The following is a 230,686-nucleotide window of genomic DNA, read 5'->3' as shown; positions in this document are numbered from 1 at the left end:
CCGCCGACCGCCATGCCGTTGATGCGCGCGATGACGGGCTTGCCCGTGTTGACGATGCTTTCGATGTAGGCGCCAAAGAGGCGCATGTATTTCCAATAGTCGTGCGGCGAGCGCGTGTAGCGTTCCTGATATTCTTTCACATCGCCGCCCGTGCAGAAGGCTTTGTCGCCCATGCCCGTGTACACGATGACCGCCACTTCATCGTCGAACGCGGCTTGGCGGAACGCCTGCGCCAGTTCTTCGAGCGCGTTGGTGCTGTATGAGTTGTACACATGCGGACGGTTGATGGTGATGCGCGCCACCCAGTTCGCTTTTTCGTAGATAATTTCTTTGAAGTCGGTCTTTTTGTCTTTCAATACATCCATGCTGGTCTCCGTTTTGAAAAAAGATTCGTTCAAACCATTACCACAAAGGACACAAAGGTCACGAAGGAAAAACGTTGAAGAATAATTTCCTTTCCTTTGCGCGCTTTGTGTCGTTGTCGTGAAGCGCAAGATGAATCTTGCGTTACTTGTTATCGCGCGGGTTCGGCGGCGACGATTTCGTCCACGAACTGGTTGGCGGGTTTTTCCAACAAGCCGCGATAGTCTTCGAAGAACTTCCGCGCTTTGAAGCCGATCCAATCGGGCGGGAGCAGGGCGGCGGGCAGGTTGGGGTCTATGAGCGGGAAGCCCTGAAAATGATGCAACAGCCAGAAGCGGCTGACGAAGCTCTCGTCCATTTTTGGCGGGGTATGTCCATTGTTTTTGCGGGCGAGATATTCTTTTTCAAATTTGGCGATGAACTTTTTGTATTGAGCGGCAAGATGAGACAAGTTCCAACAGCGGCGGACGAGTTCCTGGTCTTCGGACGGTCCCATGTGGATGCCTGAAAATATCTCGATGTAGTCCTGTATCCCCAGTTCATTGCACAGCGCGAGGATGTCCGTTTGGCGGTTACGAGGCGAGATCCACATGTTCGGCGCGAGTTGACCGAACCCATACCAAGGGAGGCGCGTGCGAAAGGCATGACGCAGACTGCGCTTCTTTTCTGGCAGGGAGAAGACAATGATTTGCCACATCCCATCCCATTCTTTGACGGGACCTTCGTAGATGCGCTGTCCGCCCTGGACGAGGAGCGACCAGCCGCGCGGGGTCAGCGAGTATTGACTGCGCCGCCCGTCTTTGCGCGCCGAGAGCCAGCCTTTGCTCGTCATGCGCGAAAGCGTGAGACGCGCGGCTCGCTCTCCGACGCCGAGTTGGTCGAGCAGGCGAAGCAGGCTCGAGGTCCAGATGGAACCGCCGCGCGGGAGGATGAATTCGCCGAAGAGGGTGAATATCAAAAATTGAGTGCGGACAGATGGCGTTATCGGCGACATGACGGCGCGTCTCCTGAACTGAAAAATCGCAGGCTAAGCGCCTGCGATTGCGGGTTGTCCTTCGCTTTGAAGTTTTCCGAAGCGACGATAGCCGAGGATCGCCGCGCCGAGGGCGGAGACGTATTGCACGAGGTCGCCCTCCGCCACGTTGACTTCGGTCTTGATCTGTTCGCGCACGACATGGCTCATGGATTCGAAGCGCAGGATGCCGCCGATGAGCGTGAATTCGGGATTCATGCCGACGCGCTTGAGCAGTTGCACCGAACGCGCCACGAGCGAGACGATGGAGCCGTACATGATGTCGGACGGGGACATGCCCTGCGAGAGATGGTTGATGACTTCGGATTCGGCGAAGACCGCGCACACGCCCGAAATGGGAACCACCGTTTTGGAGACCGCCGCGAGCGTGCCGATCTCTTCGGTTTTGTAGCCCATGTAGCGGGCGGTCTTTTCGAGGAACGCGCCTGTGCCTGCCGCGCATTTGTCGTTAAGGCGGAAGGATTTGACCTTGCCGTCTTCGGTCAGTTGGATGGCTTTCATCGTCTGCCCGCCGACGTCGAGGATGGTGCGCGTTTTGGGGAAGAGGAATGCCGCTCCGCGCGCGCTGGCGTTGATGTCGGTCACGTTCACGTCGCGGAAGCCGACGAGATGGCGCCCGAAACCAGTAGTGACGAGATAGGACGAATCGGATTCGGTCAGTCCCGCCTGTTCGAGCGCGGCGTCGTAGGCTTTGCGCGCGGCTTCTTCAAGGCGGAAGCCCGTGTTGAGCATGGCGCGCGAAACGATCTCGTTGCCGTCTTTCACAATGACGGCTTTGGTGTAGGTGGAGCCAACGTCAATGCCAGTGGTGTAGGTGGTCATGCCGCCTCCTTCTCTTCGGTGGGGACGCGCCCCGCAAGGATGTGGTCGAGCGCGAAGAGCGCCGCGCCCAACGCGCCCATGTAATGCGAATCATCGCTGACGTTGAGTTTGGTCTTCAACGCCTGTTCGAGCGATTTGATCATGCCCGCGTTTTTCGTGACGCCGCCTGTGAAGGTGATCTCGTGTTCGATGCCGACGCGGCGCAGTAACGCGGTCGAGCGCGAGGCGATGGAGAGATGCACGCCCCATAAAATATCTTCGATCTTTTTGCCTTTGCCCAGCCACGAAAGGACTTCAGACTCGGCGAAGACGGTGCAGGTGGTGCTGATCTTGACGGGTCGTTCCGCTTTCATTGCCACGTTGCCCAGTTCGCCGAGCGGAATATCCAACGCCGCCGCCGCCGCGCCGAGGAAGCGCCCCGTGCCAGCCGCGCATTTGTCGTTCATGCAGAAGTCGAGCACTTCGCCCTTGGGGCTGACGCGGATGGCTTTGGTATCCTGCCCGCCCATGTCCAGCACGGTCTTTGTGCCAGGGAACATCTGCGCCGCGCCGCGCGCGTGACAGGAGATCTCCGTCACCTGCGTGTTGCCGAACGTGACGCGGTAACGCCCGTAGCCTGTGCCGATCACATATTCGACTTCCTCTTCGCGGATGCCGCTGGTCTTGAGCGCCTCGGCAAAGGCGTTCTCCGCCGCGATGACCACGTTCGCTCCTGTATCCGTCAGGCAACGACCGACGATCTCTCGGTCTTCGTTGATGATGATTGCTTTTGTTTGCGTCGAGCCTACGTCAACGCCTGCCGCGTATGCCATGAGACAGTACCTCCTAAAATCTTGAAATCGGGACGCAGATGAACGCTGAATACGCTGATTCTTTTCTTCCTTCAGAATCTACAAAAAATCTGCGTTCATCCGCGTTTATCTGCGTCCAAAAATAAGGCGTAAAGTAATCAAGACTGCGCCACTTTTGCCATCTCGCGCCGCGAGGCGAGACCTTCAAAGAAGGCGTCGGCGCGGTTCTTCATCTGCGCTTCAGAGACAACGCGCTTGTCCATCATGTCCGATTCGATGAACAGGCTGGGAACGTCCGTCGCCGCCATCATCGCCCGCCGCCCGTCGGCGAGGCCCGTCGAGACCGTGCGGCAGGATTTGATCGGGTGATAGACCACGCCGTCCAGGTCGTAATTTTTCACCCAGTCGATCACCACGCGATCTTGATGGAACATGTTATCCATCGCTTCGCGCACGCTGATCAAGAATCCCTCCGCGAGGCTTTCGATGGGACGGTTCACGTCGTATTGATAGCCGAGATTGCCGCCGCCCGAAGCAAAGTTCAAATAGGTGGAGTGGACGAAGTTGCCGCCCCATTCGGTGAACATTTCGCTGAAACGTCGGAAGATGGGATAACACGGCACGCCGACGAATCCGAGCCTGTATTTTTCGACGATCTGCGTGCCGATGCCGTGCGCGGCTTTGTATTCCATTTCTTCCACAAGGTTCTTGAAGAACTGACTGCCCTTCTTTGTTCCGCGCAGGTTATTTGAAACGCCCAGATAAACCGTGCCATCCGTCACCGCGTTGAAGAGCGACGGCTTGCTCTTGTTGAGTTCCAGCACGCGCCGCCAGCCTTCATTCATATCGTTGGCGTAACCGAGCGATTCGCGCAGGCGGTCAATGTCGAACTTTTTGCCTGAGACCTGCTCGCAGAGCGTGATCAACTCCCGAATCTGCGCTTCGACATATTTGCGGTCGCGCTCGAAATCGGAACTGCCAGGCTGGAACTGTCCGCCCGCCGCGCGCGTGGCTGGCACGTCAATGACGACGATCGGAATCTTGTAGATCCGCTCCCAGATCTCCGCCCACTTGATGTAGGTATTGCAGGCATTCGTCATCACGGCAATGGAGGGTTTGGGAATCTGCCCCATGGGATGTTGTCCACCGCGCAGTTGAACCGCAATGTCCGCTTTGACGTAGCCGCAGATATCGGGCGAGTAGCCGTAATCCTCCGCCTCCGCGAGATACGTATCCGCCACGCGCCGCACAGCGGTTTGAAGCGAAGTGATCTCAGGCAGCACCAGCGGAAAGTCGAACACGTGCAGTAATTCCGCCATACTGCCCATCACGAAGACATACGCCGCGCCCTCGCCTCGCTTTGCGTGGTCCGCCAGATCGTCAAACCACTCGCGGAACAGGTCTGCCCCTTCTTTGTTACCGCGTCCTACAAGTTCGTCTGTTTGTGTTTCGGTCATGGTTCACCTATCCTAAGACCTGACAGGTTTTAAAAACCTGTCAGGTCTCGGCTAACTAAATATCAAGTTCTCGGTAAACGTCTCCAGCTGGATTTCCATGCTGTCGAAGCTGGTCATGTTCTCTTCAAACTCGCCCACGAAATATGGGATGCCCTTTTCGTCGAGCGCCTTCGTGTACGTCACCTGATCTTCAAGCCCAGGCTCGCACATCTTCGCGGCGGTGATGATCGCCGCCTCCGCGCCCGAGTCCGCGATGCGTTGTAACAACATTTTTTCCTTCGGTTTGCGCGCGTCGTGTTGCACGGGGCTGTAACTGGATTTTTCAAGGTACGCGTCCGCCATGTTCATCAGCAGGTCGCCTTCGAGCGGAACGTCTTCGACAATCCATCTCAAGCCGATCATGAGATCGTCGTCCACGATGTAACAGGATTGCGAGATGGCGCGAATCAAATCGAGCGGAGGCTGTTCGCAGAAGCCGCCCTCGAAGACCACGCGAATCTTATCCTGACGTTTGGCGGGTCGCGCTTCGATCAACGGGATCGCCGCTTTGAGCATTTCGTTGTGTTCCTCGCGCAAAATCATCCCGCCGACGTTCATCAGCAGATACGCTTCAAACCCTGAAAGAAGCCAGGGTTGTTTACGTTTGATCTCGTAAATCTTTCGCAGGAGACTGCGATTCTCGTTATAGACCGCGATGGAATTTCTCAACGCTTCATCCGTAACCTTCGTCCCCGACAACGCTTCGATGTCGCTCTTCACCCGATCATATTCCCCCCGTAAATACTCCGCCGACGCTTTCGAGTTGGCATTCTGCGGCAGGTACAAGATCTGGCACGGATATGAATAGTTCCGCCCCCAGACCGCCGCCAAATTCCGCGCCGCGTCGCAGATGGGATGGGTGACGAACATGTCCAGTTCGACGCGGTTACTCAGGACGAGTTCAAGGTTTGTTTTGAGGATCGAGCAAAGATAGGAGCCGAAGCGCGAGTCGGAGTGAGTCGGCTCAACGGGCGCGCCGCGCATTTTGAGGGGCAGCATCCCCGCCGCGTGGGCGATCTCTTCGGGGAAGTACACTTGAAAATGCCCCAGGACTTTTCCGCCCTGTTCGCGCCAGCGTTTCACTGTGGGGAAGTCGGCGTCCTCCGACAGTTCGCGGCACTCCGCGAAGATGCCCTCCAGGGATTGGTTCTGCCATGTTTCAAACAGCCGCAGGGTCATGCAAAACCTCCAGTCTGTAAATATATCTCACTATTTTTACACATCGTAATTGAAGTGAGATATGTTTAGTATACCCCTCTTTTTGGAATTGTCAACACAACTGCCGAAATTTTAAGGAGCCAGGACGCAGGCTGTTGGTTCATTAACTGGCTCGGAGCGGCTCTCATTCAACGATTAGGCGGTTGACATTTAGCGCGTCGCGCTATAAAATGAAGACCATGATAAAAACCTTCAAGAGCGATGAAACACAGAATATCTATCAGCGTCAACGCTCCCGAAGGCTGCCCGCCGATATTCAACAAGTCGCTTTGCGTAAACTCCGCATGATAAACAACGCCGTTTCTATCAACGATTTGCGAGTTCCTCCAGCCAACCATCTCGAAAAACTGAGCGGAGATCGCGCGGGTCAGTGGAGCGTTCGGATCAACGACCAATGGCGTATCTGTTTTCGATGGGAAGACAACGATGCCTACGATGTTGAAATCGCGGATTATCACTAGATTGGCAGGTAGAAATGACCGATAAATTACATCCCGTTCACCCTGGCGAAGTTTTGCAGGACGAATTCTTGAAGCCGATGAATCTGAGCCAGAATCGCCTAGCGATTGAGATCGGCGTTGACGCGCGGCGCATCAATGAGATTGTATTGAGAACGCGCGGCGTCACGGCGGATACCGCATTGCGTTTGTCGCGCTACTTTGGCACGTCTCCGCAGTTCTGGCTTGGACTGCAGGCGGAATACGATTTAGATATCACCCTCGACGCTTTGGGCAATCGCTTGGAGCGGGAAGTGCGTCCGAGAGTTCCAGCGTAGTACTCTTGCAAACGCCGCCGAAGACGGCGGCTTGAGCGTTCGTTGGGGCTACTCAAACCCATACTCCGATTTCGCCTTTTCCTCAGACACCCGCCCTGCGCGGAGGTCTTCGGCAAGCGCGTCGCGGTCGCGTTCGGCGGGAGAGCCGTAGCCGCCACCGCCAGACGATTCCATGACGACCACATCGCCAGGGTTAAGTTTGGTCAGCCCGTAGGGATTCCCCTGCTCCCCGTTGACGAGAAATTTTGCGCGCGAGCCAGCCTGCCCGCCAGCCAATCCCTCTGGGGGTAGGCGAAAACGTCCAGATTGGATGCCCAGGCTGACGGGAGTCGGAGGCGCGTGTTCGTCGTCTGGGATGCGGAAGACGGTGCGCGTCCCCAGCCCGCCACGGAATCTTCCCGCCCCGCCCGAATCCATCAACAGTTCGCGGCGTTCGACGAGGAGGGGCGTGTCGCTTTCGAGGATTTCGATGGGCGTGTTCGCGCCGTTGGCTGGGAAGATGTAACTGTTCTCGCCGTCGCGGGCGCTGCTTGCGCCCATGCCCCCACCGCGGATGATGACCGAGTGCCAGGGTTTGCCGTTGTTGAACGTTCCGTAAAAGACGTTCATGGTGGCGGGCGTGCCGCCGCTGGAGGCGATGACGCGCTGTGGAAGCGCCTGCGCCAATGCGCGATAGATGATCTCCGCCATGAAGTGACCGATCTGCATCCGCGCGGCGACGGCGGCTGGGAAGCGGCAGTTGACCACACTGCCTTCGGGCGCGTCGAGTTTGATGACCGCGACACTGCCGTGATTGTTCGGAATGTCGGGGTCGAAGATGCTTTTGATCGCCATGTGGACGTAGGCGAAGGTGAAGTTGTATACGACGTTGCCGCCCCAACTGACCTGCGGCGAGGAACCCGCGAGGTCAACGGTGATGTCGCTGTCTTTGATTTCGACGGCGGCTTTGATGACGATATCCTTCTGCCCCTCCATCTGTTCGATGACGCCCTCGGCGCGATAGATTCCATCGGGGACTTGTTCGATCGCCGAGCGGACGCTCTTTTCACTGCGGGCGATGATCTCATCCGCAAGGTCGTCCAGCGAGTCGAGTTGATATTCTTCGAGCATCCGCTGAACCTGCGCGGCGCAGACGTGATTCGCCGCCGTCTGCGAGCGGATGTCGCCGATGACGTTTTCGGGCGTGCGGACGTTCCAGCGGATCATATCCAGCACGGCTTGATTCAATTCGCCGCGTTCGTAGAGTTTTACCAGCGGGATGAACAAGCCTTCTTCAAAGACATCGTGATTGTCAGACGCGACCCGCCCGCCGATATCCGAGTGATGCAGAACGCAAGCCGTGAAAGCGGCAAGGTTTCCTTTGTGGAAGATCGGGCTGAAGACGCAGATGTCGTTAAGATGCCCCGCCAGCGCCCAGGGGTCGTTGGTGATGAACACGTCGCCAGCCTGAAGGTCATCCGCTGAAAAGTGTTGAACCAGTTTGTGAATGCCCAGCGCCATCGCGCCCGATTGACCAGGCGTGGCGAGAGTCCCTTGCGCCAGTTCGCGCCCGTGACGGTCGGTGAACATGCAGGTGTAGTCGTGCGCGTCGCGCAGCAGGCTGGAGAACGCGGTGCGGGCGACGGTGGCGTCAGCTTCGTCCACAATGGAGATCAGCCGCCGCCAGAGGATTTCGAGGGTGATGGGGTCGAAGGTTTGGGTCATGGGTTGTTCCATTTACTGTTTCTTGATTCACTACAAAGGACACGAAGTACACGAAGTTGGGTTGAGTAATGTTTTGGCTCTTTGGTTTAGGCTCTCATGCGCGACGGTCTACAAGAAGGTGTCTAGTTGAGCAAGTCTTAACCCTTTGTGACCTTTGTGTACTTTGTGTTAGAAAATTTTGTATCACTCCCTCCGCATCTCCATCCACAAGAAGCCGAAGCCATCCACCGAAACGGTCGCGCTTTCGCCGACGATGATGGTGGATTCGCGTTCTTCGATGATGGCGGGTCCCGCGAAGGACACGCCAGGGAATAACTTGTAGCGGTCGTAGACTTTGAAGGGGATGAAGTCTTTTGCCTGACCAGAGAACGCCAGCCGTTCGCCCTTGATCGCGTTTTTCACATCGCCTTTTGTTTTGTCCAACTCTTGAAGTTTCAACGGCTGGACAGGCAAACTCGCCCGCGCGCGGAAGTTGACGAACTCGATGGGAATCTCTGGGTAGGTGCGTCCGTAAAGACGTTCGTAATTTTTATCGAAGAGACTCCGCAGTTCGTCTGGCTGAAGTTGCGTGAAAGGCTTGGGCGGCAGAAGCAGGTTCGTCTCCGAGCCTTGACCGATGAAGCGCGCGTCCACCGAGCGGGTGAAGGAAATTTCATCCGTCGCGCCCGCCGTGCGTAGGGCGCGTTCGCCTTCCGCTTCCATGGCGTGAAAAAGTTTTTCGATCTCTTCCACGTCAAGGCTTGCGAGCGGCGCTTTGTGACTGCGGACCAGATCGAAGGCGCGGGGAGCGGTGAAGAATCCCATGGCGGAGCCGACTCCCGCGTTGGGCGGGACGATCACGCGCGGCGCGCCGAGTTTGTATGCCAGCCCATAGGCATGGACGGGTCCCGCGCCGCCGAACGCCGCCAGCGTGACCACTTTGGGATTCCCGCCGCGTTCGGCGATATGTGTCTTCGCCGCCGCCGCCATCGTTTCGTTGATCAGGTCGTGAATGCCCCACACCGCTTGAATGTACGAAACGCCGAGCGGCTGGGCGATCTGTTCCTCCACGCCGCGCCGCGCCGCCTCCACATCCAGTTTCATTTCACCGCCGAGAAAATATTCCGCGTCGAGGTAGCCGAGCAGAAGGTCCACATCGGTGACGGTGGGACGTTTGCCCCCGCGCCCATAGCAGATGGGACCTGGTTCCGCGCCCGCGCTTTCAGGTCCGACTTGAAGCGTGCCGAGACGCGAGAGATGCGCGATGCTCCCGCCGCCCGCGCCGATTTCCATCAAATCCACCACTGGGACTTGAATCGTCAGCCCGCTTCCTTTCATGAACCGTTGGACTCTGCCCACCTCGAACGTTGGGACGACGCCCGCGACTCCGCCCTGGATGAGACACGACTTCGCGGTCGTGCCGCCCATGTCGAAGCAGAACATTTCGGGCAGGTTGAAGAGGCGGCTGAAATATTCGCCCGCGATCACCGCCGCCGTCGGTCCCGACTCGATGATGCGCACGGGAAACTCCGCCGCCGTTTCGACGGAGGTGATGCCGCCGCTGGAGAGCATGATGAACAATCGCCCGCTGAAGCCGAGCGAACTCAACCTCTTGGAAAGTTTTCGCAGGTAGGTTTCGGTCAGCGGTTTGACGTAGGCGTTGGCGACGGTGGTGCTGGCGCGCTCGTATTCGCGGATCTGCGGCAGGACTTCGTACGACGTGGAGATGGACACTTCTGGAAATTCTTTTGCGACGATTTCCTTGACCGCCAGTTCGTGCGCAGGGTTTTCGAACGAGTGCAGTAGACAGATGGCAATGGACTTGACGCCCTCATCCTTCAATGCGTGGACGACCTCCTCCGCCTGTTTTGTATCCAGCGCTTTCAACACGCTTCCATCGGCGCGTAATCGCTCGCGGACTTCCATCCGCAACGGGCGCGGCACAAGCGGCTTTGGAAATTCGGCGAAGACATCGTATGGCGCGTAACGGGTCTCGCGCCCAAGTTCCAGCACGTCGCGGAATCCTTCGGTGGTGATCAGCCCCGTGCGCGCGCCTTTGCGTTCGATGATGGCGTTGATGACCAGCGTGGTTCCGTGAATCACTTCCTTCATCTTTTGCGGAAGATTCGGAACGCGGCTCGTCAACGCCCGCACGCCCTCCTCCACCGCGTCAGACGGGTCGCCTGGGGTGGTGAGGCATTTATACACTTTGATCTCGCCCGTTTCATCGTCGAGCAGCACAAAGTCGGTGAACGTCCCGCCGATGTCGCAACCAAGCCGCATAGATTCTCCTAACTCAAAAAATTAAACACGAAGGACACAAAGGTCACGAAGGAAACCCTTTAAAACCTTTGTGTACTTCGTGTCCTTTGTGTTTGAATCTTTTTCCAATTACAACCGCACCTGTTCCGCATATTCGCCGAAGACTTCTTTCAGCGTCTTCGTGATCTCGCCAATGGTCGCGTATGCGCGCACGGCTTCGATCAACGCGGGCATGGTGTTCTGCCCGTCTCTCGCGGCGGCGCGGACTTTTTGAAGCGCCGAATCAACCGTCCCTGCGTCGCGAGCCGCGATCACTTCCGCTGTGCGGCGAATCGACTCCTCCGCCTGTTTCGAGTCATACGGATGCAGAGCCACGTCGCGCTTTTCCTCTTCCATGCGAAAGCGGTTCACTCCGACTTTTGGAATTGACCCATCCTGGACGCCTTTTTCAAACTGATAGGCTTGACGCGCCACCTCGCCCTGCAAGATGCCCGCGCTGACCGCCTCCACGATTCCGCCCCACTGTTCGTCCACACGCTTGATCTCGTCCGCCATGCGGCGCTCGAATTCGCTGGTCAAACTTTCGACGTAGTATGAACCGCCGAGCGGGTCCACGGTGTCGCCGATGCCCATCTCTTCGATCAGGATTTGCATGGTGCGAAGCGAGATCAACGCCGCCTTTTCGGTTGGGATGGTGTAGGCTTCGTCGTAACTGCACAGCGCCATGGTCTGCGTGCCAGAGAGGGCGGAGATGAGCGCGTAGTACGCGCCGCGCACGATGTTGTTCTCGGGTTGTTCGATGGTGAGACCGCCGCCCCCGCCGCCCGCGATCATCTTCATCATCATTGTGTTGGGATTTTTCGCGCCGAACTCGTCTTTGATGATGCGCGCCCATAACCGCCGCGCCGCGCGGAACTTTGAAATCTGCTCGAAGAAGTTGCCGTAGATATCGAAGTTGAACGAGATCTGCCCCGCGAAGTCGTCCACGCTCAAGCCGCGCCCCAGCCCGCGGCGGATATATTCGCGCGCGATGGAATAGGCATAGGCGATCTCCTGCATGGGGTTCGCGCCCGATTCGCGGATGTGGTATCCGCAGACCGAGACGGGATAATATTTCGGCGCGTTGCGCGCGCAAAATTCGATCGTGTCGCCGATCAAACGGACGGCTGGCTCGACGGGGAAGATCCACGCGCCGCGCCCGATGTATTCCTTGAGGATGTCGTTCTGCGCCGTGCCGCGCACTTGATTCAACGGCACGCCCTGCTTTTCGGCGGCGACAAAATACATCGCCATGATGGGAGCCGCCACCGCGTTGATGGTGAGCGAGACGCTGATCTGGTCAATGGGGATGCCCGCAAAAGCGACTTCCATGTCCGCGAGCGTATCCACCGCCATGCCCACGCGCCCCACTTCGCCATCCGCCAGCGGGTCGCTGGAATCGAGTCCCATTTGGGTGGGCAGGTCGAAGGCAACGTTGAGGGCGTTCTGTCCGTTTTCGATCAGGAACTTGAAGCGTTGGTTGGTCTCATGCGGCATTCCGAACCCCGCGTATTGACGCATGGTGAACGGTCGCTGGCGGTACATGAAGGGATGAATCCCGCGCGTGAACGGGAATTCGCCTGGCTTGCCGATGTCGCTCGCGGCGTCGATCTCTTTCAAGTCTTCGGGTCCGTACACGGGTTTGACGGGGATGCCCGATTCCAGAATCACATCTCGAATTTTGTCTGCCATTGGAACTCCTATGGGCAAAATTTTTTCAAACACAAAGGACACCAAGTACACAAAGGGTGGAAGACGTTTGGGTTTATTCCTTCGTGACCTTCGTGTACTTCGTGTTTAAGACACTTTATCCGCGATGCTGTTTCGTATGAACGCGGCGATCTCTTCGAAGGGACTGCCTGTGGGGAAGACGCCCGCCACGCCGAAGGAGGTCAGCGCGGGGATGTCCTGTTCGGGGATGTTGCCGCCGACGATGACGAGTTTGTCGTCCATGCCCGCTTTGCGGAGTTCGTTCATCAATTTTTCGGCGATGGGCAGATGCGCCCCAGAAAGAACGGAGAGACCGATCACGTCCACGTCCTCTTGCAACGCGCTTTCGACGATTTTGGGGACGGTCTGATGCAAGCCTGGGTAGATCACCTCAAAGCCCGCGTCGCGCAAGGCGAGTGTGACCAGTCTCGCGCCGCGGTCGTGACCGTCCAGCCCTGGTTTGGCGATCAACACTCGGATAGGTTTTTGTGTCATAAGTCAATTCCTTCTGTTTTCTTCATCCGCAGATTACGCTGATCTTCGCCGATTTTTCTTTTTTTGAATCTGCGCAATCTGTGTCATCTGCGGATAAATTATTTCCGCGACTCGGGCGCGCCCATGGCTTTGGAGATGACGTTCCTCAGCACTTCGGATGTGCCGCCGCCGTATAGTAAAAATCGCGCGTCGCGGTAATAGCGTTGCGCGTCGTATTCCATCGCGAAGCCGTAACTGCCGTAGATGCGCGTGCATTCGTCGGCGATGAAGTTGGCGGTTTCGGTGGCGAATAGTTTCGTCATCGAAGCGAGTTTGACGTCTTTATTGCCCGCGTCAATATCCTTCGCCGCCTGATAGACCAGCGCGCGCGCCGCTTCGAGACGAGTCCCCATCTCGGCGATCTTGTGCGAGACGGCTTGATAGTTTGCAATCGTCTGCCCCGACTGGACGCGCTCATTGGAATATGTGATGGACGATTTCAACGCCGCCTCGCCCAAACCGAGCGCCAACGCGCCCGTCATCACGCGGATCTGGCACAGGATGTCGCCGAGATTCTTGAACCCCGCGCCTTGTTTGCCGAGCATGTTCTCCGCAGGGACGTGGACATGCTCCAGAATCAACTCGGAGGTTTCCGAGGCGCGCACGCCCATCTTCTCGATCTTGCGCCCCACGCGCACTCCCGCGCGTTCCTTCTCGACGAGGAAAAAGTCAATGCCTTTGAAGCCAGCCTCGGGATCCGTTTTTGCGGCGACGGTGAAGAAGTCCGCCACCGTCGCGGAGGTGATCCACATCTTCCTGCCGTGAATCTCCCAGCCGCCCTCCTTTTGAATCGCGCGGGTGGTGATGCCGCCGAGGTCGGAGCCGAAGTCGGGTTCGGTCATCGCGATCGTGCCGATCTTTTCTCCGCGCAATGCGGGCATAAGCAGGCGTTGACGATGTTCGTCTGTGCCAAAGCGATGGACCAAGTCGGTGCCCATCAGCGTTTGCATGGCGACCGCCGCCCCCAGCGAGAGCGAGCCGCGCGCGATCTCTTCCATCATCAGGCAGTAGGTGAGGAAGTCCGCGCCCATGCCGCCGACGGATTCGGGATAGCGCAGGGCGAAGTAGCCGTTGGCGGCGCAGCGTTGAAACAGCGCGCGCGGAAATTCGCCCCGCTCGTCCATCTCTTGCGCGGAGGGAATCACTTCCTTATCCACAAAACTGCGGACGGAGGCGCGGAATTGTTTTTGTTCTTCGGTCAGCAATAGATCCATTGGTTAGCCTGTTGTACTTGCAGTGAAGAGCCGTCCACGAATTTTTTCACGAATACTCGAATGTGTTGCGCCAATTCGTTTATTCGTGGTTTTATTCGAGGATGGTTTTCTAGATTGTCACAACAAAATCAGGACGCTGACGCGAAGCGCGCAGAGAACGCAGATTTTCTTTTTTGAATCAGCGAAATCAGCGTTTTTCTGCGTCCCAATAAATTGCCATGCCATCAAACAACGCCTTTCTCCTTCAACTCATTCACGTCGCAACTCAACGCGCCGAATACGTTTTCATTATGCTCTCCCAAACGCGGAGGGAATCCTAGAGTCAAGCCGCGCGCGCGTAAGTGCGCGGAGATGACCGCTGGCGGCGAAATGGCGATCTCGATTCCCGAACGCGCATCGCGCGCCTTCACCAGTTGACTCGCGATCAACGGGTCGGCGCAGACTAGCGGGATGCTGTTCACACGCGAGACGGGCACGCCGATCTTGTTGCACATTTCGATGATCTCAGCCGTGGAATGCTTTTTGAAGATCGCGCTCAATTGCTCGTTGAGTTCATCCACCTCCGCGATGCGCCCCGCGTTGTGTTTGTATTTTTCATTCGCCAGCGATTCGAATCCCGCCTGCCCCGTCAACGCCTCCCATTGACGGTCGGTGCCGACGGCGAGATACACGAATCCGTCCGAGGTGGGGTAGACCGACACAGGCGCGAAGAATTGATGCGTGTTGCCGCGCCGCGCCGCCTTCACATCGAAACTATGCGAAAGCAGGACGGGCGAGACCATCCACGAAACGGCGGATTGAAACATGGAAATATCGAGCCGCGTCCCTTCACCCGTGACCGCCCGCCGATATAACGCCTTCATCACCGCGCCGTAGGCATGTTCGCCCGCGCCCAAATCCACCATCGGCAAGCCGAAGACCATCGGGTCGCCATGCGCGTCGCCCGTCAACTCCATGAAACCCGCGCGCGCCTGCAAGATGGGATCGTACGCCGCTTCGTTGCTCGTCGGTCCAAAACCCGTGATGCCCACCCAGATCAAATCGGGTTTGATCGCGCTCAGCGTTTCGTAATCAATGCCGAGCTTTTTATACGAATCGGGGCGTTGATTCGTGGCGAAGATGTCAATCGGCGTTTCGCGGATCAGGCGATGCAGGATGCGCCGCCCCGTTTCGTCGAGCAGGTTCAGGGTGATGGATTCCTTCCCTAAATTGTTCGGCAGGAAGTAGGCGTTCATCCCCGACTCGAAGCCTGTCTCGGCGTTCGAGTCGCTCAACACCTGCGGACCCACCCAACGGTTCGGGTCGCCGCGCGGAGGCGACTCAAGGCGGATGACCCGCATCCCATCCATGACCAGTTTCAAGGTCATATAAGGAAGCGTCGTCGCCTGTTCGAGAGAGAGGACAGTGAGAGAGTCGAGGGGATTCATATCATTGATTCTCCCTCACCCTAACCCTCTCCCGCAGGGAGAGGGGACTCCCTTCCCCCCGCGGGGGAAGGGCTGGGGATGAGGGCGCATTTCCTACGCCACAGCCTTCTTCTCCGCCAGATGGATCAACACGCCGAACGAATCTTTCGGATGCACGAACGCTTCGCGCCAGACCTTGCCTTCAAACGTCACGCCTTCGCCGTAGGTGTGACGATAGGCGATGCGCCCGCCGCGCCGTTCCAACTCGGCGATGGCTTCGTCGAGATCGTCCACCTCATACGTGATGTGATGCACGCCAGGTCCGCCGTTGTGTTTGAGGAACTTCGCCACAGGGCTGTCTTCGCGCGTCGGCTCGAGCAGTTCCATCAGGCTTTCGCCCACTTCAAACGGGCGATAGCGGATGCCCATGTCTGCGATGTTTTCCTCGTCGTGGAATTTTGCGTCGAACCATTGCTCGAAGAATTTCTTCGCCTCATCCAGATTTGGCACAGCCAATGCGACCCGTTCAATGCGTTTGATGTACGTCACGCGGCGACTCCTTCCGTTTCCAGCACGTGTTTGAGAGTTTTGATAAAGTCCGTATTTTCTTCCATCGTCCCCACGCTGACGCGGATGGCGTTCTTCATCCCGAACGTGGTCAACTCGCGGACGATGAATCCGCGTTGCAAAAGCAATTCCGTCAGGCGAGCCGCCCCCAGCGGCGGAGCGATGATCGCGACAAAGTTCGCCTGACTCGGAATGGCTTGCAAATCCAAATCGGCGAACGACGATTCAAAATAATCGCGCCCGTTCAAGACCGTCTTGCGCTGAAGTTCGTTGTACTCGTCGTCGTCCATGCTGGCGGCGGCGGCGCACAGGGCAATGTCGCTGGTGTTGAACGGCAGGAGCGCGTGGCGCGTGTACTCGGTCAACTCGGCGGAGGCGATCATATATCCCACCCGCAGATTCGCCAGCCCCGAAGACTTGGAAAAACTCCGCAGGACGATGACGTTGCGTCCCTGCTCGATGTACTCCAGGCTTTTCGCGTGCGCGGGATCGGTCATGTATTCGTGGTACGACTCGTCCATCACCACCACCACATGCTCGGGGACCTTGCTCATGAAACGCTCGAATTCCTTTTGCAGGATGATCATGCCCGTCGGGTTGTTCGGCGAGCAGAGAAAAACGATGCGCGTATCGTCGTCAATCGCGGCGAGGATCGCGTCGAGGTCGAAGCGGTGATGCGCGGTCAACGGGATGATGCGACACTCGCCGCCGAAGGTGGTGGTGAAGATGTGATACATCGGAAACGTCACGTCCGCCATGACGTTGTTGCCGCCGTCGAAAGTGAACGCCTGCGTGATCATTCGCAACAAATCCGTCGCGCCGTTGCCGATCAGAAAATTATCTTCGGTGAAACCGCGCCCGAACCGTTCCGCCAGTTTTCGGCGCAGGGTCACATCTCCCACGCCAGGGTAGCGATGCGCCTCCGCCATCATCTCCAGCGCGGCTTGAATCGCAAGCGGCGACGAACCCACTGGGCTTTCATTCGAAGCCAGTTTGACGATCTTCTCAAGCCCATACTTTTCGTGAATCTCTTGAATGCTCCTGCCCGCCACATACAGCGGGACAGTCAACAGGTCGGGGTTGAAGCGGGGTTTCGTCATTCTTTCTCCTTGGCTCTCGCGCGTTATACCTTCAAAATTGGACGCGGATAAACGCCAATGAACGCGGATTCAAAAAAGAAGAATCTGCGTTCTCTGCGTTTTTCTGCGTCCCCTAAAGAACCGCTCCCTTTTCTTTCACATCCAACGCCGCCAGCACGCGCTCGGGAGTCATCGGCAGTTGGATCATGCGCGCGCCCACCGCGTCGTAGATCGCGTTCGCAATCGCGGCGGCGGTCGGCGTGCCGCCCATCTCACCCACGCCCTTCGCGCCGAACGGGCCGCCAGGGTCGTCGGTCTCGATGATGTGCGTTTCGATGATCGGCATATCGGCGGAGGTGAACAGGCGGTAATCGAGCAGGTCGGGGTTCATCACTTTTCCATCTTTCACGATCAACTCCTCGGTCAACGCATAGCCCAACCCCATCTGCGCCCCGCCTTCGATCTGCCCCTCCACCGCCATCGGGTTGATCGCATGACCGACGTCGTTCGCGCACGCCAGCCGCAACACGCGCACCTTGCCCGTTTCGGTATCCACTTCCACTTCCGCCATTTGCGCGCCGAAGCCGTACGCCGCCGAAATATTTCCTTTATACGTATCCTTATCCACCAGTTGAGTCGGCGGGTCGTACCAGCCTTCGCCGAGGATAACCTTGCCGCCCTCCTTGAAATGACGACGACGGGCAACCTGTTCCAATGAGATGGACTTCCCCGCTTCATTCTTGACGGAGACCTGCCCCGCGCTCGCGGACAGTTGATCCACGCCGACGCCGAGCAATTGCGAAGCCGTCTCGAAGATTTGATTCCGCGCATCCACCGCGGCGAGGTACGCGGCATTGCCCGCGATGAACGTCGTCCTGCTGGCGTGGACTCCCACATCCCAGGGTTTGATGTCGGTATCGCTGTTCAACACCGTCACGTTTTCGATCTGCGCGCCCAGCGTCTGCGCCACGATCTGTGCCAGCACCGTCTCCGACCCCTGACCGATTTCCGTCGAGCCAGTCACCAGCGTGACGTGACCGAAGTCGTCCACTTTGACCGTCGCCCCACAGCCGTCACTGCGATAGATGCGCGCCCCGCCGCCGACGTTCAGCGTGGAGGCGAATCCGATTCCCCGTTTGATGTGCGGCGGCAGGTTTCCATTGTTGCCGAGTTCAAATGCCGAAGGTTGCTTCGCTGAAGTTGTCGGCGCTTTCTGCGCGACGCTTTGGTCCGCGCTCGCGGCGACCGCTTCGAGACATTCCTTCAACCCGCAGGAGGTGATCACCAATCCCTGCGGCGTGGTGGAGTTGGGCACGTTCGCGTTCAGGATACGGAAGTCCACAGGGTCCATGTTCAACGCTTCGGCGAGACGATCCATCAGCGTTTCGATGACGAACGTGGATTGCGGGTTGCCGTATCCGCGCATCGCGCCCGTGATGAGGTTGTTGGTGTACACGCAGTCCGCTGTGAAGCGCGCGTGAGGAACTTGATATAACGAAGCGGTGGTCTCCATCATCACCAGCGGCGTGACCGTTCCCCACGAGATGTACGCGCCCACATCCAACATACACGACACATCCCTGAAGGTGAGCGTCCCATCCGCTTTTGCGCCCGCCCGCGCGGTCACTTCCGCTGGCTGGCGGGCAGGACCCGCCAAAAATTCCTCCTCGCGCGAGAACGCCACGCGCACAGGCTGACCCGTCTTGCGCGACATCAACGCCGCGATGGGTTCGTAGGGATAGATGTCCAACCCGCGCCCGAACGCGCCGCCGACGGCGGTTTGAATGATGCGGACCGCGCTCCCAGGAATGTTCAACGCTTCGGATAGATCGCGCTGTAACAAAAACGGGATTTGCGTCGTGCTCCAAAGAGTCAAATGCTCCCGATGATCGAACTGCGCCACGACCACGCTGGTCTCCATGCACACATGCGAGACATACGGAAGCAAAAATTTCTCCTCCACCACAACCGCCGACTCGCTCTCGCCCCGCGCCAGATCGCCGTGCGAGTAGTTGTAGCGCTGGAACAAATTCGACTTGTGTTCGGGGTGAATCAACGGCGCGGATTCCATCAGCGCTTCGCGCGGCGAAAAGACATTCGGCAGAAGTTCGTAATCCACTTCGATGAGCGACAGCGCTTCTTCGGCGATGTCGGCGTCGGTTGCGACCACACCCGCGATCTCGTCGCGCAGACTTCGCGCAATATCCTTGAACGGCTTGTTATCCTTGCCGTAACCGAACAAATGCGGCGGATTATCTTTGAACGTCAACACGCATTTGACGCCGCGCAATTTCTCGGCGCGGGAGGTGTCCATGCGAACGATCTTGGCGTGCGGATACCGCGAATATAAAATGCGCCCATGCAACATGCCTGGCAGGCGCACATCGTGACCATAGGTGGTCTTGCCCGCCGCCTTGCTGGGCGCGTCCAGTTTGGGAATGCGTTGACCGATGAGCGGCGCGTCCGTCATGCTCTTCCCTCCGCAACGCTCATCACCGCTTCGATGATTTTCGCGTACCCCGTGCATCGGCAGAGATTGCCCGCCAGCCACGCCCGCGCTTCGGCTTCGGTTGGCTTGGGGTTTTCATCCAACAGCGCTTTGATGTTCATCACAAAACCTGGCGTGCAAAAGCCGCATTGAATGCCGCCCTTCTCGACCAGCGCGCGTTGAATGGGATGCAACTGCCCCTCTGTTGCGAGTCCCTCGACAGTGAGAATCTCCGCGCCGTTCCAATCTGCCGCCAGCATCATGCACGCAGTCGCAGGCGCGCCGTCTGCGATGACCGTGCACGCGCCGCAATCGCCCGAGTCGCATCCGCGGTGCGCGCCCATCAAGCCGAGTTCGTTCCGCAGAACGTCCAGTAAACTTCGGCGCGCGTCAACATACACTTCATGCGCGTCGCCATTCACCGTAAGTGTGATCAGCAATTTCATAACGTTGCCTCGATGCCTCTGCGGACCAAAACTTCCACCATGCGTTTGCGATACCACGCCGCGCTTCTCACGTCGCTGATGGGGGAACACGACTCGGCGGATATTGTCGCGGCTTGGCGGATGATCTCGCCTGTCAGCGTTTTTCCCTCCAGCGACTCTTCCCCGCTTCTCACCCGAAGTGGAGTTGGCGCGACCGCCCCCAACACGATCCGCGCCTGACGGCATTTGCCGCCCTGTTGTTGAATCCGCACAGCCGCGCCGACGATGGCAATGTCCATGAAGGCGCGCGGCGAATGTTTGAGATACGCCGTCTGCCCCTGCGGCGGCGGGACGATGATCTCTTTTAATAACTCGCCCTTTTGCAAAACGGACCTGCCAGGACCCGTAAAAAATTCGGCGAGCGGAATCTGTCGCTCGGAGGAAAGGCTGACGAGACAGGCAACCGCATCCAGCGCGATGAGAGGCGGGGCGAGGTCTGCGGATGGCGAGGCGTTGCACAAGTTGCCGCCCAGCGTCGCAAGACTGCGAATCTGCTCCGACGCCATGAGTCCCGCCGCGATGGCGAGAACAGGATAAAAGTCGCGGATGAGCGGCGAGCGGGTTAAATCCCTCAGCGTGGTGAGAGCGCCGAGGCGCAGTCCTTCATTGGAATCGAACGACAGCGCGCGCAGTTCGGGGATGCGCTTGACGTTGAGCACGGCGGCGGGCTTGAGGATATGATTTTTCATCCTGAGAAGCAGGTCGGTGCCGCCCGCGATAACGGCGGCGTTCCCATTGCGCTCGGACAGAATCGAAAGCGCTTCGGATAGTGTGGCGGGGGTGAAGTGGTCGAATGTGTTCATGATATGAGTGTGGTTCTGAAAACCTTTTAACCACGAAGGTCACAAAGGTCACGAAGGTTGTGAAGGGAAAACCCTCACAACTTGATTTTCTTCCTCCCCTTTGTGTACTTCGTGTCCTTTGTGTTTCATTTCTTCCTCGTTCATTTTCTTCCCCGCCTCGAAGCCCGCGTGGATCGCCCGCAAATTGTTCTCGCTTCCCTTTTTGGAAATTTGTTTGAGCGTTTGAATCATGTCTTCGTAGGGAAGACCCAAAACAGAAAACGCCGCGACGAACCCCGCCATCACGATATTTGCGGCGGCGGGCGAACCCAACTCGACGGCGACTGCGGTGGCGGGATAATTCAAAACGCGGATGTCCAACCGTTCGAGATGCGGCGCGAGACTCGCGTGCAACCCTTCGGCGCTGTTGACGAAGACCGCCCCGCCGCGGCGCATGAAGTCGAGGTTTTGCGTGGCTTCGCCCGCATCCAGGGCGATCATCACATCCGCCGAGCCGCGCTGGATGAGCGGCGCGTCGCTTCCGTTGATCTTGAGATGCGAGATGACCGAGCCGCCGCGTTGACTCATCCCATGCGTTTCAGAGACGACCACGCCCTGCCCAAGTTCGAGCGCGGTTTGCGAAAGCAGGCGCGTGAGAAAGACGATCCCCTGCCCGCCGATGCCCGTGATGATGACCTTGCGTTCGTTGGTTGAGTTCATGTTAATCAATGTTTCGGCGGGCTAACCCACAGGGGGCTTTGCACAGCTCTGCCTCTTTTATGAAAGAAAGTCGGATATTGTTTTCTTCTGAAAATCAAGCCATTAACCTTAACTGCACATACCAAACCACCGAGACACGGAGACACCGAGAAAAATTTATTAAAGACTCCGTGACTCAGCGTCTCCGTGGTCTATAGTGGAACGAAACACAACCCTTCATCATGATTGCAATTGGCTCTCTTTATGCTTCATACCGAACCCGCCATCTCGGCAATCTTCGGGACGATGAATCCCTTGTGGCAGGCGTCAATGCACTGACCGCAGTCCACGCAGATGGTGTAATCAATATCCACGCGGCTGCCGTCGGCGCGCAGAACCAGCGCGGGACATTCAAACGCCTCCGTGCAGAAGCGGCATCCGTCGCATTCTTCGGTGATGACGACGGGCAGCGGATTTTCCAGAATCGGCTCCTTGTCGTACAACACGCACGGGCGGTCCGCGATGACGACCGCCACGCCTCCATTCGGAGATTGCGCGTGCGCCTGCGCCTCTTTCAGGATTTCGGCGAAATCCTCCTGCTCGTACGGGTCGGTCACTTTGAGGTATTCGACCCCGCAGGCGCGAACCAGATCGGGGATGGAAACTTTGCGCGGCGCGTCGGAGCCGTCGGCGAGATAGTCGTTCGCGGCAGTCGGCTGAAAACCCGTCATTGCCGTGGTGTGGTTATCGAGGATCAACAACACAAACCGCGCCCCCGTGTGGACGGCGTTGATCAGCGGCGGGATGCCCGAATGTAAAAAGGTCGAGTCGCCGATGGTCGCCATGATGACGCGCTCGTCGTTGGCGAGTCGGTTGGCTTGGAAGAATCCGTTCGCCATCGTGATCGAAGCGCCCATATCCACAAAGGTATCCACCGCGCGGAGATTCGTCCCCAGCGTGTAACAGCCGATATCGCCAGGGTAAATGGCGCGCGGACCGAACGTCCGCTTCATGGCGTAAAAGGCGGAGCGATGCGAACAGCCCGGGCAGAGGCGCGGTCGCCTGACGGGCATGGGCAGGGTTTTGAGGAACGCGCTCAGTTCGCTGTCTGCGGGCGCGGCGTGGACTTGCATCCCCGCTTCGGTGAAGGCTTTGTGCAAAATCGCGAACATCACTTCGGGAGTCAACTCGCCCGCGTTGGGAACCGCGCCGTCGAGCCGTCCCTTCACGTTGCTGCGGTCCGCAATTTGCAGTTCGATACACGCGTCGGGTTCTTCCAGCACAATCACGGTTTTGACCGACGCGCAGAAATTTTCGATTAAAGATAATGGCAGTGGGAACGGCGTCCCGATCTTGAGCATGGGAACGCGGACGCCCAACTCGCTCAACGCCTGATGGGCGGTGTGATACGCGACGCCCGAGGCGATGATCCCGATCGCGCCGCCGTCGGCGTTGATCGTTTCGTTGTATGTGGATTTGGAAAACTCAGCGGCGATGTCGCTCAGTTTCTGGTTGAGTTCCGTATGAAGTTTGAAGCGCAGTTTGGGGGTGGCAGTCCAATGGACCGGGTCTTTCTGAAATTTGACGGAGGGGATTTTTTCATCGGGCGCGGATTCGTCCACGTCGTTCGGGCTGACGACGTGACACAAGCGCGTCGTCGGGCGCACGATGACGGGGATCTTGAAGCGCTCCGAAAGTTCGAACGCATCCTTGATCATCTCCCGCGCCTCGGCCGGCGTGGACGGGTCGAACACGGGGACTTTGGCGGTAAGCGCCAGCAATCTTGAATCTTGTTCGGTCTGGGAGGAATGCGGTCCAGGGTCGTCGGCGGGGATGATGACGAACCCGCCCTTCACGCCCGTGTATGCCGCGCTAAACAGCGGGTCCGATGCGACGTTCAATCCCACCTGTTTCATGGCGACGGCGGCGCGCAGTCCCGTCCAACTGGCGGCGAGCGCTACTTCAAACGCCACCTTCTCGTTGACCGACCACTCCGCGTACACGTCGCGGCGGAGGCGTTTTTTATATTTGATGACCCCCGCCAAAATTTCAGAACTTGGCGTGCCAGGGTAGGCGGTCACCACGCGGCACCCCTGTTCCACCATCCCCAAAGCGATCGCTTCGTTTCCAGTGATCAGTTGAGAGGTCATAATCCATTCACTCATCGAACACAAATACCGGTTCCTGATACAACCGGATCTTGTTCACCTTCAATCTCTGGCGGATGCTTTCATCCAGCCAGGCATTTTTTTCTTCAAGGGAGGTCGAATCGTCAAACTTCCCAATGGGGATATTCAACCCCAACGCTCGCCCCGGGATGAGATGCCGGGTCACCCCCATGGGAATTTTGCTCCCGTTGAGGGCGATCTCAACCACATCCGACGGCGCGTACGCGGGAAACGCAATGACCGCCGAAAGGTTGGGGTATTCCCCGATCAGGAGCGGCATGTTGATCGCCGCCGTGCGATGGACTTCCGCCTTCCCTCGATATACCGAGACCAACTGACAAAGCAGATCCGCCTTATCGCACACATCGCCCTCGCACAACACGGCGAATTGGGAACCGTTGCGCATGATGATGCAGGCTTCGATATCCCGCGCGTTCAATCGCTGAATGGCGGTCGCGTCCTCGATCGGTTCAATCGTAAACTCGTCGATATCGGCAAGGTCCGCAAGCAAATGCTCCGGAGACAAACCAACGATGATGTGGTTCCAAACGCTGAGGTCTACTGTTTCTTTGTCATACTCCACGATCTGGACCATGGCGTCGCGGAAGCCCATAGCCCTCAGCGCCGTCACGCGAGTCGCCCCGTCTAAAACAATATATTTCGATTGATATTCCGCCACAATGGGCGGATTACGCAGGAGCCCATCCCGCGTGATGGAATCAACGATCCGTTGCACGCGGTAGGGATCATCCTCTTCATGCAGTAATAATGTCTCGAGCGGCACAAACCGCAAACGGATTTCAGAAGGTTCAAGGGTACGCATAGCAAGCCAATCATCTACTGTCTGTGTTTCTGAAATATTCATTCCTCCAACTACGCAGTTGGAGGAATGAATAAGAGATTCCGCTCGTTAGAGCGCGACCTCCGGCAGTTCCTTCATGGAAGCCTCGATCTTTTCAGCGGGGTATTCAAAGCGTTGGAGGTTTCCTTTCATATATTCATCGTACGCCGCCAGGTCGAAGATACCGTGCCCGGAGAGGTTGAAGGCAATCACTTTCTTCTTGCCTTCTTCTTTGCACTTCAACGCCTCGTTGATCGCGGCGCGAATGGCATGAGACGATTCGGGCGCCGGGACGATGCCTTCCGCCTTGGAGAATATGGAGGCGCCTTCGAACGTATCTAACTGGTCGATGGCAATCGCATCAATGTGACCGCTGTCCACCAGCGCGGAGACGTGCGGCGCCATGCCGTGATAGCGCAATCCGCCGGCGTGGATGCCCTCCGGCACGAAGTTGTGCCCCAGCGTGTGCATTTTGACGATGGGCGCCATCTGCGCGGTATCGCCGTAATCGAAGGCGTATTTGCCTTTGGTGAGCGTCGGGCAGGCCGCAGGTTCGACAGCCACGACGCGCGTCTTTGCGCCTTCGGTCAGATTCTTGTGGATGAACGGGAAAGTGAACCCGGCGAAGTTGCTTCCGCCGCCGACGCAGGCAATGACCGTATCCGGGTATTCGCCAGCCATATCGAACTGCTTGATGGCTTCCAACCCAATGACGGTCTGGTGCATGAGCACGGGTCCAAGCACAGAACCGAGGGAGTATTTATACTTGCCACCGGAGGTCGCCGCCGCTTCCACCGCCTCCGAAATAGCAATGCCCAGCGAGCCGGGGCTGTTGGGATCCTCCGCCAGCACTTTTTGCCCGTATTGGGTTTTATTCGACGGGCTGGGAGTGACCGTCGCGCCGAAGTTCTCCATAATGATGCGGCGGTATGGCTTCTGGTTGTAGGAAACCTTCACCATGTAGACATGGCATTCCAGATCAAAGAAGTTGCACGCCATAGACATCGCCGAACCCCACTGCCCCGCGCCGGTCTCGGTCGTGAATCCCTTGACGCCTTCTTCTTTCGCGTAAAACGCCTGGGCAATGGCTGTGTTGGGTTTATGCGAACCGACGGGCGACACCCCTTCATATTTATAGTAAATATGGGCGGGCGTGTCGAGCGCCTTCTCGAGGCGGCGGGCGCGATACAGAGGCGACGGACGCCACAGTTTGTATATCTCGCGGACCGGTTCGGGGATATCGATCCAGCGGTCCATGCTGACCGCTTCCATGATGAATTTCATGGGGAATAAAACCGCCAGAAAGTCCGGCGTCACCGGCTCTTTGGTGCCGGGATGCAGTACCGCGTTCCAGGCGGTCTTGGCCGGGTCGACCGGCATATCCGGGTTGATGTTGTACCAAGCCTTGGGCATATCGGCTTCGGTGAGTACGTACTTATATTGGTCGCTCATGGTTACTCCTCGCTTTGTTTGATTGAATTGTTGGAAGAAGATTTCTGATTTATTGTTCATCCATAACGCTTCTCCTATTCATCTTCAATACGTCAATTGGCAGTCGCTATTGAACGTCTACTTGCGCATACCATGCGCGGGGCAACGCCCGTTTTGCAACGCGAAAAGAAAAACCCCTTGGCGGGGGATTAGGCAAAGCGATTGTGAAAACAAATTTTGGATAGACTTGCTGGAAATTAATACTCGGTCAAAAAAGATTCCCACTACTTCGAGCCAACATGATATTGTGGCGAGACCGGCGCCTTGCGCCATCTCCCAGCGTTTGGCAATTTCACCATTCAACATTCGATCCTGCCGCGCACAAAACAGACGAGCCTCCACGCAGAACCTCCAGAAGCGACCGGGTTTCATCGCTTCAAAACATATCTCACTTTTTCATCATGCCGTCAATAAAGTGATATATATTCAGTATAATGGATTATTGGGATTTGTCAACTTAAAACGACTTGGGGATGCGGCGTTCTCAAAACTGGCGCGTTGGAGTTCGCGTTGTGCCAGCAACAACCACCACGTATCGTCCGCGTCATTGCCGCGCAACCCGAAGTGATCCTGATGGACGAGTCCACATCCGCGCTCGACCCGATCGCCACCCTGCGCGTGGAGGAGTTGATCGCCGAACTCAAACAAGATTACACCATCGTCATCGTCACCCACAACATGCAACAAGCCGCGCGCGTGTCCGATTACACAGGTCTGTTCTGGCTGGGCGAGTTGGTCGAGTTTCCAGAGACCAATTCCATGTTCACGAAACCGAAGCAAGAATTGACGGAGGCGTACATTACGGGGAGGATGGGGTAGTTGCTTGCTTCAGCCGCTGTTCTCGGCGGCGTTTTGCGCGTTGTGTTAGCCCGCTTTCTTGAATAGCCATTGCGTAATCAGTAGCACGACCAAAAAGATCACCACAAGCAAAAACAAAACACCAAAAAGAAATAGCCAGATCCCACCATCGTTGAAAATGAGGTGATGGTATGGCCAGAAATATAGCATCAAGGCCCACAAGATGAAGGAAACAAACAAAGCGGGAATGATCGATTTTCGGAAAGTGGCTTCTTCTTGAACAAGTTTGTTTTCAATTTGACCCTTGTTGATCTTGCCTTGTTCAATGAGCTCGCGGAATTGTTCGATTAACTCGGGCGCGTTGCTCATCCCAGCAAGAATGACATCGCCGTTTCGAGTCTTAATACTGGTATATCCAAGATCAATGACGTCGCTATATTTTATTCTCTTTGATGGCCAAGTATATTTTTCTATATAGAAAGTAGACTGAGAAAAGACAATGCGTCGGATTAACAAATGTAGCACCCATACTACAAAAGGAACAAGCACTATTAAGCCAAATATAGTCATTGGGCTAAAACTAGTTTTTAGATAGTAGAACACGACCGTAGAGAACAAAAGAAGACCGAGCGTGATTACATCCCAGAAGTTTCTGAAAGAATACCTTGGTCTAAAAGTAGAGTTTTTCGTAATATGCGTTTTCGCCATAAGTGTGGGAGCAAGCGGGCTAACAAGTGATATCCGCGCTGTTCAATTACCAATTACCACTTACCGCCTCACGAATGCTGTCCCTTCCAAAACTCGTCATCCGTCGCTTTGATCTCTTTCATCTCACCCGTCACGATGAACACCGTCCGTTCGCAGATATTCGTCACGCGGTCGGCGACGCGCTCGAGGTTGTGCGCCACCCATAACAACCAGTTGGCGCGTTCGATGGTCTTCGGGTCCTGGATGATGAACATCATCAACTCGTGATAGACCTGATTGTAGAGCGCGTCCACTTCGTCGTCCTGGATCGGGATGGATTTTGCCGCTTCGACATCTTCATTCACAAAGGCGGTCAACGCGCGGCGGAGCATATCCGCGCCGATCTGCGCCATGCGCGGCACATCAATCAAGGGCTTGAGCAGGGGCGCATCTCCCATGCGGATGTTGATGTTGGCAATCCCTTTGGCATAATCACCCATGCGCTCCAACTCGGAGATGATCTCCATGGTGGATGCCAACAAGCGCAGGTCGCGCGCCATCGGTTGTTGCGTGGCGATGAGGACCATCAGTTTGTTTTCGATCTCAAAGCGCTTCTCGTTGATCCGCTGATCTTCCATAAAAACTTTTTCAGACGCCTTGACATCCCGCTTCTTCAGCGCCTCGACTGAATCAAGGATGGCTTGCTCCACCATCGAGCCGAGTTGAAGCACGTCGTCTTTGAGTTGTTGGATTTCATTCTCGAAGGTTTTTCGGAGCATACAGCCTCGTTTCGTTTGGCTATTATACTGCCAGATTTCCCGCCTTCCCATGAAACGGCACAAGAGCCGGGGAGGAGACCCGGCTCTTGCGCGCTGAGGAGAGAATGAAACTATTTCCTGATCGTCGGCCGCCGCTTTGCAACCTCAGCCTGCTGGCACAGGTGGGCGCTTCGCTTGCGTAAGGTATCTATGATAAAGACGATGATGAGCGTTGATGTTGCGGCGACCAGGAATATTTCCATGCGCACAGGATAGCACGGACTCCATGATTTGTGCTTTGCAGGAGGTTTGCGGACGCACAACAATTATGCAATTGGTAAAACGAACAGCGAACAGAATCGGATAGCAATACATGCCCGCCTTGGTTTCCCTATTTAGTTACGTGTTATATCGTTTCTGAACGGGTCTCGAAAGAAATCACTCTACAACCACCACTGTCCCACCGCTGGCGCAGGTGGGACTGTCGGCTCCGTGACAAACGTAGACACTGACGAAATAATTGCCGCGCTTCTCCAGTTTCAATTCAAGAGTTCCGTTTGTTTTCTGTGGATCAATAAATTGTTCCCCGTTGAAATAGACATACCAAATATAACTACAACCGCTTTTTCTGCATTCGAAGATAGCGCCATCAGGCGCGCGGACGAACGAGTCTTTGGCGCTGAGCGTAACATTGAGTGGAGCGCGTCCGCTGAATTGATTTGCCGTGATTTTGACTTGCATTCCAATTGACAATCCTGATGTTGGCGTCAATGTTGATGTGGGTGGGACAAACATGAATGTTGCAGTGGGCGTGAATGTTTCGGTAAGTGCAAATGTCGGCGTATACGTCTCAGTGAAAGTTAGGCCAGGCGCTGGTGTGTCTGGTTGGAGAGTGAATGTGTTCGTTGGCGCGGGAGAGTCAGTATGTACGGCGGTTGGCGATGGTTCTGGATCGAACATTCTTTGAAAAGGTGGAAACGCAAATAACACACCGATAATCGAAACAACTCCCGTAATTAGAGCGACCCAAATTGGTACACTCCATCCCTTATTTGTTTCGGTCTTCACATCAGTTTTCACTGGCGTCTTTTTCTTCTTGCTCATCGCTCCTCCCGATTTCGTATAAAACCAATCCGCTACTTTATGGCATTGTATTTTCATCGTCGCGCCCTGTCAAGCAATTTGACCAAGATTGAAATGAAACGCTTTCTTAACCCTCCCGCAATGATTCTTGGGTAAAATCATCCCACCTTTCCTTATCCAACACACATGGCAAAAGAATTCACTTTCACCTGGCAATGGGATATCCAGTCCTCCCCCGAGGCGATCTGGCAATATGCGGCGGATACGAACCGCTTCAACCGCGACACGGGTCAGCCGGAGGTGGAACTGCTGAGCAACGTCAAAGGGACGAAGCGGGCGCGGATGAAACTTCCCATCCTCCGCGTGGTGTGGGAGGAGGAGCCGTTCGAGTGGACGTACCCGTACTCGTTCGGCATCACGCGCCGCTACAGCAAAGGTCCGCTGGATGAGATGCGGACAAACGCCAACTTCACTCCATTGCCCGAAGGCGGGACACGCATCACTTATAGTTCCACATTCATCACCGGGAATATCCTTGCCCAACTTGGAATCCCGTTCGGGATCGGCGTCATTGCGAAGAATCGCTTCGAGCGCGCGTTCCGCAAATACGACGCGATCATCAGTCGCGGCGAATCGTTGACGGAGATGCCTCGTCAGCGCGCGTTAAGCTCGGGAGGGCGAAACAGGTTCAAGGTCCAGAGTGAAGCGGTGGTGAAGCAGGGCACGAATCCCGAATTGGTGAATCGTCTCGAAGAGTTTCTTGATCATGCCGACGAGTTGTCCATCCAACGCATACGCCCGTACTCGCTTGCCGACGCGTGGTCGCTTCGCGCGAATCGCCGCGCCGTGCTCGAAATGTTTTTACGCGCCACACGCGCGGGCATCGTGGATATGTCGTGGGATCTGTTGTGTCCATCGTGCCGCGGCATCACCGAGGGGCATAGCAACCTCGCCGACGTGCGGGGCGACTCGCATTGCAACACGTGCCAGATTGATTTCCGCGCGAACTTCGATCACAACATCGAAGTGGTCTTTCGCCCCAACGCATCGGTGCGCGCGATTGATTACGCCGCCGCGTTTTGCGTGGGAAGCCCGCAATTGCAACCGCATGTGGTGATGTCGCAAAGTTTGTCGCCGTTGCGTTCACTGCCTGTGGATGTGCATCTCGAACCGGGGCGTTACAACATGCGAGCATCAAACGCGAGCGGTTCTGTTTCCATCTTTGCGGATGCGGACGGGGCATCGAAAGCAGACTTGCGCGTGACTCAATTTGGATGGCCCCCCGAAGAACAACGCGTCTCGTTTCTTCCGACCCTCAACCTGATCAACGCCACCGATGCCGACTCTACCTTTCAGCTTGAGCGCGCGTCGTGGGGCGACCAAGCCGCCACCGCCGCCGACGTGACCGCGTTGCAAGTGTTCCGCGACCTGTTCGCCACCGAAGTGATTCGACCGGGCGAGGAAATTTCTGTCGGTTCGATCACGCTGATGTTCACCGACTTGCGCGAGTCGACTCGTCTGTATCGAAACATCGGCGACGCGCCGGCGTTCGGTCGCGTGCGCGAACATTTCCAATTGCTCGAGGATGAGATCGCCGCGGAGGGAGGCGCGATCGTCAAAACGATGGGCGATTCGGTGATGGCGGCGTTCCGTCATCCCATTGCCGCGTTGCGCGCGGTGTGGAAGGCGCAAGTGAAGATCATGGAACGCGGCGAGCCGATGCTTTGGCTGAAGGCGGGAATGCACAAGGGTCCGTGCATCGTTGTCAATTTGAATGACCGCTTGGATTATTTCGGTTCGACGGTCAACATCGCCGCGCGCCTGCCGGGCTTTTCTCAAGGCGGCGAATTGATCTTCACGGAGGAAATCTACAAAGACCCCGAAGTGCAGGAGTTCCTTTCGCAAAGCCTCAAGCCCGATGTGTTGAGTCGTTTTTCGAACAACGTGAAGGGATTCGACGATCCGTTTACGTTGTGGAAGTTGAGGGTTTAATAGTTTGGTAGTTGGATAGTTTGGTAGTGGGGTGGTTGAGCAGGAGTTAAGGATAACGAAAGAGGAAAGAAGAAAGACGCGTCGTCTCTTCTTTCCTCTTTCTTCTTTCATCGTTTTTGGGTTTGAAACATTTCTTGTTGATCCTACTCTGCGGGCCAAGGATTCATTCCTGCCTTGAGACAGGCTAGGCGAAGATCGCGGTCAAAAACGGCAAAAGCAACCGTCACGCCGAGCGTTTCCTGCCAAAGCGACGCGGCCGCAAGGTGAAGCGAGTCATATCCTCGTAATCCATGTTTCCATGCAATATCGCTTGCCCTTTCGATGATCCCCGCCGTAACGTGCAGGCGGGTAAATGTCTGCCAATGATTGAGAAAGTCATCCCAAATTTCCGTCGCCATCGCTGATGAAACAATGTCCATCCGAACTGCCTTCTGAAATGCGGCGGAAATTTCCACCTTTGTAATTACACTGCTGCCAAAAAAGTGGTCGGGTTCGTTCAATAAAGCGACGACCTTGTCCGAACCGGTTTCGCGCAAATATCTCTTTACCAGAGCGCTGGTATCGAAGTAGACGATCATCTCCGATCTTCCAGAATCATATCCGACACCAACGTACCGCTCCGATTAACGACTTTTGGCTGATATGGCGTCATTTTCTTCCCGTTCCAATCAGCCAGACCCGCATCCACCATTGCCCAGACGCGTTCTTCGATGGTTTGCTGGGGAGGGATTAGTTGGGCAACGACATTTCCGCGTTCGGTCACGATGACGGTCTGTCCCTTCTTGACGCGGCGGATATACTCGCTCAATTTGTTTTTTAATTCACGCGTACCAACTCTAACCTCGCTCATGGCAACTCCTTGATGTGGCTACATTATACACCAAGTAGCCGCATGAAGCTTTACACTGACCTATTATCTCAAATGACCAACTTCATTCATGCTTGATCACTCATCAAAACATTAACGCCTTTTGATTTGCAAGGCTTCATTGACTCCGTATATCGTGGTTGGGGTCGGCACCGTATCAACAAACACCTCGTATTGGCGGGCTGTGTCACACGCCCCCCCACGAGGTGACGGCGTTCCAGTCGAGCGTCACGCCCGTTCCGCCGATATTTGCCCCATCAAGAGGCGTGACGGCACTGGGGTTCTGTGCAACACAGCTTGGGATACACTCGTAAGTCGTGACCGTCTCCTTTTTGCACTACGTCTCTACAGGATCACAGACCTTGCAGATCTTGTTGGGGTTATTCTTGGTCGGGCACGGCTCCCACGAGCAGTTACCCCCACCAGTCTCTTCCCACTGGCAACACTCCGTATAACTCTGGGCGGTACCTGGACTCCCCCCCGTCCCCCAGGCATTGTCCCCACACAATGGCTGACATACCGCAGATTTGACCGTGGCGCTCTTGACTGTCCCTGATGGGCAGTCTTGCGGCGCAACACACGCTACAGATCCCCCGCCTCCTCCCCCACTCCCGCACGAGTTGGCAGCACAGCAGACTTGGTTGGTCTTGCACCCTCCTCCTGGCCCTTGCCCGCTACAGCCAGACGCTCCCGAGTATCCCACCCCGCAACTGAACCCCTGCCTGCACTCCCCTGGGCACGACGACCCACCGCCCCCGCCCCCAGTCCAGTTGCACGTCCCACTGCACCAGCACGAGCCAGGATCGCCATCGCAGTTATACTCCCCACAGGCTCCTGCGCTAGGCACACAGTCCATCCGTGTTAGCTTGGCATTGGCGCAGTCGCAAATTGTGTCTTTGTACTCACCACACCAAGTCGAGCCTGAGCAGCTCTGTGCACTCGCCCGCTCGCCCCTCGCAAGGAGGAGCGCTATAACAACCACTATCACAGAGAGTACTCGCCTCATCTTGCCTCCACTATCCACATCACAGGCTCAAGTCGGTTATAGAGGCTCCAGTACTTATCCTCCCCGCCCCCTATTGTGTTGTAGAGTATCTCTCCCATGAGCAGGTTGATGCCAAGCTGTGCCTTGTCCGCTCCGACCCGTCCCCACACCGCACTGTCCACATACACCGTGATCTCCCCTCCCTCATTCTTTACACAGTAAAGCGGGGGCAACCCACGCTCGACCCGTATGCACTTGTCCGTCGTCCCACTCCCCTCCTGTATGGTTACCCTCACCTCTCTCACACTCGGCACTCCTCCAGTCCAAGCCGCCACGAGCCCGCTCGCAAATACTAGTCTCCCCCATGAGAGGTGTAGGCTATAGCGCCCCGCCTGGGGAGCGACCGCAATCCACGTCCCCCGTAGTAGGGCATAGGCCACAAGCCCAGCCATAACTGCCGCAACCGCTAATAAGACTATTATCCCTCGCCTCACCTATCCCACTATATACATATTTTTACCCGCTTTCAAACCCCCGCTCGCTACCTATCCTCCGCAATCCCCCCGCCCCAGTACTTGTCCAAGTATGCCTGCAACGCCTCCGCTCCTCTAAATTTAAAGAGCTCAGGATCGCGATTGGCGCCCTGCTCGAGCAGCGAAACGTACCTGCTCGTGCGCTTGCCGCGTGGCGACTGGATCGAGAGCGTCCCGTGCACCGGGTCAAGCGCCGTGATAAACCGATAAAGCCCCAGGTTATCATACATCGTCTCCGCCGTCTCTCCTGGTTTGAGTCGATAAATACTCATAGCCTCCGTGCTATCTTCGAGTCTCCCCAGGCTCAAGACTATCCGTGAGCGGCCGCTCCCATCACTTAGTGGCACCGCCTCAAACCTTGCCCACCACATATCCCCAACTGTTGACCACCAGCCCTCAAGCATATCCTTGTCCCACATCGCCTCCATCTCCTCGTTGGTCACGAGCTTGAGGCCGATATTGCGGCAGTCTATCTTGGCATCAAACGGCACGGCATACACCATTGCGGGTAGTTGATTCGAATCATGTTCCTCGCTAAGCCGTAACTCCTCAGGCGTCATCTGTGGGAAATTATTGATATTGATTAGGTCGCCAAACGCCTGCCCTGCCATACACGCCCTGACAAACTCCTCCGCCCCCTCCGCCACCGCCTGCTTATCTTTAAAGTAATCGCCAGACTTATGATAAAACCCGCCAGGGTTCTGCCCAAAGCTCACCGCAATGTTGTAGATGACCTTGAGTAGTCCCTCGTACACTTGCGGCGATGCCTCCGCCCTTAGCACACAGGTATCCTCTCCCTCTACCTGCAGGCACCCCGCCGGGATCACCTCCCCAGGCTTCGTCGTGCCGTCCTCGTTGAGCCAGTACTCGACCTGGGTCTTTGCCTTGTTCCACCCATCTTGTCTCCACATCCACTTGCGGCCATCCGCTGTTGTTACTGTCTGCATATCGCCGCTGTTATCCACACTTGAGATCGCCAGCCACGCATCGCCAACAATGATTATTTGTTGTCCATCGCTGACGTTGTAGATGGGCAGAGCCGTGTCCGCGGCTGGCACAGCAGGCTTCCATCCGTTTGCGGCGGGATCAAAGATCAACAGTTCGTCGCCGTTTTGAATCCATAACGGCTCGGATGCGGTGGGAGGTCTCAGCGTGGGCGTGGCAGTGACAGTCGGCACAGACGTACGCGTCGAAGTGGGGACAGGCGTCAGCGTGGGCTGAGGCGTCGGCGCGGCGCAGGAAACCATCATGAACGTAGAAATAATAAGAACGGCAAACATCTTTTGCATATCTTCCTCGGTTATCTCTTCTTGATTTCAAAAGTTTCCGAACTATCAAATGGAATGCGCAGTTGTTCGCTTTCCAAACTCATCACCTTGCTATTAGCGAAGAAACCAAAATCAAAACTTGTCTCCTCCCCTGCCTTCTTCCCAGGGATGGGCATCAGCCGCGCGGTGAGGGGTTTGTCGAGTCGCAACGACAGCGCGGAAAGGTCGAGTAACAACGGCACAAGTTGTTCAGCCGTCGTATCTCCCGCGAGCGGAATCGTGTCCAGTCCCGTTCCGCACACAGCGGAGTAAAGCAACGCGTCTTTGATGGTGAGCGTCCCTTCTGCGGCGCGTTTCGCAAGGACGGAATCTTCCAGCACGGGTTGCATGAATCCGCTGAAGCCTGTGTGAGAGAAGTCTGCGCGGTCAATGGTTTCGGTGAGGATCGCCGCCGCGGCGAGCGAACCGTGCAATCCGATCTTTGGGATGCCCATTTTTTCGACCGCGTTTCCAAGCGAGTGTGCATCGTCGGGGAAGGGGGCGAGGGAAAAATCAATACCCAAAAACTTTCGAGAATTAGAGAGTAGAGAATTCGAGATCTTGGCGAGTTTCTTTCCGTGCTTTTCGATCTCGCTGGTTAAATTATTTCGTCCCTCTTCGATGGTCTTTGCATGTTCAAACGCTTGTACCGCCAAGTCTGCGGACTCGGTTGCGAGGGCGAAAGCAGGTTTATCTTTGTCGTGATACGCGGCGGGGAAGAACGGCGCGCCCGCAGGGACGTTTGCCAGCGCGGCGAATTGCAGGTTGGCGAATCCGTTCTGTTCGATCTGCGCGCATCTCACGATCACCTCCGCACACGCGCGGATCGCGGCGAGATTCAGTCCGCGCGTTTTATCCGCCATCACGCCGCCGAAGAAAACATTTTTCGAGACGAAGATCGCGTCGGGGATCACTTCAAAACTGCGCGGCGACTCGGGCAGGGCGGGTCCCAGCGAGACATAACTGACGCCATATTTCTCGACGGCTCCCGTGATTTGATTCGTCAACTCCATCAGTTTGCCAATATTCTCATCGCCCAACAACTTCGGGAAAGGAATCGTCGCCAGCCGCACGGTCTGCACTTCGTAGCCTGCCGCTTCGTACGCAGACTTCGCCTCCGCAAGAAACTTTCCCGCCTTTTGCAGGACTTTTTCTTCGAGTGGATACTTGGGATTGCAGAAATAAGTTACTGAACGGATTTTCATTTAGTTATCAACTTATCAATTTCAACAATTTTTTGATCAACGGAAGATTTGATTTCAATAATGATTTCCCCAAGTGATTTTTTGAATATTTTGCTATCCCCATGAAACTCATCGTGACTTGCTCCAATGAGTGAATTGAATAATCTAAGAGTGTTAGACATATCTTTGTCGTTTAGAAATAATGTCTCCCAATAATTGAATTTGTTCATTAATTCAAACATGTACTCATCAGGTGTTTGACCTTCTTTGGCTGGTCTCTCCCAATTAAAGGTAATATCTCTGCGAAGCCAGTGTAGAGTTGATCGTAAATCTCGCAACGCATCTAATCTCTTCAATTGAAATTCGCGCTGTGTTTCAATTCTCCTTTGGATTCCAAACAACCGAATACTCAGTAAATGTGCTGTAAATCCCCCAATTATTCCTGAAGCCAAGAGTTTCACAAATTCATTTTCAAATAGACTCAAAATATCTTGCCAAGTCATAGATTTACTCCTTGTTAAGAAAGTCTTTGCCTCACCACCTCAAACATCAACACCGACCCCGCCACCCCCGCATTCAGCGACTCGACATTCCCCGCCATCGGAATGCTGATTTGCTGATTTGCTATTTTGCGCGCCTGTTCACTCGCCCCCTCCGCTTCACCGCCGACGATCAACGCCAACGGATGACGAAGATCAGTCTCCCAGCAAGATTTTCCATTCATATCCGCCAACAAGATTTGCATATTCGCCGCTTTGCCCATTTGCTCATTTGCTCGATTTGCTCGATTTGCTGATTTGCTTCCTTGCTCATATGCCAATTTGCACACTTGCTCAATTTCCTCCCACCCCATCTCACGGATCGGCACACGGAAATGCGCGCCCATGCCAGCCCGCAACACCTTCGACGCAAAGGCATCTGTCGTTTCGGGCGGAATCAACACAGCCTGCACACCCGTCGCTGCGGCGGAGCGGAGCAGAGTGCCGAGATTTCCAGGGTCGCGGATTTGGTCGGGGATGAGGACAAAGTCAAGAGGAGTAGAGATTAGAGGATTAGAGAATTGGAGAATTGCGAGAATGCCTTGCGGGGTTTCGGTCTCACTGATGGATTTCATCAAGTCGGTGGAAATTTCCTCCACCTCAATTCCTTTTGACTTGAGACTTTCGACCTGCGACTTTCCTCTCTCGCTCAACGAGTCATCGTACAAAACAGTCTCCAGTCTCCAGTCTCCTTTAACTGCTTCTTCAATCAATCGCACACCCTCCACAACAAACATCCCCGCCTCGCGGCGTTCCTTTGCGCGTCCAAGCAATGCGCGGACAAGTTTTACTTTCGAGTTTTGATTTGAAGTGATCATTGTCCCCACTTGTCATTCCATGAGTTGATAAACACGTCCACACTCGATTGATCGAATAAAACAAGTTTCACGATTTTCAAATTTGATGTATTGCCCTCAAAATACTTTTCAATCGCCGAAAAAATGATCCCCGCCGCTCGGTCTTTTGGAAAGCCGAAGATGCCCGTTGAAATCGCGGGGAGGGCAATCGAAGAACACTTCAATTCATCCGCGACGCGCAGGGAACCTGTCACAGCATCGGATAATTTTCTATCTTCATCGCCATCGCCCCACACGGGACCCACAGCGTGGATGACGAATTTCGCAGGCAGAGTCCCGCCCGAGGTCCACGCAGGATGTGAGTGGGAGACGGGTCCGTGCTGGAGAACCCAGTCATCCGATTCGGATTGAATCGCCGCTCCACCCTTTTTCGAGATCGCCCACGCCACTCCGCCTCCGTGTTGCAGATTCTCATTCGCCGCGTTGACGATGGCATCCACATTTTCAATTGTGATGTCGCCTTGTGCGATCTGAATCATCTGACCTGTCGGCAAGACGCGTTCAACAATGACGGTATTCATGCCGCTATTCTACAACAAAACGTCCGACGAGATTTATCACCTCATCGGACGTTCTTGCCAATTTGCTCTCTTGCTAATTTGCTCTCTTGCTAATTTGCTAATTTGCTCTTTTGCTTAATTGCTTTATTTTGCCATCGCAACCACTGCGGCGAATGCCTGCGGGTCGCGGACTGCCATATCGGATAACATCTTGCGGTTGAGCTCGATGTTCGCCTTCTTCAACAGCGCCACCAACTTGCTATATGTGGTTCCGTTGAGGCGAGCCGCGGCGTTGATGCGGGCGATCCACAACTTGCGCAGGTCGCGCTTGCGCACGCGGCGATCACGGGTCGCGTACCACAGGCTTTTCAGCATTGCCTCGTTGGCTCGCTTGAACAGACGGTTCTTCGCGCCGCGCTGTCCCTTCGTGATCTTCAAAATCTTCTTATGACGTTTGTGCCCCTGAGGTCCACCTTTAACTCTCATGTTCTACTCTCCTGCAAACTCGCGGGCGTCGTCAAGCGATTAGCGTGACAGTTGTGTACACCCGAAAGCCGCAACTAAAAAATTTGGATACGACGTACGGCAAAATTAATTTTGCCCTACATATTCGGCGCAAGGCGCTTAATGCGCTTGATGATCTTGCGACCCTTCACATCGTGCATCTCAGACAACTGCGCCTTTGTGCGCTTCGACGTGTTTCGGCGCAAGTGGCTCTTGCCGCCTTTGGTGCGCATTAGTTTGCCCGAGCCCGTCAAACGAAAACGCTTCGACGTTGCCTTGTGGGTCTTGAGTTTCAACTTACCTTTAGCCTTTGCTTTGCGAGGCATTCGCTATATCTCCTTTCAAAAATTTGCAATAAAAACCGCGGGACTAAACTTTCTCGCCCGCGGACTTTCTCAATCTTTGGGACTTACTCGTAGCGCTTCGGATTGCGGACTTAAGTCCGCACACCTCACGACGCTTCTTTCTCAGGGACAGCTGGTTCGCCCTTCTCCTTCTTTTTCGCGCCGCCTTTGCTGGGAGCCAGCACCACGAGCATCGTTCGCCCTTCCATCTGAGGCGCCGCCTCCACCACGCTGACGTCCGCGAGAGCCGCGGCGATCTCTTTCAGGTCTTCCAGCGCGATCTCGGGGTAATCCATCTCGCGCCCACGGAACTTGATCGTCACCCGCACCTTGTTGCCGTGCAATAACCAGCGACGGGCATCGTCCACTTTGAAACCGCGGTGCGCTTCATTGGTCTTGGGGCGCAGGCGAATTTCTTTGACCTCGATCTTCGTTTGCGACTTCCTCGCTTCGCGTTCCTTCTTGGCGCGCTCATAAATGAACTTGCCAAAATCCATCACGCGGCAAACGGGGGGAGTGGCGTTGGGTGAGACTTCAACAACATCCAACTCGGCATCGCGGGCGATTTGAAGCGCCTGCTTCATCGAAACCACCCCAACGTTTTCACCGTTGGGACCGATCAAACGGACTTCGGGAACCCGAATACCTTCATTAACTCGAAATTCTGCGGCGCTGATATGCTTCTCCTATTACATGACAAATCCAGCCAACGGCTGGGTTAAAGTGGGCGAATGATACCATGCCCGTCGGGGAATCGTCAATAAAATGACGCTTGCGCCATTACGAATACTATGAGGAGGCTATCCGCGCGAGCGGAGCGAAGTCGAAGCGAAGACGGGTTGTCGCTTTTACAGTTCCTTCGCCCTCCGCGCAACCAACTTGCCCTCGAAAGGTTCATTGCGGGGCGAGTGATGTTTATTGCGCGGGTCTCAACGCGGGTTGAGGCTTATCGCGCGGGGCGAAAAATGCGTTGGGGAGTTCAATGGGCGCGAGCGGGTTGCCCGCTTGAATATCCTCCAGCGAGGCGTAATACATTCCCATATCGTTACTGTCGAAGCGCTGGAAGATGAACAAGATAAATTTCCCATCCGGGCTGAAACGGGCATCGCGATAACAGCAGTCGCCATCGATCGGGTTGATGATCGTCTCCTGGCGGGTCGCGCTATCGTACAGATACAGATCGCCAAAGCCGTCGTTGCGAACGGAATCATTCAACAGGAAGAGGGTATCGCCGTTCCAATCATAACTGGCGATGGTCTTCAGGCTTTCCTTGTGAGTGAAGGCAAAGTTCAAGCCTGGGAATTTGTCGATGCGGGTGAGACCGACATTGGCGCAATTGAGAACATCAGCGCTGAATAAAACGATCTGATCTGAATTGACCAGTTCCGTATCCACGATGCGGGCGGCGAGGCGCATCTCATCTTTCGACCAAAGAACATCGCGGAACGGGAATGCGGAAAAAAAACAATTGTCCCTGCGGGCGGTAAGGTTGAAGCGCGTGTCCATCTTTTTCAAGGCTTCGATATCAAAGGGCAGGATGTTCAAGGTGCGTTGGATGCTGATCGCCACATAATCGCCGCGCGGGGATACGCGAAATCCCTCGAGCGTTTCGTCGAGATTGAAACACGCCAGCTGTTCCACTTGTTTTGTCGCGCCATCCACCATGAAGGCGCAATTACGAGACAGATAGACGAGGCGGTTTCCGGTGATCCATTGCAGGTTCGATTTGGAGGAATTATCGGTGCGGATCTGGATCAGCCCGCCGCCGTTGAGGTTCATAAAGTACAACTCATTTCCGGAGAGGAAGGCGATCTGGTCTGCGTTGCCGGGCGGGGGTGGGACGGTTGGCGTGATCTGCGTTATGGCAGGCGTGAGGGTTGGCAAGGGAGCGGGCGTGTCGGTTGGGGCAATCGTGGCAGGGTTAGCGACCAGGCTTCCCGTCGGGGTGGAGGCGGGCGCCAGAAAGGGGATTTGTCCTCTAAAGGCGAAGATCCCTATGAGCGCGATCAATAAGGCGAGGGTGGCGCCGATCCAAAAATTTCTGCGGGGGGTGGCGCGCCGGTCGCTGAGTCCCACAATGGCTGGGATGGTGCGTTCATCGCCAAAGGCGGCATGGTTCAAGGCGCGGGCGAGGTCGAGGGCGGTGTTGTAGCGCTGGGTCTTGTCTTTTGCCAGGGCTTTTTTGATGATGGCGTCGACTTCGGGCGGCAGGTCGGGTCTTTCTTTTAAAATATTCGGAACAGGTTCGTTGACGTGCTGGAGGGCGATGCCGATGACGGTTTCTCCGCTAAAGGGGCGGTTGCCAGTCAGCATTTCGTAGAGGATGGCGCCAAGTCCGTAAATGTCGGCACGGTGGTCAACGGCTTCGCCGCGCGCCTGTTCGGGGCTGATGTAGGCTGGGGTGCCGATCACTTCCTCCCCGGTGGCAGAGATGGCTGATTCGGTTAACTTTGCCACGCCGAAATCGGAAAGGTATGGGTTGTGGCTTCCGTCGAAAAGCACGTTATCGGGTTTGATGTCGCGATGGATGATTTTTCTGGCGTGCGCGTGGTCGAGCGCGGCGGCGAGTCGTTCGATGATCAAGGCGGCGTCTTGTAGTGAAAACTTTTCCTTTTTGATCATCTCGGTCAGCGAGCCGCCGGACATGTAGCGCATGACGAAGTAGGGCTGGCTATCGTCGTCTCCCACATCGTAGACCGGCACAATGGCGGGGTGTTCCAGGGTGGCAATCAACTTAAGCTCACGCTTGAAGCGTGAGCGGGTGAGCAAGTTATGCATCATTTCGCGGGGCAATACTTTGATCGCCACTTCGCGGTTGGAACTGGGGTCGAGGGCGCGATACACGGTTGCCATGCCGCCGCGCCCCAGTTCCGACTTGATCTTGTATCTTCCTACCTTCTCCGGGGACATGGGTCAAGTATATCAAATACGCTGTTGTGATAAAAAGTGCAAAAGCCTGTTAAAAGCCGATTCGTTGGAGTTCACTGGGAAAGTCCTTTATGCGTGGGTTGGGCAGACAATGTGGAATTTTTTTGAGGAAATGGAGAAAGTTCAAGCGCACGTTACGGGTCCTGAATTTCAGCGGCTCGCAGGGTATTCCGCATGAGCATGGCGATCGTCATGGGTCCCACCCCACCGGGCACCGGCGTGATGAAACCCGCCGTTTCTTTCGCTTCGTCAAAATTGACATCACCCACGAGCCGGTAGCCGCTCTTCTTCGTCGCGTCGGGCTTGGTGTTGATGCCTACATCGATGACCGCCGCGCCGGGTTTGATCCAATCGCCGCGCACGAATTCGGCTTTGCCGATGGCAACGATGAGGATATCCGCCATGCGCGTTAGGGTGGGCAAATCTTTTGTGCGCGAGTGACAGACCGTCACTGTGGCATTCCGCGACATGAGCAACAACGCCGCCGGCATCCCAACGATGTTCGACCTGCCCAGCACAACCGCGTTTGCGCCTTCGATCTGCGCGCCGGCTTGATCGAGCAGATACAGACATCCGTATGGCGTGCAGGGAACGAATAACGGCTCGCGCCCTCGTTGCGCCAGCCGACCGATGTTGATCGGCGAGAATCCATCCACGTCTTTTTCGACGCTGATGAGTTGCAGAATGCGCTCTTCATTCAAATGCGATGGCAGGGGAAGTTGCACGAGAATCCCATGCACGGTTTTATCGTCGTTCAATGATCCGACGATTCGTTCCAATTCTTCCTGTGCTATATCGCCGGGCAAATTCTGGCTGACCGAACCCATGCCCAACTCGGCGCAGGCTTTTTGTTTGGAGGCAACATACGCGGCAGAGTCGGCGCGGTCGCCGACCAGCACGGTGGCAAGTGTGGGTTTGGATTTTCCTGCGGCGATCCGTTTTGCCACTTTCGCGGCGACCTCTTCGCGCACCTGTCCTGCGATCATTTTTCCGTCAATGAGTTGTGCGGTCATGGATCATTTCCTCGTTCAAAATTTCGCCTCGCACTTGATTCGATTCGCAATCGGTCAAAGCGACGCGGTCGATCTCGTTCCAGCGCGGCGATTCGGCGAACGCCTGCGCGCGCAGATAATTTTCGGTGAACCCTTCCATCAGCCAGCCGCGCTCGCCCATCTCGGATGTGGACTCCCACAGCACGAACATCGTCTGCCCGATGAATTTCTCGCGGTAGGATTTTGCGGATTCTTCCAGCGCATCGTGCAAGATATGATTCCGTTTCTTGCGGACTTCGGACTGGATCTGCCCTTTCATCTTCGCCGCCCCTGTGCCGGGACGAGGCGAGTACGTGAACACATGTCCACCGGCGAAGTTCATCTCGTTGACAAAATCAAGCGTGTGAGCGAACTCCTCGTCCGTTTCACCGGGGAAGCCAGCGATGATGTCTGTTGTGATAGCAACATCAGGAATCGTTTCGCGCGCAGATTGGATCAACTCGCGGAACGAATTCGTCGTGGTGTTGCGGCGCATCCGCTTGAGGGTCGAGTCGCTCCCCGCTTGGAGAGGCAGATGCAAGTGCGGCATGAGGCGAGAACTTGCTCTGAGCGAAGTCGAAGAGTCCCAGAGTGAAAAGAAGTCCGCGTTCAAATCCCAGGGTTCGAGCGAGGAGAGTCGCAAGCGCGGGACATCTGTGTGATGAAGAATCGCTTTGATGAGTTCAGCGAGATGCGACTCGAATTCATAACCCCACGAGCCGAGATGAACGCCGGTGAGAACGATTTCTTTTGCGCCACCATCGAGCGCGAATTGAATATCCTGGATCACGTCAGCGACGGTTCGGCTCCGCGCTTCGCCGCGCGCGACGGTGGTAATGCAAAACGTGCATTGATTGTTGCAACCGTCCTGCACTTTGATGAAGGCGCGCGTGCGGCGATGAAGACCGGGAAGCGGGATGCGAGTGAGAGGCTCAAGATCGAAGGCTTGTCCTGAGCTTGTCGAAGGATCAGGTCGGAGGTCAAAGGTTTCAGGTTGAAGGTCAAGAACATCAGCAACAAGGTGATCCTTGCGATCATTTGAAATGACACGTGTGACATTTGTCAGCTCAAGCGCGCGCTCGGGTTGGAGTGTCGTCCAACAACCTGTTGCCACGATGTCAGTCACGCCCGCGCGCGCGATCTGTCGAATCTTGCCGCGCGACACGGAGACGGCATCGTTCGTCACCGCGCAAGTGTTGACCACCGCCATCTCAGCCAGTTCGGCAGACGCGACGATCTCATGCCCCGCCGAGCGGAATCCATGCGCCATGTGTTCGATCTCCGCTTGGTTGAGTCTGCATCCGATGGTGTCGAGGTAGATTTTCATAAAAGGACAGGGGGGGGTAGATGATTAGAGATTGGATGATTAGAGATTAGATGATTAGATGATTAGATGTTGAATGTTTAGAAAGTGGAAAGTGGAAAACGGCAAAAGACTACTTTCTACTCTCTACTCTCTACTCTCTACTTTCTACTCTCTACTTTCTACCTACGGTTGCATCACCACAAAATTATCGAACAACACATCCACGCCGGGTTGGGTGAAGGAGCCAGCCAGCAGACCCACATCCCCGGTAGCCAGTTCGGCATCGCTTGCGCCGGCGGTCAATTGATAATTCACATAGAAGACAAGCGAGTCGCCAATACAGTCGGCGCGGAGGTGGTTGACGGAATCGGGCTGGATCATTTCGGAGGCTTGCATTTCACTTTGCCCAAGCAAAGTTACCTGCCCGCCGACAAACTTACCAATGGCGTAATAGCCGTCATTCGAGATGATGAAGAAATAATAATTGCCGTTTTGGTAGCGGCACATCACGCCGGCGCGATTTTCGGCTGGACCGCTGAGTTTGGTCACATCCGCCTCAATGCGGGCGTCGCGCAAATTCAACTCGGGGGTCGACCAGAAATTGAGTTGCGGCTGGCGGATCAACATGCGATAGCCGCCCTCATCGTAATCCATGATGCCGCCGTCGTTGGCAAGGCGATCCCATCCGCTGGCGTTTGATTCGAATTCATCCTGAAACAACACTGTTCCCGAAGGCTGGGGCGGCGCGGTGGCGGTCGGTGAGGAGGCGCACCCAGCCAGGAAAACAAGGAACGATACCAGAGGGACGAGTTTTTTCACGATTGGGATTGTATCATGGCGGCTATGGAAAAAATTGCTTCAAGTACGCATCTGCTTCGTCGTTCCCCAGATCGCGGGCAAGGGTAAATTCATCGAGGGCGCGAGCGCGGTCATTCGTCTGTAAATAGACCATGGCCAAATGCAAATGAGCCGACGCGTTTTGCGCGTCCAGTTCGAGGGCGGTGAGCAGGTGCCGTTCGGCGGTTTCAAAATCATCATTGAGGTACCACAGCCAGCCCAGCGTATCCTCCGATGCGGAGTTTTTCGGGTCGAGCGCCACAGCGCGTTGCGCGGCAGGGATGCCGATATCGTTCAAGTGAATACCGAGGCGGCCGCAAAACTCCGCGAGCGCGCGCCAGGCGTTGGCATCCTCAGGCGCGAGGCTGGCGGCATATTGATAGGCCTCCAACGCGCGGATCAAGTCGCCGTTGAGCGCGTACGCGTTGCCCAGCGCGAAATAGCGCTCGGGGGTGTCCGCATCCAGCGACGCGGCGGCTTGATGTTCGGTGAGCGCTTGCGAATAATTTCCGACGCGCTCGAAATACAACCCGCGCAACCCGCGGACAACCGCAGAGTTGGGATTCAACTGGAACGCGCGATCCAACGCCTCGCTTCCCTCCGACCCTGTGTGCTGGCTCGCCTCCCCCAACCATGCCCACGCCTCGGCGTTTGACTCATCCGCTTGCACAGCGGATTCGAATGCGGCGCGCGCCAACTGCCATTCATTCACCAACCCCAGCCCGGCGCCGAGGATGACAAATTGTTCGGAGGGCGCTTCGCTCAGCGACGCCAAACTCAAAGCGGAACGCAGAGTCTGCGCTGGCGGGTCAAATTGAGGGTCCAGTTGTGAAGCGGCGAGGAGTTCCGTCCACGCGGAGGGCGAGTCGGTCAACGTCAACAACAGCCCGAGGCGGTAATGCGCGGCGGCATCGTCGGGGTCGCGCTCAAGGTGGGCTTGAAAATAATCTGCCGCAAGAGAAAATTTTCCCTGCTCTTCCATTGCATACGCCAGCCGTTGATACAGCCCGGGTAAAAATTCAGTCTGCTCGAGTCCTTGTTTCCAGATTTCAATGGCGCGTTCCGTATTGTCGTTCAAGAAATTGGCATCGCCCCACGCCGCCCAGCCCGCCGGGGTGAGGGCGTTTTTTTCGCGGGCGGCGCGATACATGGCATCGGCGCGGGCAAAATCGCGGTCGTGAAAATAAGCATGCCCGGCGAGTTCATACAAATCGGTTCGCCAGGGTAACCGCTGAGCCGCGCGCACATAATGTTCCGCCATCTCGGGGTATGACTGCGCCTCAGCCGCTTTGCGAATCTCCGAGTTTCCGTCCACAAGGATTGGGATGGCAACCGCAAGAAGAATTAAGAGAAGAACGAGGGTGATACGCAGACCTGCCCGGGACATGTGTGGAATTATAGCCCGTGAATTTAAACGACGTTAACGTTCCTGTAACTCTGGCGGTTGCTCCGGAAACCGCCAACTGGAATATAATCGTCATTGTCATGTTCGATTTAATTGCCAACACATTCAATTTTTTCACCACACCCAGCGGGAGTTTGATCTATCATCTCGTGCTGTTGTTTTCGGTGATCTGGGCGTTGGCTTCCGCGTATTTGCTTTGGAAGTCGAGCGAATTCCCGCAGGCGCGGCGCACCATGTTTGGGCTTGCCCTGCTGTTCATCGCGCGCATCGCCCTCTTTGCGGTGACGTTGGCAGGCAACGGCGGATTGGTCAATTTTTCAGTTGTGCTTCCCCCATTGGATCGAGCCATCACGCTCTTTTCATTAGTATGGGTGATCTGGCTGTGGAATTTTCCCGAGCCAAGCCGCGCCGCCGACGCGATCACCGGGCTGGCAAGCGTTCTGCTGATCGCCGCGCTGGGGCTCAGCCTCGTGGCGTACGCGCAGGATTTCACCCGCCCCGACTATAACCGCACCACCAATGACGGCATCTGGCAGTTGGCAAGCATTGCCACCGCTTCATTCGGTTTATTGTTGTTAGCCATTCGCCGTCCGAACGGTGCGGTCTATGGGTTGGCATTCTTGATCCTTGCGATCGCTGGGCATGTGATTTATGTCGTTTTGGGGCGTTTCGATGGCAATTTTCCCGGCGCGGTTCGGCTGATGTATATTGCGGCGTTTCCATTATTGACCACCCTGCCCCAGAGGTTTCCCGCTCCCTCCAAGGGGCCGATCTCCGTCAAACTGCATGCGCCAGTGGACGAACGCCGCCGCTACAGCACCGACCCGAAAACTTTCCACGCCCTGCTTGCCCTGGCGGGTGAATCAAGCGTGGACCGGTTGAGCCAAGCCATCACCCGCGCCATCGCGCAGACGATGCTTGCCGACTTGTGTTTTTTGATCTACCTTACCGATAACAAGAATCAGATTCAGGTCGCCAGCGGGTACGACCTCATCCGCGAGGAAAATTTGGATGGTGGAAGCCTGAACAAAAGCATGATCCCCATGCTCACCAATGCCCTGCAACGCGGGCGTCCGTTGCGGTTGCCGTCATCCAGCACATCAGCCGATATCAAAGGGTTGAGCGACCTGCTCGGGCTGGCAAGCCCAGGTCACATTTTGAGCGTGCCCATCGTCACGCCGGAGAAAGATTCCCTCGGCGGCGTGCTGTTGCTCTCACCCTATTCCAACCGTCTGTGGAGCGCGGAAGACCAGGCGTTCCTTTCCAACATTGCGGTCGCGCTCGTTCCGATCATCCAGCGCGGAAACAAGATGACCTCGCTCGAACAAAAAGGCGAACAAACACGGCAGGCGCTCGATGTGGCGCAGGATCGCATTCTCGAACTCGAACGCCGCAATGAAGACCTGCTCAAACAAATGGAAGCAGTGCGCGCCGACGCCGCGCAGGGATTATCGCAAGCCGAAGACCTGGCGGCGCTCACCCGCATGCAGGAAGATTCGCAAAAAGCCATCGAGCGCCTCAAACAGGAAAATGAAACGTTGCGCTCCGGCAAGGGACATGTGGGCGCCTCGCAACAAGTGGAAGGCGAGTTGCGCCTGACGCTGGAAGAAATTGCCCGCCTGCAAAACCAACTGGCGGGGGCAAATATGCGCGTGGCAGAACTGGAAATGGGTTCAGCCACTATTGCGCGACCCAGCGAGCAAGCCGAAGTGGTCGCGTCCATCTCACAGGAACTGCGCCAGCCCATGTCCTCTATTGTGGGGTATACCGACTTGCTACTCGGCGAATCGGTCGGCATTCTCGGCGCGTTACAGCGAAAATTTGTCGAGCGTATCAAAGCCTCCACCGAGCGCATCGGCAACCTCGTAGACGACCTCATCCAGGTGACCACGCTCGAGACCGGGCTAAATGAACTCAAGCCCGAAGCCGTAGACTTAAACCTCATCATCGATAATGCCATGTCGTATACCAGCAGTCAGGTAAGGGAAAAAAATATTTCCCTGCATCTCGACCTGCCGAAAAACATGGCGCCCATCCATGCCGACCGCGAAGCCCTGCAACAGATTGTGATCCACCTCCTGCAAAATGCCGGCTCTGCCTCCCCGGTGGAAGGCTCCATCCACTTGCGCGTGCAGACGAAATCGGAAGGCGGAGACGAATACGTCCTGATCCAAGTCAAGGATTCCGGCGGAGGCATCCCCTCCGAGGATCTTTCGCGCGTGTTCACGCGTTTGTATCGCGCCGATAATGTCTTGATCCAGGGTGTCGGCGATACCGGCGTGGGGCTGTCGATCGCCAAGACCCTCACCGAAGCGCAACGCGGACGAATTTGGGTAGAGACCGACGCCGGCGTCGGCTCGACCTTCAGCGTGCTCCTGCCGATCGCCAAAAACATCCTCTCGCGTGTGCCGGAGATTTGATCCATGCAAGCCTTGCGCCAGTTGGGGGGAGGCGTCATCATCGCCATCGTTTCCATCGTTCTGGTTATCGGGGGAGTTTCGCTCGCCATCGCCGAATCCGCTTCGCCGCCCACGCAATCGATTCCCGTCTTTATTTCACCCACCGCGCCTGTGACCCTTTTCACCCCAACGTTGCTTCCGCTCCCCACCTCGTCTGAAACCTCGACCAGCGCGCCCGCATTGACAAACACGCCAGCGGCAACGTTTACGATCATTGCGCCTTCAGCCACCACCTGCCCGCCGCCCCCAAGCGGCTGGACTCCCATCGTTGTCTCTTTTGCCGATACCATTTATACCCTCGCGCAAAAATACGCCACCACCGAAGACGCTTTAAAGAACGCCAACTGCCTTGCCTCGGTGAACTTACAACTCGGCGCAACTCTCTATGTTCCGCCGGTGGCATCGACCGCCGTCGTTGTCACGTGCAGTCCGCCATTTAACTGGGTGAAGAGACACGTCGTGCAACCCGGCGAAAATTTATACCGCATCGCCCTCGCGTATGGGTTGACCTACCCGCAGTTACAACAAGGCAATTGCATGGGCGCTTCCATTACTATTTATGTTGGGCAGTTATTATGGGTTCCCAACATCCCCACACTCACCCCGCTCCCCGGCGCAACGGCGACCATTCGCCTCTCCACCTCTACCGCCTCGCCAACCCCGACCCAAACCTTCGTCTCCACTGCCACCCAAATGCCTACCCTCACCGCAACATTTATGCCAACGGCATCGTCTCAACCGACGATCACAAACACCGTTCCTCCCGCGCCCACAGTCACGCCATCTCTCACCCCATTCCCTTCGCCATCGCCCTCCCCATGAACTTCAGCCGACAGATCATACTCGCGACACTGTTGCTCGCCGGGTGTGGGACAACCGCATCGCCGTCGCCGACCCAACCTTCCTCGTTTTTCGATTTGGTGACGCCCGCGCCCAATCCATCCGCGACCCCGACTCCCTTCCAGCCGTTGCCGCTCGGCGCGACAAGTTTTTTCATTCCCGCGAACGACCCGCTTCTTCTCACCAGTGCGGCTGATTCAGCCCTTGCCACATCATCCCTGCCCCCGGAGACTCCCACCCTGCTCCCCACCATCGACGCAGTTGTGTTGAACAACACCATTGCGCCACAACCGACCTTCGATAGTCAGATCTTCAACAATGGGCAAAATACGATCAATTTTTTGCTGATCGGCTCCGATCGCCGTTCTCTTACCGGTTCGACGCGCACCGACACCATGGTCATTGCGATCCTGCACCCCACCGAGGGACAGGTCTCGCTTATTTCCATTCCGCGAGATCTGTGGGTTTCGATCCCGGGCTTTGAAAACAACCGCATCAACACGGCGTATCAGGTTGGGAAATCCACCGACTACCCCGGCGGCGGACCCGGCTTGCTCAAGGAAACCATTCAGTACAACCTCGGCATCCGCATCGATCACACTGCCCTCGTAGACTTCAACGGCTTTTCCGATATCGTCAACACCCTGGGCGGCGTGGATGTGCCCGTCTCATGCGCCTACACCGATTGGCGGCTGATCGACCCAAGTTACGACCCTGAAAATGAAAACAACTGGTACTTGCACACCGCCGAGCCCGGCGTCATTCACATGGATGGCGACCTTGCCCTGTGGTATGCCCGCTCGCGCCAAAAATCGAATGATTTCGACCGCGGGCGCAGGCAACAGGAAGTCCTGCGCGCGTTGTTCACCCAAGCCTTGCAAGCCGGAACGCTGACCCGCATCCCTGAACTGTACGAAAACCTGAAGGATTCGGTTGAGACCGATCTGGGCTTGGGAGATCTTCTACAACTCTCAGTCTACACTCCCAAGATGACGAATGCCGACATCCGCAGTTACTACATTCGCCCGCCTTACGTTAGCTCATGGATCACCGACGGAGGAGCGTACGTGTTGTTGCCAGACAAAGACCGGCTCTCGCAATTGATTACCGAAGCGCTCTCCCCTCCGGTGAAGGTCGCAGAGAGGCAGGCAGTCACAATCGAGGTGATGAACGGCACCTCCATCCCCGGTTATGAAACGCTCGCGGCGACGCGTCTCAATTACGCCGGCTACGAAACCCGCATCATCCCCTCCGACCGGCAGGACTATGGCTCGTCGGTCTTGATCGATAAGACCATTGTGCAGGATACCGCCTTTAGCGCCCCGATCCTCAGCGTGATGGGATTACCGCCAAACAGCCTGATCTCCGGCGCAGACCCAAACAGCGGCTCGAACTTCCTTTTGATTTTAGGGTACGATTACGAACCATGCTTCAAACCAGAGAGTTTGGGGCAATAAACGCTTTGATAGACGCTTCCCTATTTCCGAGACAATCCATTCCATAACCAGGAGACATTACCATGACCGATAAACAAGCCATACTACCGGAAGGCGCAAACCCCATGGGACCTTATTCGCCGGGCATCGTCAGCGGCGGATTTTTGTTCGTGGCCGGGCAGGTGGGGCGCGCACCCGATGGAACCATCGGCGCGACCATCGAAGAGCAAACCCGTTTCACGCTGGAAAATATGCGCGCTGTCTTGCATGCCGCAGGGTGTGACCTCAAGGATGTTGTGAAGGCGAACGTTTACATCACCAAGCCGGAGTACCTGCAAGCGTTCAACCCGATCTACATGGAATATTTCCCCGTGCCGCGTCCCGCGCGCGCCACCGTGGTCGCCGCCCTGGTGGATGAACAATTTCTGATCGAGATCGAAGCCATCGCAAAGTTGCCGTAAAGCGGCGCATCGAGAAGGCGGTTGCCCGAAGCGACCGCCTTCTTTTTTTCTCAGGATGATAAGATACCAAACATGGATGCAAATCGTTTTGCTACACACAGCCTCAACGACCCGCGCATCTTGCGAATCTTGTCTGCGGCGTTGAATGCGGTTGACCCATACATTGCGGTAAAAAGTCATTTGCCGAGTGTGGCGGGCGATGTGTACGGTCTCGCCGTTGGAAAAGCCGCCGTTCCGATGATGACCGCCCTAGCCGAATCGATTCCGCTTGCGGGCGCGCTCGCCATTAGCAAGCACGCTTCATCCGCTTCGACTTCGGTCTTCGTCTCCGCTGTCGCTCCGCTCAGACCTCCGCTCAGCGCGGAAATGAGCCAGTTTCCCCTCCTCCTCAGCGGACATCCCATCCCCGACGCGCGATCCGTCCACGCGGGCGAACGCGCGCTTGAGTTTGTTGCTTCTTTAAAAGAAGAAGACACACTCATCTGTTTGATCTCAGGCGGAGGCTCGGCGCTGATGACCGCGCCGGTGATTCCGCTGGAGGAGTTGCAAACGCTCACCGCTTTGTTATTAGCATCGGGCGCGACCATCAACGAGATCAACACCATCCGCCGCCACTTGGACCGAGTCAAAGGCGGAGGCTTGGCGCGCGCGACGAAAGCCAACATCATCAGCCTGATCCTCTCGGATGTGATCGGCAATCCGCTCGAGGCTATCGCCTCAGGTCCCACCGCCCCCGACCCAACCACACGCGAAGATGCTCGCGCAATTCTTGAAAGATACGCGCTTATCCAACCAACAATTCTCCAATTCTCTAATTCTCTTTTTGAAACTACTAAACCCAATCACCCAACATTCTCCCGCGTCCAAAACATCATCATCGGCGACAACAGACTCGCCGCGCAAGCCGCGCTCGAACAAGCGCAACGCGAAGGATTTGATTCGGAAATACTCACGAACGAATTGCAAGGCGAAGCGCGTGAAGTTGGCGTGATGCTGTCAACTAAACTGCGCGACGAAGCGACGAAACGCCCGCGTCCGTTTTGCTTGATCGCGGGCGGAGAAACAACTGTAACCATTCGCGGTAATGGCAAAGGCGGGCGGAATCAAGAACTGGCGTTAGCCGCTATCAATGAATTGCGCGATGTACCCAACGCGATGTTGATCGCATTAGCAACCGACGGCGAGGACGGTCCCACCGATGCGGCGGGCGCGGTTGCCACAGGCGAATCGGCTGAAAGGGCGATGAGGCTGGGGTTGAGCGAGGCAGACAGCCTGTCGAGAAATGACGCGTTTCCGTTCTTCGAGTCGCTTGGCGATTTAATCCGCACACATCCGACAGGCACAAACGTCAACGATTTAGTTTTCTTATTTTGGGCGGGTGGGTAAATCGGAAAATCTTCATTGACAGGGTTCTAAGGGTGGGCTATGATTAGTTTGTTGCCCCAACATACTAACAATGAAGAAAACAACTGATCAAGCCTTCTTTCGAGAGACGAATTTATCTCTGGTTCTGAGGAACATTCATAATGACGCGCCTCTTTCGCGCGCCAAGTTGGCAGTGATGACCGAGTTGAACAAGTCGACTGTTTCGAGTTTGGTCGAGGATTTACTTGCGCGCGGGTTGATCCATGAGATCGGAACGGGCACGATCGGCACCGGGCGCCCCGCCACCCTGCTGGAGATCAACCCCAAGGCTGGGGGAATTATCGGCGTGGAGTTGGGTGTTGATTTTGTGGCTGTGGCATTGATGGATTTTGTCGGCACAACGCTCTGGAGGCGCAAAGAAAAGGCGGACCCTTTCGAGGAGAAGACCAAAACCATCAAGCAAACGTTGGACCTGGTGGATGAGGCAATGACTCGTTGCCGCGCTTTAAACCTTCGTTTATTGGGCTTGGGGCTTGCCGCGCCGGGCACCGTGGACTTGAAGGAAGGGGTGATGGTTTTTTCGCCCAACTTGCGCTGGCATAATGTTCCATTGAGAAAAATTTTCTCCGAGCATACGGGGCTCAAGGCATATATTGAAAACGATGCGAATGCCGCTGGAGTAGCGGAGCATTTATTCGGCGTGATGAGGCAGACAAAAGATTTTCTTTTCATCTATGCCGGCGTTGGGGTGGGAGGCGGTCTCTTTTTGAACGGCAAGTTGTATCGCGGTCACAACGGGTATGCCGGTGAGATTGGTCACATCCCCACCCTGTCGGAGGGAACGGGTGAAGTGTGCCTGTGCGGCAACCCAAGTTGTTGGGAAACACGGGCGAACCAGCGCGCCCTGATTCGCCGCGTGGAGGCGGGTTTGAAGAATGGACGCTCCAGTCTTGCGCAAAACCTGATGTTGGAAAAAAACGAACCGGCGCTTTCTGTGGAACTCATCAAACAAGCCGCTGATGGCGGCGATGAGGTGGCGCGCGAATCGTTTGACGAGGTCGGCCGCGCGATGGGGCAGGGAATCGCCGGGCTGGTGAATATCTTCAACCCGGAGAAGGTGGTCATTGGCGGCACCTTGAGCGCGGCAAGCGGGCATTTGCTCCCCGCGCTGAAAGAAGCCATCTCGCAACGTGCTTTGAACGATGTGTTGAAGAAGACGGATGTGATCCCATCTGTGTTTGGAGACGATGCCAGTTTGTTTGGCGCGGTCGCGATTGTTGTGGAAGATATCATGTGGAATCCATCGAGTGTTGAAAGGAGGTGATGTTGAGGCGTGAGGAAGAACTTGAGCGTATCCGTGTCGATCAATCGTGTTTCCAATTTAGATTAGGAGAAGAAGTATGAATAAGAAACTGTTTTACCTATTGAGCGCGTTGATGATCGTTTCCATCGCGCTGTCATCCTGCGCGCCCGCGGCCACCGAGGCGCCCCCAGCCGCAACGGAGGCGCCCGCAACGGAAGCGCCTGCGACCGAAGCGCCCGCCACCGAAGCGCCCGCCGCGGCCGATGAAGTGGAAGTGTTCTCATGGTGGACCGGCGGCGGCGAAGCGGCTGGTCTCGAAGCCATGATCAAAGTGTTCAACGGCACAGACCCGAACATCGAATTTATCAATGCGGCTGTAGCCGGCGGCGCAGGCACGAACGCGCGCGCGGTCCTTGCGACCCGCTTGCAGGCTGGCGATCCGCCCGATTCGTGGCAGGGTCATGCGGGTCAGGAACTGATCGGCACTTATGTTGCCGCCGGTCAGATCGAACCGCTGAACGATCTGTATAAAGCCGAAGGCTGGCTCGATGTGATGCCCGAAACGTTGATCCCATTGATCTCGCAGGATGGCAATATCTATTCCGTGCCGGTCAACATTCACCGCGCGAATGTGCTGTGGTACAACCCGGGCTTGCTCGAAGCCAACGGCGTGGCAGTGCCGACCACCATGGATGAATGGTTCGCGGCTATGGATACCCTGCAAGCGGCAGGCGTTCAGCCTCTCGCGCTCGGCGAACAATGGACGAAGATGCACCTGTTCGAAACCGTCCTGCTCGGCACGCTTGGTCCCGATGCCTACAACGGTCTGTGGGATGGCTCCACCGATTGGGCCAGCCCAGAAGTAAAGACCGCTTTGGAGAATTACGCCAAAGTGTTGAGCTATGCCAATAGCGATTCCGCTTCGTTGACGTGGCAGGATGCCTCGCAACTTGTGGTGAACGGCGAAGCCGCGTTCAATGTGATGGGCGACTGGGCGGCTGGCTACTTCATTGAGTTGGGCAAGACCGCCAACACCGATTACGGTTGGGCGGCGACTCCGGGCGCGAACGGCGTCTTCCAGTTCCTCTCCGATTCCTTCGTCCTTGCGGTTGGCGCGCCTCATCACGATGCCGCGCTCGAATGGTTGAAGGTGGCAGGCTCAAAGGAAGGTCAGGAAGCGTTCAACCCGGTCAAGGGTTCCATCTGCGCCCGCACCGATTGCGATAAATCGCTGTTCGGCGAATATCTGCAATCTGCCATGGACGATTGGTCCTCCAACACCGTGGTCGGCTCGTTGACTCACGGCGTGGTTGCCAACGACTCGTGGAAGACCGAGATCGATACGGCGCTCGGGCTGTTCCTCGCCAGCGGCGATGTGGACGCGTTCCAGTCCGCGCTCGCTGCGGCTTGCGCCAGTTCTGGTCCCTGCAAGTAGGTCTAGTGTTAGAATTGCTGAGGCTCCACGCGGAGCCTCAGCAATTTTTTATCGCCACCAAGGAATGGATGCGCTATGACAAAAGACAAAGACCGCGTTCTGAACATCATCCTTGTTTCCCCGTCCATTTTGGCGGTATTGATCTTCGTCTATGGATTCATCGCCTGGTCGGTGCGGGTTTCGTTGAGTAAATGGAAAGGCTTGAACCCGGACTATACATGGAACAGCATCAACAATTATATTGAACTGTTCAAAGACCCGCGCTTTGCCGTGGATGTGAAGAACACATTGATCTTTACGGGGGTATTCGTGATCGGCAGTCTGACGCTTGGATTTTTACTTGCCGTCATGCTCGACCAGGGTTTGAGGGGCGAAGGGTTCTTCCGCAGTCTGTTCCTTTTTCCGATGGCAATTTCTTATATCGTGACCGGCGTCGTCTGGCGCTGGTTGATGAATCCCGCCATGGGTTCGCGCATGAGCGGGTTTAATTTGTTATTTACAAATCTCGGGTTGGATTCTCTGGTCAACGCGTGGCATACCACTCCGCAGTGGGGCATGGCGGCGATCGCGCTCGCGGCGATCTGGCAGATGTCTGGTTACACCATGGCGTTATACCTTGCCGGGTTGCGCGCCATCCCGCAGGAACTCAAAGAAGCCGCGCGCATCGATGGAGCCAGCGAAGCGCAGATCTATCGCCACATCATGATTCCCCTTCTCGCGCCCGTGACGCTTTCCGCCCTCATCATTCTGGGGCACATGTCGTTGAAAGTGTTCGACCTCATCGTGGCGATTGCCGGGAAACAACTCCAACTCGACGTTCCCGCCATTTATATGTGGCAGGCAACCTTCGACGGCCTCTTCTATGGGCGCGGCGCGGCGATCGGTATTATCCTGCTTCTCAGTGTGGCGATCCTCATCATTCCCTACATCCGATACACCCTCAAAACGGAGGCGCAATCATGAAATCTCTACGCCTTTCCAAGAACTGGTTGTACCTTCCGTTGATCGGCATGGCGATCTTTTACCTGATCCCCATGTATGTGATGATCATCACCGGCTTCAAGGCATTCGATGAAATTAGCCTGAAGACCATGTGGGACCTGCCGCGCGGCATCGCCTTCGATAACTATATTGAAGCGTTTGCAAAATTATCACCCTCGCTGTGGAACAGTTTTTTGATGGTGATCCCAGCCACTCTCATGTCGTCCGCGCTTGGGTCATTGAACGGGTTCGTCCTCGCCAAATGGAAATTTCGCGGCGCAGACGTGATCTTCCCGTTTATTTTGTTCGGCATGTTCATTCCGTATCAAAGCATTCTCATTCCACTTGTGCAGTTCATGAACGCGGCGGGCATCACCGGCTTGCCCGGGCTGGCAATGGCGCACATCATTTACGGCATTCCCATCACTACGCTTACATTCCGAAATTATTACGCCAGTCTGCCGCAAGAACTCCTCGAAGCCGCCAAAATAGACGGCGCGAGCATGTTGGGAATTTACCGATACATTCTCCTGCCGATCTCGCTCCCAAGTTTTGTGGTGGTGTTGATCTGGCAGTTCACCTCCGCGTGGAATGACTTCCTCTTCGCGGTGGTGCTGACCGGCAACACCGAATGGCCCATTACAGTCGCATTGAACAACATGGCAGGCAGTCAGATCATCGCGTGGAATGTGCAAATGGCAGGCTCGCTTCTCGCCGCGTTGCCGACGCTGTTGGTCTATATCTTCCTCGGCAGATATTTCCTGCGCGGCTTGCTGGCTGGATCGCTGAAAGGCTGAAACACGATCTCGAAAACAGAAGACCTCGCAAGGGGTCTTTTTGTTTGACATTTCATCCTGCCTCGTCTACACTTCCGCCATGCTTGCTCGCGTTTTCTCATGCGCCGTGATTGGGTTGGAAGGCGTCATCGTCGAAGTCGAAGTGGATTATTCGAACGGCTTGCCCGCCGTTATCATCGTCGGCTTGCCCGATGCCGCCGTGCAAGAGAGCCGCGAGCGCGTGCAGACCGCCGTCAAAAATGCGGGCTTGCATTTTCCCCGTCATCGCATCGTTGTCAATTTATCGCCCGCGTCGATCCGCAAAGAAGGACCCGCGTATGATTTGCCCATCGCGCTCGGCGTGATCATCCTTTCGGGTCATCTGCCGCACGACGTTGTTGAGAACACGCTCATCGTCGGCGAACTTTCGCTCGATGGAGTCGTGCGCCACACGCGAGGAATTCTCCCGATGGCGGCAACCGCGCGCGCTAATGGATACAAGCGGATGTTCGTGCCTGAGGCGGATGCGGGCGAAGCGGCTTTGATCCCCGATCTCGAAGTGTTCCCCGTGCGGACGCTTGCGGATCTTTACAACCATTTATCTGGTCGCAGTTTACTTCAGCCTTATCAACCCTCGAGCAGTGACGCGCTCGAGCCGTTGTACACGCCCACAGATTTTTCCGAGATCAAAGGACAAGACCACGTGAAGCGCGCGCTCGAAGTCGCCGCGGCTGGCGGACATAATGTGTTGATGGTTGGCTCGCCCGGCGCGGGAAAAACTTTATTGGCGCGCGCCATGCCCGGCATTCTGCCTGAAATGTCCATCGAAGAATCGTTGGATGTGACGCGCATCTATTCGGTCGCCGATCAACTCCCCGCAGGGACTCCGCTCATCAGACATCGTCCGTTCCGTTCGCCGCATCACACCATTTCACACGCGGGTCTGGTGGGCGGCGGGAACATCCCCAAGCCCGGAGAAATATCGCTCGCGCACAGGGGTGTTTTGTTTTTAGACGAGTTCCCCGAATTCGGAAGCCGCGTTCTCGAAGTGATGCGCCAACCCATGGAAGATAAAGTCGTCACCATCAGCCGCGCGAAAGGCTCACTCACTTTCTCCGCAAACTTTCAATTGATCGCGGCGATGAATCCATGCCCGTGCGGCTACTATGGCGATTCGCAAAAGCCCTGCACCTGCGCACAGGGCGTGGTGACCAAATATCAAAAACGCATTTCAGGTCCGATGCTCGACCGAATTGACATCCACATCGAAGTCCCGCGCGTGGATTATGAAAAGTTAAGCGGAGATCGTCTCGGCGAATCCAGCGAATCGATTCGCGCGCGAGTCCAAGCCGCGAGAGACATTCAACAAAAACGTTTTGCGAATAGCAAATCCGATATTATTTGCAACGCCGATATGCGCGTGGGCGAGATTCGTCAGTTTTGCAAGTTGCAGGATGAAGGTCAGAGTTTGATGCGAGCGGCGATGAGTCAAATGAATCTATCGGCGCGGGCGTATCATCGCATCCTCAAACTCGCCCGCACGATCGCGGACTTGGCGGGGAGCGAAGACATCCAATCCGTGCATTTGGCGGAGGCGTTGCAATACCGTCCGAAGTTGATGCAAGGCGTGGGGTGAGGGGATGAGTCACAAGGTCAACGATCTGTTGCCTATGAAGCAGGTATAATCTAATTCAATAACAGGAGATACTATGCTGACCAGCGTTCAAGGAGTGTATCGTAAGGGCAGGATTCAATTGACTCAAAAGCCGAAGAATATCAGCGATGAGACCGTTGTCATCGTGACGTTTCTCGATTCCAAGCCAATTGACTTGCGCAAGCGCGGCATCACCAAGGCAAAGGCGCGCAAGTTACGCGCGAAGTTGGCAACTTTTGCAGAAGATTGGGAAAGCCCTGAAATGAGCGCGTATGACAACTACCCCATTAAAGCCTGAACGATGAGAACGATCTACAAGGCATTGAAACACACGCTTGGTTTGTGAAGCGGTCATTCATACAAAACGGTCTCGCGGACGTTACGCCGGAGACCGTTTTCATTTCGACTCGTCCACTTCGACAGGCTCAGTGCGACGTCCACTCTCCACAAATCCGACAATTGCAAAGCTATATTCATTCTTCTTAACCATCGACATTTAACATACTTCTGAAACAAACTTACAATGATGGGGTAGGACTCTTCACAATGCTTACTTGTCAAAGACTTTAGCAAAGTACAAAATGCTGTAGATCAATCCGTTAAGCAAAGAAAACAAGTTCTCAGATGGCGCCAGGACTGATGTATATGTTTTCAAAGTTGCATAAGTTACTCCCCATAACAGGAAGAAAATGATAATAGCCTGCAGAACATTCACAAGTGTCACTTGTTGGTCTTCATAGAACGCTGGAAGTGGTTTCTTCAGAGGTTCCCTTTCGGCTTCAGTCATGGAATAACGTTTGTAAAGACCTCTATAGACCACTATGTAAAAAAACAACCATATCAATATTCTCATCAACACAGGCTCATTCGATGGCGCTAACAGTACCACACCAAACGCAATACTTACCAGGAATACATAGTAGCGAACTATGTTTCTTAATGCTTTTTCGAAAGTCATCAATTACCTGCCGCTTTATCTTATTTTGCTATCAAATATTTACCTGTCAAAAATAGTTATACTTTTACCAGCGCCTCCCCCCGCATAACAACAACCAGATCCACCTCCAATATATAAAGTCGTGGGGACCATCCCATAAGCTGGATCGACATGAAGCATAGTTCCATTATCATGCATTGGTGCCACAACAGATACTGACACTGCGGGACCAGCGGCAACCGTACCTCCAAAGACTTCAGCTTTTCCTGCTGTAACATCTTTGACATTAGACGAACCCCAACCGAACAAAACTCCACCCGAAAATGAAATCTCTCCACCAAACCCGCCGGAATACGGTTCCAATGTGAAATCTGCATTGCTGTCGTTCTCTCCAGATCGGAAATTGTGTATCCAGTTCACACCTAAGGCGCCTGAGGGACCCCAAGGTGTACCAGTAGGAATTGAGAATTCTCCTTGAAGCCGAAAACCAAAGTGGGTTGGAATAATCACATCAAGCATAGCTCTAATATCTCCATCAAAGGCTCTGTCCATGACAGTTGGGCTGGTAGTTGCACTTTGATCTTGTTGAAAAGTGGGAGGTGTAATTAGAAATAAATCCTCAACAACCTCTTCTCTTGCCTTTGGCTTGTAGCCGTCTTTTTGTAGCTGACAGGTTAATTCGCCAGGATAACAAGGGATACCCCCACCAGCCTCGTCATATTCTTTATGTCCCGTCGGGTCACTGAATCGAATCGGGTTATTCAGCACATACCCGAATCGGTTCATGCTTTGTGGATTCGCAGGATTCGGAATAATCGAATCCGGCTGCAAGAACCTCCCCAACCCAACCGAATAAAACCGCGCCTTGTAATCCATAATCCCGCCCATGCCGTCGTCCAATTTGCGTTGACCGGTGTAGGTAAAGTCCGTGCCAAGGATGGGAGAGTTGGGAATCGTCCGCGCCGCGCCGAAGGGGAGATACCTCTGTTGGGATGTTAACGTGCCAGATTGATTTGTGACTGCGACGGTTGAGCCGAGGTGGTCGGTGAGCAGGTATTGTAATCCCGTTCCATCGTGGACGGCAACCATCATCCCTGCGATGGAGTAGTATTTCTTGGTTGCGCCATCCTTTACTTCGAACTGTCCACCCATGAAATAGGAAGTGGTCGAGTCGGGCGTTCCACTCGTCCCTGTGAAGTGGGCCGTGCTGACGCGGACTCCATCCCCATCATAGGCAAACGACCACGATTCGACGATGGTTCCCGTGGCGCAGTCGCCGGTCCGCTTGGCGGATGTAGCAATTGCCTACCTCACGGTAATTGAAATCTTACATTAGTTGGCGCACAAGCAGTACCTTGACTGCGAAATGTTTCGTAGAATTGACTTATATCTGTATTCGTAAGTGTATCTAAAGGTTGGAATTCTATATGTGGACGAACAACGGAGAGAATCTCCATCATCTGATCCGGCGAATAAGTATCTGACTGGAACAAATACAGATCAGGCGATACATTTCTTGGGCAGATATGAATGATTGAATTGATAGGCGTCCCATTCGCGGAAAGAATTGCAAAGAAGCCTTGGCGTGGATATAAGAGAGCTAGATTAAACCATGTGGTGAGATCAGCAGTTAGGGGTATTATTTCGATCTGAATACCTTCTGGCATCCCGTATTCCGTAAATAGTTGATTAATCCGATAAGGTGTGGTGAGTCCGGGATCAAGATGGATGCTTTTTACCAAACCATGTTCTAACGAAAAGGAGATAGAAGCTGGCGATTTGTAATATTCAACAACTACGCCTCCTAATGATTCGCTTCCGTCATACCATTCCCCAAGAGGAGCCAAAAAACGTTTAGCCGCATACTGGCTTGTTTTTCCCGGAATAATGCTTCCCCAACAGGGCAACTTGCACCTCGCGTACAAGGAATCTATCATAGCGGTAATACTGTCAGACTCGATCGTTGGCAAGTCGGTTTGGACGGGCAGAGGTGTACGGGTAGAGGCAAAAGTTGCAGTTGGCTTTCTTGTGGGTGGCGCTGTGGCTGTACGAGCCAAAACTGGTGTTGAAGAGGCTTGTGGCGAAGAGGCAGTTCCTACTGGATTCGTATCTTCTGTGGGAGCGGAGAGGCATCCAAGTGGCGATGTCGCTGTTACGATCACCAAGATGACAATTATTATTCTATGGGCAGTTGGCTTGTTAATCATGGCAAATATCCAGGCATGTATTGATTTAGCCAATCAATGCGTGCGTTCGCAGCGGTCTGAGATGATATACTATCAGTTGCCCATCCGCCTTGGATCCAGTGAACAAACATGTCAGCAAATATTTCACTCTGTGAAATATCGTCACTATGCTGATAGACCCACTGTGTACCGAACCCGTCCCGATTGGCAGCCAAATCTGTTGTCAACGACCATGCGGGTCCATAAGCTCTTCCGCTTCGATCCGATACCCAGGTATTTAGGTTATTGAACATGTGCCCAAGCTCATGAATCACCAAGTTGGTATTTTTTAACTGAGTATCTCCGGTCTGATAAAAATCTCGGAACATAATTGTATGTTCTTTTTTCCCTGATGTTATGCCTAATCTCTCGCAGCCTGAACACCCCCAAACAAAATCTATTCCATAGTGATAGGATTCTTTGAATGCATCCGATGTGGAAATTGGCGCCGATTGTGAACATGTTGATGTAGGTCCGCTCATATTTTCCAGGCAAGATTGATAAGCGCTGTCTGCGGCTGAATTTCTTTCATTTTGTAGCTTCTTGGCAATATTGTAAACAGCCAGCATAGCTATAGCTCTATTTGTGACACTCCAACCCGGGTTGAAGCTAATGCCATAAAGTTCCGCCATATCATCAACAGTGTATTGCCTTCGCCCAAGGTTCTCTTCACAGCTCTCATCACACATATAGGTATGACCACTAGGATCTCTGTAGAAGATCGGCCGATTTAATACATATGAAAATCTATTGAAGCTTTGCGGGTTCACTGGGTCAGGGATTATGCTATCCGCCTGCAAGAACCTCCCCAACCCAACCGAATAAGACCGTGCCTTGTAATCCATGACCCCGCCCATGCCATCGTCCAGTTTGCGTTGACCGGTGTAGGTAAAGTCCGTGCCGAGGATGGGAGAGTTGGGAATCGTCCGCGCCGCGCCGAAGGGGAGATAGCGTTGTTGGGATGTTAATGTGCCAGATTGATTTGTGACTGCTACGGTTGAGCCGAGATGGTCAGTGAGCAGGTATTGTAATCCCGTTCCATCGTTGACGGCAACCATCATCCCTAGGGTAATCGCATTTGAAAATCTCGAGGCTCAAAACACGGTGTTTTGCCTTCGAAACCGCTAATCTTCGCCAGTCTGCGCGAATTTTTCCGAGATAGATTAGCGTGAATTCGTGAGGATTAGCGGACAAAAAATCCAAATGCGATTGCCCTACCATCATCCCTGCGATGGAGTAGTACTTCTTGGTTTTTCTCTACCGTACAAGAATGAGGGTTTCCAAAGGATGAAAACGGAAAAGTGGCTGAAAATCGAGGCGTTGTTCTAAAGCATAAAGGACATGGATACGTTGAAATTCCGCCCTGTCGGGTTTATGCCCGCCAGATAGAGAACAAAGGCTAAAAGAGCATGGACACCCCTTGTTAGGGGTGTTCTCGTTTAATACGTTCTCGCGCCAATCTATCTTCTTTTTGCTTCAGTTTGATATAAGTGAGGATGTGCCAGATGAATCTATCCGCGCGGGCGTATCATGGGACGGCTTTTCCCTCACAATCAGACATTCAACTCAATCCACCACGATCACTTCATACGCCGCCGCTGTGGATTCAAACGCCAACAGCGACTCGCGCTCGCCGCGAAGGGATTCGGATTTCAATTGCGGATCGGCGAAAGCGTCCAACGCATCGCGCGACTCCCAAAACGAGAGCAGGATGATGCTGGTAAATTCATCCTGCGGCTGCCGCAACACCCACACGTCACGGCAGCCGCTCGCGGCGCGATAGGCGGGGATCACCCGTTCACTCACATAGTGAAAATATTTTTCAATGACAGACGTGCGGGCGATCCCGCGCCAAATTCGCGCAAACATCGGTTGGACCTACAGATAACGCGCGACAGCCATTCCCAGCATGGCGACGATGAGCAGGACGAACTCGAACCGATACGCCTTCATCAACGACGACTGCAAGCGGTTCATCTCCTGGACTTGAGATTGATTCGGCGCGCTCTGCGCAGACTCGATCTCCGCCCCGAATTTTGCGATGCGTTCCTGCATCCTGCCGAAGACCGCCACTCCCAGCGCGTACGAGGCGAGCGCCGCCACTGCGCCGACGGTGAACGCGAAGCCTGCGCCCGTCGTCCAGATGAAACTGATCCCGCCCGCGAAGAAGCGCGCGTACAGCAACGCGCCCGAAAGCACGGTGACCGTGGTAACGAGTCCCATCATCGCGCCGAATTTCGGACCGAGCGTTTGCAGGAATTTCTGTCCCGCAGGATGAAGCGAACGCGCAACGGGGATGAGCAACAATAGGTAGAGCGTCGCGCTCCCCACCCACATGATTCCCCCGCCGATGTGTAACACGCGCAGGATGAGGATGACATAGAGGTTGGATAGGATAGCCATGAGTTTTCTCCTTTGGTAATTTTTTTCGATGCGCGCATTATGGCATTCCCGTTCAACCTTTTGGTCTGGATTATCCCCACAAAAAACCGTACAATTTTTGTGCCGCAAAGTTCACTTTGCGAGGTGTGCGAACTTTGCGATGTGCGCACAAGATGAATCTTGCGGTACTCACACCTCGCGCGTACGCCACCACTCGCGGAAGGTTTGACACAAACCATCGTCGTCAAACTCAACGATGAACACACAATCCAGCGCGAGGCGTTTGCCCGATTCGATGACCGTGAATTGCGATTGCCAGCGAGCCATACCCGAATGACCGTTCACGGAGAGAATCTCGAAGGTGGATTCTTTGTCCCTCAAATTTTGCGCGCCTTTATTCCAATAATCGAAGATGGCATCGCGCCCAATCATGGGTTCAGCGAAGGGTGTTTCGTAATACGCGGCATCCTTCGCAAAAAGATTAGCCGACGTAAACGGATCATCCTCCGCGCTGGCGCGGCCATACGTTTCCATCCATTGCTGAAAGTGAGCGTGAGTCAAAATGTTCATATGGTTACTCTTGATCACGCCAAGCCGAGGACGAGTCCCATCTACCCGCCTGCCAATCCGAGGATGACCAGCGGAACCATCACCAAACCTGGGAGTCCTTCCACGCCATGCACGATGACCGCCATCCAATTACTGCGAAAGCGTCGCGCGGGCCAACTGTATGCCATGTTCGTGAGGATGACGCTGGGGAGCGCCCAGGGTTTGTGCAGGTGATAAAAGCCGAAGAGAACGGCGTTTGCCGCCCAATCGTACTTCCCGAAGACTCCCTGCATTTTGGGCAACAGCACGCCGTGCCAGAGGAACGCCTCACCCAGAAAATAGTTGAAGAGATGACTGACGAGCAACACGCCAAACAGCCACCATTGACCATGAAATTCGGGCGTCGCCAGTTGACTCATTTCATAGGGAGGCTTGAGTGTTGGGAACAGCCAGCCCATGGGCGCGTCCACATACCCGATCAGCACAAAGCCAACCACGCCGTTGTAAATCAGGGCGGGAATCAACCACCAATACAATTTTGGATTCGGCTTGTCGGTCTTCGGGTCGCGCGGAGTTTGAAGCCATAACCGCTGGCGGATGGCGCTCCAGCGCAACGTGCCGAGTTCGCGATATGTGATCGCGAGCGCCACGACGAACTGCCACATCATGCCCACGATGATCAATAACCAATACGTGACGCCAGGATGCAACGGCACGCGAGGAATGACGATGGGAGAGACCACCCAAACCAACACTACCATTGGCAGAGTGACGAGCGCCCAGATTCCGAGGATCTGCCAGAGGGTGTATTGATCCGTCGTCGCAGTGGAAACTTCCTGTACTTTGTTTGTTGAAGCGAGTTCTTGCGTTGACATTTGATTCTCCTTTTTGTTTTACATTTTGTGTAGTTGGCGTTCTCTAACGCCAACAGGCGCGTAAGAGAACGCACGCAAAGTGAACTTTGCGGTACGCCTTAATATCTCCAGCCCAACAAATTCCATTGATTCAAAAACCAGACAAACGCAACGGCAGCGAGAGTTACTAGCGTGTAATAGATTCGGTAGGCGGAGCCCCAGTAGCGATCTTTCCAGGCAAGGATGCAATAGACTACTGCGGCGACGGTCAGCAGGGCGGAGAGGACGCCGAGTCCCAGCGTGAGTTTGTAGGCGAACGGGATTCCGAACACGATCTGCTCGCCCCACATCACGTTGCCGACGATGAACAGCAGGTTGAGGAGGCTGACGCCAACGATGAGTCGCGTGGCGACGCGGATGGAGGGAGAGAAAGGCTGAGGGTCAGCGACCAGCCGTCGGTCCCGAATGAAGCGGATCAACGTCACGATGAGCATGGAGAGGAACAACAGCAGGCTGATCATCAGCAAGGGCATGTTGAATCCGAGCGTCTCGTACCACGGAACTTTTTCGAACGACATCATCGGCGTGAGATCGGTGAAGAGGTAGACGATGCGCCCCTGCTCGTCTTCGCGAAACGCCACGTGATAGGCGCTGTCTACAAAACGGAAGTAAAGCGGCTCTTCCTCGACGATGCTCCAATTGCCGAACGGCGACTCGAGCAGTAACGTGCCGTCGCCAGGATTTTTGACGTTGATGGTCGGACCCATGAGGGCGAAATATTTTTCGAGCGTGGTGTATGAACTCATCGTCCATTTGTACGCGCCGACGAAGCGGTCAGCGCGTTCGTTGAAATCGGCTGGCGGTTGAATCGATTCGACGGCGGGCGCGGGATAGTAATGATCGAAGAACGCGCGTTGAAATCCGAAATGCTGTCGGTTGAGTTCGCCCGCGCCGAGACTGTTGTACGCGACAAACACGCCGAGGTTCTCGTCGGGCAAAAGCAGCAGCATGGATTCCATCGGCTCGCCGCTTCCGCTGTGACCGATCACGCGTTGACCGTTATCGTTGAATTCAAAAAATCCATAGGCGTTGCCCAGGATACGCGGGTCGGGAGCGAATAAAACGCTTTGCATTTGCCGCGCCGTTGATTCTTCCAAGATACGAATCTCGGTGGATGCGTCGCCGTAGAAGCCGCCCTGCAAGTGCATGATCATGAAGCGCGCCATGTCTGTTGCGGTGGAGCGCATGACGCCAGCGGGGAAGAGGTCTTCGGGAGATAACAATTGTGGAAATATTTGATACGCGTCCTCCTCGTACATGTATCCCAACGATTCACGCGCGAGCAATTCGGGCGGCGTGGGATATTGCGCGGTCGTGCCGTTCATGCCCAATGGGGCAATGATGTGTTCCTGCACATATTCGCCATACGATTGTCCCGACACGCGCGCCACAATGTATCCTGCCAGCGCGGCGTTGTAATTCGAATACGCCGCAACTTCACCAGGCGGACGAACCCGCGCAGGGATGTGCGACACCAGCCACTCGCGCGGCGACGCCAGATTTTCTTCATCCAACTTCACCAAATCCGCATGAATATCTTCAAAGCCCGATGTGTGAGTCATCAAATGGCTGAGCGTGATCGGTTGCGGATACGTGTCCGCGATGCGAAAGTCAAGATACGTGTTGATGTCCGCGTCCAGATCCAGTTTGCCCTGCTCCACGAGTTGCATCACCGCCGTCCACGTGAACAGTTTGGTGATCGAGCCAAGTTTGAACATCGTCTGTTCGGCGTCAACAGGGATTTGATTCTCAAGATCAGCGTAGCCATAGCCTTTGGCGAAGAACAACTGACCATCTTTGACGACTGCGACCGCCGCGCCTGCGATGTGATTCTCTTCCATGTGACGCGCGAACAGTTCGTCCATGAACGCTTCCATCTCCGCCGCGTCGCTCGGACCTTGAGCCTGATTCGGCGAAACGAACATTTTCTTGCCCTCAGCGACTCCGTCCGCCGCGACGGGCGCGGTCAGCGACATCAGCAACACAACTAAAAGCGTAAGAACATAAACCTTATGTAACACTGTGGATTGATTTTTGATTTTCATTTTCATATTCCTGCTTATGAGAGAACGCCAAACGCGGACAACGCGCCCAACAGCGACAACAGCACAATGACGGCAGTTACGATACCCAGCGACCAGTTGAGCCAGCGCTTCTCAGGATGGTTGACCCAATAATGAGTCGTGAAGGCGAGCAAACCCGATTGGATGAATATCTCAGGGAAGTTGACCACATGGAACCAGGAGGGCAGAACGGTGTAGATCATCCCTTCGATGGAACTCGGCGCGGCGCCAAAGGGCGAGAGAATGCCGACGACGGTCAGCGCCAGCCACAACGTCAGCCAGCCGCGCTTGTGCGGAAAGACGCTCTCACGCAGGGCGTAGAAAACAATCCCGAACAGAAGTCCGCGCAGGATTTGAAAGAACGGTCCCGCCATCACCAGCGGATGATCCGTCTGGCGTAAATAGCCCGCAACTGCGGGGTCGGCGTATTTTGCGGTGTAATCAAGAAGAAAGAACGACAATACGCCGACGATGAAATATGTGACCGTATGAACAGCGGCAGTTTTCAGCGTGATGGATGCGAATGATGGTTGTTTCATTGATTCTCCTTAGCAGTGAATGTGTAGTGGGCGTTCTCTAACGTCCGCCTATCTGGGTCGGCACGAACCACGCGCACAACGCGCCGAAGATTCCAGTGGAGATCGAAGTCTCCCAAAAGTGAGACAGGCTAATTTCCGCAGGCATGAGCGGATTGGCAAACGACAACTGCGCGGTGGGAAGCAATGCGAGCGCGAACGCGGAAAGCGCGACCAGTTCCACGCGTCCGCCAGAGAAACCTTTGAAGAGCGGAATCAGGCACAAAATCCAGACAAAGCCGCGGGCATATTGGAAGAAGGGCATCTCAGGCTTCGACATCAACGTAGTCAGAATCTGATTCGAAAAGGAATTCAACTCGGCGGGACCTCCGTAGAAGAGGCGCAGTTCCTGCGACTGCCATGCGACGTAATATCCGAACAGCAGGTAAATGATGAAGTAAATCCCTGCCAGCCACGCGCCTGCCTTGACTGTCTTATCCGCAACGACGGTGAAGTTTGTTGAAGCGCGTTCCTTGCGCGAGAATCCGCCCGTCATCCAAACGAGCAAAAGGACGAAGAGAGCGGACGAGATCGCGCCGCGCAGGATGATGTGATACAACTCAAAGTTGCCGTGCAAAAGCGGAAAGGCGGAGATGAAATAACCCGTCTCGATTTGCGTCTGGAAAGTTTGCGCGCCGAACAAGAGGACGAACAATTGACCGAAAAGCGCAAATCTCTTTAGGCTGGAACGCCGTGCCGCCCACAACAGGACAGCCGCGATGACAGCGCCAGTGAAGAGCATCGCCGCGCCCTGCGGCATGAATCCTGATTCGGGAATCTCCTGCATGATGAACGCGGGGAGCGGAGAAAGCATGTCCGCAATGATCATGCTGGCGATGAAGCCGACGGACGCGCCAAGCCATTGAAAGAACACAGCCAGCAACGATTTGAATGAAGATGTTTTTGCGACGGGCGTCGATTCGAGCGAGATGGTTTTCATGGGTACTCCTTTTGGTTCTGTAAAAATTCTCTTCAACCACGAAGGACACGAAGTACACAAAGGGATTGAATCTGTTTAGCTTTCGATAGGCTCAGGACAACCCTTCGTGACCCTTGGTGCCCTTTGTGTTTAAGTCAGTTGTCCTGCAAACTCACGAGCGCCAGCGCGGCGAGTCCCATGCCGAGCATGGACACGCTCGTGTTGACATCCAGCGTCTTGAGCGTGGACATTACAATGACGGCAACGCCCATCGCAAGCGCAACGCCTTTCAATGCGATCTTGGTGATATTTTTAGCCATGAGATTCTCCTTTGCCATACTCGCATTAAAGCATTCTCCCTATCTCGTTTGGTCAGAGTTGCCCGTACAAAAAGCCGTACAAAATCCCAAAATAAATTAAAATGCTCATATGAGCGAAGACCTGCCCTTCGGTCTCTGGCTAAAGAAACGCCGCAAAGCGCTCGACCTCACGCAGAGCGCCCTGGCAGACCGCGTCGGATGCTCGCTCGCCACCATCGAAAAAATCGAATCGGAAGAACGCCGCCCCTCGATGCAGATCGCGGAGTTGCTGGCAGACGCGCTGGAGATTCCGACGAACGAGCGCGAAACTTTTTTGCGGATCGCCCGCCGCCTCAAATCTGACGTTGGGCTGGCTTCTGTTTCCCCGATCCTTTCCCCGCCCCCAAAAACGAACGTCCCCATCCCGCCCACGCCGTTGATCGGACGCGAATCCGAACTCGACGGAATCCGTCACCTGCTGGCGAATCCCGAATGCCGCCTCGTCAGCCTCACTGGTCAAGGTGGAATCGGCAAGACGCGGCTTGGGATCGAGTTTGCGATCCGTCAGCGCGATTCATTCCCAGGCGGAGTCTATTACGTGGCGCTGGCTTCCATCAAAACCCCCGACCTGATCATCCCCGCGATTGCCGACGCGTTCTCCTTTTCATTTTCAGGACCGCTCGACACGAAGGAACAATTATTCAATCACCTCGCGCGGACGGCGAATCAACCAGCGTTGCTGGCGTTGGATAATCTCGAACACCTGCTGGGAGAGTCATCCGTTGCGACAGATTTAATCGCCGAGATTCTCCAGCGATTTGCAACGATCAAAATTCTTTGCACCTCGCGCGAACGGCTCAACCTGCAAGGCGAGTGGATGTTCGACCTGCGCGGCTTGCCCGTGCCGCCGCTGGAACACCTCGATCAAATGGAAGAGTACAGCGCGCCCGCGTTGTTCGTCAACTCGGCGCGGCGCATCAACCCCAAATTCCAATTGACCGACGCGGACAAGCCCGCGCTCTTCCGCATCTGCCAACTGCTGGAGGGGATTCCGCTCGCGCTCGAACTCGCCGCGGCATGGACGGGCATGCTCGCCTGCGCGGAGATCGCCCGCGAGATCGAATCGAACATGGATTTCCTCGCCACGTCCATGCGCAACATCCCCGAACGGCATCGCTCCTTACGAGCCTCCTTCGACCATTCATGGCGGCTCATCTCCGATGCGGAGCGCGACGCGCTCAGCCGACTCTCCATCTTTCACGGCGGCTTCGACCGAACTGCGGCGGAAAAAGTCGCGGGGGCGAATCTGCCTCAGTTGTCGTCGCTCGTCTCAAAGTCGCTGGTGATGCGGGATGAGTCGGGACGATACAGTCTGCACGAAGCGATTCGTCAATATGCCTATTCCCATCTCGAAGAAGCCGAGCCGTGTTGCTGCCAGACCTGCGATCGTCACAGCGACTTCTATTTAAATTTTGCCGCCGAATATGAATCGAAATTGAAAAGCGCGTTACAACAAATCTCCATGCGCGAAATGACCGCCGAGTTGGATAACCTGCGCGCCGCATGGGAGTGGGGCGTCAACAATAAAAAGTTTGAAACGCTTGGGAGATCCGTCCGCGCCTTTGGCTGGTATTACGAAGTCTCAGGCATGATCCGCGACGGCATCACGCAACTGGCGCTGCTCGCTAAGGCGCTGAACGAACAGGAACGCGGCGCGCAAGCCATCAGGACTCTCGGCGCGTGTTATGTGCAACAGGGCTTGCTGTATTTCCGCAGCGGGCAATTCGCGCAAGCGCAGGGACATTATGATCAGGGTATTGACCTTCTTCGTTCAGTGGACGCGCAATCCATCCTCGCCGACGCGCTCATTTTCAGCGGCGCGCTCAAACATCTCAACGGCGATTATCTCGAAGCCAAAGCGCAGATCGTCGAGGGACTGGCTTACGCCCGCGCGATAAAAGACGACTGGTTCACCGCCTATGGCATTTACAATCTCGGTCACGTGGACAGTTTGATGGGCGATTGTCAAAAGGGCTACGATCAAATGATCGAAGGTCTCGCGCTCTTCCGCAAAATCGGCGACCCACATTCCATTTCGCTCGGCTTGAACTTTCTTGTAGATACGCAGATCGCGCTCAAAAAATATGAAGAAGCGAAAGCATCCATGCGCGAGAGCATCGCCCTGTGCGAGCAGACGCAAAACCGCTGGGGCAAAGGCACGGCGCATCGTTATCTCGGCCTCGCCATGCTCGCCGACGGTCAATACGACGAAGCGCGCGATTGCTTCCAAAAGAGTCTCGAGGTCTTCGGCGAATACTTCGAAGGCTGGGACATTTCCATCACCCTCACCTATCTCGCCGATGCGACCCTGCTCTCAGGCGATGAAACCGAAGCGAAAACAATTTACCTGGACTCACTGCGACACGCGCGCCGAATCAACTCCGCCCCGCTGATGCTGCTGAACCTCGCGGGACTCGCCCAACTCGAATCCCGCCTCTCTCCCGATGTCTCGACGCGGCTCGACACAAGCGTTGCGGCTGGGTGGCTGACCCTCATCCTGAATCACCCCGCAGCGACTCAGGAAACCCGTCAACGCGCGCGGGAGCTGCGCGCGAAACAAAAACAGCGCGTCTCTGCGAACGCGCTGTCGTTGGATGATACGGTGAATGCGATCTTGAAGTGATTGCGCGAAAAAAATTCCTAAAGCGGCGATCCAGTCCGCGCATTTGGCGGAGGCGTTGCACGCTTCGTGTTCGTCCGAAGCGGGCAGCAGGGTAAGTATCTAGTATTACCCGTTCAACTTGATCAACTTCATTTTCATAGCGGAAAGTACCGCCTGGGTCCGGTTGGGCTGTTTCATCTTCTCGAGGATATTCTTGGCATGACTACGCACCGTTTCCTCGCTGACGCCCAATTGAACAGCGATTTGCTTATACGTGTTGGGGGTCGCCATCCAATCAAGGATTTCCATTTCGCGCGGTGTAAGCAAAAGAAACGGCGCGATCTGCGGTTGAATTTTCCCCAACACTTTTTTCATGACAGCAGGATGCAAGTATGCCTCTCCATTTACCACCGCATGGATGGCGCGCACCAGTTCGGCAGGTTCGATATTTTTGAACACGTAGCCTTCGATGCCAACAGAGAGGAGGTCGAACACGCGGTCATCCACTTCTGTACCGGTCAACATCATGATCTTTATTTGTGGATCCGATTTTCGCAACGCGAGCGCCATCGCCTGCCCATCCATTTCAGGCATGACCAGATCCACAAGAGCGATATCAGGATGGAGGCTTAGCGCGGTTTCCAAGCCGACTCGTCCGTTCTCCGCATCGCCCACCACATCCAGATCTGGTTCCAAACGAAGAACCATCGCCAACCCTTTGCGGACGACGGCGTGATCGTCCACAATGAGGATGCGGATCGAGTCAGGCATGCTGATCATCTCCGTTGATGGGCAGGTTGATCATGATGCGCGCGCCATTGTTTGTCTGGCTGGCGATCTCGCAGTCGCCGCCTAACGCGCGGGCTCGCTCTTGCATGCCTTGCAAGCCAAAATGTTCGCGGCTCTGACTGCGCGACAATGCTACGGTCGGGTCAAAGCCTTTGCCTTGATCAGAAATATCGAGGAACACTTCGCGGCCGGCAATGGTCAGGCATAGACGCGCCGAGTCTGCCCCTGAATACCGCGCAGAATTTGCCAAAGCCTCCTGCGCCATTCGATAGATCGCGCGGCGCAAGCCCGAGGGCAGGGAATTGAAATCGCCGTGATGGTTGAAGATGATGCTGAACGAACGCGGACGACAGCAACTGCTGATGTAGTTCGAAAGGTCAGCCATGAACAATTCAATGGTCAATGCAGAGGGCCACAAGTTAAAGATGGAACGACGCACTTCTTCATGCGCGCTGTTTGCCAGCGCGCGCAACTCGATTAGTTCCTTTTTTACATCGTCCGCTTTCTGCGGAAGCATGGTTACGCACGCGTCGAGCGAATAGATGATGCCGAAGAGCGATTGCGCGACCGTATCATGGATATCGCGCGCGATGCGGTTGCGTTCGGTCTCGACGGCGAGGCGCCGGGCGCGGTCGATGCACAAGATGGTAGTACCAAGCGCAAGAGCGGCCTGATTCGCAACCATGGTGATGGCCTCTTCGCGTTGGCGCGTCAATTCCGTCCCCTTTTCCAGTTCCACCAGTAAAATCCCAACCGCATGTTCGCGAAGTGAAAGAGGGTAAACGTACCATTGACAGGTTTTCAGCCAAGAATTCAGCGCAATTTGGTTGATGAGTATTTCGCCGCTTGTTCCCGTTGTAAACGATTTTCGATCCAACAACGCCTTGAAGATCTCGCCGTTTTCTGATTTGAGCGGGAGGGGCTCAATGGATGGAAAGGATGAATTAACGGGATATAGCATCCAGCCACCCATTTCTTCGCGAGCAGGGTCAACCACGCTAACAACCGCTCTACGGAAGCCTAATCCGGTTGTCACCGCGCCAAGCACTCGTTGCTGCACAGAGATCAAATCGGGCGCGGCTTGAAGCAGAACGGTCAGGTCGTGAATGACCTTTAATTGGCGGTGAGCAATGGCAAGGTTTTCATGCTTTTCCGCAAGTTCATCGCGCGCGGCGGATAGTTCGTCGCAGGCACGATCTACCTCGCTGAGTAAAACTGCTGGATAGGCAAACAAAGCCGGGATCAACCAGATGCCTGCCAGTTGCGTGATGAGCGTAACGCTTTCAGGAGGTCCCGAGTCGGTTAGGCGGCGTGTAATGGCATCGGCGGCAAAATAGAGAGGCGTAAAGGATGCCGCCGCTCCGAGCGCCCCGCGCACCTGAAAAAAGAATGCGCCTGCCAACAACGGGCTGAGTGTGTATAAATAATAGGGACTACGCGAGCCGCCGCTGATTGCCAGAACGAGAGCGCAGAAAATCAGATCAATGCCTATGACGAACGGTTGCTCTGTGACAAGCCTGTTTAGCGAACGATTAAAGAGGGTGATGATCAGATTGACAAGGACAACCAATAGAAAAGTCCATAGTGGTGAAAAGACGGAATGCGACTCGCTCCCTCTTCTTTGAATTAGGATCAGCAGCGCGGGGATGAGCGAAACCCAGCGAAAGAACACGAGGAACGGGAAGATGCGGTACGAGTGGAAGAGCATCTTAATCTTTGCCATGATATGGAGATTATATTCTCAATCCCCCGCGCGGGGGAGGCGTGGCTCACTCGTTAACGGGATGGCGCGAAGCCGCCGGCGAGGTTATCATCGTGGCAATCAAGGAGACTGCAATGGATGTGATTAAAGAAGATCAAGTTCTCGACTGTTCAGGGATGCTTTGCCCTATTCCTGTGGTGAAAACATCCAAGGCGATCAAGGCGATGGAGGTAGGACAGGTATTGAAGATGATCGCCACCGACCCGGGCGCGCCGCCCGATATGGAGGCATGGAGCCGTCAGACGGGGAATGAATTACTGCGCTCGATGCAAGAGGACGGCAAGTTTGTTTTCTACATCAAACGAATGAAATAACCTTGAGGCTTGCGCGGGCGTTCTCTCACGCCCGCTACACATTTTACCTAGATGAAAGCCAAAGGAGGCTGACATGTCGAAATCCGATCCGAACGCCCCGAAGCGACTCGCCCTCATCGCTTCAAAAGGGACCTTAGACTGGGCTTACCCCCCGTTCATTCTCGCAAGTGCGGCAGGCGCGATGGGTTGGGAGGTAGGTATCTTCTTCACCTTCTATGGGCTGACGCTTCTCAAGCCGGACCTCACGGCTGCCGTCTCGCCATTGGGCAACCCCGCCATGCCGATGAAGATGCCGTTTGGTCCCGAAGGTTTCCAAAATGTCGCCTGGCCCATGCCGAACATTCTGATGGCAAATGTGCCTGGCTTCGAAGCGCTGGCAACCACATTAATGAAGCAGACCTTCAAAAACAAGGGCGTCGCTTCCATTCCCGAACTGCGCGATATGTGCATTGATCTCGACGTGCGCATGATCGGCTGTCAGATGACGATGGACGTCTTTGGCTTCAAGCGCGAGGACTTCATCAAGGAGTGCGAGATCGGCGGCGCGGCAACCTTCCTTGAATACGCGGCGGACGCGGACGTGCAGTTGTTCATTTGATGCGCAACGGACGTTCTCTAACGTCCGTTCTCTGATGGATCGGGCGCGTACACCTGCCTTGGCGGGCGGCGCCAGAGAGAGAATGCGCCCTACGCTTGATATGTTTTGGAGAAATCTCAACCATGAGCGTCTGGAAGACGAACGACCCCGATGTGAAAAAGATCCTCTACGTTCAGACTCACGGGGAGGCTGATCCTGAACGGACGGCGACTCCCTTCTTTCTTGCCACGGCGGGCGCGGCGATGGACAATGAAGTGTGCATTTACTTCACCATGAACGGTCCGCAGTGCGTGGCGAAGGACAACGGCGACAAGATCATCATCCCGCGCAAGGGAGGCGGCGGCAAAGAGTTGAAATTCTTCATCGAACAGGCGGCGGAAATCGGCGTGCGTTTTCTCGTCTGCCAGCCTTCGCTTGACCTGCACGGCTACACCATGGACGATATGATCGAAGGCGTGGAGATGATCGGCGGCGCGGCGTTCAACGACATGGCGTGCGATGCGGATGCGGTGATCGGGTTTTAGGCGTAACGCAAGATTCATCTTGCGCGCCACGCAAAATAAATTTTGCGGTATAGATATGTCGAGTTTTGTGCTTGTCCGCAGTTGCGTTTTGCCGCAGGGACTGTATTACAAGATCGAGGAGCATCTCTGGCTGAGACCCGAAGCGGATGGGAGCGTGACGCTCGGTTTTACGGACGTGGCGCAGACCACCGCTGGCAGGATGCTCGTGGTGAGTTTTCGTCCGATTGGCGCGCGGTATAAACAGGGCAAAACAGTCGCCATTGTGGAAAGCGCCAAGTGGCTCGGTCCATTGCGGGCGCCGATGGAGGGGACGCTGATCGCGGGGAACGAATCCCTGCTGGAGGATGCAGGATTGGTCAACCGCAGTCCGTACAACAAGGGCTGGATTGTCCGCTTCCAGCCCGACGATTTGGCCTCTGGTTTGAAGCAGTTCGCGGCGGGGACGGACGCGGCGCAACTGTACGAAGATTATATGTCCCGCAGAGATTTGGATGATTGCATCCACTGCGAAGGGTACGAGTTTCCTGATGATTGAGATTCGCTTCGGTGGGATTCGGCGGGGGGATGAATCCCCCGCCTCAGTGCATGGAAGTCGGATAAATCCGACTCAGCGCGCAGGATTTCCACTGCGAAGCGCTCTGTGGCGGCCCCGACGACTTGCGTTGAGAAAGTAACATGATTGAGATTCGAGTATTCACTCACCCCACGTGCGCGACCTGCCCGAACGCCATCCAGATGGTTCAGCGATTGGCGGCAGAAGATTCGCAAGTGGAGATGAAGTTGGTCAGTCTGGCAACCGCGAACGGACGCGCGATCGCCAAGTCGTTGAATGTGATGTCGGTGCCGACGGTGTTTGTCAATGAGACGCGGTTTGTGGGCGTCCCGAAATGGGATGATCTGCTGGAAGCGGTGAAGCAGGAAAAATCTTAGCGGCGCTGCGCCGCAAGATTTGTCTTGCGCCTTCGCAACATGAATGTTGCGGTACTTCGTGGAGTTTCTATGCCAACCACTCTTGAAAATTGGAATCCAGGCAAGGCGGTAGACCGTCACCCCGAGGCGACGTATGCAGAGAAGGAGAAACTCTTTCTCGAAGTCAAAAATGACGTGCGCTACTCGGACTTTCTCTACGGCTGTTACGAGTGCGGCATTTGCGTTTCGACCTGCCCCTCGGCGCGGTTCTATGACTTTAGCCCGCGTGTGATCGCGCAGGCAATCGCGCGCGAAGATGTCGAACGCGTGTACGACATTCTCACCGAGGATATTTGGAACTGCGCGCAGTGTTTCTCGTGCGTGCGCTGTCCGCGGCAGAACAACCCTGGGGGATTGGTCACGATTTTGCGCGAAGTTTCTCTCAAAAATGGATTACAAGAATCAAAGGATGCCCTGCAAGGCTACAGCCGCGTCATTTACAAAGTCATGCTCAAAGGGAATCAAGTCTCGCCTGATATGCTCCAGCCCGATTTCTTTCCCGATTGGGGTCCGTGGGTAACAAATTTTTCCCAGAACATGCACGTCTGGCGCAAAGCCATTCCCATGGATTCGATCCGCGGTCTGACCGATGTCGCCTGGCGCACGGATCGAAAGACTCTGCTCGAGCTGTATACGATCTGGTTCGAGTCGGGCAACATGGACATCATCAAAGAGTTGGATGAAAGTTTGTATGATCTGTTGGTTGAAGTGATGCAGGAAGAATTGGAAGAAGGATAGTTCGGTGGTCGAGTAGACGGCGGAAATCGTTTCGTCTTTGCAAATCAACTTTCCTCCGCCGTCGTACCGAGACCACAAGTAAGCAAAGTATATTTGTTATTGGTTTATTTCTGGTAACTGGTGGTCTCGATACGCCCCTCAAAAAGCATTCGGGGCTACTCGACCACCGAGATGGAATGAAATTGGAGAATCATGATGACCGAACTAACCACCGTCGAACAGATCCTCGAACGAAAATCGCATCCTGTAATTCGCGACGCAACGGTCGCGCCGACCGACGATATGCACGACCGCCTGCTGGAACTCGAAGCGAAGGGCGAGATCGTCCTGCAAAGGATGAAAGGCGACTATATCGAGTTCCCCACAAAGTATGGACGGATGAAAAAGATTCCCATCGAGCATACCTGGCATCACAAATCCTGCGGTCACTGCGGACACATCCCAGGCTATGCTTCATCAATCCTGTGGCTTCATCGTCAGTTCAATCTGGATTATCACGATCCCACCGACCAGACCTCCTGCACGGGCTGGAACTATTACGCCTCCGCCGCCTCCAACGCGGTGGGACAAGCCGCGGTGATGAGCCGCAACTTCGCCGCCGCCTATGAGACGGGATACTTTCCGTTGATCCACTGCGGCACGTCGTTTGGACATTACAAGGAGATCCGCGAGCAACTCGTCCATCACAAAGAACTGCGCGATGAAGTCCGCCGCATCCTCGATAAGATGGGCAAACCGCTGGTCATCCCCGAAGAGATCGTCCATTACAGCGAGTGGGTCTATGCCATGCGCGACCGCTTCAAGGAACGCCAGCTCGTGGACATGAGTCCGATCACAGCAACGGTTCATCCTGCCTGTCACTACTACAAGATCGTAGCCGAAGATGCGATCTATGATCCAGAAATTTACGGCGGACAGCGCACTGCTGTTGTCACTGCCATGCTTGAGTCTCTCGGCATCCACGTCGCGGACTATTCGACGTGGTTCGATTGTTGCGGCTTTGGTTTTCGTCACGTTCTCGTTCAACGTGATTTCACGCGTTCCTTCGCTGTGCTTCGCAAGATCGAAACAATGAAGAATGAAGTCAACCCCGACCTGACCGTGACTCACGATACAGGTTGTGTGACCACGCTCGATAAGAGTCAATTCGCCGCGAAAGCGCATGACCGCAAAGTTGGCATCCCTGTGTTATCCGACGCGCAGGTTGCGGCGCTGGCGATGGGCGCGCATCCCTTCCGCGTGGTGCAGTTCCACTGGCACTCGACGGATTGGCGGCCGTTAATGGAGAAACTCGGAATCAACTGGCAGAAATATTGGGATGAATTTCAGGCTGACCTCGACGCGATCCGCGCGGGGACGAAATCTGGGATCACGTGGCAGGATGCGGATCAACCCATTCATTTGACGGCGTAACAATGATTTGGGTAGTGGATGCTCTCTAGCGTCCACGTTGGCGTAAGAGAACGCCAACTACGCAAGATAAATAGGAGGAACACACATGTCAAACAAAGTCTTGGTCATCGGCGGGGGACCAGCGGGACTGGAAGCGGCGCGGTCTGTGGCTGAACTCGGCGGGGAAGCGATACTCATCGAAAAGCGCGAACGTCTCGGCGGCACGCCCGACCGTGAGTCTTACGCCAAGTTGACTCATCATTGGCGCGACGCGTCGGAAGCGATGGCGGAACTTGCCGCGTCGGTCACGAGTCACGCCAATGTGCAGGTGAAGTATCAAGCCGAAGTGAAGGGAATGTCGGGGAGCGCTGGCAACTTCACCGTCGAGATCGAAGCGGGCGGGGTTGCCGAGTCGCTCAATGTTGGATCGGTCATCATCGCCACGGGCTTCCAGCATTTCGATCCAGGCCGCGCGACGCAATACTACAATTATTATTCGTTCCCCGATGTCATCACGCTGACCGATCTCGAAAAAATGTTGAAGGAACACAAGGTCGTGCGTCCGTCGAACGGCGAAGCGCCGAAGAAGATCGCGTTCATTCAATGCGTCGGTTCGCGCGACAGGCAAATTGGAAACGAATATTGTTCGAAAGTTTGCTGCGGCATTGCAAGCAAACAAGCCATCGAGTTGCGCGAGCAATTGCCCGACAGCAAAGTGATGATCTTTTACATTGACATGCGCATGTATGGGTATTGGGAAAATGAAATTTACTGGCCTGCGCAGGAAAAATATAAAGTCAATTATGTGAAGGGCGTCATCAGCGAAGTGTTGAAGAAGGGCGATCAACTTTTGATTCGCGGCGAAGACACAACGATGAGCCGCCCGATGGAAGTGACGATGGATATGGTCGTGTTGTCGGTCGGCATGGAGCCGAGCGCAGGCACGCGCGCCATTTCGCAGTTGATGGGTGTTCAGCAAAATAAATACGGCTTCATCGAAGCGGGCGGCGCGGGCGGACTCGATACGGTCGCCACATCCGTCCCTGGAATTTTTGTCGCGGGCGCGGCGGCGGGCCCCGCCGATCTGAACGACTCGATTTCATCCGCTGGTCTTGCGGCGGCGCGCGCGATGGCGTTGGTGAGGGCGTAGCGCAAAATTAATTTTGCGGTACTAAAATCATGCTCCCTCAACGACAGAGTCACATCATCAAGCAAAAGACGGGACCTGATGATCCCGAACTGCAAACAAATTTGCAGGATGCGCTCGCGCAAGTATCGCCTGAAGATGTGATCGCGATTGCGGATGAATTGGCGGAACGTCACGCCCGCCTCTTTTCCGACCTTCGGCTTGACTCTGCTTCGTTGACATCTTCCTTCGCTGACGTCGCTTCCGCTGTCGCGCACACAAAAGCGAACGCGCGAACAATTACTAATTACTTTATGCAAGGCGATTACTCGCTCGTCCAGCAATTACTAAACGGCGAATCGCCAACTCCCGTTCGAGTTGCATCCTTCGTTGAAAAGTTGAGCGCGCTCGATACTCGTCTCGCGCTCGAACTCGCTACTGGACTTTTACACAATACAAATCCAAATGAACACTGGCTGTGGACTCGCTGGCTGTGGGATCCGACCGTCGGCACAGGGATTCTGCCGCTGCTGGCGGGAAGCACGCACAACTTACTCGCGGAGAATCTCGCGGACGGCTACGCCCGTGTGGGAGCGGTCAGCGCGATGAGTATCAAATTCGGCGAAGGGACAGGCTTGTGGTCTGAAGAATTGACCAGCGATGAGAGATGCGCTCCCTTTGCGAACAGCGCTTTTCTGGCGTGTGCCTATGGCGTTTACATGTATGGCTCGACCAGTTGGCGTTTGAGCCGCGACTTCAACGGGCTGCTGCCGTCCCTGCCGAATATGGCGCGGAGGTTGTTGGGATTGAGGAAGGCAAGAGATTAGAGGATTAGAGAACTAGAGAACTAGAGAATTAGAGACTAGAGATTGGAGATTGGTGAGTCGCTGTGGAGATTGTGGTTGCGAATAACGTTGATTCGACGGGAAAATCCCTGCCTCGTCTCAAGCGGACGTTAAATATGTCTGAGTTGCACGGTAAATCACGGACACTGTGGCGCAAACAACTAATCTCCAGTCTCCAATCTCCAATTACCACGAACCAGGAGTCTTCATGGCACCTAAGTATGAAAAAGCAAAAGCGATAGAAAGAGAAAACGTCATCGTAGACGGTATTGACGTTTCGGGACATTGGAACCGCATGTTTGAACAGCGGGTCATCACCGAGTACACACCCGAGCTGATCGAGAAGATCGCGGACATCCCGAACGCGGAGTCGTTTGCGAATTGTTATCAATGCGCCAAGTGCGTTGCCGTCTGCCCTGTAGATGTGGTCGGGAATTACGGTCCGCGCAAGTTGTATCGCTACGCCCAAACAGGCATGGACTTGACCGAAGCGCCCGAACTCTGGCTTTGCACGACGTGCGCGAATTGTCTGCGCGTGTGTCCCAAAGAAGTGAACATGGTCAAGATCATGCCCGCCGCGCGCGAACAGGCGATCCTTGACGGAAAATTTGTCCCGCCCGAATTACAGCAGGCATTCGAGAACACCGCCAAGAGCGGCAATCCGCTTGGACAACCTCAACGCAAGCGCGATGCGTGGATTCAAAATGCGGGCGTGCCTGTGCCGATCATCAAAGATGCGGCGCGTCCTGTGGATGTGCTTTGGTATGTCGGCTCGTATCCTTCGTATCATCCGCGCGGCATTGACGCGGCATCGGCGGCAGCGAGAATCTTCAACGCGTTGGGAATTGATTTTGCAATTTTAGGCAAAGAAGAAAAAGACGACGCCGACTCCCAGCGTTTGGCTGGCGAGAAGGGTCTGTTCGAGATGATGACCGAGTACAACATCGAGACCTTCAATAAGTACGAGTGGAAGGAATTGGTCGTCACGGGACCTCACGAACTCAATGCGTTCAAGAACGTGTATCCGAAATATGGTTTCGAGCGCCCCGTGCTTCATTACACAACTTTCCTCGTTCGTTATCTCGATCAACTCAAGCCGATGTTGAAGCACCCCGTCAATAAGAAGATTACCTATCACGATCCCTGCTATCTCGGACGTCACAACGGCGAATACGAAGCGCCGCGTCAACTGCTGGAAGCCATCCCTGGCGTGGAACTGGTCGAGATGGGACGCAACCGCGAAAACGGTTACTGTTGCGGCGGGGGCGGCGGCGGCATGTGGATGGACTCGTTCACCGCCAAGCACACCACCATGCGTCTCTCGGAAAAACGCGCGATGGAAGCCGCGTCCACGGGCGCGAACGTGCTGGCAGTCGCTTGTCCCTTCGAAGTCTCGCGCTTCACGGATGCGGTCAAGTCCACGGGCAATGAGCATGTGGATGTGCTGGATATTTTGGAGTTGTTGGATAGGGCGATGAGGGGTGAGTGATCAATTCGTCGAAGGTCAAAAGTCGAAAGTCATTCGACCTTTGACCTTCGACTTTCGACGTGAATTTGTAACTCAATCATAGGAGAGTGATTTTCATGAACATAGTTGTAGCCATCAAACACATCCCCAGCATTGCCGATGACCTGCCCGTCAAAGGCAATAACGTGGATTTCGACTCGGTGGATTTTGTCCTCAATGAATGGGACGAACATTCCATCGAGCAGGCGGTGTTGATCAAGGAAGCCGTCGGCGGGACGGTGACCGTGATCGGCGTGGACTTGATCGGGGAGTTGGACAATGCGCTTCATCTCGCGCTGGCAAAGGGCGCCGATAAAGTGGCAAAGATCACCGCTGACGATCCCGCCGCAGATTCGCATACGCAAGCCAAATGGCTGGCGGAAGCGGTCAAAGGCATGGGCGCGGATATGGTCTTCGCGGGCGTGCAGGCGTCGAACGATATTGACGGGCAGATCGGCGCGATGATCGCGGCGTATCTCGACATGCCCTACATCGGCGGGACGAGCGCGATCGAAGTCTCTGGAAGCGCGGCGACGGTCTCGAAGGAATTCCCTGGCGGTGTGGGGATGAAGTACTCGATCACGCTTCCATTCGTGGCGGGGGTGCAGTCCGCGCCGAAGCCGCCGCGTTATGCGCCCGTGAGCAAGGTCCGCCAAATGGCGCAGACTGCCACGGTGGAGAAGATCGCGCCGACGGGTGAGGCTTCATCGGGACTCGCGTTTAAGAAGATGGCTCCGCCTGTGGCGACGGGTCATGCCGAGATGATCGAAGGTTCGTCGAAGGAAGTGGCGGCGAAGATCGTGGAGTTGTTGAAGAGTAAGGGATTGGCGTAGAAGAGCAGAGATTAGAGAGTAGAGAATAGTGAGTAGTGAAGACGACTAATCTCTAATTATCTAATTATCTATTCTCTCTCCGAAGGAGATAACATGAGCAATGACATTCTTGTAATCACCGAACATATGGACGGAAAATTTTCGGATGTGTCGTTTGAGTTGGTGGGAAAAGCCAAAGAGTTGGCGAAGGCTTGGGGCGGGCAGGCAGTTGCCGTCGTGGTGGGAAGCGGAATCGCATCCAACGTGTTCGCGTCCGATTCGACGATCCACATTGACGACGCGGCGTTGAGTCATTTCAATCCCGAAGCGTATGGGAAAGTTGTTGAAGCGCTGGTCAAAGAAAGATCGCCGAAGCTGGTGATGTTCGGCTGGACGGTGACGGGCATGGACATGGCGGCGTGGTTGTCGGCGCGGCTGGGTGTGGCGTGTGCGGCGTATGTCAAAAATATCGGCGCGGATCTGACGATGAGTTGCGCGGCGTACGGCGGAAAGTTGACGGCGGAGGTCGCGCCCGAAGGCGGCATGGCGATCGCGGCGTGCCTGGCGGGTTCGTTCCCTGTGGAAGCGGGGCAGGGTTCGACGGCGGCGTCGGCGATAGCTTCGCCCGTTGATCTGAGTTCGTTGAAAGTGAAATTTGTGGAGGCGACCAAACCCGCTGGCGGCGATGTGGACATTACGTCGCAAACGAAACTGGTTTCGATCGGGCGCGGCATCGGCGGAAAAGAAAATGTGGAGTTGGCAGAGGAACTCGCGCAGAAGTTAGGCGCGGCGGTGTCGGCTTCGCGTCCCGTTGTGGATGCGGGCTGGTTGCCGCGCACGCGGCAGGTCGGCAAATCGGGACTCAAGGTCAAGCCGAAGTTGTATCTCATGCTCGGTATCTCTGGCGCGCCTGAACATCTCGAAGGCATGCAGAGCGCGGAGTTGATCATCGCGGTCAACACCGATAAGAAGGCGCCGATCTTCAACGTGGCGCATTACGGCGCGACAGCGGATCTGTTTGAAGTGGCTGAGGCGATGGTGGAACTACTTTAGATGAGTAGAGAATAGAGATTAGAGAGTAGTTGAGTTTCACTACTTATCTAATCTCTAATCATCTAATCTCTTTTCTGGGAGGGTACGTTGCTGACACTGATTGAAAAAATCATCTTCATTGCGCTGGCGTTGATTTCGGCAGGGTTTACGTTTCATGGATTCAAAGTCATCATCGACTCGATCCGCAAGGGACGCCCCGCGCCTGAGTTGAAGAATGTTCCGCTGAGCCTGGTCAAAGCGGCGATTACCGTTTTGTTCCAGCGCACGATCTTCAAGGCGCGCAAAGGTCTCAGCGCGATCCACATGGGATTGTTCTTCGGTCTCATCACGTATGCGTTCGTGAATCTGTTCGACGCGCTCGAAGGACTCGTCCCTGGCTTCGATCTGGTCTACGGCGGCAAACACATCCCCAACGCGCCAACTGGACTCGTCAACGCGTTCAATCTCATCGCCGACGTGATGAGCGTGTTCCTGCTTATCGCCATCACCGTATTTTTCGCGCGCCGCTTCATCGTCAAAGACAAGGCGCTTAACTATCGCGAAAATGTTTTGTTGAATCCGAAAGTCAAAGCGGGCGGGCAGGCGCGTGATTCTCTCATCGTGGATGTGTTCGTCGTCATGCACGTCATCGCGCACGTGTTGAGTCAAGCCTATCGCCTCACCGACGGCGCCGATCCGTTCATGCCGTTCGCAAGTTTTCTCAATTCCATTTTCGGCGCGTCCGAAACAGGCGTTCACGTCGCGTGGTGGGTCAGCATTGGCTGGGTGATGTTCATCATCCCGTATCTTTCGCGCAGTAAGCACACGCATTTTTTCATGTCGCCCATCAATCTCGGACTCGCAAAACAAAATCCGCGCGGTCAACTCGACCCTGCGATTCCGCTCACGATGATCGAAGGACAAAAGTTCGATCCTGGCGCGAAACACATTCACGATCTTTCGTGGAAGCGCGTTTTGGATTCGTATGCCTGCGTGCAATGCAATCGTTGTCAGGATGTCTGCCCTGCGAATTTTTACGGGAGACCGCTTTCGCCTTCGGCATTGGAGGTGAACAAGCGTTATCTTCTCAAGGAGGCGACCTTCGGTTCACATCCCGACCGACTCCTGCTTCCGCTTACGGAAAGTGTTATCTCCCCTGAGGCTGTTTGGTCTTGCACAACCTGTTACGCCTGCGTCCGCGTGTGTCCCGTCGGCAATGAGCCGATGGCAGACATTGTGGACATCCGCCGCCGCATGTTGATTGACGGTTATGAAATTGACAGCGGCGTGCAGAACGCGCTTCAATCTCTCGCGACGAACGGCAACTGGATGAGCAAAGGCAAACGTCTGCGCGGACGCTGGGCGAAGGAGATGCAGTTCCCCGTCAAGAACGCGACCGAGGAACCCGTTGAGCATTTGTGGTTTGTCGGCGATACGGCTTCGTTCGATGAGCGCGTCATCCCGAACACAAAACTGGTGGCACAACTCTTCCATCAAGGCGGCTTGGACTTCGGCATTCTCTATCAAAGCGAATCCAACGCGGGCAACGATGTCCGCCGCGTGGGGGAGGAAGGTTTGTTCGAGCAGTTGGTCGAGCAGAACATGGAAGCGTTCGGCAAAGCGCAGTTCAAACAGATCGTGACGACCGATCCGCATTCGTTCAACACGCTCAAGAACGAGTATCCGCAATTCGGCGGGACGTTTGAAGTGAAGCATTACACTGTGACCCTGCTCAAGTTAATTGAAGAGGGCAAACTCACGGTCAAGAATAAGTTGGCGAACTACAAAGTCACCTTCCATGACCCGTGCTATCTCGGACGCTACAACGGCGGATTCACCGCTCCGCGCAAACTGCTCGAACTTCTCGGCGTGGAATTCGTCGAAATGCCGCGCAACTGCGAGAACTCGTTCTGTTGCGGCGCAGGCGGCGGTCAGATATGGATGGGCAAGGTCGCGCCTGGCGAACGTCCCGCAGAGAATCGAATCAAGGAGGCGTTGTCCACGTTTGGCGAAGGCGCAGGCGACAAAACTCAACTCTTCATCGTCACCTGTCCGAAGGACATGATCATGTACTCCGACGCGGTCAAGACTACAGGCAACGAAGGCAGGATCGAAGTCCGCGATATTATCCAGCTGGTGGCGGAAGGCGTCGGCGTGGAAGAGGCTGTGGCGGCTGAATCCATTTCGGTTTAAGAGAGAAGAGTGGTCTCGATACGCCGCAAAAATCAAGAGCGCGGCTACTCGACCACCGATAAGATCAAAATGTTCAAGTGTCCCTATTGCGAGTTTAGCGGTAAGCGTTCCGAAGTCCATAATCACCTTGCGGAGACTCACGGCGATACGCTGGGTGTGCGCGTGGACGAATTCACGGGTCATACGTTTTATGTGATCACTTGTCCCGTGTGCGGCGCGAGTTATGAACAGGTCACGAAGAAAGCGCGCCGCGATCCAAATTTTGTGTCAGAATATGAGCATGAGATTCGGATGGTCGTTTTTGATCTGCTTTTGTATCATTTGCAAGGTGAGCATCAAATTGATGCGTAAGCGGCGCTCTCTTGCGCCGCCGCCGACGTTAGAGAACGTCGGCTACGCAATAACATCGGAGGCACAACATGGCAACTGTTCGTGGATGTAACATCCCTGAAGACCGCTTCTATTGGGTGGAGAAACATTGTTGGGCAATGCTCGAAGCGGACGGCACGGTGAGGATCGGCATCACCGACGTGGCGCAGAATCTGGCGAAGGGAATCGTCAACGTCACGCCGAAAGAGACGGGGCGCACCGTGCAGAAAGGCAAAAGCGCGGGGACTTTGGAAAGCGGCAAATGGGTGGGTCCTGTCACGTCGCCTGTGACGGGCGAGATCGTCGAGGTGAACGAAGCGGTCAAGGCGAAGCCGTCGCTGATCAACTCCGACCCGTACGGCGAAGGCTGGTTCGTCAAACTCAAGCCGACGGATTGGGCGGGCGAATCAGGCTCACTTGTCACGGGCGAGGCGGCGGCGGAAGCGTATCGGAAATTTATGGAAGAGCAGAATTTGAATTTCGAGTAAATGAGTTGGAAGGTTGAAGGTTGCAAGTTGAATGTTTGACCTGCAACCTTCAACCTTTGACCTTCAACCTCATGATCTTCTACGCCTGCGACATTCCCGAAGACCTGACCTACGACATCGAACGCGATGTGTGGATTCGATTCGATGGCGACTTTGCGACTCTCGGCATGACCGACGTGGCGCAGACGCGTTGCGGAAAATTTGCGGCAGTTAGTTTTCGGAGCGTCGGAAAAAAGGTGGAGCAGGGCAAGGCATTGGCGACAATTGAATCCGCCAAGTGGGTGGGACCGTTCCCCGCGCCGTTCTCGTGTGAGATCATCGAGACGAACGAAAGCGGTTTTGCGAGAGATATTTTGTTAGCCAACAAAGAGCCGTACACAACGGGCTGGCTCGTCAAGGTGAGACCAATGAATCTCGAAGCGGAATCCAGCCATCTCGTCACGGGTGAAGCGGCGGCAGAGAAATATAAAGAGAGAATCAAGGAATTGAAAGTCAACTGCCTCAGGTGCATTGATTGAACTGTGTACGTGTGTACTTGTTTACCTGTGTACCTTTTACCAACCCTGCCATCAAAAGGAGAATCCCAATGTCCAAGAAAATCCGTTTGCTCTACATGGAAGGCGTATCCCCACTGCGTTCGCAGACCGTTTATCACGCGGTCGGATATGCGATGAAAGAAGACACGCCGAACACCATCATCATGGTCTCGCCGAACGGACCGTATGTCTCGATTGGCTATCATCAGGATATACAAAAAGAAGTTGATCTCGATTACTGCGAAAAACACAACCTGCCCGTTTATCGTCGTGAAGTGGGCGGCGGCGCGGTGTTTTTGGATAACGGTCAACTCTTTACGCAATGGATCTTCCACAAGGAAGACCTGCCCGCCACGCTCGAAGAACGCTTCAAACTTTACATTGACCCGCTCGTGCAAACCTATCAGGCGCTGGGCGTCAATGCGAATCATCGCCCGATCAACGATGTGCATGTCAACGGCAAGAAGATCGGCGGCACGGGCGCGGCGCAGATGGGCATTGCGGAAGTTCTTGTCGGCAGTTTGATGTACACCTTCGACAAGAAGACCATGTCGCAGGTGTTGAAAGTCCCGTCCGAGAAAATGCGCGACAAGATTTTTGAATCGCTCGAAGCCTACATGACCACCATGACCGAACAACTCGGCTCGACTCCCGACCGTGCTATGGTCAAGGATTTGTATATGAAGAAAGTCTCCGAAGCGCTGGGCATGGAAGTGTACGAAGGCGAATGGACGGAGGAGGAGGAAGCGATGGCAAAAGAGATCGACGCGCGCTTCGTCTCCGATGAATGGCTGTATCAAAAAGGTCAACTCAAACAGCAGGGCGTGAAGATCCATCAGGATGTGCACATCGTCGAAGCGGCGTTCAAGTCGCAGGGCGGTCTGATCCGCATCATCGCCCGCCTGCGCGAGGGACGCATTGACGACGTCGCCATCTCTGGCGATTTCACGCTGCTGCCCGTCTTCGCATTGGGCGCGCTCGAACAATCGTTGCGCGGTGTCGCCGCCACGCCAGAGAATCTCAAATCCAAGATCGAAGAAGCGTATTACCGCCTCAACATCCAATCCCCTGGCGTCACGCCGACAGATTTCACAACGGCGATCATGAATGCGGTCACACCTCCGCAAGCCACTTAAAAAATTAACCGCGAAGAGCGCTAAGAACGCGAAGATATAAAAATTTTTTCTTAGCGACCTTTGCGTGCTTCGCGGTTCAAAGGTTTTCATGACTCAAAACTACGGCTTCCTCATCGACCAAAGCAAGTGCATCGGCTGTCATGCGTGTTCCACCGCGTGCAAGTCCGAGAATCAAGTTCCACTCGGCGTGAATCGCACGTGGGTCAAGTATGTGGAGACAGGCGCGTACCCTGACGTGCGCCGCCGCTTTCAGGTGACGCGTTGTAATCATTGCGCCAACCCGCCGTGCGTGCGCATCTGTCCAGTCACGGCGATGTATCAACGCGATGACGGCATCGTCGAATTCGATCCGAGCATTTGCATTGGATGTAAATCCTGTATGCAAGCCTGCCCGTATGATTCGATCTATCTCGATCCCGAAACGAACACTGCCGCGAAATGTCATTTCTGCGCGCATCGTTTGGATGTGGGACTCGAACCCGCCTGCGTCGTCGTCTGCCCCGAACACGCCATCCTCGCTGGAGATTTGAACGACCCCGCTTCAGAAATAAGCCGACGCCTGTCCACTGCGCAAGCGACCGTTCGCAAGCCCGAGCAGGGAACCGCGCCGAAATTGTTTTACATCAACGGCAACGATTGGTCGCTGCATCCCTCCGCCGCGCAAACGCACAATTCATTCATGTGGGCGGATAAGGTCACGGAGCAAAATGTTTCCGCGTTCGCGTTGCCCGTATTACAGCCATCGTCATCGTCATCGTCAGCGTTAGAGAACGCTGACTACGCGGGTGGTGGGCGTAAGCGACGTTCTCTAACGTCGCATTCAGGCACACCCATCCGCACGCCGCAGCCACAGGGACAACCGCTCAACGGTCCGATCCAGATCGGCGGACGCGTCGCGGAGCACATGGTACAAACCGCGTACAACGCACAGCATAAAATCCAATGGCATTGGGAACTGCCCGCGTATCTCGTCACAAAAAACATCGCGGGCGGATTGTTCATGTTGTTGAGTCTTGGCGCGATGTTGAATCTCTTCCGCTTCGACTCAGCAACCTTCCTTGCCGCAGGATTTACCGCGATGCTCTTCATGTTCATCACTGTGATTTTGCTGATCAAAGATTTGTCACAACCCAAACGTTTCTTGAATATCTTGTTGCGCCCGCAATGGAAGTCGTGGGTAGCGAGAGGCGCGTTCATTTTGGTCGGCTTCACCGCCATTGGGGGGCTGTGGTGGCTGATCGAAGGTGCGGCATCCATGAATTGGATTTCAAAAGATTTGGTCTTTGCACTTCGTCCCGTCGCCGCGTGGATAACGCTTCCGCTGGCATTGTTTTCTGTAATTTACACCGCCTTCCTGCTCGGTCAAGCCGAGGGACGCGACATATGGCAGAACAACCTATTGCCGTTTCAACTTTTCTCCCAATCCATGATGACCGCAAGCGGAGTATTCCTTGCGCTGAATCTCTTCGTCAACTTCCCCGCTGATCTAACTGCTTTGCTGACCGTTCTCTTCCCAATAAGCATCGCCATCAATCTCCTCTTGACCTTCGCTGGCAAACTCAATTCCTTTCCGACCGATACCGCCATGCTCGCCTCGCGCGAAATGACGCACGGAAAATTCCGCAATCATTACTGGTGGGGCGGGATCGCGCTGGGACATGTCATGCCGCTTGTGCTGATGATCTTCTTCGCATCCGCGTTGCCTGTTGCCGTTCTCGCCGCGCTGATCGGCTTGTTCTTCTACGAATACGCCTTCGTGATGGCGCCGCAGTATATTCCGAATTCGTAGGTTAATAGTCGTGATCACTCTTACTTTTGCTGGAGACGAAGCAGGCGACGTAAGTCTGAGTTTCAATAAAGGCGCATCGCGGTATTTCGTGCCTGCTTTTATCTCCACCCAATTCCCCGACGATTTAAGGCAAACTTTGTCTAACCTGCGCCAAACGCTGGATTTACGTGAAACACACGAATTCAAATTTCATAAAATGGCATCGGCTGAAGTCCGCAATCAGGTGTTTTCAGCGCTTGCACACGCCAAGTTTGACGCATGGGCTTTGATCGTGGATAAGACTCGCCTGCCGAAAATTTTCGAGACGACGGAAAGCATTGAAATTTATACACATTTCATCACGGAATTGCTTGACATCATCCCTGCCGAATTGCAAAAGGGCGCCACCCTAATTCTCGATGAGTTCGGCTCGACCCCCGACCTGCGCACCGAGTTGCGCCGCGCCATGCTCAAACGTCACATGCCGCGACTCTTCAAACGGGTAATTGTCCGCAGTTCGCATCGCGAATCTCTGATTCAAGTCGCTGACCTTGTGGCAGGCGCGGTCATGCGCAGGGATTCGCAAAACGACTCGGAGGCATTTGACATGATTTCAAGGAAGATCAAACGACTGGAGTTATACCGCCCTTATTAAAATAACCCGCCTCGCTAGCCCGTATCCTTCAACAGAAGGGGGCAGGCAGCCACATGGCTGCTTTTCGCGAGACAGGATGAGCGATCAAAACGCTTTTGACCGTTGGACTTCGTCCGCTGGCAAATTCATTATATACCCGTATGACTGCTGTTTGCAAGATGGAAATTGCCCTAAAAACCAAATTTGAAATTACATAACTTGTATCTCGTAACCTGGACTTACCCATGACCCTCACCCCTCCTCAAACCTCCGCAGGCACCGCCCTCCCTCACTTCGCGGACTCTGACCGCAAGCCCGTCAAACTGACCGAGGTCGTCCACCCCGATGGGCGCATCAGCCAGTATCCGCCTCCCGAAGTATGGGATGATTGGACAGAGTGGGATGGAAAAGAGTGGCCCAAGCGCGTAGCGAGAAATTACACTCTCGTGCCCACCGTCTGCTTCAACTGTGAATCCGCCTGTGGACTTCTCGCTTACGTGGACAAGGACACCTACGAGATTCGCAAGTTCGAAGGCAACCCCGTCCATCCTGGCTCGCGCGGACGTAACTGCGCCAAGGGACCCGCCACCCACAATCAAGTCTATGACCCCGAACGGATTTTGTATCCGCTGAAACGAGTCGGCAAGCGCGGCGAAGGGAAATGGGAACGCATCAGTTGGGAACAGGCTCTCACAGAGATCGCGGAGAAAATGCGCGAGAGCAAACTCCGCCGCCCGAATGGAATTGTCTATCACGTCGGTCGTCCAGGTGAAGACGGATACACCAACCGCGTCGTGCAGACCTGGGGCATGGATGGTCACAACAGTCACACCAACATCTGCTCGTCGTCGTCACGCGCGGGCTACAACTTTTGGATCGGACAGGACAGACCGAGTCCCGACTTTGCAAATGCCAGAGTCATTCTGCTCATTTCGAGTCATCTCGAAACGGGACATTACTTCAACCCGCACGCGCAGCGCATCATCGAAGCGAAAACCGACGGCGCGAAACTCATCACCTTCGATCCGCGTCTCTCGAACACCGCTTCCATGAGCGATGTCTGGCTCCCGACATATCCTGGCAGTGAAAATACAATTCTCCTCGCCATTGCGAATCACTTAATCCAAAATGATCTCTACAACAAAGACTTCATGCGGAAATGGGTTAACTGGAAGGAAACACTGAAAGCAGTCGCCGAGGGAAAGTTGTCAGTAAACAGCGACCAGCTATCGGCGGAGATTCGAAGCGCACTCGCTTCCACCGACCTGACACCTGAAACCTGGAACCTGAAACTTTTCCCGCTCTTCGACCGCCTCCTTAAATCCCTCTACTCCGAATACACCTTCGAACGCGCCGCGCAAGAATCCGAAGTCCCCATCGAACGCATTCAGGAGACCGCGCGACTCGTCGCCAACTGCGAAGGGAAACTTGCCACGCACGTTTGGCGTTCCGCCAGCGTTGGCAATCTCGGCGGATGGCAGGTTGCGCGTTGTCTCTTTTTCCTCAATGTCTTAACTGGAAGCGTTGGCAACAAGGGCGGCACATCCATGACCAACTGGAATAAATTTGTGCCGAAGCCGTTCAAGGGCGCGCCCGCTCCTGAAACGTGGAACGAACTGCATTATCCAATCGAATATCCGCTCGCGCATTACGAGATGTCCATTCTTTTGCCGCACATGCTCGAAGAAGGTCGCGGCGACATTGACGTGTATTTCACGCGCGTCTACAACCCGCTGTGGGTCAACCCCGACGGCTTCATGTGGCTCAAGGCGCTCAAGCGCGAAGACTCAAAAATAAAATGTTATGTCGCGCTCACGCCCACGTGGAATGAAACCGCATGGTTTGCGGATTATGTTTTGCCCACAGGTCACGGACCCGAACGCCACGACCTGATGAGTCAGGAAACACACAACAGTCAATGGATCGCATTCCGCCAGCCTGTGCGGCGCGTGGCGATGGAACGCGCGAGCATCAACGTTGATTTCACCTATCAAGCCAACCCTGGTGAAGTGTGGGAAGAGAACGAGTGGTGGATTCAACTTTCCGCGCGCATGGACCCCGACGGGTCGCTCGGCATTCGTCAGTGGTTCGAGTCGCCGTATCGCAAGGGCGAGATCATCACTGTGGACGAATACTATCAATGGATATTTGAAAACTCCGTGCCTGGACTCCCCGAAGCCGCCGCGCGCGAGGGCTTGACTCCGCTCGCGTATATGCGGAAGTATGGAGTCTTTGAAGTGAAGAAAGAGAATTATTCTCCCTTCGACAAAACGCTTCAGACTCAGCCTCAGGCTGGATTCGCCTCCGATGAGCATGATCGCGCCTTAGACTCTTCTGGCGCAATCGTCGGCGTGATGGTGGACGGACAACCGAAGGCTGGCTTCGACACTCCATCGAAAAAACTCGAATTCTTCAGCGACACGCTCGCCAATTGGGGCTGGAGCGAAAAAGAAAACGTGATTCCCTGGGCAGTGAAGAGTCATGTTCATCCCGATACCATTGACCGCGAAAAAGGCGAGATGATCCTTCTGCCCAACTTCCGTTTGCCGACACTGATCCACACGCGCAGCGCAAACGCGAAGTGGCTGTATGAAATCTCGCACAAGAATCCCATCTGGATGAATCCCGAAGACGCGCGCCGCCTCGGGCTTGAAACAGGCGACCTCGCCAAAGTGGAGACGGAGATCGGTCACTTCGTGGATTCTGTTTGGGTCACCGAAGGAATCAAGCCTGGCATCATTGCCATTAGTCACCACTTGGGACGCTGGCGTTTGAACGAAGACTCAGGCGTGAACAAAGGCTCATCGAATCTCGTTGAACTGCACGACGATGGCAAAGGCGGATTCCTCATGCGCGTCATCCACGGCGCAACGGCGTGGACTTCGTCCGACCCCGACACGAGTCGCATCTGGTGGAGCAACGTCGGCGTGAATCAGAACCTCGCTCACGCCGTTCACCCTGACCCAATCAGCGGAGTCCATTGCTGGCTGCAAAAAGTATTCAACGTCCGCAAAGCCGAAGCGGGTGAAAAAGCGGGCGATCTCTTCGTGGACACGAATAAGTCCATGGAAAAATATCGCGAATGGCTGGCAATGACCCGCCCCGCGAATCAAGTCAGCCCCGATGGAAATCGCAGACCGTATTGGTTAACGCGTCCGCTCAAACCGACGAAAGAGGCGTATAAGTTGAAGAAGTAACGCGAAATTTATTTCGCAAGTCTGTTGCTGTGGCTTGCGCGAGATTTTGCCATAGAGCCAATCCCGAGGGGATGATCGGACTCTAGAATCATGGCGTGCCATTCCGAATCCCAAAGGGATGACATGATTCACGCGAATGTAAGGTTCGCTCTGGCGAAACAGAATCAACTCAAGGTGAGTCTGAAGCCTCATCCAGAAAGAATATCCTATGCCAATCAAATCTACGAAAGCAAAAAAGAATCCAAAAGTGGAAGGGTCCGAAGAGCCCGTCTGGACGTATCGCGGCTATCAACTCAAATCCAGCGAATTTGTGACGGCGATGGTGCATTTCTTTCGCGCCGAAATTCAACGCGCCAATGTCTGGCGTCAACGGCTGGATACGACCACAAACTGGGCGGTGGTTGCCACAGGCGCCACGTTGTCCATCGCGTTCAGCCAGGCATCCGTGCATCACGCCATCATCCTCCTGAACACATTGTTGGTGTTGTGGTTCCTGTTCATCGAGGCGCGGCGCTATCGTTATTATGAACTATGGAGTTACCGCGTGCGCTTGATGGAAACGGATTTTTACGCGGCGATGCTCGTGCCGCCGTTCCATCCCTCCCCCGAATGGGCAGAGAGCCTGGCGGAGAATCTGCTTTCTCCCAAGTTCCCCATTTCGATCTGGGAGGCGTTTGGCCGCCGTCTGCGTCGGAATTATTTTTGGATCTTGCTCATCCTGTACGCGTCATGGGCGGCGAAGATCTGGTTGTTTCCAGAGCCTGCGAATTCGTTCGCCGAATTCGTCAATCGCAGCGCCATCGGACCTGTGCCGGGACAGATCATGATCTTGTTTGGCGTTGTTTTTTATTTAACGCTCACGGTCATTGCCCTGGCAACCATCACAATGACGCGCGCCACAGGCGAGATCCTCCCGCGTTTTGGGGATGATGCTACAGTCCATGGCTTATCTGCCGCCGAGGAAAAGCCCAAGGGTCTACGCGCGTTTCTCGCGCCGCGTAACCGCCGCAGGCAATTGCTCGCGCTCGTGATCACCAGCCAGGCAGAGGCTGTTTCGAAACGCATCCTCGCCGATCTGAGGCGCGGCGTGACCGCGATGCAAGGCAAGGGTATGTATACGGGAAGCGAGCGTTCGATCCTCGTGTGCGCGCTCACGGTCACCGAAGTCCATAACTTGAAAGCGGCTGTCGCCAAAGAAGACCCGCGCGCATTCGTCATCGTTTCTCCCGCGCAGGAAATTTTGGGGCGCGGCTTCAATCCGTTGGAGGAGAAATAAAATAGGTTCTTGACGCAGTTGCCCGGCGTCAAGGTAGGCGGCGCGATTTGCCAAACCAATCGAACTGTCGCCTAGCCTTCGTGAAGCGCTGTCAACAAAAACATGTTGCTCCCTAACAACTGGGGAGCAACATGTTTAGTTTCGGAAAGAATCAGTTTTACCCTCACCCCTCCACCAACATCCACGCTGGATCCTCGAGCAACTCTTTCACCTGCACCAAAAACTGCACGGCTTCGCGTCCATCCACGATGCGGTGATCGTAACTGAGCGCCACGTACATCATCGGGCGGATCACGACCTGTCCATTTTCGGCGATGGGGCGTTCCTCGATCTTGTGCAAGCCCAGGATTCCAACTTGCGGCAGATTCAAGATCGGCGTGCTGAGCATCGAACCGAACACGCCGCCGTTCGTGATCGTGAACGTCCCGCCGCGCAAATCTTCAACCGACAGCGAGCCGTCGTTCGCCTTCCCCGAAAAAACTTTCACCTGTTTTTCGATCTCGGCAAACGTGAGACGGTCCGCGTCGCGCAACACTGGCACGACCAAACCTTCCTCCGCGCCGACCGCGATGCCGATGTCGTAATAATTTTTCAGCACGATCTCGTCGCCCTGAATTTCCGCGTTCAAGCGCGGGAACGATTTCAACGCGCTGATGCTCGCCTTCGTGAAGAACGATGTGAATCCCAATTTGATTCCATGCCGCGCCTGAAACGCCTCGTTGCGTCGGCGGCGCAAGTCCATCACCGCGCTCATGTTGATCTCGTTGAACGTCGTCAGCATGGCAGTGGATTGACTCGCTTCAAGCAGACGCTGCGCGATCGTGCGCCGTCTGCGGGACATGCGCTCACGCTCTTCCCGCCGTTCAGCGGATTCGACGCCCGCGGCTTGACTCGGCTTGGACAGCTGTTTCGCCGCCTCGCTCCCCGCCGACGATTGCTTCTGCGCATATTGTTGAACATCCGATTTTGTGACGCGCCCATCGGGACCCGTGCCGCGCACTTTCGATACATCCACGTTTTGTTCGCGCGCAACTCTTGATGCGACAGGAGTCACCTGCGGCTGGACGGTTTGCGGTTTTTCTTGAGGCGTGGGTAAAGGCTCAGGTTTTGGCGAGGCGGGCTGAGGGTCGGGTTTTGAAGCGGGTTGTTTTGCATCCGCATTGATCGAGCCAAGCACGTCGCCCACTTTCACATCCTGCCCTTCAGCAACTTGAATCTTCGCCAACACGCCCGAGGCTTTCGCGCCGACTTCGAGATTGACCTTGTCCGTTTCCAACTCGACGAGCGCTTCGCCCGCTTCGACAAAGTCGCCCTCTTTTTTCAGCCACGCGCGGACGGTGGCTTCGATGACCGATTCTCCCATTTCGGGGACGATGATTTCGATGGACATGTTAACCTCTCTCGATGCTCACGCTTTGCACATGCGCCTGCTCTTCAAATTTGAGCGCGCGTTGCACCAAAGCCTTTTGATTGATTCGATACAGCGTGGACGAACCCTCGGCAGGACTCGAACTTTCGGGTCTGCCGACATAATACAACGGAATTTTTCCGAGCAGTTGTTTCAAACGCGGGCGGAGGAAATCCCACGCGCCCATGTTCATCGGCTCTTCCTGAACCCAGATCACTTTTTCAAGCGACGAATATCCATTCAATAATTCTTCGATGGCTTGCAAAGGAAGCGGATAGAGTTGTTCCATTTTAACGATGGCGGTGTTCTTGCTGTTCTGCCGTTCTTCATCGCTGACGAGATCGAAGTACACGCGACCACTGCATAGAATTAAATTCTTGATGGCTTTATTGTTTCGTTTGGTCGTCGGTTCTTCGAGCAATGCCTGCCAACTTCCATTGACAAGTTGATTCGGAGTCGAAGCCGCAAGCGAATGCCGCAAGAATCCCTTCGGCGTGAAGATCGTCAACGGCAATGGATCGGTCTTCAACAGTAATGCTTGTCGTCGCAACAAATGGAAATATTGCGCCGCAGTCGTTGGGATGGCGACGCGCATGTTTCCCGCCGCGGCAAGATTCAAAATGCGTTCGATGCGCGCGGATGAATGATCGGGTCCCATGCCTTCGTTGCCATGCGGCAGCAGCAAAACGAGCGAGGGAGTCAGCCCCCATTTTGCGCGCCCTGAAAATAGGAACTCATCCACCACCGTTTGAATGTTGTTGGCGAAGTCGCCGTATTGCGCTTCCCACAACACCAACCGCTCGGGAGCCTGAAGGTTGTAGCCGATCTCAAAACCAACGGGACCCGCCTCGCTGACGGGTGTGTTGTAAATTTCAAAGGAGGCTTTCGCCTGTGGGATGGATTGCAATGGCGTGTAACTTTGATTCGTTTCCGCATCGTAAAACGCGGCGTGACGCTGGCTGAATGTGCCGCGCACCGAATCCTGTCCCGTCATGCGGATCGGGATGCCGTCCTCTAAAATGGAGGCGAAGGCTAACTCTTCGGCGGTCGCCCAATCCACGCTGGAGGCGTCGGCGTCGTCCAACACGTGGCGGCGTTTCTCGGTAGCGCGAAGCAATTTGGGATTCGGGTGGAAGTCTGCGGGGAATTGCAACAGCGACTCGTTCAGGCTTCGCAGACGTTCGAGCGGGACCGACGTGTGCGCCTTTTGCGCCGCTTTCGGCGGGGGCATCGTCGGGACGGGTTCTTGCAGGGCGCGTTCCGCGTCCAGTTTTTGGTTGACTTCTTGCAGTTCGTTCAAATATTTTTGCAGGAGCTGTTCCGCCTCGGCGGCTTGGATGCTTCCTTCTTTTTCCAACTTCTCCGCCCATAATTTCCGAACAGGAGGATGCGACTCGATCTTGGCGTACATCGTCGGCTGGGTGAAGCGCGGCTCGTCGCCTTCGTTGTGTCCGTGGCGGCGATAGCCGATCAGGTCAATCACAAAATCTTTGTGGAATTTCTGGCGATAGGCGATGGCTGTGTATGCCGCTTCAAAGCACGCCTCGGGTTCATCGGCGTTGACGTGGATGACGGGAATCTCGAATCCTTTTGCGAGGTCGCTGGCGTGCAGACCACTGCGCGATTCATGTTCCGTGGCGGTGAACCCGATCTGATTGTTGGCGATGATGTGCAAACATCCGCCTGTGGTATACGCCGACAATTGGGATAAGTTCAACGATTCGGCGACGATTCCCTGTCCGATGAACGACGCGTCGCCGTGGATGAGGATCGGCAGGGACTCGTTCGGCATCATTTGCGGCGCGCCGCGGGAATCCATTTTGCTGTTCGCGGCGCGCGACATGCCTTGAATGACGGGGTCAACCAATTCGAGATGACTCGGGTTGGCGAGCATACTCACGACCAAGCCGACATGGTCCGCGCCTTCGATGGCTTTGGATGCGCCCGCGTGATATTTCACATCGCCCGTCCAGCCCATTTCGTCCCATGTGCGCGAGCGGTCTTTCGGGTCTTTGAACTCCGCCAGAATTTGCTCGTACGGTTTTTGGAGGATATGCGCCAGCACGTTCAAACGTCCGCGATGCGCCATGCCGATCATCACCGCGCGGATGTCTTCACGGTCCGCTTCACGGATGACCTCGTCCAGCATCGGGACGAGCATGTCGAGTCCTTCGATGGAGAAGCGCGTCTTGGCGGGATAGATGCGGTTGAGGAACACCTCGAAGGCTTCCACCTGGCTGAGGCGGTCGAGGAGGCGGGTCGCATCCAGCGTCTGTTTTTGCGGATGGAAACGCCGCGTCTCGGCAACTTGTTGAAGCCAGTTGCGTTCCTCAGGGTTGCGGATGTGACCGTACTCATACCCGATCGCGCCGCAATAGATCGAGCGCAATTTTTCGATGGCTTGCGAAGCGTTCTCTGCCTGATGATCGCCGCGCAGTTTCACCACGTCTGCTGGGAGTTGGGAGAGATCGCCCTGATTGAGGTCGTGGAAATCCAACGTCAGAGTCGGATACGTCGCTGGGGATGCGCTTAAAGGATCAAGTTTGGCGACCAGATAGCCCTGCGAACGAATCGCGTGGGCTAGGTTCACCGCGCCGATGAGTTGGCGCAGGTCAATCCCGGATTCAATCGCGGGTTGCTGGACGGCGGGAGGAGTCCATTGGCTGAATAAGCGGCGGGTGGATTCGTCTACCGAATCGGGATCCCTTTGATAGCGGTCGTACAGTTCGAGGATGTACCCATAGTTGGGACCGAAAAATTCGTGTTCGAGATTCATATGTATGTTGCACCTGCCGAATATTTTACCCCACGATAAAACAAAACCAGCCGATTATTTCTGCGCGAGCGGCGCGCCGTGCAAAATACCGAGAAAGACCAATTCATCCAGCGCGCGGATGGAGTGGTTTTCGCCCGCGTCGAATACCAGGAGCGTGTTCGGTCCGCAGGTGCGCTCGACGCCGTCGCCGCCGGTGAAGATGCCTTGTCCTTGGAGCGTGACCACGAAGAACGGCGAACTCGGCGCGTTATGTTCGCGGATGAATTGACCCGCTTTGAGCGTAAAAAGGATCGCGCGTCCTTCACGGTCAACATGCAGAGGCTCGGCGCGAGGGTCTTTCTCGTTGAACTGGACTTCTTCGAATATGTTTGCAATTTTCATGTTCATTCCTTTCTTGTGCTGTCTGATTGAGAACCCGAATCGTTGACCAAACATCCTGAAGGTTGTCCAAACCGTAAGCGGTGTGGATTAAAACCTTCAGGATGTTTTTTTGTTGGCTTCGATGAGAGTCTTCCGCTTCGGTCTTTCCGCTATTCAGGCGGAGGCGGCGACGCGGCTGATCTTCACGCGCCAGACTTCGGGACCTTCTTCAAGGTATTCCCAGCCGAACAATCCGCCGCGCTCGTGCGAGAATTGATAGAAGAGCGGCTTCGGGTCGTGGTCGTTGACCAGCGTGAAGAACTCGCCTTCTTTCAGCGCGTCGAAGGTTTGGAAGATCTTCGGGTGACGCTCGCGCGGGGGAATTTCGCGGACGTCTAACGTGGTTGTGCTTTCGGACATGGTGTATGTCTCCTTTTGGGTTGTGTTTTTAAAATCGGCGTTTCGCTTGGCGAAGCCGTTTTTAACCAGTAGTGTGCGGCAAGGTTCACGTTGCCATTTTACGCAAAGTAAACTTTGCGGTACGACAAGGTTCACGTTGTCATTTGTCTCGTCGCAAAATGAATTTTGCGGTACGGTCTCGCGTGCGGCAAGGTTCACTTTGCCATGTAACGCAAAATGAATTTTGCGTTACTTCAAGCGCCTTTCCAAAAACGCTTTAAGCGCGAGAGCGTTGTTGTGTTCCGTATCGTGCGCGCTATACAATAAAGTCACATCGCCTTTTTTGGCGGCATCTACAATTGGCTGCCACTCGGCGGAGTTGGCTTTCAGTTCGGCTTGATAGCGCTTCTGAAACTCCGCCCATTTGAGCGGATCGTGCGCGAACCAGTTCCGCAAGTCGGCGCTGGGCGCGACGTTCTTCAGCCAGGCTTTCATTTTCAGCGTTTCTTTTTTCATGCCGCGGGGCCACAACCGCTCGACGAGAAAACGAGTCCCGTCGCTTTTTGCGGCGGCTTCATATACGCGTTTTATCTTCAACATGATCACTCCTTATTGATAAAACCTACATACCGGATTGCGGACTTCCAGTCCGCCTAAAGAGCGGACTCAAGTCCGCTCTCCGGGGTTTTTCAAATCGACACCAAACCTTTCTCTGCCAGACTTTTTAACAGCAGATGGAAATAGATCAGCCCGCCGAATCCGTCCCAACGCATCAACGCTTCGCGTGTGTTGGCATAGGTCATCTTGCCAGGCAGTCCCAGCCACTTTTGCAGGTTGTTGCGCGCGCCCACATCGTCGGCGGGGAAGATGTGCGTGCGACCCAGCCCGCGCAGTAAAACGTATTCCGCTGTCCAGCGTCCCACGCCTTTCAATTCGCACAGACGCGCAACCGCTTCTTCATCGTTTAATTGAGCGAGCGCATCCAAGTCAAGTTCGCCATCCATAATGAGGCGCGAGATATTCGTAATGTAGCGGGCTTTCTGATAACTGAAACTCATCTCGCGTAAATCTTCCAAATCGGCAGTGACTAAATCCTGCGGGCGCGGAAAAGCGTGGACGATTCCATTTTCCGTTTTGAGCGCCATGCCATATGCTTCGGTGAGGCGGTTGAGCAGGCGAATGCCCATCGTGAGCGTCAACTGCTGACAGGCGACGGCGTTGATCAGCGCTTCAAACGGACTCAACAAACGCGGCGGCTTCATGCCTTGAAATTGACTCGCAAGCGGCTTGAGCCAGTGATCTGTTTTGCTCAGGCGATAAAACTTTTGCAAATCAACGTTGAGTCCGAGCAAACGCTCCAGCGCGGCGGTGACAGTTGTCTTGACCGAAGAAGTTAATCTCGTTCCATTTATTTCAACACGCAAGTTTTTTGATTCCGCGTATTGAGTCACTGCGATTTCAAACGGCTTATCATCTGCAATCAACACGCGCCGATACGTTGTGCCGTTCCAGCGGTCGAAGAGATTGTCGGGGCGGCGGCGCAGAGTCCAAACGGCGAGATCGAGTCGAAACGGCGAAACAGGCTGAAGGTCGAATGAAGCGTTCTGGTCAAGCAAGTCAAGCCTCTCAAAATATCGTCCCGAAGGTTTCCTTGAAAACACATCGTTGAATCCAGTCAACCTTCGGGACGTTTTCTCTAGCCCTTCTTCACGGCTGGATGATCGGGCTGATACGATCCCGCCAGCGAGCGGAAACTGACCGCCAGTCGATTCCATGAATTGATAGCGATGATGCCGAGAGTCAAATCCACAAGTTCTTTTTCGCTGAAATGTTTGCGCGCTTCGGCATAGATTTCATCTGGCACATGGTCTTGGCTGACGAGCGTGACGGCTTCGGTCCAGGCGAGGGCGGCGCGTTCGCGGTCGGTGTAAAACGGCGCTTCGTGCCACGCGCTGACTCCGTACAAACGCTGTTCGCTTTCGCCGTTGGTGCGCGCATCTTTGGTGTGCATGTCAATGCAATAGGCGCAACCGTTGAGTTGTGAGGCGCGCAGTTTGACCAGTTCGAGCAGACTGTGTTCCAAGCCCGATTTGCGGACGTAGCCTTCGAGTTTGCTCAGCCCTTCCACACCTTCAGGCGAGACTTTTGAATAATTGAGACGCGGTTCCATTTTGTTTCATCCTTTGAGTTTTGATTTTTTTCTTAACCACGAAGTGTCACGAAGGACACAAGGTTTTTTTTGTAACTACTTCGCCATGTCGTTGCGAGGCGGGCATTTGCTCTTTCCGCCGAAGCAATCCCATATCATTAGGAGCCTGCTTCGGCAAAGAACAAGAGCGCCTTATAGAGACCTAATGGAAGGTGTGGCTGGCGGCTGAGCAGTCAGATCTTTTTATTTATTTTACTTCCTGCGCGAGCGCTCTTTCAAACATTTGGCGCGTGGCTTGATAACAGCCTTCGCCGCAACACGGCAATTTTCCAATCGAAACAATTTTATAATTTTGGATCTTTGGGTACGACATCTTATGGACGAGTTTCGTCCCGTCGTTCAACATGACGGTGGGTGTGCCGCGCACGCCAAATTTTTCTTTGCCGAGTTTGCCTTCTGCAAGCACGGCGGCGCGCGGTTCAGCGCTGTTGAAGAGACGAGTGAAATGATCCATGTCTAAATTCGCTTCGCGGGCGAGGTCGAGCATCACTTCGGGCTTGCCGATGTTGCGCCCTTCGGCAAAAAACGCGCGGCGGATTCGCAAGTCAAAATCGCGTCCGACGGATTCGCCTTGTTGAAACGCGCACCAAGCCGCGTCGAAAGCGGGAAGCGTGGTCGTGGGGAAATCATCGCTGAACGGTTTGAACGTCGCCGCTGGTTCTTGTAATGCCGCAAGCCAGATTTCCAATTCGAGTTCTTTGCGGTCGGGCGGGCCGCCGCCGTACACTTCCAATGGAAAAGCCCGCTCCACCAAACGGACGCGCCGTTCATATTCAGGCGCAATTTTTTGCAGGCGCACGGCCGCAACATAACACCACGGTCAATAATATTCAGCCCACTCCAAAATTTCGGGTATTTCACCTTGTCGCATTGTCATCTCTCATTCCTTTGTAAACCGCATGCGGTAAAAAATTCCGAGCGAAGCGCCGCGTCTTCCGCGAAATGTCCGCGCCAGACCGTGGTGCGTGTGATCGGCGAGACCTCGCGCACGCCGCGCATTTCCATGCACAGGTGATGCGCTTCGAGATAGACTGCCACTCCATGCGGATGGAGCATCGTCTCGAGCGTGTCGGCGATTTGCTGACCGATCCGTTCCTGCACGGAGAAGCGTTTGGCAAAGAGGCGCACGAGGCGCGTCAATTTGGAAATACCGACGATGTTCTCATGCGCGATGTATCCGACATACGCCATCCCATAAAACGGAAGCGCGTGATGTTCGCACAACGCAAAGAATGGGATCGGGCCCTCGATCACTTGACTCAAGCGGCAATCGGGTTCGCCGCGGCATTCGGTATCGAAAACGCGCAATAATTTCGGGTCGCCGTCATACCCCTCTGTAGAGTCGAACAGCGCTTTGATAAAGCGGCGCGGCGTATCTTTCGTGGCGGGCGTGTTCAAGTCCAGCCCAAAGGCGGTAAATATTTCCGCGGCATAGCCTTCGAACTTGTGAAACTGTTCGTCCGATATCTGGCGCGACTGAAGTTTCATGGCGGTTTGGTATTCGAGATCTTCAGGGTCGTCGTGGATGTTCATTGATAAATCCTTTCCTGTTTATTTGTTGAAATAACGATTCACCTCAACGTAGGTCGGGATGTCGCGCGCGAAACTGTACGTGCCGTGTTGTTTCAACTCGTCCGCGATTTTTCCCACCAACGACATCGTCGCCCGCATCGGAATGGACCCGAAACTGACTCGCGCCACGCCAAGTTCTTTCAACTCTGCGATGGTCGGGCTTCCGTGCCTAGCCAGAACGTTGATCGGCGCGTTGATCTCGCGGACAAGTTCGGCGATGGTCTGCTTGTCGTCCACGCTGATCACGAAGACGCAGTCCGCGCCTGCCTCGCGATACGCATTGCCGCGCTGGATGGCTTGCGCCAATGCGGCCTTGTCGCGCTTATCGGATTTTTCGTATACGTCCGTGCGCGCGTTGATGACCAACGGGACTCCGAACGTCCGCGCGGCTTCGCGCATGGCTATTATTTTTTCCGCTTGAAGCGCGATGTCTTCCAATGGATAAGGTTTGTTGATCGTCCCATCTTCCAGATTCAACCCAACGGCGCCCGCTTCAAGCGTGAGACGCGCGGTCTCGGCGACTTCGGCGGGCGTCTCGCCGAACCCCGCTTCCATATCCGCTGTAACAGGCAGTTCAACCGACTTTGCGATTCGCTGAACCACTTCCAGCATTTCAGCGCGGCTCATCATCTCGCCATCAGGATAACCATAAGAAGAAGCGATTCCCGCGCTGGTAGTGGCGATCGAGTCAAAGCCCGCCCGCTCAAACATCTTGGCAGAGGCGGCGTCCCAGGCGTTGGGCAAAATCAGGATCGAACCGTGATGAAGGTTGCGAAAATCTTCCGCCTTCTTGATTTGTTCCTCTTTGCTGACAGTGTGTTTCGCGTTCATGAATCGGTACCTCCGCTTTGATTTCAAAGCCAATCATACCACAATATTTATGATATTTAATATAAAAATATGACTTATTTGTCGTATTTTCAAGATTTCGCATTAGCGTGCTTTGCGGTAAATATTTTTCACGCATGGTAAAGAATTTACGGCTCTCCCCTTTCTGAGGGGATTACGACTCGCAGGAAGATTCTTTGCCACGAATTTACACGGATGTTCACGAATTTTTTAAACAATCCGTGTGAATTTGTGAAATCCGTGGCTAAGGTTTTTGGGCTTTCCCGTTAATAACGGTTGAGCCGAATTTACTTTCTCGATTAGACACTCCCCGTCAAGACTTCGTTTCACTTGCGTGATTTATCTAGTACAATAACGCTCATCAATCAATTGGAGAGAATCAAATGGTTACTGTTCGTTCGGATGTGTTCAAGATCGGCGAAAATTTCGCCACGTTGTTGGGCGATGAGGTCAAAGTGGGCGATACGGCTCCCGCCTTCACGTCAGTTGTACCGGGGTGGGGACGCGTGAATCCGCTGGAGGAGTCGAAGGGGAAGGTGATTATCCTCTCGGCAGTCCCTTCGCTCGATACCGACGTCTGCGACCGCGAGACGCGCCGATTCAATGAAGAAGCCGCGAAACTCAGCGAGGAGATTATCATCTACACCATCAGCACCGATTTCCCGATGGCTCAAAAACGCTGGTGCGGCGCGGCGGGCGTGGAGAAAGTGAAAGTCGTTTCGGATGTGGTGGATGCGGAGTTCGGAGTCAAATACGGCGTATTGATCAAAGAGCGGCGTTATCTACGCCGTTCGGTGTTCATCGTCGGGCGCGATGGAAAACTCACCTACGTGAACTATCTGCCCACTCTGGGAGAAGAACCGAATTACGACGAAGTGATTCAAGCCGCGAAGCAGGCGTTAGGATAATCTATTCAGCCCTCGCTTATGCGGGGGCTTTTTTCAAACGGAGTCACAACATGAATCTCAATGAACAGTTCGAGCATTTCCGCCAATCACCCACAGTGGCGATGGGCGACCGCATCTCCGCGCTCAAAGCCAGCGGAAAAAAAATCATCGGTTTGCAACAAGGCGACCCCGATTTTTCGACATCGCAAGCGGTGATCGACGTGGCGTGCAAAGCCCTGCAAGAGGGACTGACACACTACGGACCCTCGCGCGGCAGACCGGAGCTCCTCTCTGCCATCGCCAGCAAGTTGATGCGCGACGAAGGCGTTTCGTACGACCCCGCCTCCGAGATCATCGTCACGCACGGCGGCATCCACGCGTATTTTTCGGCGATGCAATCCATTTTGAATCCCGGCGACGAGGTCTTGATCCCCGACCCCACATGGGCGACTCACGTCAATTTAGCGATGATGCTGAGAGCGGAAGTGACCCGCGTCCCTGCCCCCGTGGAGGCTGGATTCATCCCTTCGTTCGACTCGTGGGCGCGGGCTGTTTCGCCAAAGACCCGCGCCATCGTCGTCAACTATCCCTCCAACCCGACGGGCATCGTCCCTTCGCGCGAGTATCTGCAAAAATTGCAGGACTTTGCGAAAGCGCGCGACCTGTGGGTCATTACAGATGAAGTCTATGACAGTTTATATTTTGAAGAAAAGCCGACCTCGCTTGCCTCCTTTGAAGGCGCGAAAGAACGGACATTGATTATTCAAAGCCTCTCGAAAACCTACGCGATGACCGGCTGGCGCGTGGGTTTTCTCGCCGCGCCCAAGCGCGTGATTTCGAACGCGGTGAAGGCGGGACAGAACAGCATCACATGCGTTGCGCCGTTCATCCAAAAAGCTTCCGCGTTCGCGTTGACGGATCCCGGCGTGCAACAAGAAACGGCGAAGATGCGCGAGGCATACACGCGGAGGCGCGCGTTGGTGATGAAATTATCCGCTGAGCTGGAAAGCGACAAAGTCCGCGTGACGCCGCCGCAGGGCGCGTTCTACTGCTTCCTCGATCTGCGCGCGTTGAAGATGAACGACGTGGAAATGTGCGAACGGATTCTCGAAGAGAAAAGCGTGGGGCTTGTCCCCGGCTCCGCGTTCGGCGAACTGGGCGAGGGATTCATCCGCATGTCCATCGCCGCGTCGGATGAGGAAGTGGAGACGGGGTTCAGGAGGATCGTGGAGTGGGCGGAAGAACAATAGTTTCAAGTTCAAGGTTTCAGGTTTCGCAACTTTCGACATTCAACCTTTGACCTGAGACTGGAGGTTTTATGAAGATTGCATTTCAAGGCGAGCATGGCGCGTATAGCGAGCAGGCGGTGTTCGATTATTTCGGGGAGGTCAAGTCGCTCCCCTGCGAGTCGTTCGACGCGGTGTTCGAGGCAGTCAACAGCGGGCGGAGCGACGCGGCATTGATCCCCATCGAAAATTCGCTGGCGGGGAGCATCCATCAGAATTACGACCTGTTGTTGCGAAACGACCTGCGCATCGTAGGCGAGTATCCATTGCGCGTGCGGCATTGTTTGATCGCGTTGCCTAACGTGAAGATGGATGAAATCAAAAAAGCCATCAGCCATCCGCAGGCGCTGGGGCAGTGCGCCGAGTATTTGCGAAAGCGCGGCATCCAAGCGGAGCCTGTGTACGACACCGCGGGGAGCGTGAAGATGCTGAAAGAGTCGGGCGCGCGCGACACGGCGGCGGTCGCTTCGCGCCGCGCGGCAGAAATTTACGGCATGCAGATTCTGGAAGAGGGAATTGAAGATAACGCGGAGAACTACACGAGGTTCCTCGCCATCCAAAAAGAAGCAGTTGTCCCGGCGGGCGAAGCGAAGACGTCCATCGTGTTTACGTTGAAGAACCAGCCCGGCTCGCTGTTCAAGGCGATGTCGGTGTTTGCCTTGCGCGACATTGACCTGACCAAGATCGAGTCGCGCCCGTTGCAGGGCAAGCCGTGGGAATATCTGTTTTATATTGATTTCATCGGTTCGGCGAACGAGGAAGCCTCGAACCGCGCGCTCGACCACCTGAACGAATACGCGCTGACACTGCGCGTGCTGGGGTCGTATGCGAGGTTTAGGGGGTGATGAAAATTGCCCTGAAAGGTTAGTAGTCCCCTTGCAGAAGTAAGTTTTACTTCGCAAAAGGTCTATTATCCATAGATCACGAAAATAGTTCTTGACGCAGCGCAACTGACGCCTGAACTTTCGTGAAGCGCCGACTATTGTTTCAATGAATAGCGCCCACTTTCAATCCGCTCAGCAAATCTGACGCCTGCTCATCGTTGATCGAAGTTCGAATTTCTTTCACGGTATTGTTCTGCAAGTAAATTTGGGTTTTCCCAAGATGTTCTTCTCCAAACGCCGCGCGGTAAAGCAGTTTGGCTCCGTGCTGAGGATGTTTGTAAAATAATGTCACAAGAGGTTTCATCCAAATCGGCATTCCTTTGCCCATGGACATCTTTGTTTTGTTTCCGCTGGGTGAAACGTTTATCACTCTGATTCCATCCCTGCGGAATTTTTCCGAATTGCGCTTCATTAACAGCGCGAGAGCAAGCTTCGAGTACAGGTACATGCCCATTGGGGGTTGGTTGTCTTTGGGGTGGAGGAGTTCGCCGACTTTGATCTTTGGGATCTGATGTAACCCATCCGTTGCGGTATTCACCACGAGCGGATCGGCGGATTGGGTCAGGGCTGGTTTCAAACTCTGAGTTAATAGATATGGGGAAAGCGTGTTCACCTCAAAGTGCATTTCGTTGCCCTGTTTCGACTTGACGATTTTTTCCAGCAACACTCCCGCGTTATTGAACAGAATATCCACCTTGCCAAGTTTTTCCCGAATCATCGTGGCAACATTGACGACCTCCGATTGGACGCTGAGATCGGCGATAAAAATCTCCAGGTTGGTTGAATGAAAATTATTTTGAAGTTCATCTGATTGCTCTTGGTTTCTCACAACAACAGCAACCCGATGTTCTTTTTCCAACAGAATCTTCAGCAATTCCAATCCAATCCCAGACGACCCGCCAGTCAAAACAATTTGCTTTGTCACTTTGCGCTCCTCATTGATCGAATACGAACCAACAGATCTCATTTCGCAACTTCTGGTCGTCAAGCACAAGAGCGCGGATGTCATTTGGAAGTTGCGCGCGCTGCCACTCGCATTCGAGACGCCCCGCTTCTTTTTCCTGACCCTCAACTGCCGCCGCCATCGCGGCTTTGATCGCATATGCCGCCGCGCCAAGTTCGTGTGCCGCGACGTGCGCCGTCACTGCCGCCTGCCCCGCAGAAAATGCGGCGAAACGCGCGGCTCCACGCAAATCCCTCCCTGCACCCATTGCATGACCGCCCAGTGCGCGTGTTTCCATCATTTTGAATTCCCCGCGCGCCCACGCGCGAGTCGCTTCGATGGCGCGGCGCGGACGATCATCATTGGGTTGAATCTCCTCGAACAGATGCAATACATGCCCTGCGCAATCCGCCGCCCAAACCGCAAGCAGGTGATGATCCGAGTCTGTGAGCGTCCCGCCGCGACGGGTGGTGATGAATCGAGGGTCTCGTTTTTTGGGTAAGATCATTTGTTAGTTCGTAAGCGATTCTTCTGCCTAACGCTTTCTTAGGCAGTCTAATTAAAGTAGAATCCTCATCGTCCACTGCGCGTTTGTTTTACTGCGTCTTCATGAAAAAATGTTTCCAAATTTTGCTTGCATTCACTCGCAGGGTCAAACAAGCTCATTTCTTCTTCCGTTGGAACCTGAATCATCTCTGCCCACCGCAAAACATCTTCACGTTTTATTGGTGGATTCTCCATGTTTCGGCGCTGAATGCGCTCGAAAAGAATTTCAGGAGGCGCATACAGGTAGTGCAGTTCGACAGCAGCGCCAAGATTACGAGCGCCTTCACGCAATGCATCACGCTCAGATTTTCCCCATGTTCCCCATTCAATAATGACCACAAGACCAAGTTCAAGCAGTCGTTGACCTAACTTCCATTGGAGCGATTCAATCCTTGCTCGAGTTTCTTCGTCATAAAGATCAATGGAGAGCGCATCCATCCACTCGTCTGGCGATAGGCGAACAGCGTGCAGGTCATCCTCAAGGCACTTTGCCAAAGTTGTCTTTCCTGAGCCAGGCAGACCACAAACGATAATTAATCTGGCAGAACTGTTTGACTTTTTCATTGTGTTGATAAGACCCAACTCATATGGGCGACGAAGCCCAACTACCTTTGTACAAATTATACGCTCAATTCAAACCGAGAAACCAAAAACTCCCGCCGACGATTCGCCAGCGGGAGTCTCAATCTCCAGTCTCCAATTCTCTAATCCTCTAATCCTCTAATTCTCCACTCTCTCCCCATACAACTTCCGATGCACCACACTCAACGCCCTCACCTGCTCCGCCGCGTGATACGACGACCTCACCAGCGGATTCGACTCGACCCATTTGAAACCGATCTCTTTGCCGTAGTCGCGCAGTTCGGCGAACTCTTCCATGGTGTAATATCTCGAAATGGGCATGTGCTTCTTGCTCGGTTGCAGGTATTGACCGATGGTCAAAATGTCCACGCCCCATGAGCGTTGATCGCGCATCACGGCTTTGATCTCGTCCATTTCTTCACCGAGACCGACCATGATTCCAGACTTGGTCAACACATCGGGGTCGAGTTTCTTTGCGTTCGAGAGAGTCGCCGCCGCCCAATCGTAGTTATCCTGCGGTTGGACTTGCTTGAACAAGCGCGGCACGGTCTCCACGTTGTGATTCAAAATTTCAGGTCGCGCGTCCATCACAATTTTCAACGCCTCAATCGAACCTTTGAAATCGGGGATCAACACTTCGATGGAACAGCCTGGCAGAACTTCTCGAATGCGGCGAATCACCATAGCAAAAATCGGAGAGCCGCCATCCCGCCTCTCATCACGATTCACCGATGTGATGACCGCGTGTTTCAACTCCATGGATTTGACGGCTTGCGCCACGCGTTCGGCTTCGCCCCAATCCATCATCGTCGGCTTGCCGTGTTTGATGTCGCAGAATCCGCACGTGCGCGTGCACACGTCGCCGAGCATCAAAAACGTGGCGGTGCCGCTCCCCCAACATTCGCCGAGGTTCGGGCACATCGCTTCTTCGCACACGGTATGCAACGATTTCGAGCGCATCAACGTTTGAATGCGTTCGTAATTTTCACCCGCGGGCGCGCGCACCTTGATCCATTCGGGGCGGCGCAGAGGGCGCACGTCGCTGGGGGGGATGATTCGGTCTCGAGTTGGTGTAACAGACATAATGGGGGTTGAAGCGTGGAGCGGGATGGTATCCCGCTTTACTTCTTTCTCACTTTCAATCGGATTCCGCTGACTTCGACGACTTCCACTTTATCTCCCTTACTGATTTTTTCAGATTCGTTCACTGATGACGCGCTCCACAACTCGGACTCTAACTGGACTTGCCCGCCCGCTTCATCCCAACTTCGAACTGTTCCTATTTTTCCCGCGAGCGACTCGACCCCCACGCTGACCGGCACGCGCAACGCGCGTAACGCGTACACGAGGATGCCGAAGAAAAACAGACCCAGCAAAATACCGGTGGCGATCACCAACGGGACAGACACGCGTTGGAATTGCGGCGTGCCCGGCGAATTGAACAGCACCAACGCGCCGACGATGAACGACGCGACTCCTGCCGCGGTTAACGCGCCGTGAGTCGGCGCCTTGATATCGAGGATGAATAGGACGAACGCGGTTGCCATGAAAATAAATCCGAACCAATTGACGGGCAACACGCCCACGCCGTACGTCGCCAGCGTGAGGCAGACGACGCCGATGAATCCCGCGACCCATCCGCCCGGGCTGGAGATTTCGATGAGCACGGCTTGCACGCCGATGGCAATTAAGAGGAACGCAATGTTCGGGTCAATCAGCAGGAGGATGAAGCGCTCGATGAAACTCATGTCCAGCGGCTGGACATCCGCGTTTTCTGTGTTCAACACGCGCGGCCCATCGCTCATTTGCACGGTGAAACCGTTGAGCGATTCGAGCAGGTCGTCAATGTCGTCCACAACAAAGTCTATGAACCCGGCTTCGAGCGCCTCCTGGTTAGTGACGGCTTTGGCTTCCACGATCATTGCCTCGGCAAGCTTAACGGCTTCAGCGCCGCGTCGTTCGGTCAGAGTACGCGCAAGAGATGTAAGCGCCTCCATCTCTTTTGCCTTCATCGTTTCGCCAAGATCCTCTCCCGAGCCGCCCACGGGGCTGGCAAAACCGATGACGGTTTCAGGAGCCATTGCCGAAGCATGACCCGACATAGTTACGAGCGCGCCGGCGCTCCCTGCCCATGCGCCGCGCGGCGAAACGTACACGATTACAGGCACATCGCTGGCGCGTATGATCGCAACGATAGATTTCATTGTGCTAATGAGCCCGCCCGGCGTGTTGAGTTGAATAATGAGGACTTCGGCGTTCCTTCGTTCTGCCGTTTCAACCCCGCGTTTGATGTACTCGTACATCGGCGGCATGATGGGCCCGTCGGCGGTCATCACCAGCGCGAGCGGCTCGTCGCTTTGCGCGCGCGCAGGCTGGAAGACGCTCATCACCGCACCAAGAAAAATTAGAAGTAAGCCGATCCGTTTCATGGCGTGGATTATAACCCCCAAACCTTAACCCCAATTATGACTATGCCGTTTTTAATGGGAGAACCTTTTTAAACACAAAGTACACAAAGGTCACGAAGGGGCAAACCTATAAACCAAGCTCTTTTCCCCCTTTGTGTTCTTTGTGCCCTTCGTGGTTAGATGTTTTTTTACTCTTCTGCCACCACATTCAACTCTCTCGAATACCGATCCAGCCAGCGGTTCGACCAGCCCCAGAGCGTGGCGTCACGCACGATGCGTTTCACTTCCTCGCGCGACATTTTTGCCTCCGAGTTGAACACGTCCGTGTTGCGGCGGCTGATGGCGAGCGTGCGGATGGCGAACATGAGTGGGAAGATGCACGCGAGACGGATGCGGTGCTGCCAGCGTGGAAGAGTTTTTACGCAAGTGAGTGCCGCGTGTAAGTGACGCTCCGCCTTGTCGGCAAGCATGTCCAACACTTTGATCGCCTCGGCGCGGTTCTCTGGCAGGAATAATTCATGCGCCGATAAATTCACCGCTTCCAAAAACTTTTTCGGGATGTACACCCAGCCGCGCTCGTAGTCTTTCCTCAAGCCGCGAATCACGTTGACGGTTTGCAGAGCCAGCCCGAATTCGCGCGCGAGCGGGAGCAACTCCTTGATGCGGAAACGGATGAACAACGAATACCACGCGAACAGATGCGTGAGCAAATAGCCCACGCGCCCCGCCACCTCGAACATGTAATCGTCCATGTCGGCTTCGTCGTTCACTTGCGGTCCGCGCGCCACCCAACGCGCCATGCCCTGCGTGCTGTGAATCACATGCGGCGTGATGATCTCGCGCACCTCTTTTGGGAGTAGCGCCAGCCGCGCCAGAATATCCTCCGCATGCTGTGCCACCACCGCGTCTGGGTTCGATGTGTCGGCGTCTTGAATCCGACTCGTGAGATCGCTCACGTTTGCCGAGCCGTTCAGCACATCCGCCCACAGATTCAACAGTTCGATCTTTTTCTCCGCTGGCATCTCCTCGTTGTCCTCCAAATAATCGGACACGCGCAAGAGCAGGTATGCCACCGTTCCCGCGTCGCATAACACGGCGGGCAATTGTTCAATGCCGATGGCGAACGTGCGGCTCGCCATCCTCAACAGGTCTTTCAATGGGATCATGATCGCCTCAAATAAACCGAAAAATAAAACCCTGTCATTTTACACCGGATGCGAACGTAGGACTTACGATGGAGAGTCATCTCCCTGTTTGGGATGCAGTTGTACTGCATCCCGCTCGCAGTGCAACTGCGAGCGAACAAACATATAGAAATTATTAATTTACCGACCCTTGCGATGGAGAGTCCTCCGCGAGTGCAACGACTTCCGCGTCTTTCAACGCGCGACGAAGATCCTCGCTCTTCATGATGATCGCCGTATTGCGGACTCCCGACCCGATAGAGACTTCATCCTCTTTCAACACGCTCGCGTCAATCATGACCTCGAACTGACTCGCCACCCCAAACGGACTCACCGTCCCGACTCGGTAACCCGTCACTTCCAACACTTCCTCCTCGGTTGCCATGCGGATGCGCGAACGTTTGACGAGGTCGCGCAGTTTTTTCCAATTCACCTGCACGGGTCCTGCGATTAGCACCATCACAAATTCGCCTGCTCGTATCTGAAACAAAATACTGCGGACAACTTGCTCAGGTCGCTGGTTTCGGGCGGACGCGGCTTCCTCGAAGGATGAAACAGCCGTCCCGTGGACAAAGAGGCGGTGTTCGATGCCCAGAGAATCCAATGCGAGGCTGGCGGGCGGTTTCACGCTGAGCGGAGACGAAGCATCCATCGTGTAAAATCATACCATGCCCCAAAGCCATTACATCGTCAATAAGGAAAAATCTTTGTGAGTTACTTCAAACTCGTCACGTTCACGCTCATCCGCGTGATCCTCAACACGCCGTATCGGATGATCTATCCGTTCATCACGGTCTTTGCAAGCAGGCTTGGCGTGGATCCCCACGCCATCTCGGAGTTGATCGCGCGGCGCGCCATGGTTGGCGCATTCGCCGCGTTTGTCATCCCGCTCATCGAAGCGCGCGGACGTAAATTCGGTATGTTGTTGGGTCTGGGTTTGTTCGTGAGCGGCGCGGCAGTGGTGGCGATATCGCCCACCCTAACAACGCTCGGCATTGCGCTTGTTTTCGGTCTGTTGGCTAAAGCATTCTTCGATCCGTCGTTGTCCTCGTACATTGCCGACCATGTGGCGTATGAAAAACGCGGCACGGCGCTTGCGGTGACTGAGTTCGCGTGGTCGCTGGCGTTTGTGCTTGGAGCGCCGTTGGTGGGATGGACCCTTTCCCGTTATACATGGTCGACGCCCTATTTGATCTTCGGTTTGTTGGGCTTGCTCGCTTTCTTATATATCGCATTCACGCTGACCGATTCAACAAAGCCCGTTCATCACGAAGACGGGTTGTTTGGCAACTTGAAGCAAATTCTCAAATCGCCTGTGGTGTTGATCGCGTTTATGATCGGTTTATCCATCACGGCTGGGAATGAAGTGATCAACGTCACCTTTGCCTTGTGGTTGGAGGATTCATTCAAACTGCAGATCGCCGCGCTGGCGGGCGCGTCGGTATTCATCGGCTTGTCGGAATTGGGCGGGGAGGGATTCGTCGCGTTGTTTGCCGACCGCGTGGGCAAAGTGCGCGCGGCGGGGATCGGCATCCTTGCGAACTGCGCGGCGGCGATCCTCCTGCCGTTGATCGGTCGCACGCAACTCGGAGCGTTGACGGGGTTATTCCTGTTCTATATCACATTTGAATTTACAATTGTCAGCATCATTCCCCTGATGTCGGAAGTGATGCCTTCGGCTCGCGCGACAACCTTGTCGCTGGCAGGCGCGGCTCATTCGGTTGGGCGTGTGCTCGGGGCATTGCTTGGACCCGCGTTATATGCTGTCGGTTTTTCGTTGGTGACCAGCGTAGCGATACTATTCAATGTACTCGGGCTGGCGGCTGTGTGGTATGTTTCGCGCCATCATGATTGATCGCGCTTTTCCATATAATCGGGCAATACACCTAACCACTCCCGAAAAAGCATCGGGACGGGCGAGGCACAGAGACGCTGAGAACTTGTATTGAGCCTGCCGAAATAAACCAATTTAAAAAGCCCGTGACTCAGCGACTCCGTATTTCAAAACAGAGCGCAAGGATTGCTCGGTTAAATTCTTAATCTAGGACTTACGCAGTTGAACCTGTTGCGCCGTAGTTGCACTGCGGCGGCGGCAGTCCAACTGCCCGCCAACTGCGTAAGTCCTGTAATCTACAAAAGCGGACTCAACTACCATGATCATCCTAATCCTCTACGGCTTCTTCCTCTTTCTCTTCCTCCTCGGCTTGCTATGGGTCTTCATCCCCGCATTGTATGGATTGCCCTCGCGTCCCACGCATCCAGACCGAATCCGCAAGGCGTTGAAGTCCGCGAACCTTCAGCCGAATGAAACTCTCTACGATCTCGGCGCGGGCGATGGTCGCGTGTTGTTGATCGCCGCGCAAGAATTTGGCGCAAAGTCTGTTGGCATCGAAGTGGGACCTGTCCAATGCGCGTTGATCTGGTTGCGGATTGTCGCAAGCGGGCTTGGGAATAAAATTCAACTCAAATGGGGAAATTATCTCAAAACGGATTTGAGCGAGGCGGATGTTATTTTCATCTACGCCACATCGAGGGAAGTTACGCGGCTCGCTCCGTATTTGGAGAAACAGATGAAGCGCGGATCAAGGCTGGTTTCGATCTCGGCAGATTTCCCTGAGTGGGAACCGTCCCTGTTCGACGAGCCTGACCTGTTCTTCATCTATACCATGCCGCCGCAACATGGAAGTTTGACAACGTATCTGTTGAAACATACCCCTCTCCCTGATGATTGATGGTGGGTAAGCTTCAATATTTACCGCTAAGAGCGCGAAGAACGCAAAGAAGGAATTAAAATTTGGCGCCCTTAGCGTGTGTCGCATGGCGCCATGGAGTCACTTCGCGGTTCAAGAGATCAAATTGAGTATCGATCCTGAACTTCTTGAAGGCAAGTTACTCCAATTTCAAAACGAACTCATCCACCAACACACCTGCTGGATTAGTGTACGAATCCTCCCCAATGACCTTGAATCCATTCTTCTCCAGCACGCGTTTCGACCCAACATTGTGCTTCGCCACATGCGCGGATAATGGACGTATCTTTTCAACCTCCAAATATTGCGTCAATGCCTGCGTCGCGATTCCCTTCCCCCAAAATTCCCTTCCGATCCAATACCCGACTTCGCGGTGACTTTCCATTTCCCAACTGCCGATGCTTCCCGCCACTTGCTCATCGTGGACAATGATTCTGAAGATCACCGACTCGTCCGCCATGATCTTTTTTGTATGAGCGTAAAACGCCTCTTCATCCCGTGCTGGGAACGCCGCCATCGTCGTCGCTTCGGGGTCGAGTTGTTGCTTGTAGAGGATGGGTAGGTCAGAGTCGGTGGCGGGGCGGAGGAGGATGGGCATGACGGGAGTATACCCGTTGTTCACGTGCTATAATGCGCTTGTTGTTCGATCTCATATTTTTCAAGGAGACAAATCATGTCCTACACAATCGAAGGTCTAATTGCAATGGCTCCAAAGAGTTTTCAGGTCGACCAGGCAAAAGGGGTGAACGCTTCCGTTCAATTAAATGTGACTGGTTCCCAGGCGGGTCAATGGAACGCTGAAATCAAAGACGGCAAGGTTACGATCAACAAGGGCGTTCATGCCTCCCCTGATTTCAAAGTCACCGCCGATACGGACGATATTCTGGCTGTGGCGGAAGGAAAACTCGACCCTGCCAAGGCATTCATGATGGGCAAAGCCAAGGTGGAGGGCGATATGACTGAAATCATGAAGTTGTTGCCGTTGTTCAAGCGCTGATCGACTTCGTTTCACTGAGCAAGAGGATGCCGAACGCATGGCATCCTCTTTTTGTTTGGATGCCCAATGTTTTGGAACATGAATCCCCTCGGCTATAATTGCCGACAGATCATTATTAACAAGGAGACGCGTCATGTCTGCACCTCGAACTATCCGCGCGCCGCGCGGCGCTCAACTCACCTGCAAAGACTGGCTCAGCGAAGCGGCGTATCGCATGATCCAAAACAACCTCGACCCCGAGGTGGCGGAAAAGCCCGACGATCTCGTCGTCTACGGCGGACGCGGAAAAGCCGCGCGCGATTGGGAGTCGTTCGACGCGATCCTCGAGTCGTTGAAAAATCTTGAAGCGGACGAAACGCTCCTTGTGCAATCGGGGAAGCCTGTCGTTGTTTTCAAGAGTCACAAAGACGCGCCCAAAGTGTTGATCGCCAATTCGAACATTGTGCCGCACTGGGCAACGTGGGAATACTTCGATGAGTTAGCCAAAAAGGGACTCATCATGTACGGGCAGATGACCGCTGGCTCGTGGATCTACATCGGCACGCAGGGAATTTTGCAAGGCACTTACGAAACGTTCGGCGCGTTGGCAAAGCTCAAAGGCTGGGGATCGCTGAAAGGCAAATTTGTTCTCACGGCCGGTCTCGGCGGTATGGGCGGCGCGCAACCGCTGTCCATTACCATGAATGAAGGCGTGGGGCTGATCGTTGAAGTGGACCCCGAACGCGCCGAACGCCGCCGCGCCATCGGCTACGTGGATATGGTCGTGGATAATCTTGAGGAAGCGATGACCCTTGTTGAAGAGTTCAAGGAGAAGCAAATCCCAAAATCCATTGGGTTGATCGGCAACGCGGCGGATGTGTACGACGAACTCTCGAAGCGTGGAGTCGTCCCCGATGTGGTGACAGACCAAACGTCGGCGCATGAGGCGCTGTTCTATGTCCCGACGGGTGTATCGATCGCCGCGGCAGACGAGTTGCGGAAGTCGAATCCAGAAAAATATAAAAAGATGGCGATGGATTCGATGTCGAAACATGTGCAAGCCATGCTGGCATTTCAACGCGCGGGCGCGGAAGTGTTCGACTATGGAAATAACTTGCGGCAACAAGCGTTCAATAACGGCGTAAACGACGCGTTTGAGTTTCCTGGATTCGTTCCCGCATATATTCGCCCATTGTTTTGCGAGGGCAAGGGTCCTTTTCGCTGGGTGGCGTTATCAGGCGACACGGAAGATATTTACACGACCGATCAAGCGATCATGGAGTTGTTCCCCGAGGATGAGCATTTGCATCGCTGGTTGAAGATGGCGCGCGAGAAAGTTCCGTTTCAGGGATTGCCCGCGCGGATTTGCTGGCTGGGTTACGGCGAGCGAGTCAAAGCCGGGTTGAAGTTCAATGAACTGGTTGCGAGCGGCAAAGTACAAGCGCCGATCGTGATCGGACGCGACCATTTGGATTCGGGCTCGGTCGCTTCTCCGAACAGGGAAACCGAATCGATGAAAGACGGTTCAGACGCCATTTCAGATTGGGCGATCCTCAACGCGCTGATCAACGCCGTGGGCGGGGCAACCTGGGTATCGTTCCATCATGGCGGCGGCGTGGGCATGGGGTATTCGCAACATGCGGGCCAGGTGATCGTGGCAGACGGGACGCCGGAAGCGGCTCGCAGGTTGGAGCGCGTGCTGACGACTGACCCGGGCATGGGGGTTGTCCGTCATGCCGACGCCGGGTATGAGATTGCCCTCGAGGCGGCGAAACGTCACGGCATTAAAATGCCGATGTTGAAGTAAGCGAAACAACCAAGCCATCAAAAACATGAACTCACCCCCAAATGCATCTTTCGCGGGTGAGTTCATGTTTGCGCGCAACTGAAAATCATATCTGTTTGCGCCCAGTGTTACTCGTACTTAAATCTCCAAACTCCCACGCTCAAGAAGATCGCCGCGAAGACCAGCAAGACTCCCGCTTCGGGAAGAATATCAACCAAGCCTCCGCCGCGCGCAACGAGATCGAGCATGCCCTGCATTGCCCATGTGGTTGGCAACACTTTCACCGCGCTTTGAATCGCCGTCGGGAATAGTTCCAGCGGATACCAGCATCCGCCCATGAGCGCCATGACCATGCCGAACATGATGCTCACCCCACTGGCTTGCGCTTCGGTCTTGATGAACGTTCCCAGCGTGGCGCCGAACGCCGCCGCCGCAAGCGCCGAGGCAAGCAGGATGACGAACAACGCGAGCGGATCGCGTCCCCAGTTCAATTTCATCGCCAGAATCGCAAAGCCGACCAGCAGGAACATTTGAATCAATGCCATCGCCACCTGCCCCGAGATCGTGCCGAGCAGAAATGTCGCTTTCGTGGTTGGCGTGGTGAGCAGGCGGCGCAGCGTTCCCCCTTGTCGTTCGCTTGCAAACAGGGCTGAAATCCCAAAGAGCGGAATGAACACCCACGTGATCAATTGTCCCGCCGAAGAGTTGGCGCGCGGGTCATAATTCACCCGGTCGGGCGTCGTCCCTTCGATGACGGTCACTCGTTCGGGCGCGTCGGCTTGAATGTCCTGCGCCAGCGTGAGCGAACTTTCGAAATAGGCTTGTTTCTCCGCGTCGGAGGCAAAGGCTTGTTTCGCTTCGCGTTGCCTCACCGCATTCTGGGCGGCGGAGACCGAACTGCTCACGCGGCGGATGGCGGTGAGGATGGCGCGTTGCGCGATGCCCGCGTTGAGGTTGCTGGGTTGTTGGAGCATCTCCACTTGGGCGGAACCGTTTTGCAGCGCCTCGATGTCAACACCCGCGGGGATGATGAACACCGCGTCGGCGCGACGGTCGTCGAATTGACTCTGCGCCTCGGCGCGCGTCACCACCTCGGGACGAACCGCCGTCGAATTCTCCAATTCGTCAATGATCTGTTGCGAAACGGCTGTCTGCGATTCATCCACGACCGGTACACGGATGCGGTTGTCGTCGTCGTTCGAAGGCGTCCCACCGGCGAGCAGGAAGGTGAACACGATCGGGAGGATGATGAAGAACAACAACTCCGATGGGCTGGCAAAGCGGACGATGGCGTCTTTCCATGCGATGGCGAAAATTTTCTTCATGGTTGTTTTTGACCTTCTTGCCACAGAGACACCGAGACTCGGAGATTCTTTTTTTTCTCCGCGTCTCTGAGAGTGTTTCTTAAGTCAGAACTTCCGCAGTTGGCGGGCAGTTGTACTGCCGCCGCCGCAGTGCAACTACGGCGCAACAGGTTCAACTGCGTAAGTCCTATAAGTCTTTTTTTTGGACACGGATAGCACGGAGTTCACGGAGAAAACCATTTAAAAATCCGCGTTTGATCGTGTAACCCGTCAAATCCGTGTACTTAAGAAACAGTGTCTGAGACTCTGCGTCAGATTTACTGTTGCGCGATCCCATTCCGATTGAACAACACGACCGAGGCGGCGAACAACAACGCGCCCATGATGAGCAATGCGGTGACGGGTTCGGTTAGATTCTTCAACGTGCCGCCGAGGGCGAGGGTGACGAAACCGTCCATGCCCCAGGCGTTGGGCGTGATCTTGCTGAGGGTCTGCATGAACGGCGGGAAGTTTTCAAGGCTCATGAAACTTCCGCCGAGGATGCCGAAGATGAGCATGACCGCCGCGCCTGTGCTTCCCACTTGCGCGGGCGTGCGGGCAAAGGCGGTGATCAACATGCCCCAGCCCGTGGCGCCGAAGACTGCGGCGAGGATCAAAACCAAAACGCCAAGCGGGTCGCCCCATTGCACCTGAAAGAAGATCGAAGAGGCGAGGATCAAAACGCCGACCTGCGCGACGCCCATCAAGAAGATTCCCAACACCTTGCCGCCCAACACCTGCGCGTTGGAGGTGGGCGAGATCAACATGCGCGGAAGAGTGCCTTGCGAGCGTTCGGCAAGGATGGAGCGTCCGCCGTACGAGACGGTGTACATGAGGAACATCAACGCCATGCCCGGCGCGAAGTAGGCAAGCAGGTCGAACTCAACGGCTTCCGCGCCTTGGGTGTCGGTCTTGAGCGTGATGGCGGTGGATTCGGATTCGTCCACGTTTGCGAATAACTCTTGCGCTTCGCTCGCCACGTCCTGCGGATTCAACAGTCCGCTTTGCATCAAGCCGACGAGGGAGGTCGTGCCGCTCACGCGCCCTTCTTCGACGCGCGAGAGGAATTCGTCTACGATGGCTTTGATGATGCCCGCGCCTGTCGGACGCGATGGGTTGGCGTACACTTCGATTTGAACGGGAGCAGGCTGAACGGCGGTTGAGTCGAACGTTGTCCCCTCGGCAGGGATGACGCTGTCGGTGAATCCTTGTGGGATGACGATGGCGGCTGAGGCTTGGTCGCTGTCGATTAATCGGCGAGCCGCCTCGGGGTCGGATGAAGTGGTCGGTTCCACCAGGTCTGCCAGATCGGCGGAGTTGAATAATTCTTCGAGCGCGTTGCCCAACTCCTTTTGATCCAAATTGACGATGACGACGGGAATGTCTGAAAGCCCGGTCGAGCCGCCGCTGAAGCGACCCGTCACAAATCCCAGTCCGATGGTGAGCAGGAACGGCGCGAGGAGCATGAAGATGAGCGCGGCGCGGTCGCGGAACATGAGTTTGAGGTCTTTGATGCCGATGAGGAGGAGTTTGAGCATGAGGGGGATCCGGTTGTTAGGAGTTCGGAGATAGGAGATAGGAGATAGGAGTTACGAGTTACATAGTGTGTTGAGGGTTTCAGGTTTCAGGTTACGTGCCTACGTGTTTACGTGTGGAATGTGTGAGGGCTGGAAAGTGGACAGTAGGCAGTGGAAGGTGGAGAGCGGGTCAATCTCTACTTTCCACTCTCTAATCTCTCAGCGCTCTCCCTGTTAAGTGAAGAAAAACCGCTTCAAGATTCGGCTCGCGGATGTCAATCGAGCGGATCTTGATGCCGCGCTCGTTGGCTTTGCCAACCACCGCCGCGAGAATGTCTTTCGCATCGGATGTGATGACGCTGACCTCGTGATCGGTCACATCCGCTTTTTGCACGCCTTCGACTCCGCTCAATGCTTTGGCGAGCGCGTCGGGGTCTTCGTTTTCGCCGATATGCAAAATAAGTGTTTCAGTTTCGCCGACTTGTTTGGTGAGTTCGTCCTGCGTGCCGAGCGCGATGAGTTCGCCATGATCTATGATGCCGACGCGGCTCGAGAGTTCGGCGGCTTCTTCCATGTAGTGCGTGGTGTAGAGAACGGTCATGCCATGTTTGTTGAGGTCTTTGACCGTATCGAGAATCGCCCGCCGCGATTGCGGATCAATGCCGACGGTGGGTTCGTCCATGAACAGCAGGCGCGGCTTGTGAAGCAGACCCACGCCGATGTTGACGCGGCGCTTCATCCCGCCCGAATAGGTTTTGACTCGGTTCTTGGCTTTATCGGTCAAACCGATCTGCTCCAACACTTCATCCACGCGGCTGTTGAGGGACTTGCCACCGAGTCCATACATCTGCCCCCAGAAGACGAGATTCTCTTTTGCGGTGAGGTCTTCGTACAGAGCCAAATCCTGCGGCACGACTCCGATCACGCGCTTGACCGCCATCGGGTCTTTCGTCACGGAATGTCCGCCGATGGTTGCATCGCCAGACGTGGGCGCGTATAACGTGGACAGCATCGAGATGGTCGTCGTCTTCCCCGCGCCATTGGGACCGAGCAGGCTGAAGATCTCTCCCTCTTTGATGTCGAAGGTGATTCCTTTGACGGCGGTGAAGTCTCCGTATTTTTTGACGAGATTTTGGGATTCAAGGATGTTGGGCATGAGAACTCCATGGAATGAACACTACAAACACATACGGAGGGTGGGACAATAGGTTTCAGAAAGAGACAAGGAATCTTCCTCTTGCACGTTTATTCGCCGATGATTGATCTTCAAGTTAGAATCCCCTTCGACTTATTATTCAGTTCGTAAACTGCTTGACGAAATTGCTTCACATAAGGTGATGCCAGATCATTGCTCTCTTAATTTCTTTAATTCATCTTCAGCATGTTTTCTCAACTCTATATCGTTGGAAATTTCCAAAATACGCTCAAAATCTTTGATGGCATCTTCTGTGCGCCCTAACTTCGCGTAGACTGAAGCGCGACTATCGAGAATGTAGTCTGTATCTGGTGCGATGGCTACTGCTTTTTCGCAATCGGGTAATGCGTTGTTGTAATCGCCCAAAGTATAATACTCCCAGCAACGACCATTGTAAGCATCAGGATTATCTGGATTAAGTTTTATTGCATTTGAGTAATCAGCAATAGATTGGTTATGGTCACCCATGTAAGAATAAGCCAGCCCGCGGTTCATGTAGGCGTTGGCAGAATTTGGATTTAGTTCAATTGCTTTGTCGTAGTCTACAATTGCTCGATTATATTCGCCTTGTCTGGCATAAGCAGTCCCGCGGTTAAGGTAAGTTGTAGCAAAATTTGGATTTAATTCAATCGCCATACTGTAATCAGCAATAGCTTGGTCAAGGTCGCCCTTGCGAGAATAAAGCAGCCCGCGATTGTTATAGGCTTCAACAAAATTTGGATCTAATTCAATTGCCTTATTGTAGTCGGCGATAGCTTGGTCGTAACTCCCTTTGACCAAATAGACGTTCCCGCGATTGTAATAAAACTCTGCAGAATTTGGATTTAACTCAATCGCTCTGTTATGGTCAGCAATGGCGCGATCATAATCACCTTTGGCTAAATAGGCATTCCCGCGGTTTGAGTAAGTTTTTGCTGAATTCGGATTTAGTTCAATTGCCTTGTCGTAATCAGCAATAGCCTGGTCATGGTCATTTTTGTAAGAATAAACCAGCCCGCGATTATTGTAAGCTATGTAATAATTTGGGTTTAATTCGATTGCTTTATTCTGATCCGAAAACGCCTTCTTATATTCGCCTTTGTAAACATAAGCCATTCCGCGATTAGTGTATGCTTCAGCATAATTTGGATCTAATTCAATTGCATTATTACTGTCTGTAATAGCGCGGTCAAAGATTCCTTTATTAAAATATGCAATCGCGCGGTTGTTATAGGCTGGCGCATAATCTGGATTTAATTCGATTGTCTTATTGTAATCGGCAATAGCGTTGTCATCTTCTGCCGTGTGAAGAAAGGCGTTTCCGCGAATAAAATAAGCCTCTTCAGTGCCGATTGCCTGTTCGCCGCTTTTGTCAGCAAATTCAATTGAGTTGTTCATGTAAATTATTGCGTCATCAAATTGTTCGTTGAAATATTTATCTGCTCCAAGCGTGAACATGGCTAAATACCCAGCTTGAGCGGGCAATTCCGCAGTGAATATCTTGCCAAAAGTCACGTTATCAGGTTCGGTAAGGCTTAATTGCGCACCTTCCCGATTGGAAATATCGCCTTTTAATATTTTTATGCGTTCAATACGTGGCGTTATAGTTAATGAATCGTACCATCCCCAAACCATCAGTGTAGCGTTATATGCTTCTCCAACAGGTTTTACTGTATTGTCGTTAACCACCTCTTGCAGGCGTTCAACTCTTATGTCTAATTTATCTTTTTCCGCTTGTACCCTCAATTGTTCGTAAATGTATTGTGCTGGGTCAATTCCCTCATATTTTCCATCACTACGATTATCAAAATCTGCTATGATAATAAGCGATTGGTCAGTAGACGCAGTCGCAAATGGAGGTTCTGTGGGAATAAATGTTTGCAATGTTGGTATATTGAACATTGCAGCAAAAGTACATAAGCCAATCGAAATAACAATTGCTCCAATTACCCACGCCCATGACGGTAAATGAATGACCGCTTGAATCACATTCTTGACGACACCATGCTCCACCTTGATTTCCTGTTTTGTATGATCATCATTTTGTGAATCCATCATTACCTCCTTTATCACTACTAAAGAATCTACTTTTTAATTTGTTTGACGCCTTGAATTCGACTGTTATTATCTGCTTTAATAGTTTGCTCGCCGCTTCCGTTTATTTTTTGTGTCACATCTTTGACCCAGCTTTTGCGATTAGCTAAAACTCTTTGCACAGCACTTTGTCCCCCCAATAGATCAAATAACTCTTGTGCCAATTTTGGATTCTCTTTCAACTTTTCTGTAAGTGCAACCGCCAATAAAGTTTGTCGGGATTCGTCTTTTGGTTTTGCAGAAACCATAAGAGCTGCACCTTTTATGTCTGCATCATTTTCAAAATAGATTTTTATCTTGTTCCATAACTCTTGCGCCAGATTCCAGGCTTCTTCCCCGCTTTTTTCGCTTACAACGTCTACTATTTTCTTGCTTGTTGTCGCTCCAATTTCAATCAGAAACGGCATAAAAGGCGCCAACGCGGTTGTAATCGCTGCTGCAATTAATTCAATGTTCATAACATAATCTCCTCTTTCATTAGGTGAGACATCTTCAAGATTGATTAGTGTGTACTAACAACTCAAATTAAGTATGGTTTTTTGCGACACAATGTGTTTCTAATCAAGCCAAAGTACATTGGATTTTGTAAGGTAAATGCCTGATAATCCCTCGATAAATCTTTATGTACACACCTACATATTATATACCCGTGGAAAGTATACGACAATTGAATACTATCGAAAACTCCGCCGATTATTTACTTAACCTATTGTACCTCCTCAACACCTCCCTCGCCTCCTCATGCGGCAGAGCCTTCACCGTGAAACCGTTATGCCCCGTCATATCCTCCGCCGCGACCATTGAATTGATGATCGCCTCCTCTGTCGCAAAGACCGACGCGGCGAACAGCGGATTGAGATGCTCGTTATCGAGCGCGCGCAGATCGGCGAGTCCGTTTTCTTTGCCGAGCGCGATGTTCGGGTTGGCGGTCGAGAACGCGAAAAAAATATCGCCCGAACCGTTGCCGCCCAGCGAGCCCGTGCGCGCCATGCCGAGCGTTGCGCGTTTTGCGATCCGCTTGAGTTGATGCGGCAACAGCGGCGCGTCCGTCGCCAGCACGACGATCAGCGAGCCGTCATCGTGATACGGGTTTTCGCCGCCCGACCACACCGCGCCCTCTTTCAAATGATTCCCAACGGGCGCTCCCGCCACCGTGAATTGAAACCTCGACCCAAAATTGGATTGCGCGAACGCGCCGACAGTCCACCCGCCGAATTTTTCAGGAAGTTTTCGGGATGACGTCCCGCTCCCGCCTTTGAACTCGTAACAGATCATCCCCGTCCCGCCACCGACGCTTCCTTCCGCGATTGAGCCTTCATCTCCCTGCTATAATCCCGCCCATGTCCACGCTTCGCAACACGCTTCGCAACTTCTGGACGCGCGACTCGTCCATACTCCTCGGCGGGTTCATCCTCACGGTCTTCCTGATCGTTTACATCTGGTGGCCCCTTGCGGAAGAATACCTCAAGTACGTGGATTGGAACGGCGCATGGTGGCGAACCATGGACTGGCTCTTGCTAGGCATCTTTGGGTTCATGTCGGTGACGATCATCGCGCGGGCAAACCTCAAAACCGACCTGCTCATTATCTTCGTTGGCATCTGCGGCGGGCTGGCAATCGAATCGTGGGGCACACAAACGAATCTCTGGCATTACTACACCGCCGAACGTCCGCCGTTGTGGATCATCCCCGCCTGGCCCATCGCATCACTCTCGATAGACCGCATCACACGCGCAATTCTTTTTCTTACCACAAAGGACACAAAGGTCACGAGGGATTTAAAAAAGAATTCCTTTGTGTACTTCGTGTCCTTTGTGTTAAATTTTAAAACACTGTACTGGATCGTTTTCGCCTCCTTCCTGACCTTGATGCTGGTCTTCGTTGCCCCAACATTCGACAAGTCTTTCACCTGGCTCGCGCTACTTCTCTCCATTCTCCTCATTCTCACACCAACCGATCACCGCTATGCCATCCTCACCTTCATCGCTGGCTCAGGGCTGGGATATTATCTCGAACTGTGGGGAACCACGCGCGAGTGCTGGACGTATTACACGTTTCAAACTCCGCCGCTGTTTGCGGTCCTCGCGCATGGGATGGCGGCGGTTGCGTTTTGGCGGGCGGGGTTAACGGTGAAAACGGCGTGGGGAAATTTGCGCAAAAAATTCTCCCTGGGCGGCGCATAGCGAGAGAGCTATCAGGCGTGAGACGATGGGCGGAAAACGAGCGCGGTCTGCCGTCTGTGGGCGGAGGCGAGGCAATAAATCCGCGGGCGGACCAGGGGTCAATCGGAAAAGACGCGGGAACGTATCCCCTTGACACACACACGAATCGTCGTAGAATGTGACCATCAAGTCACATGACCACGAGGTCATATCCGCGATGCCCAAGCAGACCTTCCACAACCTCCCCAACGAAAAGCGCGAGAAGATCGTCAACGCCGCCATCGAAGAATTCGCCGAGTACGGTCTGGAGAACGCCTCCACGAACCGCATTGTGGCGAATAGCGGAATCGCCAAGGGAAGTTTTTATCAATACTTTGCGGACAAACTGGACGTTTTCAATTATTTGATGGATGTGGTGGCGCGTGAAAAAACGGAATTTTTCAAAGACAAGCGCCCGCCCGGCAGGAACCTGGACACCTTCGAATATTTCCGCTGGATGATCAAGGCCGCCATGGAATTCAATTCCGCTTACCCTCGCATGGCGCAAGCCGCCAGCCGCGTGTTATTCGTCGAAGGCTTGTATTACGGGGCAAAATTTGCCGAATACCACGAGCAAGCGAAAGAGGCGCTGACGGCGATGATCAAGCAAGCCATGAAGAACGGCGAAGTGGACCCGAGTGTGGATGTGGAATTGGCGGTGATGATCATGGAAACATGGAGCAACGCCATCACGACGTATATCATCAGCGAAGGCATGAAACAAAAAGATATTATCAAATGGGTGCGTTCGGCGAAGACACGGGAAAAGATCGATAAGATGCTGTATGTGATGGAATACGGTTTACGCAAAACCGAATCGGAATTCAAAAAGAGTTTTTAGCAAAAGGAAACACATCATGACTCTTTATCTCCGCCTCGCCTGGCGCAACATTTGGCGACACCGCCGCCGCACGGTCATCATTGTTTTGGCAATGGGGCTGTCGCTCGCGTTGATGATGTTCTACGATGGTTTGCTGGACGGCTTCAACAAAGCCATTGCCGGCAACGCGGTGCGCGTGCTGGGCGGCAATGTGCAAGTCCATGCGCAAGGCTATCGTGAAAAGGTGGATAGCAACCCGCTTCTTCCATTGAAGGATGATTCATCTGTCGTGGAAGCCGCGCTAGCACAGCCGGATGTAACCGCCGCCTCGCGTCGCATTCAGACGGGCGGGCTGGTCAGCAACCCTGAGGGCGCGTTCCCCCTCAACGTGATCGGCATCGAGGCGAGCGCGGAGGCGCCGGTCAGCTTGATCGCCGAACACATCGACGAGGGTCGCTGGCTCGCAGACGATGACCGAGATTCGGTCTTGATCGGGCGCGGGCTGGCGGAGGCGCTATCCATCATGCTCGGCGACCGTATCACCGTGGTGGGGAGCGACATCCACAAACAGAACCGACAGCGCACGATGACCGTGATCGGGATTTACGATATCGGCTTGCCGTCGTTCGAAAAAGGCGCGGTGTATATTTCGCTCGCCGAGGCGCAAAGCCTGTTCAACTTACGCGGACAATCCACCGAGGTGCAGGTCACGCTCGACCAGGTCGGCTCAGAATCACAGGTGGTCGCCGCGCTTTCTTCATTCCTCTCGGGGTATGAAGTGGAATCGTGGGAACAAAATTATCCCGAACTGGGGAATGCCATCGGGCAGAAAACCGCCGTGATGGATATTTTCAGCGTGGTGATCGTGATGATCGCCGGCATCGGCATTTTGAATCTCCTGCTTATGGCGGTCTACGAGCGGACGCGCGAGATCGGTCTGCTGGGCGCGATGGGATTCAAGCCCCGCCAGATCGCTGCCACCTTCATTATGGAAGGCGCGCTGATCGGCATAGTCGGCGCGATGGCTGGCATCGTCCTGGGGCTTTTGATCAACGGGAGCATGGCGCAGGTTGGCATGGATTACAGCCAATTTGCCGGCATGACCGAATATATGGCGCTCATCAGCGGCAAGGTTTACCCCACCCTCGGGGTGGACAACATCGGCAACCGCGCGATGGTCGTTGTTGTCATCGCTATTGTTGCGGCGTTGATTCCGGCTGTCATCGCCTCGCGGCGCGAGCCTTCCGAGGCGTTACACCACGTGTAAGGATTTGCTTCTTCCTTCTTTCGCGCAATCGATCACCGAGGGCGCGCGCTGTTCCGAAGGGTTGGGCATAAGCCCAACCTGATTCACGAGAACCTTCGGGACGTTCCGCACAAGGCGAGTCAACGAAAGAAGAAAGAGGAAAGATACCAAAGCAAAGAGATTCTTATGATCCAACTATTCAAACTAGCCTATCGCAACATCGGGCGCAATAAGACCCGCTCCCTGCTTTCCTCGCTTGCCGTCGCCGGTGGGATGGCGTTACTGCTCCTCATGGTCTCGGTTCTCGAAGGCGAAATGCGCGGCGCGCTGGATAACACCATCCGCTTGCAGAGCGGGCATTTGCAGATTCGACCCGCATCCTACGAAGAGGGAAAGATCAGCCTGAAATGGGATGACCTGATCGCCGACCCGGAGGCTGTGGCGCAAACGATCAAAACGCTTCCCGAGGTGATCACCGCCACGCCGCGCCTGATCGCCAGCGGGATTCTCTCTCTCAGCGATGAATCGAAAGGCGTGCAAATCATCGGTATCGACCCGACTTCGGATGCAAACCTGCCATTCCGCGAGGGCTTGCTCGACGGTGAATTTATCCATCCTGACGACCGCGAGGGCATCATGATCGGCAACACCCTCGCCGAAAAATTGAAACTCGTCGTCGGCGACGCGGTCAACCTGCTGGTCAACACCTCCAACGGCGATATAGACGAGCAATTGTTCACCGTGCGCGGCATCTTCACCACGCGCACGCCCGGTTTCGACGAACTCAATGTGCTGATGCCGATCTCGAAGGCGCAGGCATTCACTGTGACAGAAAATCATGCCAGCACAATTTTTGTCCTGTTACAGAAGAACGAACAAGCGGAACCGGTGGCGCAGGCGCTACAATCGTCGCTCTACAAGGCGCTCACCTGGCAGGACCAGAATGAATTCATCACTCAATTCGAGGATTATGCCGGCGCATTTATGATCGTGTTGTACCTGATCGTGCTGGGCATCACTGCCACCGTCGTCACCAACACCCTCGTCATGGCGGTGTTCGAGCGCGAGCGCGAGATCGGCATCCTCGCCGCCATCGGCATGAAGGGGCGCGGCATTATGGCGCAGTTCCTCGCTGAAGCCGCCCTGCTCGCCACCGGCGGCGTGATCGGCGGACTCCTCATCGGCGGCGCAATGGTCGCATATTTCACAGTCAATGGAGTTTATATCGGCGACTACGGAATCACCGGCGTGCTCTTTGAAGATCGCATCTATGCCCACCTGACGCTCGAAAACACAATTGTGCTGGGCATTGTCACATACCTCATTACGCTTGCCGCTTCGTTATATCCTGCCATGCTCGCCGCGCGTATGGAACCTGTCGAAGCGTTACATGGAATGGGAGGCTGAAATGGAAGTCACAAAAGTAATCGACGCGACGCGCGTCTACAAAATTGGCGAAGTGGAAACGCGCGCCCTGCGCGGCGTCAACCTCTCCATCACAAGCGGAGAGTTCTCTGCCCTCGTCGGTCCATCGGGCTCGGGCAAAACCACCCTGCTTCAACTCATCGGCTTGCTCGACCAGCCCACCAGCGGACAAGTCTTCGTCAACGGGCAGGACGCCACGCACTTGAATCGCAACCAACGCGCCGACCTGCGAAAACATTCCATCGGGTTTGTCTTTCAATTTTTCGCGCTCATCCCAACGCTCACCGCTTACGAAAACGTGGAGATGCCATTGTTATTGAACGGCGCCAAAGGCGGAGACCGCAAGCGGCGCGTCAACGAAATGCTGGAGGCGGTTGGACTCTCTGACCGCGCCCATCACCGCCCCGATCAACTTTCAGGCGGACAACAACAACGCGTCGCCGTCGCCCGCGCGCTTGCCACTCGCCCCACGCTGATCCTCGCCGACGAGCCAACAGCAAACCTCGATACCGAGAACGGCAAACAAGTGATGGATATCATGCAACGCTTGAATCAAGAGACCGGCGTCACGTTCGTGTTTGCCACGCACGACCCGCGCGTGATCGGTTACGCCAACCGGGTGATCACGCTGGAAGACGGTCTCATCGTGAAAGACGCCGGGATCACAACATGAAAACATCAACTCGACGCGCAGAGCGGCGGAACAGCGCCCCTCTTTCATGCACTCGAAACGCGCTCATTGTGATCGTCATTCTCCTTGGGTGGGTTCTTTCAGCCTGCGGTTCGGCATCTACACCCGCGCCCATTCCCACCATCGCGCTTGATGGCGGCAACACGCCGCCGGATCAACAAACGGAAAGCGGAAATGCGATCGACGCGTCGGGAATCATCGTCCCTGTTCGTCAGGCGCGGCTGTCGTTTCCATCTGTCGGCAAAGTGGCGGAGGTGAAGGTCAAGGTTGGCGACGAGGTCAAAGCGGGCGATGCGCTGGTCGCGCTCGACGCATCGCTGTTGCGAGCAAAGGTCAAAGAGGCGGAAGCGAATCTGGAGGCGGCGCAGGCTCACGTCCGATTTTTGACGCGGAATAAAACGGATCAAGTCCATCTCGATCAAGCCCATGCCGAAGTCGAACGGATGCAAGCGTTGCTCGATTCAGCCAACGCGACACTCAACGCGCAATCCACGCTCCTCGCGCCGTTCGATGGCGTGATCGTGGATGTGGATATTGCCGTTGCAGAGATCGTCACGCCGGGGCAGATCGTGATCGTGCTGGGCGATCTCTCGGGTTTTCACATCGAAACAACCGACCTGAGCGAACGCGACGTGACGAGGATACAGCCCGGCGATTCAGCCTCTATTTTTATCGAGGCGCTGAACGAAGAATTCGCCGGCGCAGTGATCGGCATGGACCGCATCGGCTCGACGCTCGGCGGCGACGTGGTTTTCACGGTGACGATCGACTTCAACGACCAGCCGCAAGGCTTGCTCTGGGGCATGAGCGCGGATGTGGAAATTCAGGCGAGCGAGCAAGAATGAAGCAAACTCGTTTGGTTATTCGTTTTGTTTTGATCGTTGCCTTGGCAATGGGTATGCTCCCAATGCGCGGCGTTTTCGCCTTGCCGTTGGCGCAAGGATCGATCGTTGCCTCGGCTGTGTTCGTCCCCGCGCAAGTTTCAAAATTGGGATTCGTTGCATCGGGCTTGGTCAAAGAAGTTTTGATAAAAAAAGGCGATTCGGTGAAGGCGGGTGATGTGTTGATCACGCTCGACGCGCCAGAATTGCAATTCACCGTCACCGCCGCCGAAGCCGCGCTCCGCTCCGCGCAGATCAACGCTGAACTTCAACGGTATGGCCGCATCAAAGAACAGCGCAACGGAAAAATTTTTTGGACGCAACTGCCCAAGGAATACATCGAGATCGCGGATATTCAAGTAAAGCAAGCTCAAGCCGCGCTGGAAATTGCGCAAGCCGCTTTGGCGCAAACCAGCCTCGCCGCGCCGTTCGAAGGAGTTGTCGCTTCAGTGGATATTGCCCAAGGTGAATTCATTGAACAGGGGCGAGTCGCCGTCACACTTGCCGCGTTGAACGACCTGCGCGTCGAAACCACAGATTTGAGTGAACGCGACATAGCGAAAGTGAACGTCGGCGATTCGGCAACAGTATTTGTGGAATCGTTGAATCAAACGGTTAACGGAACGGTGATCGCCATCTCGCCTGTCGCAAACACAGTCGGCGGCGATGTGGTTTTCAAGGTCGCGATTGAATTGGACGAACAGGTTCAAGGCTTGTTGTGGGGCATGACCGCGGAAGTAACGATCGGTGAACAAGTAGCCCGCGAGCAGTGATCGTCAACCAGATATACCGCGCACGGTCACAAATTGCGGTCTTGTAAAACGGAAAATTGAACCGCGAAGCGCGCCAAGATAAAGGCATTTACTTTGCGTTCTTTGCGGTCTTTGCGGTAAGAACAAAGCGCAGAAAGCGACCGTGGTTCAGTATAGCAGTGGCGCGGCTGATTTATAATCAGCGCGTCTCTTTTTGTTCTCTCTCTTGCGAAAGTCTCTTTGTCACAGTAAAAAAAGAGATTTTCTCAATGGACTTTGCGACGAAATAAAACTGATGTATACAAGAGATCTATTCTGAAACTTGAAATTGGAGCACACATGACCCTCCCCACCAAGATCACCGTCATCGGCGCAGGCTCGGCATCGTTCGGCGAGAACACGCTCTCCGCCATCATGCGCTCGCAAAAACTCAAAGGCTCCACGCTCGCGCTCGTGGATCGCAACGCGGACACTCTCGACATCGTCCAGCGGCTCGCGGAACGCCTCAACCGCGAATGGGATTCGCAGTTCACGATCACCGCGCACACGAATCATTTGGACGCATTGAGCGATTCAAATTTTGTCGTCAATGCCATCGAAGTGGGCGCGCGCGAAAATTTATGGCAACGCGATTTTGAGATCCCAATTCAATATGGCGTGCGTCAGCCCTACGCTGAAAACGGCGGACCAGGCGGCTTCGCGCACGCCGCGCGCAACATCGGTCCCATCATGCAGATCGCGCGCGATATGGAACAGGCTTGCCCCGACGCGTGGTTCGTCAACTTCACCAATCCGATGATCCGCATTTGCGACGCGGTCAATCGTCACAGCAAAATAAAAAGCGTCGGCTTGTGTCATCAAATTTATGCGGGCTATGTGATGGTCGGCGTTGCGTTGGCGAAAGACCTCGGCATCGAAATCCCCGAAGGGCTCACGGGCGTCCATGCGGCGGTGGATCAACATCCGCTGCAACAACGCGTGCGCGAGCAGATCGTTCCCCTCATTGACATCCGCGCGGCGGGATTGAATCACTTCACATGGATTCTCTCCATGCACGACAAACGCACGGGCGAGGATTTATATCCGCTCTTCAAACAACGCTTCTTTCAACTCGACGGGCAGTTTGAGCCGCTGACCCGCGACATTTTCTCAGCCTTCGGCTTGTTCCCCGTCCCCGGCGATACTCACCTCTGCGAATACCTCCCCTGGATGAGCGACTCGCAAACCAAACCCTGGGAACATTACAACATCCGCCTCTACGATTGGGAGTTGTTCGAATCGGTCCGCGGCTTTCAACTACATCGCCTCGATGAAATGGCGAAAGGCGACGCGACCATCGAAGGCTTGCTAAATACCGACAGTGAAGGCGCGTTGGAAATGATCGAGAACATCGCTGGCGCGGGAAGTCATTATCACCTCGCCGCGAATCTTCCTAACGTTGGGCAAATTGCCAATTTGCCGTTGGGCGCATCCGTTGAAACGCCCGTGCAAGTCAACGGCGCGGGGATTCATCCCGTCCACGTCGGCGCATTACCCGAACCCATCGCAGAATTATGTCGCCGCGAAATCACTGTCGCGCAATTGTGTGTTGATTCGGTTGTGGAAGGAAATCGAGAGAAAGCATTGCAATGTCTTCTGCTCGACCCCGTCATTACAGACATTGATACGGCAAGAAAAATACTTGACGATTATCTAACGAGTTACAAAGAATATCTTCCACAGTTTTGGAAGTAGGCCGTATGTCGTGCTGAGCGTAGCGAAGCATCTCTGCTGATAACGCCAGAGACTCTTCGCTGGCGCTCAGAGTGACATGCCATCAAATATGAACATCATTACCCCACAATCCACCGACAGGAAATTTATTCAACAAGCTGCCCAACTCCTTGTAGATGCTTTCCGCGAACATTGGCCCGACGCCTGGCCCACGATGGAAGATGGGTTGGAAGAAGCAAACGAGTTGTTTGAAGAAGGAAATATCTGCCGCGCGGCGGTGGGTAATGATGGAAACCTGCTCGGCTTCATCGGCGGCATCCCGCAATACGACGGTCATGTGTGGGAACTGCATCCGCTGGCGGTTCAGCCATCGGAACAAGGTAAAGGCATAGGCAGGGCTTTGGTGAAAGACTTCGAGTCGCGGGTCCGCGAGAGAGGCGGGTTGACGATCACGCTTGGGTCGGACGATGAAAATAATATGACTTCGTTATCCAATGTTGATCTCTATGAAAATCTTTGGGATCAAGTCAAGAACATCAGGAACATCAAAGGTCATCCGTTCGAGTTCTATCAAAAGATGGGATTCGTGATCACCGGCGTGATGCCCGATGCGAACGGAAGAGGCAAACCCGATATCTTGATGTCAAAAAGAGTCGAACGATAGGCGATGAACAATTGACTTGGTTGATTGTTGACACGGCAAAGAATATCTTCGTCGGTTTCGAAACGATCAAACTATTCATTTGCAAAAATGACCGCCGCGCAAATTGCGCGGCGGTTTTTATTTCGACATTATGTTGAACACAGCGGAATCGAATCATATACCATTTCTTTTTATTGATCAATGCGCTTACACATGACAACATCACAAAAGACTTACAATATTTTAAACAATTTCATGCTCGATAACCCTTTACATAAAACGAATAATAGATATACAATCTATATTGTTATGGTTCATCATCATACGATTCAATGAAGTTAACTTTGAATCAATATCGATCAACAAAGATAACAATGATGAATCAAACAACGCGATCAAGAAAACGCCAGCAACAGACACGAACAACTTGATCGATCGCAAAAGAAAAGGACTCGACATGTATCTCTGTGTGTTATCAAGCCTGCCGGATGATCCGAACGACAAGCCCTACGATCCATCCCCTCACATGAATGGATTCAAATGGAAACATCATCCGATGCGCCCGAAAGGCGTGGAAAAACAGATCCGCGAATTGATGGACGAAGGCGTGGATGTGTTTGTGAATCTCGTAGACGGCACGCCCGACGACCCGCTCTCGGGAATCGGTCTTGTCACGCTGATGGAAAAACTCGGCGTGGCATTCACCGGCGCCGATTCGAAATTCTTCGATCCCTCGCGGCAGGAGATGAAAGCCTATGCCAAGAAATCGAACGTCCCCGCGCCGAATTGGGTGATGGTGGACCGAGTCGAAGATGTGGAACGCGTCGCCAAGCGTTTGCGCTTCCCGGTGCTGGTCAAGCCGCCTCACGGGTATGCGAGCGTCGGTATCACGCGCGAGTCACGCTGTGAGGATGTGGACCAGCTCAAAGTCCAAGTAGGACGCGAGATCGAGGTGTTCGGTCGCGCGCTGTTGGAAGAGTTCATCGAAGGACGCGAGTTCACGTGTCTCGTTGCGGAAAATCCCGACGATGCGAACAACCCGATCACCTTCAAACCTGTGGAATTTATTTTCCCCGACGGCGAGTCATTCAAGCATTACGACATGAAATGGGTGGATTACGAGAAGATGTCGGTGGCGGCGGTGACCGATAGGCGCATCGAAAAAACGTTGCGTGAACAAACCGCGCGCTTGTTCAAAGCGATGAACGGAAACGGATATGCGCGTTGCGACTATCGCATGGCGGCAGACGGCACGCTGTACATGTTGGAGATCAACCCAAACTGCGGAATCTTCTATTCGCCCGAGGAACCCGGCTCGGCCGATTTCTCATTGATGAACGATAAATCGTACAACCATCACAAGTTCATGAAGTTGATCATCCGCTCCGCGCAGAACCGACGCGACAACATGATCGCCGCGAAGTTGCTGAAGAAGATGAAGAAGCAACGGGCGCCGGAGATGGCGTACTCGTAACAGCGAGAAAGTAATCAGTGATCAGTCATCAGAGTGAGCGGACAAATCGTCCGCTCATTTTGTTATCTCTTATGGTAGTTTGCATGCTCAAAAAGAAAATCGTGTTCATTAGCTCTGACACGATACAGAAGCCATTGACCACACTGATAACCTACCGTAGAATAGGCGGATAGATTATATATAATTCCGCAAAGGTTCACATGGCTAAATATCGCATCATGTACTGGAAGCACATCCCCCAATCCATCACCGTCGAGGGCGATGGGCGCACGATCAAGAAACAACTTTCAGACAAGATCCAAAACAAAATCGACGCGTACGCGATGGCGGAGGGACTCACCTCCACATCGGATTACGCGAGTCAATACAAACGCGGGGATTGGATTCAACGCGACGGCGCGCCCGAAGAGGTGGCAGATGCGCTTCTTTTGGACCTTGAGGCTGAGTTCGCCAAAATAGAGATTCCGCGTCGGGAAGCGAAAACCGTTTAACCACAAAGGCACGAAGGGACACAAAGGTTTTAAAAAATCCGTGTTGTCCGTGAAATCCGTGTACAAAAATCAATGAGCCAAAAGCACACCATCATCCTCCAACCTTCTGGCAGACGCGGACAAGTGGACGAAGGCACGTCCGTACGCACTGCCGCACGTGAGTTGGGCGTGGAGATCGAATCCATTTGCGCGGAGAATGCCACGTGCGGCAAGTGCTTGGTGCTGATCGAGGAAGGTCGCTTCGAGAAGTACAACATCGACTCGCAACAAGCCAACCTCTCCCCTGTTGGCGTGGAAGAACGCGCCTATCTCGAACGCAGACCGAAGTTGTTGAAAGACAAAGGCTGGAAAATCGGACAAGTCCGTTTATCGTGCCAGTCGAAGATTCTCGGCGATGTGTTGATCAACGTCCCCGAAGAGAGTCGCGGCAACAAGCAGATCGTCCGCAAGAGTGCGAGCAACCGCCCGATTGAGATCAAGCCAGCGATCCGAAAATATCTGGTGACGATGACTCCGCCCAATCTCGAACGCCCCATCGCGGACTGGGAACGTCTCGCCAAGGGACTCGAAACGTCCATGCAATTGGTTCGCGGCGTGGACGCGAAGGTCCCGCGTTGGTTTGACATGAACATAGATTATCAGTGTTTGCGAACGCTATCGAAAACTCTGCGCGACGCGAAGTGGAGCGTCACAGTCACGGTATGGAATGACAAAGAAGTGATCGCCGTTCAGGGAGGCTACCATGAGGAAAGTTATGGCGCGGCAGTGGACATCGGCTCGACGACGGTCGCGTTGTATCTTTGCAATTTACGAACAGGAGAGTTGCTCGCGGCTGAATCCGAGATGAATCCACAGATCGTGTACGGCGAAGACGTGATGTCGCGGATTCAATACGCGATCGAGCATCCCGACGGCTTGGACAAATTGCACAAAGCGATCATCTCCACGTTGAATAAGTTGTTGAGTAAAGCCGCACATGAAGCCAAGATCAAGTTGACCGAAATCCTTGAGATGGTGTTGGTCGGAAATTCAACGATGCACCACGTTTTGTTGAACCTGCATCCGAAAGATTTAGGGCTGGCGCCGTTTGTGCCCACCATACACAAATCGGTGGACATCAAAGCGCGCGAGTTGGGATTGCATATCAACCCATCGGGGAATATTCATGTTCTGCCGACCATCGCATCCTTTGTCGGCGCGGACACGAGCGCGATGATCCTTGCGGAGGAACCGCACAAACAGGATGAAAACTGGTTATTGATTGACGTTGGCACGAACGCGGAACTCGTGCTTGGGAATCGCAAGCGGCTCGTCTGCACATCCACGCCGACGGGTCCCGCCCTCGAAGGCGCGCATGTTGAATATGGAATGCGAGCCGCGCCTGGCGCAATGGAACGTATCGTCATTGACGAGACTACGCTTGAACCGAAGTACAGAGTCATCGGCGTCGAAGGTTGGAACACGGATCACGCCGAGTTCAAAGGTCAAGTCAAAGGGATATGCGGATCCGCCATCATTGATGGAGTGGCAGAATTATTTCGGGCAGGGATCGTCGATTCGAGGGGCAAGTTCAAGAAGAACTTAGAGTCGAAGCGTGTTCGACAGGGCGAGTCAGGCTGGGAGTATGTGATCGCTTGGACGGAGGAGACCTCCATCGGACGCGACATCCCAATTACACAACAGGATGTGCGGCAGATCCAATTGGCGAAAGCCGCGTTGTTCACCGCCGCGCGCACGTTGTTGAAACGGTTTGGTTTGCAAGACCCCGATAAAGTTATTTTGGCGGGCGGGTTCGGAAGTTTTATTGATAAAGAGAAGGCAATGCTCATCGGGCTGATCCCCGATTGCGACTTGGAAAATGTGTACGCGGTCGGCAATGCGGCGGGCGATGGCGCGCGCATCGCGTTGTTGAACATCGAGAAGCGGAATGAAATCGATTCGGTCACGCGCAACGTCGAGCGATTCGAATTGCCCACCGACCCCGATTTTCAAAATCAGTTCATGCTCGCCACGAGTTTCCCGCACATGAGCGAGCCATTTCCGCATATCGCGCATTTGATTCCCAATCGCGTGGTTGACCCGATGGCGAAGAATTTTATGAAGTGAAAAAATTCGGTGGTCGAGTAGTCCCGCGTGCAGTTCACGGGACGTATCGAGACCACCACGCCGTAAAGCAGTTCTTGTTACAAAAATTTTTCTGGTTATTGGTGGTCTCGATACGACACTCGCTATCGCTCGTGTCTACTCGACCACCGAGGTAACAAAAAAGGAAATTCTATGAACAAATTTCTTGAACGACTCAACTCAGGCGAAATTCTCGTTGCCGATGGCGCGACGGGATCGAACTTGCAAAAGATGGGACTCAAGCCTGGCAAGCCGCCCGAGGACTTGATCATTGACGATCCCGACACCCTCCTAAAACTCGCATCATCCTTCGCCGAGGCTGGTTCAGATATCATCCTCACCTGCACCTTCGGCGGGACGCGGATGCGGATGAAGGATTCAAAATATCAAGATCGCACGCCCGAAGTGAACATCCGCGCGGCGGAGATCGCCCGCAAAGCCGCCTCGCTCAACAGCGGACTGGTGGCTGGCTCGATGGGACCCGTCGGCGCGTTGATCAAGCCGTATGGTCCGCTGGAGTTTGATGAAGTGAAAGCCACATTCGCCGAACAGGCCAAAGCATTAGCCGATGGCGGCGTGGACTTGTTGCTCATCGAAACGATGTTCAGCATCGAAGAAACAACTGCGGCATTCGAAGGCGCGAAGTCTACAACTGATTTGCCAATCGTTGTTTCATTTAGTTACGACCGCGGCACGCGCTCGATGATGGGCGTCAAACCAAAGGATGTGATCAAGAAATATTCCGAGATGGGCGCGACGCTCGTCGGCGCGAACTGCGGGACAACGCTTGACAACATGGAAGCAGTGGTCAAAGAATATTCGACGACCCTGCCGAACTTCCCATTGTGGGTGAAGCCGAACGCAGGCGTTCCGCACATGGACATCGAGACCGAGCAGGGAGTCTACGACATGGGTCCCGAAGATATGGCAAAGTTTTCAAAGAAATATGTTGAGTTGGGCGCCAAAGTTGTTGGTGGCTGTTGCGGGAACACCCCCGAACACATCGCCGCGATCGTGAAGGCGGTGAAGAAGACAGAACAGGCTGGAGCGTGATGCTCCAGCCTGCTTTTTTCATTAATCCTATTCAATAGCACAGGATGTATTTATTACGCAAACTGTGATTTGCCCTTCCCCCACCCCATATAATGCTCTTTCGTCTTCTTATCCATCTTCTCCAGCTATTCAGCGAAAGAACCGGAGATCTTTTCGGATGTCTTTGAGAAATCTACAATATTATGGAGCGATGAACGCGGGAAATTAAAAAGATAATCGCTCAGATTTGATACAATCCTCGCGCAAAATAAGCGACTCGATCGGAAATGGCTTTGAGGCGTAGAAAAATCTGCGTTGTCCGCGTCAATCGGCATCCAATATATTTTTTATCAAATACACACATGGAGAAATCTGACGATGAAAAACAAGAATCATTGGGTTGTTCTATTAATATTGGCTCTTCTGTTGACCGCTTGCGCCAGCCCGAGCAACCCGACCAACGCTCCCACGTTGGAAGCGCCAACCCTCACTGCGACTCAACCCGCCCCGACTCAAACCCCGACCAGCGAACCAATGCCGCCGACGATCGCCGCGAAAAGTTGCTCGCGCGACGATGTTCAAGAAGCGCTGACCAACTCTCCCGACGGAGGAATCGTCATCATCCCCGCAGGCGAATGCGATTGGGGCGACGCGCCCGCCGTGACGCGGCAGGCAGGCGTCTGGCTCAAAGGCGCGGGCAAAGATCAAACGATCATCAAACGAAGCGCGCCTGTTTTCCCCTTGCCATATGACGGCGTGGAATGTGTCCCCGAATTGTATTATGACGAAAACGGCAACGTTCAGCGCGTTCCCTGTGATGGCAACCCGCCGCCGCAACAATATCTGATCGAGTTTGACTGCGCCAACGGCAAGCCCGTGGAAGTTTCAGATTTGACGCTGATCGGCAACGACGACGATCAAAGCGAACTCGAACGCATCTTCGATGGGGACAACGGGCTGGGACTGCTTCATGGCTGTATGGATTTCAAAATCCATGACGCGGCGTTCAACAAATTTTCAAATGCGGGGATATCGGTTCGAGATGGCGGGCGGGGCGTGATCTATCAGAATGAATTTTTCTCCAACTTCAAATGCCAGGATGAAAATACGCTCGTTCCGCGCGAGGATGGCACAAATTGGAAGTTCACAGAACCAATTGCCTGTTTAGGCTACGGCGTAGCAGTGTATGGCGACGATACTTGGTCCGCGACGATTCAACTCGGCACGCCGAACGCGGTCTTCATTGAAGATAACGTATTTTCCGATAACCGCCATGCGATTGCTTCCAACTATGGCTCGAACTATGTTGTGCGTTATAACGAAATCGCCCACACCGAACGCGCGCGTAATTTCGGCATCGTGGACGCGCACGGATCCAGCGAGTATGGTCACGGTTCGCGCTCGTGGGAGGTCTATCACAACACGCTGATCGATAACACCACAACACAATGGAACACCACTGGCATTCTCATGCGCGGCGGCGACGGCGTGGTTTTTGACAATATCGTTCCTTCAACGTTTGGGTGGGGTATCGGGCTGACCACCGAAGACGATTGCGATACCGCGGTAGATTATCCGCAGGAAGATCAAACCCGTTCGGCATACATCTGGGGCAACCACGCGCCCGATTCGGATATGCTGGAATTACCGACAATTCCATTTGAAAGTTACGCTCCCGCCTGTTTGCAAGAAGGACGCGACTTCTTCATGTTTGAAATGCCGAATTATGTTCCTTATCTTTACCCGCACCCGTTGCGAGACCAACCGCTATTTTGACAAGACGAAGATACAAGACAAACAGCCGCCTCTTTCTTACGGGACGGCTGTTTCTATTTCATCGGCATTTTCTTTGTCTGACGGTTTCGTAGTCACATTCGTAGGTCACGCTTGTAGCGTGACAACTACATTAATGAAATTTGTCAGGCTAAAAGCCTGACCTACAATGTTACAGGGTGGTTGATTCAGTCTCATCGGCATTTTCCTCCTCTGGTAGGTCACGTTCGTAGTCACGCTTGTAGCGTGACAATCTCGTTAATGAAAAATGTCAGGCTGAAAGCCTGACCTACAAGCCTGACCTACGATGCTATAATCCCCTCATGAACTTTCGTCGTTACTACATCCCAGGTTCAGCCGTCTTTCTGACGCAAGTTGTAGAAAACCGCGAGCCTGTCTTCAAAGACGAAAACATACTTGAATTACTGCTTGCAGTCTTACGAAAAGTAAAAGAACTCCATCCATTCACCATGCTGGGATATGTCTTTCTATTTGACCATTTTCATTTGCTCATTCAATTAACTTCGGGGGACAATTTCAGCCAGATCATGCACTCCCTCAAACCAAATTTCACCAAAGAATACAAAAAAAGACTCGGGCTTTCCGCCTCCGACTCAATGAAGTTCTGGCAAAAGCGATTTTATGACCATGTCATTCGAGACAACCGCGACTTTGAAAACCATTTGCATTACATTCACTTTAACCCCGTAAAACATGGCTATGTTACCGACCCGCGCGCATGGAAATATAGCAGTTACATCGAATGGGAAAAGCGCGGCTTATACCCGCCAGCCTTTGATTGGAACGAACCCAACGATATTGATTTTGGCGAATAGACTACCTGTAGTGTCACGCTGAAAGCGTGACACAGCAAATTAATAACACTCGTCACGCTACAAGCGTGACCTACAAATCTGACCTGTGGTTTGCTTTGTCAGGTGAATCAAAGGCTAAATGGATAAGCGAATCAGCCGTCCCCTTGGAGCGCGATGCGTTGAGTTTGTCGAAACGAAGCGTTTGTAATTTGTCAATAAATTGTTTGGCAGTCATCGCTATCCATCTTCCATCAACGCCAGCAGTTTCGTCGTCGTGTTCCAATTGCGGATGGTCATGTATTGATACATCGGTGTTGAAATAATTTTTGTCAAGTGACTTGAGGAGGCTCTGGCGGTGAGACGTGAAAAATACAACACGTCTTTTCCAGCGGATCCGCTATCCACGCCTTCTTTCATGCTGACGTTTTTCATCGCTTCTTTCGCGGTGAGCGGCTCTTTGAGGAAGATCACATCGCATTTGAATTTATCGGGCTGTTTGCCAAACCCGTGCGGGGACTCGTCCACGGCTTGTTTGAGTTGCTTGTGAGAAATCACAACCAGCCGCGCCTCATAATTGAAGCGTTCAGAAAGCCCGACTTCAATCTTCTTCGTCAGTTTGGCTTTATCTTTCTCCGTAGATTTGAAGATCACATTCCCGCTTTGAATGTAGGTGACCACGTCGGTCATGCCCATGCTTTCAAAGCACGCTTTCAAATCCGCCATTTTGATGATGTTGTTGCCGCCGACGTTGATGCCGCGTAGCAATGCGAGGTATTGAGTCTGTGCCATAGTTTTACCTTATTCACTCACGTTACTCAGAACGTCCCGCAGGCTTGGATGAGTGAGTTGTGTTTTGCGCGAAAACCTGCGGGACGGTACGTACAAACAAAAGGCGACCCTTTCAATGTTGATCGAAATACATCGGGTCGCCTTACCTATTTACGTGTCTACTTGTTTACCTATCTATCCCCCATTATACGCCTTCTGCAAATCTGCCACGATCATCTTGTTCATCTTCAACATGGCATCCACCACGCGCTTGGCTTTGACCTGGTCGGGGTCGCCCATCAACTCGCCGAGTTGTTTCGGCACAACCTGCCACGACAAACCGAACTTGTCCTTGCACCAGCCGCATCTGCCTTCTTCGCCGCCGTCGGCGATGAGTTTGTTCCAGTAGTAATCCACTTCCTTCTGGTCTTCGCAGTGGATGTAGAACGAAACCGCTTCATTGAACTTGAATTCGGGTCCTGCGTTCAAGCCCATGAATTCCTGTCCGTCCAACTCAAACTGCACGGAATAAGGCGAGGAACTGATCACCTTCGAGTTCTTGAAGATGGAGACGTAGTAGTTCATCGCCTCTTCAGCCTGCGACTCGAACCATAAAAACGGGGTAACTCTTTTCATTGTATTTTCTCCTTGTTACTTTCTAAAGTATTGTTGTATCAACACCCACATAATAATTCAACGCAGGAGCGGCGTCTTGTACAAAACGGCAAGCCTACTTAAGGCTGACTCGCCTGGGCAATTTGAGCGGGCGTGTACCCAATGAATTGTTTCAGCGAACGGGTGAGATGCGACTGGTCGAAGTAGCCCGTCTCATAGACCGTATCAAGGATCGAAACGCCCTGTTGTAACAATGATTTCGCCTGTTGGGCTTGTTTCATTTGGAAGATACGGCTTCGGGTCAGACCTGTGGCGCGGAGGAAATGATGCCGCATCGTGCGGGACGAGATGTCTGGCAGCTGATCCTTCAGCACGGCGTCCACGACAGGGTCGAGCGTCAAAATTTCATTACGCACAAGTTTATCCACGAACGTATCAATGTTTTCAAAATTCGGTAATTCCCAGGCGGCGCTCTTCAGCCAAAAAGATTTGCTCGAGGCCTCTTGCAGGGGTCTTTCCGAATCCAAAAAATCCTGCACGGGCACATGAGGCATGAACACGCCGAGTTTGAACTTGACCCACAGAATTTCAGCGCCCGCGCCCCACTCTGCCTTGCCCGCAGTCGGGAGCGGACCCACAACCAGTGAATGTGTACGTCCCTGCGCCTTCACAAACACCATGTGCCAATTCGATTCGGCGGGACGAATGGACGAGCCTTCGCTCAGAGTCCAGCCGTGAGTGACCGTTTCCACATACGGCGAGTCGGATAATCGTTGTTCGTGGGAGATGCTCATCGTCTGCTCGTGTTATGACCATGGACGATAGACCATTGACCACTTTTCATGGTCTATCGTCCATGGTCTATCGTCTATTACTTCTTCTTCGCAACCGCTTTCTTCTGTTTCGCCTTGCCTTCCAAATTCAACGTGCCTGAAGCATCACGATGAACGCCTGTCGTGTGCTTCAACCCAAATTCTGCGCCATTACGAATCACATAGGCAATCGCGCGGGCATGGCCTGTTCCCAAATCGTAATCACGCTTCAGCCAGGCAATGATGTCTTTGAATTCAGTGATCTTCAATTTCTTGGCTTCGGCAATGAATTGCTTGGGCGTCTTGCCAGTTTTCTCTTCTATGTTATCGAGATAGGCTTGGAATGACATTTTATTTTCTCCTTTTAGGGACGATAGACCGCCGACGATTTTATGGTCTATCGTCTATCGTCAATGGTCAAGTTATTTTTGATTCTTCAATTGATCCGCCACGCGATATTTCACCACCTGACGAATTAATTTCAACGGAAGCGGCTGATCGAGCGGGAATTGGATCGTCCCTTTGCCAGCGGTATATTTCGAGACGGCTTTGTTGAACGCTTCACTCCCCGCTGGAATTGGGTACATCGAAACATGCTTTTTCCACGCCGAATAATGGACGAGATTCTTTCCGTTCAACTCGAAGCACGCGATCTGATAACTGATCTTCTCTTTGGCAGTCGGCACAACTTCTTTGATCGTTGTCCGCATTTCTTTCAACACCTTTTGCACATCAGGCGGAAACGAGCCGATGTATTCAGCCACCGAAGCAAAACCTTTTTTCGTCGCCATGAGAATCTCCTTTCATCAAAGGACCGTCCCGCAGGTTTTCTTGAAGACAACACAACCTGCGAGTCCAACCTGCGGGACGGTTGACATTACTTCATCCCCGCCAACAGATCATCCAATCGTTCATAGCCATCGCGCACGCCGCCTTCCATTCCAGAGGCGACCATGCCGTCGCGGTCGGCAACAGATTGAAAGACGGAATGAATCGTGATCTTTGTCCGATCGTTGGGCAGTTGCTCGAGTCGCATCGTGTCGAGAGTCACATGCCCAGGTTCGGGCAGTCCCTCGAACTCGAAAGTTTGGATCATCAACTCTTCGCTCATGGTGTGGAACGTGCCGTGAAAGGCATACGCATTGCCTTCTTTGTCCTTGTGGATATAACGATACTTGCCGCCGCTCACAGGCTCGAACGTTTCGAGAACGACCTCGTAGCCATGCGGACCCAGCCACTGCGCGTACAGATTCGCGTCGGTGTGCGCCTTGTACACCAACTCGCGCGGCGCATCGAATTCGCGCGTGACGAACAACTCCTGCTTGCCTGGTTCTGCGGTAACAACGGTTTTATTTTGTGACATGTCATTGCTCCTTTTTCATTTTTTCCAATACGACATCCAACCGATCAAATCGCTCACTCCAAATTTTCTCGAACGGCGCGACCCACTCAAAGATCGGCTTGAGACGTTCGGCATTCACCCGATACATTCTCTGACGACCGACACGCCTCTCTTTCACCAACCCAACCTGCTTCAACACCCCCAAGTGTTTACTCACCGACGGCTGGTTCCAGCCAAGCAGTTCGACCAACTCATTGACCGAATATTCCTGCTCGCCCATCGCCTGAATAAGTTGACGTCGCCTGGGCTCGGCTACTGCGTTGAATGGATCATGAGTCGTCGGTGTTCGCGCCATACCAAGTATTATATTCCTATATAGGAATATGTCAAGAGAGAAATTCGGAGATTAGAGACTGGAGATTTGTTACTTGTTCCTTAACTTTGTCGCCAACAGGCTATCGTTTCGAGAAATCCTGCCAGCGCGTCTGACCCCGATGTTTCGCCGACGGAAAGTATTTTGCTCATCGGTAAATAGATGTTTTTATCTTCGATCAACGCATCGAAAAATTCATGCCACAACTCCCCCGCCTCGCCCTTCGCCGCCGACCTCAACCACGCCCCCGAAAGCGAGGTGGTTAGCGGCACAGCAATATCAGCAATTTCTTCTGTAATGTTCTTCGCCAACTCTTGCGGATGAATCATCCAAGCCGCATACATGGCGCCCATGAGGAAGTCATCGCCCGCGGGCGTGAGTCCGATTCCCAAGCCAGCGAGTTTGGATGAAATAGTTTTTGTTGTTGGAAAATCCGCTTTGATGATTGCGGTTGTTAGAGAATTAGACGCTTCGACAAGCTCAGCGCGGCGGAATTGGAGAATTGATTCGTTTTCGTTGTCAATTTGCAATAGGGCTAAACGATTTGTGATTTCATCTTTATTTGTTCGTAGGTTGTCCCATTTCGGCGCGGGGTTCCATGTCTGCGCGTTTGCAAACGAGATGGTGATGTCTCCAAGCGATAACTGTTCATCATGAATAGACACTTTCGATTCGACGGCGAGATGCCTGGCGAATATAACGGGTTCATCCACAACGAGATTAAAGGGACCGTTTCCAATCTCCGCATGAACAATTGAGAGAATTTCTCTTCTTTCGTTGATCAAGTTACACACCTCATCGAATACATGCAAAACTACAGGCTGGTTGGAAAGCGCCAGCCAACCGGCTAAAGACGGGGACTGAGACAGCGCGCGAATATCATACATACGTGTAGTTTACTTCAATACTTCTTCCCTTGCCTGCGATGCGTGTAGCGTGAGGTTCATAAAGGAGATGGATTTTCCTCCGCTGTTTTATGGAAAAGTCTCTTGTGTCCGCGCGATCCGTCTCTAAAGAGGCGGCTTTATAAGAAGACCCTGAATCCTCGCGAATAAGGCATTGTCATTTCTTGAGCCTCTCGTTATAATGTCAGTCTTTCGGGCGGGTAGCTCAGTTGGTTAGAGCACTGCTTTGACATAGCAGAGGTCGTAGGTTCGAGCCCTATCTCGCCCACTGGGTTCGTAGACAAGTAAACAGGTATCCATACACCAAAACGCATTGACCGAGACGAGTATGTGGTCACATCCCTGACAGGGAGAAGAGAACGAAGATTGAGAGTCTCTTCAAGGGAAGTCCACAGAAAACCACTCGCGAGCGTTGAGTTGAAAAGTGATCAGTGAGAAGTGATCAGTGAGTAGATGATACGGGTTGCTCCGTTAGAGGCTGAAGAGATGTGCGACAAAATTAATTTTGTCGTACAAATCGGGTGGAACCGCGTGAAGAAAATTCTCGCCCCGTGTGTGGGCGAGTTTTGTTTTAACTCCCTCCGTCCTTCGGACACCTCCCCCAAAATCCGACGAACCCCAGTCGGATTTTGGGGGAGGTAGGTGGGGCGAAAGGAGATCGCGATGACTGAAGACAGCGCCAACACTCATCAGCGGCTCGGAGGATTTGCTATTGCTTCCCTCTGAGGCGCGAGGATGTCCACGAAGCAGTAGCAGGTAAAAGCTTGTACTGAGCGAAGTCGAAGTATCAAGAAAGGAAGCGAAAATGTCGCAACAAGTTCAGGAAAAGTACGAAGAGTCAAATCTGTACAAGATCCGTCATTCGGCGGCGCATGTGATGGCGCAGGCGGTGATGGAGATGTTCCCCGATGGGAAGATCACGATCGGTCCGCCTGTGGAGAACGGGTTCTATTACGATTTCGACCTGCCGCGCAACCTCACGCCCGAAGATTTGGAGCAAATCGAAAAGCGGATGAGACAGATCGTGCAGGGCAAACACGAGTTCAAGAAGACGGTCATCTCAGCGGAGGAGGCGAAGAAAATTTTTGCGAACCAGCCGTACAAGTTGGAGTTGATCGAGGGACTCGAAAAAGGCGGACTCGATGAGTACGGAAATCCGCTCAAAGAAAAGCCCGAGATCTCGATCTATCAGCAAGACACGTTCGTGGATTTGTGCCGCGGTCCGCATGTGCAAAGCACGAAAGAGATCAAACAGGATGCGTTCAAGTTGATGTCTATTGCGGGCGCGTATTGGCGCGGCGACGAGAAGAACAAACAGTTACAGCGCGTCTACGGCACGGCGTGGGAGAGCAAGAAACAGCTCGAAGAATATCTGCACCAGCTCGAAGAGGCGAAGAAGCGGGACCATCGCAAACTCGGCAAAGAGCTGGAAATCTTCACGTTCGACGACGAGATCGGTCCTGGCTTGCCGTTGTTCCTGCCGAACGGCGGAGTGATGATCGAAGAGTTGGAGAAACTCGCCAAAGAGATGGAAGAGAAGGCAGGCTATGTGCGCGTCCGCACGCCGAACCTGACGAAAGAAGATTTGTTCATTCGTTCAGGTCATCTCCCCTATTACGCGGAGAGCATGTACCCGCCGATGGAACTCGAAGGCGTGAAGTATTACGTCAAGCCGATGAACTGCCCGATGCACCACAAAATTTTCGGGTCGAAGCCGCGCTCGTATCGTGACCTGCCGATTCGTCTCGCGGAATATGGAACGGTCTATCGCTACGAAAAATCAGGCGAGTTGTTTGGTCTGATGCGCGTGCGGTCTTTGCAGATGAACGACGCGCACATGTACGTGACGGAAGATCAATTTGAGCAGGAGTTCCTCGGCGTCGTTGACCTGTATCTCAAATACTTCGAGTTGTTCGGCATCGAGAAATATGTGATGCGACTGTCCCTGCATAGCAAAGCAGGGCTCGGCAAAAAGTATGTGGACAACGAACGCCTGTGGCTCAAAACGGAAGACATGGTGCGCCGCGCAATGGACAATGGCGGAGTGCCATATGTGGAAGCCGAGGATGAAGCCGCATTTTACGGTCCCAAAATTGACGTGCAGATCTGGTCGGTGATCGGCAAGGAGTTTTCGCTCGCCACGAATCAAGTGGACTTCGCCCAGCCCGAACGCTTCGACTTGAAGTACATCAACAAGGATGGGCAGGAAGAAGTGCCGCTGTGCATCCACCGCGCGCCGCTCTCCACGCACGAACGCTTGATTGGGTTCCTGCTGGAGCATTACGGAGGCAACTTCCCCGTGTGGCTTTCGCCTGAGCAGGTGCGCGTCATCTCGATCACGGACAATCAAAACGAGTATGCGGAGAATATCGCAAAGCAACTGCGTGAGAATGGCGTGCGCGCTCATGCGGATCTGTCGTCGCAACGCATGAATGCCAAAATCCGCTCGGCGCAGTTGATGAAAGTGCCGTATATGCTGGTGGTCGGCAAGAACGAGATGGAAGCGGAGCAGGTGTCTCTGCGCGTGAGGGATGGAAGCCAGCAGAACGGCATCGCCTTAAGCGAATTTATTGCGCGTGCGAAGGACCGTATCGAAAAACGAGCAGGTGAGTTATAAACCTGACGGCGGACGATACAATACAGGCGGAGGATTTTCCTCCGCCTGTATTATTTCACCAGCGCGTTGTTGAGTTGCGGGATGCGCGCGATCTCTTTGATTTCGAATCATGCGCTTCCTTCAATACAATAACGAGGCGCCTTCCAGCGGGAGGGTATCGAATATTCGAGGAACGGCAATCAGTAGATCACGAAAAAAGGCAAGCCACTCAGAAGGCGTGGATTTTGGGTTGACGATATTCAGCCATGAATAATCGTCAGGGTTAGGGACATCGTAGCCCTTACTTCGTCCAGCCTGCAACTCGCTTCTGACCGCTTCGGGTATCCAAACCTCATCGAATAATTTAGGAAGCCAGTCAATACCGCCAATGCGATAAAGATAAAGAAGCGGCGACGTATTGCTGACGGCTTTAGGCATGAGCGTTTTCTAAATCTTCAAGTTCGGCGGCAAAAGGGAAAACCTTGTAGCGATTCAAACTGAGCAGAAATTCCACTCTGGACATTCCTGCCAGTTCAGACGCTCGCCCCGAAGAAAGCCTGCCCATTTCATATAACTTAACCGCCGCCAGCATGCGGATTTCACGCCCAAAAGACTCAGCATCGGTCTTTTCGGCAAGAAGCACCTTGTCTGGAATTTCGATCGTAACTTGTTGGAGTGTCATTTTTGCTCCTTTGTTCCACCGCTAATTTTACTTCGCTTCGACTGATTTTTTCATACGGATTTTGTTTCGCATGGGTCATGCCAACGGCTGGCGAGAACAGCGAAGCCACCCGTTCGCAACAACCGCACTCGAACACAAACCCGAGCGCGGCTCTAGAAGATTGACTGTAGGTTGAATTCCTGCTTCAAAACCGCCCTGAAAAAGAAAAAGCCCAACGTCTTTTGTTAGACACGAGGCTTTTTAGATCGAGTTTTCCTCAACCCTTGACACTGCTGTTCATCGGTAGCCCGTTTTTATTTTTGACTCATTATCTTTTCGATCAACTCGCCCAATGCTTCTTCAAATTTCTGCTCTGTAATATCTCCTGAGTCAAGTGCCTTTTTCAACTCATCAACAGATTTTTCAAGGGCTTCAAGTCTTTTGGGATATTCCTTTGAAAGCATTTCCTCTAATTTTGACATAGTTTCTTTGTCAAAAGAAGTATCCATCATTCTAGCAATAAGGTTTCCCGGCTTTAAGTTGGTTAGTAACTCCTGATACTTTTTATAGCGACTAATGACTTCTTCAGGATTTTCGACACCCTTAAGAATTTCTGTTCTGACCTGATTGCTTTGTTGTTGAGTAGCCTGTTTTTCAAGTTCCAACAATTTTTGATTGAACTGAATTTCAAGCAAACTTTTTTCTTGCTCAAATCTTTCTTGAAGTTTTTCTTTTTCTCTTTGCCAAGCAAGATTTTCACGCTTTATCTGGAGACGATGAGTGTACCAAGCGCCAATACTTCCGAAGATTAAACCAATCAATCCAGATATTATCCAGTTAAATAATGCGGTTGTATCTAACGTTGGCATAAAGACCTTTTTGCAGTGCGAATGATGATTAACTCAAAATATATCGCTGTGTCAAAGCGATGGGCTAACCACATCTTAATCCTACTTTCCGCCGCATAAAACGCCGCAAGGGATAGTTATATGGCGGATTCTTTAAAACCACTTATCTCCTCGCCATTGTACACCCAAAGACTGCCCTCCACGCCTCACAACAAATTCTCGTTCACCAGCAACTCCGCATTATAGATCGAGCCGCCTGCCGCGCCGCGGATGGTGTTGTGCGAGAGGACAACGAACTTCAAATCCAAGATCGGATCGCGCCTGACTCTGCCGACGACGGTTGTCATCCCTTTGCCTGCCAGGCGGTCGAGGCGCGGTTGTGGACGGTCGGTTTCCTCGCGGACTTGAATCACAGGTCGCGGACTCGACGGCAACTCGCGCGCGTTCGATGAATTGAGTCAATACACGTCCGCGTTGCGCGTGCTTGGGTCGTATGCGAGGTTTAGGGGATAGCGAAAACTGTTCTAAAAAGAAAAAGCCCCGACGACTCGGGGCTTTCTTCATTTATTTTTTATCTCCACCTTTGACGCGCTCGTTGTATATCGGTGACGCGCCTTTCTCTTGGTAAGAAATGCTGAAAGTTCATCAACACTCTTGATTTGCAGTTTGTAATCTGATGCAAAATTTTCATTTGTCGATTTCCGAAATGAGTTTCGAGTAAAACCATCATAACCAATTTCGATTTGCATTTTTTTCGCTACTTCAAAGCACCACCTTTGAATTTTCTCTATTTCATTGCAAAGTTGGCGTGCAGTTAAACTATGTCCTGTTGGTTGCCCATGAAATATCTTGTTACGAAAGCTATTTATGCCGTCAAGGTCTGCTTTTAACAAATCATAGGATGATCCAATTATGTCTTTGTAAGTTTTTGGATACAAACGATTAAATTTGTCTATAAAATCGTTGAAGTATAGATTATTATTTGAAGCAATGGTTTGAATGATAGATGGCACATCTTTTTTCTCAAATATGGGATATTGATAAATCAGGTATGAGAAAATCCGCCTAACTTGTCGCTCACTCTTTACCCAAGCAATTACAAAGGCATCAGTTCGCCCTGTCGTGTAGGGTGAATTCACCAATATTTCGACAGTTCTAAATTCATTGTAGATGCTGTTAGGAAATTGCTTATTGTGAGACATGAAAACACAGCCTTATTTAAGCTTAGTATTGATGGTCGTTTGACCTTGTTCAAAATATTGGCCGGCTGTGCTCATTAATACTCCAATCCATTCGTCAACCCATTTAACCTTTGCAAGTTCAGGATTAGAGTTGGTGTAATCGGTACATTCTTTTAGCAAGGTGCTATTTTCTGGCAGAAATATGAACGGATATGCGCTGTCGGCTAAACCATAATCCCATACTTCAAGCGTTAATTCCCAACCTTTGATCGCTTCGTCAAACATGTTTTTTTCTGTGTTCAATGATGATGGCCACGAGCCATTCAAGAGAGAGTAGGCACTTTTCACTTCTGCGAGTTGATTTCTGTAATCGTCATTGGATACGCCCTGTTCTGTCATAACGTTTAGTTTTTCTGCTTCTATTAAAAAGTTGTTGAGATTTGATCTGAACTCTGCTGAAATTCCGCTACCACGAAGAAGGAGGAAGCCAATTACACAAATAACGGCAAGAAGCAACGCGCCACCTATACCCGCAAAGGCAAAAATAACTTTCTTATCAATTGTGAAAGCGTTTTGTTGTTTGTTAACGGGGGATTGCGCTTGAGGCGAGTTGATAAACTCAGGCCTGTATTGTGATTGGGGTCGTTCAACTTGAGACGATATAATTTTCTTGCTTGTTTCAGCAAAAAATCCTCTGGCGCTGTATTCTGGATGACTTGTGATTTTCCAAAAAACGAAATCAATGGGCCAGAATTCAAAACCTTTGATGGCGATGAACCGTTCTGAACCTCTTAATACCCAAGAACCGCCAAATTCATGACGCATTATTTCTCCTAGATAAGTCCCCCAAATATTGGCTGTTCTGGAAATAGCAAGATTTGTTTTTTCGTCTTTCATTCGACTAGATAGGTTTTGATAAGCCTGAGACAATAGGTCATCCAATTTACCTATGCTTCGCTCTGATATGTCTAAATCCTGCCCAAACTTTTCTTTGGCTAATTTAATCGCATAATCGGTGGTTGCTTTCATTTCATCTTTGACATTAGTCATGATGTCTCCATGTGACATTAATTTATACCGTAAGAAGATGGCTAATTAGGAACAGACAGTGGCGTCTCCGTATACCATCCTAACTTATTTGGGATGGTATACCGCCAAAGTCGGAAACTTTATAACCTCTTACTCTTTTCCATTGTACTCCCGAAAACTCCTATCCAACTTCCTCACGGTATGTTTTTGTCATCTTGTTAAGTTCAGGAGTTCCGATTTTTTACTCATACCTCACAACAATCCCTCGCTCACCAGCAACTCCGCATTATAGATCGAGCCGCCTGCCGCGCCGCGGATGGTGTTGTGTGATAGGACGACAAACTTCAGATCCAAGATCGGATCGCGCCTGACCCTGCCGACGACGGTCGTCATCCCTTTGCCTGCCAGGCGGTCGAGGCGCGGTTGTGGACGATCCGCTTCTTCGCGGACTTGAATCACGGGTCGCGGACTCGACGGCAACTCGCGCGCGGCTGAGGCGGCGGAGAAATCTCGCAGGATCGCCTCCGCAGTTTGAGGGTCGGTGGGACGCGTCAACTCCACGCTGGCGCAGACGAGGTGACCATCCGTCACTGCTACGCGGGTGGTATGCGCGCTGAATCGGATATCCGCCAGATCAATTTTGTCTTTGTTGAATTTGCCAAGCATCTTGCGCGGCTCCCATTCCACTTTTTCCTCTTCGCCTTTGATGTTGGGAATCACATTGTCCGCGATGTCGAGCGAGGCGACGCCAGGATAGCCCGCGCCCGAAAGCGCCTGCAACGAGACCGCGAAAACTTTTTTCACGCCGAACGCATCGTCGAGGGCTTTGAGCGCGATGGTTAACCCCGTGCTCGTGCAATTCGGATTCGTGATGATGCAACCGCTATAGTTTTTGTTCTTGCGTTGTTGTGTGACGAGATGGATGTGATCCGCGTTGATCTCGGGGAGGAGCAGTGGCACATCGTCGTCACGGCGATAGGACGATGCGTTGGAACACACCGCCATGCCCGCGCGCGCGAACTGCGGTTCGAGGTCTTTGGCGATCTCGTTGTGCAACGCGGAGAAAACAATTTTTGCCTGCGCCGATTCGACTGTGGCTGGCACGACGATCATGTCTTTGGCATAGTCGGGCATCGGTTCGTTCAAGATCCAGCGCGTGGCTTGCGAATATTTTTGCCCGACCGATTTATCGGACGCGGCAAGCGCGACGACTTTGAACCAGGGGTGATTGTCTAATAACGAAATAAATCTTTGACCAACTGAACCTGTTGCGCCGAGGACGGCTACGGGGATGGGGGAGGGCATGGGAGGGAGTCCTTTTGAGGTGTGAGATAGAGATATGGGATACGGGATATGAGATATGAGATATGAGATATGGGATACGGGTTACTTACTTCGTACTTCATATTGCCTATTTGCCTATTTGCTCATTTGCCTTCTTGTCGACTTGTTAACGATCAACCCATGCAACGCTTTCACCGCATGTTCCGTATCGCGCGCGTCAACGACGAGACTGATCGAAACTTCCGACGAGCCTTGCGCGATGGCGAGCACGTTGACGTCCTCCTCGCCGAGTCGGCTGAACACCTGTCCCGCCACGCCGGGCGTATGGAGCATTCCCGCGCCGACGACGGTGATGATGGAAACCTCATCGGTAGACCAGACACGGTCAATGTCATTGTCTTCGATCTCGCGCGCAAACGTCCCTTCGAGCGCCGAGACAACCGACGACGCGGCTTCGGCAGGCAAAGCAAAACAAATGGATTGCTCCGACGAGGCTTGCGTGATCAACGGCACACTCGTGCCAGTGGACGCCACCGCGCCGAACGCGCGCGCCGCCACGCCAGGCACGCCCAACATACCGCGCCCTTCGATGGTCACCAATCGTTGTTTGCGGATCGCGGTCACCGCTTTGATGACGCGCCCATTCTTTTTTCCATTCGACGTTAATCGCGTGCCCGCATGAGTCGGGTTGAACGTGTTGCAAATCCGCAGTCCAATGCCCGCCTCCACCACAGGTCGAATCGTTTTCGGGTGCAACACTTTCGCGCCGTAATACGCGAGTTCCGCAATTTCGCCATAACTAATTTCAGCCAACGTCTGCGCCTCTTTCACAATACGCGGGTCGGTCGTCATCACGCCGTCCACGTCGGTCCAGATCCACACCTCATCGGCGGGCAAGGCTTTGCCGATGATCGCGGCGGAATAATCGCTCCCTCCGCGCCCCAACGTGGTGACGATTCCATCGGGTGTCGCGCCGATGAACCCCGTTGTGATCGGCACAATGCCCGCATCGAGGATTGGATTCAACGCCGCGCGCGTCTTCTCTGTCGTGACTTTGAAATCGGGATTCGCGTTCTGGAAGTGAGCGTTCGTGACGACAAATTCGGCTGATTCAATCCATTCGGCTTTTATCCCCGCCTCGTTCGCCACCGCCGCCAGCAAGCGGACGCTCATCCGCTCGCCCAGCGACGCCACCGCATCCAACGCGCGCGGGCTGGCTTCGCCGATCACGGCGATCGCGTTGCATAAATCGATAAGCGCGAGAATCAGAGAGTTGATTTCGATTTTTGTTTGCTCGCGGAGTGTTTCATCCTTGACGAGCGAATCAAGCGCGGAGAAGTGTTTTTGCCGAAGCGTGGATTCGGCCTCCGCAAGCGAATCAAGCTTCCCCTGCGCGGCGAGCGAAGCCGATTGGAGCAGAAGGTCGGTCACGCCGGACATCGCCGAGGTCACGACCACGACGCGCGCCCAATCCTTCTTCGCATTGCAAATGATCTGCGCCGCGCTGACGAGCGCATCCGCAGAACCGACGGACGTCCCGCCGAATTTCATCACGAGTGTTTTGCTTGACATACTCTTCTCCTTGAACTTAAGACCTGACAGGTCTTCTAAGCGTATTGGTCTATCCTGAGGCTTGCGCGGACAAAGATCACTGACGAGCGAACTTTTGCGGAGACCTGTCAGGTCTATGTTTCGAGATAAAAAAACGCCCCACGTTTCCGTGAGGCGTTGCGCATTTCGAGATAACTTTTGTGCGAGTTACTTCATCCATCCAAGCGCAAATTCCTCACGGAGAGTTCCTGAGGTAGTAGTAGTCATGGTGGTGAAGCAAGCGTGTTGCATGTTGGGCGGTATTCTATGCGAGGCATGAGATTGAGTCAAGTGACGAATTTCGAATTCGCCATCTACTTGAGCGCCTGGTCAATGTCCCAAAGAATATCTTCGATATCTTCGAGACCGATCGACAGGCGGATAAAATCGGGGCTAACGCCGGCGGCGAGCTGTTCTTCTGCCGAAAGTTGCGAGTGGGTGGTGCTGGCGGGATGGATCGCCATGGATTTCGCGTCTCCCAAATTGGCGACGTGGCTGAGCAGTTGCAACTTGTCGATGAAACGCGCGCCCGCTTCTTTGCCGCCGTGAATGCCGAAGCCGAGCATGGCGCCCGAGCCTATGGGGAGATATTTTTTTGCCTTTTGATGATCGGGATGCTTTGGTAAACCTGAATAGGTGACCCACTTAACTTTTGGATGATCCTCTAAAAATTCCGCTACGCGTTGCGCGTTTTTACAGTGTTGTTCCAAGCGCAGGGAGAGGGTCTCCAATCCTTGCAGGAACCACCAGGAAGCGATGGGCTGTTGACACGCGCCGAAATCGCGCAGGATGCCCGCGCGGGCTTTGGAGATGAAGGCGGCGGGACCGAAGTCGTCGGCGTAGACTACATGATGATAGGAAGGATCGGGTTCGGTAAAGTTTTTGAAGCGCCCGCTTTTTTTCCAATCGAAATTTCCCTTGTCCACGATCGCGCCGCCGATGGCTGTGCCATGCCCGCCGATGAATTTGGTGGTGGAGTGGGTGACGATGTCTGCGCCCCATTCGAACGGGCGGCATAAATACGGCGTGGCAAAGGTGTTGTCGATCATCAAGGGAATGGCAAACTCGCGCGCGATGGCGGCGGCTTCTTCAAACGGAAAGATATTGACGAGCGGGTTGGAAATGGTCTCGCCGTAAATAATTTTGGTGTTGGGTTGAATGGCGCGCCGAAAATTTTCGGGGTCGCTGGGGTCAACCAACGTGACCTGGATGCCCAATTTGGGAAATGTATATTTGAACTGTGTGACCGTCCCGCCGTATAAAGTGGACGGCGCGACGATATGGTCGCCCGCTTCGCAAATGGTCAAAATGGCGGTGGCTTGCGCGGCATGGCCCGAACTGGTCTCCACGGCGCCGATGCCGCCCTCTAAACTGGCAATCCGTTCTTCAAACACGCTCGTGGTCGGGTTGGAGATGCGCGTGTAAATGTGACCCGCTTCTTGCAAGGCGAACAACCGCGCGGCGCGTTCCGTGCTTTGCAGATCGTACGCGGCGGTCTGATAGATCGGAACGGCGCGGCTGCCGGTCGCCGGGTCGGCTTCGTAGCCCGCGTGTAACTGCCGTGTGGAAAAACCGAATGTGCGAATATTCTTCATTGCGTTATGTTCCGTACTATCGCTCCACGTCAAACGCCGTGTTTTGATAGACGTAATAGTTCAGCCAGTTTGAATACAACAAATTGGCATGACCGCGCCAGCGCACGTTTGGAACTTGAGACGGGTCGTCATTGGGGTAATAATTTTTAGGGACGTGGATCGGCAAACCCTTGTTCACATCGCGGTCATACTCGCCTTTCAATGTGAGCGGATCGTATTCCGAGTGACCTGTTACGAAGATGTGCTTTCCATCCTTCGAGCCGACGATGTACACCCCCGCCTCCTCCGACTGCGCCAAAATTTGGATCTCGCTCACTTGGGCAATATCTTCGCTGCGGATTTCCGTGTGGCGCGAATGCGGCGCGAGGAAAAGATCGTCGAATCCGCGCAATAAACTTTCATTGGGCGCCAAGACGCGATGCTCGAACACGCCGAACATTTTGCGCGGCAAATCATATTTCGGAATCCCATAGCGGTGATAGAGCGCGGCTTGCGCTCCCCAGCAGATGTAAAAGTTGGATTCGACGTTTGTCTCCGCCCAATCTAAAATTTGGGTGAGTTCATCCCAATAATCCACATCTTCAAACGGCATTTGTTCGATCGGCGCGCCGGTGATGATCAACCCGTCAAACTCTTCGTTTTTTATTTCCTCAAACGTTACGTAGTGATTAAGCAGATGCTCGGCGTCCGTGTTTTTCGACTCATGCGTGGCGGTGTGCAGTAAAGTGATCTCCACTTGCAACGCGGAGTTGGACAACAGCCGCAGTAACTGAGTTTCCGTCGCGATCTTGGTCGGCATCAGGTTCAGGATCGCCACGCGCAAGGCGCGGATATCCTGGCGGAGCGCGCGGTCCTCGTCCATGATGAACACGTTTTCATGTTCCAGCGTGGCGCGGGCGGGAAGGGTGGCGGGAATTTTTACAGGCATGGGAAAAGAAAGGATGAATTCAGAAGGATGAAGGATGAAAATTCATCCTTCCTATTTCATCCTTCATCCTTTCTTAGTTGAGCGCTTGCTCCAAATCCCACAAGATATCGTCAATATCTTCGAGACCTACACTCAAGCGCACGAAGTCGGGTTTCACGCCCGCGCCGAGTTGTTGTTCCTCATTCAGTTGGCTGTGGGTGGTCGAGGCGGGGTGGATGGCGAGACTGCGCGCATCGCCCACATTGGCAAGATGGCTGAACAATTGCAGGCTGTCAATGAACTTTCTGCCCGCTTCCAAACCGCCCTGGATGCCGAAGCCCAAAATCGCGCCGGCGCCCTTCGGTAAATATTTTTTCGCGCGCGCATAATCGGGATGGCTCTTGAGTCCGGGGTAGGTGACCCACGAGACCTTGGGATGCTTCTCCAAATATTCGGCAACGGCTTGCGCGTTCTGCACGTGACGCTCCATGCGCAAACTGAGCGTTTCGAGTCCTTGAATGGTCTGCCATGCATTGAACGGAGCCTGGCACGCGCCAATGTCGCGCAGCACATGCACCCGCGCTTTGATGGCGAACGGAGGCAAGCCCGCGCCCGTTAAACTGGAATACACCAAGCCGTGATAGGAAGGATCGGGCGTGTTGAAGTTTTCAAACTTGCCGTTGCTCCAGTCATAGTTGCCGCCGTCCACGATGACGCCGCCGATGGTGGTCCCGTTGCCAGTGATGAACTTGGTGGTGGAGTGGGTAACGATGTGCGCGCCCCACTCAAACGGACGGAAGAGATACGGTGTGGCAAAGGTGTTGTCGATCAGCAGTACGAGGTGATGTTTTTTGGCAATTTCAGCAACTTCTTCAAACGGGAAGACGGCAATATCGGGATTCCCCAACGTTTCGCCGTAGATCACTTTGGTGTTCGGCTTGATCGCCGCCTCGAAATTCTTCGGGTCGGTTGGGTCCACGAACGTGACTTCGATTCCCAGCTTCGGCAGGGTATACGCAAACTGGTTGTATGTGCCGCCATACAAGTGCGATGAAGAAACGATATGGTCGCCAGCGCTCAGCAAAGTGAAAATAGCTTGCGCTTGCGCCGCATGACCCGAACTTGCGGCAAGAGCCGCCACGCCGCCTTCGAGCGAAGCGATACGCTGTTCCAGCACGTCGGTGGTTGGGTTCATCAAGCGGGTGTAGATGTTCCCCAACTCCTTGAGCGCGAACAGATTCGCGGCGTGTTCGGTGTTCTTGAACTGATAGCTTGTTGTCTGGTACAACGGCACGGCGCGGCTCCCGGTGGTTGGGTCGGGCGAATACCCGGCGTGCAACTGACGCGTGCTAAAACCATATTGACGTTCGACGACTGTGGACATGAAACTCTCCTTGAGTATGATTTATCCGCCCATCAGGAGAAGTTTAAAAAATTTACCTCTCCTGAAAGCACAAGAAGAGGCATCATTGACGATTCCGTCCTCTCATCTTCCAGATGTGAATGGCCGTTGCCATTCATATTTGCCGAATTTGGCACCATAACTTTTGGTTTGGTTGCCGAAGCATCAAAGGGTCGGTCCCTCCGCTTCTCTGGATAAGAGCGAATATTTAATTGCGCGTGTTATATCACGGTGAATCGAAATGTGTCAAGAGTTAAATGTGTTTTAGTCATGGGTTTCCCAGGAAAGCGCGCGACGTGTTCCAACGAATGACACGGATCGTGGCTTTGCAATAGACATAAAAGAGAACGTTTACACACTGGTTCGCCATATCCGAGCGTTCCGTCCTTGAAAACGCCATAGTTGAGTGCGGTATAATCCCAACCGCAATGGCTCGAAGAAAATCCCCCGAAGATTTATCTGTTGAAGAATTACGCCGTTTGTTGATCGAGAAACGGCGCGGCGCGCGGCGTGAACGGCTGGAGCATTTTAAAAGAACAGGCAGGGTCGTTGCGGTGGAACCGGACGCGCTCGAGTCGTCTGCTCCGGTGGTGGAGACGCTTGAGGAAACCGGCGACCAGCCTCAAGTTCCGGAGTCGAAGCGGCGGCGTGCCATGGACCGAGTCCTGTTGGCGGTGGAAGTCCTCGCGGTGGTGGGACTCGTCGGAGTCCTCATCAGCGGGTTCGGGGTCTTGCGCGATCTCAATGAAGAAGTCGCATCGGCGTTCGTGCAGGTGGAGTTGACGCCGACGCCGTTGGTGATGGCGGTGGTGCTTCCGTCGGGACATGTGCCGCCCGACGCGCAGGGAAACACGCGCCCGAACGTGGAGGAGATCCCCGAACATCTGCGACCGATGGTGCAGTCGCTGGAAAATTTGCCGATCCCCACATCCGCGCCTGATCAGGCGATCCGTTTGCAGATCCCCGCGTTGAGCGTGGACGCGCCGATCGTGCAGGGCGATGGTTGGGAGCAACTCAAAAAAGGAGTTGGGCAAAATCTCGCATCGGCGAACCCGGGCGATAATGGGAATGTGATCCTTTCGGCGCACAACGATGTGTACGGCGAGTTGTTCCGCTATCTGGATAAACTTGTGCCCGGCGATCAGATCATCATTTATACTCAACAGCGGCAGTATGTGTATGTGGTGGACCGCACGGCGGTCGTGGAGCCGACGGCGGTGGAAGTGATGGCAAGCACAGGAAGCCCAACCGTGACGTTGATCTCGTGTTATCCGTATTTGGTTAATGATGAGCGGATTGTTGTGTTTGGAAGGTTACAGAATTAATTGTTGATGTGCTGGTCGAGTAGCCCCGTGTAAGTCGGGGCGTATCGAGACCAGATTGTCAGTAAGCAAAACAATTTTCAAAACAAGAATTTGTGGTCTCGGTACGCCCTTCGCAACTAACGCTCAGGGCTACTCGACCACCGTATGAAATAAAAAGGAGTACATCAAATGGCAAAAAATAAAAGACCGATCGTAAACATGGCATCTTCGCAAAAGACCGTCGAGTTTAACCCCGACTACACTCACGTCAAAAAAGATCTGGCGCGTATCGGAACCCTCGCGGGGTTTTTCGTCGTCGTGTTGATCGTGTTGTCGTTCTTTCTCAAATAAATTTTTGCCACTGATTTCACGGATTTTTACAGAAATTTAAAATCCGTGTGAATTCGTGAAATCCGTGACTAAAGAGGTTTTATGTCGCGCATGTTTGTCCCCGGTCCCGTTGACGTTGCCGATGAAGTTTTGCAAGCGCAAGCCGCGCCGATGCTTCCACACCGAAGCAAAGAGTTCGAAGCCATCTTTCGCCGCGCTTCGGAAAAATCGCAAGGACTTTTTTATACCAAGTATCGCGTCTTCCTCAGCGCCTCGTCTGGGACGGGTTTGCAGGAAGCTGCGATTCGCAACTTTGTAAACAAGCGCGTCCTTTCCATCGTCAACGGCGCGTTTGCCGATCGTTGGTACGAAGTCGCCGTGTCAAACGGAAAGGATGTCGAGAAACTTTCTTTCGACTGGGACAAACCCGCTTCGCCCGACCTTGTGGCTGATTCAGTCAAACGCGGCGGATTCGAAGCCCTGACCGTCGTCCACAACGAGACGTCTACCGGGTTGCAGAATCCCGTGAAAGAGATTGCGGAGGCTGTCCGCGCGGTTTCGCCAGAGACGTTGATCCTCGTGGACGCGGTTTCATCCCTCGGCGGCGCAAAGATCGAAATGGATGCGTGGGGACTCGACATGGTTCTCACCTCGTCGCAAAAATGCCTCGCGCTTCCACCGGGACTCGCGCTTGGAGCCGTCTCAGACCGCGCCATGGAAAAAGCCAAGTCGGTCGAGAATCGCGGCTGGTACTTTGACCTCGTCCGCATGGAGAAGCATCGCGTGAAAGATTCCTCTCCCGCCACCCCGGCGATGTCGCTCATCTTCGCGCTCGATTTCCAACTGGATCGAATCTTCGCCGAAGGACTTGATAATCGCTTCGCGCGTCACTCCGCCATGGCAAAACGAGTCCAAGATTGGGCGGACGCGCACGACCTCTCGATGTACGCGCCCGAAGGCTATCGCTCGCAAACGGTGACGACGATCAAGAACGAGCGCGGCATCAACGTCTCTGAATTGAACGCCTTCCTCAAACAGCGCGAGATGCGCATCGCGGGCGGATACGGTCCGATCAAGGAATCCACCTTCCGCATCGCGCACATGGGCGAGATCCAAATGGAAGACATCGAGAAACTGCTTGTGGCGATGGAAGAGTACTTGAAGAAAAGTTGAAAGTTGCAGGTTGGAAAGTTGAAAGTTGAGAGTCTGGCAGATTTTGATTTCTTGCCCAGACTCTTTTTTATTTATAATCAGGCAACATGGATTCGAAACCTGTGACCTTTGACCTGCAACTTGAAACAATGATCTATGGCGGCGACGCGATGGGACGCCTGCCCGACGGTCGCGCGGTCTTTGTCCCGTTTGGGTTGGCGGGAGAAAAAGTCCGCGCGAGGTTGACGGAGGAGAAGAAAAATTTTGCGCGCGGGCAAATTCTCCAAATTCTCGAACCCTCAAAAGATAGAATTCAGCCCAGATGCAAACATTTCTTTTCTCCTCTCGCGCTGAGCGGAGCGCTAGCGGAGACGAAGCGGGGAGAGGGGACAGGGGTGAGGGCTTGCGGAGGATGCCATTACCAGCACCTTCCCTACGAAAAACAACTTGAGATAAAAAACGAAATTCTGATTGACCAACTCAAGCGCATCGGCAAGATCGAAAACCCGCCCGTTCAGCCGATGATTGCGTGTCCCACTCCATGGAATTATCGCAATCACATGCAGTTCTCGCTGGATGAACACGGCAAACTTGGTTTTCAAGCGCCCAACTCAAACAAGATAATTCCTATCGCTGAATGTCACCTTCCCGAACCAAGCATCAACGATTTCTGGCATCAACTTGAATTCGAGCCTGAAACAGACATCGAGCGAGTCTCTCTTCGCGCGGGAAACGATGATGACTTGATGCTCGTCCTCGAATCGGATTCTCCTGAGCCGCCTGAACTCGAGATCGAAGCGGGGATTTCCATCGCGCACGTGTACGAAGAAAACTCCGTTGTCATCGCGGGGAATGACCACATCCTCATCCGCGTGCTTGACCGCGATTTCAAAGTCTCCGCCGCGTCGTTCTTTCAAGTGAACACGGTCATGGCAGGGAAGATGGTCGAACACTTAATTACCCAATTACCAATTACGAATTCATCTACTTTACTCGACCTCTACTGCGGCGTCGGTCTCTTCAGCGCATTCTTCGCTCCCAAATGCGGACGCGTGATCGGCGTGGAAGCCTCCTCATCTGCTTGCGAAGACTTCACGGTGAATCTCGACGAGTTCGATAACGTGGAGTTGTACGAAGGCGCTGCGGAGGAAATTTTACCGAGCCTCGTGGGGCGGATTGGTAATCCGCCCGATTACGTGATTGTTGATCCTCCCCGCGCGGGCATCGAACGTCACGCGCTGGACGCCATCGTCCAATTGAAGCCGCAGAAAATTGCGTATGTTTCCTGCGACCCGTCCACGCTGGCGCGGGATGCGGCGAGGTTGATCCAGGGCGGATATACGTTGAAAGAGGTGACTCCCTTCGACCTGTTCCCGCAGACGTATCACATCGAATCCATTTCGTTGTTTGACCTCTTGCATATGTGACTCTTGCTCTGCCACAGAGTCCACAGAGACTTTTGAGAAAGGCTTTTTTTCTCTGTGTTCTCCCCTGGCGCCGCCCGCCAGGGCAGGTGTGTGGCGAAAAGGACTTTCGCAAGAGGTCTATTTGAAAAAAGAAGAGCGACCCGATTGGGTCGCTCTTGTGATTTACGCCTTCTTATCTTGATCCGTCTTGTTCGTCATACTCTTGCGGATATCAGAACGGAGTTGCTCCGCTTCCTCCGAGCGTTTGCCTTGCGCTTCATTCGAGAGCGCGCCGAAGCGGTCCGAGAGGAGCATGGCGAGCAGGGCTTCCATGATATTGCCCGAGCCGCTCTCTTTATCCGCGCCGACAACCACGCGTGGGACCACATCCACTTTGGATTGTTGGATGGCTTCGGCAAAACGATTCAGCACAGTTTGCGTCACCTGGAACTGCGGCCCGCCATACGCGCGGACTTGTTCCTCGGTGGCTAACGCCTGCGCGATACCGATACGCGCTACCTTCTCGGCTTCCGCTTCTGCCAGCGCGCGGATTTGCGACGCCTGCTGGATCGAGCGTTGATATTCGGCTTTACCCTGATTCGACTGGATCTCGATGTTGAGTTCAGCCTGCGTCATGTTCGTTTGCATCTCGGCGCGGGCTTCGGCTTCGCGGAGTTCGCGTTCTTTCACCGCGGCTTTTTCCTGTCGGTCATACGTTTCAATTTGTTCCGCCGCGATCTGCCGCGAGCGCAACTGCGTGAGGATCGTTTCGATCTGCGTGTCGTTCTCAGGTGACGACGGCGTGCCGATCAACACTTCTTCCAACTCAAGATTGTAGTGCCTGAACTTTTCTTTCATCTCTTCGCTGGCAATGCGTTGAATGTCACTGCGTTCTTGCAGTAGCTGAATCAATGTGCGCGTCTGACCGATGTTCTTGAAATATGCCGCCACCATGGGGTCGAGCGTCTGCTCGACGAGACGTTTGATATCGCCGAAGCGTTGCACGACCAGCGGGGCTTTCTGATAGTCAATGTGTACGACTACCGACAAAGGTAGCGACGGCTCGAACGCGTCCTTTGTGATGAGCGAAACTTCGCTGAGGTTCTCATCGAACTTGTGCGCGCCTGTCTGGTTGCGGATCCATTTGAGAATGAAGTTGGTGGTCGGCACGGGAACCACGTTGCCCGCGTAGGTGTTGAACGCATACTTGCCGGGGAGCAGCGCTTCCTCCCACACGCCGCGTTGACCTCGCGCCACCAACTCGCCGTGACGATATTCCTTGCCCGAAAGGTCTTCGCCTGTCGCGCCTGTATACGAAACGACCACGCCGACACTGCCCACATCAATGATCGTCTTTTTGATCATTTCCACAGTGGCAAACAAGCGGTTGACGTAATAGGTGCCTTCCACCAACACTTGCAGTTGACGCCCGCGGAAGCCGCCCGCTTTCAAAAACTTATCGGGGTCTTGAAATTTATTGTGATACGTCGCGTCATTTTTCGGGTCGTCGCCGACCACGGGAGCGATGATCTCGCCCTGCGCCAGCGACGGTCCATCGTGGACGGTGGCAATGCCGATCTTGTCATCGGTGTCTTTGATAATGACCGGCACAAACCCGCCGCGTTCGGCGATCACTTGCGCCATGCCTTGAATCACTCCCATTTCTTCACGCGATAACGGCATCGAGTACACGCGCTCATCCGTCAGCACGATGAACTGCACGAGATTGATGGCAAACGTCCCTTCGCGTAAGACGCGGCGTTGCGGTCCGCGTTGACCGCCGTTCTTGAAAAAAGATTCCACGTCTTGAAAATCGAAAGCGGTCTCATTGGTCGCGAGCGCCTGCGTTGGTTCGAGCAGTTTGCCGTCGCGCGCAAAGATATAGCCCATCTTTCCCTGCGGAATGGTCACCAATGGAACCAGCCTCACCACATATTGGATCGGCATCAGGTAATGCAGACCGCCGCGCAAGACCTTCGGTTGAAAGCCTGCTTCGCCGTTGAGCGCGATGAACCCGCTTTTCACCGAGCCTTTGAAACCGAATCGCTTTTCTACGATACCGATGCGCGTGTTGGGGATGAATCGGATTCCCAAAAGCAGGAAGAGAACTACGAAGCCCATCAATCCCGCGCCTACTAAAAGCAAACCTGTCATTTTGACCTCCTTTGGTCACAACTGTATCTACGCAATCACCGCCCCGCAGGTTTCGTTTAGAACCTTGCCGAAAAACATGCGAGGCGTTAGTTCATCCAGCAGTTCAACTGCCGGATGAACTTTGGGTATTTTCGCTAATCTTCCGCGATCACGATCACTTTATCCTCGGATGAAAAGACAACCGCTTCAGACTTCTTTGGGTTTGTGTGCACGCCGTACGCCTTACCCGCCATTTTGGCTTCGCCGACAAGCCGGTAGCCGAGCGCAGTTTCCCCGCGCCTTCGCGCCGCCTCGACCACCGTATAAAAGTTGACCGCTTCGCCGAGAGTCACATAATCGCTGATGGGTTTGAGATAGATCTCCGCGCCTTCGGGGTCGAAGATGTCGGTGAACACATGGAACAGTTCGCCGTTCTCTGAAAGTTGCGACATCATCAAACTGACAAGATGTTCACTGACGATGAAATCGTCCACTTGTGTGGCTTCGGCGAGTTCGCGGTTGCGCAGGTCGAGCATCTCGCTGACGATGGAGAACGGCGTTTCGTCTTTCTCAGCCATGTCGCGCAGATGCAGTAATGTGACGAGCGTCTTCGCGTCCGCTTCTTGCGGCTCCATGGTGCTGTACGCCAGAACAATGACGTGATCGTATTCTTCCACGCCGAGTTTGTTGAGCAGATCGCGGTCGGTGGTTTCACCTTCCATCACCACGAGTTTTTGATTCTTCAACTTGCCGCCTTGCGCGCGGATTTGTTTTTCGATGTTGTAAATATCCGCCACGACGGTCACCTGCGAACCTTTCGGCACATAGTGATCGAGTTCATGCACGATGGTCGTGCCGCTTCGGTTCCAGCCAAGGATAAGACATTTTTCAGGCTTGGGTTTTAGCGGTTGTCGGCTCGAGTGGATGAGCGCGTTGTTGATCTGAGCCAAGCCTGATGTGGGAGAGACGCGGATCGTGTCGTCATCTGCCGAGAGGGCGAAGATCTGATCATCTTTTTCGATTCGCGAATCCATAGGCGGGCTGAGAAGGATCGTTCCATTCGTTTTACGCAAACCCATCACACATGAATCTTCAAAGGCGAGCAACGCCTCGCCAAAGGTTTTCCCCGTCAGCGCGGGTTCATTTCTAAAATAAATTTCATCGCCGCCGAAGTTCATCAGTTCGGTGTACACCATCGAAAGCCCCGATTGGCGCGAGGTTTGCGCCACGACTCGCGCAATGAGATCGCCGGTGAGGATGGCTTGCACTTTGTCTTTTTCGCCGACGAGTTTCAACACTGCCATGTTCTTCGCATGGCGGATCTGCGTGATGATGTGATACGGCGCGGCGCGGCGAGCGGGATTGTTGGTGATCGCCAGCGCGGTTTTGATCACGTCGGTATCGGGGTCTTCATTTTCGGGCGGCAGGATGATGATGGCTTTCGCATCATGCGGGCTTGTGATCTCAAGATCGTTCGGGTCTATCGGGCTACCGTTGCGGCAGATGATGCGCGTCTTCCCTTTGACTTCAACACGCTCGCGGATCTCATCTTCCATTTCCACTTTGTCTTTATCTGCCATGACCACGATGCGCGCGTTCGGTTGATTTTCATTTGCCGCCATCAACTCGTTCAACACCGTAAAGACCTGCGCCGACCAACCCAGCACGAGGGTGTGATTCGATTCTAAAACTTGCGACCGTCCCTTTCGCAGGCGTTCCATTTGCCCCTCGATGGCGTTGTTCAACACGCCGATCAACGCGCTGACGATGAAGATGCCGCCCAGCGTGACGAGCAACATGACAAGGCGATAGCCTGTGCCTGTGTCGCCGCCCATCGTGCCCGAATCCAGCGTGCGCATTAAACTTTCCCATGCCGCTTCTATAAATGGGATGCGTTCAGTCTGCCCTTCCTGCACGAACCCCGCGATCGAAATGATCGCGCCAGCCACCAGCACCACCGCCAGCGACAACACGAACAACATGCCGATCATGGCGGGCGTGCCGCGCGACATCTGGTTATCGAACCAATATTTGAACTTTTGACGGAACGTGGGTTTCATGAATCCTCCGCAATGAAATGATGGGGGCGATTATAAAACCAATTTGCAATTGCATCTCCCCCTGATGGCGGATTTACTTTATTATCCCGTTGCCTGAGAACACTTCTGAGAGGCTCGGGCCCTTTTGTTGTCGAATCACGGCATCATTGCTTTTAGGATGGGGTCTAGGTTCTGTCGGGAGATTCTCTTTTTGAATGGATTTTCCTAATGTATTTATGATTTTCAGAATTCTCTTGGCAGTTTATCAGCTACTTATAATCGTCTTTTGAAGATTCTTTTGTTCAACATTCCGAACAGAGTACCTTTTCCTGAAACTATGTTCCGACAAGTTTTTTCAATGGTTTGCATGATTGCTTCAAGCCTAAGATTTATTGGATCTTCGGTCTCTATACCTTCCCAAAAGATTGCCTCATATTTTTCAACTTGAGCTAAATGCTTTTCATATTGTTCATCTGTTCTGAAATGATTCCTAGGCCAAAGTTGAGCGAGCCTGCGGGCGGCAATAAATATTTCATGCACTAATTTTTGTAAATCATCGAAAGGCTCCGCTTCTTTTACGCCTATTTGAGCCATAAATCGGTAACGTATGGAGTATAGCCTGTTAAAAACCTCCTGATGCTCAGCATATCTCTTGTACACGATACTTGCATTTTTTCTAGAATCAAACTGTGCATCTGTTTCGTTAGAATCGCGCTCAATATCTGCAGTTTCACTGTTAAAGCTGAATATGCTTCGCATATGAATAATTGCATCTCTCGCCTCATAGAACAAAGCTAGTGTCTCTTCTGCTAATTCTATTTCCCGCCTTCCCTTTAGTTCGCGTCGCCAAGAATCGATGCCGTATATTGCTAACCATACTCCCAGTAGAATTGAAAGATTTTTTATGGTTTCGAATAAATTGTCAAACATTTCTCCTCCGTATCCTAATCATCCTTGCATCCTCTCCCATTCACCTAGTTTGGCATCCATTTCCCTCTGCACGCGCTCGTACTCTGTTCCCAGCGTGGCGGCTTCGGCGGGTTTCACGAAGGGACTCTCCAACTGCGCGCCAAGATTCGCCAGCGTCGCTTCTAGTTCGGCGATGGCGTTTTCCAATTCTTGCAACTGCGCTATCTTTCGTCTTTCCTCTTTCGTTTCTTTATTCTTTGCATTCTTCACATTTCGAGAATTTGAGAATTGGAGATTGGAGACTGGAGATTGGAAACTGGTTAGCCGCGCCGCTTGTTTCTCGCGTTCTTCTTTCATTTGCGAATACGTGCCGTTGAACACGCGCAAGACCTCCGAGGTCTGAGAGACCTCGGAGGTCTCCCCGCCGATCTCCCAGATTTGGGTGGCGAGCGCGTCCACGAGATAGCGGTCGTGAGAGACGAGCAGGATCGTGCCTTTGTACGAATCCAACACAGATTGCAAAATTTCCTGTGAGGGAATATCAAGATGATTTGTTGGCTCATCGAGCAATAACAAGTTTGTGTCTTGCAAGGCGAGTTTGGCTAGGGCTAATCGTCCGCGTTCGCCGCCTGAGAGCATGGACACAAGTTTGAACGCGTCGTCGCCAGAGAAAAGATATTTGCCGAGATAGTCGCGCGCTTGATACGGCAACATCCCTGATGCGGCGGTGATCTCATCCAACACAGTTTTCTCGGGGTCGAGTCCCTCGTGCGCCTGCGCGAAATAGCCGACGTGTAGACTCGCTCCCAGGATCGCCTCACCAGCCAGAGGGGCAAGGGAACCGAGTATCGTCTTGAGGAATGTTGATTTGCCCGCGCCGTTCGGTCCGATCAATGCGGCGCAGTCGAGTCGTCTCAATTCGATGTCGGGCGCGGCGAATAAAAATTTTTCGGGCGTTCCGTTTTCGGCGGCGTATCCCACCTTCAAATTTTTTGTGCGGATGACGAGATCGCCCGAACGATTCGTCGAACGCAGATGCAAATGCAGATCGGGCGTAACGCGCTGAGGAGGTCTCAGCGCGCGGACGCGGCGCTCGGCCTCCTCGACGCCGAACGGCGATTGCGTGGTTTCCACATCGAGTTGCGACCAATTCATGTTGACCGCTTCGATGCCTGCCTGTTCGATGGCTTGCACAACGCGCGTGAGCCGTTTGAGTTTACCTTTTGCCTGCAACGTGTTTTGCCCCGCAATATTTTTCTTGATGTATTCCATGTCTTTGAGCAGTTTTTCTTTTTCGCTTTCGAAAATTTCAAAGCGATGATTCCAGCGGATCTCGCGCTCGTTCAAATACGTTGTGTAATTGCCGCGATAATATTCCGATCCGCTGACCGCCATTTCAAGCAGAGCGTTGCAGGCGTGATCTAAAAAATAACGATCATGCGAAACGATGATCGCCGCGCCGTCCCATTGCGTGAGATAACTTTCAAGCCACTCAACAGCTTTGATGTCGAGATGGTTCGTCGGCTCATCGAGCAACAATAGATCGGGGTTCGACAACAACAATCGTGCCAGATGCGCGCGCGTGCGTTGTCCGCCTGAGAGATGATCGAGTGACATGTGAAAATCGGGTTCGTCGAATCCCAAACCAGTGAGCACTTGCTTGATGCGGATGGGATACATGTATCCGCCGCGCTCTTCGAACGTGTGTTGCACGCTTCCATATCGGACCAAAGCCTGATCGCGCGTCGTTGGGTCGGACATCTCATCTTCAAGTCTTTTCAGTTCGCCTTCCATGCGAATCAACTCGGCGAACGGCTCGAGGCACACATCCCATAACGCGCCCTGCAATTCAAAGTCCGCTTCTTGCGAGAGGTAGCCGATGCGGAGATTCTTGGCGCGCGTGATCGTCCCGTCTGAAGGTTCTTCCTGCCCGACGAGGATGCGCAACAGAGTCGTCTTGCCGATTCCGTTCGGTCCCACAATGGCAAGCCGCGCGCCTTTGGCAACCGAAAAGGTGACGCCAGAAAATAGATCTTCCGCGCCGAAGGATTTGGAGAGGGAACTTACAGTAATCAGTGACATAGTGAGCAGTGATCAGTATTGCGTATTGCGTACTTCGTAATTGTCCCCGAATTATAAAACAAGCGAGCGGACGTAGAGTCCGCTCGTGAGGATTTTTATTCTAGAACCTGTTATACCGCAACCAAGGCTTTTTCCACTTCCGCTGGGAGGTGGATAAAAACGAAGTGGCCGGTGTAATACAGGTAATCTTCCCCGCTTTCATCAATCACGCGAATCAGATCATCCTTTTCCGCTTGTTCGTCAGGGATGACTTCGTAGACTTTCCTCGTGATCAAAGACGCTTCGTAGTCTGTATTGTCAATGCAAAGGACAAATTGCTTTTTATTGTTCATAGGTCAATCCAAATATCGTTTGATCTTGATGTCTTTTCGACCGATCCCATGCGCTTCATACCAGTGAAGTTCAACATGGCGTATGTTGCCGTTTGGCAATTTGATACGGGCAAAGCCCTTGAGTTTCCTCCAACGTCCGCGCCCATGCATTTTTTGTAAATATGCAAGGTCACGAATTTTGGATCCGACAGCGATGGTTTCAATTCCCTCGATTTCGTCAACGATCTCAAATTTCACACTTGGAGTCTAGCACTTATCAGGTGACGACGCAAGTCGGATTCCGATGAGAGAGCGAGCAGCCGCCCCCCATCCAGCCTCCTCCCAATCCGACGATGAAAATTTTGTATGTGGATTCAATGTATGAATTGTCGGATTTGGAGAGGGAAGGGACGGTGATGAGGGGTGGCGATCAGTATTGTGTATTTCGCAATTGTCCCCGAATTATAAAACAAGCGAGCGAATTACAGGCTTGACACTCCTAGAGTTGGATGTATGATGAGAATACTTGGAAGGAGTAAGAATGTTAGACTCCAAAATTGAGCATGCCGCAACTGCATGGACGACAGTATCCGAAATCCTGTACTTTCCTCATACAGAAAAGGAATATCAGGAAGCTGTTCGCTTGCTTGATAACTTGATTGACGCAGTTGGGGAAAATGAAGAGCATCCGCTTGCTTCTCTGATGGAGGTTTTAGGAATTCTGATCGAGAAGTATGAAGATGAACATGTGCCAGAAATAACCGAACTTTAAAAGTTAAAGTCCCCGATCAATCATCAGGGATTTTTTGTTTCACACTCACGCATCCAGCGAAGCCATATACCTGTGATACGCCTCCGCCAAATTGCGTTCGATGTCGGCGTGGAGCGGCGTCTCCTTGAACGGATTCTTCGCCGACTCTTTGAAGATGTAATTGGCGCAGGTGTTACAGAGAAAATACCCGATCAACACCCCGCGCGGACGGTACATGAAGCCATTGATGGATAGCGCATCCTTGCCCTTGTATTTCATTGGGTCAATGGGGCGCGCCATGCAACCCGGGCAAAGGTCGTCGGTGTAGAGCCAGAACGACTTCATCGCATTGCCGAATTGAGCCTTTCCTTGAAGGTACATCATTTCGAGGATCTTTTCCGCCTCCGATTTTGAATCGTTCGCGTTGGGTCTCATGGACGTATCTCCTTTGGTGGATGTGACAGTCAATTTTAAATTGACGGTCACCTTGCGCATGATCAATACTTCTCGAAAGCTCAAGCGACAGTTCGATTTGTTTGGCAAATCGTGTCGCCTGCCGTGACTCAGACACTGTTTCTTAAGTACACGGATTTGACGGAGTACACGGTCAAACACGGATATTGAAATGGTTTTCTCCGTGACATCCGTGTTACCCGTGTCCAAAAAGACTTAAGAAACAGTCTCTCAGCGCAACTGCGTCAAGAGTCTAGTTGACCGTCACTTTGCTCATTATAAACAAAACGAGCGGACGGTTTGTCCACTCGTCAAAATACAACAAGCCACAATATAACGCCCGCGCGTTATCTCATCTTTTTCCATGACCTCTTCACAGCGAACCCACCAGCTCATCATACTTCCTGCGCGCTTCCTTGATATCCTCCCACATCAGCGCTTTGGGCGAGCCCGGTTCACGCGATTGATTTCTCAACAAATAGGAAGGGTGAAAGATCGGCATCAGCCAACGACCCTCCAAGCGAATCCATTGTCCGCGCATGGAGGTGATACCGGTCTTTCTCAAGACCGATTGACACGCCACATTCCCGGTCAACAAAATCACCAGCGGATCGATCAACCGAATGATCTCAAACACAAACGGACGGTAATACTCAACTTCCGCGTCCGTTGGCTTGCGGAAGGACTTGCCATCCGTCCCCGGCGGCAAGCGGAAGACCGAGTTGGTGATGTACACATCCCGCTCCGGGTCGAAGTTCCCGCCCTGCAGGATCTTATCGAGCAGTTGCCCTGCCGGTCCCACGAACGGCTTACCCTTGATATTCTCCTGCGGACCCGGCGCCTCGCCGATCAACAACAACTTCGCATTCGGGTTGCCGCGGCTAATGACCACATTCGTCCCCGCATTGGCAAGCGGATCGTCCTTCATACCGCGTATGGCGGATAGCGCTTCATCCAGAGAACGAAAAGAATTGGAAGAATCGAGCACAGTGGATTGCGTCATGCGCCATTTATATCATCAACTCACATTAAGCAGAACGTCCCGAGGGTTCTCGTGAACCAGGTTTGGTTTTTATCCAAACCTTCGGGACGGCGCGCAAGATCAGCCATTCACTCATCGCGCCCGAACTGCAAGGTTCACCTTGTCATACAAAACGCCGCGCAACATACCGCGCGCTCGGTACTATAATCGAACCATACCTGTCAAACAAACGCACCAAGGAGATTGCCATGCTCGTCATCATCAGCGACTTGCATTTAGGGGATGGAACCACCGGCTCATCTATTCCAACCAGCGCATTCCAACTATTCGCCAAACGCCTCCGCCTCGACGCGCATTTTGCTTCGGCACAGGGCGAACGATACCGCCCCATCGAAGACCTGGATGTCATCCTGCTTGGCGACATTCTTGAAACGCTTCACTCTAATCGTTGGCTGTACGCGGTTGGGGATGAAACTCGCGCCCGCATGACGCGCCCCGGCGAAGCGGACTATATCCGCCCGTGGAGCGACCCGAGCGACCCAAAATACGCGGCAAAATTACTTGAGGTGACGCGCGCCATCCTCGAAGCGAACAAAGATTCCTTCGAGATCATGCGCAAATTGGCGGGCGGCGAAGCGATCGAATTCGATGCCCCTGATGAACACGGCAACCGTGACCGCAACAGCGATCAAAAAATTCCGCTCAAGGTCCGCTTTCACTACATGGTGGGCAACCACGACTGGCACTACTATCTCAAGGGCGAGTCGTTTGATGCCATCCGCCGCGAGATCATACAAACCATGGCATTGAGCAACTCGCCGGAGCCGTTCCCCTTCGACCTGCGAAAAACGGACAAGAACCTCCCCTGGCAGGAGGATAACGCGCCCGCTATTCGCAAACTGTTCGAGGAATACAGGGTCTTCGCCCGTCACGGCGACCTGCACGACAAATTCAACTTCAACCGCGAACGAGGGCGCGGCCACCCCACACTTGGCGATGCGCTTGGAGTTGAGGTGATCAACAAATATCCTGAAGTATTGAAAGCCATGCCCGGGATCGATCCGCTTTTTGTGCAAAACCTGAGCGAGATCGCCAATGTGCGGCCCGGCTTTGCCACGCCGCTCTGGGTAAACGCCCAACTTCGCTCGCTTGCCGAACAGAACCTCGTGGATGCGATCACAGAGAATGAACTTAAAAATGTATGGGATAAACTCGCTTCCGAATTTCTCGAACTCGATTTTGTGCGACAAGCCAACAAAAAGTTCAGGTTAGATATAGTAGACGCGTTGCAGGCGGGTATCAAACTATCGAGCCTCGTTTCATTCGAGACCATCGACAAACTCACCCTCAAACTTCAGGGCGGCAAAAAGCGCGGCGACATCTCCTTCGCCAAACATGCCCTGCTCGAGCCATCCTTCCTCGATGGCTCGGCGCGCTACATCGTATACGGACACACGCATTCTCCCGAAACCGTCGCGCTCGAAAATAGCACAACACGCGGCGACCAAATCTACTTCAACTCCGGCACATGGCACACCTATTTCGACCTCGCGCGCAAAAACCCCAGCGAGAAAAAATTCGTGCCTTACAAAGGGATGACCTATCTCACCTTTTATAAAGACGGCGAACGCAAAGACCGCCGCTTCGAAACGTGGAGCGGTATGTACGCGTAAAGTTTTAGGCTCTACCGTTTTTAACGGGAAACCATTTTTCAAACACAAAGGACACGACGGTCACAAAGGAAAAACACAAGGAATCTAGGCTCTTTTCCCCCCTTTGTGTCGCTTCGACGAACTCAACGCAAGACTTTGTATCCTTCGTGGTGAGGCTCTTTCCCGTTGATTACGGGACACCCAAGTTTTAAAACAGGCTATGCTTTAATTTTTTTCAAAAACCCCGGTGTATTCAATTCGCGTTCTAGCAGATAGGTGAAATATGCCTGCATGATGGATTCGGTTTCGCGCTGCACATCGTCATCGGGACGGGCGCGCGAGGCTTCGGCATAACTGCTCCGTTGAAAGTGGCGGAGGTACTTCAACGCTTCCACTGAAATCGAATGCAGGTGTTTCAATCCCTGCCCACAGCGCAGACAAATGACTCCGCCCGCGCTGAACGAGAAGAATTGGTCTTCGGGTTGAATCGCGCGCCCGCAGTTGACACACTCGAAGAGTTGGGGACGAAAGCCGAGTTGGTCGAGGAGGCGCATCTCGTAGAAGCGGAGGACCAGCCACACGTCCGCGTTGGAGGCGAGGCGGGAGAGGGTCTCCGTCAGCAAACGGAAGATCGTCGCGTTTTCGGTTTCATCCTCATAGGTAAAACGGTCCAGCAATTCCAACACATACGCGGCGTGGCTGGTGAGAATCAGATCGTCGCGCAGAGGCAGGTAGGCGTCTATCGTGTCGGCTTGGGTGAGGATGAACATCTCGCGCGCGGCGGCGAGTTGCAGTTTGACGTGCGTGAACGGTTCGATGTGACCCGCCTTGCGCGAGGCGATCTTGCGCGCGCCTTTGGCGATGACGCGCATCTTGCCGCGCTGGCGCGTGTACAGCGTGAGCAGTCGGTCGGCTTCGCCGTAATCGCTGTGACGAAGCACCACCGCATCCACGCGCAGGGAACGGAATTTTGGTTGGGGCATGGGGATGTGTAGGAGCGGGATTTTCCCGCCCATGCGCAGCGAGATAAATCTCGCCTTACGTTTTCAATTTCTCCGGCGTAAACGCTTCGGGCAAAAGTTCATTCACGGTTGTTTCTTTCACAAGATTTCCATTTTTATCCGCCAAGAGAACAATCGTGTCGAGTCCAAACTCTGCCATTACCTGACGACATCCGCCGCAGGGAGAACCGCCGTTGTCTGTCACCACAGAAATAACTTCAAACTCTTTCTCGCCCTCTGAAACCGCTTTGAAGATGGCGACACGTTCCGCGCACATGGTCTGCGGATATGCCGCGTTCTCGATATTTACGCCGGTGTATGTTTTGCCGGTCTTCGTCCGCAGCGCCGCGCCGACAGGGTAATGAGAATACGGCACATAAGCCTGCTTCCGCGCTTCGTTGGCAAGATCAATGAGAGATTGTTTGTCGTGTTGAGTGATTGTCATAACGTTGTCCTTACGCAATACGAAGTACGAAGTATCGCGTACTGCGTACTGCGTGATTACTTGCCCTTCTTTTTCTTTCTCTCCACTTTCTTGATGGGACGCGCGGGCATGCCGACGACGAGCGTGTCTTCGGCTACATTCTTGGTGACGATCGCGCCTGCTCCCGTGCGCGCGCCATCGCCGAGTTTCAGCGGCGCGACCAGCATCGTGTCCACGCCGATGAAGACATCCTCGCCGATCTCGGTGGGAAGTTTATTCTCGCCGTCGTAATTCGCGGTGACGGTTCCCGCGCCAATGTTCGTGTTCGCGCCGATCTTCGCGTTGCCGATATACGAGAAGTGTCCCATCTTCACACCTTCTTCGAGCGTGGAATCTTTCACCTCGCCGAAGTTGCCCATGTGGACGTGACTCTTCAAATGCGCGCCCTTCCTCAACCGCGCGAACGGACCCATATCCACGTCGTCTTCAAGTATTGCGCCTTCCAGCACGGATGCGAGGACTTTACAGTGATTCCCAATCTTCGTATCGCGGATGATCGTGTTGGGTCCGATCACGTTCCCTTCGCCGATCTCCGTCGCGCCGTGAATGTGCGTGTTCGGCATGATGGTCGTATCCTTGCCGATCTTCACGCCCGCGTCAATGTACGTGGAAGAAGGGTCGGTCATGCTCACGCCGTTCAACATGTGTTCGCGGTTGATCCGCATCCGCATGGCTGATTCAGCCTCCGCAAGATGAACGCGCGTGTTGATTCCAATCGTCTCGCTAAAATCATCGTGGACAACAGCCTGCACGGGCAGGTTATCTTTCACCGCGAGTTCGACTACATCGGTCAAGTAGTATTCGCCTTTCTTCTCGTTCTTCGGGATGCGATGCAGGGCGTCCCACAGCCAATCCGCGTTGAAGCAGTACGCGCCGACGTTCAACTCTTTGATTTTTTGCTGTTCCGGCGTGGCGACATATTCTTCGACGATGGCTTGCACTGTCCCATCGGCGTTTCGCAGGATGCGCCCGAAGCCGTGAGGATCGTCGGCGAAAACGGTGATCAGGCTGAACGGTCCGGGGTTGAGGCGTTGAGTCTCCACGAGGCGCGCAAATGTTTCGCCGCGCAAGAGAGGCATGTCGGCATAGGTGACGATGACCAAGTCCGTTTTGTTTTTGAGCAGAGATTCGGCTTGCAGCGCCGCGTGACCCGTGCCGAGTTGCGGTTCCTGCAACACGCAATCCGCTGAATCCCCCAAATATTTTTTCACCTCATCCGCGCCGTGACCGATCACCACAACCGGCGTTTCGGTCGCGGCTTGCTTCAACGCCTCAAGCGCGTGCCACACCAGCGGCTTGCCGCAAAATGGATGCAACACCTTCGGCAGGGAAGACTTCATGCGAGTCCCCTGCCCCGCCGCAAGCAATACAGCAGTAACTTTCATTACAACTCCTACTCCCCTCTCCTTGAGGAGAGGGGTTGGGGGTGAGGTCAAATAAAAACAGGCTCACCGCAATGTGCGAAGCCTGTTTAGAAAAGAAGCCCCGCGCTCGCGGGAATTGGCAGGGGCGCCTGGACTCGAACCAAGATCCACAGCTCCAAAGGCTGGTGTGCTGCCGTTGCACCACGCCCCTGTAAGGCGCACATTGTATCATAGCGAAATTCGCGGGGCAACACCTGCGCGCAGGCGCAATGTCTCACTTCTTTTTTGCCGCGCTCATCTTCAGCGTGCCGGTCACCGGGCGGGGGATCGTCGCGCCCGCTTTGCCGGGCGTCAGTCCCAGCTTATCGGCTTCTTCAAACGTGATCACATCCGGATTGAGCGGAATGTTGCCCGCCTTTTCCACCGCGTCATCCCAAAACGCGTCCACATCTTTAACTTTGGATTTCTTCTCGGCGGAGGCGAACAACGCGTCCACATCCACTTCCGGCTCCGGTTCGGATTCTTCCTCGATAATAAACGGAGGGACATACCCACCCGCCTCCTCCGCAGGGACAGCTGGTTCAGTGATCGCGACAGCCGGCGCCACCCCCAGCGACTGCAAGATATTCTCCACATCGCCGCGCACAAACAGCATCCCCTCCACAGTATTCATAATTCGATCTCTGTCCGCGAGTTCCTTGCCAGCCAACAGCAACGCATGAGACGTATTCACCGGGATGAGGATCAAATCATGGTCGCCGCCGCGAAAGACGTGATAATTTTCAAGATGCTCCTGCCGGATGAAGCGCGAGACCTTCAACCCCGCGCTGTAAATTCCCATCAAGGCGGAAAGCAAAGACACTTCCATACTGCTATCGTACAGATCGCCGGCGCGGGCAAGCACGCGCCCACGATCGTTGATGAGGAACACCGCGTCGGCTTTCACTTTTTGACGGAACCCGGTCAGCAACTCGGAAAGGGTCTGGCGATGCTCCTCGATCTCTTTTGCGGCTTCCGGAGGAAAGATGGTGCGCACCAGCCCCAAACCGCGTTCGACCGCGTCCAAAAAATCTGCCAGCGGGATGGGCTTGTTGAAGATCGCCATCGCCCCAGCCGAGAGCATTTCATCGCGGGCTTTGCGTTCGCTCATGCCGGAGATGAAGATCACTTTCAACTCGGGGTTGCGCGCCTTCACCTTGCGCATCAATTCCACCCCGGAAATGCCCGGCAAGAGATAGTCCGACACGAGCAAATCCACGTTGCGGCGGGAGGCTTCGAGCAGCGCTTCCTCCCCGGAGGGCGCGTCGACAATATCCAGCGTGTGCCCCAGCGTTTGCAGGGTGGAATGCAACAGCCGGACTATGTCTTTCTGATCGTCAACAAGTAAAACGCAGGGGTGTGCCATAATCAATGACGGTTATTTCAAATTCTGTTCGGCGACCCAGCACGCCACCCAATGATCGGGTCGGAGTTCCTTGAACTGCGGCTCATCTTGCGAACAGCGTTCGATCGCCACCGGGCAACGCGGGTGGAAGCGGCATCCCCTCGGCGGGTTGAGTGGACTGGGCACATCGCCCTTGAGGATGGTGCGCTCGCGTTTCAAACGCGGGTTCGGCACCGGGATGGCAGACATTAACGCCTTGGTGTACGGATGCAGGGCTTCGCGGAACAAGTCGTCGCGCGTTGCCAGTTCCACCATTTTGCCGAGGTACATCACCGCCACACGGTCCGACACATGCTCGACCACCGAAAGGTTGTGCGCAATGAACAGGTAGGTGAGACCAAATTCCTTTTGCAGGTCCTTCAAAATATTCAACACCTGCGATTGGATCGACACATCCAGCGCGGAGACCGGCTCGTCGCAGATGATGAACTGCGGGCGCAACGCCAGCGCGCGCGCTATGCCGATGCGTTGGCGCTGACCGCCGGAAAATTCGTGTGGGTACCGGCGGGCGTGATAATCCTCCAGCCCCACTTTCTTGAGGGTTTCGAGCATGATGCCCACGCGCTCTTTGGGCGTGCCGATGCGATGGATATGCAATCCCTCCATCACCGATTCGCCGATGGGCACACGCGGGTCGAGCGAGGCGTACGGGTCCTGAAAGATGATCTGCATGTTGCGGCGGACCGGCTTCAACTCATTTTGTTTGAGCGCGAACACATCCTTGCCGCCGAACTTCACCGACCCCGAGGTTGGTTCGACCAACCGCAGCATCGTTCTGCCGACAGTGGTTTTACCGCAACCGGATTCGCCCACCATGCCAAGCGTCTCGCCTTTGCGCACAAAGAAACTGACATCGTCCACGGCTTTCACATGGTTGACTACGCGCTGGAGCAAACCAGCCCGCACCGGAAAATATTTTACGAGATTGTTTACCTCAACGAGGGTTTCCCCTTTTTGGCTGGCGTTGTTTGACATGAAATTTTCTCCAAGAAGGGGTTACTTCAACGGCGCGGAATGCCCCGCCCCATTTTGATACAACCAACAGCGCGTCATATGCCCGGGTCTCACATCTTCAAGCTCGGGTTTGGTTTCAGTGCAGATGGTCAGCGAATATTTGAGGCGCGCCTGACAGCGCGGCGCAAAACGGCACCCGGGCGGCAGGTTGACGAGGTTGGGAACGGAACCGGGAATCACATCCAATTTTTCTTTAATCTCGCCCAGGATTGGAATCGAACCGATCAAGCCTTGTGTGTACGGATGCAACGGTTCATCGAACAGCGAATTGACGTCGGTCTGTTCCACAATTTCGCCGGCGTACATCACTGCCACGCGGTCTGCCATTTCAGCCACCACACCGAGATCGTGCGTGATGAGGATGACCGCCGTGCCCATTTCGCGGCGCAGGTCGCGCATCAAGTCCAGGATCTGCGCTTGAATGGTTACGTCCAGCGCGGTGGTGGGTTCGTCTGCAATGAGGAGTTCGGGCACGCACGCCAACGCCATGGCGATCATCACGCGCTGCGCCATACCGCCGGAAAGTTCATGCGGGTACGCGTGCGCGCGTCGTTCGGGATCAGGCACGCCAACCATTTTCAACAATGCGACGGCGCGGTTCCAGCCGGCTTCTTTGCCCATATCCTGGTGCACATTCAGCACTTCGGAGAGTTGGTCGCCAACTTTGAATACGGGGTTTAACGCCGATTGAGGCTGTTGGAAGATCATCGACACGCGGTTGCCGCGTATCTTGACCATTTCATCTTCGGGAAGTTTGAGCAGGTTATTTCCATCGAGCAGTATCTCGCCCCCATCCACCCTGCCAGGCTTGGAGACCAACCCCATAATGGATAATGAGGTGACGCTCTTGCCGCATCCTGATTCTCCCACCAGCCCAAGCACTTCGCCGGGAAACACTTCAAAATTCACGCCATCTACCGCGCGGACTACGCCGTCTTCGGTATAAAAATATGTCTTGAGGTCTTTCACGGCAAGCAGAGGCTGGCTACTGGGCATGAGGAGCAACTCCAACGAGCAGGGATGGGCGCATTATAGCAAATTACTGCGCGAGAGAAAACACTTTACAGGGTTGGAATCAGACGCACTGGCGGAATGAAGCGGGTTCATCCGCTAGGGTGTACAACCGGCCCCATCATCGAAGAGTTCGATTTCGGCGAGCGGGAAGTTGGAAGAGGGGTCGAGGTGAAAGCCGCATAACTCCGCGCGAGCGGCGGCAACTCGAAGCCGCAGGTACAGCGGAATGGACGGGAGTTCGGAGGCGAAGATCGCCTGCGCTTGTTGGTGTGAAGCGTATTCCGGTTCGCCGGGCAACGATCGCAAGGCTTGCGCGCACGCCTTGTCGAACTCCGGGTTTTTATAGCCGCTGATGTTCGTGCCCAGCCAGTGGTTTTTTTCGGTGGGAATTTGCGCCGAGGTGAACCAACCGCATTGCGGTTCGAGGCTGTTGACGCCGATGGCGTATTCGGCAAGTTGGAACTGCCGGCTGAACAAAGGTCCGATCGGTCCTTGCGCGTAAAAATTCGGCGCGTCGTAGAACACGGTGTTTAACCCAATGCCGCATTCGGCAAGCGATTGCGCGAAGATCTCGGTTACCTGGTGGCGCTGGGTGGCGGTGGTGGTGTAGTACTCGAGAACCAGCGGTGTTCTAGCGGGCACGCTCGTTACTCCAAACGCCAGCCGCGGCGTGGTTGGGTCGTTGTCTGAATCCAACCAGCCGGCGGCATCGAGCAAGTCTTTCCCGGCTTGGGGGTTGAAGGTGTACGTTTGGAGGTTGCCATTGTGAAGCGGGTGATCGGATGGCAGGTAACTATCGGGCGCTTGTGAAAGCCCGAATAATACCGTATCCACCACTTTCTGGCGGTCGAGGCAGTATGCCAGCGCCTGCCTCATACGCGCATCGCCGAAAAGATCGGGGCGATCGGTTTGCGATTTCACGCCGTCGTCATAGGCAGACGGCGACACGCCGATGCCAAGCCATTCCATCGTCATTGTTTGGGCGGTGATGAGTTTTGCCTGCCCTTGCGATTCCAATTGCTGAAGCAAACCCACCTGTCCATCGAGGTGAACGGTTGGGTCGAGAACGTCGCACTTGCCCTCCAACAGGGCGCTGAGGGCGGCGTTTGAATCGAGCATGATGATAAAGTTCAATTCGTCGAAGTGGGGCAGGCCGCTCGAGGCGCGGAAGTAATTCAGGTTTTTCGTAAGCAGGATATTTTCGCCGGCGTTCCATTCCTTCACAATATAGGGACCCCAACCCAGCGGGAAGCGCGCCGAAAGGTCAAGCCGCGCCAACTCGGCGGGAGATTGCTCTCCCCATAGATGCTGAGGCAAGGGCATGAAGAAGTTGGTGTAATAATCGGGATCGATAAAGCCGGGCATTCCCCACCATTGAATGGTCACGCCATCGGAGGCGGCTTCGTACGCTTGCGTGCGGTCGATCAGAAATTTGGAGCCTGGGGTGGCGTCGTTGGCGGCAATCTCGAATGAGAAGACCGAATCACTCGCGGTGAGCGGCGCGCCGTCGGACCATTGCAAGCCTGCGAGCATGGTGAAGGTGACGACCATTTGGTCCATGATGATGTTACTGACGCCGTCGTAGGTCACCTTGCAGTCATCGTTTCGGCATCCGCTCGGGTAGAGTTGTGTGCCTTTGATCAGCCCGACCACGTTACCGCTTGCGTCCACGATCTGGTCGCCAGGTTGCGCGGTCACGGTTTCGATCTGGGCGTCGCCGTCTTCAAGGTTTGGAATCTTTTCGAGGATGACCGGTTCGTATCCATATTCGACCACATCCATGGGTCCGTCGTAAATGGCGGAAAGCACGCTGCGCGCGGCGGCGTTCAAACTGCCGTAGGGGTAGAGGCTGGTTGGCTCTTCCCCGAGGCAAATGTTGAGGGCGCGCGTGGCAGGCGTGGCGGTGGGAAGAGGCGCGGGTGTTTCAGTCGGCGCGTCGGGCAGGGTGGGGATTTCCGTCTCTTGTTGCGGGGCGCACGAAGCGAGGATGAGCAGAATCATAAAACTTGAAATGAGTTTTTTCATGGGCAATTCCATTCGGTGTATTCCTCCCATTATAACGAAACCCGCGGCGTTGTTGCGTCGCGGGTTTTATTCGCTTATCCGTTTTGTTCCGCGACCCAGCAGGCGACGAAATGCCCCGGCGCGAGTTCCTTGAACTCAGGCTCCTGTTGCGAACAGAGATCGATCGCCACCGGGCAACGCGGATGGAAGCGGCATCCCTTCGGCGGGTTCAACGGGCTGGGCACATCGCCTTTAAGGATGATGCGCTCGCGCTTCACGGTCGGATCGGGGATCGGGATCGCCGACATGAGGGCTTTGGTGTACGGGTGAAGCGGGTTGCGGAAGAGTTCTTCGCGTTCGGCAAGTTCCACCATTTTGCCGAGGTACATCACCGCCACGCGGTCTGAGATGTGTTCGACCACGCTCATGTTGTGGGCGATAAATAAATAGGTAAGCCCGAACTCTGCCTGCAAATCTTTGAGGATGTTCAGCACTTGCGATTGGATGGACACATCTAACGCGGAGACCGGTTCGTCGCAGACGATGAATTTGGGTTGCAGGGCAAGCGCGCGCGCAATGCCGATGCGTTGGCGCTGACCGCCGGAGAATTCGTGCGGGTAGCGGCGGGCGTGATAATCCTCGAGCCCCACTTTCTTCAACATGTTGATGGCAATATCCCAGCGTTCTTTGGGGTGACCAATGCCGTGTATGTGCAAGCCTTCCATGACCGATTCGCCGATGGGCAGGCGCGGGTTGAGCGAGGCATATGGGTCTTGGAAGATCATTTGCATGTTGCGGCGGGCTTGTTTGAGCGACCGCGAGCGCATTTGCACGATATCCTCGCCGTTGATGAAAACCGACCCGGAGGTTGGCTCGATCAAGCGCAGGATGGCGCGCCCGACGGTGGTCTTTCCGCAACCGGATTCGCCTACCATGCCCAGCGTTTCGCCTTCCTTCACCGAGAAGCTGATCTTGTCCACTGCTTGCACGTGCGCTTTTACGCGTTGAAGCACGCCGGCGCGTATGGGAAAATATTTCACCAGGTCTTTGACGACAACGAGGTCGTATTTTTCATTGGGTGGATTCATCGGCATATTGTCACTCTACTTGGATGGATTTTTTGAGGGGCGCGGTGTGTTGGCTGGAATCCTGATACAGCCAACAGCGAATGATGTGACCCTCATCGTATTGAATCAGGTCGGGGTCCTGCTCGGTGCAGATGGCAAGGTTGTGTTGAATGCGCGCGGCGCAACGCGGCGCAAAACGGCATCCCTTTGGCAGGTTAACCAGGTTGGGAACCGCGCCGGGGATCACGTCCAATTTTTCGCGCACCCGCCCCAGCACGGGCGTGGAGCCGATCAACCCCTTTGTGTAGGGATGCAAAGGTTCCTTGAACAGGCTGAGCACGCTCGTCTGTTCGACGATCTCACCGGCATACATCACCGCGACGCGATCTGCCATTTCGGCGATAACACCGAGGTCGTGCGTGATGAGGATGACCGCCGACCCGAATTGTTCGCGCATGTTTCGCATCAGGTCCAAAATTTGGGCTTGAATCGTCACGTCGAGCGCGGTCGTCGGTTCATCGGCAATCAACAAATCGGGGAGACAGGCAAGCGCCATGGCGATCATCACGCGCTGAGCCATGCCGCCCGAGAGTTCATGTGGGAAGGCTTCAGCGCGGCGTTCGGCATCGGGGATGCCGACTAGCTTGAGCAATTCGACGGTGCGTTTTTGGGCGGCTTCCTTGCCGAAATCCTGGTGAACATTCAGCACTTCGCCGATCTGCTCGCCCACGCGGAAGACCGGGTTAAGCGAGGTTTGGGGCTGTTGGAAGATCATCGAAATCCGGTTGCCTCGCACCGCCATCATTTCGGCTTCCGGGAGTTTCAACAAATCCTTGCCGTCGAACAAGATCTCGCCGCCCACCACTTTTCCGGGCTGGCTGATCAAGCGCATAATGGAAAGCGATGTAACGCTCTTGCCGCATCCCGATTCGCCCACGATGCCCAGCACTTCACCAGGGTACACCGTAATGTCGACTCCGTCCACCGCTCTCACCACCCCGTCTTCGGTGAAGAAATGGGTCTGAAGATTTCGGATCTCGAGCAGGGGTTTTTGTGCTTCGTTTGTGTCAGTCACGGAAGTCTCCGAAGGAAGAAATTACAGCTTGAGGCGCGGGTCGAGCGCGTCGCGCAAACCGTCGCCGATATAGTTGAAGGCGAGGGAGCAGATGAAGATGGGGAGCCCCGGCACGAGCGGCAACCACGGGCGATCCAGCATAAATTGTTGTGAAGCGGCAAGCATATTCCCCCACGTAGGAACTGGATCGGCAATCCCGAAACCTAAAAAGGCGAGCGCGGCTTCGCCCACAATGTAGCCCGCCAAGCCGAGGGAGGCATCCACGATGATGGGCGCCATGGCGTTGGGGATCATATCGCGCATGATGATGCGGAAGTTCGAGGCGCCCAGCGATCGCGAGGCTTCGACGAAAGTTTGTTCGCGCAGGGAGAGCACGGTGCCGCGCATGAGTTGCGCCGCGCTGAGCCAGCCGAAGCCCGCCAGCACCATCACGATCAGCACGGCATTGCGCGAATCGCGGGGGCTAAGCAGGAGGATATCGCCCATGAACTTCAAGACCGGGTCCGGGATGGCGATCAGTTCTTCGTTTCGCAAGAGCATGGAGGAGATGATCAGTAGTAATGGTAGTTGAGGGATCGTCAGCATGAATTCGACGAAGCGCATGAGGATGGTGTCGGTCCATCCGCCGAAGAAGCCGGAGATCGCTCCGATAACGATGCCGATCGTTTCGGAGATGAGAACCGAAAGGATGGCAACCGTCAGCGATATGCGCCCGGCGTAGATCAGGCGGGAGAAGTAATCGCGCCCGATGTTATCTGTGCCCATGTGGTGCACGCGGCCCGTTTCCGCGTCCACGGTTCCCCAGGGGACAAAATATTTATTGACCGAGAGTTCTTGAATTTTAAAAGGAGCGATATACGGCGCGAGGATGGTAATCGTGAACATCGCCAGCATGATGATAAGCGAAATCATCGCCAGGCGGTGACGCTGGAAGCGGCGCATGACGATTTGGAACGGCGAACGCTCTTCGATGGTAACGGCTTCAGGGGAAAGGGATGCGACCTGTGCGGCAGACATGGGCTAAGACCTCGTTACGACAATCGGATTCTTGGATCGACAAGCGTATACAGCACATCCCTGAGCAGGGTCGCGATCACGGTCAGCACGGCAAGGATGAAGAAGATGGACATGGCCACCGGGTAATCAAAGTCTCCCAGGGCTTTGATGTATAGCAACCCCATCCCGGGCCAGGCGAAGATGCTTTCCGTTATGATGGCGCCGCCGAACAGACCGGGCAGGGTGAAGACTACAATGGTGATGAAGGGGATGAGCGCGTTGCGAAACGCGTGGCGCATGATGACCACACGCTCAGACAATCCTTTGGCGCGCGCGGTGCGAACGTAATCCTGACGCATCACCTCGAGCATGCTGGCGCGGACGAAGCGGCTCCAGCCGGCGATGCTCACCATGGTCAACACGGTGAGCGGGAGGATCAAGTGCAGGAAGCGGTCTTTGAGCGACCCCGCCTCCACTGCCCCGATGATGGGGATGGAATAATCGCGGATGGATTCGGATAGCCCAGCCGGCAGGTACGCCCACCCGGCGTCTTTCGGGATGATGGAAAACGCGAGAATCAACAGAATGCCAAAGAAGAAGGTGGGCATGGCAGAGCCCATGAACGCGAGCGATGTGAAGATGTAATCAAAGCGGGAATATTGGCGTATGGCGGAATAGACCCCAAGCGGGATGCCGATGAGGATCGAAAGAAGGGATTGCAAGCCGATCAGTTGGATCGTCTTTGGAATGCGGCTCGCTAAAAGTTCTGTTACCGGGCGATCGCGGAGCACCTTCCATGATAACCCAAAGTCGCCGAGCAGAACCCCTCGACTGGTGCGGCGCCCCACCAGGTCTTTCATCAATACGTCTTCTTTACAGCCGGTAATGATCGATTCGTATTCTCCGGTATCTTCGTTCAATTTTTCCGATTCGATCGGCTTCCGGCAGCCCACCTTCAGGTCGGCGAAATATTCCTGTCCGCCGATCACGAGGGGTCCGCGCGGCTCGCCGATCAACCAACGGGTAAAACGATACGGTAAAAATAAATCCAATTCGAAATAGGCGCGGATGCGCGCAATATCATCTTCGGTGATCTGAAACCGCCCGCCTTGTTGAATCTGACGCAAGCCCTGGAGAGGTCCGCCGGGAGCAAGGTTCAACAAGGCATACGAAGCAATCGCTGAAATCAATACCACTAAGATCATTTGTAAAATACGCCGAATGAAATAGGCTGTCATAGTGAAACCTCTTGGTATTAGACTTTAAAGGCTTTTTCACGCGGGTTAAAGGACACATACCAACTTTCGGAACGTTTTTCCTTAGCGCCGATAAAGTCTATTATAGGAAGGTGTGCCTCTTGCGAGGCACACCTTCTTTCTAACACGCGCAATTGCTCAACTTAGCGGACAAACAGGGAGATGTCGATGTGCTCCCAGGTCGCGCTCGGTTCCACAATCGTTTTGATCTTGCCTTCGCCTTCAGCGGCGACAAGCGTTTCGGTCAGACCGACGAGCGAGGTTGAATCGAGGATGTCGATCTCACCGCCGAGCAGGAGGGTTTCCTGCGATTCGGGCGTGATGATCTGGATCACGATGTTCGGGGTGGTCACGCCGCCGGGCCAGAACTCGTTGGCGGTGAATTCCATCTTGACGCCTTTTTCCCAGCTGACGATCTTATAGGGACCGTAGGAAAGCGGGGTTTCAGCCACGAGGGGGTTGGTCGTCCATTCTTTGGCGGGAACATCGCCCAACTGATGAGCAGGGTAGATGGGCCACACAGGGAGGAAGTATAGCGGGTCTTGAACGCCGGGGATCCAGGTCTGGGTGTATCCAACGCCATCGAAGGTGGCGCTGGCGGTCTTGTCGCAGACGATGAAGGAGGTTGCGCCGGATTCAGGATCGCAGGCGATCTTCTTGCCCAATTCGAGGTCGGCGGCAGAAACGGGCGTGCCGTCTTCCCAGGTGAGTCCGTCGATGATATCGAAGCGGGAAACCAATTGCTTCATCATCACGGTGCCGCCGGTGAATTCAACTTCTTCGCCAGCCGCATTCTTGACTTTGACGCCAGCCGCGAGGTCGACCACATCGCCATTGACATCCACAACTTTATCGCCTTCTTTTACTTCCACATCGTTGTTGGTCGTGCCGCCATTTTCGATGGTGGGCAGTTGTTTCACCAACTGAGCCTGGAAGTCATAGTTCAAACCAGTGGATTGGTTCGGGCGGATGAGGGTATAGGCAAGTTGGGCGACAAACGCGTCTTCCACGAGCGTGAAGAGCGAGGCAGGTTCCTGCGTGAAGCCCATGATGATGGTGTCGCTACCGTCTAGCGCCCAATCGGAAACGTTGTAGGTGTAATACGGTTCGCCCGGTTTCGGTTCGATGCCGGTCAACTTTGCGTTGTATGCATAGGTGTCGGTGCGGTTGAAAAGCGGAATGCTCGGAACATCCTTGGTGAATTCTTGTTGGACAATCGTGTACGCGGCAATGCGTTCGTCTTTCACAAGGGTATTGTTCGCCAATTTGATGTTCGTGCTGGCGGCTTCATTACACCAACCCATGGCGTTCTGGCCTTCCCAGCCGTTGTTCGGGGTGGGAATCTGATCGCAAGCATACAGGGTTTGGCCACCGGGGTCAGCTTGACCAACCCAGGCGAACGCGCCGAGTTCGTAATCGCGGCGGGCAATACCTGTGGTATCGCCGAACCACCACGAGGCAGGGGCATGCAGACGAACGATGCGAACACCGCAGTCAGCCATCTGCTGTTCCCAGATCGCGGCCCAGGTCTGGCGGAAGGCGGCGCTGGTGGTGGTGAATTGCAAAGCCAGTTCGTCGCCATCGGCATTGGTGCGGAAAGACGCGCCTTCGGCGAGGGTCCAGCCGGCTTCATCGAGCAATGCGCGGCCCTGATCGGGATCGTAGGGATAGATGGTGATGTTGTCATCGCCGGCATACGCCCAGTGATCGCGCGGGATGAAGGTGTGCATGACCAAGTTGGCGCGGGTCTCTTCGCTGGTGAGCGGGTAGACCGAGGCAAGCAGGTCAGACTTGTTGGTGCAGTATGAAAGCGCCTGGCGGACCTTGAGGTCGCCGAGGATCGGGTGCGGCGTGGTGAACGCTTCGCGCTCAACTTCCACAACCTCGGTCACGACGACTTCCTGAGTCACCACAACGGGTTCAGCGGGCTCGGCGGGAGCGGGCGTGCCGCAAGCCGAAAGAACCATGCTTGCGACCACGAGCAACCCGAGAACGATCATAGTTCGATTCTTGGACATTGGATTTCTCTCCTACAAATTTTGATTTATTTTTTGATGTGAACGCTCGAATGAGATGGGCAGTTGGTTCCCCGCAACACTCCTTTCTGAATCAGTGGATTCATCATCGGACAGCGCCAGATATTGGACTAGACACTGTGTCCGGCTCATAGGTAGCGGAATTATATCCAATTCTATTCGAGCGTCAACGGTAATACCAGAGAATTGAGAGAAAACGACATATATTTAAGGAAACGGAACTTTGGTATTGTCGAAAAACAGTCCTCTAGAGGGGTTTACTTTTTAGGCTCTCCTGTTTCTGACGGGATTACGACTCGCAGGAAGATTCTTTGCCACGAATTTACACGGATGTTCACGAATGTTTTGAACAATCCGTGTGAATTTATGAAATCCGTGGCTAAGGTTTTTGGGCTTTCCCGTTAATAACGGTAGAGCCACTTTTTATAAAAATACCCCAACACATATGCGCCGGGGTATCCGATAAACCCAATCGATGTATCTATTGCGTGCCGCGCATACGCGGATCGAGCGCGTCGCGCAAGCCATCGCCGAGAAAGGTGAAGGCAAGGACGACCAGGGCAACACAAGCGGCGGGGGCAAGCAATAGATATGGTTGTGAGTTGATCGCAGACTGCCCATCCAGCATGAGCGCGCCCCAACTGGTGATGAAGAAACTGGCGCTATCAGTGGCGGGTCTTAAACCGACGCCCAAATAACCCAGAATGGCTTCTGTGATGATCAAACCCGGGATGAGAAACGCCGCGCTCACGATCAACGGGCTGAGGCAGTTGGGAAGAATATGGCGGAACATAATGCGCTGATCTTTGGCGCCAATACAACGCGCCGCCTCGACAAATTCCTTTTGTTTGATAGATAAGACCTGCCCGCGCACGAGGCGCGCCACGCCCACCCAATTGACAATGGCAAGCGCGGCGAACAACAAAACCAAACCGTTCATAAACTGCCCGATAAACGTATCGCGCAGGGCAACCATGATGATGATGAAGAACAACAGGTCTGGGAATGCGTAGATCACATCGGTCAGGCGCATGAGGAAGTTGTCGGTGCGGCCGCCAATATATCCTGCCAACATACCGACCGTGGTTCCCAGCAAGAGGATGATGATCGTGGGAAGAAAACCGACCACCATGGAAACGCGCGCGCCATAGATGGTGCGGCTAAGGGTATCGCGCCCCAGCGAATCGGTGCCCAGCAGGAATTCGGGCTCGGCTTTGATATTTGTCGCGCCGGGGTCAAACGGCGGAGGCAGGAATCGTTTTCCGCCATGCAATTCAAGCGGGTTCATGGGGGAAATGACAGACGCAAACGCAGCCAGAAAGATGAAGAAGACGATGACGACCAAACCGAACATGGATGCCTTGTTACGAATCAGCCTCGACCAGGCTTCCTGCCCCAGGCTTTTGCTTGGGCGAAAAACATCGTTGAATTCGGCGATCTTACCGGACGCTGTAGTTTGAGCAGTCATATCAAGTCCTCTTATTCTTCCAGGCGGATGCGCGGATCGATAAATACATAAACAATATCCACGCTCAAGTTAGCGACCGCGACCAGCAAGGCATAGATGAGGGTGGTTCCCATGATCATGGAGTAATCGCGCTGTCCGATCGCCTGCACATAGGCGCGCCCCATGCCCGGGAAACTGAACATGGTTTCGATGATGAACGAACCAGTCACCAACCCTGCCAGCGCGGGACCGAGGATGGTGATCACAGGGATGAGCGCGTTCTTGAGCATATGAATGAAGATCACGATCCGTTCGGCAAGCCCTTTGGCGCGCGCGGTGCGAACGTAATCCTGCCGCATAACTTCCAACATCGAAGAACGCGTCAGGCGGGCAGTGTATGCCAGGGTTCCGAAACCCAATACTGCCATAGGCATGAGCCAGTATTTGATCTGTGTCCAATCGTCCACAACGATATCGATCCAATGCAGGCGCGAAGCAAAAATAATGATCAGAAAAATTGCGAGCACAAAACTGGGCACCGATATGCCGCTTGTCGCGATGAACAAGGCGGTGTAATCGACAATCGTGTTTTGTTTCAACGCGGCAATGATGCCCAATGGAATGCCGACAAAAATCGCCATGGATAACGCCAAAACCCCGAGGCGAACCGAATACCCAAAACGGCTTTGCCAGAAAGACTTTCCTTCGGGAGGCGAAAAGAGAATGTTTTGCACGGTGCGTCCGCGCTGGCGGTAAGACGGACCCAGGTTGCCGCAGATCACGCCACAGACCCATTCTTTCGTCTGACTATTCGTATCGCCAATCACGTAAGCATAAAACTGCCGCCACATGGGCTTATCCAACCCATAATAAGCCGCCAACGATTTAGCTGTGGCGGCATCCACCTGACGACGTTCCGCGTCTGTATCCCAGGGACCGCCCGGGGCGCTGCGCATGACAACGAACGTCACCGCGGAAACGGTGAGCAGAACGGGGATTAACCAGAGTAATCTTCGGATGATATAGGTGGTCATGGCAACTCGCTTGTGCGTGGAATTTGAGTAACCGCGCGGCAGAATTCAAAGGGAATAATTTACAAAGCAATGGTTGGGCTGGGGAACCGTGTGGCTCCCCAGCCCAAGGTTAGTTCAGATCAATGAAGCGCCGAACTTACGGGATCATTGAGGTGTCGATGGTGATCGTCCACGGGGTGATATCACCAGGGAACATGTGATCCTGCGGGGTGCTTAGGAAGCCCTTAACCCACGGCTTCACCAAATAGTGATTGAGTGAGTTGTAACCGAAAGCGGCAGGGATATCGTTGAGCAGGATTTGTTGCGCCTGAGCGTACAATTCAGCGCGTTTGGCAGTATCGATCGTGGTATCGGCTTCATCCACCAACGCATCGAACTCGGGGTTGGAATAACCCCAGCGGGTGGAGAAGGTGCCGGTGCGCCAGTAGACGCTCAGCCAGTTCTGTTGATCCGCATAGTCCGCGCACCAGCCGCCGCGGGAGAGAAGCGGGTAGGTATCCGGGTCTTTCTGGATGGCGGTGTAGGTGGTGGGCTCAACCGGGTCGAGCGCCAGATCCACACCCAGAATTTCCTTGTATTGGGCGGCGATCCATTCATGGCGCTGGCGGTTGCGGGCTGAATCGGCGAATGCCATCTTGAGGCCCATCGCGTTTAACTTTTCAGCAGAGTTGAAGGGTTCAGAGGCGGCGGCAAGAGCGGCTTTGGCGGCTTCCGGATCGAAGTGCAACGGGGTGTTGGCGTCGTATCCAGGATAGCCGGGAGGAATCCATGTCCAGGTGGGCAGGGAGAGGGAGCCATCCACATCACGCGCCCAAGATTCGGCGTCGAACGCCAACGCGAAGGCTTCGCGGACTTTCTTGTCGGTGAAGGGGTTCGGCTGGCCGTTCCAGGTGGGGTGCAGGCTGTATTGAATCTTGATGGTGCAGGAACCGGCATACTTGACGTGCTGGGCGGTCAGATCCGCATCGGCATCGATCACAGGGAGGTCTTCCGCCGCGGAGCCAACGATGTCGAATTCATTGTTGAGGTAGGCTTCGAAGGCAACAGCGGAATCTGTGATGTAGCTATATTCCATCGAGTAGGTTGGGACAGCGCCACCCACGAAGTTGGGGTTCGGGACAAAGACGGACTTGACGAACGGATCCACGCTCTTCCAGATGAAGGGTCCGTTACCAATTTGGTACTTGGAGCTGGTCCACCAGATGTCTCCGCCTTCAGCAATGTTCTCTTCCTTGGCAGGATAACCAACCCAGATACCCGCGATGGTCGCGAAGTAAGGGGCGGGCTTCGAGAAGTTCAAGGTGAGGGTATCGCAGGCGGCGTCTTCGTAGTCAGCGCAAGCAGAGCCATCGGCATGCGAGGCTTTGACGCCCAACGCGGCTTTGAAGGTTTCGGGATCATATCCTTCAGCGGCGGTATCGGCGGCGCGCCATTCAGGAGCGCCAACGATCTCGTCGGTGATGGAGGCGTATTCGCCGGCGGTGGCAGGGTCGATATTGCGTTGGAAGGCATACTCGAAGCGCTTGGCGTTGAGCACGGAACCATCGCTGTAGAGCAGGCCGGGCTTCAAGGTGAAGACCAACTGGGTGGCGTCATCGTTGAACGTCCACGAGTCGGCAGCGCCGGGGACGGTTTCGAGTTTTTCGTTCAATGTGGTCAAGCCCATGTAGATCTTGTCGAGGTGACCAATTTCATTGACGAAGGAGGATTTCTGCGGGTCGATCACATCGGGATAGGTACCGGTGTTGATCCGCAAGACAGCCTCTTTGGCTTCGGTCGGGGCTTCCGTTGCTTCGGGTTGAGCCGGAGCATCGGTCGCCGCGGGTTGCTCGGGTTGAGCGGGAGCATCAGTGGCCGCCGGTGTGGGACCACACGCTGAAAGGATCATGCTGGCGAGCACAAAGATGCTCAGTAAGGTAAACAGTTTACGCATTTTTCTTTTCCTCACAAAATTAAAATTTGGATACGACGTTTGGTAAATGAGCAGGGGTATCGGGGGGTAGCAACCACCTCCTTTCAAGATTTGTCTTACAAATATCGATCGGCAAAGAAACAGGCGACAAAGTGGCCTGGCTTTATTTCACGGAAGTCCGGTCGAGATTCCGCGCATTTTGCTTCAGCGATCGGGCAACGGGTGCGGAAGCGACAACCGGAGGGCGGGTTGGCTGGCGAAGGAACATCGCCGGTCAGGATGATTCGTTGACGCGCGGTTTCAGCCACCGGGTCGGGGATTGGCACGGCCGATAAAAGGGCTTGCGAGTAGGGATGGAGGGGATGGCTGTAAAGCTCGTCTCGCGTGGTCAGTTCTACAATAACGCCCAGATACATCACCGCCACGCGGTCGCTGATATGGCGCACCATCGAAAGATCGTGGGCAATGAACAGGTAGGTGAGGTTAAATTCTTTCTGGAGTTCCTCGAGCAGGTTCACCACCTGCGCCTGGATCGAAACATCCAGAGCCGAGATGGGTTCATCGCACACGATGAATGAGGGCTGTAACGCCAGCGCGCGGGCGATGCCGATACGTTGGCGTTGTCCGCCGGAGAATTCATGCGGATAGCGCGTGGAGAAGGATGGGTTCAGTTTTACAAGCTCGAGCAGTTGCTTGACGCGTTCGTTGGCTTCGGATTCGGTCGCCACATTGTGGACGATCAGCGGTTCGCGGACGATCTCTCCCACGGTCATGCGCGGGTTCAGGCTGGCGTATGGATCCTGAAAGATCATTTGCATCTTGCGGCGCATGGCGCGCAGTTCCTCACCCTTGATCTTCGTTAGGTCGGTCCCGTCGAAGTGGACATTGCCAGAGGTGGGGCGATACAACTGTAATACGGCGCGACCGGTGGTCGATTTCCCACAGCCGGATTCGCCCACGAGTCCCAGCGTTTCGCCGCGTTTTACTTCAAAGGAAAGGCCATCTACCGCGCGCACCGCGCCGACTTGCTTCTGAAACAAGCCGCGCATGATCGGGAAATGCTTTACAAGATTATCTACGCGTACCAACACATTATTATCAGCCATATCAACGCGCTCTCCCTGTTTTCACATCAACCCAGCATGCCACGCGATGATCCGGCGCAATTGTCTCAAGGGTCGGGTTTTCCTTCCAGCATCGTTCCATTGCCCATTTGCATCGCGGCGCAAAGGGACAGCGAGTGGGCTTTTCATATAAGAGCGGAGGCGAGCCTTCGATCGAAGTAAGGGTTTCATGCCCGCTGGCATCGACGCGCGGAAGACTGCCAAGCAAGCCTATGGTATAGGGGTGCGTGGGGTTGACGTACAAATCATTGACCGTTGATTCTTCGATGATGAAGCCGCCGTACATGACGATGACGCGCTGCGCCAGGCCGGCAACCACGCCCAGGTCGTGAGTGATCCAAACGATCGCCATGCCCAATTCACTGCGCAGTCGTTTTACGAGGTCGGTGATCTGCGCCTGAATGGTCACATCCAACGCGGTGGTGGGTTCGTCGGCAATGAGCACTTGGGGTGAGCAGGCCAGCGCCATGGCGATCATGACGCGTTGGCGCATCCCGCCGGAAAATTGATGAGGGTAGTCGGATAAGCGATCTTTAGCGTTTGGAATTCCCACCATGGCGAGCAGTTCCGCCGCGCGGATGGCGGCTTGCGCGCGAGTCATGCCGAGATGCACAACCAGCGGTTCCTCCAGTTGCCGCCCGATCGTCAAGACCGGGTTCAGGGAGGTCATGGGGTCTTGAAAGACCATGCCGATCTGCGCGCCGCGGATCTGACGAATTTCGGAGGCGCTCATTTTGAGGAGGTCGCGGCCGAAAAAGTGAGCCGTGCCTGATTTGATTTTTCCCGGAGGGGATGGGATCAAACCTAGTACCGAGAGCATGGTAACGCTTTTACCACACCCACTCTCCCCCACAACGCCTAGGGTTTCCCCTTCTTTAAGACCAAACGAAACGCCATTAACCGCATGGACAATCCCATCTGGAGTTTTGAATGTCGTTTCCAGCCCTTTCACATCCAGTAAAAGTTCAGGCATTTCGATGTTTTCCTTTTGAGCCTGGGAATCTTGTTGCCAAACACGCGCAGATTATACTCCATTCTAAAAGTCCGTCAATCACGATACGGCAAAATCAAAAACACCGTCTTGGATTCGGCAAGAATCAGTTCTCTAGAACTATATGCAACGCTTCCAGAGGAGTATTGACGTTCCACCGGTGGCTTTGTTGACACCGCCTCCCCGCAACGGTACAATTCGCATCATCATTAATATTCCCTGAGGAGATATTCCATGTTGAAAGAATTTAAAGACTTTGTGATACGCGGTAATGTGATCGACCTTGCCATTGCCGTGATCATCGGCGGCGCATTCGGCAAAATCGTCGCTTCGCTTGTGGGCGACGTTTTAATGCCGGTGATTGGGCTGTTACTCGGAGGCGTCAATTTCAGCGAATTGGCTCTCACTGTTGGTGACGCAGTCGTCAAGTATGGAGCGTTCATCCAATCCATCATTGATTTTCTTGTCATTGCCTTCGTCATTTTCCTTTTCATACGGACAATGAACCGAATAAAAAAGCCCGCCCCAACCGCGGAAGCTACCACCAAAGAATGCCCTTACTGTATCACCACGATTTCGATCAAAGCAAAGCGCTGTCCGAACTGTACGTCTCAATTGTAAATACGAAAACAACTACACACGTAGACAGGTAAACACGGAAACACGTCCCGCAGTTTTGAGACACAACACTGCGGGACGTTATCTTTCCTCTTTCTACTTTCTATTTTTCACCATCGATCACTGCTCACTGATAACTGCTTATCCACCTTCATCTTTCCCATGTCCTTCCTCGATACACTCAACCCTCAACAACGCGCCGCCGTCACAGCCGGGAACGGACCCGTTTTGGTCGTGGCAGGTCCGGGGTCCGGGAAGACGCGGGTGTTGACTCAACGCATCGCGTACCTCATCGCGGAGGAGGGCGTCCGCCCGTGGCAGATTCTCGCGGTCACATTCACCAACAAAGCCGCGAAGGAGATGCAGGAGCGCGTCAAGAAATTATTGCCCGACCAAGCCACCGAGGGAATCATGCTCGGCACGTTCCACTCGATCTGCGCGCGGATTCTGCGACGCGAGGCGGAACACCTCCCCATCGAATCGAACTTCGTGATCTTTGATGCGGACGATCAGGAACGCATCGTCAAGAATGTGATTCGTGAATTGAAGATCAATGAAAAAGTTTATCGCCCCGCAAGCGTGCATGCCTCGATCTCGCGCGCCAAGAACGAACTCATCGGCGCGGACGATTACCCCACGCTGACGTATCGCGACGAAGTGGTGAAGCGCGTGTACGCCGAATATCAAAAGCGACTCATCGCCAGCAACGCCGTGGATTTCGACGATATTTTGGTGTACACCGCGCGCTTACTTGCAGACAACCCGTCTGTGCGAGATAAATATGCCCAGCGGTTTCGCCACGTGCTGGTGGATGAATTTCAGGACACGAACCTTGCTCAATACGCCCTAATAAAAGAACTCGCTTCTTTTAATAGGAATGTGTTTTGCGTCGGGGACCAGGACCAGAGCGTGTATTCTTGGCGCGGGGCTGACTGGCGCAATATCGAACGCTTTAATCAGGATTTCCCTGATTCGCAGACCATCTTGCTTGAACAAAATTATCGTTCCAAGCAAAACATACTCGATGTGGCAATGGGTGTTATTGACCGCGCTCGCAACCGCCGCAAGAAAAAATTATTTAGCGATCGCGGCGAAGGCGAGAAAATATTTTTCTACGAAGCGCCCGACGATTACGCCGAAGCCTCGTTCGTTGTGGACAGCATCGCGCAACTCGTCGCCTCGCGGCAATTCGAGCCAGGCGACTGCGCGGTGATGTATCGCACCAACGCCATGTCGCGTTTAATTGAAGAAGCGTTTTTGCAAGCGCGGCTCCCCTATCGCCTCGTCGGCGCGCAGAGATTTTATGGACGGCGCGAAGTCAAAGACATCATCGCATTCCTGCGCCTCATCCACAACCCCGCCGACGAAGCCAGCCTCGACCGCATCATCAACGTCCCGCCGCGCGGCATCGGCGAGAAGACTCTCACTACGTTGCACATGGTCGCGCGGCAAAATGAAATGCAACCTGGCAACGTCCTCATTGACCTCGCGCGCGGCGATCAATCCGCGCATTGGAAATCGTTCACAGGTCGCGCCGCGCTTCCGCTTGCAGATTTCGGCGGAATGCTCGCCACGTGGCGCATCGCCGCGCAAACGCTCAACGTGCCAGAACTTTTTGACCGCGTCGTGAAAGACCTCAACTTCAAAGACTACATTGACGATCAATCGGAAGAGGGCGAAGACCGTTGGGAAAATGTCGTCGAACTCAAACGCCTCGCCGATGAATATTCCACGCGCACGCTCGACGAGTTCCTCGAAAACATCGCGCTCATCTCCGATCAAGACACCATCGCCGACGGCAACGTCCCCACGCTCCTCACCCTCCACGCCGCGAAAGGTCTCGAGTTCGGCGCGGTCTTCATCGTCGGTCTCGACGACGGCATCCTCCCGCACAGCCGTTCGTTCGACGATCCCGAATCAATGGAGGAAGAGCGCCGCCTCTTTTACGTCGGCATCACGCGCGCCAAAGATAAACTATATTTGATTCGATCCATTCAACGCGGCGGACGCGGCTTGCATGAGGAAACTTTCCCCTCGCGTTACCTGGATGATGTGCCTGCGGATTTACTCGTCGGCAAAACGCGCACGGGACGTTCCATCCGCGGACAAGTCCCCGAAACAAAATGGCAAACGCATCAGACGCAGGGGAGGCCTGCTTCAGTCACCCCAGCCAAATACCGCGCTGGGACGCGCATCAAACATCCCTCGTGGGGCGAAGGCATCGTGTTAGACAGCAAACTCCAAGACGACGACGAAATCGTGGATGTCGTGTTTGAGTCTGTTGGAATAAAAAGATTGTCGGCGAGTCTGGCGAATCTCAAGATCATTTGACGATAGACCATGGACCAATGACGATGGTCTATCGTCCATGGTCCATGGTCAAAAGGAGACCCATGCACTACAACAACCTCGGCAAGACTGGAATGAAAGTTTCGCGCTTGTGCCTCGGCATGATGAGTTACGGCTCAAACCAATGGCGCGATTGGGTGCTCGATGAGGAGCAAGCCAAACCCTTCATCAAACGCGCGCTCGATGCGGGCATCAACTTCTTCGATACCGCGGATGTGTATTCGCTCGGCGAAAGCGAACGGGTGACTGGCAACCTGCTCAAGCATTTTGGCGTGAAGCGAGAGCATGTGATCGTGGCGACAAAAGTCAATAACCAGATGAGCAAGGAAGTGAACGACAGAGGACTCTCGCGCAAGCACATCATGGACTCGATTGACAAATCGCTTCAACGATTGCAAATGGATTACGTTGACTTGTACCAGATCCACCGCTGGGATGATGAGACTCCCATCGAAGAGACGATGGAAGCGTTGAACGATGTCGTCCGCGCGGGCAAGGCGCGATACATCGGCGCGTCTTCGATGTACGCGTGGCAATTTGCAAAGGCACAGCACACAGCCGAACGTCGCGGCTGGAGTCGTTTCATCTCGATGCAGAATCACTACAACCTTGTCTATCGCGAAGAGGAACGCGAGATGATTCCTCAATGCGTGGATCAGGGCGTGGGACTCATCCCGTGGAGTCCGCTGGCAAGAGGGTTTCTCGCGGGCAACCGCCGCAAAGAAGATTGGGGCGACACGATGCGCTCAAAGAGCGATACGTTCGGGCATTCCATGTACTTCCGCGAGGAAGATTTCGCCATCGTTGAACGGGCGGGCGAGGTAGCAAAAGAACGCGGCGTGACCGTGCCGCAGATCGCGCTCGCGTGGCTGATGAACAAACCGCATATCTCCGCTCCCATCATCGGCGCGACGAAGATGGATCACCTCGAGCAAGCCATCACCGCAGTTGACATCCAACTCACAGAGGATGAAGTGAAACGACTCGAAGAGCCGTACAAGCCGCATCCTGTGTTGGGGCATTCCTGACGTTGGACGATAGACGATAGACGATGGTCAATTGTCCAACGTCTATCGTCAACCATACACGCGAGGTACAATTAACCCATGACCGAATCATTGAAAATCTTCATTCCTATGGCAGGCTGGGGAACGCGGATGCGTCCGCACACGTGGAGCAAGCCGAAACCGCTCGTGAGCGTGGCAGGCAAAACCACGCTTGAACATCTCATGGATATGTTCAAGACATTGCCCGACCCCAACAATGTGGAATACATCTTCATTGTTGGTCCGTATCTCGGCGAGTTGCAGATCCCCGCGTTCGTCAAAGAGAATTATCCCGACATCAAGGCGCATTACATTGTGCAGAGTGAAATGAAGGGACAATCGCACGCGCTCTGGCTGGGACGCGAGTTCATGCGCGGACCGATGATGGTGGTGTTCTCCGATTCGATCATCGAAACAGATTTCGCTTTTCTCAACGAGGAAAAATCGGACGGTGTGGCATGGGTACTGCCCTTCCCCGACCCGCGTCGCTTCGGTGTGGCGGAGGTGGGCGCGGATGGTTGGGTGAAGCGGTTTATTGAAAAACCATCCACGTTTGATAATAATCTCGTCGTGATCGGATGCTACTGGTTCAAAAGCGCGGAGGCGTTACTTGCCGCGATCGAAGAACAAATGGAACGGAACATCACCTTGAAGGGCGAGTTCTTTTTGACCGATACCATTTCTGTGATGATCGAAAAAGGCGCCAAAGTCCGCGCGCACAACGGACTCAGTTGGCTAGACGCGGGAACGATAGAAGCGACGCTGGATACGAATAAAATTTTGCTGGACAAGATGGGGAAACAAGTAAACACATACACAGGGAAACAGGTAAAGATCATCGAGCCTTGCGCGATTGATCCCTCGGCGGAGATTTCAAATTCCACGATTGGACCTCATGCTTCGATTGGCGCGAACTGCAAGATCGAGAACAGCACGATCGCTGAGAGCATCGTCGAGGCGGGATGCGAGATCAAAGACGCGGCGTTGAGTCGCTCGATGGTGGGCAGACAGGCTCAAGTCCGCGGAAGAGGCGATGGGCAAGTCGTCCAATTGAATGTCGGCGATAATAGTTACGTCGTTCTGTCGTAAAATATGAACATGGTCGAATGTCGGTCTGATTCGGAATATGCGGAGCGTCCGCTGTCTCTCACGTGGGAGGGATACAAGTATGAGATCGCGGAAATTGTCGCGCGTTGGCGCGGACCGAGCGAAAAAGGTTTCCGCGTGAAGACCGCCGATGGGCAGGCGTTCGATCTGACGTATCGGGAAATTCCCGATGAGTGGTTAGTGCAGCCAATTTAATATGTCATTGCGAGCGAAGCGAAGCAACCCCCAATACGTTGAGGAGATTGCTTCGTCGGGCTGAAGCCCTCCTCGCAACGACATAAAAAACTAATGGAGGTTCCATGCAGGAAGTAACGAATGTTCAACGTCTGTCGAAACGGGTGGCGGGACTGAAGCCTTCGGGCATTCGCAAATTTTTCGACATCGCCGCGACGATGAAAGATGTGATCTCGCTCGGCATCGGCGAACCCGACTTCACCACACCCAAACCGATCCTCGACGCGGGCATTCACTCCCTGCAAAGCGGCGAGACGCATTACACCTCGAACTGGGGCAAGATGGAATTGCGCCAGGCGATCTCCGATAATCTTAAACGTTTGTACAATATTAAATACGATCCGACGAACGAGATCATCGCGACGGTCGGCGGCTCGGAGGCGTTGTACCTCACGTTCACCGCGATCCTCAATTCTGGCGATGAGGTGATCATCCCCACGCCGTGTTTCGTTTCGTATCAAGCCGAAGTGATCATGGCGGGCGGCGTGGCTGTGGAAGTGCCTGCGCGCGAAGCGAATAATTTCTGCATTGACCCCGACGATATTCGCAAAGCGATCACGCCGCGCACAAAAGCGATCTTCATCGGTTATCCATCGAATCCCACAGGCGCGGTTGCTACACGCGAAGTGATGCTCGAGATCGCAAAGATGGCGGAAGAGTTTGATTTACTGGTCGTCACCGACGAACTCTATGACCGCCTCGTCTACGATTTTCAACACGTCTGCTTTCCCGCGCTGGATGAAAGCCTCAAGAATCGCACGATCCTCATCAACGGTTTTTCAAAAGCCTACGCGATGACGGGCTGGCGCATCGGCTATGCTTGCGGACCCGCGGACTTGATACAGGGTCTCGTGCGGATTCACCAGTACAGCATCATGTCTGCGCCGACGACCGCGCAAGACGCCGCGCTCGCCGCCCTTCAAATTGGCGACCCGCACGTGGAGGAGATGCGCCTCGAATATGACCGCCGCCGCAGACTCCTCGTGGCGGGACTCAACCGCCTCGGTCTCTCGACCTTCGAGCCGCGCGGCGCTTTCTACGCCTTTCCCAACATCCAAGCCTCTGGTATGGACGATGAAACGTTTGCCGAAAAATTATTGCGCGAAGAGTCAGTTGCAGTTGTGCCGGGCAATGCGTTCGGTCCGGGCGGCGAGGGGTATGCGCGCATGTGCTACGCCACCGAATACAGCAAGATCGAAGAGGCGCTGCATCGGATGGAAAAGTTTATGAATAGGTATGGGTAAACAAAAGAGAATTAGAGATTAGAGAATTGTAGGGGCAGACCAGTGTCTGCCCCTTTTGATTCTTGTGAAGGAGTAGGATCAAAGCAGTATGTCAACACTTATTTGGCACGACCCCGAATGGCAACAACAGGCACACGCTTGGATTCGATCGGAAGCCGCGCGCAATCAACTTCAACTCGTCGGCGAGATCGAACAACCTCATGCAGTGCACTGGTCAACGGTGATGCGTGTTCCAACAAATAGAGGCATGATCTTCTTTAAAGCAACCGCCTCTGAGACGGTCTATGAAATCGCGTTGACTCAATTGCTGGCGAGCCTTCAACCCAATGTCGTGCCTAAACTGATCGCAGTGGATACGACGCGCGGCTGGATGTTAATGCGCGATGGCGGCGAGCAATTGCGCGCATCCACTCGACCCACACAGGATGTGAAAGCGTGGGAGCCAGTCATCATCGAATATGCCAAATTGCAAATGGGGCTTGCTGAACATGCGGATGCAATTCTCGCGTTGGGAGTTCCCGATCATCGTCTCGCCGCGTTGCCCGCGTTATATTCGCAATTACTCGCGGATACTCCCAGTCTGATGATCGATCAGGAAAAGGGTCTCACCTCCGCTGAGTTCGAACAACTTCAAAACCTGAAACCGCGCTTCGAACAGATTTGTGCCGACCTCGCCGCGTATGGGATTCCAGAATCGATCAATCACGGCGACTTCCACGATGGCAACATCCTACTCAAGAACGGATGCATCACTTTCTTCGATTGGGGCGACGCCGACGTGACGCATCCTTTCGTCTCCCTCCGTACTTGGTTTGTCAGCATGGAGATCGCGCTCAACCTGGACGATTGGGCGCCGCCTACGGCGGAGATGTCGAGGCTGTTGGAAAAGTATCTCGAAGCGTGGCAGGCGTACGGGGAGAAAGAGGCGTTGGCATCCGCTTATCGGCTTTCACGCCCAGTCGCGTCCATCGTCAAGACTCTGGCATGGCATCAAGGCATCTCACGCATGGACGACTCCCTGCGCGGCGAATACGCATGGATCGTGCCGAATTTGTTGCAGGAGTTCATGGTGTATGAGAAGATGTTGGACTAACGATTGAAAGTGCGGGTGATATACTTTCCCCATGGAAGTTGACTACAAAAAATTAGTCCGCGAACGCATCCTCGCCAGGGATGGATTGATCCGCGCCACTTTCAGCGGGGGGCAAAAGGGATCATCGCTCGCATGGAATAAAGTGATCGTGCGACCTGTGGAGATCAAGGGCGAAATTCATTTGCAATTCTCCTATTTCGACGACAAAAAGGACATCACGAAAAATCATCTCGCCGACGCCGCATCCAAAGTGGATGAGTTGCTCGCTCTCCCCTTCCGAAATATTTTTGTCGAAAGCGCGGATGGCAATGTGCAGGTCAACATCTCGAAGAGGGGAAAAGCGGTGGTGAGCGAACCCAAGTCATCAAAGACGCATGTTGAAACAAATCTCGCGCACGACCGCCAGAAAAGCAGACTCCTATCCGCTGACAATGCCGAACCATTTCTCAAAGCGGTTGGCATAATGACAAGTGACGGCAGAATCAGGGCGGATATGCAGCGCAAGTTCAAACAGATCAATGAATTTTTGCGCCTTGTGGATGAAACCGATTCGTTTCGACCAGGCTCAACGCAAGCCTTCCAGACTTTGAGCAGTGAGCCGATCCATGTTGTGGATTTTGGCTGTGGCAATGCCTATCTCACTTTTGCGATCTACTATTATTTAAATGAGATTCTCAAATTCGACGCGCGCGTCACGGGCGTGGATGTGAAAGCCGACTTGATCGCGAGTCACCAGCAGAAGGCGGAATCGCTTGGGTGGAGCCGAATCAACTTCCACGTCGGAGAGATCGAGGGCTACATCCCCGAACATAAGCCGAATGTTGTCCTCGCCCTCCACGCCTGCGACACCGCCACCGACGACGCGCTCGCGCAGGGAATCCGCTGGGGGAGCAAGTTGATCGTCTGCGCGCCGTGTTGCCAGCATGAATTACAGGCGCAAATGTCGCGCGTCGCTATGCCCGAGCAATTATTGCCCATCTTCAAAGATGGAATATTCTTCGAGCGTATGGGAGACATCCTCACCGACACCTTCCGCGCGGCGATCCTGCGTATCATGGGCTATCGCACCGACGTGACTCAATTCGTCCCCATCGAACACACCGCCAAGAATCTCATGATCCGCTCGGTGAAAACATCACCCGCAGGAAATGCGCATTGGATTGAAGAGTATCGGAATTTAAAATCGTTCTGGCAGGTCACGCCGTATCTTGAAAAACTGCTTGGGGATGAGTACAAACAATTCCTTTAAAGCAAAAACTTCACCATGGAGAATACTCAATGAAATTATCCGTTACCAATCTCGGTAAACAATATCGCCGCGACTTTTGGGGACTCAAAGACTTTTCCCTTGAGATCAAACCCGGGATTCTAGGCTTGCTCGGACCGAACGGCGCGGGCAAGTCCACGTTTATGCGCATGCTGGCGACCATTACAAAACCCACGGATGGGAAAATTTTGTGGAACGATGCGGATATCGTCAAATCGCCCGACACTCTGCGGGCTGTGCTTGGATATTTGCCGCAGGATTTTGGTGTTTATCCCAACCTGAACGCAGTTGAATTTCTCGAATACATGGCGGCTATTAAAGGGCTGGATGCGCAAGCAACAAAACAACGGATTGATGAGTTGCTTCAAATTGTGAATCTCGTCGGAGCCGCCAAACGTCCGCTGGGCGGATATTCAGGCGGGATGAAACAACGCGTGGGCATCGCGCAAGCCCTGCTCAACGATCCGCAATTGCTTATTGTGGACGAACCCACTGTGGGACTCGACCCCGAAGAGAGAGTCCGGTTCAGGAATCTGTTATCAGACCTTTCGGGCGAACGAATCGTGATCTTATCCACGCACATTGTTTCGGATGTGGAAGCGACCGCCACATACATCGCGCTTGTGAACAAAGGGCATCTCGTGCGCGAGTCCGCGCCTGAGGATTTGCTCAAGGAACTCGAAGGCAAAGTCTGGGAGTGGACGGTTACCAGCGATGAACTCGTGACTCTCAAACAAAAGCACATCGTTAGCGGGACGATCAGAAGAAGCGACGGGGTGGAGGTGAGGGTCGTGAGCGCGAACCAGCCTGAGGCGGGGGCAAGAAGCGTGAATCCGAATCTCGAAGATGCGTATCTGCATTTCATCGGAGGTCGCGCATGAATCAAGCGCGTATCATCTATCACTTGGCGCGCGCCGATTTTTTAGAGCGCGTGCGCCGCTATAGTTTCCTCATCATGCTGGGGCTGGCGGTTTTTCTTGGCTATCAGGTGGCGGCGGGGAATGTGACCATGCGGCTCGATGTGTATCGCGGCGAGTTCAACTCGGCGTGGGTCGGGAGCATGATGGCGCTGTTATCGTCTTTCTTTCTCGGCTGGTTCGGGTTTTATCTTGTCAAAGGTTCGGTGGCGCGCGACCGCGAAACAGGCGTCGGGCAGATCATGGCGACCACGCCGCTGACTCGCCTGTTGTACATGTTCGGAAAATGGGCAAGCAATTTTTCAGTGTTGCTTGCGATGAACGTTGTGCTCGCGATTGCGGGCATCGGCATTCAATACCTCGCGGGCGAAAGTATGCAGTTCGATCTCGCCGCCCTGTTCGCGCCTTTTCTTTTTATCACGCTGCCCATGATGGCGCTCGTCGCGGCGGTCGCTGTTCTTTTTGAAAGTGTCGGCTTTCTCAGCGGCGGCTTCGGCAATGTGATCTATTTTTTCATGTTCGCTTTTATCTTTCCGCTTGCCGATCCATTAAGCGCAACAAATCCCGCTCTCGAGCCGCTCGGCATGGGGTTGATCCAGCACAGCGCGGGCGCGGCGGCAAGCGCGGCGTTCCCAGACTACAATGGCGGATTCGTCCTCGGCGACCCCGCTATTGCTGATAGCCTGGGCGGAAACCTCGACCCCGCAAGTTATATCTTCCAATGGAACGGCATAGAGTGGACTGCTGAGATCATTCTCAAACGGTTTATATTTTTCGGCATCGCCATCGCGTTGACGTTTCTCGCGTCCATTTTCTTTGACCGCTTCGACCCGTCTCGCAGAAAACCGCGCAGGGTGCGGAGTAAAAGCGCCGCTTCCATTTCGACGCCTCAATCTGATTCGACCTCTCAAGCCTTATCTCAGCCCGCGCATTTAACGCCTCTCGCCCCCTCCCAAAACAGATTTGCCTTCCTGCGAGTTTTGGTCTCCGAACTCAAACTCCTCCTCAAAGGTCGGCGTTGGTGGTGGTATGCAGGCGCGCTCGGTTTGTTCATCGCCTCGCTGACCAACTCACCTGAGAACGTCCGCGCTATCGTCCTGCCGTTCGTATGGTTGTGGCCCATCCTCGTTTGGTCTGGCATGGGCAACCGTGAGATAACCAGCAACACGGGTCCAATGGTCTTCTCCTCCGCCGCGCCGCTGATGAGGCAACTCCCCGCTCAATGGCTGGCAGGCTTTCTCGTCACACTCCTGACGGGTAGCGGAGCCGCATTAAAGTTATTGGGCGCGGGTGATGAGATTGGTCTGTTGGCTTGGTTCTCCGGCGCGCTGTTCATTCCATCCTTTGCGCTGGCATTGGGCGTGTGGAGCAACAGCCACAAACTCTTTGAAGTTTTATACGTTACAATGTGGTACCTCATGTTGAATAAAATTGACGCGCTGGATTACCTCGGCGCAAACAGCGACGGCAATATCGGGTTTTTCATTCCCTTGTCCATCGCGTTGGTCATCGCCGCGTTCGTTGGCAGAGCAAGGCAATTGAGAAATTAAATCAAAAATCCCCGCGATCTTCATCGCGGGGATTTTTTTGTCAGACTGATTCAGTCAATTAGCCTAAAACGACAACGTTCGCGGCTTGGGGTCCCTTCGGTCCCTGTTCGACAGTGAACTCGACCTTCTGACCCTCTTGCAGGTTCTTGAACCCCTCGCCTTGAATGGCGGAGAAGTGCACGAAAACATCGGGCCCGCTTTCGCGTTCGATGAAGCCGTACCCTTTGGTCCCGTTGAACCACTTGACTGTACCGTTGATACGATCCGACATGTTTGCCTCCTATGGCAATAAAAAATTTGGAGGTAACCACGTATTGCATCGGAATCGCCGCAACGGCGAAAAAACAAAGCGGCTCACGGACGATCCGTGAGCCACCTGGTACTTCCAAAGCAAACTACTGGTATCCTACGCCGCTTAAGATAACATGAGCAGAGCGATGTGTCAATAGAATCACTTCGCCGTCGTCAACGTCAACTTCTCTTTTCCAAGCCGATAATTGCCGTTGTGTTTTAGCACCTGCTCCACCAAATCCTCAGGGACATCCACGAACGTGAACTTATCCTCGATACGAATTTTTCCGATGGTGTAGCCCGGGATGTTCGCATGGAAAGCGATCGTGCCGACAATGTCATTCGGGCGGATTCCGCTCGACTTGCCTTTGTTCAACTTCAAGCGCACCATCCCCTCCTCGTGGGACCCATCACCGCGATGCCTTTGCGAAGCGCTCCCGTGGGACTGCCTGCCTCCCCTCCCCGACTCCCCTCGCTCCTCAAATTTCTTTCCTCTTTCCACTTTCCACGCTTGCCCTGAGCGGAGCCGAAGGGTTCCACCATCATCCTTCCGTTTGAATTCAGCCTTTACTTCATGAATCTCCGCAATCGGTCTCTGCTTCTCATCAGCCCGCGCGATCTTGATCGCCGCCGCCGCAATGTTCAATGGATCGTGCCCCGCCGCAATCAACTCATTGACCATTTCAAGTTCGCGCTTGTAGCGTCCGCGCCCGAGCCAGACCTTCATCGTCTCGATGACTTGGTTTTCACGGTGACGATGAATATCGCCAACGGTGGGAAGTTCCATCTTGGTGACGGGTTGCTTGGTCAACGCTTCCACTTCGCGCATGCGGCGTCTTTCGCGCGGCGCGAGCAACGTGATGGCAACGCCTGTTTTGCCCGCGCGTCCCGTCCGCCCGATGCGGTGGATGTACACTTCGGCATCATCAGGCAGGTGAAAATTGAACACGTGAGAAATATCGTCAATGTCGAGACCGCGCGCGGCGACATCGGTGGCAACCAACACTTTTAATTGATTGTCGCGGAAACGTCCCAGCACGCGTTCGCGGGCGCGTTGGTCCAAGTCGCCGTGGATCGCTTCGGCAGGGATTCCGCGCACGACGAGTTCGTTGGCAAGCGACGCGGTCTCTGCGCGGGTGCGGGCGAAGATCAGCGCGCTCTTGATCGGCTCGATCTCGAAGAGGCGGGTAAGCGCGCTGGTCTTATCCGACTCATGCACAAGATAATAACGCTGTTCGATGGCTGAGGCGGTGAGCGTGCTTCTTTTCACTGCGACAGTTTGAGGGTCGCGCATGAAGCGGTCTGCCAATTTGCGAATCCGCGCAGGCATGGTGGCGCTGAATAAGGCGGTCTGCCTCTCCGCTGGAGTCGTCGCAAGGATTTTTTCCACCTCTTCCACGAATCCCATGTTGAGCATTTCGTCGGCTTCATCAAGCACGACGGTTTTGATGTCGTCCAACACTAAAACTTTCCGTTCAAGCAAGTCATTCAAACGACCCGGCGTGCCGACCACAACATCCACGCCGCGCTTGAGGCTTCCGATCTGCGGACCATACGGCTGGCCGCCATACACCGCCAACACGCGGACGTGCAGATGCTTGCCATATTCATTTAACGAATTGGCAACTTGCAACGCGAGTTCGCGCGTGGGGGCAAGCACCAATGCCTGCGGATTTTTTTGTCGTTGAAAATTTTGCAGAATGGGGAGCGCGAACGCGGCGGTCTTGCCTGTGCCCGTCTGCGCCTGCCCGATCACATCAGCCCCCGTGAGCATGACCGGAATCAACGCGGCTTGGATCGGCGTCGGCGTGGAGTAGCCGAGTTCGGAGATCGCCTGCATGATCTCGTCACGCAGGTTTAGAGAAGTAAATTCGGTTGTCATCGTTTTCCTTTGCATGTCGTTGCGAGGCGGGCGAAGCCAGACAAAGCAACGACATATGATATGGAATGTTCCGACGACTCCGTTTCACTTCCTTCTTGCAAATCAAGCCTTCCTTTTCAGGTCGGCTTGCCCAACAAAAAAGCCCGACACACGTTCATCGGGCGTTCGTTCGGAGGATCAAAACAATTCCCAGATTAATTACAGCGGCGGGAGTATAACACGGTTTTCTGGAAATCTATTTTTTCAGAATCGAGGCGGACAAGGTATGTGTGGAGAGCAACCTCTTTGCCACAGAAACACTGAGGCCAGAGAGTGAAAGCCTCAAAATCTCTGCATGGCTCCGTGTCTCGCCTATACCGACGCTTTTTCGGGGGCGGTCCAAAAAACCGCCAATCATTCTTGTCTAATCATTATCACTGATTACCTTAGACAACGCCCTTTGGACGCAGACCCTTGCGCCGCCCGCAAGGGCAGGTGAAAACGCTGATTTCGCTGATTCAAAACAAAGAATCTGCGTTGTCTGCATGAATCAGCGTCCCGAGTTTGAAAGCGCAAGGTAATCAATCATCAGTAGATCACGGTTCTTGACTCAGTTGCACTGCGTCAAGGCAGGCGACACGATTTGCTTGGCAAATCGAACTGCGCCTGAACTTTCGTGAAGTACTGGTAATATTTCCTTAATAAGATTTTACGATGTCGCGTTGTCCATCTGGTGTAAGAAAATCTGGAAAAGGAGAATTTATTATGAACGCCAATCTTCAAACTGCCACGCTGGCTGGGGGATGTTTCTGGTGTCTCGAAGCCGTTTTCGATGAGGTGAAGGGAGTCGAGGGTGTGGAGTCAGGCTACACCGGCGGACGAAGCGCGAATCCGTCGTACCGCGAAGTCTGCAATGGCGATACGGGTCATGCCGAGGTGGTGCAAGTCCATTTTGATCCTAATGTCGTTTCATATCGCGACTTGTTGAATGTATTCTTCGCGATTCACGATCCCACCACGATGAATCGTCAAGGCAACGACATCGGCACGCAATATCGCTCCGCGATTTTTTATCACGACGACGAACAGAAGAAAGTTGCCGAGGAACTCATCAAGGAATTGAACGCGCAAAAGATATGGGATAAGCCCATCGTGACCGAGGTCTCAAAACTGGACAAGTTTTACATGGCGGAGGATTACCATCAGGAGTACTTCGCTCGCAATCCGTACCAGCCTTATTGCCAGGCGGTCGTTGCGCCGAAGGTGTCAAAGTTCCGCAAATATCATTTGGAGATGCTGAAGAAGCAGACCGCGTAAATAAAACAGTCCCTTGAAGTGTTCGTCTCAAGGGACTGTTCGTTTAAAGATCGCAAGGCGACGGGAGAGTCCCGGGAGGGACCGTATCCTGAAATTTCACATCCGCGTTTCGCAACGCGTCCACTTTTGCGTTGATCTCCTCAGGGGTTAAAGAAACGCCCACATCATGGAAGACCCAGTCTATATCTTCTTGATATTCGCGCGCGTCTCCCGCCCCGTTCAAACCGCCTTCGATAAACCACAGATTGAAATTCATAGACATGGGCGCATCGGGAAAATAGTATTGATCGTGTTCGGCGATCTGTTCGCCGTCCACAAAATAGCGGACTGTACCGTCGGTCACTTGCGCAACCAACGTATGCCAGCCTGCCAGGCTTCCCTCGCGCGCATTGCTGGTGTTATCGGCATTCCAGGGTTCGATCTGAACTTTTTCCCACGTGGTGAAGTGCATGATGTTGGGAGGTCCGCCCCAGCCGCCGTTCGGCAGATACTCAAAATCCATCTCGCTGTAATTTGGATCGAGCGGCTTCTCGTACGGGGTGATCATGTAGAACGTCTCAACAATCTGATCGCCGTCGCTGCCGGAAACCGGCTCGTCGCTAAAGCGGACCCGCGCGGCATATGTCCCTTCGAGATATTTGCGCTGGTGGCAAATTTGCGTTTGGAATGTATTCTCCTTCGTGCCGTCGGTGGAGGAGGTCATGCGCAAGAGGCGATTGCCCGCCTCGTCGGGGTGATCCACAAAAGATACGTTCTCCGCGCGGAAGGTCGCGCCGGTGACGCCGGGCCAGCCCTGCCCACTGCGGATGATCCAGCCGTTGGCGGTCATTTCGCTTGACGCGGAATAAGAAAAATCGTCGAACAAAATTTGCGAAGGATCTGTGGTGGGTACGGGAATGGATTCCGTCGTAGGCGTGAAAGGAATGGCTTCCGGCGTAGGTGTGAAGGGAACAGTTGTCGGCATTGGCGCGGGGTTGGTCGCGGGCGGGAGCGGGTTGGATACGCAACCTACCAGCAGCAAAAGGCACAACGCGTACAAAATAGTTTTATCGTGTTTCATTTCCCAGTCTCCTTATGGATATGCTTTGCGCGCAGTATAACATCAAGTTCGATCTTTAAATAGCCTGTGACTGTCAGGTTAAGAAGCTCCAAATCTCTTTTTGCGCAGATGGACAAAAACCACACCAAAGCCGATAAGGGCTGTGCCGCACGACGGGAGATTGAATCCGCGAGGAACTTCACTTTCAGCCTGCAAATTGACGACTCCGCTTTTCGATGTCGGTTTCCAAACGAGGGTGTTTCCATTCACTTGATCGGCGTTGTGAGAAATGGGCGTACCGGGTAAAACGACCGACCAGGTGATCTCGGTGAGCGTGGAAAAACTCGAGCCTTCCGAAAGGGTGTCTATATCTACATCGTAGTAAAACTTTCCATCGCTGATCTCGAGGCGGTTGACCGTTAGTCCCTTTTGTTTTTCATACAGGGCGCGAAGTTCGTCCAGATTCGTGAATTGAGTCGTTGTCACGCACCAAGTCTCGTCGTTGCGCTGTTCTTCGGTCACTGAGACGTTCTCAGGCGTCTGCGAGGTATTGCAGAAATCTTGCGAGTTGGCGTATTGTTTTTCTATATTGGCGCGTTCCTCCGCTGAGAACCCTACCCCAGTCTGCAATTCGCCTGAGCCGTTTGGTTTGATCGAAGTTGTTGTCTCCAGCTTGTGGCATCCCGCCAGCAAGATCAATATCAGAACCCATGCAATTTTTTTGAGAGGATGATATTTCATCGTAACCTTCCTTTCATGATCATAGTTTGCAACACCGCGACTCGGCGGCGAGTTCTCCCCCAAAAGTTTGTTATACTTGCCGTCGCTCATGAACGAAACACAGACTCCCAACTTCTACGTACGCGACATCCCCATCTACGGGGACACGCTTCTCGCGCCCATGGACGGCTACTCGGACTGGCCCTTCCGTTCGATTTGCCGCGCTCTCGGTTCGGCGATGAGTTACACCGAGTTCGTGAAAGTGGAGAAGATCCTCAGCCGCTCGAAGGAGCCCGCCAAGCGGTTGTATTACGAGGAAGCCGAGCGACCTGTCACCTTTCAAATCTACGGCGACGATCCCGACTTGATCCTCAAAGCCGCGTTGATCGTGGAACAGTGGAAGCCCGACATCATTGACATCAATATGGGATGCCCCGCCAAGTCTATTGCGGATCGCGGCGCGGGCGTGGGGATGATGCCGAGTCCGTTGCGGATCGCGCGGACGTTTCGGATGTTGGTGAAGTCGTTGAAAGTTCCCGTCACAGGGAAGATCCGTTTGGGGTGGGACAAGAACAAGAATTACAAACTCATCGCGCGGATCGTGGAAGAAGAGGGCGGCTCGCTCATTGCAGTGCATGGTCGCACAAAAGAACAACGCTACGCCGGCAATGCCGACTGGGACGCGATCGCCGAAGTGAAAGCGGCAGTCAGCATCCCCGTGGTGGGAAGCGGCGATGTCCGCGCGATGGCGGACATCCAAAAGATGAAACAGCACACGCATTGCGACGCGGTTATGATTGGGCGCGGCGCAATCGCCAATCCGTGGATCTTTATGGGGCTGGATCGCGAGGACGTGCCGCATCAATTATTGAAAGAAACGGTGCAAGAACATTTGCAAAAGAGCGCGCAGTTTTATGGCGAAGAGGACGGGCAAAGACTCTTCCGCAAATATGCCGTGCAATACTTGTTGTTGAAAACGCTCGACCGCGACGCGCGCAAAGAAATTTTGAAAGAACGACCTGCGGGGGAATTTTTAGAAATGCTGAATCAAGTCTATGCGACAATTGCGAATTAAATAAAACGAGCGCAGAATTTCTTCTGCGCTCGTTTTATTATTGAACGATTTGATATACGTAGACAATACCGCTCCCGACCGTCACGATCAGTTGTTTTCCATCCGGTGAAAGGTATAACCAATTCACCCACTCGATATAGGTATCGCTTTCCGACGTCACGCGAATTTCGCCAAGGAGGACCAACGAATTAGGATCGAGAATACAAATTTTGCCTTCGCGTGATTCATAACCGCGGGTAAACAACAATTCTCCATCCGCAGAAATTGGGCCCAATGGCGAACACCCCTTTGGCAGATTCTCGGGAGGCTCATAGACTCCTAGACTTTCACCCGTTGCAAGATCGAACCCATTGTCGTTGATATAGAAACTATGACCCGACATATCTACGTCGAAAAATTCAGGAAAGTGCGGTTTGAGTGTGACCATGCCGTTGTAGTATTCTAGCGCGGGAGATTGAATAACATAATTTGTCGCGCCCGAATTGACGTTCCAATTCACGACCGTTCCCCAACTACCAAACCCTACCAACATATTCTGGTTTGGAATAAATTCAAGGTATGTTGAGAAGATACGCGACGACATGCCGATTTCGTAGGCGTCCACAGCCGTTTCTTCAAAGTAATGCAAAAGTTTTCCGTTTCCCAAATCCCATAATTTGATATCGCAATCCTGCCCGGCAGATGCGAGATAAAGCCCATCGGGTGAAAATGCCATCGAATAGACTCTGGCGCTATGCGCCTGAATATTCATAACGCCTTCGCCTGAATCTAGATCGCGAATCTGGATATTTCCTTCGTTGTCTCCAAGAGCAATTAAATTATCAACCGGGGATACGGCAAACTCAGCCATACCAAATCGGTAGAGCAATCCTCCAGTTGCTGTTGATCGAACCTCCAGTTCATCCGCGCGTTGGATCAGCAGGTATTTGCTATCGTAGGAATACTCTACCCTCCATACCGGCGCATTCATATGCCTTGAACCATATATGGATTTTGCGCTGGCAATATCCCATAAAATAATTGAACCATCCACAAAACCAACTACCAACAACTTGCCATCTGGGGAATAGCCAAAATCTTGCACAGGTTTTGTGAAACCGCCTATCGAACCAAGGAGATCGCCGCTCTCGCTTTCATAAATGCGAATAAAACTATAGGCTCGCATGATCCCTGTATATAAGCTGGGAGTATCGTATAAGGCGGCAAAGGTTTTGCTATCTGACGAGAAGCGCGCTTTCATTGGAGTCGTTGCCACCGCCATGAGGGCATTACCGCACATGCTAAAGACGCTTAGATCGCATCCTTCGGGACCGTTGCGATCCGAGTATGTGACATACGGAGCGTCGTCTCTAAACTTATAAAGCAGGTTACGATTTGAATCGAACATTTCCCGAACAGAGATCTCTTCGCTGAATGTCGCCTCGTTGTAGCCATACTCAAGACTGCTCTTCAGAGTCTTGGTCCCATCAGGGGACTTCAATATTATTTTGTTATAGTCGACCACCGCATCAGGTTCGAGCCAGACCGCACCGTTTTCGGCTGTTAATTTTTCCGCATAGGGAAAACTCAATAGATGAGTGGTGTTGGCGTTGTAGCTGGAACGATAAAACTTGACCATGCTTCCGTCGCTACTGAAATAAAATTTGTCGAACAATATTGGTTTGGGGAATGCAACCCACGAAGGAGGTTGATCTAGCGCTTTCATATCGTAAATCGTCCAGCCCATTTCACTGACGGCAATGAACGAATTCCCATCTGGCGTGAAAGCGACTCCCAAAATTGAACCTCGCCCCCATTGTCCAATACGTTTGAGTTGTGCAAAATTATTAAGCCCAATCGCTTCAGGGTTTTTTGGAATGGGTGTGCCAATCAATGCGAGTACATCGGTAGGTGTTGAAGAGGGTTGTAGTGTAGCGTTAGAGGGCAAGCTGGTTGCGGTTGCTGGTTGCGCTTCAGGTAAGAATTCATCTGGAACCTTGGTTTCAACGGGCAAAATACGGACTAAACTTTCAACGTCTTCAACTGTCGGTGGTGGGGTTGTTTGAGGGGAACACGAAACAACAAAAGCAAGTGTGATTGCAAGGTGAACGACCAAAGCTGATCTACGCATGTGACATCTCCCTTTTGAAAGATATTATGCTACCTATAACGGATAATGAGCTTATAAAGTTTCACACTGTGTTCGATCTTCACCCTCATCCCAACCCCATATCCAGAATCATCATGATCACAAACCCAAGCATCGCGCCTGAGGTGGCGAAGTCGGTGTTCTTTGCGAGTTGCGATTCGGGGATCAACTCTTCGACCACCACGAAGATCATCGCGCCTGCGGCGAATGCCAGCGCGTATGGCAGGATGGGTCGCATCAACAACACAGCCGCCGCGCCGATCATCCCTGCGATGGGTTCGATCAATGCGGACGATTGCCCGAACCAGAAACTTTTCAGGCGCGACATTCCCTCTGAACGAAGCGGCACAGATACCGCAACACCTTCAGGGAAATTTTGGATCGCGATGCCGATGGCGAGCGCGACCGCACCTGCCAGAGTCGCCGACGATAAATTCGCCGCGACCGCGCCAAAGGCAACTCCGATGGCAAGCCCTTCGGGAATGTTATGCAATGTGATCGCCAGCACCAACAAAATACTCCGCCTCCATTTTGTTGGAACCCCCTCCGCTTCGTTGACAGGGAATCCCAAATGCAGATGAGGCAGGAACAGATCGATCAAGCGAATGAACGCGCCTCCAAGTAAAAATCCAATTGCGGCGGGAAGCCAGACTGGCACATCGTCCGTTTCGCGCGTCATCTGAATGGCGGGCGCGAGCAGTGACCAGAAACTCGCCGCGATCATCACGCCCGCCGCGAAGCCGAGCATCCCGTCTAACAATTTGCGATTCACTTGTTTGAAAAAGAACACTGTCGCCGCGCCGAGCGCGGTAACAAGCCATGTACATGTGGTGGCGATCAATGCCTGCCACACGGGGTTGAGTTGAACGAACCATTCGCCCATGTAAATTTCTCCGATCCGAAATTTGGATACAACATATCTGATTTGCTTGTATTGTTCTTGAAAATTGAGTATAGCAAATTTCAAAACGCGCGCAAATGAAAACAGAACATAAATTCTGATATACTTTCGGCATCAACCCTCACCCTAGCCCTCTCCCTCAGGGAGAGGGGATGGATTCGAAATGGCAAAAACACAAACACGTTATGTCTGTCAGGAATGTGGGCGCGTCGCCGCGTCGTACATGGGAAAATGCCCGCAATGCGGATCGTTCAACAGCATGGTGGAGGAAGTCATCCACGATGAGCCTGTGACGAAGTCCACTGCGGTTCGCGGACTCACGGGTCGGTCTGCCCCGCGTTCCATCGGCGATGTCTCCGCTGGAGATGAAGACCGCATCCGCGTTCCCATTGAAGAATTCGCGCGCGTGCTAGGCGGCGGGATCGTGCCGGGCTCCATCGTGTTAGTCGGCGGCGACCCGGGCATCGGCAAATCCACGTTGATGTTGCAGATGGCGATGGAGATGGCTGGGCAAAAGCGCGTGTTATATGTTTCGGGCGAAGAGTCGGAACGACAGATCAAGATGCGCGCAACGCGTTTGAACGGCAAAAAAGAGTTGCCCAAAGATTTATTGCTCGTCACCGAGACGAATCTCGAAATCATCTTGAATCACATCAACGAGGTGAAACCCGAACTGCTGATCGTGGATTCGATTCAAACCGTGTATCTCTCCAGCATGGACTCATCCGCCGGATCGGTGAGTCAAGTTCGCGAGTGTTCATCGCAATTGCGCGAATTGGCGAAGACCAGCGGCATCTCGGTCTTCGTCATCGGGCATGTGACCAAAGAAGGGACCATCGCGGGTCCGCGCGTGTTGGAACATATCGTGGATACAGTTTTATACCTCGAAGGTGATCGCTTCCAAGCCTATCGCTTGCTGCGTTCGGTGAAGAATCGTTTCGGCGCCACATCCGAAGTGGGCGTGTTTGAAATGCGCGAGGGCGGGCTCGTTGAAGTGACGAATCCATCGGAGGCGTTTCTTGCGGAACGCATGATCAACGCGGCAGGGTCTGCAATTGCCGTCACGATGGAAGGCACGCGCCCGATCCTCGTCGAGGTGCAGGGACTCACCTCCCCGACTCAATTCGGCAACGCGCGCCGCACAGCCAACGGCGTGGACTTCAATCGTCTGCTGTTGATCTCGGCTGTATTGACTCGCCGCGTGGGATTGAAACTTTCAGAGCAAGATGTTTTCGTCAACGTGGTGGGCGGTTTGCAAATTGACGAACCCGCCGCCGACCTTGCCATCGCCGCGGCAATCGCATCCTCATGGAAAGATGTCTCCGTCAAAGCGGACGCGGTGCTGATCGGCGAGATCGGTCTCGCGGGCGAATTGCGGATGCCCAGCCAGATGCAAGTGCGTCTGCGTGAGGCGCAAAAGTTGGGATTCAAAACCGCCATCGTGCCGAAAGCGTTGCGAAAGGGCGAAGGATATCCGAAGGGCATCGAGATCGTTGAGGTCAGGTCTGTAGATCAGGCGTTGAACGCGGCGTGGAAAAAATGATGATGTAGGGGCACGGTGGGTTATTAAGCGACAAGGAAAAACAATCGTTTCGCCGTGCCCCTACGCTTGTAATAATTTCATACCCCTCTTCGGAGGGGTATTGTTTTGCAACCTGTTCCCATTCCGCCCGTATAAAAACCAGACAATCAAAACGAAGGTGACAGTCACGTTCGAACGTGACTGTCACCTTAACCCCCGAAGGAGAACCAACATGAACGTGAAAATCATTTCAGCAATTCTTGTCCTTGCTCTCGCAAGCATGGCATGTGGATTCAGCTTCGACCTGCCCGAGCAGGTCAAAGCGGGACCTGAGGTCAAAGAAGAAATATCGGTAGCAGACCCAAAGGAAGATGAGACGCGTTTGCTTCTGTCGTTTGGCGCGGGGAATCTGAATTTATCCACCGGCGCGAAAAATCTTGTGGATGGCACAGTCGTCTACAACGTGGAAGACCTCAAGCCCGAGATCATCGAAGACGGCGCGCAGATCGAGATCAAGCAGGGAAATTTTCAAGGGCTTCCGCCGTTCGACGGAATGAAGAACGAATGGGATCTGCAATTGGGTTCGTCGCCGATGGAGTTGGAAATTTCGGCAGGCGCGTACGAAGGCGATTTTGAATTTGGCGGTCTTGCGCTCACAAACCTGACCATCAACGACGGCGCGGCGGATGTGAGCCTTTCGTTCTCCGAGTTGAATCTTGCGGAGATGTCTGAGTTCAATTACTCCACCGGCGCGTCGGATGTGCGCATGGAGGGGCTGGCGAACGCCAATTTCGAACGCTTCATTTTCAACGGCGGCGCGGGCAATTACACCCTCGATTTTTCAGGCGACCTGCAACGCGACGCGACGGTCAGCGTCGACTGCGGCTTGAGCGATCTCACGCTCATCATTCCGCAGGGCGTGAACGTTGTGATCACCATCGACAGCGCGCTGGCAGACATCAACCTCGGCGATGGCTGGTCACAAAAGGGCAGTGTTTATTCACAGCAAGGCGATGGTCCGACACTCACCATCATCGTCAACATGGGCGGGGGCGAGATCACGATCGGGAAGTAAGACCGGGTTGGATTATAAGAATGTGACAGTCACGTTCAAACGTGACTGTCACACTAACATCGAAAAATTTTTTCGATCGAGTCTATTTCTTGGTATAAACGCGCCGTTTACTTCGCGAATGTTCTCGATTGCTCCACATACGCCAGGCTTTGATGCCTGAAATACGTGTTGTACAGCGTGGCGTAATGCCCGCCTTTCGCAAGCAAGCCCTCGTGATTCCCCTCTTCGATGATCGCGCCTTTTTCCATCACCACGATTCGGTCCGCCGCTTTCACAGTGGATAAGCGATGCGCGATGAGAATGCTGGTTGAATTTTTCAAGATGAGATTCAGCGCCTGCTGAATTTGATATTCGGTGAACGGGTCGATGCTGGCGGTCGCCTCATCCAGGATGAAGATGGCGGGCTTCTGCATCAGGACGCGCATCAACGCCACGAGTTGACGTTGACCCATTGAGAGATGCGCGCCTCTCTCCCCGACTTCGGTCTGGATACCATTCGGGAGCGTTTCCAGCCATTCGCCGTCGCCGATCTGGCGCGCCATCTTCAACATCTCCTCATCCGACGCGCCCGGCGCGGCATAACGGACGTTGTCGGCGACCGTCCCTGAAAATAAAAACGGGACTTGAGACACGATGCCAAGTTGTTTGCGGTATTGCGCAAAGTCGAATGTGCGGATGTCGCGCCCATCCACGAGCAGGCGTCCCTGCTGGAATTCGTAGAAGCGCGCGATCAACTTCGCAATGGAGGACTTGCCCGCGCCGGTGTGGCCCACAAGGGCGAGCGTCTCTCCGGGTTGGATGACCAGGTTGAAGCGGGAAAGAATCGGTTCTTTATCCGTATAGCGAAAATGCAGATCGTCGAAGTGGATGTGTCCCTTGAGCGGATGCACATCCTGTTTGTCGGTTTGAATCACGTTCGGGTCGGCGTCGATGAGGGCAAAGGCGCGTTCGGCGGCGGACAGCCCCGCTTGAATTTGCGCCCAGAACGCGGAGAGATTCAGCACGGGGAAGAAGAATTGGTCGAGGCTCATGATGAAGAGATACCACGCGCCCACAGTGACGATGCCCTGCGCCGCGCTCAACCCGCCCACGTAGATGAGAACGCCGACAAAAATACCGCTGAGCGCGTTGAGCGTGGGAAACACCAGCGACAACACAAAACCGCGTTGCACGTTGACTTGATACGATTGCTGGTTCGATTCGTCGAACGAGTTGAAGATGCTTTCTTCCTGCCGAAAATTTTTCGCGATGGAAATGCCGCTGATGGTCTCTTTGATGGCGGCGTTCACGTCTGCCATGGCTTTCATGCCGCGCTTGGTAACGCGCCGCGCCAGCACGCGGAAGCCGCCCGCGATGGCGAAGATGATCGGCAGGAACGCAAACAATAACAACGTTAGTTTCATATCGGTGCGGAACAACACCACGCCGAGGATCACCGCCTGGACCATCTGCGAGCTGATGTCGGTGACGATGACGATGAGTTGACCAAAGTCGTTGGTATCGGAGGTGATGCGCGAGACGATGCGTCCCGATGAAAATTGATCGTAGAACGAGAGGTCGTGTTCCGCCGCGGCGCGGAAGGCGCGCGCGCGCAGGTCGAGAACCACGTCGCCCACCGCGCGCACCACGAGACTGCGCCGCGCCCAGTTCAACGCCCACAAGCCGAAGCCAACTCCCAACACTGCCAATGCGACAAGGCTGATGGCGGTTAGGGAGGGCTCGCCTTTCAACAGGTCGATCATGCGAGAGACAACCACCGGCAGAGACGCGCCGATCATCGCAATGATGACGACCAGCGCGGTCACTGCCGCGAGTCGTTTGGTTTGCGGTTTAAAGTAGCCCAGAATGCGCCGCGTCAATTCGCGGTCGGTGTATTGGCGGTCGTATTTTTCGTCGTTCAGTCCGGCAAAGAAGCCCATGGTAGTCCGTTAGTTGGTTAGTCGATTAGTTTGTTAGTCTGCAATTGAAGGATGATGGCAGTGGAAAAGGAGACACGTACACACGTAGACAGGTAGACAAGCCATATCCGTGTTTACCTGTGCGCATCTCACTCCCTAAAAATCTTCGCGTACGCGTCGGAGGTTTTCATTAACTCGTCGTGCGCGCCGATGGCGGCGATTTTTCCTTTTCGCAAGACGATGATCAGGTCTGCCCAGCGGATCTGCGAAAGGCGGTGCGTGATGATGAAGGTGGTGCGTCCGCGCGCGGCGTTGGAGATGGCGCGTTGGATCTTGTCTTCGGTGGCAGAGTCGATGGCGGAGGTGGAGTCGTCCAGGATCAAAATGTGCGGGTCGGTGAGAAACGCGCGCCCGAGCGCAATACGTTGACGCTGCCCGCCGGAGAGCGTCACCCCGCGTTCGCCGACAACAGTGTCATATCCCTTTTCGAATGACAGGATGAAATCATCGGCTTGGGCAGACTTCGCCGCCGCTTCGATCTCGCTACGGGTTGCCCCGGGCTTGCCAAAGGCGAGATTGTCGCTAACGGAACGGGAGAACAGGAAGATATCCTGCTCGATCATGGAAATCTGCGAACGGAGCGAGGCGAGATTCCAGTCGCGCACATCCACGCCGTCGATGAGCACTCGTCCCTGCGTTGTATCGTACGTGCGGTTGATGAGTTTGACGAGCGAGGTTTTCCCCGCCCCGGTCTGTCCGACGATGGCGACAGTTTGTCCCTGTTTGACTTTGAACGAAATATTTTCCAATTCGGGGTCGGCGCCATACGCGAAAGAGACGTTTTGAAATTCCACTTCGCCTTTCATGGCTTCGGAGTATCCCTGCGCGTTCTGGTCGAGGTTGGTCTCGCGGGTGATCAATTCCAAAATGCGGCGCGCGCCCGACATGCCCGATGAAATTTGCGAATAGGCAAAGGTGGAAACAAAGGTTGGGAATTGGAGCAACAAGAGCAAGCCGAAGTATGCCACCACATCGCCGACGTTGATCTGCCCGCTGCGGAAAAGCAGAAGAGCGTGAAACAGCCCGAAAGCGTAGGCAGAACCGAGCAATAGCATGGCGATGTAACGTCCCTCCAGGTCGCCTTGTCGCACGAAGGCGTCGCGCACGCGGCTGGCGTTCATCACGAACTTGTCCACTTCCGCGTTCTCTTGCGCCGCGCCTTTCACCACTTCCACGCCATCCAACGATTCGGAGAGATGCGTGTTCATCTGCCCGAACGTGGCGCGCACTTCGTCGGTGATCGGCGAAAGCGTTTTGAGGTAACGCGCGAGGAAGACGAAATACAGGACCGTAAAAACGACCGGCGTGATCACCAGCGCGGGATGATATCGCCCCGCCACGAAAATGGGCATGAGGATAAAAACGAACGAGCCCACCACAAGGTTCAACCCCGGGCTGAACATATAATTGAGTTCGCGCACATCGTTGGTGGAGCGCGCCATCGTGTCGCCGACGGGTTGCAGGTTGTGGAAGGTCATGCTCTTGCCGAGCAATGAAAGATACAACTCGTCGCGCACTTGTCGTTCCATGTGTTGCGCCAACAATTCCGCGCCGAAGTTCCTCCCCAGTTGCAACACGCCGCGGATGATCTGCGAGAGACCGATGGTGAACGCCAGCGGCAAAAGAACGCTGGTGTCGGGAGTGGGCTTGAGCATCGCGTTGAACGCGTCGCCGGTCAGCACCGGCACCACCGCCGCAAGACCGGCATTCCCCACCGCGCCAAGCGCCATCATGAAAATGATCCAGCCATGCCGCGAGGCATGCGACCACACCCAGCGAGCCGGGCTGGAGCGATCGGCAGTGTGGGCGCGTTGTAATGAAAATTCAGCAGGAGTAGAGGTTGTAATAGTCATGACAGAAAAAGTTCCTCGCGGCGTTTTCCTCTTGCCGCGAGCGAACCATGCGCCTAAATTCTACCACGCTGGATGCGCAACTTCCGATTTGGAGTAGGGTTGTCGTATTTAGCATTGTCCACGCGGACGATCAAAACCACTTTAGGAGTGTATGAAATGGCTATACTTGCTGCTTGGTGTACGGCTTTGTTCTTTCTTTGGTACGGGCTTTCTGCCTTCGTACCAGCGCTTGCGACGGATATGTTCAAGAAGATCGGCGCAGTGTTGGCATTAATTGTTGGCGCTGTGGGTTTGCTTGCCTTACTGGGCATGGGCTAAACCAAGAAAAACAGCCTCCGAAACGGGAGGCTGTTTTCATTCAATATCAGCAATCATCTCGGCAAACCGCATCGAATATTCCCAGCCTGTCCGATCCTCGATCCCCCACCATGCGGAGAGGATCGCGTGCGCCAGACTCCACTCGATGATTCGCTCGCGCTCGAACCCCAACTGCTCGCGCAGGATGTCAACCCGCTTCTTGATCCGCGACTTCAACCTGCTTCCCCGTGGCAACATTTCCCACGGGTTCATCATCAGCGGACCCACCTCATAGCACGCGGGACCAATGACTCCCTTCGGGTCAATGACCAACCACCCGCGTTCCGACGACAAAATATTGAAGTGATGAAAATCTCCGTGCATCAACACGGGACTGTGATTCTCCGCGAAAAAATCTTTCGTTGATCGTTCCACCCGCTCCACAAGTTTCTCATCCAGCGGACCGGTCCTGCCATTGAACATTTTCCGTAACTGCTTCAATCCCTCGAACCAATCGGGGAGTTCGATAAATTTATTCCGCGCTGAGCGGAGCGCAGCGAAGTCGAAGCGCCAGACCCTCTTCATCCCCTCCGCCGCGATGCGCGTCGCTTCTTCATCATCTTCGAGAGTGGACAGCATCACGCCGGGGCGCAATCGTTCCAGCAATAGAAATCCCTTTTCCTCATCTGCATCAATTAACTGACATGCTCCGTCGCCGTCGAACAATCGCAACGCGGCGATCTCACTCGTCAACTCATCGCGCGGGATGCCGAGTTTGAGCACAACGTCCCCCTCTCCCTGAGGGAGAGGGGCTAGGGGTGAGGGTGATGTCGCGTATGCCACAAAATTATAGGAAAGATTCGGGACAGGCTGAATGTTCGTCAAACCCCATCGTTGCGACGCTTCGTCAATCAACGCGGGGAGGTCCGCGAGGAATTGCTCCCCGTCCACGCCGAAGGTGTTGGTGATGGTGGAGATGAAATCGGATGGTAGAGAGAGCATATAAAATGTTGAGGAATCAAAAGGACGGCTTTCGCCGTCCTCGATGAATCATGCCTATGCAGTTTCGAGTTGCAGTAAGTTTAATTTTTCCTGACCAATCCGTGCGCTCAGATTCAGGATTTCAATCCCAACAACCAGGTTATTTTTGTCAAAATCCAGAATGACGCCAGGTTGCACCTCTTCCGATTCAACAATCGCACTTTCGTCCAATCGAAAATACAGAGCGTCGTTTTCCTTGTCAATTTTCAGTTTCATTTCGTTCTCCTTCGCCGATCGAAAAACAAAGTTACGATACGGTTTGGCTCGACACCTTCATTTACAACCACATGCAAAATCCGATTCTCACGTTCGAGCAATGATTTGAAATAGTGCGTATTGCCATCACTTTCAATGCTCTTTTCGTCTGGCATACTGATTGCATCTAAAACCCATTGTTCGAGAATCTCTCGTTCTTTGAGCATATCTCTAGCGTGGATAGTAAAAATGGGTTCGGGCATCTCTGTTTGTCGATTTCAGTTTACCACAATTAATTTTTCAATCAAACAGGAAACAACTTCTCGAACACCTCAGGACAATACTTCTGCACCATCTCGGATGATAGACCGTTCTCTTTGCAAATCTCCGCGTACAGATCTGCCGACGGGCGTTTGATTCGCTTCTGCGTTTCCAAATCAAGTCCCCACAGACCGAAGCGCAGAGTCCAGCCTTGATCCCATTCGAAGTTATCCACGAGCGTCCAATGAAAATAACCCTTGATGGGCCAATTGAAGTTGACGGCGCGCCACATCTGATGAATGTGCTGCGCCATATAACGCGGACGAACTTTATCGTCGGCATCGGGAAATCCGTTTTCACTGATGATAATGGGCAGGTTCGGGAAAGTCCGCACGATCCATTTCAAGCCTTCAAACATGCCATCGGGTTCGTTCACGAGAAATTTCTTATCGCTGAAATCTGAATTGTCCGCAAAAAAACCGTTGCTGAAAAAAGTTTCAGGTCTTCGCAGGTCAAATGTGACGCGGTTGCGCGAATAGTAGTTGAAACCGTAATAATCCTGTGCGCCCCTGGCTTCCGGGATGCGGATCGTGCCAAGCGGCGTTCGCATCGTTCCATTTGCCAGCGGCATCGGAAATGTTTTGTTTACCAGATTGTCGGCGTTTTTGGTCAACAGCCTATCCACTGGCGACCATGAGTGGTGCGGCACAAAGGAACGATAATTCTGTGCAAACCCCACCCTTGCCTCAGGTTGGATTTGATGGATGGCGTGATACCCGACGACATGCGCGCGTACCAGGTTTGACAGCACATGCACAGCAAGTCTTAAACTGTTTTTTCCGGGGGGCCAGTTTCCGCTTAAACCCCCGCCCACATATCCATTCAAGGCATAACCGTTCGGCTCATTGATGGTGCACCATACCGTGCAATATTCCTTCAACGCTTCCACTGTCTTGCGGACAAATTTCTCAAATAACGGGAGGACCGCATCCGTTTCCCAGCCACCATGTTCAGCCAACCACAACGGATCGGAAAAATGATGCAACGTCACCATCGGCGTCATGCCGCGCTCGCGCAGTCCGCGCAACATGGCGCGATAACGTTCGAGCGCGTCTTCGTCCCATGTGTCGGGCGTCGGCTGGATGCGGCTCCACTCCACCGAAAAGCGATGCGCGTTCTGTCCGCCCTCTGCGGCGCGATCGAAGTCTTCCCTCCAGCGTCCTCCCCACCAATCGCAGGCGAGCCCAGACGTCCCGTCCGTGTGACCGTCTTGTTCCCACTTCCACCACTGATTGTTCGTGTTGTTGCCTTCCACTTGATGAGCGGCGGTCGCCGTCCCCCATAAAAATCCGCGCGGGAAATGATAGGTTGCTTGAGGCAAATTAGTCTCCTAGTCTTCTAGTCTCTAGTCATCTAGTCTCTTGCCTTGCAAGATATGCAAGATACAACGCCACCGACCCCGCCACCGCCGCGTTGAGCGATTCGACTTCTCCGCGCATCGGAAGTTTTAACACGATGTCGCATTTCGCGCGCGTGAGTTGACGGATGCCCTCGCCCTCGCTTCCGACCACGAGCGCGGTTGATCCAGTTAAGTGACGCTGAGTCTTCGCCCCGACCGTTTCCCCGTCCTGATCGAGTCCCACCACCCAAACATTTTCTTCTTTCAATGTGTCAATCGCTTGCGAGAGGTTTGACCGCGCAATGAGCATGTGCTCGCTCGCGCCCGATGAGGCGTTGACCACCGCCGGAGTCACCTCCACCGTGTGCGCCAGCGGAATGACGATGCCATGCACACCCGTCGCCTCTGCCGTGCGAATCAATGTGCCAAAGTTTTGCGGGTCATTCAATGAATCGAGTAACAACACGAACGGAGGCTCGTTCTTCTTGCGCGCGTTCTCCAAAATATCGAGCAGGTCGGCATACGGATACTTGCTCACCTCCGCAACGATGCCTTGATTATGTTCGTGGATCTTATCCAGTTGCGGGCGTTTGGCTTTGACGACTTGAATCTTTCTTTGCGAAGCCAACGACAGCACATCGGCAAGTTTGCCTTTGATCTGCACATTGTCTGCGAGTTCGATCTTGAGCACCTCCCTGCGTTTGGCGCGGAGGGTTTCGTAGACGGCGTTGCGGGAGTAGATAAATTCTTTCATATCCCCGATTGTACCGTAGGGGCAGATAGGGCAATCGCATCTAAATCGGTGAGGCGAGGACTTTGAGGAGGTAATCCTGGTTCCAAGCGGCTTGGAGTTGCTTGGCATGCATACCGCCTTTGGCGTTTTTCTCCTGTTTGAGCAGATTGAGCGCAATGTGGCGAAGGACGGCGAAGTTTTCAGGAGCTTGATCTTTACGCACACGACTATGGTCTTCCCGCAAAGCCACATCCAAGACCCAGTGCAGTTCATT

At 54.0% G+C, this 230,686-nt stretch carries 213 protein-coding genes, 2 tRNA genes, 3 pseudogenes, 1 riboswitch and 1 other annotated feature (1 of these 220 cut by a window edge); of the genes and pseudogenes, 82 read left to right on the top strand and 136 right to left on the bottom strand.

The genetic code is table 11. The features are described 5' to 3' along the window. From AC16KF_RS13805 to AC16KF_RS13780, 6 genes are all read right to left on the bottom strand, one after another. Positions 1 to 365: the 5' end (the start) of an enoyl-CoA hydratase/isomerase family protein gene (locus tag AC16KF_RS13805; protein ID WP_484037910.1), read on the bottom strand. 673 nt of this gene lie to the left of the window's left edge; the window shows 365 of its 1,038 coding nt (coding positions 1-365); its start codon is at positions 363 to 365; the stop codon falls past the left edge of the window. A 149-nt stretch (positions 366 to 514) separates the two neighbouring features. Continuing rightward, positions 515 to 1,357: a PaaX family transcriptional regulator gene (locus AC16KF_RS13800; RefSeq protein WP_484037909.1), complete on the bottom strand. Its 843-nt coding sequence runs from the start codon at positions 1,355 to 1,357 to the stop codon at positions 515 to 517. 33 nt (positions 1,358 to 1,390) lie between these two features. Next, positions 1,391 to 2,218: an acyl-CoA dehydratase activase gene (locus tag AC16KF_RS13795; protein ID WP_484037908.1), complete on the bottom strand. Its 828-nt coding sequence runs from the start codon at positions 2,216 to 2,218 to the stop codon at positions 1,391 to 1,393. Then, on the bottom strand, positions 2,215 to 3,030 hold the full coding sequence (locus AC16KF_RS13790) for an acyl-CoA dehydratase activase (RefSeq protein ID WP_484037907.1): 816 nt from the start codon (positions 3,028 to 3,030) through the stop codon (positions 2,215 to 2,217). Before AC16KF_RS13790 ends, AC16KF_RS13795 begins: the two co-directional genes overlap by 4 nt. Positions 3,031 to 3,167: 137 nt before the next feature. Continuing rightward, a complete protein-coding gene (locus tag AC16KF_RS13785) occupies positions 3,168 to 4,466 on the bottom strand; it encodes a 2-hydroxyacyl-CoA dehydratase subunit D (RefSeq protein WP_484037906.1) in 1,299 nt (432 codons plus the stop codon). Positions 4,467 to 4,517: 51 nt separating this feature from the next. Then, positions 4,518 to 5,684 carry a 2-hydroxyacyl-CoA dehydratase gene (locus AC16KF_RS13780; protein ID WP_484037905.1) on the bottom strand — a complete coding sequence of 389 codons (1,167 nt, stop codon included), beginning with the start codon at positions 5,682 to 5,684 and terminating at the stop codon, positions 4,518 to 4,520. 218 nt (positions 5,685 to 5,902) lie between these two features. Here AC16KF_RS13780 and AC16KF_RS13775 point away from each other — a divergent pair, with 218 nt between their 5' ends. Both AC16KF_RS13775 and AC16KF_RS13770 read left to right on the top strand, forming a co-directional pair. Next, on the top strand, positions 5,903 to 6,184 hold the full coding sequence (locus tag AC16KF_RS13775) for a type II toxin-antitoxin system RelE/ParE family toxin (protein ID WP_484037904.1): 282 nt from the start codon (positions 5,903 to 5,905) through the stop codon (positions 6,182 to 6,184). 14 nt (positions 6,185 to 6,198) lie between these two features. Further along, positions 6,199 to 6,498 (top strand): HigA family addiction module antitoxin, encoded by a 300-nt coding sequence (locus AC16KF_RS13770; protein WP_484037903.1) that lies wholly within the window; start codon positions 6,199 to 6,201, stop codon positions 6,496 to 6,498. Positions 6,499 to 6,546: 48 nt separating this feature from the next. Here the strand turns inward: AC16KF_RS13770 and AC16KF_RS13765 are convergent, their stop codons facing one another. The 15 genes from AC16KF_RS13765 to AC16KF_RS13695 form a co-directional block, all read right to left on the bottom strand. Next, positions 6,547 to 8,214: a hydantoinase B/oxoprolinase family protein gene (locus AC16KF_RS13765; RefSeq protein ID WP_484037902.1), complete on the bottom strand. Its 1,668-nt coding sequence runs from the start codon at positions 8,212 to 8,214 to the stop codon at positions 6,547 to 6,549. Positions 8,215 to 8,385: 171 nt separating this feature from the next. Then, positions 8,386 to 10,464: a hydantoinase/oxoprolinase family protein gene (locus AC16KF_RS13760; RefSeq protein WP_484037901.1), complete on the bottom strand. Its 2,079-nt coding sequence runs from the start codon at positions 10,462 to 10,464 to the stop codon at positions 8,386 to 8,388. Between the two features lie 108 nt (positions 10,465 to 10,572). Beyond that, positions 10,573 to 12,174 (bottom strand): acyl-CoA mutase large subunit family protein, encoded by a 1,602-nt coding sequence (locus AC16KF_RS13755; protein ID WP_484037900.1) that lies wholly within the window; start codon positions 12,172 to 12,174, stop codon positions 10,573 to 10,575. Between the two features lie 105 nt (positions 12,175 to 12,279). After that, a complete protein-coding gene (locus AC16KF_RS13750; protein ID WP_484037899.1) occupies positions 12,280 to 12,687 on the bottom strand; it encodes a cobalamin B12-binding domain-containing protein in 408 nt (135 codons plus the stop codon). Positions 12,688 to 12,785: 98 nt separating this feature from the next. Continuing rightward, positions 12,786 to 13,940 (bottom strand): acyl-CoA dehydrogenase family protein, encoded by a 1,155-nt coding sequence (locus AC16KF_RS13745; RefSeq protein WP_484037898.1) that lies wholly within the window; start codon positions 13,938 to 13,940, stop codon positions 12,786 to 12,788. Between the two features lie 224 nt (positions 13,941 to 14,164). Continuing rightward, entirely contained in the window at positions 14,165 to 15,367 is a 1,203-nt protein-coding gene (locus tag AC16KF_RS13740) for a CaiB/BaiF CoA transferase family protein (protein WP_484037897.1), read from the bottom strand. 93 nt (positions 15,368 to 15,460) lie between these two features. After that, entirely contained in the window at positions 15,461 to 15,895 is a 435-nt protein-coding gene (locus tag AC16KF_RS13735; RefSeq protein WP_484037896.1) for a VOC family protein, read from the bottom strand. Then, the gene (gene hisC / locus AC16KF_RS13730) at positions 15,892 to 17,013 is read right to left on the bottom strand and encodes a histidinol-phosphate transaminase (RefSeq protein ID WP_484037895.1); all 1,122 of its coding nucleotides are present in this window, start codon (positions 17,011 to 17,013) and stop codon (positions 15,892 to 15,894) included. Before hisC ends, AC16KF_RS13735 begins: the two co-directional genes overlap by 4 nt. A 112-nt stretch (positions 17,014 to 17,125) precedes the next feature. Continuing rightward, entirely contained in the window at positions 17,126 to 19,462 is a 2,337-nt protein-coding gene (locus AC16KF_RS13725; protein ID WP_484037894.1) for a xanthine dehydrogenase family protein molybdopterin-binding subunit, read from the bottom strand. Next, entirely contained in the window at positions 19,459 to 19,926 is a 468-nt protein-coding gene (locus AC16KF_RS13720) for a (2Fe-2S)-binding protein (RefSeq protein WP_484037893.1), read from the bottom strand. The genes AC16KF_RS13725 and AC16KF_RS13720 overlap by 4 nt, the downstream gene beginning before the upstream one ends. Further along, positions 19,923 to 20,768, bottom strand: coding sequence for an FAD binding domain-containing protein (locus tag AC16KF_RS13715; RefSeq protein WP_484037892.1), 846 nt, complete (start codon positions 20,766 to 20,768; stop codon positions 19,923 to 19,925). The genes AC16KF_RS13720 and AC16KF_RS13715 overlap by 4 nt, the downstream gene beginning before the upstream one ends. 48 nt (positions 20,769 to 20,816) lie before the next feature. Continuing rightward, on the bottom strand, positions 20,817 to 21,467 hold the full coding sequence (locus tag AC16KF_RS13710) for a 2-oxoacid:acceptor oxidoreductase family protein (protein ID WP_484037891.1): 651 nt from the start codon (positions 21,465 to 21,467) through the stop codon (positions 20,817 to 20,819). A gap of 248 nt (positions 21,468 to 21,715) precedes the next feature. Continuing rightward, entirely contained in the window at positions 21,716 to 23,596 is a 1,881-nt protein-coding gene (gene iorA, locus AC16KF_RS13705) for an indolepyruvate ferredoxin oxidoreductase subunit alpha (protein ID WP_484037890.1), read from the bottom strand. A gap of 7 nt (positions 23,597 to 23,603) precedes the next feature. Further along, positions 23,604 to 24,437 (bottom strand): hypothetical protein, encoded by an 834-nt coding sequence (locus AC16KF_RS13700; RefSeq protein WP_484037889.1) that lies wholly within the window; start codon positions 24,435 to 24,437, stop codon positions 23,604 to 23,606. 87 nt (positions 24,438 to 24,524) lie between these two features. After that, positions 24,525 to 25,907 (bottom strand): TrpB-like pyridoxal phosphate-dependent enzyme, encoded by a 1,383-nt coding sequence (locus tag AC16KF_RS13695; RefSeq protein WP_484037888.1) that lies wholly within the window; start codon positions 25,905 to 25,907, stop codon positions 24,525 to 24,527. Positions 25,908 to 26,429: 522 nt separating this feature from the next. On the opposite strand from AC16KF_RS13695, the pseudogene AC16KF_RS13690 reads away from it, so the two are divergent. Further along, positions 26,430 to 26,765 (top strand): annotated as a pseudogene (locus AC16KF_RS13690) (phosphate ABC transporter ATP-binding protein); the annotation flags it as partial. Between the two features lie 45 nt (positions 26,766 to 26,810). On the opposite strand, the gene AC16KF_RS13685 reads toward AC16KF_RS13690, so the two are convergent. The 3 genes from AC16KF_RS13685 to AC16KF_RS13675 all read right to left on the bottom strand — a co-directional run bounded on the left by AC16KF_RS13685 (position 26,811) and on the right by AC16KF_RS13675 (position 29,293). Further along, on the bottom strand, positions 26,811 to 27,314 hold the full coding sequence (locus AC16KF_RS13685) for a hypothetical protein (RefSeq protein WP_484037887.1): 504 nt from the start codon (positions 27,312 to 27,314) through the stop codon (positions 26,811 to 26,813). 206 nt (positions 27,315 to 27,520) lie between these two features. Then, positions 27,521 to 28,210, bottom strand: a complete 690-nt coding sequence (phoU, locus tag AC16KF_RS13680) for a phosphate signaling complex protein PhoU (protein ID WP_484037886.1) — start codon at positions 28,208 to 28,210, stop codon at positions 27,521 to 27,523. Positions 28,211 to 28,627: 417 nt separating this feature from the next. Further along, complete coding sequence (locus AC16KF_RS13675) at positions 28,628 to 29,293, bottom strand: hypothetical protein (RefSeq protein ID WP_484037885.1); 666 nt, start codon at positions 29,291 to 29,293, stop codon at positions 28,628 to 28,630. A 165-nt stretch (positions 29,294 to 29,458) separates the two neighbouring features. Between AC16KF_RS13675 and AC16KF_RS13670 the strand changes: the two genes are divergently transcribed. Beyond that, positions 29,459 to 31,264, top strand: a complete 1,806-nt coding sequence (locus tag AC16KF_RS13670; RefSeq protein WP_484037884.1) for a DUF5939 domain-containing protein — start codon at positions 29,459 to 29,461, stop codon at positions 31,262 to 31,264. A gap of 143 nt (positions 31,265 to 31,407) precedes the next feature. On the opposite strand, the gene AC16KF_RS13665 is transcribed toward AC16KF_RS13670, so the two are convergent. The 16 genes from AC16KF_RS13665 to AC16KF_RS13590 all read right to left on the bottom strand — a co-directional run bounded on the left by AC16KF_RS13665 (position 31,408) and on the right by AC16KF_RS13590 (position 46,374). Beyond that, a complete protein-coding gene (locus tag AC16KF_RS13665) occupies positions 31,408 to 31,842 on the bottom strand; it encodes a type II toxin-antitoxin system VapC family toxin (RefSeq protein WP_484037883.1) in 435 nt (144 codons plus the stop codon). Continuing rightward, a complete protein-coding gene (locus tag AC16KF_RS13660; RefSeq protein WP_484037882.1) occupies positions 31,839 to 32,114 on the bottom strand; it encodes a type II toxin-antitoxin system Phd/YefM family antitoxin in 276 nt (91 codons plus the stop codon). The genes AC16KF_RS13665 and AC16KF_RS13660 overlap by 4 nt, the downstream gene beginning before the upstream one ends. 1,020 nt (positions 32,115 to 33,134) lie before the next feature. Further along, positions 33,135 to 33,569 (bottom strand): hypothetical protein, encoded by a 435-nt coding sequence (locus tag AC16KF_RS13655; protein ID WP_484037881.1) that lies wholly within the window; start codon positions 33,567 to 33,569, stop codon positions 33,135 to 33,137. An 89-nt stretch (positions 33,570 to 33,658) separates the two neighbouring features. Then, on the bottom strand, positions 33,659 to 34,939 hold the full coding sequence (locus AC16KF_RS13650; RefSeq protein ID WP_484037880.1) for a hypothetical protein: 1,281 nt from the start codon (positions 34,937 to 34,939) through the stop codon (positions 33,659 to 33,661). 11 nt (positions 34,940 to 34,950) lie between these two features. Beyond that, a complete protein-coding gene (locus AC16KF_RS13645) occupies positions 34,951 to 36,162 on the bottom strand; it encodes a DUF711 family protein (RefSeq protein ID WP_484037879.1) in 1,212 nt (403 codons plus the stop codon). After that, positions 36,159 to 36,644: a hypothetical protein gene (locus tag AC16KF_RS13640; protein WP_484037878.1), complete on the bottom strand. Its 486-nt coding sequence runs from the start codon at positions 36,642 to 36,644 to the stop codon at positions 36,159 to 36,161. Before AC16KF_RS13640 ends, AC16KF_RS13645 begins: the two co-directional genes overlap by 4 nt. A 14-nt stretch (positions 36,645 to 36,658) precedes the next feature. Beyond that, positions 36,659 to 37,498, bottom strand: coding sequence for a TrmH family RNA methyltransferase (locus AC16KF_RS13635; RefSeq protein WP_484037877.1), 840 nt, complete (start codon positions 37,496 to 37,498; stop codon positions 36,659 to 36,661). After that, positions 37,495 to 38,058, bottom strand: coding sequence for a macro domain-containing protein (locus AC16KF_RS13630; RefSeq protein ID WP_484037876.1), 564 nt, complete (start codon positions 38,056 to 38,058; stop codon positions 37,495 to 37,497). Before AC16KF_RS13630 ends, AC16KF_RS13635 begins: the two co-directional genes overlap by 4 nt. 123 nt (positions 38,059 to 38,181) lie before the next feature. Beyond that, on the bottom strand, positions 38,182 to 38,523 hold the full coding sequence (rplT, locus tag AC16KF_RS13625; RefSeq protein ID WP_484037875.1) for a 50S ribosomal protein L20: 342 nt from the start codon (positions 38,521 to 38,523) through the stop codon (positions 38,182 to 38,184). 116 nt (positions 38,524 to 38,639) lie between these two features. Then, complete coding sequence (locus AC16KF_RS13620; RefSeq protein ID WP_484037874.1) at positions 38,640 to 38,867, bottom strand: large ribosomal subunit protein bL35; 228 nt, start codon at positions 38,865 to 38,867, stop codon at positions 38,640 to 38,642. 125 nt (positions 38,868 to 38,992) lie between these two features. After that, positions 38,993 to 39,562, bottom strand: coding sequence for a translation initiation factor IF-3 (infC, locus tag AC16KF_RS13615; protein ID WP_484038045.1), 570 nt, complete (start codon positions 39,560 to 39,562; stop codon positions 38,993 to 38,995). A gap of 238 nt (positions 39,563 to 39,800) precedes the next feature. Next, complete coding sequence (locus AC16KF_RS13610; RefSeq protein ID WP_484037873.1) at positions 39,801 to 41,795, bottom strand: protein kinase domain-containing protein; 1,995 nt, start codon at positions 41,793 to 41,795, stop codon at positions 39,801 to 39,803. A 152-nt stretch (positions 41,796 to 41,947) separates the two neighbouring features. Continuing rightward, positions 41,948 to 42,826, bottom strand: a complete 879-nt coding sequence (gene folD, locus AC16KF_RS13605) for a bifunctional methylenetetrahydrofolate dehydrogenase/methenyltetrahydrofolate cyclohydrolase FolD (protein ID WP_484037872.1) — start codon at positions 42,824 to 42,826, stop codon at positions 41,948 to 41,950. Further along, entirely contained in the window at positions 42,807 to 44,171 is a 1,365-nt protein-coding gene (gene mtaB / locus AC16KF_RS13600; protein WP_484037871.1) for a tRNA (N(6)-L-threonylcarbamoyladenosine(37)-C(2))-methylthiotransferase MtaB, read from the bottom strand. The genes folD and mtaB overlap by 20 nt, the downstream gene beginning before the upstream one ends. A 162-nt stretch (positions 44,172 to 44,333) precedes the next feature. Then, positions 44,334 to 44,969 (bottom strand): hypothetical protein, encoded by a 636-nt coding sequence (locus AC16KF_RS13595; RefSeq protein WP_484037870.1) that lies wholly within the window; start codon positions 44,967 to 44,969, stop codon positions 44,334 to 44,336. Positions 44,970 to 44,991: 22 nt separating this feature from the next. Next, a complete protein-coding gene (locus AC16KF_RS13590; RefSeq protein WP_484037869.1) occupies positions 44,992 to 46,374 on the bottom strand; it encodes a tetratricopeptide repeat protein in 1,383 nt (460 codons plus the stop codon). 17 nt (positions 46,375 to 46,391) lie between these two features. On the opposite strand from AC16KF_RS13590, the gene AC16KF_RS13585 reads away from it, so the two are divergent. From AC16KF_RS13585 to AC16KF_RS13535, 11 genes are all read left to right on the top strand, one after another. Then, on the top strand, positions 46,392 to 48,812 hold the full coding sequence (locus AC16KF_RS13585; RefSeq protein WP_484037868.1) for a GAF domain-containing sensor histidine kinase: 2,421 nt from the start codon (positions 46,392 to 46,394) through the stop codon (positions 48,810 to 48,812). 3 nt (positions 48,813 to 48,815) lie between these two features. Then, positions 48,816 to 49,673 (top strand): LysM peptidoglycan-binding domain-containing protein, encoded by an 858-nt coding sequence (locus AC16KF_RS13580; protein ID WP_484037867.1) that lies wholly within the window; start codon positions 48,816 to 48,818, stop codon positions 49,671 to 49,673. After that, on the top strand, positions 49,670 to 51,148 hold the full coding sequence (locus AC16KF_RS13575) for an LCP family protein (RefSeq protein ID WP_484037866.1): 1,479 nt from the start codon (positions 49,670 to 49,672) through the stop codon (positions 51,146 to 51,148). Before AC16KF_RS13580 ends, AC16KF_RS13575 begins: the two co-directional genes overlap by 4 nt. A 62-nt stretch (positions 51,149 to 51,210) precedes the next feature. Continuing rightward, on the top strand, positions 51,211 to 51,588 hold the full coding sequence (locus AC16KF_RS13570; protein ID WP_484037865.1) for a RidA family protein: 378 nt from the start codon (positions 51,211 to 51,213) through the stop codon (positions 51,586 to 51,588). A 72-nt stretch (positions 51,589 to 51,660) separates the two neighbouring features. After that, positions 51,661 to 52,974: a glycerate kinase type-2 family protein gene (locus AC16KF_RS13565; RefSeq protein ID WP_484037864.1), complete on the top strand. Its 1,314-nt coding sequence runs from the start codon at positions 51,661 to 51,663 to the stop codon at positions 52,972 to 52,974. Between the two features lie 70 nt (positions 52,975 to 53,044). After that, positions 53,045 to 54,277 carry an ROK family protein gene (locus tag AC16KF_RS13560; protein WP_484037863.1) on the top strand — a complete coding sequence of 411 codons (1,233 nt, stop codon included), beginning with the start codon at positions 53,045 to 53,047 and terminating at the stop codon, positions 54,275 to 54,277. A 76-nt stretch (positions 54,278 to 54,353) separates the two neighbouring features. Beyond that, positions 54,354 to 55,691 (top strand): ABC transporter substrate-binding protein, encoded by a 1,338-nt coding sequence (locus AC16KF_RS13555; RefSeq protein ID WP_484037862.1) that lies wholly within the window; start codon positions 54,354 to 54,356, stop codon positions 55,689 to 55,691. A gap of 75 nt (positions 55,692 to 55,766) precedes the next feature. Beyond that, positions 55,767 to 56,654 (top strand): carbohydrate ABC transporter permease, encoded by an 888-nt coding sequence (locus tag AC16KF_RS13550; RefSeq protein WP_484037861.1) that lies wholly within the window; start codon positions 55,767 to 55,769, stop codon positions 56,652 to 56,654. Further along, entirely contained in the window at positions 56,651 to 57,469 is an 819-nt protein-coding gene (locus AC16KF_RS13545) for a carbohydrate ABC transporter permease (protein WP_484037860.1), read from the top strand. The genes AC16KF_RS13550 and AC16KF_RS13545 overlap by 4 nt, the downstream gene beginning before the upstream one ends. Positions 57,470 to 57,548: 79 nt before the next feature. Then, entirely contained in the window at positions 57,549 to 59,084 is a 1,536-nt protein-coding gene (locus tag AC16KF_RS13540; protein WP_484038044.1) for a YifB family Mg chelatase-like AAA ATPase, read from the top strand. A gap of 73 nt (positions 59,085 to 59,157) precedes the next feature. Next, entirely contained in the window at positions 59,158 to 59,400 is a 243-nt protein-coding gene (locus AC16KF_RS13535; protein WP_484037859.1) for a hypothetical protein, read from the top strand. 699 nt (positions 59,401 to 60,099) lie between these two features. Here the strand turns inward: AC16KF_RS13535 and AC16KF_RS13530 are convergent. From AC16KF_RS13530 to AC16KF_RS13480, 11 genes are all read right to left on the bottom strand, one after another. Beyond that, positions 60,100 to 61,191 (bottom strand): RHS repeat domain-containing protein, encoded by a 1,092-nt coding sequence (locus AC16KF_RS13530; protein ID WP_484037858.1) that lies wholly within the window; start codon positions 61,189 to 61,191, stop codon positions 60,100 to 60,102. Positions 61,192 to 61,349: 158 nt separating this feature from the next. Next, positions 61,350 to 62,246 (bottom strand): hypothetical protein, encoded by an 897-nt coding sequence (locus tag AC16KF_RS13525; protein WP_484037857.1) that lies wholly within the window; start codon positions 62,244 to 62,246, stop codon positions 61,350 to 61,352. Beyond that, positions 62,243 to 63,325 (bottom strand): RHS repeat domain-containing protein, encoded by a 1,083-nt coding sequence (locus AC16KF_RS13520; RefSeq protein ID WP_484037856.1) that lies wholly within the window; start codon positions 63,323 to 63,325, stop codon positions 62,243 to 62,245. The genes AC16KF_RS13525 and AC16KF_RS13520 overlap by 4 nt, the downstream gene beginning before the upstream one ends. Positions 63,326 to 63,830: 505 nt before the next feature. Beyond that, positions 63,831 to 64,133 carry an antibiotic biosynthesis monooxygenase gene (locus AC16KF_RS13515; protein ID WP_484037854.1) on the bottom strand — a complete coding sequence of 101 codons (303 nt, stop codon included), beginning with the start codon at positions 64,131 to 64,133 and terminating at the stop codon, positions 63,831 to 63,833. Positions 64,134 to 64,142: 9 nt separating this feature from the next. Then, complete coding sequence (locus AC16KF_RS13510) at positions 64,143 to 64,667, bottom strand: hypothetical protein (protein WP_484037853.1); 525 nt, start codon at positions 64,665 to 64,667, stop codon at positions 64,143 to 64,145. 168 nt (positions 64,668 to 64,835) lie between these two features. Continuing rightward, complete coding sequence (locus AC16KF_RS13505) at positions 64,836 to 65,216, bottom strand: nuclear transport factor 2 family protein (RefSeq protein ID WP_484037852.1); 381 nt, start codon at positions 65,214 to 65,216, stop codon at positions 64,836 to 64,838. Between the two features lie 41 nt (positions 65,217 to 65,257). After that, positions 65,258 to 66,070: a CPBP family glutamic-type intramembrane protease gene (locus tag AC16KF_RS13500; RefSeq protein ID WP_484037851.1), complete on the bottom strand. Its 813-nt coding sequence runs from the start codon at positions 66,068 to 66,070 to the stop codon at positions 65,258 to 65,260. 98 nt (positions 66,071 to 66,168) lie between these two features. After that, positions 66,169 to 68,154, bottom strand: coding sequence for a serine hydrolase domain-containing protein (locus tag AC16KF_RS13495; protein ID WP_484037850.1), 1,986 nt, complete (start codon positions 68,152 to 68,154; stop codon positions 66,169 to 66,171). Between the two features lie 14 nt (positions 68,155 to 68,168). Further along, positions 68,169 to 68,711, bottom strand: coding sequence for a hypothetical protein (locus tag AC16KF_RS13490; RefSeq protein ID WP_484037849.1), 543 nt, complete (start codon positions 68,709 to 68,711; stop codon positions 68,169 to 68,171). A 37-nt stretch (positions 68,712 to 68,748) separates the two neighbouring features. After that, positions 68,749 to 69,687 (bottom strand): hypothetical protein, encoded by a 939-nt coding sequence (locus tag AC16KF_RS13485; RefSeq protein ID WP_484037848.1) that lies wholly within the window; start codon positions 69,685 to 69,687, stop codon positions 68,749 to 68,751. Between the two features lie 134 nt (positions 69,688 to 69,821). Then, positions 69,822 to 69,986, bottom strand: a complete 165-nt coding sequence (locus AC16KF_RS13480) for a hypothetical protein (RefSeq protein WP_484037847.1) — start codon at positions 69,984 to 69,986, stop codon at positions 69,822 to 69,824. A 109-nt stretch (positions 69,987 to 70,095) separates the two neighbouring features. Between AC16KF_RS13480 and AC16KF_RS13475 the strand changes: the two genes are divergently transcribed. Continuing rightward, on the top strand, positions 70,096 to 72,648 hold the full coding sequence (locus tag AC16KF_RS13475) for a tetratricopeptide repeat protein (RefSeq protein WP_484037846.1): 2,553 nt from the start codon (positions 70,096 to 70,098) through the stop codon (positions 72,646 to 72,648). A 105-nt stretch (positions 72,649 to 72,753) separates the two neighbouring features. Here AC16KF_RS13475 and AC16KF_RS13470 read toward each other — a convergent pair whose 3' ends face one another. Both AC16KF_RS13470 and AC16KF_RS13465 read right to left on the bottom strand, forming a co-directional pair. Then, the gene (locus tag AC16KF_RS13470; RefSeq protein ID WP_484037845.1) at positions 72,754 to 73,398 is read right to left on the bottom strand and encodes a response regulator; all 645 of its coding nucleotides are present in this window, start codon (positions 73,396 to 73,398) and stop codon (positions 72,754 to 72,756) included. Continuing rightward, positions 73,391 to 75,139 (bottom strand): GAF domain-containing sensor histidine kinase, encoded by a 1,749-nt coding sequence (locus AC16KF_RS13465; RefSeq protein WP_484037844.1) that lies wholly within the window; start codon positions 75,137 to 75,139, stop codon positions 73,391 to 73,393. Before AC16KF_RS13465 ends, AC16KF_RS13470 begins: the two co-directional genes overlap by 8 nt. 113 nt (positions 75,140 to 75,252) lie before the next feature. On the opposite strand from AC16KF_RS13465, the gene AC16KF_RS13460 reads away from it, so the two are divergent. The 21 genes from AC16KF_RS13460 to AC16KF_RS13360 all read left to right on the top strand — a co-directional run bounded on the left by AC16KF_RS13460 (position 75,253) and on the right by AC16KF_RS13360 (position 96,632). Then, complete coding sequence (locus AC16KF_RS13460; protein WP_484038043.1) at positions 75,253 to 75,492, top strand: sulfurtransferase TusA family protein; 240 nt, start codon at positions 75,253 to 75,255, stop codon at positions 75,490 to 75,492. Positions 75,493 to 75,565: 73 nt separating this feature from the next. After that, entirely contained in the window at positions 75,566 to 76,090 is a 525-nt protein-coding gene (gene dsrE2, locus AC16KF_RS13455; RefSeq protein WP_484037843.1) for a sulfur carrier protein DsrE2, read from the top strand. Positions 76,091 to 76,212: 122 nt separating this feature from the next. Beyond that, the gene (locus AC16KF_RS13450; protein ID WP_484037842.1) at positions 76,213 to 76,614 is read left to right on the top strand and encodes a DsrE family protein; all 402 of its coding nucleotides are present in this window, start codon (positions 76,213 to 76,215) and stop codon (positions 76,612 to 76,614) included. Between the two features lie 55 nt (positions 76,615 to 76,669). Further along, complete coding sequence (locus AC16KF_RS13445) at positions 76,670 to 77,149, top strand: biotin/lipoyl attachment domain-containing protein (RefSeq protein ID WP_484037841.1); 480 nt, start codon at positions 76,670 to 76,672, stop codon at positions 77,147 to 77,149. Positions 77,150 to 77,289: 140 nt separating this feature from the next. Further along, on the top strand, positions 77,290 to 77,544 hold the full coding sequence (locus tag AC16KF_RS13440; RefSeq protein ID WP_484037840.1) for a thioredoxin family protein: 255 nt from the start codon (positions 77,290 to 77,292) through the stop codon (positions 77,542 to 77,544). 69 nt (positions 77,545 to 77,613) lie between these two features. Beyond that, the gene (locus AC16KF_RS13435) at positions 77,614 to 78,321 is read left to right on the top strand and encodes a 4Fe-4S dicluster domain-containing protein (RefSeq protein ID WP_484037839.1); all 708 of its coding nucleotides are present in this window, start codon (positions 77,614 to 77,616) and stop codon (positions 78,319 to 78,321) included. 195 nt (positions 78,322 to 78,516) lie between these two features. Then, positions 78,517 to 79,734 (top strand): heterodisulfide reductase-related iron-sulfur binding cluster, encoded by a 1,218-nt coding sequence (locus AC16KF_RS13430; RefSeq protein WP_484038042.1) that lies wholly within the window; start codon positions 78,517 to 78,519, stop codon positions 79,732 to 79,734. 85 nt (positions 79,735 to 79,819) lie between these two features. Then, positions 79,820 to 80,863 (top strand): CoB--CoM heterodisulfide reductase iron-sulfur subunit A family protein, encoded by a 1,044-nt coding sequence (locus AC16KF_RS13425; protein ID WP_484037838.1) that lies wholly within the window; start codon positions 79,820 to 79,822, stop codon positions 80,861 to 80,863. A gap of 29 nt (positions 80,864 to 80,892) precedes the next feature. Then, positions 80,893 to 81,666, top strand: a complete 774-nt coding sequence (locus AC16KF_RS13420) for a hypothetical protein (RefSeq protein ID WP_484037837.1) — start codon at positions 80,893 to 80,895, stop codon at positions 81,664 to 81,666. Between the two features lie 226 nt (positions 81,667 to 81,892). Then, a complete protein-coding gene (locus AC16KF_RS13415) occupies positions 81,893 to 83,173 on the top strand; it encodes a (Fe-S)-binding protein (RefSeq protein ID WP_484037836.1) in 1,281 nt (426 codons plus the stop codon). 95 nt (positions 83,174 to 83,268) lie between these two features. After that, positions 83,269 to 84,024, top strand: a complete 756-nt coding sequence (locus AC16KF_RS13410) for an electron transfer flavoprotein subunit beta/FixA family protein (RefSeq protein WP_484037835.1) — start codon at positions 83,269 to 83,271, stop codon at positions 84,022 to 84,024. A gap of 93 nt (positions 84,025 to 84,117) precedes the next feature. Further along, positions 84,118 to 85,056 carry an electron transfer flavoprotein subunit alpha/FixB family protein gene (locus tag AC16KF_RS13405; protein WP_484037834.1) on the top strand — a complete coding sequence of 313 codons (939 nt, stop codon included), beginning with the start codon at positions 84,118 to 84,120 and terminating at the stop codon, positions 85,054 to 85,056. Between the two features lie 87 nt (positions 85,057 to 85,143). Continuing rightward, positions 85,144 to 87,228 (top strand): (Fe-S)-binding protein, encoded by a 2,085-nt coding sequence (locus AC16KF_RS13400; RefSeq protein ID WP_484037833.1) that lies wholly within the window; start codon positions 85,144 to 85,146, stop codon positions 87,226 to 87,228. A 9-nt stretch (positions 87,229 to 87,237) separates the two neighbouring features. After that, positions 87,238 to 87,579: a hypothetical protein gene (locus AC16KF_RS13395; RefSeq protein ID WP_484037832.1), complete on the top strand. Its 342-nt coding sequence runs from the start codon at positions 87,238 to 87,240 to the stop codon at positions 87,577 to 87,579. 68 nt (positions 87,580 to 87,647) lie between these two features. Beyond that, positions 87,648 to 88,085 (top strand): glycine cleavage system protein GcvH, encoded by a 438-nt coding sequence (gene gcvH / locus AC16KF_RS13390; RefSeq protein WP_484037831.1) that lies wholly within the window; start codon positions 87,648 to 87,650, stop codon positions 88,083 to 88,085. 35 nt (positions 88,086 to 88,120) lie between these two features. Next, positions 88,121 to 88,603 carry a biotin/lipoyl attachment domain-containing protein gene (locus tag AC16KF_RS13385; protein ID WP_484037830.1) on the top strand — a complete coding sequence of 161 codons (483 nt, stop codon included), beginning with the start codon at positions 88,121 to 88,123 and terminating at the stop codon, positions 88,601 to 88,603. Positions 88,604 to 88,671: 68 nt separating this feature from the next. Further along, on the top strand, positions 88,672 to 89,757 hold the full coding sequence (locus tag AC16KF_RS13380; protein WP_484037829.1) for a lipoyl protein ligase domain-containing protein: 1,086 nt from the start codon (positions 88,672 to 88,674) through the stop codon (positions 89,755 to 89,757). Between the two features lie 88 nt (positions 89,758 to 89,845). Beyond that, positions 89,846 to 91,546, top strand: a complete 1,701-nt coding sequence (locus AC16KF_RS13375; protein ID WP_484037828.1) for a 4Fe-4S dicluster domain-containing protein — start codon at positions 89,846 to 89,848, stop codon at positions 91,544 to 91,546. A gap of 10 nt (positions 91,547 to 91,556) precedes the next feature. Beyond that, positions 91,557 to 92,180 (top strand): DUF3800 domain-containing protein, encoded by a 624-nt coding sequence (locus tag AC16KF_RS13370; RefSeq protein WP_484037827.1) that lies wholly within the window; start codon positions 91,557 to 91,559, stop codon positions 92,178 to 92,180. 224 nt (positions 92,181 to 92,404) lie between these two features. Further along, positions 92,405 to 95,356: a molybdopterin-dependent oxidoreductase gene (locus AC16KF_RS13365; RefSeq protein ID WP_484037826.1), complete on the top strand. Its 2,952-nt coding sequence runs from the start codon at positions 92,405 to 92,407 to the stop codon at positions 95,354 to 95,356. A gap of 208 nt (positions 95,357 to 95,564) precedes the next feature. Further along, the gene (locus AC16KF_RS13360) at positions 95,565 to 96,632 is read left to right on the top strand and encodes a DUF2270 domain-containing protein (protein ID WP_484037825.1); all 1,068 of its coding nucleotides are present in this window, start codon (positions 95,565 to 95,567) and stop codon (positions 96,630 to 96,632) included. A 163-nt stretch (positions 96,633 to 96,795) separates the two neighbouring features. Here the strand turns inward: AC16KF_RS13360 and odhB are convergent, their stop codons facing one another. From odhB to AC16KF_RS13310, 10 genes and pseudogenes are all read right to left on the bottom strand, one after another. Continuing rightward, complete coding sequence (gene odhB / locus AC16KF_RS13355; protein WP_484037824.1) at positions 96,796 to 98,022, bottom strand: 2-oxoglutarate dehydrogenase complex dihydrolipoyllysine-residue succinyltransferase; 1,227 nt, start codon at positions 98,020 to 98,022, stop codon at positions 96,796 to 96,798. Between the two features lies 1 nt (position 98,023). Further along, complete coding sequence (locus AC16KF_RS13350; RefSeq protein WP_484037823.1) at positions 98,024 to 100,816, bottom strand: 2-oxoglutarate dehydrogenase E1 component; 2,793 nt, start codon at positions 100,814 to 100,816, stop codon at positions 98,024 to 98,026. Between the two features lie 54 nt (positions 100,817 to 100,870). After that, positions 100,871 to 101,197, bottom strand: coding sequence for a cupin domain-containing protein (locus AC16KF_RS13345; protein ID WP_484037822.1), 327 nt, complete (start codon positions 101,195 to 101,197; stop codon positions 100,871 to 100,873). 153 nt (positions 101,198 to 101,350) lie between these two features. Further along, positions 101,351 to 101,596 (bottom strand): DUF2249 domain-containing protein, encoded by a 246-nt coding sequence (locus AC16KF_RS13340; protein ID WP_484037821.1) that lies wholly within the window; start codon positions 101,594 to 101,596, stop codon positions 101,351 to 101,353. Between the two features lie 228 nt (positions 101,597 to 101,824). Beyond that, the gene (locus AC16KF_RS13335; protein ID WP_484037820.1) at positions 101,825 to 102,175 is read right to left on the bottom strand and encodes a DUF488 domain-containing protein; all 351 of its coding nucleotides are present in this window, start codon (positions 102,173 to 102,175) and stop codon (positions 101,825 to 101,827) included. A gap of 89 nt (positions 102,176 to 102,264) precedes the next feature. Beyond that, positions 102,265 to 103,236 carry a DNA-3-methyladenine glycosylase family protein gene (locus AC16KF_RS13330; protein WP_484037819.1) on the bottom strand — a complete coding sequence of 324 codons (972 nt, stop codon included), beginning with the start codon at positions 103,234 to 103,236 and terminating at the stop codon, positions 102,265 to 102,267. A gap of 35 nt (positions 103,237 to 103,271) precedes the next feature. Then, positions 103,272 to 103,745: a carboxymuconolactone decarboxylase family protein gene (locus tag AC16KF_RS13325; RefSeq protein WP_484037818.1), complete on the bottom strand. Its 474-nt coding sequence runs from the start codon at positions 103,743 to 103,745 to the stop codon at positions 103,272 to 103,274. A gap of 226 nt (positions 103,746 to 103,971) precedes the next feature. Then, positions 103,972 to 104,592 (bottom strand): annotated as a pseudogene (locus tag AC16KF_RS13320) (DsbA family oxidoreductase); the annotation flags it as partial. Between the two features lie 65 nt (positions 104,593 to 104,657). Beyond that, on the bottom strand, positions 104,658 to 105,317 hold the full coding sequence (gene folE / locus AC16KF_RS13315; protein WP_484037817.1) for a GTP cyclohydrolase I: 660 nt from the start codon (positions 105,315 to 105,317) through the stop codon (positions 104,658 to 104,660). Positions 105,318 to 105,335: 18 nt separating this feature from the next. Beyond that, positions 105,336 to 106,187 carry an isocitrate lyase/PEP mutase family protein gene (locus tag AC16KF_RS13310; RefSeq protein ID WP_484037816.1) on the bottom strand — a complete coding sequence of 284 codons (852 nt, stop codon included), beginning with the start codon at positions 106,185 to 106,187 and terminating at the stop codon, positions 105,336 to 105,338. A gap of 401 nt (positions 106,188 to 106,588) precedes the next feature. On the opposite strand from AC16KF_RS13310, the gene tpx reads away from it, so the two are divergent. The 3 genes from tpx to pheA all read left to right on the top strand — a co-directional run bounded on the left by tpx (position 106,589) and on the right by pheA (position 109,223). After that, entirely contained in the window at positions 106,589 to 107,113 is a 525-nt protein-coding gene (gene tpx / locus AC16KF_RS13305) for a thiol peroxidase (protein ID WP_484037815.1), read from the top strand. 50 nt (positions 107,114 to 107,163) lie between these two features. Beyond that, on the top strand, positions 107,164 to 108,342 hold the full coding sequence (locus AC16KF_RS13300) for a pyridoxal phosphate-dependent aminotransferase (protein ID WP_484037814.1): 1,179 nt from the start codon (positions 107,164 to 107,166) through the stop codon (positions 108,340 to 108,342). A gap of 68 nt (positions 108,343 to 108,410) precedes the next feature. Then, the gene (gene pheA, locus AC16KF_RS13295) at positions 108,411 to 109,223 is read left to right on the top strand and encodes a prephenate dehydratase (protein WP_484037813.1); all 813 of its coding nucleotides are present in this window, start codon (positions 108,411 to 108,413) and stop codon (positions 109,221 to 109,223) included. A 142-nt stretch (positions 109,224 to 109,365) separates the two neighbouring features. Here the strand turns inward: pheA and AC16KF_RS13290 are convergent, their stop codons facing one another. From AC16KF_RS13290 to AC16KF_RS13260, 7 genes are all read right to left on the bottom strand, one after another. Then, positions 109,366 to 110,187, bottom strand: coding sequence for an SDR family NAD(P)-dependent oxidoreductase (locus AC16KF_RS13290; RefSeq protein WP_484037812.1), 822 nt, complete (start codon positions 110,185 to 110,187; stop codon positions 109,366 to 109,368). Positions 110,188 to 110,197: 10 nt separating this feature from the next. Continuing rightward, positions 110,198 to 110,713, bottom strand: a complete 516-nt coding sequence (locus AC16KF_RS13285) for a putative immunity protein (RefSeq protein ID WP_484037811.1) — start codon at positions 110,711 to 110,713, stop codon at positions 110,198 to 110,200. Positions 110,714 to 110,778: 65 nt separating this feature from the next. Next, a complete protein-coding gene (locus tag AC16KF_RS13280; protein WP_484037810.1) occupies positions 110,779 to 111,315 on the bottom strand; it encodes a P-loop nucleotide/nucleoside kinase family protein in 537 nt (178 codons plus the stop codon). Positions 111,316 to 111,471: 156 nt separating this feature from the next. Further along, complete coding sequence (lipA, locus tag AC16KF_RS13275; protein ID WP_484037809.1) at positions 111,472 to 112,416, bottom strand: lipoyl synthase; 945 nt, start codon at positions 112,414 to 112,416, stop codon at positions 111,472 to 111,474. Between the two features lie 38 nt (positions 112,417 to 112,454). Beyond that, positions 112,455 to 113,762: an NfeD family protein gene (locus AC16KF_RS13270; protein WP_484037808.1), complete on the bottom strand. Its 1,308-nt coding sequence runs from the start codon at positions 113,760 to 113,762 to the stop codon at positions 112,455 to 112,457. Between the two features lie 167 nt (positions 113,763 to 113,929). Further along, complete coding sequence (locus tag AC16KF_RS13265) at positions 113,930 to 114,907, bottom strand: squalene/phytoene synthase family protein (RefSeq protein WP_484037807.1); 978 nt, start codon at positions 114,905 to 114,907, stop codon at positions 113,930 to 113,932. Positions 114,908 to 115,061: 154 nt separating this feature from the next. Then, positions 115,062 to 115,577 (bottom strand): aminoacyl-tRNA deacylase, encoded by a 516-nt coding sequence (locus tag AC16KF_RS13260; RefSeq protein ID WP_484037806.1) that lies wholly within the window; start codon positions 115,575 to 115,577, stop codon positions 115,062 to 115,064. Between the two features lie 57 nt (positions 115,578 to 115,634). Between AC16KF_RS13260 and AC16KF_RS13255 the strand changes: the two genes are divergently transcribed. Together AC16KF_RS13255 and AC16KF_RS13250 are read left to right on the top strand one after the other, a co-directional pair. After that, positions 115,635 to 116,780: an MFS transporter gene (locus AC16KF_RS13255; protein ID WP_484037805.1), complete on the top strand. Its 1,146-nt coding sequence runs from the start codon at positions 115,635 to 115,637 to the stop codon at positions 116,778 to 116,780. Between the two features lie 298 nt (positions 116,781 to 117,078). Then, on the top strand, positions 117,079 to 117,657 hold the full coding sequence (locus AC16KF_RS13250) for an SAM-dependent methyltransferase (protein ID WP_484037804.1): 579 nt from the start codon (positions 117,079 to 117,081) through the stop codon (positions 117,655 to 117,657). A gap of 157 nt (positions 117,658 to 117,814) precedes the next feature. Here the strand turns inward: AC16KF_RS13250 and AC16KF_RS13245 are convergent, their stop codons facing one another. Next, on the bottom strand, positions 117,815 to 118,297 hold the full coding sequence (locus AC16KF_RS13245; RefSeq protein ID WP_484037803.1) for a GNAT family N-acetyltransferase: 483 nt from the start codon (positions 118,295 to 118,297) through the stop codon (positions 117,815 to 117,817). 51 nt (positions 118,298 to 118,348) lie between these two features. On the opposite strand from AC16KF_RS13245, the gene AC16KF_RS13240 reads away from it, so the two are divergent. Together AC16KF_RS13240 and hutU are read left to right on the top strand one after the other, a co-directional pair. After that, on the top strand, positions 118,349 to 118,672 hold the full coding sequence (locus tag AC16KF_RS13240; RefSeq protein WP_484037802.1) for an SCP2 sterol-binding domain-containing protein: 324 nt from the start codon (positions 118,349 to 118,351) through the stop codon (positions 118,670 to 118,672). A 133-nt stretch (positions 118,673 to 118,805) separates the two neighbouring features. Next, positions 118,806 to 120,458, top strand: coding sequence for a urocanate hydratase (gene hutU, locus AC16KF_RS13235; RefSeq protein ID WP_484037801.1), 1,653 nt, complete (start codon positions 118,806 to 118,808; stop codon positions 120,456 to 120,458). Between the two features lie 107 nt (positions 120,459 to 120,565). Here the strand turns inward: hutU and AC16KF_RS13230 are convergent, their stop codons facing one another. The 6 genes from AC16KF_RS13230 to AC16KF_RS13205 all read right to left on the bottom strand — a co-directional run bounded on the left by AC16KF_RS13230 (position 120,566) and on the right by AC16KF_RS13205 (position 127,873). Then, positions 120,566 to 121,762: an ABC transporter permease gene (locus AC16KF_RS13230; RefSeq protein ID WP_484037800.1), complete on the bottom strand. Its 1,197-nt coding sequence runs from the start codon at positions 121,760 to 121,762 to the stop codon at positions 120,566 to 120,568. A gap of 296 nt (positions 121,763 to 122,058) precedes the next feature. Beyond that, on the bottom strand, positions 122,059 to 123,318 hold the full coding sequence (locus AC16KF_RS13225; RefSeq protein ID WP_484037799.1) for an ABC transporter permease: 1,260 nt from the start codon (positions 123,316 to 123,318) through the stop codon (positions 122,059 to 122,061). Between the two features lie 190 nt (positions 123,319 to 123,508). Beyond that, positions 123,509 to 124,453 carry an ATP-binding cassette domain-containing protein gene (locus AC16KF_RS13220; protein ID WP_484037798.1) on the bottom strand — a complete coding sequence of 315 codons (945 nt, stop codon included), beginning with the start codon at positions 124,451 to 124,453 and terminating at the stop codon, positions 123,509 to 123,511. Between the two features lie 189 nt (positions 124,454 to 124,642). Further along, positions 124,643 to 126,526: a tetratricopeptide repeat protein gene (locus AC16KF_RS13215; RefSeq protein ID WP_484037797.1), complete on the bottom strand. Its 1,884-nt coding sequence runs from the start codon at positions 126,524 to 126,526 to the stop codon at positions 124,643 to 124,645. 29 nt (positions 126,527 to 126,555) lie between these two features. Continuing rightward, positions 126,556 to 127,023, bottom strand: coding sequence for a hypothetical protein (locus AC16KF_RS13210; RefSeq protein ID WP_484037796.1), 468 nt, complete (start codon positions 127,021 to 127,023; stop codon positions 126,556 to 126,558). A 235-nt stretch (positions 127,024 to 127,258) separates the two neighbouring features. Then, positions 127,259 to 127,873: a P1 family peptidase gene (locus AC16KF_RS13205; RefSeq protein WP_484038041.1), complete on the bottom strand. Its 615-nt coding sequence runs from the start codon at positions 127,871 to 127,873 to the stop codon at positions 127,259 to 127,261. 32 nt (positions 127,874 to 127,905) lie between these two features. Between AC16KF_RS13205 and AC16KF_RS13200 the strand changes: the two genes are divergently transcribed. From AC16KF_RS13200 to AC16KF_RS13130, 15 genes are all read left to right on the top strand, one after another. Further along, a complete protein-coding gene (locus AC16KF_RS13200; RefSeq protein WP_484037795.1) occupies positions 127,906 to 128,748 on the top strand; it encodes a hypothetical protein in 843 nt (280 codons plus the stop codon). A gap of 157 nt (positions 128,749 to 128,905) precedes the next feature. After that, the gene (locus AC16KF_RS13195) at positions 128,906 to 129,607 is read left to right on the top strand and encodes a TetR/AcrR family transcriptional regulator (RefSeq protein ID WP_484037794.1); all 702 of its coding nucleotides are present in this window, start codon (positions 128,906 to 128,908) and stop codon (positions 129,605 to 129,607) included. A 16-nt stretch (positions 129,608 to 129,623) separates the two neighbouring features. Further along, positions 129,624 to 130,853, top strand: a complete 1,230-nt coding sequence (locus AC16KF_RS13190) for an ABC transporter permease (protein WP_484037793.1) — start codon at positions 129,624 to 129,626, stop codon at positions 130,851 to 130,853. Between the two features lie 165 nt (positions 130,854 to 131,018). Continuing rightward, entirely contained in the window at positions 131,019 to 132,239 is a 1,221-nt protein-coding gene (locus tag AC16KF_RS13185; protein WP_484037792.1) for an ABC transporter permease, read from the top strand. Between the two features lies 1 nt (position 132,240). Continuing rightward, on the top strand, positions 132,241 to 132,930 hold the full coding sequence (locus tag AC16KF_RS13180) for an ABC transporter ATP-binding protein (protein ID WP_484037791.1): 690 nt from the start codon (positions 132,241 to 132,243) through the stop codon (positions 132,928 to 132,930). Further along, complete coding sequence (locus tag AC16KF_RS13175; protein ID WP_484037790.1) at positions 132,927 to 133,793, top strand: efflux RND transporter periplasmic adaptor subunit; 867 nt, start codon at positions 132,927 to 132,929, stop codon at positions 133,791 to 133,793. The genes AC16KF_RS13180 and AC16KF_RS13175 overlap by 4 nt, the downstream gene beginning before the upstream one ends. Beyond that, positions 133,790 to 134,602, top strand: coding sequence for an efflux RND transporter periplasmic adaptor subunit (locus AC16KF_RS13170; RefSeq protein WP_484037789.1), 813 nt, complete (start codon positions 133,790 to 133,792; stop codon positions 134,600 to 134,602). Before AC16KF_RS13175 ends, AC16KF_RS13170 begins: the two co-directional genes overlap by 4 nt. Before the next feature lie 318 nt (positions 134,603 to 134,920). Further along, entirely contained in the window at positions 134,921 to 136,315 is a 1,395-nt protein-coding gene (locus AC16KF_RS13165; RefSeq protein WP_484037788.1) for a family 4 glycosyl hydrolase, read from the top strand. 76 nt (positions 136,316 to 136,391) lie between these two features. Beyond that, positions 136,392 to 136,958 carry a GNAT family N-acetyltransferase gene (locus tag AC16KF_RS13160; protein ID WP_484037787.1) on the top strand — a complete coding sequence of 189 codons (567 nt, stop codon included), beginning with the start codon at positions 136,392 to 136,394 and terminating at the stop codon, positions 136,956 to 136,958. A gap of 283 nt (positions 136,959 to 137,241) precedes the next feature. Further along, complete coding sequence (locus tag AC16KF_RS13155) at positions 137,242 to 138,411, top strand: D-alanine--D-alanine ligase family protein (protein WP_484037786.1); 1,170 nt, start codon at positions 137,242 to 137,244, stop codon at positions 138,409 to 138,411. A gap of 200 nt (positions 138,412 to 138,611) precedes the next feature. Next, positions 138,612 to 138,902 (top strand): virulence factor, encoded by a 291-nt coding sequence (locus AC16KF_RS13150; RefSeq protein ID WP_484037785.1) that lies wholly within the window; start codon positions 138,612 to 138,614, stop codon positions 138,900 to 138,902. 72 nt (positions 138,903 to 138,974) lie between these two features. Then, positions 138,975 to 141,008: an ASKHA domain-containing protein gene (locus AC16KF_RS13145; protein WP_484037784.1), complete on the top strand. Its 2,034-nt coding sequence runs from the start codon at positions 138,975 to 138,977 to the stop codon at positions 141,006 to 141,008. Between the two features lie 171 nt (positions 141,009 to 141,179). Further along, positions 141,180 to 142,079: a homocysteine S-methyltransferase family protein gene (locus AC16KF_RS13140; protein ID WP_484037783.1), complete on the top strand. Its 900-nt coding sequence runs from the start codon at positions 141,180 to 141,182 to the stop codon at positions 142,077 to 142,079. 357 nt (positions 142,080 to 142,436) lie between these two features. Beyond that, positions 142,437 to 143,834: a right-handed parallel beta-helix repeat-containing protein gene (locus AC16KF_RS13135; RefSeq protein WP_484037782.1), complete on the top strand. Its 1,398-nt coding sequence runs from the start codon at positions 142,437 to 142,439 to the stop codon at positions 143,832 to 143,834. A gap of 320 nt (positions 143,835 to 144,154) precedes the next feature. Next, positions 144,155 to 144,667: an REP-associated tyrosine transposase gene (locus AC16KF_RS13130; RefSeq protein ID WP_484037781.1), complete on the top strand. Its 513-nt coding sequence runs from the start codon at positions 144,155 to 144,157 to the stop codon at positions 144,665 to 144,667. A 216-nt stretch (positions 144,668 to 144,883) separates the two neighbouring features. Here AC16KF_RS13130 and AC16KF_RS13125 read toward each other — a convergent pair whose 3' ends face one another. The 8 genes from AC16KF_RS13125 to AC16KF_RS13090 all read right to left on the bottom strand — a co-directional run bounded on the left by AC16KF_RS13125 (position 144,884) and on the right by AC16KF_RS13090 (position 149,443). Continuing rightward, positions 144,884 to 145,435 carry a DUF1697 domain-containing protein gene (locus AC16KF_RS13125; RefSeq protein WP_484037780.1) on the bottom strand — a complete coding sequence of 184 codons (552 nt, stop codon included), beginning with the start codon at positions 145,433 to 145,435 and terminating at the stop codon, positions 144,884 to 144,886. Positions 145,436 to 145,609: 174 nt separating this feature from the next. Next, a complete protein-coding gene (locus AC16KF_RS13120) occupies positions 145,610 to 146,050 on the bottom strand; it encodes a VOC family protein (protein ID WP_484037779.1) in 441 nt (146 codons plus the stop codon). Between the two features lie 98 nt (positions 146,051 to 146,148). After that, the gene (locus tag AC16KF_RS13115) at positions 146,149 to 146,823 is read right to left on the bottom strand and encodes a helix-turn-helix domain-containing protein (RefSeq protein ID WP_484037778.1); all 675 of its coding nucleotides are present in this window, start codon (positions 146,821 to 146,823) and stop codon (positions 146,149 to 146,151) included. A gap of 77 nt (positions 146,824 to 146,900) precedes the next feature. After that, a complete protein-coding gene (locus AC16KF_RS13110) occupies positions 146,901 to 147,191 on the bottom strand; it encodes a DUF4287 domain-containing protein (RefSeq protein ID WP_484037777.1) in 291 nt (96 codons plus the stop codon). Positions 147,192 to 147,263: 72 nt separating this feature from the next. Further along, the gene (locus AC16KF_RS13105) at positions 147,264 to 147,632 is read right to left on the bottom strand and encodes an iron chaperone (RefSeq protein ID WP_484037776.1); all 369 of its coding nucleotides are present in this window, start codon (positions 147,630 to 147,632) and stop codon (positions 147,264 to 147,266) included. Between the two features lie 86 nt (positions 147,633 to 147,718). Next, on the bottom strand, positions 147,719 to 148,204 hold the full coding sequence (locus tag AC16KF_RS13100; protein WP_484037775.1) for an SRPBCC family protein: 486 nt from the start codon (positions 148,202 to 148,204) through the stop codon (positions 147,719 to 147,721). A 1-nt stretch (position 148,205) separates the two neighbouring features. Next, positions 148,206 to 148,538, bottom strand: coding sequence for an ArsR/SmtB family transcription factor (locus AC16KF_RS13095; RefSeq protein WP_484037774.1), 333 nt, complete (start codon positions 148,536 to 148,538; stop codon positions 148,206 to 148,208). A gap of 80 nt (positions 148,539 to 148,618) precedes the next feature. Beyond that, positions 148,619 to 149,443, bottom strand: coding sequence for an oxamate carbamoyltransferase subunit AllH family protein (locus AC16KF_RS13090; protein WP_484037773.1), 825 nt, complete (start codon positions 149,441 to 149,443; stop codon positions 148,619 to 148,621). A 212-nt stretch (positions 149,444 to 149,655) separates the two neighbouring features. On the opposite strand from AC16KF_RS13090, the gene AC16KF_RS13085 reads away from it, so the two are divergent. Both AC16KF_RS13085 and thrS read left to right on the top strand, forming a co-directional pair. Further along, positions 149,656 to 149,729 (top strand) — tRNA-Val (locus tag AC16KF_RS13085). A gap of 36 nt (positions 149,730 to 149,765) precedes the next feature. Next, positions 149,766 to 150,016 (top strand) — a binding site (T-box leader). A 250-nt stretch (positions 150,017 to 150,266) separates the two neighbouring features. Next, positions 150,267 to 152,078, top strand: a complete 1,812-nt coding sequence (gene thrS, locus AC16KF_RS13080; protein WP_484037772.1) for a threonine--tRNA ligase — start codon at positions 150,267 to 150,269, stop codon at positions 152,076 to 152,078. 120 nt (positions 152,079 to 152,198) lie between these two features. On the opposite strand, the gene AC16KF_RS13075 is transcribed toward thrS, so the two are convergent. From AC16KF_RS13075 to AC16KF_RS13025, 11 genes and pseudogenes are all read right to left on the bottom strand, one after another. After that, positions 152,199 to 152,495, bottom strand: coding sequence for a PIN domain-containing protein (locus tag AC16KF_RS13075; RefSeq protein ID WP_484037771.1), 297 nt, complete (start codon positions 152,493 to 152,495; stop codon positions 152,199 to 152,201). Further along, positions 152,488 to 152,739 carry a UPF0175 family protein gene (locus tag AC16KF_RS13070; protein WP_484037770.1) on the bottom strand — a complete coding sequence of 84 codons (252 nt, stop codon included), beginning with the start codon at positions 152,737 to 152,739 and terminating at the stop codon, positions 152,488 to 152,490. Before AC16KF_RS13070 ends, AC16KF_RS13075 begins: the two co-directional genes overlap by 8 nt. A 293-nt stretch (positions 152,740 to 153,032) precedes the next feature. Continuing rightward, positions 153,033 to 153,587, bottom strand: a complete 555-nt coding sequence (locus AC16KF_RS13065) for a hypothetical protein (RefSeq protein WP_484037769.1) — start codon at positions 153,585 to 153,587, stop codon at positions 153,033 to 153,035. A 185-nt stretch (positions 153,588 to 153,772) separates the two neighbouring features. Then, positions 153,773 to 154,000: pseudogene (locus tag AC16KF_RS13060) on the bottom strand (Asd/ArgC dimerization domain-containing protein); the annotation flags it as partial. A 126-nt stretch (positions 154,001 to 154,126) separates the two neighbouring features. Continuing rightward, the gene (locus AC16KF_RS13055) at positions 154,127 to 154,768 is read right to left on the bottom strand and encodes a hypothetical protein (protein WP_484037768.1); all 642 of its coding nucleotides are present in this window, start codon (positions 154,766 to 154,768) and stop codon (positions 154,127 to 154,129) included. Between the two features lie 12 nt (positions 154,769 to 154,780). Next, positions 154,781 to 155,797: a hypothetical protein gene (locus AC16KF_RS13050; protein ID WP_484037767.1), complete on the bottom strand. Its 1,017-nt coding sequence runs from the start codon at positions 155,795 to 155,797 to the stop codon at positions 154,781 to 154,783. 231 nt (positions 155,798 to 156,028) lie between these two features. Beyond that, positions 156,029 to 157,081, bottom strand: a complete 1,053-nt coding sequence (gene asd, locus AC16KF_RS13045) for an aspartate-semialdehyde dehydrogenase (protein WP_484037766.1) — start codon at positions 157,079 to 157,081, stop codon at positions 156,029 to 156,031. A gap of 114 nt (positions 157,082 to 157,195) precedes the next feature. After that, positions 157,196 to 158,632, bottom strand: a complete 1,437-nt coding sequence (locus AC16KF_RS13040; protein ID WP_484037765.1) for an aspartate kinase — start codon at positions 158,630 to 158,632, stop codon at positions 157,196 to 157,198. A gap of 332 nt (positions 158,633 to 158,964) precedes the next feature. Next, positions 158,965 to 160,245, bottom strand: a complete 1,281-nt coding sequence (locus AC16KF_RS13035; protein WP_484037764.1) for an O-acetylhomoserine aminocarboxypropyltransferase/cysteine synthase family protein — start codon at positions 160,243 to 160,245, stop codon at positions 158,965 to 158,967. A 16-nt stretch (positions 160,246 to 160,261) separates the two neighbouring features. Next, complete coding sequence (metA, locus tag AC16KF_RS13030; protein WP_484037763.1) at positions 160,262 to 161,173, bottom strand: homoserine O-acetyltransferase MetA; 912 nt, start codon at positions 161,171 to 161,173, stop codon at positions 160,262 to 160,264. A gap of 73 nt (positions 161,174 to 161,246) precedes the next feature. Beyond that, positions 161,247 to 162,536: an O-acetylhomoserine aminocarboxypropyltransferase/cysteine synthase family protein gene (locus AC16KF_RS13025; RefSeq protein ID WP_484037762.1), complete on the bottom strand. Its 1,290-nt coding sequence runs from the start codon at positions 162,534 to 162,536 to the stop codon at positions 161,247 to 161,249. Positions 162,537 to 162,635: 99 nt separating this feature from the next. Next, a riboswitch (SAM riboswitch) is annotated at positions 162,636 to 162,755 on the bottom strand. A gap of 227 nt (positions 162,756 to 162,982) precedes the next feature. Between AC16KF_RS13025 and AC16KF_RS13020 the strand changes: the two genes are divergently transcribed. The 4 genes from AC16KF_RS13020 (at position 162,983) to AC16KF_RS13005 (ending at position 166,767) form a co-directional block, all read left to right on the top strand. Further along, a complete protein-coding gene (locus tag AC16KF_RS13020; protein ID WP_484037761.1) occupies positions 162,983 to 163,879 on the top strand; it encodes a sortase in 897 nt (298 codons plus the stop codon). Between the two features lie 168 nt (positions 163,880 to 164,047). After that, positions 164,048 to 164,209 (top strand): hypothetical protein, encoded by a 162-nt coding sequence (locus AC16KF_RS13015; protein WP_484037760.1) that lies wholly within the window; start codon positions 164,048 to 164,050, stop codon positions 164,207 to 164,209. An 81-nt stretch (positions 164,210 to 164,290) separates the two neighbouring features. Beyond that, positions 164,291 to 165,361 carry a pyridoxal-phosphate-dependent aminotransferase family protein gene (locus AC16KF_RS13010; RefSeq protein ID WP_484037759.1) on the top strand — a complete coding sequence of 357 codons (1,071 nt, stop codon included), beginning with the start codon at positions 164,291 to 164,293 and terminating at the stop codon, positions 165,359 to 165,361. Between the two features lie 86 nt (positions 165,362 to 165,447). After that, on the top strand, positions 165,448 to 166,767 hold the full coding sequence (locus AC16KF_RS13005) for a class I SAM-dependent RNA methyltransferase (protein WP_484037758.1): 1,320 nt from the start codon (positions 165,448 to 165,450) through the stop codon (positions 166,765 to 166,767). Between the two features lie 162 nt (positions 166,768 to 166,929). Here the strand turns inward: AC16KF_RS13005 and AC16KF_RS13000 are convergent, their stop codons facing one another. From AC16KF_RS13000 to AC16KF_RS12975, 6 genes are all read right to left on the bottom strand, one after another. Continuing rightward, positions 166,930 to 168,900, bottom strand: a complete 1,971-nt coding sequence (locus AC16KF_RS13000) for an SPFH domain-containing protein (RefSeq protein ID WP_484037757.1) — start codon at positions 168,898 to 168,900, stop codon at positions 166,930 to 166,932. Between the two features lie 134 nt (positions 168,901 to 169,034). Then, the gene (locus AC16KF_RS12995; RefSeq protein ID WP_484037756.1) at positions 169,035 to 170,939 is read right to left on the bottom strand and encodes a CASTOR/POLLUX-related putative ion channel; all 1,905 of its coding nucleotides are present in this window, start codon (positions 170,937 to 170,939) and stop codon (positions 169,035 to 169,037) included. A gap of 252 nt (positions 170,940 to 171,191) precedes the next feature. Next, positions 171,192 to 171,848, bottom strand: a complete 657-nt coding sequence (locus AC16KF_RS12990; protein ID WP_484037755.1) for a hypothetical protein — start codon at positions 171,846 to 171,848, stop codon at positions 171,192 to 171,194. 18 nt (positions 171,849 to 171,866) lie between these two features. Then, positions 171,867 to 173,909 carry a ribosomal protection-like ABC-F family protein gene (abc-f, locus tag AC16KF_RS12985; RefSeq protein ID WP_484037754.1) on the bottom strand — a complete coding sequence of 681 codons (2,043 nt, stop codon included), beginning with the start codon at positions 173,907 to 173,909 and terminating at the stop codon, positions 171,867 to 171,869. A gap of 110 nt (positions 173,910 to 174,019) precedes the next feature. Further along, on the bottom strand, positions 174,020 to 174,241 hold the full coding sequence (locus AC16KF_RS12980) for a hypothetical protein (RefSeq protein ID WP_484037753.1): 222 nt from the start codon (positions 174,239 to 174,241) through the stop codon (positions 174,020 to 174,022). A gap of 3 nt (positions 174,242 to 174,244) precedes the next feature. After that, positions 174,245 to 174,478, bottom strand: a complete 234-nt coding sequence (locus AC16KF_RS12975; protein ID WP_484037752.1) for a hypothetical protein — start codon at positions 174,476 to 174,478, stop codon at positions 174,245 to 174,247. Positions 174,479 to 174,761: 283 nt separating this feature from the next. Here AC16KF_RS12975 and AC16KF_RS12970 point away from each other — a divergent pair, with 283 nt between their 5' ends. Continuing rightward, the gene (locus AC16KF_RS12970) at positions 174,762 to 174,992 is read left to right on the top strand and encodes a hypothetical protein (protein ID WP_484037751.1); all 231 of its coding nucleotides are present in this window, start codon (positions 174,762 to 174,764) and stop codon (positions 174,990 to 174,992) included. A 45-nt stretch (positions 174,993 to 175,037) separates the two neighbouring features. On the opposite strand, the gene AC16KF_RS12965 is transcribed toward AC16KF_RS12970, so the two are convergent. Beyond that, positions 175,038 to 175,406, bottom strand: a complete 369-nt coding sequence (locus tag AC16KF_RS12965) for a hypothetical protein (protein ID WP_484037750.1) — start codon at positions 175,404 to 175,406, stop codon at positions 175,038 to 175,040. Positions 175,407 to 175,797: 391 nt separating this feature from the next. Further along, entirely contained in the window at positions 175,798 to 176,427 is a 630-nt protein-coding gene (locus AC16KF_RS12960; RefSeq protein ID WP_484037749.1) for a uracil-DNA glycosylase, read from the bottom strand. Between the two features lie 227 nt (positions 176,428 to 176,654). Here AC16KF_RS12960 and AC16KF_RS12955 point away from each other — a divergent pair, with 227 nt between their 5' ends. After that, the gene (locus tag AC16KF_RS12955; protein WP_484037748.1) at positions 176,655 to 178,079 is read left to right on the top strand and encodes a hypothetical protein; all 1,425 of its coding nucleotides are present in this window, start codon (positions 176,655 to 176,657) and stop codon (positions 178,077 to 178,079) included. 197 nt (positions 178,080 to 178,276) lie between these two features. Here AC16KF_RS12955 and recO read toward each other — a convergent pair whose 3' ends face one another. The 18 genes from recO to AC16KF_RS12865 all read right to left on the bottom strand — a co-directional run bounded on the left by recO (position 178,277) and on the right by AC16KF_RS12865 (position 199,303). Continuing rightward, positions 178,277 to 179,041 carry a DNA repair protein RecO gene (gene recO, locus AC16KF_RS12950; RefSeq protein WP_484037747.1) on the bottom strand — a complete coding sequence of 255 codons (765 nt, stop codon included), beginning with the start codon at positions 179,039 to 179,041 and terminating at the stop codon, positions 178,277 to 178,279. 55 nt (positions 179,042 to 179,096) lie between these two features. Then, the gene (cdd, locus tag AC16KF_RS12945; protein WP_484037746.1) at positions 179,097 to 179,504 is read right to left on the bottom strand and encodes a cytidine deaminase; all 408 of its coding nucleotides are present in this window, start codon (positions 179,502 to 179,504) and stop codon (positions 179,097 to 179,099) included. A gap of 56 nt (positions 179,505 to 179,560) precedes the next feature. Further along, entirely contained in the window at positions 179,561 to 180,928 is a 1,368-nt protein-coding gene (gene glmU, locus AC16KF_RS12940) for a bifunctional UDP-N-acetylglucosamine diphosphorylase/glucosamine-1-phosphate N-acetyltransferase GlmU (protein WP_484037745.1), read from the bottom strand. 116 nt (positions 180,929 to 181,044) lie between these two features. Further along, a tRNA-Gln gene (locus tag AC16KF_RS12935) sits at positions 181,045 to 181,118 on the bottom strand. A 63-nt stretch (positions 181,119 to 181,181) separates the two neighbouring features. Further along, positions 181,182 to 182,312 carry a response regulator gene (locus AC16KF_RS12930; protein WP_484037744.1) on the bottom strand — a complete coding sequence of 377 codons (1,131 nt, stop codon included), beginning with the start codon at positions 182,310 to 182,312 and terminating at the stop codon, positions 181,182 to 181,184. A 12-nt stretch (positions 182,313 to 182,324) separates the two neighbouring features. Then, positions 182,325 to 183,326: an ABC transporter ATP-binding protein gene (locus tag AC16KF_RS12925; protein WP_484037743.1), complete on the bottom strand. Its 1,002-nt coding sequence runs from the start codon at positions 183,324 to 183,326 to the stop codon at positions 182,325 to 182,327. A gap of 21 nt (positions 183,327 to 183,347) precedes the next feature. Further along, positions 183,348 to 184,361, bottom strand: coding sequence for an ABC transporter ATP-binding protein (locus tag AC16KF_RS12920; protein ID WP_484037742.1), 1,014 nt, complete (start codon positions 184,359 to 184,361; stop codon positions 183,348 to 183,350). Between the two features lie 114 nt (positions 184,362 to 184,475). Then, positions 184,476 to 186,404: an ABC transporter substrate-binding protein gene (locus tag AC16KF_RS12915; RefSeq protein ID WP_484037741.1), complete on the bottom strand. Its 1,929-nt coding sequence runs from the start codon at positions 186,402 to 186,404 to the stop codon at positions 184,476 to 184,478. Positions 186,405 to 186,478: 74 nt separating this feature from the next. Next, positions 186,479 to 187,471 (bottom strand): ABC transporter ATP-binding protein, encoded by a 993-nt coding sequence (locus AC16KF_RS12910; RefSeq protein WP_484037740.1) that lies wholly within the window; start codon positions 187,469 to 187,471, stop codon positions 186,479 to 186,481. 10 nt (positions 187,472 to 187,481) lie between these two features. After that, positions 187,482 to 188,525, bottom strand: a complete 1,044-nt coding sequence (locus AC16KF_RS12905; protein ID WP_484037739.1) for an ABC transporter ATP-binding protein — start codon at positions 188,523 to 188,525, stop codon at positions 187,482 to 187,484. A gap of 21 nt (positions 188,526 to 188,546) precedes the next feature. Beyond that, complete coding sequence (locus tag AC16KF_RS12900) at positions 188,547 to 189,542, bottom strand: ABC transporter permease (RefSeq protein ID WP_484037738.1); 996 nt, start codon at positions 189,540 to 189,542, stop codon at positions 188,547 to 188,549. Positions 189,543 to 189,556: 14 nt separating this feature from the next. Continuing rightward, a complete protein-coding gene (locus AC16KF_RS12895; RefSeq protein ID WP_484037737.1) occupies positions 189,557 to 190,759 on the bottom strand; it encodes an ABC transporter permease in 1,203 nt (400 codons plus the stop codon). A gap of 161 nt (positions 190,760 to 190,920) precedes the next feature. Then, positions 190,921 to 192,795: an ABC transporter substrate-binding protein gene (locus AC16KF_RS12890; protein ID WP_484037736.1), complete on the bottom strand. Its 1,875-nt coding sequence runs from the start codon at positions 192,793 to 192,795 to the stop codon at positions 190,921 to 190,923. 499 nt (positions 192,796 to 193,294) lie between these two features. Next, positions 193,295 to 194,281: an ABC transporter permease gene (locus tag AC16KF_RS12885; RefSeq protein WP_484037735.1), complete on the bottom strand. Its 987-nt coding sequence runs from the start codon at positions 194,279 to 194,281 to the stop codon at positions 193,295 to 193,297. An 11-nt stretch (positions 194,282 to 194,292) separates the two neighbouring features. Beyond that, the gene (locus AC16KF_RS12880) at positions 194,293 to 195,294 is read right to left on the bottom strand and encodes an ABC transporter permease (RefSeq protein WP_484037734.1); all 1,002 of its coding nucleotides are present in this window, start codon (positions 195,292 to 195,294) and stop codon (positions 194,293 to 194,295) included. Between the two features lie 136 nt (positions 195,295 to 195,430). Beyond that, positions 195,431 to 197,227 carry a peptide ABC transporter substrate-binding protein gene (locus AC16KF_RS12875; protein WP_484037733.1) on the bottom strand — a complete coding sequence of 599 codons (1,797 nt, stop codon included), beginning with the start codon at positions 197,225 to 197,227 and terminating at the stop codon, positions 195,431 to 195,433. Positions 197,228 to 197,322: 95 nt separating this feature from the next. Continuing rightward, positions 197,323 to 198,312 carry an ABC transporter ATP-binding protein gene (locus tag AC16KF_RS12870; protein WP_484037732.1) on the bottom strand — a complete coding sequence of 330 codons (990 nt, stop codon included), beginning with the start codon at positions 198,310 to 198,312 and terminating at the stop codon, positions 197,323 to 197,325. A 1-nt stretch (position 198,313) separates the two neighbouring features. Next, a complete protein-coding gene (locus tag AC16KF_RS12865; protein WP_484037731.1) occupies positions 198,314 to 199,303 on the bottom strand; it encodes an ABC transporter ATP-binding protein in 990 nt (329 codons plus the stop codon). A 252-nt stretch (positions 199,304 to 199,555) separates the two neighbouring features. Between AC16KF_RS12865 and mscL the strand changes: the two genes are divergently transcribed. The 10 genes from mscL to AC16KF_RS12815 all read left to right on the top strand — a co-directional run bounded on the left by mscL (position 199,556) and on the right by AC16KF_RS12815 (position 210,746). Then, positions 199,556 to 199,942 carry a large conductance mechanosensitive channel protein MscL gene (gene mscL, locus AC16KF_RS12860; RefSeq protein WP_484037730.1) on the top strand — a complete coding sequence of 129 codons (387 nt, stop codon included), beginning with the start codon at positions 199,556 to 199,558 and terminating at the stop codon, positions 199,940 to 199,942. 159 nt (positions 199,943 to 200,101) lie between these two features. Continuing rightward, positions 200,102 to 202,270, top strand: a complete 2,169-nt coding sequence (locus AC16KF_RS12855) for an ATP-dependent helicase (protein WP_484037729.1) — start codon at positions 200,102 to 200,104, stop codon at positions 202,268 to 202,270. Positions 202,271 to 202,332: 62 nt separating this feature from the next. Then, positions 202,333 to 203,316 carry an aldo/keto reductase gene (locus AC16KF_RS12850; RefSeq protein WP_484037728.1) on the top strand — a complete coding sequence of 328 codons (984 nt, stop codon included), beginning with the start codon at positions 202,333 to 202,335 and terminating at the stop codon, positions 203,314 to 203,316. Between the two features lie 78 nt (positions 203,317 to 203,394). Beyond that, positions 203,395 to 204,423, top strand: coding sequence for a sugar phosphate nucleotidyltransferase (locus AC16KF_RS12845; protein ID WP_484037727.1), 1,029 nt, complete (start codon positions 203,395 to 203,397; stop codon positions 204,421 to 204,423). A gap of 3 nt (positions 204,424 to 204,426) precedes the next feature. Next, a complete protein-coding gene (locus AC16KF_RS12840; protein ID WP_484037726.1) occupies positions 204,427 to 204,636 on the top strand; it encodes a hypothetical protein in 210 nt (69 codons plus the stop codon). 104 nt (positions 204,637 to 204,740) lie between these two features. Then, positions 204,741 to 205,919 carry a pyridoxal phosphate-dependent aminotransferase gene (locus AC16KF_RS12835; RefSeq protein ID WP_484037725.1) on the top strand — a complete coding sequence of 393 codons (1,179 nt, stop codon included), beginning with the start codon at positions 204,741 to 204,743 and terminating at the stop codon, positions 205,917 to 205,919. Positions 205,920 to 206,007: 88 nt separating this feature from the next. Continuing rightward, a complete protein-coding gene (locus AC16KF_RS12830; protein WP_484037724.1) occupies positions 206,008 to 207,012 on the top strand; it encodes an aminoglycoside phosphotransferase family protein in 1,005 nt (334 codons plus the stop codon). A 31-nt stretch (positions 207,013 to 207,043) separates the two neighbouring features. Then, positions 207,044 to 208,261 (top strand): class I SAM-dependent methyltransferase, encoded by a 1,218-nt coding sequence (locus AC16KF_RS12825; RefSeq protein WP_484037723.1) that lies wholly within the window; start codon positions 207,044 to 207,046, stop codon positions 208,259 to 208,261. Between the two features lie 29 nt (positions 208,262 to 208,290). Then, complete coding sequence (locus AC16KF_RS12820) at positions 208,291 to 209,160, top strand: ABC transporter ATP-binding protein (RefSeq protein ID WP_484037722.1); 870 nt, start codon at positions 208,291 to 208,293, stop codon at positions 209,158 to 209,160. Further along, on the top strand, positions 209,157 to 210,746 hold the full coding sequence (locus AC16KF_RS12815) for an ABC transporter permease (RefSeq protein WP_484037721.1): 1,590 nt from the start codon (positions 209,157 to 209,159) through the stop codon (positions 210,744 to 210,746). The genes AC16KF_RS12820 and AC16KF_RS12815 overlap by 4 nt, the downstream gene beginning before the upstream one ends. A 58-nt stretch (positions 210,747 to 210,804) precedes the next feature. Here the strand turns inward: AC16KF_RS12815 and AC16KF_RS12810 are convergent, their stop codons facing one another. Continuing rightward, a complete protein-coding gene (locus AC16KF_RS12810) occupies positions 210,805 to 211,017 on the bottom strand; it encodes a cold-shock protein (protein ID WP_484037720.1) in 213 nt (70 codons plus the stop codon). A gap of 180 nt (positions 211,018 to 211,197) precedes the next feature. After that, positions 211,198 to 212,919, bottom strand: a complete 1,722-nt coding sequence (locus AC16KF_RS12805; RefSeq protein ID WP_484037719.1) for a DEAD/DEAH box helicase — start codon at positions 212,917 to 212,919, stop codon at positions 211,198 to 211,200. Positions 212,920 to 213,663: 744 nt separating this feature from the next. On the opposite strand from AC16KF_RS12805, the gene msrA reads away from it, so the two are divergent. After that, positions 213,664 to 214,215 (top strand): peptide-methionine (S)-S-oxide reductase MsrA, encoded by a 552-nt coding sequence (gene msrA, locus AC16KF_RS12800; protein ID WP_484037718.1) that lies wholly within the window; start codon positions 213,664 to 213,666, stop codon positions 214,213 to 214,215. A 43-nt stretch (positions 214,216 to 214,258) separates the two neighbouring features. Here the strand turns inward: msrA and AC16KF_RS12795 are convergent, their stop codons facing one another. Together AC16KF_RS12795 and AC16KF_RS12790 are read right to left on the bottom strand one after the other, a co-directional pair. After that, the gene (locus AC16KF_RS12795; protein WP_484037717.1) at positions 214,259 to 215,275 is read right to left on the bottom strand and encodes a glycoside hydrolase family 16 protein; all 1,017 of its coding nucleotides are present in this window, start codon (positions 215,273 to 215,275) and stop codon (positions 214,259 to 214,261) included. A gap of 78 nt (positions 215,276 to 215,353) precedes the next feature. Then, on the bottom strand, positions 215,354 to 215,995 hold the full coding sequence (locus AC16KF_RS12790) for a hypothetical protein (RefSeq protein WP_484037716.1): 642 nt from the start codon (positions 215,993 to 215,995) through the stop codon (positions 215,354 to 215,356). An 88-nt stretch (positions 215,996 to 216,083) separates the two neighbouring features. Between AC16KF_RS12790 and AC16KF_RS12785 the strand changes: the two genes are divergently transcribed. Further along, entirely contained in the window at positions 216,084 to 217,049 is a 966-nt protein-coding gene (locus AC16KF_RS12785) for a tRNA dihydrouridine synthase (RefSeq protein ID WP_484037715.1), read from the top strand. Positions 217,050 to 217,086: 37 nt separating this feature from the next. Here the strand turns inward: AC16KF_RS12785 and AC16KF_RS12780 are convergent, their stop codons facing one another. Both AC16KF_RS12780 and AC16KF_RS12775 read right to left on the bottom strand, forming a co-directional pair. Further along, entirely contained in the window at positions 217,087 to 219,159 is a 2,073-nt protein-coding gene (locus AC16KF_RS12780; RefSeq protein WP_484037714.1) for a WD40 repeat domain-containing protein, read from the bottom strand. 85 nt (positions 219,160 to 219,244) lie between these two features. Beyond that, positions 219,245 to 220,060 carry a ZIP family metal transporter gene (locus AC16KF_RS12775; RefSeq protein ID WP_484037713.1) on the bottom strand — a complete coding sequence of 272 codons (816 nt, stop codon included), beginning with the start codon at positions 220,058 to 220,060 and terminating at the stop codon, positions 219,245 to 219,247. A 181-nt stretch (positions 220,061 to 220,241) separates the two neighbouring features. On the opposite strand from AC16KF_RS12775, the gene radA reads away from it, so the two are divergent. Both radA and AC16KF_RS12765 read left to right on the top strand, forming a co-directional pair. Beyond that, on the top strand, positions 220,242 to 221,621 hold the full coding sequence (gene radA / locus AC16KF_RS12770) for a DNA repair protein RadA (RefSeq protein ID WP_484037712.1): 1,380 nt from the start codon (positions 220,242 to 220,244) through the stop codon (positions 221,619 to 221,621). A gap of 211 nt (positions 221,622 to 221,832) precedes the next feature. Then, positions 221,833 to 222,675: a toast rack family protein gene (locus AC16KF_RS12765; RefSeq protein WP_484037711.1), complete on the top strand. Its 843-nt coding sequence runs from the start codon at positions 221,833 to 221,835 to the stop codon at positions 222,673 to 222,675. Positions 222,676 to 222,782: 107 nt separating this feature from the next. Here the strand turns inward: AC16KF_RS12765 and AC16KF_RS12760 are convergent, their stop codons facing one another. Together AC16KF_RS12760 and AC16KF_RS12755 are read right to left on the bottom strand one after the other, a co-directional pair. Beyond that, a complete protein-coding gene (locus tag AC16KF_RS12760) occupies positions 222,783 to 224,594 on the bottom strand; it encodes an ABC transporter ATP-binding protein (protein ID WP_484037710.1) in 1,812 nt (603 codons plus the stop codon). Between the two features lie 128 nt (positions 224,595 to 224,722). After that, positions 224,723 to 226,486 (bottom strand): ABC transporter ATP-binding protein, encoded by a 1,764-nt coding sequence (locus AC16KF_RS12755; RefSeq protein ID WP_484037709.1) that lies wholly within the window; start codon positions 226,484 to 226,486, stop codon positions 224,723 to 224,725. Between the two features lie 156 nt (positions 226,487 to 226,642). Between AC16KF_RS12755 and AC16KF_RS12750 the strand changes: the two genes are divergently transcribed. Further along, positions 226,643 to 226,804 (top strand): hypothetical protein, encoded by a 162-nt coding sequence (locus tag AC16KF_RS12750; protein ID WP_484037708.1) that lies wholly within the window; start codon positions 226,643 to 226,645, stop codon positions 226,802 to 226,804. Positions 226,805 to 226,840: 36 nt separating this feature from the next. Here the strand turns inward: AC16KF_RS12750 and AC16KF_RS12745 are convergent, their stop codons facing one another. The 6 genes from AC16KF_RS12745 to AC16KF_RS12720 all read right to left on the bottom strand — a co-directional run. After that, positions 226,841 to 227,785: an aminoglycoside phosphotransferase family protein gene (locus AC16KF_RS12745; protein ID WP_484037707.1), complete on the bottom strand. Its 945-nt coding sequence runs from the start codon at positions 227,783 to 227,785 to the stop codon at positions 226,841 to 226,843. A gap of 54 nt (positions 227,786 to 227,839) precedes the next feature. Continuing rightward, complete coding sequence (locus tag AC16KF_RS12740; protein ID WP_484037706.1) at positions 227,840 to 228,040, bottom strand: DUF2283 domain-containing protein; 201 nt, start codon at positions 228,038 to 228,040, stop codon at positions 227,840 to 227,842. After that, on the bottom strand, positions 228,037 to 228,282 hold the full coding sequence (locus AC16KF_RS12735; protein WP_484037705.1) for a DUF4258 domain-containing protein: 246 nt from the start codon (positions 228,280 to 228,282) through the stop codon (positions 228,037 to 228,039). The genes AC16KF_RS12740 and AC16KF_RS12735 overlap by 4 nt, the downstream gene beginning before the upstream one ends. Before the next feature lie 41 nt (positions 228,283 to 228,323). Continuing rightward, complete coding sequence (locus AC16KF_RS12730) at positions 228,324 to 229,661, bottom strand: glycoside hydrolase family 1 protein (protein ID WP_484037704.1); 1,338 nt, start codon at positions 229,659 to 229,661, stop codon at positions 228,324 to 228,326. A gap of 28 nt (positions 229,662 to 229,689) precedes the next feature. Further along, entirely contained in the window at positions 229,690 to 230,433 is a 744-nt protein-coding gene (gene rlmB / locus AC16KF_RS12725) for a 23S rRNA (guanosine(2251)-2'-O)-methyltransferase RlmB (RefSeq protein ID WP_484037703.1), read from the bottom strand. Positions 230,434 to 230,473: 40 nt separating this feature from the next. Beyond that, the coding region (locus AC16KF_RS12720; RefSeq protein ID WP_484037702.1) for a transposase at positions 230,474 to 230,686 on the bottom strand (213 nt) is incomplete at its 5' end.

This window comes from Candidatus Defluviilinea gracilis, from assembly GCF_057138825.1.
Note: the sequence above shows the minus strand (reverse complement) of the source record. Positions and strands in the feature narration are given on the sequence as shown.

What these genes read in the sequence shown, in the direction of transcription:
- AC16KF_RS13510 (WP_484037853.1), bottom strand. Translation starts at nt 64,667, where the DNA reads ATGGCTATCCTATCCAACCTCTATGTCATCCTCATCCTGCGCGTGTTA.
- AC16KF_RS12825 (WP_484037723.1), top strand. Translation starts at nt 207,044, where the DNA reads ATGGAAGTTGACTACAAAAAATTAGTCCGCGAACGCATCCTCGCCAGG.
- AC16KF_RS13565 (WP_484037864.1), top strand. Translation starts at nt 51,661, where the DNA reads ATGGATGCAAATCGTTTTGCTACACACAGCCTCAACGACCCGCGCATC.
- AC16KF_RS13725 (WP_484037894.1), bottom strand. Translation starts at nt 19,462, where the DNA reads ATGACGGACGCGCCGCTCATCGGTCAACGCATTCCCAAACTGGACGCG.
- AC16KF_RS13055 (WP_484037768.1), bottom strand. Translation starts at nt 154,768, where the DNA reads ATGTCTCACAATAAGCAATTTCCTAACAGCATCTACAATGAATTTAGA.
- AC16KF_RS13260 (WP_484037806.1), bottom strand. Translation starts at nt 115,577, where the DNA reads ATGGATGCTTCGTCTCCGCTCAGCGTGAAACCGCCCGCCAGCCTCGCA.
- AC16KF_RS13515 (WP_484037854.1), bottom strand. Translation starts at nt 64,133, where the DNA reads ATGTTTGCGCGAATTTGGCGCGGGATCGCCCGCACGTCTGTCATTGAA.
- AC16KF_RS13335 (WP_484037820.1), bottom strand. Translation starts at nt 102,175, where the DNA reads ATGTTGAAGATAAAACGCGTATATGAAGCCGCCGCAAAAAGCGACGGG.
- AC16KF_RS13270 (WP_484037808.1), bottom strand. Translation starts at nt 113,762, where the DNA reads ATGAAACGGATCGGCTTACTTCTAATTTTTCTTGGTGCGGTGATGAGC.
- AC16KF_RS13160 (WP_484037787.1), top strand. Translation starts at nt 136,392, where the DNA reads ATGCCATCAAATATGAACATCATTACCCCACAATCCACCGACAGGAAA.
- AC16KF_RS13070 (WP_484037770.1), bottom strand. Translation starts at nt 152,739, where the DNA reads ATGACACTCCAACAAGTTACGATCGAAATTCCAGACAAGGTGCTTCTT.
- AC16KF_RS13175 (WP_484037790.1), top strand. Translation starts at nt 132,927, where the DNA reads ATGAAAACATCAACTCGACGCGCAGAGCGGCGGAACAGCGCCCCTCTT.
- abc-f (WP_484037754.1), bottom strand. Translation starts at nt 173,909, where the DNA reads ATGTCACTGATTACTGTAAGTTCCCTCTCCAAATCCTTCGGCGCGGAA.
- AC16KF_RS12955 (WP_484037748.1), top strand. Translation starts at nt 176,655, where the DNA reads ATGCTCGTCATCATCAGCGACTTGCATTTAGGGGATGGAACCACCGGC.
- AC16KF_RS13755 (WP_484037900.1), bottom strand. Translation starts at nt 12,174, where the DNA reads ATGGCAGACAAAATTCGAGATGTGATTCTGGAATCGGGCATCCCCGTC.
- AC16KF_RS13425 (WP_484037838.1), top strand. Translation starts at nt 79,820, where the DNA reads ATGTCAAACAAAGTCTTGGTCATCGGCGGGGGACCAGCGGGACTGGAA.
- AC16KF_RS13200 (WP_484037795.1), top strand. Translation starts at nt 127,906, where the DNA reads ATGTCCACGCTTCGCAACACGCTTCGCAACTTCTGGACGCGCGACTCG.
- AC16KF_RS12795 (WP_484037717.1), bottom strand. Translation starts at nt 215,275, where the DNA reads ATGAAACACGATAAAACTATTTTGTACGCGTTGTGCCTTTTGCTGCTG.
- hisC (WP_484037895.1), bottom strand. Translation starts at nt 17,013, where the DNA reads ATGACGAAACCCCGCTTCAACCCCGACCTGTTGACTGTCCCGCTGTAT.
- AC16KF_RS13285 (WP_484037811.1), bottom strand. Translation starts at nt 110,713, where the DNA reads ATGATCTTACCCAAAAAACGAGACCCTCGATTCATCACCACCCGTCGC.
- AC16KF_RS13090 (WP_484037773.1), bottom strand. Translation starts at nt 149,443, where the DNA reads ATGTATGATATTCGCGCGCTGTCTCAGTCCCCGTCTTTAGCCGGTTGG.
- AC16KF_RS12880 (WP_484037734.1), bottom strand. Translation starts at nt 195,294, where the DNA reads ATGACCACCTATATCATCCGAAGATTACTCTGGTTAATCCCCGTTCTG.
- radA (WP_484037712.1), top strand. Translation starts at nt 220,242, where the DNA reads ATGGCAAAAACACAAACACGTTATGTCTGTCAGGAATGTGGGCGCGTC.
- pheA (WP_484037813.1), top strand. Translation starts at nt 108,411, where the DNA reads ATGAAGATTGCATTTCAAGGCGAGCATGGCGCGTATAGCGAGCAGGCG.
- AC16KF_RS12895 (WP_484037737.1), bottom strand. Translation starts at nt 190,759, where the DNA reads ATGACAGCCTATTTCATTCGGCGTATTTTACAAATGATCTTAGTGGTA.
- AC16KF_RS12980 (WP_484037753.1), bottom strand. Translation starts at nt 174,241, where the DNA reads ATGAACAATAAAAAGCAATTTGTCCTTTGCATTGACAATACAGACTAC.
- AC16KF_RS12990 (WP_484037755.1), bottom strand. Translation starts at nt 171,848, where the DNA reads ATGTTTGACAATTTATTCGAAACCATAAAAAATCTTTCAATTCTACTG.
- AC16KF_RS13020 (WP_484037761.1), top strand. Translation starts at nt 162,983, where the DNA reads ATGGCTCGAAGAAAATCCCCCGAAGATTTATCTGTTGAAGAATTACGC.
- AC16KF_RS13490 (WP_484037849.1), bottom strand. Translation starts at nt 68,711, where the DNA reads ATGAAACAACCATCATTCGCATCCATCACGCTGAAAACTGCCGCTGTT.
- AC16KF_RS12790 (WP_484037716.1), bottom strand. Translation starts at nt 215,995, where the DNA reads ATGAAATATCATCCTCTCAAAAAAATTGCATGGGTTCTGATATTGATC.
- AC16KF_RS13170 (WP_484037789.1), top strand. Translation starts at nt 133,790, where the DNA reads ATGAAGCAAACTCGTTTGGTTATTCGTTTTGTTTTGATCGTTGCCTTG.
- AC16KF_RS12830 (WP_484037724.1), top strand. Translation starts at nt 206,008, where the DNA reads ATGTCAACACTTATTTGGCACGACCCCGAATGGCAACAACAGGCACAC.
- AC16KF_RS13580 (WP_484037867.1), top strand. Translation starts at nt 48,816, where the DNA reads ATGCAAGCCTTGCGCCAGTTGGGGGGAGGCGTCATCATCGCCATCGTT.
- AC16KF_RS13670 (WP_484037884.1), top strand. Translation starts at nt 29,459, where the DNA reads ATGGCAAAAGAATTCACTTTCACCTGGCAATGGGATATCCAGTCCTCC.
- tpx (WP_484037815.1), top strand. Translation starts at nt 106,589, where the DNA reads ATGGTTACTGTTCGTTCGGATGTGTTCAAGATCGGCGAAAATTTCGCC.
- AC16KF_RS12855 (WP_484037729.1), top strand. Translation starts at nt 200,102, where the DNA reads ATGTCCTTCCTCGATACACTCAACCCTCAACAACGCGCCGCCGTCACA.
- AC16KF_RS13010 (WP_484037759.1), top strand. Translation starts at nt 164,291, where the DNA reads ATGTCGCGCATGTTTGTCCCCGGTCCCGTTGACGTTGCCGATGAAGTT.
- AC16KF_RS12740 (WP_484037706.1), bottom strand. Translation starts at nt 228,040, where the DNA reads ATGAAACTGAAAATTGACAAGGAAAACGACGCTCTGTATTTTCGATTG.
- odhB (WP_484037824.1), bottom strand. Translation starts at nt 98,022, where the DNA reads ATGTCCATCGAAATCATCGTCCCCGAAATGGGAGAATCGGTCATCGAA.
- AC16KF_RS12845 (WP_484037727.1), top strand. Translation starts at nt 203,395, where the DNA reads ATGACCGAATCATTGAAAATCTTCATTCCTATGGCAGGCTGGGGAACG.
- rlmB (WP_484037703.1), bottom strand. Translation starts at nt 230,433, where the DNA reads ATGAAAGAATTTATCTACTCCCGCAACGCCGTCTACGAAACCCTCCGC.
- AC16KF_RS12820 (WP_484037722.1), top strand. Translation starts at nt 208,291, where the DNA reads ATGAAATTATCCGTTACCAATCTCGGTAAACAATATCGCCGCGACTTT.
- AC16KF_RS13120 (WP_484037779.1), bottom strand. Translation starts at nt 146,050, where the DNA reads ATGAAAAGAGTTACCCCGTTTTTATGGTTCGAGTCGCAGGCTGAAGAG.
- AC16KF_RS13695 (WP_484037888.1), bottom strand. Translation starts at nt 25,907, where the DNA reads ATGAGCGACCAATATAAGTACGTACTCACCGAAGCCGATATGCCCAAG.
- AC16KF_RS12745 (WP_484037707.1), bottom strand. Translation starts at nt 227,785, where the DNA reads ATGCTCTCTCTACCATCCGATTTCATCTCCACCATCACCAACACCTTC.
- AC16KF_RS12775 (WP_484037713.1), bottom strand. Translation starts at nt 220,060, where the DNA reads ATGGGCGAATGGTTCGTTCAACTCAACCCCGTGTGGCAGGCATTGATC.
- AC16KF_RS12925 (WP_484037743.1), bottom strand. Translation starts at nt 183,326, where the DNA reads ATGTCAAACAACGCCAGCCAAAAAGGGGAAACCCTCGTTGAGGTAAAC.
- AC16KF_RS13675 (WP_484037885.1), bottom strand. Translation starts at nt 29,293, where the DNA reads ATGAGCAAGAAGAAAAAGACGCCAGTGAAAACTGATGTGAAGACCGAA.
- mscL (WP_484037730.1), top strand. Translation starts at nt 199,556, where the DNA reads ATGTTGAAAGAATTTAAAGACTTTGTGATACGCGGTAATGTGATCGAC.
- AC16KF_RS12960 (WP_484037749.1), bottom strand. Translation starts at nt 176,427, where the DNA reads ATGACGCAATCCACTGTGCTCGATTCTTCCAATTCTTTTCGTTCTCTG.
- AC16KF_RS13665 (WP_484037883.1), bottom strand. Translation starts at nt 31,842, where the DNA reads ATGATCGTCTACTTCGATACCAGCGCTCTGGTAAAGAGATATTTGCGC.
- AC16KF_RS12965 (WP_484037750.1), bottom strand. Translation starts at nt 175,406, where the DNA reads ATGAGACCCAACGCGAACGATTCAAAATCGGAGGCGGAAAAGATCCTC.
- iorA (WP_484037890.1), bottom strand. Translation starts at nt 23,596, where the DNA reads ATGACCTCTCAACTGATCACTGGAAACGAAGCGATCGCTTTGGGGATG.
- AC16KF_RS13215 (WP_484037797.1), bottom strand. Translation starts at nt 126,526, where the DNA reads ATGGATTCACAAAATGATGATCATACAAAACAGGAAATCAAGGTGGAG.
- AC16KF_RS13280 (WP_484037810.1), bottom strand. Translation starts at nt 111,315, where the DNA reads ATGAAAAAGTCAAACAGTTCTGCCAGATTAATTATCGTTTGTGGTCTG.
- AC16KF_RS13540 (WP_484038044.1), top strand. Translation starts at nt 57,549, where the DNA reads ATGCTTGCTCGCGTTTTCTCATGCGCCGTGATTGGGTTGGAAGGCGTC.
- AC16KF_RS13740 (WP_484037897.1), bottom strand. Translation starts at nt 15,367, where the DNA reads ATGAATCCCCTCGACTCTCTCACTGTCCTCTCTCTCGAACAGGCGACG.
- AC16KF_RS13265 (WP_484037807.1), bottom strand. Translation starts at nt 114,907, where the DNA reads ATGATCCCATTGAAAGACCTGTTGAGGATGGCGAGCCGCACGTTCGCC.
- AC16KF_RS13610 (WP_484037873.1), bottom strand. Translation starts at nt 41,795, where the DNA reads ATGTCCCCGGAGAAGGTAGGAAGATACAAGATCAAGTCGGAACTGGGG.
- AC16KF_RS12780 (WP_484037714.1), bottom strand. Translation starts at nt 219,159, where the DNA reads ATGCGTAGATCAGCTTTGGTCGTTCACCTTGCAATCACACTTGCTTTT.
- AC16KF_RS12915 (WP_484037741.1), bottom strand. Translation starts at nt 186,404, where the DNA reads ATGAAAAAACTCATTTCAAGTTTTATGATTCTGCTCATCCTCGCTTCG.
- AC16KF_RS13535 (WP_484037859.1), top strand. Translation starts at nt 59,158, where the DNA reads ATGCTGACCAGCGTTCAAGGAGTGTATCGTAAGGGCAGGATTCAATTG.
- AC16KF_RS13720 (WP_484037893.1), bottom strand. Translation starts at nt 19,926, where the DNA reads ATGAAATTGCTGATCACACTTACGGTGAATGGCGACGCGCATGAAGTG.
- AC16KF_RS13435 (WP_484037839.1), top strand. Translation starts at nt 77,614, where the DNA reads ATGCCAACCACTCTTGAAAATTGGAATCCAGGCAAGGCGGTAGACCGT.
- AC16KF_RS12900 (WP_484037738.1), bottom strand. Translation starts at nt 189,542, where the DNA reads ATGTCTGCCGCACAGGTCGCATCCCTTTCCCCTGAAGCCGTTACCATC.
- AC16KF_RS13225 (WP_484037799.1), bottom strand. Translation starts at nt 123,318, where the DNA reads ATGCTCAAACTCCTCCTCATCGGCATCAAAGACCTCAAACTCATGTTC.
- AC16KF_RS13635 (WP_484037877.1), bottom strand. Translation starts at nt 37,498, where the DNA reads ATGATCACTTCAAATCAAAACTCGAAAGTAAAACTTGTCCGCGCATTG.
- AC16KF_RS13505 (WP_484037852.1), bottom strand. Translation starts at nt 65,216, where the DNA reads ATGAACATTTTGACTCACGCTCACTTTCAGCAATGGATGGAAACGTAT.
- AC16KF_RS13445 (WP_484037841.1), top strand. Translation starts at nt 76,670, where the DNA reads ATGTCGAGTTTTGTGCTTGTCCGCAGTTGCGTTTTGCCGCAGGGACTG.
- folD (WP_484037872.1), bottom strand. Translation starts at nt 42,826, where the DNA reads ATGACCGCACAACTCATTGACGGAAAAATGATCGCAGGACAGGTGCGC.
- AC16KF_RS12750 (WP_484037708.1), top strand. Translation starts at nt 226,643, where the DNA reads ATGGCTATACTTGCTGCTTGGTGTACGGCTTTGTTCTTTCTTTGGTAC.
- AC16KF_RS12850 (WP_484037728.1), top strand. Translation starts at nt 202,333, where the DNA reads ATGCACTACAACAACCTCGGCAAGACTGGAATGAAAGTTTCGCGCTTG.
- AC16KF_RS13450 (WP_484037842.1), top strand. Translation starts at nt 76,213, where the DNA reads ATGAGCGTCTGGAAGACGAACGACCCCGATGTGAAAAAGATCCTCTAC.
- hutU (WP_484037801.1), top strand. Translation starts at nt 118,806, where the DNA reads ATGTCTGCACCTCGAACTATCCGCGCGCCGCGCGGCGCTCAACTCACC.
- AC16KF_RS12805 (WP_484037719.1), bottom strand. Translation starts at nt 212,919, where the DNA reads ATGACAACCGAATTTACTTCTCTAAACCTGCGTGACGAGATCATGCAG.
- AC16KF_RS13180 (WP_484037791.1), top strand. Translation starts at nt 132,241, where the DNA reads ATGGAAGTCACAAAAGTAATCGACGCGACGCGCGTCTACAAAATTGGC.
- asd (WP_484037766.1), bottom strand. Translation starts at nt 157,081, where the DNA reads ATGCCCTCCCCCATCCCCGTAGCCGTCCTCGGCGCAACAGGTTCAGTT.
- folE (WP_484037817.1), bottom strand. Translation starts at nt 105,317, where the DNA reads ATGAACATCCACGACGACCCTGAAGATCTCGAATACCAAACCGCCATG.
- AC16KF_RS13150 (WP_484037785.1), top strand. Translation starts at nt 138,612, where the DNA reads ATGGCTAAATATCGCATCATGTACTGGAAGCACATCCCCCAATCCATC.
- AC16KF_RS13685 (WP_484037887.1), bottom strand. Translation starts at nt 27,314, where the DNA reads ATGACTATATTTGGCTTAATAGTGCTTGTTCCTTTTGTAGTATGGGTG.
- AC16KF_RS13780 (WP_484037905.1), bottom strand. Translation starts at nt 5,684, where the DNA reads ATGACCCTGCGGCTGTTTGAAACATGGCAGAACCAATCCCTGGAGGGC.
- AC16KF_RS13570 (WP_484037865.1), top strand. Translation starts at nt 51,211, where the DNA reads ATGACCGATAAACAAGCCATACTACCGGAAGGCGCAAACCCCATGGGA.
- AC16KF_RS13645 (WP_484037879.1), bottom strand. Translation starts at nt 36,162, where the DNA reads ATGAAAATCCGTTCAGTAACTTATTTCTGCAATCCCAAGTATCCACTC.
- AC16KF_RS13710 (WP_484037891.1), bottom strand. Translation starts at nt 21,467, where the DNA reads ATGAACTCAACCAACGAACGCAAGGTCATCATCACGGGCATCGGCGGG.
- AC16KF_RS13745 (WP_484037898.1), bottom strand. Translation starts at nt 13,940, where the DNA reads ATGGATCTATTGCTGACCGAAGAACAAAAACAATTCCGCGCCTCCGTC.
- AC16KF_RS13365 (WP_484037826.1), top strand. Translation starts at nt 92,405, where the DNA reads ATGACCCTCACCCCTCCTCAAACCTCCGCAGGCACCGCCCTCCCTCAC.
- AC16KF_RS13310 (WP_484037816.1), bottom strand. Translation starts at nt 106,187, where the DNA reads ATGAACGCGAAACACACTGTCAGCAAAGAGGAACAAATCAAGAAGGCG.
- AC16KF_RS12870 (WP_484037732.1), bottom strand. Translation starts at nt 198,312, where the DNA reads ATGGCTGATAATAATGTGTTGGTACGCGTAGATAATCTTGTAAAGCAT.
- AC16KF_RS13005 (WP_484037758.1), top strand. Translation starts at nt 165,448, where the DNA reads ATGGATTCGAAACCTGTGACCTTTGACCTGCAACTTGAAACAATGATC.
- AC16KF_RS13240 (WP_484037802.1), top strand. Translation starts at nt 118,349, where the DNA reads ATGTCCTACACAATCGAAGGTCTAATTGCAATGGCTCCAAAGAGTTTT.
- AC16KF_RS13230 (WP_484037800.1), bottom strand. Translation starts at nt 121,762, where the DNA reads ATGAAGAAAATTTTCGCCATCGCATGGAAAGACGCCATCGTCCGCTTT.
- gcvH (WP_484037831.1), top strand. Translation starts at nt 87,648, where the DNA reads ATGGCAACTGTTCGTGGATGTAACATCCCTGAAGACCGCTTCTATTGG.
- AC16KF_RS13115 (WP_484037778.1), bottom strand. Translation starts at nt 146,823, where the DNA reads ATGAGCATCTCCCACGAACAACGATTATCCGACTCGCCGTATGTGGAA.
- AC16KF_RS13480 (WP_484037847.1), bottom strand. Translation starts at nt 69,986, where the DNA reads ATGGCTAAAAATATCACCAAGATCGCATTGAAAGGCGTTGCGCTTGCG.
- AC16KF_RS12755 (WP_484037709.1), bottom strand. Translation starts at nt 226,486, where the DNA reads ATGACTATTACAACCTCTACTCCTGCTGAATTTTCATTACAACGCGCC.
- lipA (WP_484037809.1), bottom strand. Translation starts at nt 112,416, where the DNA reads ATGTCTGTTACACCAACTCGAGACCGAATCATCCCCCCCAGCGACGTG.
- AC16KF_RS13700 (WP_484037889.1), bottom strand. Translation starts at nt 24,437, where the DNA reads ATGCGTACCCTTGAACCTTCTGAAATCCGTTTGCGGTTTGTGCCGCTC.
- AC16KF_RS13655 (WP_484037881.1), bottom strand. Translation starts at nt 33,569, where the DNA reads ATGGCTGGGCTTGTGGCCTATGCCCTACTACGGGGGACGTGGATTGCG.
- AC16KF_RS13475 (WP_484037846.1), top strand. Translation starts at nt 70,096, where the DNA reads ATGAGCGAAGACCTGCCCTTCGGTCTCTGGCTAAAGAAACGCCGCAAA.
- AC16KF_RS13000 (WP_484037757.1), bottom strand. Translation starts at nt 168,900, where the DNA reads ATGACAGGTTTGCTTTTAGTAGGCGCGGGATTGATGGGCTTCGTAGTT.
- AC16KF_RS13430 (WP_484038042.1), top strand. Translation starts at nt 78,517, where the DNA reads ATGACCGAACTAACCACCGTCGAACAGATCCTCGAACGAAAATCGCAT.
- AC16KF_RS13095 (WP_484037774.1), bottom strand. Translation starts at nt 148,538, where the DNA reads ATGGCGCGAACACCGACGACTCATGATCCATTCAACGCAGTAGCCGAG.
- AC16KF_RS13125 (WP_484037780.1), bottom strand. Translation starts at nt 145,435, where the DNA reads ATGGCACAGACTCAATACCTCGCATTGCTACGCGGCATCAACGTCGGC.
- AC16KF_RS13135 (WP_484037782.1), top strand. Translation starts at nt 142,437, where the DNA reads ATGAAAAACAAGAATCATTGGGTTGTTCTATTAATATTGGCTCTTCTG.
- AC16KF_RS13300 (WP_484037814.1), top strand. Translation starts at nt 107,164, where the DNA reads ATGAATCTCAATGAACAGTTCGAGCATTTCCGCCAATCACCCACAGTG.
- AC16KF_RS13130 (WP_484037781.1), top strand. Translation starts at nt 144,155, where the DNA reads ATGAACTTTCGTCGTTACTACATCCCAGGTTCAGCCGTCTTTCTGACG.
- AC16KF_RS13620 (WP_484037874.1), bottom strand. Translation starts at nt 38,867, where the DNA reads ATGCCTCGCAAAGCAAAGGCTAAAGGTAAGTTGAAACTCAAGACCCAC.
- msrA (WP_484037718.1), top strand. Translation starts at nt 213,664, where the DNA reads ATGAACGCCAATCTTCAAACTGCCACGCTGGCTGGGGGATGTTTCTGG.
- AC16KF_RS13575 (WP_484037866.1), top strand. Translation starts at nt 49,670, where the DNA reads ATGAACTTCAGCCGACAGATCATACTCGCGACACTGTTGCTCGCCGGG.
- AC16KF_RS12995 (WP_484037756.1), bottom strand. Translation starts at nt 170,939, where the DNA reads ATGAAACCCACGTTCCGTCAAAAGTTCAAATATTGGTTCGATAACCAG.
- AC16KF_RS13660 (WP_484037882.1), bottom strand. Translation starts at nt 32,114, where the DNA reads ATGAGCGAGGTTAGAGTTGGTACGCGTGAATTAAAAAACAAATTGAGC.
- AC16KF_RS13350 (WP_484037823.1), bottom strand. Translation starts at nt 100,816, where the DNA reads ATGAATCTCGAACACGAATTTTTCGGTCCCAACTATGGGTACATCCTC.
- AC16KF_RS13795 (WP_484037908.1), bottom strand. Translation starts at nt 2,218, where the DNA reads ATGACCACCTACACCACTGGCATTGACGTTGGCTCCACCTACACCAAA.
- AC16KF_RS13015 (WP_484037760.1), top strand. Translation starts at nt 164,048, where the DNA reads ATGGCAAAAAATAAAAGACCGATCGTAAACATGGCATCTTCGCAAAAG.
- AC16KF_RS13485 (WP_484037848.1), bottom strand. Translation starts at nt 69,687, where the DNA reads ATGAAAACCATCTCGCTCGAATCGACGCCCGTCGCAAAAACATCTTCA.
- AC16KF_RS13035 (WP_484037764.1), bottom strand. Translation starts at nt 160,245, where the DNA reads ATGAAGAATATTCGCACATTCGGTTTTTCCACACGGCAGTTACACGCG.
- phoU (WP_484037886.1), bottom strand. Translation starts at nt 28,210, where the DNA reads ATGCTCCGAAAAACCTTCGAGAATGAAATCCAACAACTCAAAGACGAC.
- AC16KF_RS12890 (WP_484037736.1), bottom strand. Translation starts at nt 192,795, where the DNA reads ATGTCCAAGAATCGAACTATGATCGTTCTCGGGTTGCTCGTGGTCGCA.
- AC16KF_RS13495 (WP_484037850.1), bottom strand. Translation starts at nt 68,154, where the DNA reads ATGAAAATCAAAAATCAATCCACAGTGTTACATAAGGTTTATGTTCTT.
- AC16KF_RS13075 (WP_484037771.1), bottom strand. Translation starts at nt 152,495, where the DNA reads ATGCCTAAAGCCGTCAGCAATACGTCGCCGCTTCTTTATCTTTATCGC.
- AC16KF_RS13420 (WP_484037837.1), top strand. Translation starts at nt 80,893, where the DNA reads ATGCTCCCTCAACGACAGAGTCACATCATCAAGCAAAAGACGGGACCT.
- AC16KF_RS13760 (WP_484037901.1), bottom strand. Translation starts at nt 10,464, where the DNA reads ATGCGGCTTGGTTGCGACATCGGCGGGACGTTCACCGACTTTGTGCTG.
- recO (WP_484037747.1), bottom strand. Translation starts at nt 179,041, where the DNA reads ATGCCCCAACCAAAATTCCGTTCCCTGCGCGTGGATGCGGTGGTGCTT.
- AC16KF_RS13465 (WP_484037844.1), bottom strand. Translation starts at nt 75,139, where the DNA reads ATGGCAAAGATTAAGATGCTCTTCCACTCGTACCGCATCTTCCCGTTC.
- AC16KF_RS12835 (WP_484037725.1), top strand. Translation starts at nt 204,741, where the DNA reads ATGCAGGAAGTAACGAATGTTCAACGTCTGTCGAAACGGGTGGCGGGA.
- AC16KF_RS13470 (WP_484037845.1), bottom strand. Translation starts at nt 73,398, where the DNA reads ATGCCTGACTCGATCCGCATCCTCATTGTGGACGATCACGCCGTCGTC.
- AC16KF_RS12930 (WP_484037744.1), bottom strand. Translation starts at nt 182,312, where the DNA reads ATGGCACACCCCTGCGTTTTACTTGTTGACGATCAGAAAGACATAGTC.
- AC16KF_RS13100 (WP_484037775.1), bottom strand. Translation starts at nt 148,204, where the DNA reads ATGTCACAAAATAAAACCGTTGTTACCGCAGAACCAGGCAAGCAGGAG.
- AC16KF_RS12840 (WP_484037726.1), top strand. Translation starts at nt 204,427, where the DNA reads ATGAACATGGTCGAATGTCGGTCTGATTCGGAATATGCGGAGCGTCCG.
- AC16KF_RS13790 (WP_484037907.1), bottom strand. Translation starts at nt 3,030, where the DNA reads ATGGCATACGCGGCAGGCGTTGACGTAGGCTCGACGCAAACAAAAGCA.
- AC16KF_RS13500 (WP_484037851.1), bottom strand. Translation starts at nt 66,070, where the DNA reads ATGTCAACGCAAGAACTCGCTTCAACAAACAAAGTACAGGAAGTTTCC.
- AC16KF_RS13640 (WP_484037878.1), bottom strand. Translation starts at nt 36,644, where the DNA reads ATGACTTGGCAAGATATTTTGAGTCTATTTGAAAATGAATTTGTGAAA.
- AC16KF_RS13520 (WP_484037856.1), bottom strand. Translation starts at nt 63,325, where the DNA reads ATGATGGTTGCCGTCAACGATGGAACGGGATTACAATACCTGCTCACT.
- AC16KF_RS13785 (WP_484037906.1), bottom strand. Translation starts at nt 4,466, where the DNA reads ATGACCGAAACACAAACAGACGAACTTGTAGGACGCGGTAACAAAGAA.
- AC16KF_RS12910 (WP_484037740.1), bottom strand. Translation starts at nt 187,471, where the DNA reads ATGAATCCACCCAATGAAAAATACGACCTCGTTGTCGTCAAAGACCTG.
- AC16KF_RS13345 (WP_484037822.1), bottom strand. Translation starts at nt 101,197, where the DNA reads ATGAAAATTGCAAACATATTCGAAGAAGTCCAGTTCAACGAGAAAGAC.
- AC16KF_RS13800 (WP_484037909.1), bottom strand. Translation starts at nt 1,357, where the DNA reads ATGTCGCCGATAACGCCATCTGTCCGCACTCAATTTTTGATATTCACC.
- AC16KF_RS13630 (WP_484037876.1), bottom strand. Translation starts at nt 38,058, where the DNA reads ATGAATACCGTCATTGTTGAACGCGTCTTGCCGACAGGTCAGATGATT.
- AC16KF_RS12785 (WP_484037715.1), top strand. Translation starts at nt 216,084, where the DNA reads ATGAACGAAACACAGACTCCCAACTTCTACGTACGCGACATCCCCATC.
- AC16KF_RS13360 (WP_484037825.1), top strand. Translation starts at nt 95,565, where the DNA reads ATGCCAATCAAATCTACGAAAGCAAAAAAGAATCCAAAAGTGGAAGGG.
- AC16KF_RS13375 (WP_484037828.1), top strand. Translation starts at nt 89,846, where the DNA reads ATGACTCAAAACTACGGCTTCCTCATCGACCAAAGCAAGTGCATCGGC.
- AC16KF_RS13210 (WP_484037796.1), bottom strand. Translation starts at nt 127,023, where the DNA reads ATGAACATTGAATTAATTGCAGCAGCGATTACAACCGCGTTGGCGCCT.
- AC16KF_RS13545 (WP_484037860.1), top strand. Translation starts at nt 56,651, where the DNA reads ATGAAATCTCTACGCCTTTCCAAGAACTGGTTGTACCTTCCGTTGATC.
- AC16KF_RS13770 (WP_484037903.1), top strand. Translation starts at nt 6,199, where the DNA reads ATGACCGATAAATTACATCCCGTTCACCCTGGCGAAGTTTTGCAGGAC.
- AC16KF_RS12885 (WP_484037735.1), bottom strand. Translation starts at nt 194,281, where the DNA reads ATGACTGCTCAAACTACAGCGTCCGGTAAGATCGCCGAATTCAACGAT.
- AC16KF_RS13550 (WP_484037861.1), top strand. Translation starts at nt 55,767, where the DNA reads ATGACAAAAGACAAAGACCGCGTTCTGAACATCATCCTTGTTTCCCCG.
- AC16KF_RS13065 (WP_484037769.1), bottom strand. Translation starts at nt 153,587, where the DNA reads ATGCCAACGTTAGATACAACCGCATTATTTAACTGGATAATATCTGGA.
- AC16KF_RS12865 (WP_484037731.1), bottom strand. Translation starts at nt 199,303, where the DNA reads ATGCCTGAACTTTTACTGGATGTGAAAGGGCTGGAAACGACATTCAAA.
- AC16KF_RS12815 (WP_484037721.1), top strand. Translation starts at nt 209,157, where the DNA reads ATGAATCAAGCGCGTATCATCTATCACTTGGCGCGCGCCGATTTTTTA.
- AC16KF_RS13750 (WP_484037899.1), bottom strand. Translation starts at nt 12,687, where the DNA reads ATGACACAAAAACCTATCCGAGTGTTGATCGCCAAACCAGGGCTGGAC.
- AC16KF_RS12970 (WP_484037751.1), top strand. Translation starts at nt 174,762, where the DNA reads ATGTTAGACTCCAAAATTGAGCATGCCGCAACTGCATGGACGACAGTA.
- AC16KF_RS13530 (WP_484037858.1), bottom strand. Translation starts at nt 61,191, where the DNA reads ATGGGTGGACAGTTCGAAGTAAAGGATGGCGCAACCAAGAAATACTAC.
- glmU (WP_484037745.1), bottom strand. Translation starts at nt 180,928, where the DNA reads ATGAAAGTTACTGCTGTATTGCTTGCGGCGGGGCAGGGGACTCGCATG.
- AC16KF_RS13555 (WP_484037862.1), top strand. Translation starts at nt 54,354, where the DNA reads ATGAATAAGAAACTGTTTTACCTATTGAGCGCGTTGATGATCGTTTCC.
- AC16KF_RS12735 (WP_484037705.1), bottom strand. Translation starts at nt 228,282, where the DNA reads ATGCCCGAACCCATTTTTACTATCCACGCTAGAGATATGCTCAAAGAA.
- AC16KF_RS13165 (WP_484037788.1), top strand. Translation starts at nt 134,921, where the DNA reads ATGACCCTCCCCACCAAGATCACCGTCATCGGCGCAGGCTCGGCATCG.
- rplT (WP_484037875.1), bottom strand. Translation starts at nt 38,523, where the DNA reads ATGAGAGTTAAAGGTGGACCTCAGGGGCACAAACGTCATAAGAAGATT.
- AC16KF_RS13560 (WP_484037863.1), top strand. Translation starts at nt 53,045, where the DNA reads ATGAAGAAAACAACTGATCAAGCCTTCTTTCGAGAGACGAATTTATCT.
- AC16KF_RS13765 (WP_484037902.1), bottom strand. Translation starts at nt 8,214, where the DNA reads ATGGAACAACCCATGACCCAAACCTTCGACCCCATCACCCTCGAAATC.
- AC16KF_RS13025 (WP_484037762.1), bottom strand. Translation starts at nt 162,536, where the DNA reads ATGTCCACAGTCGTCGAACGTCAATATGGTTTTAGCACGCGTCAGTTG.
- AC16KF_RS13145 (WP_484037784.1), top strand. Translation starts at nt 138,975, where the DNA reads ATGAGCCAAAAGCACACCATCATCCTCCAACCTTCTGGCAGACGCGGA.
- AC16KF_RS13185 (WP_484037792.1), top strand. Translation starts at nt 131,019, where the DNA reads ATGATCCAACTATTCAAACTAGCCTATCGCAACATCGGGCGCAATAAG.
- AC16KF_RS13250 (WP_484037804.1), top strand. Translation starts at nt 117,079, where the DNA reads ATGATCATCCTAATCCTCTACGGCTTCTTCCTCTTTCTCTTCCTCCTC.
- AC16KF_RS12760 (WP_484037710.1), bottom strand. Translation starts at nt 224,594, where the DNA reads ATGGGCTTCTTTGCCGGACTGAACGACGAAAAATACGACCGCCAATAC.
- AC16KF_RS13650 (WP_484037880.1), bottom strand. Translation starts at nt 34,939, where the DNA reads ATGCAAAAGATGTTTGCCGTTCTTATTATTTCTACGTTCATGATGGTT.
- AC16KF_RS12810 (WP_484037720.1), bottom strand. Translation starts at nt 211,017, where the DNA reads ATGTCGGATCGTATCAACGGTACAGTCAAGTGGTTCAACGGGACCAAA.
- AC16KF_RS13220 (WP_484037798.1), bottom strand. Translation starts at nt 124,453, where the DNA reads ATGCCCAACATCCTTGAATCCCAAAATCTCGTCAAAAAATACGGAGAC.
- AC16KF_RS13190 (WP_484037793.1), top strand. Translation starts at nt 129,624, where the DNA reads ATGACTCTTTATCTCCGCCTCGCCTGGCGCAACATTTGGCGACACCGC.
- AC16KF_RS13140 (WP_484037783.1), top strand. Translation starts at nt 141,180, where the DNA reads ATGAACAAATTTCTTGAACGACTCAACTCAGGCGAAATTCTCGTTGCC.
- AC16KF_RS12920 (WP_484037742.1), bottom strand. Translation starts at nt 184,361, where the DNA reads ATGCCCAGTAGCCAGCCTCTGCTTGCCGTGAAAGACCTCAAGACATAT.
- AC16KF_RS13105 (WP_484037776.1), bottom strand. Translation starts at nt 147,632, where the DNA reads ATGGCGACGAAAAAAGGTTTTGCTTCGGTGGCTGAATACATCGGCTCG.
- AC16KF_RS13415 (WP_484037836.1), top strand. Translation starts at nt 81,893, where the DNA reads ATGGCACCTAAGTATGAAAAAGCAAAAGCGATAGAAAGAGAAAACGTC.
- AC16KF_RS13775 (WP_484037904.1), top strand. Translation starts at nt 5,903, where the DNA reads ATGATAAAAACCTTCAAGAGCGATGAAACACAGAATATCTATCAGCGT.
- AC16KF_RS13440 (WP_484037840.1), top strand. Translation starts at nt 77,290, where the DNA reads ATGATTGAGATTCGAGTATTCACTCACCCCACGTGCGCGACCTGCCCG.
- mtaB (WP_484037871.1), bottom strand. Translation starts at nt 44,171, where the DNA reads ATGAAAATCTACCTCGACACCATCGGATGCAGACTCAACCAAGCGGAG.
- AC16KF_RS13380 (WP_484037829.1), top strand. Translation starts at nt 88,672, where the DNA reads ATGTCCAAGAAAATCCGTTTGCTCTACATGGAAGGCGTATCCCCACTG.
- AC16KF_RS13050 (WP_484037767.1), bottom strand. Translation starts at nt 155,797, where the DNA reads ATGACTAATGTCAAAGATGAAATGAAAGCAACCACCGATTATGCGATT.
- AC16KF_RS13715 (WP_484037892.1), bottom strand. Translation starts at nt 20,768, where the DNA reads ATGAACACATTCGACCACTTCACCCCCGCCACACTATCCGAAGCGCTT.
- AC16KF_RS13110 (WP_484037777.1), bottom strand. Translation starts at nt 147,191, where the DNA reads ATGTCATTCCAAGCCTATCTCGATAACATAGAAGAGAAAACTGGCAAG.
- AC16KF_RS13040 (WP_484037765.1), bottom strand. Translation starts at nt 158,632, where the DNA reads ATGTCAAGCAAAACACTCGTGATGAAATTCGGCGGGACGTCCGTCGGT.
- cdd (WP_484037746.1), bottom strand. Translation starts at nt 179,504, where the DNA reads ATGACAATCACTCAACACGACAAACAATCTCTCATTGATCTTGCCAAC.
- thrS (WP_484037772.1), top strand. Translation starts at nt 150,267, where the DNA reads ATGTCGCAACAAGTTCAGGAAAAGTACGAAGAGTCAAATCTGTACAAG.
- AC16KF_RS13340 (WP_484037821.1), bottom strand. Translation starts at nt 101,596, where the DNA reads ATGTCCGAAAGCACAACCACGTTAGACGTCCGCGAAATTCCCCCGCGC.
- metA (WP_484037763.1), bottom strand. Translation starts at nt 161,173, where the DNA reads ATGCCTGTAAAAATTCCCGCCACCCTTCCCGCCCGCGCCACGCTGGAA.
- AC16KF_RS13410 (WP_484037835.1), top strand. Translation starts at nt 83,269, where the DNA reads ATGAACATAGTTGTAGCCATCAAACACATCCCCAGCATTGCCGATGAC.
- AC16KF_RS13460 (WP_484038043.1), top strand. Translation starts at nt 75,253, where the DNA reads ATGGATGTGATTAAAGAAGATCAAGTTCTCGACTGTTCAGGGATGCTT.
- AC16KF_RS13405 (WP_484037834.1), top strand. Translation starts at nt 84,118, where the DNA reads ATGAGCAATGACATTCTTGTAATCACCGAACATATGGACGGAAAATTT.
- AC16KF_RS13590 (WP_484037869.1), bottom strand. Translation starts at nt 46,374, where the DNA reads ATGTCCCGGGCAGGTCTGCGTATCACCCTCGTTCTTCTCTTAATTCTT.
- AC16KF_RS13325 (WP_484037818.1), bottom strand. Translation starts at nt 103,745, where the DNA reads ATGGAACCGCGTCTCAATTATTCAAAAGTCTCGCCTGAAGGTGTGGAA.
- AC16KF_RS12875 (WP_484037733.1), bottom strand. Translation starts at nt 197,227, where the DNA reads ATGCGTAAACTGTTTACCTTACTGAGCATCTTTGTGCTCGCCAGCATG.
- AC16KF_RS13525 (WP_484037857.1), bottom strand. Translation starts at nt 62,246, where the DNA reads ATGATTAACAAGCCAACTGCCCATAGAATAATAATTGTCATCTTGGTG.
- AC16KF_RS12765 (WP_484037711.1), top strand. Translation starts at nt 221,833, where the DNA reads ATGAACGTGAAAATCATTTCAGCAATTCTTGTCCTTGCTCTCGCAAGC.
- dsrE2 (WP_484037843.1), top strand. Translation starts at nt 75,566, where the DNA reads ATGTCGAAATCCGATCCGAACGCCCCGAAGCGACTCGCCCTCATCGCT.